Here is a 222,657-nt window from a genome sequence, read left to right as displayed (position 1 = left end):
GCGCGGCGGCGCCGTCGCGCAGCACTTCGATCCGCTTCACCGCCATGCTGGGCAACGCGTTCAAATCGCTGACCACGGTACCAAGGCCGGGCGACACGTTGAGATTGAGCGCCGAAAACTGGTGGCGGCGCTTGCCGTTGACCAACAGCAGTACCTGATCGGGCGACATACCGCGCAGCGAGGCCGGGTCGGCGAAGTTGGTCGCGCCGTTGATTCCGAACTTTGACGAATTGAACGATGGCGACGTGAACTGCACCTGCTGGCCGAGATCGGTCTGGCCGGTGCTCGCAAGCTCGTCGGCGCTGACCACGTCAACTGCGACTGGGCGCTCGACATCGGTGCGCGGGCGGCCGCGCGACCCGACCACGGTGATCACCTCATTCTCTCCGGGTTCTTCGGCGGCAGGCGTGGCTGCTGTCGAGGGAGCAGACGCCGGTGCTGCGGTCTGCGCCGATGCGGCAGCGGCGCCGAAGAGGCCCAGCCCGGAGGCGCCTGCGAGAAGCGCCTTGATCATGAGGTTGCGGTTCAACGTGTTCCTCCCTGTTACTGTTACCGACGTCAATCGATCGGCGCGGACTGAGCGAGTTCCTTCTCGCTGGGCCAATCGTCTGCGGTCGCTTTCCTGGGGTGCTTGAGCACCGCTTGCAGGCGCTCGTTGTCGAGATCGCCTTCCCACCGGGCGATGACGATGGTCGCCACCGCATTGCCGATGAAATTGGTGATGGCCCGGCACTCGCTCATGAAGCGATCGACGCCGAGGATGAGGGCGATGCCGGCGACCGGGACGCTGGGCATGATCGACAGCGTCGCGGCCAGCGTGATGAAGCCCGCGCCCGTCACTCCGGCCGCACCTTTGGAGCTGATCATCGCGACACCCAAGAGCGCGAACTGCTGCCCCCACGATAGGTCGACGCCGGTCGCCTGCGCGATGAACAGCGCCGCCAGCGTCATGTAGATATTGGTTCCGTCAAGGTTGAAGGAATAGCCGGTCGGGACCACGATCCCGACGACCGGCTTCGCAACTCCGGCGCGCTCCATCTTGTTCATCAGCCCGGGCAGCGCCGGTTCCGACGACGACGTGCCCAGCACCAGGAGCAGCTCTTCGCGCAGATAACGCAGCAGCCCGAACAGCGAGAAACCGGCCGCCCGTGCGATCAATCCGAGGATGACAACGACGAAAAAAGCCGAGGTCAGGTAAAAGGTCGCCACCAACTGCCCAAGATTAAGCAAGGTCCCAACGCCATATTTGCCGATGGTAAAGGCCATCGCCGCAAAAGCCCCGATCGGAGCCGAGCGCATCACGATAGCGACCAGCTTGAACACCACGACCGACAGCGATTCGGCCAGCGCCAGGATCGGCTTGCCGATCTCGCCCACCATCGCCAGCGAGACACCGAACAGGATGGCGACCAGCAGCACCTGAAGCACTGACCCGTCGGTCAGGGCGGACAGGACGGTGGTCGGCACGATGTCGAGAATGAAGCCCGTAACGGTCGATTTCTCGGCTTGCGTGGCATAGCCGGCGACCGCGCTTGCATCGAGCGTCGAGGGATCGACGTTCATGCCCGCGCCCGGCTGGACGACGTTGGCGACGATCAAGCCGACAACCAGCGCAAGGCTGGACACCGCGAGGAAATAGGTCATCGCGCGGCCCGCGACGCGGCCGACCTCGGAAACCTGAGTCAGCGCGCCGATGCCGGTAACGATGGTCAGGAAAATGACCGGCGCGATAATCATCTTGACCAGCGCGACGAAGAGCTTGGCGATCCATTCAAGCTGGGCGCCGAAGCTTGGCCAGACGATACCAACGGTGACGCCCAGCGCGATGCCGATCAGCACCTGGACGTAGAGCTGGCCGATCAGGCGGCCTTTCGGCCCGGCGGGTGCCGAGGCCGTGTGCAGTGGAATAGCGATACCGGACTCCTCCTCGAGTCTATGCCGAGGATATTGTTGACTGAGGTCTGTGCAACAGCAACAAAGGGCTTGCTAAAGCACTGTTCCTGCTTGCTATTTTTTAGAACCACAAATGGCGCGTGCGAAATTTCGCACAAACGCTGGCTCTTCGCATGGCGGTCGGTAGGATGGTGGTGTGGAGGCCCGGGGGTTCACGACCAGGCGTATCGCGGCGATAATCGCCTTGCTGGCGGCGGTCGGCGCATTGCTGTGGATCAGCCAGCGCATCGCGGTCGATCGCGCGGTAGCTGAAGAGCGCCAGCGACTGACCACCGTGGCGACACTCGCCGCCGCCAATTTCTCCCGCCAGATCGACATGTTCGAACTGGTCGCGACCACGCTCTCGGCCGATCCCGAAGTCAGCCGGGTGCTGGAAACCAACGATCCCCGGGCAGTTGAGCGGCTGAACGAGCGGCTGGCGACACTCAGTGCAAGGCTCGAGACGTCGGTCATTTACCTGATGGACCGCCGCGGCACGACGGTGGTCAGCAGTAACTGGCGCCAGCCCGACAGCTTCGTCGGCGATAATTATGCCTTCCGCCGCTATTTTTCGCAGGCGATGACGGAAGGCGCGTCGAGCCAGTTCGGGCTCGGCACTCGAAGCCGCATCCCCGGGCTGTTCCTCGGGCGGCGGATCGACGGGCCCGGCGGCGCCAGCGGCGTGCTGGTGGTGAAGATCCGCTTCGACCGGATGGAGCAGGAATGGGCGCGGACCATCGGCGAAGCATTCGTCACCGATCCCGACGGCCTCATTCTCGTTACCAGCAGGCCCGCGCTTCGTTTCAGCACAGTGCGTTCGCTCGATCCCCGGCGGCGCGAGGCAATGCGGGCGAGGTTCACGACTACCGATCTGCCGCTCGCCATGCATCCCGACTTTGCGGCCGGGAGGGTCACTTCCACAGGAAGGTGGCACGGGGAAAAATTGTTAGCTGTAACCGTCCCTGCCGCGCCGCCATTTCGCCTTTCGGTATTGTCCCCCATCGCGGGGGCGGCCGCCGCGGCCCGCAACAGCGCGCTTCTGATCCTACTCCTCTTGGGCGCGGTTCTGGCAATTGCGACCCTCGGCATCTCGGCCCGCCGCCGGCTTGCCGCAGCGCGAGCTCGCGAGGCAGAGCAGCGGCGGGTCGACGATCTCAAAAATCGGCTGGAACAGGCCAATCGCTTGTCCATGCTCGGCCAGGTCGTTGCCGGGGTGGGGCATGAGATCAACCAGCCGATCGCCGCCATCAGCATGCGGGCGGGCAGCGCCAAGATGCTGATCGACGCCGGCAATCCCGATGAAGCCAAGACGGCGATGAGCGACATCGAGCGCCTCATCCACCGGCTGGGCCGAATCACTGGCGAATTGCGCAATTTCTCGCGGCGGTCGGAGCGGAAGCTGGAGCCGGTCCGACTGGGCGACGCGATAGACGGCGTGGCGCTGCTGCTGGGCGACACGCTACGCCGCGCGAACTCGACCTTTGACGTCGCGTTGCCCGATCCCGATCTTGCTGTGCTGGCCGAGCAGGTCCGGCTTGAGCAGGTGCTGGTGAACCTCGTTCGCAACGCGCTGGAGGCTGGCGGCGAAGGCACGCGAATCTGGGTCGAGACATTCGCCGATGCCGATTGCATCCGCCTCGAAGTCAGCAACGACGGGCCGCCCATTTCGCCCGAGGTACGCGCGCAGTTGTTCCAGCCCTTTACCTCGACCAAGAGCGAAGGCCTCGGCCTCGGCCTCCTCATCAGCCGCGACATCGTGTCCGAATTCGGCGGGCGCCTCTCGCTGGCGGACGATGAGATCGATCGAACGACCTTTCGCATCGATCTGAAGCGCACCGGATGAGCATCGACTGCAACCTCGTGGCCGTGGTCGACGACGACCATGATCTCCGCGCCTCACTGGTGCAGGTGCTCCAGCTCGACGGGTTTCGCGTGATCGACTTTGCCGACGGCAATGCCGCGGCCAAGCGGATCACTCGCGATTTCCCGGGCATGGTGATCACCGATTTGAGGATGCCGGGGCTAGACGGAACGGCGCTCTTCGCGCGGCTGAACGATCTCGATCCCGACCTGCCGGTGGTGGTGATCACCGGGCACGGCGACATGCTGACCGCGATCGACCTCATGCGCCGCGGCGCCTACGATTTCCTGCCCAAACCCTTCAGCACCGACCAGCTTCTGCCAACCGTTCGCCGCGCACTCGAAAAACGCGCCCTCGTGCTGGAGAACCGCTCGCTGAAGGAGGGCGCGGGCGACGGGCACGGCACCGAACTCATCGGCACCTCCAAATCCATCACCCGGGTCCGGGCCGCGCTCGACCAGCTTGCCGCCACCGACCGCCCTGTCCTGTTTGTCGGGGAAACCGGCACCGGAAAAAGCCGCTGCGCCGCGCTTCTTCACCGCTTGTCGAATCGCGCGCAGCAGCCGCTTATCACGGTGGACTGCGGCGGGCTTTCGACGCGGGAGCTTGGCGTCCAGCTGTTCGGCTGTGCCAGCGACGCGCTGCCCGGTGCTGCCTTGCCGCGAACCGGCGTGCTGCGCCGCGCCGGCGGCGGGACGGTGGTGCTTGACCGCATCGAGCGTCTACCGCCCGATTTGCAGCCCGCCATCCTGCACCTCCTCGACAGCGGCCAGGCGACACCGGTGGGCAGTCCCTTTCCGCAGCAGATCGAAGCGAGGATCATCGCCACCGCCGACCCCGCGCTGGCCGCGGCGGTCGAGCAAGGCGACTTCAGCAAGGCCCTGTTCCACCGCCTGAAAGGACTGACGGTCGAGATCGCCCCACTGCGCGAACGGCTCGAGGACGTGACGATGCTGTTCGGGACCTTCCTCCACGAAGCGGCGCGGGGCGCCAAGGTCGCCGTGCCGGAGATCCCCTTGCATTTCCTCGCCCGACTGCGCGCGCATCGCTGGACGGGCAACGTTCGCGAATTGCAGTCGATTGCGGACGAGGTGGTCCTCGGTCTCGGCGGCCTGTCGGACGGCGCGCTGGCGCAGGACGAGGGTCTGCGCGAAGCGGTGGCACGGTTCGAAGCCGATTACATCCGGTCGGTGCTGAGCGAGGCCAGGGGCGATGTCGAAGCCGCCCGCGCGAAGCTCGATCTGCCGCGCAAGACGTTGTACGACAAGATGACGCGGCACGGGCTGGTGCCCGCCGATTTCCGCCGCCGCTAGGTCGCGAAGTACCAGGTAGCGAGGAACAGACCGCAGAGGATAATGAAGGGCCGCAACACGGCCGGGCGGATCGCCGGTAACAGGCGCGACCCCGCCCATGACCCCGCCACTCCGCCAAGCCCCACCGCGATGGCCGCATGCCAGGCGATCTCGCCCGACGGCACGAACACCAGCACCGCGCCAAGATTGATGCACGCGATCACGGCGTTTTTGGCATTGGCGCCGTCCTGGTCGCCAAGCCCCGCAAGTCCGAGCAGCGCCAGCACGACGAAGCTGTTCCCACCGCCGAAATAGCCGCCGTAGATTGACGACAGCGACAGCGCGGCGAGCAGTACCGGCCGGGACAGGCGCGGCCGCGAGTTGGCCTCCATGCGATGCCCACCCCAGGCGTAGAGCGCGGTGGCGAGCAGCACCAGCCAGGGCACGATGGCAGCGAAGCCGGCGGGCGGGGTCCACAGCAGCAGCAGTCCGCCAATTGCCCCGCCGACCAGGGCCAGCAACGGCACGACCTGCCGAGACGTCCCATCGCCGTTCAGGGCATCAAGTGCGCGGCGGGCGCGGAAACCTGCGATAAGCTGCCCGGGACACAGCGCCACAGTGGACGTGAGATTCGCCGTGCGCGGATCGATCCCGACCGCCGTGAGCGCCGCAAGCGTCAACAGCGGGCCACCACCCGCGATGGCATTGATCAGTCCGGCAAGAAGGCCTGCCAGGCAAAGCCAAATCTCACTCATGGGCATCCGGGCAAGGGCGAGCAGAGGGGTCGTGTATCGAGCACAACGGGCGTTCACCACAAGCCCCCCGGCCATCGCCTGGGTGCAGGAGACATTCCCGCGCGCCCTCGATAAAGGCCGGCGGGTGGCTCGGCTGATCCTGTTCAACAAGCCCTTCGGGGTCCTGTCGCAATTCACCGATCGCGGATCGCCGACCAGCCGGCCGACCTTGTCCGACTATATCGCGGTGAAAGGCTTCTATCCCGCCGGACGGCTCGACCGCGATAGTGAGGGCTTGCTCTTGCTGTGCGACGACGGGCGGCTTCAAGCGCGCATCGCCGACCCGCGGTTCAAGCTGCCCAAGACCTACCTCGTGCAGGTCGAAGGCGACCCCAAGGACGATCAGCTCGAGCGCCTGCGCCAAGGGGTCGAGCTCAACGATGGTCCGACCCGCCCCGCCGAGGTCGAACGCATCGACGATCCTCGACTGTGGCCACGTGACCCGCCGATCCGGGTGCGCAAGGCGATTCCCGACGACTGGCTGCGCATCACCATTCGCGAAGGACGCAACCGGCAGGTGCGGCGAATGACCGCGGCGGTGGGCTTGCCGACGCTACGGCTGGTGCGCTGGTCGGTCGGCGACTGGACGCTCGAGGGCATCGCGCCCGGCGACGTCACTGAAATCTCGGTCTAGCTGCCGGCGAGCGCCCGGCTATAGGCGAACCGCCGATGAACTATCGCCATTCCTTTCATGCTGGAAACAGCGCCGACGTGGTCAAGCACAGCTTGCTGATCGCGCTGATCCGCGCCTTGCAGCAAAAGCCCGGCGCGCTGACCCTGATCGACACGCACGCCGGCTGCGGGCTCTACGATCTCCAGGACGACACGGCGCAGCGGACCGGCGAGGCGGAGCACGGCGTGGTGCGCGCGTTGACCGATAAGAACCCTCTCCTCGACGATTATCGTACAGCAGTGAGAGCGGCGAACGGCGGGACCGACGGGCATCTCTATCCGGGCTCGCCGCACGTGCTGGCGCAGCTGTTGCGGCCGCAGGACGTGCTGATCGTCAACGAGAAACATCCCGAAGACATCGCCGCCCTTCGCCGGGCGATGCGCGGGACGCCCGCCGCCGTGCACGGGCGCGACGCCTACGAGCTATGGCTGGCGATGCTGCCGACCAAGACGCCGCGCGGGGTAGTGGTGGTCGACCCGCCTTACGAGAAGACCGATGAGCGCGAGCGGATCACTGCCACCCTCGCCGCCGCCCATCGCAAATGGTCGCACGGCGTCACCGTCGTCTGGTATCCGCTGAAGGATCGCGAGACGCACCAGCGATGGAAGCAGCAGCTGCGCCGCATCGGCCTGCCGAAGCTGCTGACCATCGAACATTGGCTCTACGATGCCGACCAGCCCGGCATCTACAACGGAGCTGGGCTGTTCATCGTCAACCCGCCCTATGCGTTCATGCAGGAACTGCCGCCGCTGCTGGAAGCCCTGCGCACGGCCCTGGCACCCGACGGCCATCGCGGCACGCTGACGGCAGAATGGCTGAGCTGATCAACTAGCCCTGTTGCCTTCAGCCGGCTCTTCGGCCGGAAGCTCATTGACGATATTCTGATCGATCGCGCGCGCGCGCTGCTCGAGCTCGCTTCCTGCGTCGTTATATCGCTCGTCGAAGCTCCGCCGGTCCCCGCACGCCGCGACCGCCAGCGCGCACGCCGCCACCGCCGCGACGCGCATCAATAGGTCTTCCGATAGCGCACGTTGACGTTGGTGCTGTTCGATCCTCCCGCCTGGCTGAGGATGGACAGGCTCCGGCTGAGCGTCACTTCAAGCTGGGTCGCGGTGAAGCCGCGGGCGTCGGTCACGACCTCGAGATAGATGTCGTCGCCGATATACTTGCCCGCCGCCAGCGCCGTGCCGCGCCCTTGCGTATCGTCGGGCCCGAGGATGCGCAGCCGGTCGATGCCCGCCACTTGGCGCAGCTTGCCGAGCGGATTGAGCCCGCCCCCGCCCGACCCGCGCAGCGTGTTGAGCGAAGCCGCCAGTTGCACCGCCTGGATCGCCGACAGCTGCCCGACCGAATTGCCGAACAGGATGCGCGACACGATCTCGTCCTGCGGCAGGCCGGGCGAACTGCTGAACGTAATTCGCGGGTCGAGCGCCGAGCCCACGACATTCACCGTTACGTCGACATCCTCGATCGTCTCAGTCGCGCTCATCGTCACCGTCGCGTCCGACGCGCTGCCGCCAATGAAGCGCACGGTGCCTTCCTGAAGCTCGAACGAGCGGCCGGCGAAGCCCAAGGTGCCGCGCACGAGATTGATGTCACCGGTGATCCGCGGTGCCTGGCTGGTGCCTGTCACCCGCATGTCGGCGCGCCATTCGCTTTCGAGACCCATGCCCGACACGAACAGCTGCCCCGGCGCGACGATGTTGAGGTCGAGGCGGACGTCGCCGAAGCTGGCGGCGGCCGATTGCGGCGCGGCATCGCCGGTGACCCGCGGGCGGCCCCTCGGCGGCTTGAACCGGACGCCGGTCAACTCGGGCACCTGGGCCGATCCCTGCCGTACGATCTGATAGCGCGTCGCGGGCAGTCGTACCGTGCCGCTCAGCACCGGCGACTGGTTGGCGGCCTTGATCAGCCGGACATTGCCGGTCGCCGTCACCCGCAGCGCATCGCTGTCGGCCAGCCGCGCATTGTCGAGCGACAGGTCGAAATTGGCCGGATAGCCGCTCGCGGCGGCAAGGCTGACATAGCCCTTTCCGGCCACCGTGCCGCCACCCGCTCGGCCGGTAAGCTGGTCGATCTGCAATCGCTCGCCGGTGAAGCGGCCTTGCAGGGCCATGTCGGTAATGCGGGTGCCATAGGTGGCGTTGGCGTAGGTCAGATTGCGCCCGCGTACCACGCCGGCGAGGCTCGGCTGATCGACCCGACCGCCGAAATCGGCGGCGACGCCGAGCGAGCCCGACAGGCTCTGGTCGGCAAGTCCCGCGAAGGAGAACAAGGCGTCGGCCGGGCCGATGTAGCGGATCCCGCCGGTCAGCGGCGCGCCGGCGATGCGGCTGGTCCAGCTGCCCGACCCCAGCGGCTGGATCGCGGCCTGAACCCGTCCGACCACCGTGCCGCGGGTCCGCATCACGGCGTTGAGGGTACCGGTGCCCGGCGCCAGCCTGGCGACCAGATTGACGTCGAGAGGGCGGCTGACCGACGCCGCGGTGGTGCGGGTGAAATTGCGGATCGCAAGACTCGCGTCGAGGCGCGGGAAGGCGTTGCCGCTCTGAACGAAATCGATACTTCCCGTCGCGGCACCCCCGATGCCGAGGCCGGGCGCGAAGACGTTGATCAGGCTCATGTCGACCGCATCGATCCGGCTTTGCAGACTGAGCTCGCGGCCATAGCTGCCGGCCAGCCGCATGCTGCCCCGATCGAAGGCGAGCCGGGTCGGCAGCAGTTCGTAGGTGCCGTTTCGCGGCACAATCCGCGCCGGGCTCTCGGTGCGGACGTCGATGCCGTTGACCCGGCCCTTGAGCGACGCGCGCCACAGTTGCGGGGTCAGTTCGCTGTTGAAGGCCATGCGGAAGGGCACGCCCGACGTTCCCTCGGCGACACCGCGGGCAAAGCCCTGCCCACCACGATAATTGATGATCGTGCGCAGCGCCGCGATGTTGGTCGACCCGAAGCGCGCGTCGGCGATCTGCGCGTCGGCGACGATCTCGGGCTGGTCGTAAAGGATGACGCGCGCATCGACGATCGCCGCGCCGACCGCGATGCCCGCCGGCTCGGGCAGCAGCGCATTGCGCGCGCGGAGGTTAATGATCGCCTGCTGATACCGCCCGGCCGCCGCCAACCGCACGACCCCGCCGATCCCCTGGCCTTGCGCATTGAGCTGCCCGGCGAATGGCCCCGCCGGTGTCTGCCTGACCCGGCCTTGCACATTGATCCCTGCCAGCGTCGCGCGGCGGATGTCGATCGTCAGCGGCCCGGCCGCGGTTTGGACCGATACGTCGGCGGTAAAATCGCCGTAATCGCTCCGCCCGCGCGCAAGGATGGCGTAGGCGTTGCCGGTGCTGCGGATGTCGGCGGTGAGGCCGGCGATGCCGATCCCGAAGCCGGGATTGGCCGCAGTGACGATCGCACGCGGGTTGCTGACGGTGCCGGCCACTTGGACGCCAACCGGCCCATATTGCTGCGACACGCCCTGAGCGCGCAGCTCGATCCGGCCGTCGGGCGAATAACTCCCCCGCCCGTCGGTCACGCGCAACAGCGGCGCATTCAGCCGTAGCCGCGAGAAACGGATAAAACCGTCGGTGCCGTAAGCGACATCGCTCGATGTCACGACATTGCCGCCGAGGAAGCTACGCACGCCGTCATTGAACAGCCGCGTTGATTGCGCGCGAACCCGCCCGACCAGCGCGAAGCCGCCGCTCGGTACCGTCTTCACATCGGCGTTGGTGACGATGTTGAAGATGCCGACGCTGTCGATCCGGTAATCGTTGACCCGGCCGTCGATCGCGCCGGTATAGAGGCCCTTGGCGACGTCGGCGAGGACGATGGCCTTGGCGTCGATCCGGTTCGAACGGATGCGCAGATTGTCCGACACGATCCGCGGCCAGTCGACCGCCAGATCGCCATCGAGCCGGACGTTGGTGATCGCGCCCCCGGCCGCGACGTCGAGCCCGGTGATCGCCCGCGCGGTGGCGGCGATGGGGACGATCATCTGGTTCTTGTCGAACCGCGCCTGCCCTTGCGCATCGAAGGCCTGCAGGCCCATGTCGTTGAAGGCCAGCGTCGCCGCATTGATGCGGTAATCGACCGTGGGCCGCCTGAGCGCCCCGTTCAGCGTCAGCGCGGCGCGAAGGTCGCGCCCGGCAAAGTTGGGCGCCAGCACCTGCGGCTTCAGCAGGCCGAAATTGAGCTTCATCTCCTCGAACCGGTCGCGGCCGAGGTCGGCGACGCCGTTGGCGACGAGCGTAAAGGCATCGCTCGAGAAGCGGCCGTTCAAGTCCGCACGGCGATTGGCCCAGGTCGATTGCACCGCGACATTGGTGATCGGCCCCAGCAGCGCCGCCGTCGGCCCCTCGACCAGCCGCGCCACCCGCGTCGGCCCGCGCACCCCGAACGTCCCGTCGCGCGCGCTCAGCACCAGCCGAGCGAAGGGCTGATTGTCCATGTCGGCGAGCAACCGCCCGTCCCACTTCTTCCAGTCGCCGCTGCCCTGCACTCGCGCGCGGACCGGCGCAGTCAGCCCGGACATCGTCGCCAGCACCCCGCCCGCCGGCGCGCTGACAAAGGCGTCGAGCGTCAGCTTGTTGTCGTCGGGCACGGCATCGAGGTTGAGCGCCAGCCGGTCGCCACCGGCGCGGCCCTCGCCGCCGATCACCGCCGCCTGCAGCGTGACCTGCGCGCGGCGGTCGGCAATTCGGACCCGGCCGTCGATCGACCCGACCCGCTCTTCACCGGTCACCGACGGGCCGATGATCAAGCGGTCGACTTTCAGCCGCCCAATGTCGATGTCGAGGTCGGGCAGCAGCGGCCCGTCGCTCGGCGGAGAAGCCTTGAACTCGGGCAGGCGCGCCAGCGTGGCGGTCGGCGCGATCAGGCTGCGAATATCGACCCGGTTGTTGAGATAATCGAGCGGCCGCCAGTCGAGCCGCACCAGCGGTGCCTGAAAGAACACACCTTTCGGATCGGACAGCGTGAAGTCGTGAATGGTCGACGCGCCGGTCAGCGAACCGTCGATCCGCCCCACCCCGATCTTCATCCCGTTGGCGAATTCGAGCGCCTCGATCCGGTCAGCAGCGAAGCGGCGCCCGGGGTCGGTGTTGATAAAGGCGAACAGCGCCAGCACCAGCAGGGCCAGCGCAACGACGATGCCCAGCAGCACCTTGGCGATGGTCAGCGGCCAGTTGCGGTGGCGGCGGATGACGACCGTCTCTTCGGTCAGCCCGTCGGCGGTGGCGGCGGTCTCGCTCATCAGAAGGCCTGGCCGATCGAGATGTAGACGTTGAACCGGCTCTCGCCCGCACGCCGGCCAAGCGGCGTCGCGACATCGACCCGCAGCGGCCCGAAGCTGGTATAGTAGCGCGCGCCGATCCCGACGCCGGTGCGCAGGTCCTTGAAGGTCGGCACCCGGTCTTCATAGACCTGGCCCATGTCGACAAAGCCGACCACGCCGAAGTCGCCGAAGCGATAGCGTACTTCGCCCGCCGCCTCGACCAGACTCAGCCCGCCAAGCGGCCGCCCGTCCGGGTCCTTGGGTCCGAGCTGCTGATACGCAAAGCCGCGCACCGACCCGCCGCCGCCAGCGTAAGTTCGCCGCGACGGTGCCAGCTGGAAGCGATCGATCCCGAGCGTGGTGCCCGCCCGGGCGCGGCCCGCGATCACGATGCTGTCTCCGACCGGATGATAGGCGCTACCGTCGAGCTGGCTGCGCACATACGGACGGAAGCCATCGCTCAGCGCGCCTTCGGGCTGCACCAGGATCTGCGCCCGGAACCCCTTGGTCGGGTCGAGCAGGCTGTCGGTCTTGTCGAAGCCGACCTGCCCGGTCAGCGCGCCGATCAGGAACTTGCGGTCGTCGCGGCGGCCCAGCGCGAAATTATAATCCTTTTCGATCGTACCGAGAATTTCGGCGCCGATCCCCCAGGTAAAGGTCTTCCGCCAGATCGGCGTGCTGTCGTAGCTCAACCGCCCGAAAATCCGCCCGGTCAGCGCTTCGAACGCGTCATAGTCGCTCCGCCGCGCCTCGATCCCCGCCTGCAAGGTACGGTCGCGCTTGCCCGCGTTGGACCGGCGGAAGATCGCGCTCGCGCCGAGCTCCTGCGTGCCCGCCACCGCGCTGGCTATCAACGCGCCCTCGGGCGGGAACAGGTTGCGGTGGGTCCAACTGCCCTCGACCCGGAACCCCTGCCCCGTGCCATAACCCGCGCTCGCCGCCAGCGTGCGCGGCGGGCCGGCATCCTGCGTCACCAGCATGGTCACCGTCTCGGTCCCGTCGGGATTGCGCTGCCCGCTGCGCTCGGGCTCGACCGCGACGGTGGTGAACAGTCCGGTGGCGACCAATGCCTCGCGCAGGTCGTCGACATCGCGGCTGTCGTAAAGCTCACCGGCCTTGAACCGCGACAAGGTCTTCACATGGCTCGCCCCGAACGCCAAGTCGCCCGTCGTCCGGAACCCGCCGAATCGCGCCCGCGGGCCAAGCGTGATCGGCAGCGTGTAATCGCCAAGATGGGTGTCGGGATCGAGCAGCACGTCTCGCTGCCCGACGGTGGCGAAGGGATAGCCTTCCTGCGGAAGGACAATGGCGAGATTGGCCTCGGCACCCTGGATGCGCTGCGCGACGATCGGCTCGCCGACCTTGAGCGCAAGATTGCTGGTGATGAGGTCCGGCGGGGTCGGCGAATCGGCCTCAACCGCGATGGTGCCGATGGTGTAGCGCGTGCCGGGCGACACCTGCAGCACGGCGGTGACCTGCCCGCCGGTTTCGCTCGGCGCCCGCTCGATACTGGTCTGCACCGCGCCGTCGTACCAGCCTTCGGCCTGAAGGATCCGCTGAAGCAGCTTGCTGTCCTCTGTCAACCGCGCCGACAGCATCGCCTCGTTCGCCGCCTTGCCGTCGCCTTCGTCGAGTGCCGACAGTCTGTCGAACTCGCCCTGCATGTCGACGTCGGTCAGCGCATCGGCCTCGGCGAGACCGTCGATCCGCACCGCATAGCGAAGCTCGGGCGCCGCCTCGGTCGGCTCGGGCTGCGCGAGCTCGACTTCGCGGACGTCGAACTGGCTCAAGGGCGGCAGCGGCTGGGACAGCTCGGGATCGGCGGTCGGCGCGACACCCAGCCCGGCCGCTTCCTGCGCCCGAAGCCGCGCCTCGAACTCGGCGACACTTTCCAGCGGACCGCTGAGCGCCGGGTCGTCGGCCCCGAGCGGCGGGACTTCCTTGGCCAGTTCTTCCTGGCAAATGATCGGATCGACCTCGGGCAGGTTCGCGCCCGCTGGCGGAGCCGGTGCGACGGTGGGCGGCTCGGGCGCGCAGACCGGGCGCGTCGGCTCCGGGCGCTTCACCTGCGCGGCGACCGGCGAAGCGAAGAGAAACAAAGTGGCGCTGCCGGCCAGCAGGGCCGTTCGGTAGGAAATCAGAAAATAACGTCGCAAAAGAAGGCGTTCCCGGTTGCTCCACGTTGCCAATGCGCCAGAGGAACGATCGTGTCACCCCCTGCCGGGCTAGCGCCCGATTGAACGGCAGTGTCGCCGATCGGCCACATGGCGCACCGCTGGTGCCAGCCCGCCCGCCTGCTCTCGACGGCTAGCGGACCGGTCGTTTCTCGAGCTTCCGGGCGAGTGTGCGGCGGTGCATGCCGAGCCGGCGCGCCGTTTCCGAGATATTGAAGCCGGTGGCGATCAAAGTCTCGTTGATCTTTTCCCATTCCAACGTCCGAAGCGACGTCGCGCGACCATCGACAGGCACGGCGGAATTGCCGGCCGACCGGCCAAAAGCCGCCTCGATGTCGTCGGTGTTACTGGGCTTGGGCAGATAGTGGGCAGCACCCAATTTGATCGCTTCGACCGCGGTGGCGATGCTGGCGAACCCGGTCAGGACGACGATCCGCGTGGAGGGATCGGCCTCGGCGATCGCGGCGACGCAGGGCAGGCCCGAATGCGTGCCAAGCTTGAGATCGACGACTGCGTAGTCGAACTCTTCTTCGGCCAGCAACGCGCCAAGCTCGACCGGACCGATCGCAGTGCGCACCGCATAACCGCGCCGCTCGAACGAGCGGGCCAGCGTGCGGGCGAAATCTTCGTCGTCCTCGACGATAACCAGCCGTCCGGGCGTGCCGCTCATGGCTTTGGCTCCGAGCCGACCAGCGGGAGCGCGAGCCGAACCGACGCGCCGCCTTCGGCCCGATTGGCGGCGCTCAGCGACCCCCCCAGCCGCCGGGCGACGCTGGCGGCGAGGAACAGCCCGAGGCCGTGGCCGGCACCCTTGACCGAGCGCGAGGCCTGCCCGAGCGCGGCCAGCTGCTGCGGCGCGAAGCCGGGGCCGTCGTCGACGATATCGACCAGCAATTGCTCGCTTTCGACCGAGGCGTGCATCGCGATCCCGCCGGGCGACACTTCACCGGCATTCTCGAGCAGGCTCCACAGCGCCTGGCGCAAGGCCGGCTCGCCTGGGATCCGCGCGCCTCGCACCGTCTCGAACTGGGCATCGAGCGGCACATGCTCATGCAGCGCCTGCCAGTCGGCGACGAGGTCCGCCAGCACGCTCTCGGCGGCAAGGCTGGCCATCGCTTCGCCGCGCGGCAGGCCGGAGGTGTCGAGGATGTCGCTGACGATCTCACGGCAGCGCTCGACCGCACGGCTGGCGTCGGTCAGCTCCTCGCGAAACCGCTCGTCACGGGTAAGCTCGGGGTCGCGCTGCCAGTCGCCGACGAGGACCGACAGCGAGGATAATGGCGTGCCCAATTCATGCGCGGCGCCGCTCGCGAACAGGCCCATGCGGACGATCGAATCCTCTTCCGCCGCCCGCTGGCGAAGCTCCGCCACATAATCGTCGCGGGCGCGCAGGTTGCGGCTGATGCGGGTCATGAACAGCACCAGCAGCACCGCCACCATCACGAACGCAATCTCCTGCCCGATCAGCGCCAGATCGATCTCGTCGGCAAGCTGCGGCGGAAAGTTGAGCGGCAAGTGATAGGTCGCCAGGAAAAAGAAAGCGGCGATCGAGGCCGCGACCAGCAGCCAGGCGCGGCTTGCGGGCAGCAGAATGGCGCCGAGCACGATCTGCAGCAGGTAGAGCGAGATGAAAGGATTGCGGGTGCCGCCGCTGAGATAGAGTTGGGCGGTCAGCGCGGCCATGTCGAGCAACAGCGCCAGCAGCAGCTCTCCCGGCACCACCCATGCTTCGCGCAGAGTCACCGTGAACAGAAGGTTTCCCAGCGCCAGCAGCCCGGCAATGCTCAGCATGGCCTCGATCGGCAGGACGACGCCGAGGAGGTGATGCGCGACCAGGATCGCCAGCACCTGCCCCGCGACCGCGATCCAGCGGAGCTGGACCAGCAGTCGCATGTTCTCGACCACCGCATCACGGGGGCTTCGACCGGGAAGCCGCACCGGACTTCGCGACAGGGCGAGCAGGGGCACGTCCATCACCCTCGCTTGTGCTTGCTTTTCCAGGTCAGCACCAGCCCGAACAGACTGAGCGCCGACAGCGCGAACCAGGTCAGTGCGTAGACGAGGTGGGAATTGCGAAAACGCACCACCGTCAGTCCGCCGATCGGCAGCCCACCGGGGTTGGGGGACGCGTCGGCGTCGAGGAAGAAAGGCTCGACGCGACCGAAGCCACGGGCTCGGGCGATGGCGGCGACATCGCGCGAATACCACAGGTCGGCCCCCGGCCGGTTGGCGCGAAGGAAGCGGCCGCCGGGCTCGGTCAGGCGAATGAGGCCGGTGACCGTCACCTCGCCCGCGATTTGCCCCACCGCGCGGGTCGCGGGCTTCGCCCGGTCACTCGGGACGAAGCCGCGATTGACGAGCAGGGTCCGCTCGGCGGTCCTGAGCGGCGTCAGCACCCAATAGCCCTTACCGCGCTCGGTCAGCGCATCGACCAGCGTTTCCTTGCCGTGATCGAAGCGTCCGGTCACTCGAACCTTCAGATATTCGGCATCCGTGCCGACGAACGTCTCGCCCCGGGCGAGCGGCACCGGTTCGGCGGCGAGGCGAGCATCGACCCGCGCGATGAGATCGGTCTTCCACCGCAGCCGCTCGACCTGCCAGACGCCGAGCCCGGCGAAGAGCAGCGCGAACACCCCGCACAGGGCAAGCAGGAACCACCGCTTGCCCCGGTGCGCGCTCACGGCGTGGTGCTGACCTCGCCGGTCATCATCCCGGGCATCATGTTGGTGTTGAGGTGATACATGATCCACATCGACCCCGCGATGGTGATCACCAGCAGCACGGTGGTGAAGGCATAGGCGAGCAGGGTCCAGCCGCCCTCCCCGCTGGTGGTGACGTGAAGGAAGCAGACGGTGTGAACGAGGATCTGCGCCACCGCGAACAGAATGATCAGGATCGCGACCAGGCCCGGATTGCCGACGGGCTTGGCCATCACCAGCCAAAAGGGAATAAAGGTCAGGATCCCCGACAAAGCGAAGCCGACGAGATAGCTCTTCTTCGAGCCATGGCCGTGCTCGCTGCCGTGGGCCTCGTCATGGTCGGTTGCAGCGCTCATCGCACCATTCCCATCAGATAGACAAAGGAGAAGACGCCGATCCAAATGACGTCGAGGAAGTGCCAGAACATGCTAAGGCAGGTCAGGCGGCGCCGATTGATCGTGTTCAGGCCATGCTTGCCGACCTGGACCAGCATGATGCCGATCCAGATGATCCCCAACGTGACGTGCAGCCCGTGGGTGCCGACGAGGGTGAAGAAGGCGCTGAGGAAGCCCGACCGCTGCGGAGTCGCGCCTTCGCCGATCAGAACGCCGAATTCGTACAGCTCGATCGACACGAAGCTTATACCGAGCAGCGCGGTCAGCGCCAGCCAGCCCTGCGTGGCTTTTTGTCGCCCCTTGTCCATCGCCAGCATGGCAAAGCCGTAGGTGATGGAGGAGACGAGCAGGATCGCGGTGTTGAGCGCGACCAGCTCCAGCTCGAAGATGTCGCGCGGCGCGGGGCCGCCGGCGAAGCTGGTCGAAAGGACGCCGTAGGTCGCGAACAACGCCGCGAACAGCAGCGCGTCGCTCATCAGGTAAATCCAGAAGCCGAGCAGGACCGGGCTGGCGTGAGCCGAGCCATGGTCGTGCGCGTCCTCCTCCACCAGGTGGAAGGTGTCGCGGTCGAAACGGGCGTTGGGTGCGGTGGTGGCCATGGATTCTCAGGCTCCCGCCGGGGCCGCGGCGCCGGGCTTGCGGACCGGCAGCAGCGCGGGCTCGGGCGCGTAGTTGATGTCGAGGAAGCCGATCTTCTCGCGCTCCACCCGGGCGACTTCGTCCACCGGAATGTGATAATCCCGGTTGTAGTCGAAGCTGTGCCAGATCGTCACCGCGACCAGGGCGACGAAGGCGAGGATCGCCAGCCACCAGATGTACCAGATCATCCCGAAGCCGAGCGCTGCGGCGAGGCCGGCCTGGATGATCGCGGTGCCGGTGTTGCGCGGCATGTGGACCGGCCGGTAGCCGTCGCGCGGATGGTCGTAGCCGCGGCACTTCATGTCGTACCAGGCGTCGAGATCGTGGACGACCGGCGTGAACGCGAAGTTGTAGCTTGGCGGCGGCGAGGTGGTCGACCATTCGAGCGTACGGCCATCCCAGGGATCGTTGCCGACCTTGAGCTGGGCGCGCTTGCGATAGCTAACCACCAGCCCGATCAGCAGGCCGAGAATGCCGACCAGAATGATCGCGGCGCCGATCGCGGCGACGATGAAATAAGGCTGCAGCGTCGGATCGTCGAACAGGCGCACCCGCCGCGTCGTCCCCATCAGGCCGACGATGTAGATCGGCGTCCAGGCGACCCAGTAGCCGATGACCCAGCCCCAGAAGTGGACCTTGCCCCAGAACTTGTCGATCGTGAACCCGAACGCCTTGGGGAACCAGTATTCGATCCCGGCGAACAGGCCGAAGATCACCCCGCCGATGATCACGTTATGGAAGTGCGCGACCAGGAACAGGCTGTTGTGGAGCACGAAGTCGGCCGGCGGCACCGCCAGCAGCACGCCCGTCATGCCGCCGACCGTGAAGGTCAGCATGAAGGCGACCACCCACATCATCGGCAACTCGAAGCGGATCTCGCCTCGGTACATCGTGAACAGCCAATTGAAGATCTTGGCGCCCGTGGGAATGGCGATCACCATCGTCGCGATGCCGAAGAAGCTGTTGACGCTGGCCCCCGACCCCATGGTGAAGAAGTGGTGCAGCCAGACGAGGTAGCTGAGGATCGTGATGACCACCGTCGCGTAGACCATCGACGAATAGCCGAACAGCCGCTTGCCGGTGAAGGTCGAGGTGATCTCGGAATAGATGCCGAACACCGGCAGGATCAGGACATAGACCTCGGGATGACCCCACAGCCAGACGAGATTCCAGTACATCATCGGGTTTCCACCAAGGTCGTTGGTGAAGAAGTTGGTCCCGATGTACCGATCCAGCATCAGCATCGCGAAGGCGCCGGTTAGGACCGGGAAGATGGCGATCGCCAGCACCTGGCTGCAGAAGGCGGTCCAGGTGAACACCGGCATTTTCATCATGGTCATGCCGGGCGCGCGCATCTTGATGACGGTGGTCACCATATTGAGCGCGGACAGGGTCGTGCCGATGCCCGCTATCTGTAGCGCCCACAGGTAGTAATCAGGCCCGACCCCCGGCGAATTTTCGAGATTGGCGACCGGCACGTAATTGAGCCAGCCCGCGGTCGAGAATTCGCCGATAAACAGCGACACCATGACCAGCCCCGCGCCCGCGGCGGTCAGCCAGAAGCTCAGCGAATTCAGATACGGAAAGGCGACGTCGCGCGCGCCGATCTGCAGCGGCATGACGAAGTTGATGACGCCCGACACCAGCGGGATCGCCACGAAGAAGATCATGATCGTCCCGTGGGCGGTGAAGACCTGATCGTAGTGGTGGGCGTTCAAGTACCCTTCGCTCCCGCCGAACGCCATCGCCTGCTGCAGCCGCATCATGATCGCATCGGCAAAGCCACGCAGCAGCATGACGATGCCGAGGATGAAATACATGATGCCGATTTTCTTGTGGTCGACGGTGGTGAACCACTCGCGCCACAGATAGCCCCACAGCTTGAACTTGGTGATGGCGCCCAGCACCGCGATCCCGCCCAGCGCCACCACCGCGAAGGTGACGAGCAGGATGGGCTCGTGGATGGGAAAGCTTTCCCAACCCAGCCGGCCGAAGATGGTCTTTGCGTCGATCACAGGGGCTACTTTCGATCAGCTCATGTTGCGATTGGCAGCGTCGCCGGGATTGGTGGCGCCGGGGGCCTTGCGCGTGTCGGTGGGCTTGGTGAGGTGCGAGCCGGTGCCCTTCTCCTCATTCGATTTGAAGATGGCGCCTTCGGGCTTCTGGCCGTGCGGAGGCACGGAGCCGCCACGCGGGGTCATGCCTTCATGCCCGCCGCCGCCATGGCCCATGTCCTTGCGCATGGTATCGCCCATGCACGGCTTGCCGGGCTCGACGCAGCGTTCGACGATCCGGCGGTAAAGGTCGGGGTCTCCGACCGCGAACAGCATCGAGGGCACCTTCTCGCTCGGCTTGACCAGCTGCATGTACGTGGCGGTGTCGAGCACCCGGCCGCTGGCCTTCGCCTGCGCGACCCAGCCGGCAAACTGCTGCTCGGGCACGCCGCGGATGCGGAAGCGCATGTGGGAGAAGCCCGCGCCGCTGTAATTGCCCGAATAGCCCGTGCTATCGACCGGCCGGTCGAGCACCGCGTGAAGCGTGCTCTGCATCCCCGGCATGGTGTAGATCATGCCCGCCATGGTCGGCGCGTAGAAGGTGTTCATCATGTTCGACGAGGTGAGGTCGAAGCGCACCTCGCGGTCCACGGGCAGCACCAGATCGTTGACGGTGGCGATGCCGAGGTCGGGATAGATGAACAGCCACTTCCAATCGAGGCTGACAACCTGCACGCGCAACGCCTGGCTGTTCTCGGCGCGGGCTTCGAGCGCGGTCGCCTTGCGGTCGAGCGGACGGAAGGGATCGAGCAGGTGCGTGCTCGCCCAGGTCAGCGCGCCCAGTGCGATGATGATCAGCAGCGGCGCGGACCAGATCGCCAGCTCGAGCGTGGTCGAATGGTCGAAATTGGGGTCGTAAGTGCCGCCCTTCCCCTTGCGATAGCGCCACGCGAAGACGACGATCAGCACCATCACCGGCACGATGATCAGCAGCATCAGCCCGGTCGAGATGATGATGAGGTCGCGCTGCTGGCGCGCGATGTCCCCGGCCGGGTTGAACACGGCATGGTTGCAGCCCGCCAGCAGCAGGGCGGCAAGGGCCACGGTCAGCGTTCGCACTGCCGGGATGGGGGAGATCGACCTCATGATGCTGCGTCCTAGGCCTGTCCCGGCGCGCGCGACATTGGACAAAATGTCCAATCCCTTCCTGTCGCGAGCTCGGGCAAAGAGGTATGCATATTGGATATTCGCGCGCCCCGTGCCCGCGATGCGAAGCGAGAGATGACGCCCAACATGAGCACCACCGCCGCCGACACTGGCAATTCCGAGGCGCTCGAGCGTGACGCACGGGTGGTGCATTCAACCCATCACGACGTCCGCCCCGGCGAAATCGCGATCGGGGTGATCATCGGGCGGACGACCGAATTCTTCGATTTCTTCGTGTTTGCGATCGCCTCGGTGCTGGTGTTCCCGGCGTTCGTGTTTCCCTATCTCGACCCGGTCGAGGGTACGCTCGCCAGCTTCGCGCTGTTCAGCCTGGCATTTTTCGGGCGTCCGCTCGGGACCTTCCTGTTCACCTACATCGACCAGAATCACGGCCGCGGGGTGAAGCTTACCATTGCGCTGTTCCTGCTTGGCGGGTCGACCATGGCGATCGCGCTGCTACCCAGCCACGCGCAGGTCGGCGCAGCGAGCGCCTGGCTGCTCGGCCTGTTCCGGCTGTTGCAAGGCGTCGCGCTGGGCGGCGCGTGGGACGGCCTTCCCTCGCTGCTCGCCCTCACCGCCTCCAAGGAAAAGCGCGGCTGGTATTCGATGATCCCGCAGATCGGTGCGCCGCTCGGGCTTGCGCTGGCCTGTGCCCTGTTCGCCTATTTCCTGGCCCTGCTCGAAACGGCGGACTTCCTACGCTGGGGCTGGCGCTACCCCTTCTTCGTCGCGCTGGCATTGAACGTCGTCGCGCTGTTCGCGCGGCTGCGGATCGTCGCCACGCCCGAATTCAAGCGTCTGTTCGACAATCGCGAGCTTCAGCCCTCGCCCCCATTCGAGACCCTGTTCGCCGAATGGCGGGTGATCCTGCTCGGTGCCTTTGCCCCGCTCGCGAGCTTCGCGCTGTTCCACCTCGTTGCGGTGTTTCCGCTGTCCTACAATCAGCTCTTCACCACCGAGAGCCCGGTGCGCTTCCTCATTTTCGAAGGCATCGGCGCGCTGGTCTGCGTCGTGGCGATCCTTCTGTCGGGCGTGCTTGCCGACAAGGTCGGGCGGCGCGCGGTGCTGGGTGTGTCGGCGGCGCTGATCGGGACCTTCTGCTTCGCACCGATCATGCTGAGCTTCGGCCAGTTCGGCGAGGCGCTCTACCTCCTGCTCGGCTTCGTGCTACTGGGTCTCAGCTTCGGCCAGGCCGCGGGCGCGGTGAATTCGAGCTTCCAGCAGAAGTATCGCTATACGGGCGCGGCCATCGTCTCCAACTCGGCCTGGTTCATCGGTGCCGGTTTCGCGCCCTTCGTGGCGCTTTGGCTGACCGCCAATCTGGGTCTCTGGTCGGTCGGCCTTTACCTGCTCTCGGGCGTCATCTGCACGCTGGGTGCGCTGGCCATCAATCGGGAATGGGGACAGCGCGACCAGGGCACGAGCGACGAACCGGTCATCGCCGACTAGGCATCGGCAAGCTCGGCCAGCACGTCTTCCAGCGCCGCCAGCCGCTCGGTCGGTTGCTCGCTGTCCGGCCGGAACAGCCAGCGACCCTCCTTGTCCTCCAGCCCGGCCGGTGCCTTGCTGGACGCGTCGACCGGGGTGATGGCAATGGCGGCCGGTCCGGCGTCGATCCGCCGCACGCCGGCATCCTGCGCCAGCATCCGCACCTGCGCCGCGCCGAGCAGCGCCTCGGCCTCTTCCGGCAGCTCGCCGAACCGGTCCGCCAGCTCGGCACGCAGCGCGTCGAGCCCGGCACTATCCTCGACCCGCGCGAGGCGGAGATAGAGCGACAGGCGTACTTCCTCTTCCGGAATCCATTCGTTGGGCAGGCGTCCGGCCAGCCCCAGGCGAAGCTCGGGCTCGGGCACATCCGTGTCTTCGCCGCGGGCGTGGCGCAGCGCCTTGCCGAGAAGATCCTGATACAGGTCGATGCCGATGAGCTTGAGGTGGCCCGACTGCTCTTCACCCAGAAGATCGCCGGCGCCGCGCAGATCGAGATCGCGGGCACTGATCGCAAACCCGGCCCCGAGCCGGTCGAACGCCGCCAGCGTATTCAGCCGGTCGAGCGTGCGCTTGGGAATGTCGGCCTTGCCGGTCATCAGCAGGATATGCCCGCGCCGCGCGCCGCGCCCGACCCGGCCGCGCAACTGGTGCAGCTGAGCGAGACCGAAATGCTCGGCCCGCATTACGACCATCGTATTCGCCCGCGGCACGTCGAGCCCGGCCTCGATGATGTTGGTCGCCAGCAGCACGTCGCCGTCACCGGCCGCGAAATTGACCATCGCCTCATCGATCTCGGCGGCCGGCATCTTGCCATGCGCCCGCACCAGCGACAGCTCGGGAACCAGCCGATCGAGCATCGTGCCGAGCCCCTCCATGTCCTCGATCCGCGGCACCACCACGAAGCTTTGCCCACCGCGCGTCCGTTCGCGCATCAGCGCGGTGCGCAGCTTGGCTTCGTCCATGCCGCCGACCTCGGTACGGATCGGCTGCCGCCGGGCAGGCGCCGTCGCGAGGATGCTTACCGGTTGCAGCCCGACCAGCGCCGACTGGAGCGTGCGCGGAATTGGCGTGGCGGTCAGGCTCAGCGCGTGCGGCGCGCCCAGACCGCGCAGCTTGTCCTTGTCCTTGGCGCCGAAGCGCTGTTCCTCGTCGATGATGACCAGGCCCAAGTCCTTGTAGGCGGTTCCCTTGCCGGCAACCGCGCCCGTGCCGACCACGATTCCGATGCTGCCGTCCTTGATCCCGGCAAGCACCCGCTTCTTCTCGGCCGCGGTGACCAGCCGCGACAACATCGCGACCTCGACTCCGAGATCGGCAAAGCGGCTTCGGAACGTCTCCAAATGCTGCCGCGCCAGCACCGTCGTCGGCGCGGCCAGGACGACCTGCTTGCCCGCGAACACCGCCATGGCGGCAGCGCGCAGGGCGACCTCGGTCTTGCCGAAGCCGACGTCGCCGACCACCAGCCGGTCCATCGGCTTACCCGAAGCAAGATCGCCGCGGATGGCCGCGACCGCTTTCAATTGGTCGGCAGTTTCGGTGAAGGGAAAGCCCGCGACCAGCTGTTCGAAGCGGGCGGCCTCGGGCTCGATCGGCGGCGCTTCGGCCTTGGCCCGCTCGGCCGCGAGTGCGACCAGGTCGCGCGCCGTTTCGGCCACCGCGGCCAGCACCTCGCCGCGGCGCTTTTCCCAGGACGAACCGTCGAGCTTGTCGAGGGTGACGCTCTCCTCGTCGGAGCCGTAGCGCCACAACTTGCCAGCATCGGCCACCGGCACCAGCCGCCGCGCGTCCCCGGCAAAGCGCAGGACGATGGCGTCGCCGCCGTCGTCGGGCAGTTCGGTCAGCCCGGTAACGCTGGCAAGGCCGTGGTCTTCGTGAATAACGATGTCGCCAGGCCTGATCTCCGGCGCCGCAAACAGCTCGCTCGCCGCCGCCGACAGACTTTGGTCATGCGCGGCGCGCGAACCAATGAGGTCGCCGGCGGCGATCGCCACGACAGAGCCCCGGGTAAAGCCGCGCGGCACCGCCATCGGAAGGGTCAGCGCGGTACCCGGAGGCGCCGCCAGAACGTCGTCCCAGCTCTCGGCTGCGACGACCTCCGTCTTGAGCCCACGAGCGATGCGCGGTCCGAGGAAGCGGACATCGCGTGGGCTGCCAAGCAGAGCGAGAATTTTGCCCTCGGCCAGCGCGGCCTTGGCGAAACGGGTAAAGCCACGTTCCGGCGTACGCTGCTCGACAAAGCGCGGCGGTGCATCGCCAAGCCCTTCGCCGAGATCGAGTTGCTCGAGCCCGGCCGTCGCCTTCTGCCAGCGCTTGTCGTCGCAGATCTCGGCGGTGGCGCGGGCAGGCCTGCGCTTGCCGGTATCGGCGGCGAGCGCGAGGAACAATGTGCGGCGCTTGTCGGCGCCAGGATCGAGGGCAATCACTGCGCCGGGCAGGTGATCGATCATCGTCACCCCGTCGCCGACCCGCGGTTCGGCGACGGTGCCGATTTCCAGCGTGTCGAGGTCGTCGGTCGTAAGCTGCGTCAGCGGGTCGAAGCTGCGGATGGCGGTGATCGCGCCGTCGGCGACCTCGATCCTGACCGGAAGCGGGCGATCGCCGGGAAACAGGTCGGCCACGTTACCGCGCACGGCAACCTCTCCGGGTTCGTCAATCCGGTCGTCGTCGTGGTAGCCAAGCTTGTGCGCCTGCTCGGCGAGCTGCTCGAAATCGAGCTTGTCGCCGACGCTCAGCACCGGGGGCTTGCCGATATAAGCTTCCGGACGCGCGATCAGGCGTCCGGCGGCTTCCCCGCTGCTGACGAGCAGGACCGGGCGATCTTCCGCCAGCGCTTCGGCGAGATGGCGAAGCGCAGTGGTGCGCTGGCCGGCGACGCTGGGCGATGTCGGCGCATCGTCGCCGGGGAGGACGTCGGACGCGGGAAGATAGAGCACCTCGCGCATGCCCGCCCCTTGCGCGGCGGCGCGGGCGATTGCCGCGGCGCGGACTTCGTCGCGGGCCAGGAACAGCAGCCGGGGCGCCTCCGCCGACAGCAAGGCTGCCACGACTTCGCCGATTTCGAGTGTTTCAGTTGTCGCCATAATCGCGGAACGGGTCGCCCCCGCCGCTGTTCCTGCCGCCCTTTAGACCAGCTTGCCGGGATTGAAGACGCCGTGGGGGTCCATCGCCGCCTTGATTGCCCGGAGCGCCTGCATCCGCGCCGGCGGCGCGAGACGGGCAAGCTCGTCTTTCTTCATCTGGCCGATGCCGTGTTCGGCCGAGATCGAGCCGCCCGCCGCGGTGACGAGATCGTGGACAAAGGCGCTGACCGCCTTGCCCTCGGCGCTGTCGGCCCAGCCCGGTGGCGCGCCAGCGGGCGCGCGGACGTGGAAATGGACGTTGCCGTCGCCGAGGTGGCCGTAGCCGCTGGCCTTGGTGCCGGGAAAACGCCGCTCGATCAGTCGGGCTTCGTCGAGGAGGAAGCCCGGCACCCGGTCGATCGGCAGCGAAATGTCATGCTGCGCCGCCGGGCCGGCCGCGCGTTCGGCCTCCGAGATCGAATGGCGGAGCCGCCACAAGGCTTCGGTCTGTGCGTCGCTCTGGGCGATCACTGCGTCGGTGAGTAGATCGGTCGACTCGCCCAGCAACCGCTCGAGCAGCTGTTGCGGCGGCTCTTCGGCGGCACCGGTGACGGCCTCGATCAGCACGTGCCACGGCGCGTTGGTTGTCAGCGGGGCGCGGGTTTGCGGGATGTGCTCGAGAACGCGGGTGAGGCTGACATCGGGGATGAGTTCGAAGCCTTCGATCGTATCGGTTGCGGCCTCGAGACAGCGAAGCAGCGCCAGCGCGTGGTGTGGGTTCGCTACCCCGACCCACGCCGCGCCGCGCTGTCCGGCGCCCGGCACCAACCGCAGACGCAGCGCGGTGATGATCCCGAGCGTTCCTTCCGCCCCGATCAGCAGATGGTCGAGGCTGACCCCGCGATTGTCCTTTTTCAGCCCGCCAAGACTGTCGTGGACGAGCCCGCCCGACAGCACGGATTCCATCCCCAGCACCTGCGCCCGCATGGTCCCGAAGCGCAGCACCTGCGTCCCACCGGCATTGGTCGCCGCAAGCCCGCCGACGGTGGCCGATCCCCTTGCCCCGAGATCGAGCGGGAAGCGAGCGCCCTCCCCCGCCGCGGCCTGTTGCAGGGTGTCGAGGATGACCCCGGCTTCGGCGACTGCATGATCGGAGTCGAGACTGCGCAGGCGGTTCAGGCGCCGCAGCGACAGCAGCACCGCCGAGCCGTCCGCCGGCGGGGTCGCGCCGCCGACCATCGAGCTGTTGCCGCCTTGGGGGACGAGCCCGACGCCATGCGCTTCGGCGGCCCGGACGATCACCGCCACTTCCTCGGTGGTGGACGGTTGCAGCAGCAGCGGGCTCGTCCCCGTCCAGCGGCCGCGCCAGTCGGTCAGCCACGGGGCGATGTCGCCGGGATCGGTGACGATCGCATTGGCAGGAAGCTGATCGGCGAGGGCAGCACAAAAGGCGGCGAGGGTCATGCCGCGCAGGCCAAAAAGACACAGGGTCTACTTTGTCCACTTCGCTTTCCACGGCGCGAGATGGGCGGCAGGGCAACGAGGGTCTGGCGGACGATCGGCATGGGCACCGGGATGGCAAACGCTTCCCTATTGTTCAAGCCGGGGTCAGCGGCCAAGACAGCGTCATGAAGGTGCAAGCATGATCCAGCTGGTTGTCGCCCGCGCGCGGAACGGGGTCATCGGTCGCGACGGAACCCTCCCCTGGCACCTTCCCGAGGATTTGAAGCGCTTCAAGCGGCTGACACTCGGCACCGCGATGGTGATGGGCCGCAAGACCTTCGACAGCCTGCCCGGGCTACTGCCTAGGCGCCGGCACATCGTGATCACGCGCGACCGCGACTGGCGAGCCGAGGGCGCCGAGGTGGCGCATTCCTTGCCCGACGCCTTTGCGCTGGCCGCGCCGGACGACGTCAGCATCATCGGCGGCGCGGAAATCTTCGGCCTCGGCCTGGCCTTTGCCGAGCGGGTCGAACTGACCGAGGTCCTGGCCGATATCGACGGCGACACGGCGATGCCCGACCCGCGCGACAGCGGCTTCTGGCGGGAGACCTTCCGGGAGGAGCATGGCGCCGACGGAGCCAGCCCCGCCTACGCCTTCGTCACGCTGGAACGCGCATAGGCCGCATAGCGCGCGACGCCGGCCGCAAGCACGGCGTCGACCGGTCCGGCAAGCTTGTCGGCGCCGCCCTCCGCAAAGCCCGCGACGCGATAATGGATCGTGACGGACGCACCCGAAGCAGTGTCGGCGAAGCCCACATCCATCGTCGCCGCGACGCCCTGATAGAGCAACGGCCCGAGCCCGCCGCTCATCACCAGCCGCTTGGCCGGCTGGACCAGCAAGACGCGCATGTGCTCCACGCTTCCGCCGCCGTCGAGCCGCTCGCACCAGCAGCCCCCCGCCCTGGCATCGAAGCTCAGTGCCGACGCCTTGCCCGAATAGCTGTGCGCCGGGTCCCACCAGGCGGGAAGCGCGACGAACCGGCGATACGCCTGTGCCGCCGACACGCCGGGCAGGGCGAGGCTGTGGGAACTGACAAAGCCATTGGGCGAAACGGCGGAAACCGAGGCATGGCCCGGTGCGGCCAGCGCCAGCAGCACCGTGGCTGCAAACAGACGGACGGTCAGCGGCACGATCTTGTCCCTCCCTCAAGCGAGGAAGAACGTGCCGTAAGCCGGCTTACCTGTCGAGCACCGTGTCGATCTGGCGGGTGACCTCGTCCATGCTGGCCATGCCGTCGACCCGGGCCACCAGCCCGCGGGCTTCGTAATAAGGCAGGATCGGAGCGGTCTTGGCGCGATATTCGGCCATGCGGGTGCGCACGGTCTGTTCGTTGTCGTCGGGACGGCGCTTGAATTCATGTCCGCCGCAGACGTCGCACTGATCCTGGATCTGCGTCGGCCGGAACCGCTCGTGATAGGGCGCCCCGCACGACGCGCAGGTGAAGCGGCCGGTGATGCGTTCGACCAGCGCCTCCTCGTCGACCTCGAGCTCGATCACGTACGCAAGCTTGCGGCCGCGCTCGTCGAGCAGGATGTCGAGCGCTTCGGCCTGATGCTGGGTGCGCGGAAAGCCGTCGAAGATCGCGCCCTTGTCGCGGCTCTGGTCGAGATGCTCGCCGATCAGCGCGGAGACGATCGCGTCGCTGACCAGCTCACCCGCTTCCATGACCGCCTTGGCCTTGAGCCCGACCGGGGTGCCGGCCTTCACCGCCGCACGCAGCATGTCGCCGGTCGATAGCTGGACCATGCCGCGGGTCTCGACCAGCCGCTGCGACTGTGTGCCCTTGCCCGCACCCGGCGGTCCCAACAGGATGATATCCAAGACCGAAACGCTCCCCTGGTAGCTAAGGCTCGCTTGTCGGGGTCACGGCGGACCCCGTCAAGCATCAGCGGCGCGCCGGCCGCCCGCCCTTCAGCTTCGCCTTCTTGATGAGGTCACCATATTGGTGGGCGATGAGATGGCCCTGAATCTGGCTGACTGTGTCCATCGTCACATTGACAACGATGAGCAGGCTGGTGCCGCCGAGATAGAAGGGAATGCCGGCCTGGGTGAACATGATCTCGGGCACGAGGCAGATCAGGGTCAGATAGGCCGCGCCGATCACCGTCAGCCGGGTCAGCAGGTGATCGAAATAGCTTTCGGTCGCCTTGCCAGGACGAACGCCCGGGATAAAGCCGCCATGCTTCTTCAGGTTGTCGGCAGTTTCTTCCGAGTTGAACTGCACCGAGGTGTAGAAGAAACAGAAGAAGATGATGCCGAGCCCGTAAAGGGTCATGAACACCGGGCTGCCGTGCTGCAGATAGGTGCTGAGCGTCACCAGCCATTCCGACTGGCCTTCGGCCCCCGGGGTCGCACCGGCCATCTGGATGACGGTCAGCGGCATCAGCAGTAGCGAGGAGGCGAAGATCGGCGGGATGACGCCGGCAGTGTTGATCTTGATCGGCAGGTGCGAGCGCTCCTGCGCCATCATCCCGCGGGCCGTGGCGCGCTTGGGATACTGGATCAGGACGCGGCGCTGGGCGCGTTCCATGAAGCAGATGAACAGGATTAGGCCGACGACCAGCGCGATCACCAGGATGATCAGCAGCGGGTCGATGGTGTTGCTGCGGCCGCCTTCGAACAATTGCGCCAGCGTGCGCGGCAAGGTGGCGACGATGCCGGCCATGATGATCAGGCTGATGCCGTTGCCGATCCCGCGGCTGGTGATCTGCTCACCGATCCACATCAGGAACAGGGTGCCGCCGACGAGGCTGATGGTGGCGGCAACCCGGAACAGAATGCCGGGATCGACCACCGCGGCGATGCTCTGATTGGCGCCGAGCCCTTCGAGGCCGACCGCGATGAAATAACCCTGCACCATGGTCAGCGCGACCGTCAGGAAGCGGGTGTATTGGTTGAGCTTCTTGCGCCCGGTCTCGCCCTCTTTCTTGAGGGCCATCAGCGGCGCGTACATGGTCGCGCCAAGCTGCACCACGATCGATGCGGTGATGTAGGGCATGACGCCGAGCGCGATGATGCTCATCCGCTCCAGGCTGCCGCCCGAGAAGGTGTTGAAGAAATCGAGGACGCCGCCGCGCTGCGTGTTGAACAGCTGAGCCATGGCGCGCGGGTCGATGCCCGGCATCGGCACGTGGCTCAACAGCCGGAACAGGATCAGCGCACCGATCGTGAACCAGATGCGCTTCTTGAGCTCGGTCGCCTTGCCGAAATTGGCGAGGCTGATGTTCGAAGCCAGTTGTTCGGCTTGGCTTGCCATGTGCTTGTTCGTCCCTACCCCCGAAAGGGGCCCATATAGGCGTTGACGCGCCTGATGTAAGCGCCGTCGGTCAGGCGGCGAAGGCTGGGGTCCTGACGCGGACCCCGGCCTTCGCCGGGTGACGGCTTACTTGGCCGCCTTGGCCGCGTCCTGCTTGGACGACTTGTCGGCGAGGCGCGCTTCGCGAGTCTTGCCCTTCTTGGCCTTGGCCAGCTCGGCCTTGTCCTTGCGCTCGATCAGCTCGACGGTGCCGCCGGCCTTTTCGATCGCTTCACGGGCGCCCTTGCTGACGCCGGCGACCTTGAAGTTGAGCTTGGCCGAATAATCGCCCTTGCCGAGGATGCGAACGCCGTCCTTGCCGCCGCGACCAACGCCAGCGGCCTTGAGCGCGTCATGGTCGACGGTGCTGCCCGCGTCGAGCGTGCCGGCATCGACCAGCTTCTGGATCGCGCCAAGGTTCACTTCGGCATGATCGCGCGCGAAGATGTTGTTGAAGCCGCGCTTCGGCAGCCGCATGTGAAGCGGCATCTGGCCGCCTTCGAAGCCCTTGATCGACACGCCCGAACGGCTCTTCTGGCCCTTCTGGCCGCGCCCAGCAGTCTTGCCGACACCCGAACCGATACCGCGGCCGACACGGACCTTGTCCTTGCGGGCGCCGGGATTGTCGCGGAGGTCGTTGAGCTTGAGAGTCATGGTTTGCACTCGCTTTCGCTTTTTGCGCGCATCCGGACCCCCGCCAAGGCGGGAGCCCGGTCACTGTGGATTGAAACGGAAAAGAGCCCCTGCACCGGCAGAGGCTCGATTCCAACTACTTTTCGACGCTCAGCAGATGCGCCACCTTGCGGATCTGGCCGAGGACCTCGGGGGTCTCTTCCACTTCCACGGTGCGGTGCATCTTGTTGAGGCCGAGACCGACCAGCGTCGCGCGCTGGGTCTTGTCGCGACGGATCGGCGAACCGGTCTGGGTGATCTTGATGGTCGCCACGTTACGTTACTCCGTGATGCTGTCGGCGGTGGCCTCGGCCTCCGCCTGGCTCACGCCAGAACGGCCGAGCAGGTCGGCGACCTTCTTGCCGCGACGCTGCGCCACCGAACGGGGGCTGGTCTGTTCCTTGAGCGCCTCGAAGGTCGCCCGGATCATGTTGTACGGGTTCGAGGTGCCGACCGACTTGGTCACCACGTCGGCCACGCCCAGGCTTTCGAAGATGGCGCGCATCGGGCCACCCGCGATGATGCCGGTGCCGCTCGGCGCCGAACGAACGGTCACCTTGCCCGCGCCGAAATGGCCGTTGCCATCATGGTGCAGGGTGCGGCCGTCGCGCAGCGGAACGCGGATCATGGCCTTCTTGGCCGCCGCGGTCGCCTTGCTGATGGCTTCCGGCACTTCGCGGGCCTTGCCGTGACCGAAGCCCGCACGACCCTTGCCGTCGCCGACCACGACCAGCGCGGCAAAGCCGAAGCGCTTACCACCCTTCACGGTCTTGGAGACGCGGTTGATGTGGACGAGCTTTTCGATCAGCTCCTCGCCGCCATCGTCGTCGCCGCCACGGCCGCCACGGCGGTCGTCACGACGTCCACCACGATTGCCACCGCGACCACCGTCACGGCCACCGCCGCGACCGCCGCGATTGCCGCCACGAGGACCACGATTGTCCTGCTGCGCCGGAGCAGTCTCGGCAGCCGCCACCGTTTCCGGGGTGCCCTGCGGATTGGTCGCCGCGGGCGGCTCGGTGCCGGCGGCCTGCGGGTTCTGGGTTTCGTCAGCCATTCTTAGAACTCCAGCCCGCCTTCACGGGCGGCATCGGCGAGGGCCTTGACCCGGCCATGGAACAGGAAGCCACCGCGGTCGAACACGACCCGGTCGACGCCGGCAGCCTTGGCACGCTCGGCCAGGGTCTTGCCGACGAGCTTGGCGCCCTCGGTGGTCGCATTGGCGGTGCCGCGCAGATCCTTGTCCAGGGTCGAAGCGGCGGCGACCGTGTGGCCGGCGGCGTCATCGATGATCTGGGCGTAGATATGACGACCCGAACGGTGAACCGACAAGCGCGGCTTGCCGGCCGAGCGGGCCCGCAGCGCCGTGCGCACGCGGCGCCGGCGACGTTCGAAGAGGGAAAGCTTGGCCATTACTTCTTCTTCCCTTCCTTGCGGAAGATGAACTCGCCGCGATACTTGATGCCCTTGCCCTTATACGGCTCGGGCTTGCGCCAGCGACGGATCTCGGCCGCGACCTGACCGACCTTCTGCTTGTCGATGCCGCTGATCTCGACCGTGTTGGGGTCGGGAGTCTTGACGTCGATGCCTTCGGGGATCGCGTAGTTGACGTCGTGGCTGTAGCCGAGCTGCAGCTTCAGGTTCTTGCCCTGGGCCGCGGCGCGATAGCCGACGCCGGTGATCTCGAGCACCTTGGTGAACCCTTCGGTCACGCCGGTGACGAGGTTCAGCACGTTGGTGCGCTGCATGCCCCACGCCGCGCGCGAACGCTGGCTGTCGTTGACCGGCTGCACGCTGATCTGACCGTCCTCGACCGAGGTACGGACCAGGTCATCGAGGACCTTCATCGAAAGAGTGCCCTTGGGGCCCTTGACGCTGAGCGTCTGGCCTTCGAGGTTCGCCGTCACCCCGGTCGGAACCGGGACCGGCTTTTTGCCGATACGGGACATCTTAGAACACCTCCGCCAGGACTTCGCCGCCGACGTTCTGCTCACGCGCTTCCGCATCGGAAAGCACGCCGCGAGGCGTCGAAACGATGGTCATGCCAAGGCCGTTGCGTACCCGCGGCAGCTTGGCGGCGCCTGAGTAAACCCGGCGACCGGGCTTCGAGACACGCGCCAGGTGCTGGATCGCAGGCTGGCCTTCGAAATACTTGAGTTCGATCCGCAGGCCCTTCTGGCCCGCCAGCTCCTCTTCCGAGTAGCCGCGGATATAGCCTTCACGCTGAAGCACGTCGAGGACGTGAGCGCGCAGCTTGGAAGCCGGCGTCAGGACGCTGTCCTTCTTCGCCTGCTGGCCGTTGCGGATGCGGGTGAGCATATCACCCAGGGGATCGGTCATCGCCATCTTGCGGTGTCCTTACCAGCTCGACTTGGTGAGGCCTGGAATCAGGCCCTTGTTGCCCATCTCACGCAGCATGATGCGCGAAAGACGGAACTTGCGGTACACGCCGCGGGACCGGCCCGTCAGCTCGCACCGATTGCGGATGCGGGTCGGATTGCCGTTACGGGGCAGCTCCGCCATCTTCAGACGCGCGATCAGACGCTCGGTCTCGTCGAGGCTCTCGTCGTTCGCGAGAGTCTTCAGCTTGGCGTACTTGGCCGCCTGCTTTTCGACGAGCTTCTTGCGACGCTCGTTCTTGTTGATGGAACTCAGTTTCGCCATGACTTAAGTTCTCCTAACCGCTTACGCGGCAGCCTTTTGCTGGTCAGCGTCTGCGGGGAACGGGAAGTTGAAGAGGCGGAGCAATTCGCGCGCTTCCTCGTCGGTCTTCGCCGTGGTGGTAACGATGATGTCCATGCCGCGGACCTTTTCGATCCGGTCATATTCGATCTCGGGGAACACGATCTGTTCCTTGAGACCCATCGCATAATTGCCGCGCCCGTCGAAGCTCTTCGGGTTGAGGCCGCGGAAATCGCGGACCCGCGGAAGGGCAACGGTCACGAGACGGTCGAGGAACTCGTACATGCGCTCGCGGCGAAGGGTGACCTTGCAACCGATCGGCATGCCTTCACGCAGCTTGAACTGCGCGATCGAGGTCTTGGCCTTGGTGATCACCGGCTTCTGCCCGGCGATCAGCTGCATTTCGGCAGCGGCCGCTTCGACCTTCTTCTTGTCCTGGGTGGCTTCGCCAACGCCCATGTTGATGACGATCTTGTCGAGGCGCGGAACTTCCATCCGGTTCTTGTAACCGAACTTCTCGGTCATCGCCTTGACGATGCGATCGTCGTAATCCTTCCGCAAACGCGGCGTGTAAGTGGCCTCGGCCATTAGATCAGCTCCCCGGACTTGACCGCGACCCGGACCTTCTTGCCGTCGCGTTCCTCGAAGCGGACGCGGGTGGCCGCGCCGGACTTCGGATCAGCGAGCGCCACGTTGGACACGTGAAGCGGTGCTTCCTTGGTGACCTTACCGCCCTGAGGGGCAGCCTGGGTCGGCTTGATGTGGCGCGTCGCGACGTTGATGCCGCTCACCACCACCTTGTTTTCCTTGGGCATGGAACGGACGACCTCACCGGTCTTGCCCTTGTCCTTGCCCGACAGGACGACGACCTTGTCGCCCTTCTTGATCTTCGCGGTGGCCATTACAGCACCTCCGGCGCGAGGCTGATGATCTTCATGTGCTTCTTGGCACGGAGCTCACGCACGACCGGGCCGAAGATACGGGTGCCGATCGGCTCCTCGTTCTTGTTGACGAGCACGGCGGCGTTGCTGTCGAAGCGGATCACCGAACCGTCGGGACGGCGGATGTCCTTGGCGGTGCGAACGATCACGGCGCGGTGCACGTCACCCTTCTTCACGCGGCCCTTCGGAGCGGCTTCCTTGACGGACACGACGATGATGTCGCCGACGCCCGCGGTGCGGCGCTTGGAACCACCGAGCACCTTGATGCACATGACGCGCTTGGCGCCGCTGTTGTCAGCCACGTCGAGGTTGGACTGCATCTGGATCATGGGTCTATCCTATCCTTTTCTGCAGTCGCTCAGACGTTGGCCGCTTCGGCCAGGTCGGAGGCCTTGGCCTCACCAACCAGCCCGGCAACGGTCCAGGTCTTGAGCTTCGACAACGGCGCGCATTCTTCAATGCGAACCTGCTGACCCACGCTGTAGGCATTCGCCTCATCGTGGGCATGATACTTCTTCGACAGCTTGATGATCTTGCCGTACAACGGGTGCTTCACCCGCCGCTCGACACGAACCACCACGGTCTTGTCACCCTTGTCGGACACCACGGTGCCGGTGAGGACGCGCTTTGGCATCTGTTCTCTCCTCAGCCCTGCGCCGGCGCGCTGTTCGAGCGCTGGCCTTGCAGGGTCTTGATGCGGGCGATGGTCCGGCGGACCTCACGCACGCGGCTCGGCTTCTCAAGCTGGTTGGTGGCCGCCTGGAAGCGCAGGTTGAACTGCTCGCGCTTCAGCTCACCGAGCTGAACCGACAGTTGGTCGTCGGTCTTCACCGACAGGTCTTCACGCTTCGCCATGATCAATCGGCCTCGACCAGGGTTTCGCCAAGGCGGGCGACCACCTTGACCTTGATGGGGAGCTTTTCCGCCGCACGCTCGAAAGCGGTCTTGGCGAGCGGGCCCGGAACACCGTCCAGCTCGAACAGGATGCGGCCGGGCTTGACCCGGGCGACCCAGAATTCGGGCGAGCCCTTACCCTTACCCATGCGGACTTCGGCAGGCTTGCTCGACACCGGCAGATCCGGGAAGATCCGGATCCACAAACGCCCCTGGCGCTTGATGTGACGGGTGATCGCGCGGCGGGCCGCTTCGATCTGACGGGCGGTGATCCGCTCCGGCTCCATGGCCTTGAGGCCGAAGGCGCCGAAGTTCAGCTCGGTTCCGCCCTTGGCAACGCCATGGATGCGGCCCTTGAAGGCCTTGCGGAACTTGGTGCGCTTTGGTTGCAACATGACTTAAGATCCTTACCGGCGACGATCGTCGTCGCGCGCGGGGCGGACGCCGGAGGTCTGCGCTTCCATCATCAGCCGGTCCTGGGCGAGCGGGTCGTGACCCAGGATCTCGCCCTTGAACACCCACACCTTGACCCCGCACACGCCATAAGCGGTGTGGGCCTGGGCTTCGGCATAATCGACATTGCCGCGCAGCGTGTGAAGCGGCACGCGGCCTTCACGATAGCGCTCGGAGCGAGCGATTTCCGCGCCGCCGAGACGGCCGCCGCACTCGATACGAATGCCTTCCGCGCCGAGGCGAAGGGCCGACTGAACGGCGCGCTTCATGGCGCGGCGGAACGCGATACGGCGCTCCAGCTGGTCAGCGATGCCCTGCGCCACGAGACGCGCATCGACTTCCGGCTTGCGGATTTCGACGATGTTGAGGCTGACTTCCGAACCCGTCATCTTGGACAGGGTCTTCTTCAGCTTCTCGATGTCGGTGCCCTTCTTGCCGATGATCACGCCGGGGCGCGCAGCATAGATGGACACGCGGCACAGCTTGGCCGGACGCTCGATGACAACCTTGGAGATCGCGGCCTGCGGCAGCGACTTCATGATGTACTGGCGGATCTTGAGATCCTCGAGCAGCAGGCGGCCGTAATCCTGGCCTTCCGCGAACCAGCGGCTGTCCCAGGTACGGTTGATCTGCAGCCGGAGGCCGATCGGATTGCTCTTCTGACCCATTAGGCTTCTTCCTGCTCGGACACGACGACGCGGATGCGGCTGAACGGCTTGACGATCCGGCTCGACCGACCGCGGGCGCGTGTGGCGAAACGCTTCATCGAGATCGACTTGCCGACGCTCGCCTCGGTGACGATCAGGGCGTCGACGTCGAGGTTGTGATTGTTCTCGGCATTGGCGACAGCCGAAGCGAGAACCTTGTACACGTCGTCGGCCATGCCCTTGGGGCTGAACTTCAGGATGTTCAGCGCTTCCTCGACCTTGCGGCCGCGGATCAGCTGAGCCACCAGGTTCAGCTTGCGCGCCGAGCCACGAATGGTGTTGCCAACGGCGAGCGCTTCCTTGTCGCCCACCTTGCGGGGTGCAGCTGGCTTGCTCATTAGCGCTTGCCCTTCTTGTCGGCGGCGTGACCCGGGAAGTACCGGGTCGGCGCGAACTCGCCGAGCTTCATGCCGACCATGTCTTCATTGACCGACACCGGCACGAACTTGCGGCCGTTGTAGACATTGAAGGTCAGGCCGACGAACTGCGGCAGAATGGTGGAACGGCGCGACCAGGTCTTGATCGGCGCGCGAGCACCGGCGTCCTGGGCGGTTTCGGCCTTCTTGAGGAGCGAGAGCTCCACGAACGGACCCTTCCAGACGGAGCGAGCCATCTTTTAGCCCTTCTTCTTGGCGTGACGGCTACGGATGATCATCTTGTCCGTTGCCTTGTTGTGACGGGTGCGGGCACCCTTGGTCGGCTTGCCCCACGGGGTGACCGGGTGACGGCCGCCCGAGGTCCGGCCTTCACCACCGCCGTGCGGGTGGTCGACCGGGTTCTTGGCGACGCCGCGGGTCAGCGGGCGCTTGCCGAGCCAGCGGGTACGACCGGCCTTGGCGAGGGTGGTGTTGCCGTTGTCGGGGTTCGACACGGCACCGACGGTGGCCATGCAGTCCGAGCGGATATAGCGCTGTTCACCCGAATTCAGGCGCACGATCACCATGCCCTTGTCGCGACCGACGACCTGAACGTAGGTGCCGGCGGCACGAGCGATCTGGCCGCCCTTGCCGGGCTTCATCTCGACGTTGTGGACAATGGTGCCGACCGGCATCTGGCCGATCTCCATCGCATTGCCCGGCTTCACGTCGACCTTCTTGCCGGCAACGACCTTGTCGCCCGGAGCAAGCCGCTGCGGCGCGATGATATAGGCCTGCTCGCCGCCCTCGTAAGTCACGAGCGCGATGAACGCCGACCGATTGGGGTCGTACTCGAGCCGCTCGACGGTAGCCGAAACGTCCCAGGTCCGACGCTTGAAGTCGATGATCCGGTACTTCTGCTTGTGGCCGCCCGCGATGCCGCGGCTGGTCACATGGCCCTTGTTGTTGCGGCCACCGGTCTTGCGCTTGCCTTCGGTCAGCGCCTTGACGGGCTTGCCCTTCCACAGCGCGCTCTTGTCGACGAGGATCAGGCCACGGCGGGCCGGGCTCGTCGGCTTATATGCTTTGAGTGCCATCGGTCCTTAGATCCCGCTCGTGACGTCGATCGGGTCCTGGCCGGGGGCCAGGGTGACGATCGCCTTCTTTTCGTCCGACCGCTGATAGGGCTTGCCCTTCCAGCGCTTCGACTTGCCCTTGGTGACCATGGTGTTCACGTTGACGACCTTGCGGTCGAACAGGGCCTCGACGGCCGCCTTGATCTCCGGCTTGCTGGCATCGCCAGCCACCTTGAACACGACCGCATTGAACTCGGAGAGCAGGGTCGACTTCTCGGTGATGTGCGGCCCGCGGATCACGTCGTAATGACGCAGGTCCACGGCCTTGGTTTCTGCCTTAGCCATTGAAACGGGCCTCCAGCTTTTCGACCGCGGCCCGGGTCAGGACCAGGGTCTCGTGGCGCATGATGTCATAGACGTTGGCACCGACCGCCGGGATGAGGTTCATCCCCGGAAGGTTCGACGAAGCGTGCGCGAAGCTGACGTTCAGCGCGTCGCCGTCGATCACCAGCGCGGTCTTGCCGAAGCCGAGGTTGCCCAGCTTTTCGACCAGGTTCTTGGTCTTGCCTTCGGCGACATCGAGGTTGTCGACGATGACCAGCTGACCGCCCTGAGCCTTGCTGCTCAGCGCCATCTTGAGGCCAAGCGCGCGAACCTTCTTGTTCAGCGACAGCGTGAACAGGCGGGCACGCGGGCCGTGGGCCTTGCCGCCGCCGATGAAGATCGGGGCGCGGCGATCGCCGTGACGAGCGGTACCGCCGCCCTTCTGCTTGCCGAACTTCTTGCCGGTGCGGGCAACGTCCGACCGCTCACGAGCGGCGCGAGCCATGCCGCGGCGGTTGGCGAGCTGCCAGGTGACGACGCGATGCAGGATGTCGGCGCGGGGCTCGACACCGAACACGGCGTCATTGAGCTCGACCTCACCGGATCCGGCAGCGTCGAGGGTCTTGACTTCGACCTTCATCGCTTAGCCTTCCGTGCTCTCGTCGGTGGCCGGCGTAGCGTCGGTCACCTGAGCGTCGTTGTTCTGGGGAGCCGCAGCGGCGGTGCGAAGACCGGCCGGATACGGCGCATTCTCGTTGCGGGCGAGCTTGACCGCGTCCTTGACGGTCAGCCAGCTGCCCTTGTGACCGGGCACCGAGCCCTTCACGAACAGCAGGCCACGCTCCACGTCCGTGCGGACGATCTCGAGGTTCTGCTGGGTGCGGTTGCGGGCGCCCATGTGGCCGGCCATCTTCTTGTTCTTGAAGACGCGGCCCGGATCCTGGCGGTTACCGGTCGAGCCGTGCGAACGGTGCGAGACGGAGACGCCGTGGGTGGCGCGAAGACCACCGAAGCCCCAGCGCTTCATGGCGCCGGCAAAGCCCTTACCCTGGGTGACACCCGAGATGTCGACCATCTGGCCTTCGACGAAGTGATCGGCCGCAATTTCCGAACCGACGTCGAGGAGCGCGTCCTCGGCGACCCGGAATTCGACCAGCTTGGCCTTGAGCTCGACCTCGGCCTTGCCGAAGGCACCGCGCTGCGGCTTGTTGACATTCTTTGCCTTGGCCGAACCGGCACCGAGCTGAACGGCGGTGTAGCCGTCCTTCTCGTTTTCGCGGCGGCTGACAACCTGGACGCCATCGAGCTGGAGTACCGTCACGGGAACGTGACGTCCGTCCGCCTGAAACAGACGGGTCATTCCAACCTTCTTGGCGATCACGCCAGTGCGCATGATCTTGCACTCCTCACAGAGGCCTGACCCGTTACCGGGAAAGGCATGCAGCCCGTGAAATAGTGCGTCGCCCCGCCTGGGCTATTCCTGCCGAAGCAGGAAGCGGGGGACGCAGACCGGGCAACCTCGAAAGAGGCCTCCCGCGGTATCCCGTAGTTCTTGGCGCAGCAGGATCGCTTCAGAAGCGATTCAACCGCCGCTCCGCAGCCCTTAGGCCAGTTTGATCTCGACGTCCACCCCGGCAGCGAGATCAAGCTTCATTAGTGCATCAACCGTCTGGGGGGTCGGCTGAACGATATCGAGCAAGCGCTTGTAGGTGCGCACCTCGAACTGCTCGCGCGACTTCTTGTCGACGTGCGGCGAGCGGTTGACGGTGAACTTCTCGATGCGGGTCGGGAGCGGAATGGGACCACGGATGAGCGCGCCGGTGCGGCGGGCGGTGTCAGCGATGTCGCCGGTGGCCTGATCGAGCACGCGGTGATCGAAGGCTTTCAGACGAATCCGAATATTCTGAGTTTCCATGGGTTCCACTACCGATTGCAAAGAGCCGCTGGACGGTTGCCCGCCCAAGAGAACAAGAGGCCGCAGCCGACTGGTCCCGGTTGCCCGGGTCGGTGTGACCCCTACGCTGAAACTTGGTGACGGGGACGAGTCTCCGTCGGAAGGGCGCCTCTACAGAGGACGCGGGGGGAGATCAAGCCCTCTCCGGCATTTGTTCCCGCGTGCCGGCGCGCCCCGCTTACCGGCTCCGGGCGATCCTGAGCCGCGCCTTCAACAGCGCTTCCACCGCAACCCGCTCGGAACGCTCGATCAATTCGTCCTTGGAGGTGCCGACCCACGAACCGTTGGGATCGCTGTAATTGCGGCTTGCCGTGGTCTCGCCGTCGAGCGCTCGCTCATAGGCAATGCATTTGGTCCGGGCCTTGGCAAGGACGCTCGACGCCGCCTCGTCGGTATATGCGCCGATCCGCTGCACCTGGGTGATCAGGCACCGCGCATGCGCCCGGTCGCGGGTCAGCAAAGGCGAGGCCGAAGCCGCCTGTGCCAAGCCGAGGAGACAGATCGACGCGGCGACGGAAAGCGACAGGCGCATGGGCTGGCTCCTCATTGTGCCCCATGGAATATCATGCCGGCCCCCTGCGGAAAAGAAGCGTCCCCCTGCCCCATCAAGAATCATTCGACCTCATAAGCAAGCAGATCGCCCGGTTGGCACCCGAGCTCGCGGCAGATCGCCTGCAAGGTGGAAAAGCGGATCGCCTTGGCCTTGCCGGTCTTGAGGATCGACAGGTTGGCGAGCGTGAGGTCCACCCGCTCGGCCAGTTCGGTCAGGGTCATCCCCCGCTCCTGCAGCAAGCCGTCCAGCCTGACCGTGATCGCGCTTCCGTCGGCACCGGGCATCAGACGGTGCCGTTCAGATCTTCGCGCATGGCCGCGCCCTGGCGAAATACGCGTGCCAGAGTGAAGAGCACCAGCACGATGATCACCGCATTCAGATCGTAGACGCTGAAATCGAGCGAATCCGGGCCACTCCCCTCGGGGCGCACGAGGTTCGCGAGATGCAGGCGCAGCGCTCCGACCAGCAGGCTCAGCACCTTCACGCCGAGGAAGAGCCATGCCATGGTCTTCAGTCGTTCGGCGTTCCGGGGGGTGAACGGGTCGCCTTCACCGGCACTGACGATGATGGCCCGCAGATGGCCGAAAAAGCGGAACAGCGCGGCCAGGATCAGCGCCAGCATCGCAAAGATGGCGACGACCGCCAGCGGAGAGGCGGCGAGGATATCGCTTCGAAAGCCGTCCCCCACCCCCGGCAACAGACCCTGGCTGCGCAACAGGATGACGGGGATTAGAAACACGAGAAGGCCGCACCCCATCCCGCATACCCATTGCAGCAGCCGGACAAACGTCGCGCCGAACGACAGCAGAGTATCTTGGGCATGAGCGGTCATGGCGAGTCTCCGGTTTCGATATCGATTATCGATACAGCGACTCAGACTTATCGGCAAACAATATTATCGTAAAACAATATGCCGCCGCGCGGCCATCTTACATGCCGCATGCAAAAAGCCCGAGGCCTCTTGCGAGATCCCGGGCCTTTCCCCAGCGTTCGGAAGCGTCAGAGAGCCTACTTGATGATGGTGCAGGAGACCGGCACCGACCGACGCCGCGGCCTGCACGAATGGTGAAGCGGAGGCCGTGGTGACCCAGGCCCTAGTGCTCACCCAAGACATGAAAAAGCGAAGCTCACCACTTCAGGCGGCAGACGAGCGTCGCGCAGTCGATCCGGGGCAAACGCTACTTGCGGGCCTTGCGAGCAGCGTAGCGGGCGTCGCGGGCCGCCTTCATCTCCTCGGGCGAGGCTGGCTTGAGGCGGGCCGCCTTCAGCTCGGCGGCTACTCTTGCCGCTTCGGCGTCGGCAGCTTTTCCGGCGGCCTTTTCGGCCTTGAGACGCGCCGTCTCCTCCTTTTTCGCTGCACGCTCGGCGAACAGCCTCTGCTGATCGGCTTCCCAGGCTTCGCGCCGGGCGGCCAGCTCGGCGGCATCGGGCGCGGGCCTCGACGCCAGCTTATCGAGGGCTTTCTGCCTGGCCCGGTCGGCCGCGGCCGCGCGATCCTGAAACGAAGGGTCCTTGAAGGAAGACACGATGGATTCTCTTTTCAATGATTGGTTCTGACCACGTGAAAGGCCCGGCGCCTCTTGCGAGACACCGGGCCTTATCTCACTTGGTTCCCCGCACCATCAAGGTGCGAAGAGCTTACTTGGTGATGGTGCCCACAACGCCGGCGCCGACGGTACGACCGCCTTCACGGATGGCGAAGCGCAGGCCCTGGTCCATCGCGATCGGCGCGATGAGCTTGACGCCCAGGGTCACGTTGTCGCCCGGCATGACCATCTCGGTGCCCTCGGGAAGGGTCACTTCGCCGGTCACGTCGGTGGTGCGGAAGTAGAACTGCGGACGATAGTTGGCGAAGAACGGCGTGTGACGGCCACCTTCGTCCTTCGACAGCACGTACACTTCGGCCGAGAAGTCGGTGTGCGGGGTGATCGAGCCCGGCTTGCAGAGCACCTGACCACGCTCCACGTCGTCGCGAGCGACACCGCGGATCAGCGCGCCGATGTTGTCGCCGGCCTGGCCCTGGTCGAGCAGCTTGCGGAACATCTCAACGCCGGTGACGACGGTCTTCTTGGTGTCCTTGATGCCGACGATCTCGACTTCTTCACCCACCTTGACGATGCCGGTTTCGACACGGCCGGTGACGACGGTGCCGCGACCCGAGATCGAGAACACGTCTTCGATCGGCATCAGGAACGCCTTGTCGAGCGGACGCTCCGGCTGCGGGATCCAGGTGTCGACGGCTTCCATCAGCTTCAGGATGGCCTGCTTGCCGATCTCTTCGTTGCTGTCCTCGAGGACGGCGAGCGCCGAACCGGCAACGATCGGAATGTTGTCGCCGTCGAAACCGCGCTTGGAAAGCTCTTCACGGATTTCGAGCTCGACGAGCTCGAGCAGCTCGGGATCGTCGACCTGGTCGACCTTGTTAAGGAAGACGACCATGGTCGGAACGCCGACCTGCGCCGCGAGCAGGATGTGCTCCTTGGTCTGCGGCATCGGGCCGTCAGCGGCCGACACCACCAGGATCGCGCCGTCCATCTGCGCCGCGCCGGTGATCATGTTCTTCACATAATCGGCGTGGCCCGGGCAATCGACGTGCGCATAGTGGCGGTTCTGAGTCTCATACTCGACGTGCGCGGTCGAGATGGTGATGCCGCGCTCGCGCTCTTCCGGAGCCTTGTCGATGTTCGCGAAATCGACCTTCTGGCTCAGGCCTTCCTCGGCCAGAACCTTGGTGATCGCCGCCGTCAGCGACGTCTTGCCATGGTCGACGTGACCGATGGTGCCGATGTTCACGTGCGGCTTGTTCCGCTCGAATTTCGCCTTCGCCATTTTACGCCTCTTCTTAAGATAAGGTGCTCAGGGCCCGCTCGCCCGATTGCGAGCGCGCCCTTAGCGTCAAAAATCAGGTTACGCCAGCTTCGCCTTGACCTCGTCCGCCACGTTCTGCGGAACTTCGTCATAATGCGAGAACTGCATCGAGTACTGAGCGCGGCCCTGGGTAAAGGACCGCAGCTGGTTCACGTAGCCGAACATATTGGCCAGCGGGACCATGGCTTCAACCACCTGGGCATTGCCCCGGCTGTCGGTGCCCTGGATCTGACCACGGCGGCTGTTGATGTCGCCGATCACGTCGCCGAGATAATCCTCGGGGGTGACCACCTCGACCTTCATCACCGGCTCGAGCAAGGTGATGCCGGCCTTCTGGGCGGCTTCACGCATTGCGCCGCGGGCGGTGATTTCGAACGCCAGCGCCGACGAGTCGACGTCGTGGTAGGCACCGTCATACAGGACGATGTCGAAATCGATGATCGGGAAGCCGACCAGCGAACCCGTCGCCGCCGTTTCACGGAAGCCCTTTTCGATCGCGGGGATATATTCCTTGGGAATATTACCGCCCTTGATCTCGTCCTTGAACACGATGCCCGCGCCGCGCTCACCCGGAGTCAGCTTGACCTTGACGCGGCCGAACTGGCCGGTGCCGCCCGACTGCTTCTTGTGGGTGTAGTCGATGTCGACCGGCTTCTTCAGATATTCGCGATACGCGACCTGCGGAGCGCCGACATTGGCTTCGACCTTGAACTCGCGCTTCATGCGATCGACCAGGATCTCGAGGTGGAGCTCGCCCATCCCCTTGATGATGGTCTGGCCGCTTTCGTGATCGGTGGTGACGCGGAACGAGGGATCCTCGGCGGCCAGGCGATTGAGGGCAACGCCCATCTTCTCCTGGTCGGCCTTGGTCTTCGGCTCCACGGCGACTTCGATCACCGGCTCGGGGAATTCCATGCGCTCGAGCACGATCGGCTTGGCCGGGTCGCACAGCGTATCGCCGGTGGTGGTCTCCTTGAGACCCGCGATCGCGACGATGTCGCCGGCACGCGCTTCATCGATGTCCTCACGCGAATTGGCGTGCATGAGGAGCATACGGCCGATTTTTTCCTTCTTGTCCTTCACCGAGTTCAGGTAGCTGCCCTTTGTCAGCGTGCCCGAATAGATGCGGGTAAAGGTCAGCGAGCCGACGAACGGATCGTTCATGATCTTGAACGCCAGCGCCGAGAACGGCACGTCGTCCGACGCTTCGCGGCTATCGGCTTCCTCGGTGCCCGGCTTGACGCCTTCGACCGGCGGAATGTCGAGCGGGCTCGGCAGATAGTCGACCACGGCGTCGAGCAGGGGCTGGACGCCCTTGTTCTTGAACGCCGAGCCGCAGACGATCGGAACGAAGTCCATCGCCAGCGTGCCCTTGCGGATCAGACGCTTGAGCGTGGCGGTGTCCGGCTCGTTGCCTTCGAGATAGGCTTCCATCGCCTCGTCGTCCTGTTCGACGGCGATTTCGATGAGGTCGCTGCGATACTTGGCGGCCTTTTCCTTCAGGTCATCGGGGATGTCCTGATATTCGAACTTCGCGCCCAGCGATTCTTCGAGCCAGATGATCGCGCGGTTGTTGACCAGGTCGACCAGACCCTTGAAGCCGCCTTCCATGCCGATCGGCAGATACAGGACGGCCGGGCGGGCGCCCAGGCGCTCGACGATGGTGTCGACGCAATAATAGAAATCGGCACCGGTGCGGTCGAGCTTGTTGACGAAGCACATCCGCGGAACGCCGTACTTGTCGGCCTGACGCCACACGGTTTCCGATTGCGGCTCGACGCCGGCAACGCCGTCGAAGCAGGCAACCGCGCCGTCGAGCACGCGCAGCGAACGCTCGACTTCGATGGTGAAGTCGACGTGGCCCGGCGTGTCGATGATGTTGATCAGATGCTCTTCGCCCTGACCGTCCTCGGCCTTCCACTTGCAGGTGGTGGCAGCCGACGTGATCGTGATCCCGCGCTCCTGCTCCTGCTCCATCCAGTCCATGGTGGCGGTGCCTTCGTGCACTTCGCCGATCTTGTAGGACTTGCCGGTGTAATAAAGGATGCGCTCGGTCGTCGTCGTCTTGCCGGCGTCGATGTGCGCCATGATGCCGATATTGCGGTAACGCTCGAGCGGATGGCTGCGGGCCATGATCTTGGGTTCCTTAGCGATGTGGGGAGCCGGCCTTGTGGCCCGCTCCCCACGATATAGGTGCTTGTTTTACCAGCGCCAGTTTTTACCAGCGGTAGTGGCTGAAGGCGCGATTCGCTTCGGCCATGCGGTGGGTGTCTTCGCGCTTCTTCACCGCGTTGCCACGATTCTGGGCGGCGTCCATCAGCTCACCCGACAGGCGGGCGGCCATGGTCTTTTCCGAGCGGGCGCGCGCGGCCGAGATCAGCCAGCGGATCGCCAGCGCCTGGGCGCGAACGTCGCGCACTTCGACCGGGACCTGATAGGTCGCACCGCCGACGCGGCGGCTGCGGACTTCGATGCCGGGCTTCACGTTGTTCAGCGCATCGTGGAAAACACCGATCGGCTCACGCTTCAGGCGGGTCTCCACCACGTCGAGGGCACCGTACACGATGCTCTCGGCAACCGACTTCTTACCGTCGAGCATGATGTTGTTCATGAACTTCGACAGGGTGATGTCACCGAACTTCGGGTCCGGCAGGATCTCGCGCTTTTCTGGGCGACGACGACGGGACATTTCGTATTCCTTCTTCGAGCGGCGCGCCTGCGATTCTCACGCGGCGCGGCCAACACACCAGCTTACTTCGGGCGCTTGGCGCCGTACTTGGAGCGCGACTGACGGCGGTCCTTGACACCCTGGGTGTCGAGCACGCCGCGAAGCACGTGATAGCGCACACCCGGAAGATCGCGCACACGGCCGCCACGGATCAGCACAACGCTGTGCTCCTGGAGGTTGTGGCCTTCGCCCGGAATGTAGCTGATGACTTCGCGCTGGTTGGTCAGGCGGACCTTGGCCACCTTGCGCAACGCCGAGTTCGGCTTCTTCGGAGTGGTCGTATAGACCCGGGTGCAGACGCCGCGCTTTTGCGGGTTCTGTTCCATCGCAGGGACCTTGCTCTTGGCCTTCTGCGGCTCGCGACCCTTGCGGATCAGCTGGTTGATCGTTGGCATGAAGCCCTTCACCTTGTTGCAGCGGGAAGACCCCGCGGTTACTTTGGCTGTTCAAGCGGGAAAACCGGCCAACCCGAAGGCCGCCGGCCAATCCTGCGCACAAACAAACGCAATGTTCAGCTCTGTCCGCGGGATACAGGACCCGTGCGGACGTGCGGCCCCTTAGCGAAGCCCCCGCCGCCGGTCAACCGTTCAGGGCCGGCTGACCATCTCGCCGCGGGCCATCACGAAGGCGATCGTCTTCAGCACCTTGACGTCCGCCAGCGGGTCCCCGGCAACCGCGATCAGGTCGGCACTCTTGCCGGGTTCGATCGTGCCGATCTCGCTCGACAGGCCGAGCAGTTCGGCATTGTTGACCGTCGCCGCCTTGATCGCCTGCGCCGGGGTCATGCCGAACTTCACCATCCATTCGAACTCGTCGGCATTGCGGCCATGCTTGGACACCCCCGCATCGGTGCCGAAGCAGATTCGCACGCCTGCCGGATGTGCCTTGGCGAGGCTTTGCCCGGTGATCCCTATCCGCCAGTCGATCTGCTTCTTCACCGCCGGCGGATAGGCGTTGGGGTCCTTGGCCAGCCGCTCGAGATAGCCGTTCACGGTCGACAGGGTCGGCACGTAACAGGCGTTGGCGGTCTTGAAGAGCCGCACCGTTTCGTCGTCCATGTCGGTGCCATGCTCGATCGAATCGGCTCCGTTGCGGAGCGCCAGCTTGGTTCCGTCGCGGCCGTGCGAGTGGACGGCGACCTTTTTGCCATAAGCGTGCGCGGTTCGGATCAGCGCTTCCGCTTCGTCCTGCTCCATGCGGGTCATCAGCCCGGTGCCGCTGTTGACCCCGCCGGTGGTGGCGATCTTGATGACATCGGCGCCGCGGCTGACCTGCAGACGGATCGCGCGGCGGCAGTCGGCCGGGCCGTCGCACAGATGCTGGGTCGAGCTGTGCGCGTCGACCATGTCGTTGGTGCCGTTGCGCCCGTCCATGTGGCCGCCGGTGGTGGAGATGCTCTGCGCCGCGGTGACGATGCGCGGCCCCTGCACCCAGCCGCGGGCAATGGCGTCGCGTAGCGCCAAGCTCGCCCCCGCTTCCCCGTCGCCGAGATTGCGCACGGTGGTAAAGCCAGCCCGCAGCGTCTTCATCCCGTTCCACTGCGCTTCATAGGTGCGAAGCGGCACGCTTTCGGTGAATTCGGACAGCAGCCCCTCGTTGCCCGCCCGGTCACTATCGAGATGGACATGCGCGTCGATCAGCCCCGGCAACACCGTCTTGTCCTTGAGGTCGATCAGCTGGCCCGCGGCAGGCTGATAGCCGGCAGTGACGCTGACGATCCGGCCATTGTCGACGACGATGGTGGACGCCCCGCGCACCGCTTGGCCGGGCACGGCAAGCAGTCGTCCGGCATGAATGGTAATCGGCGCCGCGGTCGCCCCGCTGCCAAGGATGATCGCCCCACCGGCCGCTGCCAACCACGCTGAGCGCATCCCTTTTTCTCCCCCATCCGCCCTTCGATTGCCCCGCCCACCTGCGGAGGCCGATCAAACTGGCTGCACCCTGTTAGCCCGCAATGCGGCAAGCGCAACCAAGGCGAAGCCGGCGGCAATCGGCCAGACGAGGATGCGGACCATGAAGGACGCATGCAGGGCGGTGTGCTGGCGGAACAAGGCGAACCACAGGAAGATCAGCGTGGCGGAGGCCGCCAACAGAAGACATTCAGGATCACGATGCCGCGCGAGACTCACTGCGCCCAGTCCGAGCGCCAGGCAAAGTGTGCCAGCCGCGGTGACCCACGTGCCGGGGGTCAGCGATTCCAGGTTGAGCAGAAGCTGCGAGGTCACGGTCAGTTCGGTCCAGCCAGGAGGAAGCTCGCTCCCGACCCGGTTCAGCGCTTCAATTCCCATCTGGAACAGGTCGCCGGTGCCGAACAGGCTTGCCACCAGCACGACCTTCGTCAGCGCGGGGATCGCCGCGCCTAGACCGAAGGCGACCAGACCCAGCGCAACCAAATGAGGCGAACGCTCAGCCTTGCGAAGCGCGAACCAGCCGAGCCCCAGGACCATCGCACCGCCCAGCGGCAAGCCGCCGGTCAACAGTTCGAACATCATCGTGAGCGCTCCGAAGATAGCCGCGCCGACGATCCATTCTCTTGCCCCCATCGCGCCGGCCCGCACCGAGAGGATGGCGAGAAAGCCGATCACGATCAGGTCGGACGGGCCGTTGCCAAGCATTTCCCCGAACCATTCGAGACCAAAAAAGCGGCCGAAGGCGAGCGTCGCGACGAGGAAGACCAGGCTTTCCTCCCGCCGCGACCCGTCGATCAGGCGCAACAGCGAAACCGCCGCGCTTGCCAGCAGGAGGATTGTTAGCAGAGCCTTGGTAAAAGCCTTGATGCCGGCGACCTCGAAATGCGGCAGCAAGTAACGCAACAGCACCGTCTGCCCGTGCAGGTAATTGTGGTAATAAGCGGTGGCGTTAGGGCCCGTCCCGTCGTTCAGGTCACGGCAGACATCCTGGGTCGGGTCAGCCGGGTTTACCGGACTGACGAACAGCTTCTCGCGTGGTTCACGCTGCTCGAGAGCCATGATGGTGATCAGGCAATCGTTGAACCGCTGCTGCACGGGAATGCGGTCGCCCGCGATCTCCATGCCGAGCGCCTGCGCGCGAAAGGCTTCCGCGATGCGCCCCTCTCCGCCTCGGCCAAGGCTATGCCAGGAAGCCAGGTAAAAGGTAGCCGTCAGGGCAGCCGCGACAAGAGCGGCTATCCCCAACAGCTTCATCTGACCAAGCTTTGCCCTTTCCAGAGCAGGGTACATCAGCATTCACGGGCCCTACGCCAACCAGACGGCCAAAGATGACCGCTCGTGGTTAACAGGCCGTCAAGGCCGGGCCCTCACTCGGTGGTCTTGCCGTCCCATTCGTCGTTGTCGTGATCGGCTTCGGCCTGATCCTTGGTCTTGTGGACGACCTGATCCTTGTGCTCGGGCGGGCCGTAGATCGAATAGAATTGCAGCGGCTCCTCGCCGGTGTTCTTCACATTGTGGCAGGCGCCCGCGGGCACGATCACCGCGAAATCGTCCTCGACCTTATTCTCCACGCCGTCGATCACGACCACGCCCTCGCCTTCCTCGAAGCGGAAGAACTGGTCGCGGTCCTCGTGAGTCTCCTCACCGATCTCCTCGCCCGGGGCGAGGCTCATCAGCACCAGTTGCAGATGCTCACCGGTATACAGCACGCGGCGGAAATCGTTGTTGGCGATGGTCGCTTCTTCGATGTCGGCGCAATAACCCTTCTTGCTCACTTGATCTTCTCCAACGAATTGAGATGTTTCTGGACCACGCCCGTTACCTTGGCGGCATGATCCTTGAGCGGCCCGGCAGGGGCCGCGGCGAGATAGGCGTTCACCTTGGCCAGCGTGTCCTGATGACCGACACGCTGATCGCCGAGATAAAGCTGGTCGAACTCGGCGCCGCTCTTGGAGCGAAGCGCCTCGATCTTGGTCTGAAGCTCGGGCGGAAGCGTGGCGGAGACCGGAATGCCCGCCTGACCCGCCGCCGCCTTCAATTCCGCCGATGCCTTGGTGTGCTCGTCGATCATCATCTGGGCATAGGTCTTGATCGACGGCAGCGTTGCCTTGTCGAGCGCGAGGCGGCTGCTCTCGATCTCGTACATGTCGGCGGCTGCGGCCGCCTGCACGAAGGCCTGGTCGGCCGAGACGTTCGCCGCCGCCCCCATGTTGCCGTCGACGTTGGCGCTATTGTCGATCGACGCTTCGTCGGTCATCCCTTGCGTCTGGTTGTTGCTGACGCTGGTGCCGTCCTGCTTGCAGGCGGACAGCGACAGCGCACCGACGGCGGCGACGGTGAGGAAAAGCTTGTTCATGGGTCGGGCGCCTCGGCTATGAAGTCGTGGCTTGAACCCGGCAGGGGGCGGCTCGTTCCGCTCAGCCTTTGGGCGGTATCTCGCCGGCGATCACACGGCCGCCCTTGATGACCGCCGCGGGCCGTTCGAGCACGCGCACGTCGGCCAGCGGATCGCCGCTCACCGCCACCATGTCCCCGAACCGGCCGACCGCGATCGCGCCGACGTCTTTCTCACGGCCAAGTGCCTGCGCGGCGTTGCGCGTCGCGGCGCGAATCGCTTCAAGCGGCGGCATGCCATAGCGGACCATCACCGCGAACTGCCGTGCCCCAAGCCCGTGGGGCATCACCCCGGCGTCGGAGCCGAACACCATCTTCACGCCCGCGCGATAGGCCTTGCCGAAATTCTGGCGCTGGATCTCGCCGATCTCGCGATCCTTGCGCAGATTGTCCTCGAGGATGCCGTTCTTCTTGCCTTCGGCCTGGGTGTAGTCGGTGTTGTAGATATCCATCGAAAACCAGCACGGCCGGGCCCGCGCGGCGCACAGCTTGATGCCTTCGTCGTCGACCAGGCTGGCATGCTCGATCGTATCGATCCCCGCCCGCACCGCCGCCTTGATCCCGTCGGCACCGTGGGCATGGGCGGCGACTCGCAGGCCCCATTGATGCGCTTCCTCGGCGACCGCGCGGAGCTCTTCTTCGCTCATCTGCTGCTGGCCGGGCTCGGTGTTGCGCGAGAAGACGCCGCCCGTGGCGCAGACCTTGATCACCTCGGCCCCATATTTGCGCTGCCGCCGGACATTCGAACGGAATGCCTGCGGGCCGTCCGACACGCCTTCCTGCGGGGTTTCGAGGCTGGGCGGCAGATAGGTCGAATCGCAATGACCGCCGGTTGCCCCCAGAGAGTAGCCCGCCGGCACGATCCGCGGGCCCACCGCATAGCCGCCGTCGATCGCCTGCTTGAGCCCAATATCGTTGCGGTGGGACGAACCGACATTGCGCACCGTGGTGAAGCCCGCGTCCAGCATGTCGCGCGCATTCTTGACCGCCGTCATGCCAAAGAAGCTGTCGGTATATTCAAGCCCGCGATAACCGCCGATATCGGCCGGGCTGTCGAGATGGACGTGCATGTCGATCAGCCCCGGCACCAGCGTCTTGCCACTGAGCGCGATGTGGCGAACGTCCGAACTCCACCGCACTGTGCGCGCATCGGCGACCGCGGTGATGCGCCCGTCGTCGCCGACGAAGATGGCGGGATAATCGACCATCCTGCCCGTCTGGACGTCGAGCATCCGGTCGGCGGTGACCACCACCTTTTCGGCGGCGGCCGGGCTGGTCAGCAGGGCCGCGGCCGCGGCGGTGAAAGCCAAACGCTTCATCGAACAATCCCCCTCGTGTCGCGCCTACCTTGAGCGCAAGGGGGCCCCCTGCGCAACTGGCCTTAGCATTGCCTGCGCGGCCAGCGACACCATCTCTTACCTCATGCCTACCCTGTCAGTCCTCGATCTCGCCCCGATCCCGCAAGGATCGGACGCCGGCGACGCGCTCCGCAATTCCGCCGACCTTGCCGCCCATGCCGAACGCCTCGGCTACAAGCGCTACTGGATGGCCGAGCACCATTCGATGCCCGGCATCGCCAGCGCCGCCACCGCCGTCGCGCTGGCTTTCGTCGGCGCCAATACCTCGACCATCCGGATCGGCGCGGGCGGGATCATGCTGCCCAACCACGCGCCACTGACCATCGCCGAACAATTCGGCACACTGGAAGCGCTTTATCCCGGCCGGGTCGACCTCGGCCTCGGCCGAGCGCCCGGCACCGACCAGGCCGCCGCTTATGCGCTGCGCCGCAATCTCCAGTCCGACGCCAACCAGTTCCCGCAGGACGTGCTGGAGCTGCAATCCTATCTGCGCGGGGGTGAGCAGCGGGTCCGCGCGGTGCCGGGCGAGGGCATGGACATCCCGCTGTGGATCCTCGGCTCCAGCACCTTCGGCGCGCAATTGGCGGCGATGCTCGGCCTCCCCTACGCCTTCGCCTCGCACTTCGCGCCGGGGCAGATGATGGACGCGATCAAGATCTATCGCGAGACCTTCCGCCCCTCGGCCCAGCTGGCCGAGCCGTACGTCATGCTCGGCTTCAATGTCATCGCCGCCGACAGCGAAGAGGAAGCACATCTCCTCGCAACCTCGATCCAGCAGGCGTTCGTCGCGCTGCGTACCGGTACGCCGGGCAAGCTGCCGCCGCCCCAGGCCGGCTTCATGAATACGCTGCCGCTTCAGGCGCGAGCGATGCTCGACCAGTTCCTGTCAGCCTCCGCGATCGGCAGCCCGGACACAGTCCGCCGCCAGGCGCAGGATTTCCTCGAGCGCACCGGCGCCGACGAACTAATCGTCACCGCCCAGATCCACGATCACGGGGCCCGCCGCCGCTCGTACGAGCTGCTGGCCGAGGCCGTCATGCAGGAACCCGCGCTCGCCGCCTGATCACATGTGCAGCACGCGCCCGTCCGCGGCGAGGATGCTTTCGTGCATCATCTCGCTCAAGGTCGGGTGCGGGAAGACCGTCTGCGCGAAATCCTCGTCGATCAGCTCGGCGGTCTTGCCGACCGTATAGCCCTGGATCAGCTCGGTGACCTCGGCCCCGATCATGTGCGCGCCGAGCAGTTCGCCGGTCTTCGCGTCGACGACCGTCTTGATGAACCCCTCGGTTTCGCCGAGCGCGATGGCCTTGCCGTTGCCGATGAAGGGGAATTTGCCGACCTTGACCTCATGGCCAAGCTCCTTGGCCTTGGCCTCGGTCAGGCCGACGCTGGCGATCTGCGGGTGGCAATAGGTGCAGCCCGGGATGTTCGACCGGTCGAGGACATGCGGATGCACCTCCTTGTTGCCGAGCTCCTGCGCGATCGCTTCGGCGGCGGTGACGCCCTCGTGGCTCGCCTTGTGCGCCAGCCACGGCCCCGGCGTGCAATCGCCGATCGCCCACAGGCCCTTGGTCTTGGTCCGCCCGTACGGATCGATCTGGATGAAACCGCGCTCCATCTCGACCAGGGCGTCGATCCCGACGTTCTCGGTATTGGGCACGATCCCGACCGCGACGATGCAGTGGCTGAAGTCCTGTTCGCTTGCCTTGCCGTCCTTGCCCTTGATCCTGGCCTTCACACCCGAGGCCGACGCCGCGATCGACTCGACGCCAGCGCCGGTCATGATCGTCATGCCCTGCCGGGTCAGGCTCTTCTCGAGCAGCGCCGAGACTTCGGCATCCTCGACGGGCACGATCCGGTCGAGCATCTCGACCACGGTCACCTCGGCGCCCATGTCGTTGTAGAAGCTAGCGAACTCGATTCCGATCGCGCCCGAGCCGATGATCAGCAGCTTGCTCGGCAACTCGGGCGGGGTCATGGCATGGCGATAGGTCCAGATGCGCTGACCGTCGGCTTTGGCGAACGGCAGGTCGCGCGCCCGGGCGCCGAGCGCCAGGATGACGTGCTTGGCGCTGAGCTGCTCCTCGCCCTTGTCGCTCTTCACCGTCATGCTGGTCGGGCCGGTCATCGTGCCGGTACCCATGTGCACGGTGATCTTGTTCTTCTTCATCAGGTGCGTGACGCCCTGATTGAGCTGCTTGGCGACACCGCGGCTGCGCTTCACCACCGCCGCGAGATCGGCTTCGATCTTGCCGGCAAGCGTCAGGCCATAATCCGCCGCATGCTGCGCATAATGCAGGATCTCGGCCGAGCGCAGCAGCGCCTTCGTCGGGATGCACCCCCAGTTGAGGCAGATACCGCCCAGGCTCTCGCGCTCGACGATCGCGGTCTTCAAGCCCAACTGCGCCGCCCGGATCGCCGCGACATAGCCGCCGGGCCCTGAGCCCAGCACGATGAGGTCGTAATTCTCAGCCATGGTCTTCTTCCTTCGCCGCGATCGGCCGCGGCCTGTTGTTCTCGTCGAGGGCGACGAAGGTGAACTCGCCCTCCGCCACCAACGTCTCGGCGTCCCCGTCCCGCTCCCGCGCGATGCCTTCGGCGCGCAGCAGCAGCGAGCTGCGCCCTTGCCTTAGCAGCTCGACATAAACGCTAAGCTCGTCCCCCACCGCCATCATGCCCGGAAACCGGAGCTTCTCCGCCCCGACCAGGATCGCCTTCCCCGCGCTATGCCGCGACGCGAAGCTCCCGCAGGCGAGCCCCATCTGCCCCATCAGCCAGCCCCCAAACACGCCTCCATAGGGGTTGGTGTCGGTCGGCATCGCCGTGGTGCGGATCAGCGCGTCGCGCGCCATCTCAGGCAACGAGGCCGAGCGGGCTTTCGATCAGTTCCTTGAGCGTCTTCATCAGTCGCGCGCCGTCGGCGCCGTCGATGGCGCGGTGGTCGAAGCTGCCGGTGACGCTCATCACGGTGGCGACGGTCAGCTCGTCACCCTCAACCCATGGCCGCTTCTCACCCGCTCCCACCGCGAGGATCATCGCCTGGGGCGGGTTGATGACGGCGTCGAACTGCTTGATCCCGAACATGCCCATGTTCGACAGGCTCGCGGTGCCGCCCTGATATTCATGCGGCTGCAGCTTGCCTTCCTTGGCTCGGCCCGCAAGCTCGGTGACTTCCTGGCTGATCCTGCTGACCGACTTGGCCGCCGCGTCGGTGACGATCGGAGTGATCAGGCCGCCCGGAATGCTCACCGCGACCGAGATGTCGGAGCGCTTGTACATGATCAGCTGATCCGGCGTGAAGCTGACGTTGCACTCGGGCACCGCCTCCAACGCGACGGCCAGCGCCTTGATCAGCAGGTCGTTGACGCTGAGCTTGATCTTGCGGCCCGCCAGCCCGGCGTTCAGCTCGCTCCGCAGCTTGAGCAGCGCGTCGAGGCGGACGTCGACCGTCAGATAGATATGCGGGATCGTCTGCTTCGCCTCGCTCAAGCGGCGCGCAATCGTCTTGCGCATGTTCGAAAGCTTGACGGCCTCATGCGGAATATCGGTGCTGAACGGCTGCGCCGGAGCGGCTGCGGCCGCCGGAGCAGCGGCAGCAGGCGACTCGGCCGTGGCCTGCGGCTGGGCAGCAGCACCGCCGGCAGCCTTGCCGAGATCGGCGCGAACGATTCGCCCGCCGGGGCCCGAGCCCTGCAACGTCGACAGGTCGATCCCCTGCGCCTCGGCCAGCTTGCGCGCCAGCGGGCTCGCCTTGACGCGATCCTGCCCCTCTCCCCTCGCGGGAGAGGGAGGAGCCGCGGCAGCGGCGGAGGGAGAGGGGGCGGCGGGAGTTGCTGGCGCAGCCGGCGTTTCAACCGGCGCCTTGGATACGGAAGCCGCACCTGCCCCCTCACCCTGGCTGCCTGCAGCAGCCTGTCCCTCTCCCGCGGGGGGAGAGGGAGTATCGACTTCTTCCCCCTCGCCGCCGATCAAGGCGATCGGCGTTCCGACCTTCACTCCGTCGGTGCCTTCGGCGACCAGGATCTTCGACACCACGCCCTCATCGACCGCTTCGAATTCCATGGTCGCCTTGTCGGTCTCGATCTCGGCCAGGATATCGCCGCTCGACACCGTGTCGCCTTCCTTGACCAGCCATTTGGCCAGCGTCCCTTCTTCCATCGTCGGGGACAGAGCGGGCATCTTGAGTTCGATCGCCATGATGGACCTTTGGAGCTTCGGGAGTGACGGGTTCAATTCCCCTGAAAGACGATGGCCTCTTGCCCGTCAAGCAGCGGCGAGGCAGGGACAGGGGATGAACGGGGTAACACGCACCTATCTGGTGGTGATGGACGACAGCGGGGAAGCCCGCGCCGCCCTTCGCTTTGCCGCCCGCCGCGCCGCCAAGACCGGCGGCAGGCTGGAGGTGCTGGCGCTCATCGCCTCGCAGGATTTCGTGCAATGGGGCGGGGTCCAGGCCGCGATCGAGGAAGAGCAGCAGCTCCGCATCGAAGCCGAAGTGGCGGCGGCGCTTGGCGAATTGCCCGGCACCGAGGGTCTGCGCCCCGGCGCGATCATGATCCGCGCCGGCGAACCGGCGGCCATCGTCCGCGATCTTCTCGGTGAGCGTGAAGACATCGCCGCCCTGGTGCTCGGCACCGCCCCGTCCGGCGACCCCGGCCCACTGGTCGCGGCCTTTACCGGAAGCGACTCGGGCAAGCTCCCCTGCCCGGTGATGCTGATCCCGGGCGGGCTCAGCGATGAGAGACTTGAGGCGCTGAGCTAGTCCGAGCCATCAGCTCGAACTAGCTCAGTCACGATGCTTAGCCCGCGAGCGTCACATCCTGGTCAAGGAAAGCCCGCCCCGGCATGCCGAGCGGCATTTCCGCGCTTGTGCCGGTGACGAAGAAGCCCGCAATCGGAAGGGCGACCACCGCACCCACGACGCCGGCCGTGCCGGTCTCGCCACGGCTATTCATGTCGCCCCGAAGACGAATGTTCGCGCCGTTCACGTTCACAGACTTCATCTCAAGGTAGATGGCACCCGACTTGCCCCACATGCCCTTGTTGCGGACCTGCGTAAGAACGCCCTCGACGGGGCTGCGTGCTGGAATGACGACCTTGCCATTCAGCAAAACGTCCTGCGCTACTTCGAGGTTTACCCGCTGCCCCACCTTGAGATTCTTGCCTTTGGTGGTCAGCGCCTGTGCCAACACCACCGGGATCGGCGCGCCTGCGCGCAAAACGTTGGACGTTGCAGGCGCAACAATCATCTGCGGAGCCGACGGCACCACAACGACGGGTTGCGAAGCAGCAACGGGCTGGACGCCAAGCGCCAGCGCATAAAAAGCGAAATTGAACACTGAATTCCCCCATTAACGGTCCGAATGACCGAGCGGGGAAGGCTAATGCAATTGAGTGCGTTATCAATAGCTACAACAAAACTGGTTAAAGCCGTTCCGCCAGCAACTTGCAGATCGCGACACAGCCTGCTTCGTCCTCGGCGTCGAAGCGGGCTTTTTCGGGCGCGTCGAGATCGAGAACCGCAAGCAACTCGCCGTCCCGCACGATCGGCACCACCAGCTCGCTCTGGCTCGCCGCGTCACAGGCGATGTGGCCGGGGAAGGCATGAACGTCCTCGACCCGTTGCACCGCCAGCGTTTCGGCCGCCGCCCCGCACACTCCGCGCCCGAACGGAATGCGGATGCACGCCGGGCGGCCCTGGAACGGCCCCAGCACCAGCTCGCCCCCGACATTGCGATAAAAGCCCGCCCAGTTGATCCCCGGCAGCGTCTCCCACAACAACGCCGCCGCATTGGCCATGTTGGCGATGCCGTCGGGCTCGCCCGCGGTCAGCCCATCGAGCGCGGCGAGAAGGTCGGCGTAGAGCGTCGCCTTGTCGGCCGCTTCGATCTTGAAATCGTACATGGGTGCTTCCTGGGTCGGGTTCAGCGAAGCGGCGGGACGTCGATCGTCCGCGCGGCCGGGTGATGCTTGTCGAGATGTTTCTTGATGATTCGCAGGTTGCGCGTGTTCGAACGGAAGAAATAATCGGGGATCGCGCCCACGAACGGGATCAGGCCGAGCAGCCAGTCGATTCCGATATTCTTGCCCATCCGCAGCACCTGCCACTTGCTCATGCCAAGGTTGCGGCCTTCCCACGCCAGATAGGCGCCCAGCCCCGCGCCGACCGTCGGCCCGATGCCGGGCACGAAATCGAGCAACACGTCGAGGCCGACGCGCTTGTTGGTGCCGGGGATCGGCAGCGCGCGCTCCAGCAGATGCTCGAGGGCTTCGATCCGCTGGCGGCAATGCTCGGGCGTCCTTCCGAGCGGCAGGTCGCGGACATAGGGCGTGGGGCGTACGGTCATGTTTCCTAATTTCGTGCGCCGTTCGCGCTGCGCAAGTCCGTCAGCGTGTGCCGGGCGAAGCGGTTTTCCGCAAACCCTTCGACATCGCGTCCGGCAAGCGACCAGCGCACCGGCGCCGCGACGGGCATGAACAGCACCTCGGCGCGCATGATCCGCTCGGCATCGGCGAAAAAGCGGACGCGCTGGGGCGGGAAGCCGGTCAGCCGCGCCGCGTCGAGCAACTGGTCGGCTTCTTCCGAGCAGACCGGCACATATTGGCAGCGGAACCGGCGCAGGAACCAGGCCGGCGAGGCGGACGGCGCGACCTCGTCGATGAAGCGGAAATCCGCCGTTCCTTCGCCCGCATCCTCGACTTGAAGGCCAAGCGGGCCCCAATCGGCGGCAAGCCGCTGGAGGATGATCTCGCCGCCCGGCCCGCCCGGCACCGCGACCCGGATGGTGGGGCGTGGCGCTTCGGCCGGGGCGTCCCCCCCATCACTTTCGGCGGGAACAGGTGGCGGAAACAGGGTGCGGGCGCGCTCGACCAGTTCGGCCCGGCGCTGTTCCAGCGTCAACGCGGCCCATGGCGGCTGGGCATATTGCGTGAAACCGTCGACCCCCGGCTGGAGCAGGCTCACCCGTGGCTGAAGCCCCGGCACGCCAAGCGCCGCGACCATCGCCTCCCGATCGATCGCTTCGTCCAGTAGCGCACGGATCGCCGGGTCGGCGGCTGGCCCCTCGCTCCGCGCCGGAACCAGCCCGAACAGGCCGATCACCGGATCGACCCGAAGGCTTCCGCGCGGCAGCTTCACCACCGCCGTCAGCGGAAAGTCCGACACGGTGCCGCCCAGCACCAATTCGGTGTCGCCATCGACGAACATCTTGATCGCGGCCGGCGCGGCGGCGGCGGCGAGCCGGACCCGCTGCTCCTGCGCTTCGTCGCCATCGAACCCCGGGAGCGTCCGGGTCAGCTGAAGATGATCTTCTTCGCGGACCACAGTGAACGGCCCGGTGCCGCTGTTCCCCCGCACCAAGGCGAAATGCGGCTGGGCTAGCAGTTGCAACAGGTGCGACCGAGGCGCGCTCAGCTCCACCGCGATCACCCGGTCGGTCATCGCGACCACCTCGCGCACCGCGCCCACCGTATCGAACAGAACGTCGCGCCGGCGCCGGGCGAGCTGGCGCTCCATCAGCCGCACGACATCGCGCGCGCGGACCTTGCGCCCGTCGCTCCAGGTCGCGCTGCGCAGCCGGAACACATAACTCAGCCCGTCGTCGCTGACCGCCCAGCGTTCGGCGAGACCCGGCGCGATGTCGCCCGACGCATCGAACCGCACCAGCCCTTGCGCGACATTGCCGACGAGCAACAGGTCGCCCGGGCTGAGATCGCCCGACAACGGATCGGCGAGCCGCGGCAGGCGGTCGGCGATCACTAACGCGCGGACCTCGCCGCTTTCGGGCTTGCGGCAGCCGTTCAGCCCGGCGACAGCCGCAAGCAGCATCAGGACGGCAACAGACGGCTTCATTCGGCGCGAGGGCTTGGCGATGGGCACGCCCATCCTCTAGCCGAGCGAGGCCGCCGAGACCAAGGGCGTCGGCGCGAAGAAGTCCTAGTCATGGCCGCCTAGCTGTATTAGGGCATTAGATCACCAACCGAGTTTTGAGTGCATGGCGGATCGCGATTCACCCTGGCAGCGAGACGGTCGCAACGTCGAGGATCTTCCCGATCCCTTCGCCGAGCCGTTGTTCGGCGGTGCGACTCCGACGGTGAAGCGCCGCCATTGGTGGCAGCGCGACACGGCCCGGCCGATCGCCGTAGAACGGCCGGTCGTGACCTCGGTCGAAGCACCCTCCACCACCTGGCTCGACCGCTCGGAACGCGCCGCCTTTTTCCGCAACGGCGGCGCCGAACCTCCGCCTCCCCCGCTGCCGCCCGAACCATCGGTCGATGCCGCGCCGCGCCGCCCGTGGCTGCGCTGGGGCGCGATGGTTTTCGGCGCCCTGCTGCTCATCACCCTGCTGTGGCTGATTGTCACCGCCCCGCTCGGCCGCGCGCTCGAACCCTTGCCCAACCCCGCCATGCTGATCGTGTCGAGCGAAGGCCGCCCGATCGCCCGCCGCGGTTCGATCAAGGAAGCCCCGGTCGAGATCGCCAAGCTGAAGCCCTTCACCCCCGGCGCCTTTGTCGCGATCGAGGACCGTCGCTTCTATCGCCACTGGGGCATCGACCCGCGCGCGATCGGCCGGGCGATGGTCGCGAACTTTCAGGCAGGCGGCGTGCGCCAGGGCGGCTCGACGCTGACTCAGCAGCTCGCCAAGACCAGCTTCCTGTCCTCCGACCGCGCCATGAAGCGCAAGGCGCAGGAAGTGATCATCGCCTTCTGGCTCGAAGGCTGGCTGACCAAGGACGAGATCCTCTCGCGCTACCTGTCGTCGGTCTATTTCGGTGACGGAGTCTACGGCCTGCGCGCCGCCTCGCGCCATTATTTCGGCAGGCAGCCCGAGCAACTCACCCTCGCGCAATCGGCGATGCTCGCCGGCCTCGTCCAGGCGCCGAGCCGGCTTGCCCCGACCCGCAATCTTGCCGGCGCGCGCAAACGCGCCGCCCTGGTGCTCGCCGCCATGCGCGACACGGGCGCGATCACTCCGGCCCAGGCCCGCGCCGCGCTCGCCGCCCCCGCGCGCCCGGTGCGCCGCACCCAGAAGGTCCCAACCGGCACCTATTTCGCCGACTGGATGGCGCCGCAGGCCGCCGACGCGTTCGAAACCGACTTCGGTGAAGTGAAGGTCGTCAGCACCCTCGACGCCGACCTCCAGCGCCTTGCCTCGCGCGCAGTCGGCAATGCGGCGCTCGGCCCGGGTGTGCAGGCCGCGCTGGTGGCGATGCGCCCCGACGGCCGGGTCGTCGCGATGGTCGGCGGCCGCTCCTACAAAGAATCGTCCTTCAACCGCGCGACGCAAGCCCGCCGTCAACCCGGGTCGGCGTTCAAATTGTTCGTCTATCTCGCCGCGCTGCGCTCGGGCTATCGCCCCGATTCGATCGTCCAGGACAAGCCGATCACGATCGACGGCTGGAGCCCTGCCAATAGCGATGGCGTGTTCCGCGGGCCGGTGACGCTGCAACAAGCCTTTGCCCGCTCCAGCAACGCCGCCACCGTGCGCCTGTCGGAAGAGGTCGGCCGCGCCCAGGTCCTGCGCACCGCGCGCGAACTCGGCATCTCCACCCCGCTGCCCGATTCGCCCAGCGTCGCGCTCGGCACCGCGGGGGTCAGCCTGCTCGAACTCACGTCGGCCTATGCCGCGGTGGCGAGCGGGCGTTATCCGATCAAAGCGACCGGCCTCCCGCCCAGCCCCGCTGCGGCCCAGACCCGAGACTTCACCGCTACCTTGTTCGGAAGCGGCGGCGGCCGCCTCGACGAGGGTCGCGATTGGCGGCCGATGCTCGACCTCCTGTGGGCCGCGGCCAACGAAGGCACCGGCCGCAAGGCCGCGCTCGCCACCCCGACCTTTGGCAAGACCGGCACCAGCCAGGACAATCGCGATGCGCTGTTCGTCGGCTTCGCTGGCGATCTGGTGGTCGGCGTGTGGGTCGGGCGCGACGACAACAAATCGCTCGGCAAGAAGGTATCGGGCGGGACCACCCCGGCGCAGATCTGGCGCAATTTCATGGCTCCGGCGCTTAGCGTCGACGGGCGCAGCGCGTCGGCGCTTCCATCCGGTTATAAAACCCCGCGCCGCGCGTCCGGCCCGAATCCGCAAAACGCGCCTATAATGGACAATATCGAGACCTGGTTCGAACGCCTGTCCGCTGCCGCCGACAGCTTTCTCTCCGAAAGCCGGTGAAAACACAGAAAAGTGGTGAACGTATTTTTACCTGCCCGTTCAACCACTCCTTAACTCCTTGCCTCCTAAAACCACTCTCGACCGAGGGGCGATCTGAGCGCCCGCCGGTGCCGGGGCCACCCCCGGGGACCAAGTGGAACAGGAGACCGGACATGACCAATTTCATCAAGATGCTGAACAACGAAGACGGCGCCACCGCGATTGAATACGGCCTGATCGCCGCCCTCATCGCCGTCGCCGCGATCACCGCGCTGACCAGCATCGGCGGCAACCTCAACAAGACCTTCACCAACGTCGGCGCCAACCTCAACAAGACGGCCTAACCGCCGTCCGGTTGAAACCGGTGTGACGGGCCCCGTCGCCGTCCTCTCCAAGAGGCGGCGGCGGGGCTCTTCGTTTGTGCAGCGTGCCGAGGCGCCCATGCGGCGCCAAATTCTCGGTGACAGGATTTTTTAACCTTTTGCGCCGATTATGCTGCGTATCGAGGCGCTGCGTTCCAAGGGGGAAGGCCGGCGTGTCGTTTGATCCTTTGGGGAGAATTACGATGACCACCTTCACCAACATGCTTCGCAACGAAGACGGCGCCACCGCGATCGAATACGGCCTGATCGCCGCCCTCATCGCCGTGGCCGCGATTACCGCGCTGACCAGCATCGGCGGCAACCTCAACAAGACCTTCACCAACGTCGGCGACAATCTCAACAAGACGGCCTGATCGCCGCCTTCGTTTGCGACCGATTCGAGACAGGAGGGCACCGGGCGACCGGTGCCCTTTTCTGTTTTTCGGATTTCGTGGCCCCCACCCGCAACAAAGGGGTTGGCAGCCGCCGCGAACGCCCGTAAAGGCGCGCTCACACGGGGCCGTAGCTCAGCTGGGAGAGCGTCGCGATGGCATTGCGAAGGTCTGGGGTTCGATCCCCCACGGCTCCACCAAGTTTTTAAAAGGCCGCCTGCCCAGGGCGGCCTTTTTTCTTGCCCGCGAAAGAGCCAAACGAAAAAGGGCGGAGCCGAAGCCCCGCCCTTTTCCTGAAAAAAACTGATCGGCGAACCGCCGGCTCAGTTATTCTCTTCCTCGTCGTTCTGGCGCTCGACACCCAGATCGTCGTCGCCGGTCGACAGATCGACCTCGTCGTCGGCGCTGGGCTCTTCGTCCTCGTCCGGCAGCGCCAGATCCTCGGCTTCGAGATCGGAATCCGGCTTGCCGGCAGGCGCGGCAACCGCGGCCTGCTCGAACGGCATCGGCTGCTTGGACTTCAGCACCGGCTCGGGCACGAAGGTGGTGCCGCACTCGATGCAAGTGACGGGATCGTCCTTGCCGAGATCATAAAAACGGGTCGCGCACTTGGGGCAGGTGCGCTTGGCGCCCCACTCGGGCTTCACCATGCTGCAGTCTCCAATAGAAGAAACGACCGGCGGCAAGGCTGCCCCGGTTGATCGGCGCGCGCCTTGCCATAGCGGGGGGTGGCTGTCAAAGCCCGCGCCCATGCCCAGCCCTTCCCTCGTCATCGCCGTGGACGGCCCGGCCGCCAGCGGCAAGGGCACGATCGCCCGCGGTCTCGCCCGCCACTATGGCCTGCCCCATCTCGACACCGGCAAGCTTTACCGTGCCGTGGCGCTGTCACTGCTGCGCTGGGGCGGTGACCCCGACAGCGAATTCGCCGCGCTGCGGGCGTGCGAGGACATCGCGAACCTGATGGACGACCCCGAACTCAAGAGCGAGATGGTCGGCGGCATTGCCAGCCGCGTCAGCGCCTACCCCGCCGTCCGCGTCGCCCTGCTCGAACGCCAGCGCGAATTCGCGGGCTCTGAACAAGGCGCGGTGCTCGACGGCCGCGACATCGGCACGGTGATCGCGCCCGACGCCACCGCTAAATTGTTCGTCACCGCCGCGATCGACGAACGCGCCCGCCGCCGCCATGCCGAACTGACCACTGCCGGCCTCCCCGTCCATCTCGAGGACATCCTGATCGACCTCAAGGCCCGCGACGAACGCGACGCCGGGCGCGACGCGGCGCCCTTGCTGATGGCCGACGACGCGCTGCTGCTCGATACCAGCGCGATGAGCCCGGCCGAAGCGCTGGCCGAAGCAATCCGGCTGGTGGAAACGCGGCTCGCCACCTAAGACCGGCGCATGACCGCGCCCAATCTCCGCACCGGCGGACGCCTTCTCGTCGACCAGCTCCGAATCCAGGGCTGCGACCGCCTGTTCACCGTCCCTGGCGAAAGCTTCCTCGCCGTCCTCGACGCGCTCCACGACACCCCCGAGATCGACGTCGTCGTCTGCCGCCAGGAAGGCGGCGTCAGCTACATGGCCGAAGCCGACGGCAAGTTGACCGGCCGCCCCGGAATCGCCTTCGTCACCCGCGGCCCCGGTGCCACCAACGCGACCCCCGGCGTCCATGTCGCCTTCCAGGATTCGACTCCGATGATCCTGTTCGTCGGCGACCTCGACCGCCGCGACAAGGACCGCGAAGGTTTTCAGGAGATCGACTTTCCCGCGTTTTTCGGCCCCATCGCCAAATGGGCCGCGCGGATCGACGATGCGCGCCGGATTCCCGAATATGTCGCCCGCGCCTGGCGCGTCGCCACCGCCGGTCGTCCCGGCCCGGTGGTCCTTGCGCTACCCGAAGACATGCTGCGCGATGAGGTCGAGGCGCTGGACCGCCCGGCCCTGCCCCCGGTGGTCGAGCATCCCGATCCCAGCGCCATCGCCACCCTTCACGAACTGCTGAAAGACGCCGCCGCCCCCGTCGCCATCGTCGGCGGCGCCGACTGGAGCCCGTGCGCCGCCCATCATTTCAGCGCCTGGGCCGCGCGCACCGGCATTCCGGTGGCCGCCGCCTTCCGCCGCCAGGACGCGATCGCCAACGATTGCCCGGTCTATGCCGGCAACCTAGGCTACGGCCCGAACCCGAAGCTGGTCCAGCGGGTCAAGGACGCCGACCTGCTGCTGGTCGTCGGCGCCCGCCTCGGCGAAGCCACCACCGACGGCTACACGCTGATCACCCCCGACCACCCCGGCCAGACGATCGTCCACGTCCATCCAGACCCGAACGAGCTCGGCCGCGTCTACCACGCCGACCTGCCGATCTGCTCGGACATGGGCGAATTCAGCCAGGACCTCGACGCGTGGGAAGATGACGACCTTCTTCCCTTCGGCGCCGGACGCGAAGCTCATGCCGACTATCTTGCCTGGAGCGAGCCCGCCCCGCGCGACGGCGTGACCCTCGACCTCGGCCCGTGCGTCGCCCTGCTGCGCGACAAACTCGCCCCCGACACCATCGTCTGTAACGGCGCGGGCAATTTCTCGGGTTGGGTACACCGCTACTGGCGCTATCTCGCGACGCCGTGCCAGCTTGCGCCCACCAGCGGGACGATGGGCTACGGCCTCCCCGCCGCGGTCGCCGCAAGCTTGCGTTTTCGCGACCGCCAGGTGCTCTGCGTCGCGGGCGACGGCGACTTCCTGATGAACGGGCAAGAGCTCGCCACCGCCGCCCAATATGGCGCCAACCTCCTCGTCATCATCGTCGACAACGGCAGCTACGGCACCATACGGATGCACCAGGAACGCGACTATCCCGAGCGCCTTTCCGCCACCACTCTCGCCAACCCCGACTTCGCCGCCCTCGGCCGGGCCTATGGCGCGAGGGCAGCGACGGTCGAACGGACCGAGGACTTCGCTCCGGCCCTCGACGAGGCGCTCACCCGCAAGGGCATTCGCCTGCTCCACCTCAAGACCGACGTCGAGGTGATCACCAACCAGACCACCATCACCGCGCTACGGGACAAGGCGCGGGGCTAAGCCAACACAGGGGGGGGACGAGTGTCAGGTATCTTGCGGATCGCAGCACTCCTGCTGCTCGGCCTCAGCGCGGCGCCGCTGACGGCACAACCGACCGTCCTCCCCTTGCGGGAGCAAGCCGCGCTTCACGACAAGCTGCTGGCCGACCGGCTCGACCGCGTCGTTCCCGCCCTGATGCGCGAACAAGGGATCGACATGTGGGTGCTGATCGCCCGCGAATATGTCGAAGACCCGGTGCTCGCCACCATGCTCGACGCGGAAAGCTTCCACGCCCGCCGCCGCACAATCCTGGTTTTTGTCGATCCCGGCCCCGGCAAGCCGGTCGAGCGCCTCACCGTCAGCCGCTACGGCCTTGGCGGACTGTTCCAGCCGGCCTGGAACCCCGATGCCGAGCCCGACCAATGGAAAGCCCTCGCCCAACTGATCGCCGCCCGCGATCCCAAGCGCATCGCGATCAACACCAGCGCGCTCAGCCAATTCGCCGACGGCCTCACCCTCAGCCAATATCAGGGCCTGACCGCGGCCCTCGACCCCACCTATCGCAGCCGCCTCGTCCCCACCGACGCGCTCGCCGTCGGCTGGCTCGAAACCCGCACGCCAGCCGAAATGCAGGTCTACCCACAGCTCCTGCAAATCACTCACGCGATCATCGCCGAAGCCCTCAGCGACAAGGTCATCACCCCCGGAAAGACCACCGCCAACGACGTTCGCTGGTGGATGCGCGAGAAGGTCAGCAGCCTCGGCCTCACCGTCTGGTTCCACCCCTCGCTCTCGATCTTCCGCGCCGGGCAGACTGCCGCGCTGCAGGAAGACGAGATCATCCGCGAAGGCGACATGCTGTGGACCGATTTCGGCATCACCTATCTCGGCCTCAACAGCGACGTGCAGCAATTGGGCTACGTCCTGAAATCGGGCGAAACCGACGCCCCCAAGGGCCTGCGCGACGGCCTCGCCGCTGCCAACCGGGTGCAAGACACGCTGACCTCGAGCTTCAAGACCGGTCTAACCGGCAATCAGATCCTGGCAGCCGCCCGCGCCAAGGCGATCGCGCAGGGGCTCAAGCCTTCCATCTACTCCCATCCGATCGGCTTCCACGGCCACGGCGCGGGGAGCAGCATCGGCTTCTGGGACAACCAGGCTGCCGACCCGCGCGGCGAGCATCCGCTCCGCCCGAACACCGCTTGGTCGATCGAGCTCAACGCCCGCGCCGCCGTGCCCGAATGGAACGGTCAGGAAATCGACTTTCGCCAGGAAGAAAACGCCTTTTTCGACGGCAAGACCGTGCGCTATCTCGACGTGCGCCAGACCCGCTTCCACCTCATCGCCCCTCGTCGATAAGCGACACGGAGACACGCTCGTGACCAGCCTCGCCTTTCACCGCCGCTCGTTCCTGACCGGCGCCACCGCGCTTGGCGCCGCGCTGAGCCTGCCCACCAGCCGCCTCGCCGCCGCGGTCGCCGAACAGGTCACCCCGCGCCCCCTGCCCCCGCCCATCACCGCCGCCGAACGCAGCGCCCGGCTCGCCCGCGCTCAGCAACTCCTGCGCGCCAACAACCTCGGCGCGATGCTGGTCGAATCCGGCCCCAGCCTCGATTATTACACCGGTGTCCAATGGTGGCGCAGCGAGCGGCTGACCGGCGTCGTCATCCCCGCCGAAGGCGAGCCGATCATCGTCACGCCCTTCTTCGAACAACCCAGCATCGCCGAACAGCTCGAGGTCCCGGCCGAAATCCGCACCTGGCAGGAAGATGACGAACCGCTGAAGCTCGTCGCCGACTTCCTGCGCGAACGGCGGGTCACCGGCCGCCCCATCGCGTTCGAGGAAACTAACCGCTTCTTCCTCGGCGATCGCCTCGCCGCGCAATTGCCGGGCACGCGCATCGTCAACGCCAATGCCGTTGTTCGCGCGCAGCGGATGATCAAGTCGGCCGCCGAACTCGCGCTGATGCAGGCTGCCAGCGACATCACCATCGCCGCCTTCCGCACCGCCCACGCCAATTTGAAGACGGGCATGAGCGGCAGCGACATCAACGCCGCCATCGTCGCCGCCACGACTGCGCTCGGCGGCTCGGGCGCCGGCAACCTCGTCCTCATCAACGAGGCTTCGGCCCTCCCCCACGGCTCCAAGAAACCGCACAGCCTGGCACGCGGCGATCTCGTCCTGATCGACGGCGGGTGCAGCGTTCACGGCTACCAGTCGGACATCAGCCGCACCTTCGTCTTCGATCGCACGCCCACGCCCGACCAGCGCAAGGTCTGGGACCAAGTCCACCGCGGCCAGCAGATCGCGCTCGCCGCCGCCCGGGTCGGCGCATCGGCCGGCAGCGTCGATGATGCGGTGCGCAAGGCCTACACGAGCTGGGGCTACGGCCCCGACTACAAGCTCCCCGGCCTGTCTCATCGCACCGGCCATGGCATCGGGATGGAAGGCCACGAGCCCGTCAACCTCGTCCGCGGCGAGACGACGCGGCTGGCGCCCGGCATGTGCTTCTCCAACGAGCCAGGGATCTATCTTCCCGGCCGCTTCGGCGTGCGGCTGGAAGATTGCTTCCACATGACGGCGAGCGGGCCGAAGTGGTTCACCACCCCGCCGCCGAGCATCGACCAGCCGCTGGGGTGAGCGAAGGTCCACCCAAGGCCACTCAGAACCGAATTGCTTCCAACCGTCGTGGAGCCAGCCCAAATGAAAAGGGCCCGGCAATCACCGGGCCCTTCGCATTGTCATTGACGCAAACGCTTAGGCGATCTGCGGGATCGCCTTGGCCGAGCGGCGGCTGCGGCGCATCGAGCCACCGATCGCGCCGAAGCCTACCAGCATCAACGCCCACGTCCCCGGCTCCGGAACCGCGGCAACGGCCGAGGTAGCGAAGTTGTAGCGCGTCGTCCCGGCGTCGGTCCGGAACGCGAAATTGTCCACGTTCGCATTGAAACCGGTAACACCAGGAGCGCCGCCGACACCGATGCTCAAGGCGCTGACGAATGCGGCGGACGAGTAGGTGTTGCCCCAATCGGCCAAGCTCATCATCGTATACCCGAAGGTGTTGCCGGGCGTCGCGCCCTGACCGGCGATGAATTGGTAAAAGAGATCGCCCGCATCCGCCGAACCAAAGCCGAGACCGGTCGAACCATTATAGGCACCTTCCCAGATGAGCTCCGAACGCTGAGAGCCATCCTGGATCAACACGCGAAGCGCGGGCGTCAGGGCGCGATTGTCACCAAGAGCATTGATGAAGAAATCGCCCGTCAGATCTACGATGGAGTTAGCCGACACACCCGTGTTAGTGCCCCCGCCGAATTGATTTCCGGTCTGAACCCGCACGCGGTCGCCAGTAATGTTCAGTGAACCATCAGTATCCGACACGTTCTGCGTCGTAATGTTGCCCGAGCCACCCCCGCTGGCCTCGGTAACCGCAAACGACTGGCCTGCCGGAAACGGAGAATTGAGATTGGTGATGGTCTTTTCGCCCGGAGTGATCTGAGCCATCGCCGAGCCAGCAGAAAACAGGGCCGCAGTCGCAGCCAGGAAAGCAAATCGCATATTTCGATCCCTTGAGGAGTTGGCAACGGAACAAAGTTGCGAGCAACTCCGAATCGTTAAGAGATCTTTAATTGGGCGTTTTACCGAAAGAAATACCGGCGAGGTCCGGTTGGTACTATTTTATACTAACAAAAGTGAATGCCGAAGAGAGTGTGTCATTCTTACACATTTCAAACGATTTCACAGATCAACATCGCTCTCGACGCGGTTTTTTTCTGATTTTACGAAGACCGATGAGGTCGATTTCGCATCAAGGCCAGAGCGCTGGCGAATGCGCCGTGATAAGATAGCAAGTGCTGCTCTCTTACTGGGGCTCTCGTCTCAGATCGAAGCTTGAAAAGTGGAGTTTCGTCTGCTGCACGCCTTCACGAGTTCCACGGCTCTTTGGCGGCGATACAGAAATACCGGTTTCCCGCCGTTCGTGCCAGCATTCTCAAACGCCGGCACCAACGGCCAAGGTGACCTTCAGATCAGCCCCGCCAACGGACTGCTCGGATCGGCATACATCCGCTTGCCCATGCGCCCGGCGCGATAGGCCAACCGCCCACCCTCCACCGCCGCCTTCATCGCGCGGGCCATCAGGATCGGGTCCTTGGCCTCGGCGATGGCGGTGTTCATCAGCACCCCGTCGCAGCCAAGCTCCATCGCATAAGCCGCATCGCTCGCCGTTCCGACGCCGGCATCGACCAGCACCGGTACCTTGGCCCCTTCGACGATCAGGCGAATGGTTACCGGGTTCTGCACTCCCAGCCCCGATCCGATCGGTGCGCCCAGCGGCATGATCGCCACCGCGCCCGCGTCCTCGCAGCGCCGGGCCATGATCGGGTCGTCCGTGCAATAAACCATCACCTCGAACCCCTCCTTGGTCAAAAGCTCGGTCGCGCGGACGGTCTCGATCATGTCGGGGTAGAGCGTCTTGGCCTCGGCCAGCACCTCGAGCTTCACCAGCTTCCAGCCCCCCGCCTCGCGCGCCAGGCGCAGCGTGCGGATCGCTTCCTCGGCGGTGAAGCAGCCCGCCGTGTTGGGCAGATAGGTCGTGACCTTGGGATCGATGAAGTCGGTCAGCTTGGGCGCGTTCGGATCGGTGAGATTCACCCGCCGCACCGCCACCGTGACGATCTCCGCCCCGCTCGCCGCCACCGCCGCCGCATTCTGCTCGAGGCTCTTGTACTTGCCCGTCCCGACGATCAGCCGCGAGGTGAACGTCCGCCCCGCGACGGTCCAGCTGTCCTTATCGATCTGCACGGGCGCATTCACTTCAACCACCTCCAACAAAATGGACGATCTCGTAATCGTCGCCGTCCTCGACCTTGACCTCGGCCAGCGTCGAGCGCGGCACGATCTCGAGATTACGCTCCACCGCGACCCGCGCCGGATCGAGGCCGAGCTCTCCGACCAGGCCCGCAACGGTGGTCCCGGCCGCCACCCGGCGATGCTCGCCATTGACGGTGATGCTGTGTGTTTCGGTTTCGCTCATTTGACTTAGCGCATCTAGGTGGCGGATGAGGCTGCCGCAATGCGCAAGATCCTTGTCCTGAACGGCCCCAACCTCAATCGCCTCGGCACCCGCGAGCCGGAGGTCTACGGCACCGACACACTCGACGACATCGCCGGACGCCTGCACGACCAGGCCGCGACGCTCGGGGTGGAGATCGACGTTCGCCAGTCGAATCACGAGGGTCACCTCATCGACTGGCTGCACGAAGCGGCGGATACGGGCGCCCACGCCGTGCTCCTCAACGCGGGCGGCCTGACCCACACCTCGGTCGCGCTGCGCGACGCGGTCAGCGCGATCCCGACGCGGGTAATCGAGGTTCATCTCAGTAACCCCCACGCCCGCGAACGCTTCCGCCATCGCAGCCTGATCGCCTCCGTGTGCGTTGGTTCGATCAGCGGCTTCGGCGCCGGCTCCTACACGCTGGCACTGGACGCAGCGGCCCGGCTCTGACAGAGCGCGCGGCGACAGATTACAGGAATTTTTCAATGTCTGACGAGCAAAAGCAGATGCGCATCGATGCCGGTCTGGTTCGCGAACTTGCCGAACTCTTGAGTGCCAATGAATTGTCCGAGATCGAGGTCGAGGACGGCGATCGCAAGATCCGCGTTCGCCGCGAACTGACGGTCTCTGCTGCCCCGGTGCAGCATGTGGTCGCCGCGCCGCAGGCGATGGCCGCCGCGCCGACCGCGTCGGCTGACTCTGCGCCCGCCGCGGCGCTCGAGCCTGCCGGCGACGTCGTTCGCTCGCCGATGGTCGGCACCTGCTATCTCGCCGCCGAACCCGGCGCCGCCAATTTCGTCAGCGTCGGCGACACGGTGAAGCAGGGCGACACCATCCTGATCGTCGAAGCGATGAAGGTGATGAACCCGATCTCCGCCCCGCGCGCCGGCAAGATCACCCAGTTGATGGTCGCCAATGCGCAGCCGGTCGAATTCGACCAGCCGCTGGTGGTCATCGAATAACCATGCGCGCCATCAACAAGCTGCTGATCGCCAACCGCGGCGAGATCGCGCTGCGAATCCTGCGCGCCGCCAAGGAGCAGGGCATTCGCACGGTCGCGGTGCATTCCACCGCTGACGCCGACGCCATGCACGTGCGCCTCGCCGACGAAGCCATCTGCATCGGTCCGCCCGCCGCGCGCGACAGCTATCTCAACATCCCCAACATCATCTCGGCAGCCGAGATCGTCCACGCCGACGCGATTCACCCGGGCTACGGCTTCCTCTCGGAGAACGCCCAGTTCGCCGAGATCGTGGAGCTGCACAACATCATCTGGGTGGGGCCCAAGCCCGAGCATATCCGGGTGATGGGCGACAAGGTCGAGGCAAAGCGCACCGCCGCCAAGCTCGGCCTGCCGCTGGTTCCGGGCTCGCCCGGCCCGATCAGCGATCTCGACGAAGCCAAGGCGATCGCCGAGGAGATCGGTTATCCGGTCCTGATCAAGGCGGCGTCGGGCGGTGGCGGTCGCGGGATGAAGGTGGTGCCCGAGCCCGACCAGCTCGAGACCCTGATGGCGCAGGCCTCGTCGGAAGCGAATGCCGCGTTCGGCGATCCCACCGTCTACATGGAAAAATATCTCGGCGACCCGAAGCACATCGAATATCAGATCTTCGGCGACGGCGAAGGCGGCGCGATCCACCTTGGCGAGCGCGACTGCTCGGTCCAGCGCCGTCACCAGAAGGTCATCGAAGAAGCGCCCTCGCCCGTCGTCTCCGCCGCCCAGCGCGCCGAGATGGGCGAGCGCGTGCGCAAGGCGATGGCCGACATGGGCTATCGCGGCGCGGGGACCATCGAGTTCCTGTACGAGAACGGCGAGTTCTACTTCATCGAGATGAATACCCGGCTTCAGGTCGAGCATCCGGTGACCGAAATGATCAGCGGCCTCGACCTCGTCGCCGAGCAGCTCCGCATCGCTGAAGGCCGCGGCCTATCGGTGACTCAGGATCAGGTCGAGCTGAAGGGCCACTCGATCGAGTGCCGCATCAACGCCGAGGATCCCGAAACCTTCGCGCCCTCGCCCGGCCTCGTAAAGAACTTCGTCGCCCCCGGCGGCTTCCAGACCCGCGTCGATAGCGGCCTCTATTCGGGCTACAAGGTGCCGCCTTACTACGACAGCATGATCGGCAAGCTGATCGTGTGGGGCGAGGACCGCGACGCCGCCATCTGCCGCCTCCGCCGCGCGCTCGAGGAATTCGTGGTCGATGGGCCCAAGACCAACGTCCCCCTCCACCAGCGCATTCTGAAGGAGCCGGCGTTCGCCAACGGCGACTATACCATCAAGTGGCTGGAGCGCTGGCTGGAAGAGCAACGGGAGGCCTGAGCGCCTCCCGGTAGCCCGCGTGCGCGCGGCGCGTTACACCTGCGCCCATGAGCCTGACGCTCGACCCTGATCTCGTCCTGCGCGGCTATGCGGCGGGCATCTTTCCGATGGCCGACGACCGCGCCAACGACGAGCTGTTCTGGGTCGAGCCGCGCTCGCGGGCCATCCTGCCGCCGCCGCTCTTTCACTGTTCGCGAAGCCTCGCCAAGCGGCTTCGTTCGGGACGCTTCACCGTCACCGCTGACCGCGATTTCGCCGCCGTGCTGCTCGGTTGCGCGGACCGCCCGCAAACCTGGATCAATGGCCCGATCGAAGCGGCGATGCTGGCCCTCCACGCCCGCGCCCAAGCCCATTCGGTCGAGGTCTGGCTGGACGGCGCGCTGGTCGGCGGTGTCTATGGCGTGGTGCTCGGCCGCGCCTTCTTCGCCGAAAGCATGTTCAGCCGCGCGACCGACGCGTCCAAAGTCGCGCTCGCCTTCCTAATGGCGCGGCTCAAGGTCGGCCACTTCATCCTGTGCGACTGCCAGTTCCTGACCGACCACCTCGCCTCGCTCGGCGCAGTGGAAGTGCCGCGCAAACGCTACGTCGGATTACTCGGCGAAGCATTGCGCTCCGCGTTCGATCCGCCGCGGCCCGACTGGACAGTGTTGGACGGGCTGCTGTCGCCCGACAGCGGTCCGGCCTCGTCGGAAGCGGCCGGGAAGCTCATCGTGCAGCTCTTGGGCCAGACGTCGTAGACGCGGTGCTCGACCACGTTCAGCGACGGGCTTTCCTTGTAGAGCCAGCCTGAGAAGACGCGGTTCCAGCTGCCCTCGGGCTGCTGCACGTCGACCTGTACGAACGCACCGGTCAGCTGGTCGAATTCCCACGGCGGGGTCGTCTCGCACGCCCGCAGCCGCACGATCAGATCATCGACCCGCACGGCCTGCCCCGGCTTCAGCCGAATGTCGCGCGAAATGCCGTTGCGCTTGTTGAGGATGCCGAGCACCGCGACACGCTCGTTCATCGGGGTGGTGCCGGGGGCCAGCGGCTCGGCCTTGGTCGGCGCCGCGGCCTTCTCGGCCTGCTGCTCGCCCCGCCCGGGCAGCCGGTCGCAGGCGGCCACGGTAAGGCCGATCGCCGCCAGCGCCGCAAGCCGTGTCAGCACCTCAGTCCGGGGTCCAGGCCTGGTAGTCGCCAGTCGCCGCCGGCCGCTTGCCGCCACGCGCCAGCGATCCCGCCGGGCGGTAGGTGCCGTCGGTGCCCGACAGATTGGGCAGACCCGGCTTCTGGAACTTGCGCGCAGGCGGCAGCGACTTGTCCGGCACGTCGCCGAGCTGGCCGCGAAGCCAGCTCTGCCACTGCGGCGGGGTGCGGCTGGCATCGTTCGAGCCGTTGTAGATCACCCACCGGCGGGCGGGGTCCTTGCGGTGCTGGAAATAGACGTTGCCCGTCTCGTCGCGCCCGACCTCGCGGCCGTGACGGCGCGTGAACAGCGACGTGCCGAGCGTGGCGCCGTTCCACCAGGTGAAGATGCTGGCCAAAAGTCCCATGGCGCCTGCCCCTAGCGGGTCGGACGGGGCTGGAGCAAGCGCTACTGCGCCGGCGCCGACCCGTGCACCCATTCGACCTTGTCGCCGGCCTTGATGCCAAGCTCGGCGGTGCGCCCGCCGGCCAGCTCCAGCACCGCGCCCACGGGTTCCAGCGACGGGACCGGGTCGAAGCTCAGCGGAACCGTATTCTCAGCGATGTTGACGATGGTGCCGTCGGTCCGGACAAAGATGATGTCGAGCGGGATCAGCGTGTTCTTCATCCAGAAGCTCGCCATCCGCGGCGTGTCCTGGGGAAAGATCATGCCCCGATCGGGCGCAAGGCTCTGCCGGTTCATCAGGCCCATCTGCTGTTCTTTGGGCGAAGCGGCCACTTCGACCGTGAAATTATGCACCTTGCCCGCGGCGGTGCGCACCGTCAGCGGCACCTGCTCGAGCCCGGCGACCGAGCGTTCGAGCTTGGGGCTTTCCCCGCCGGTCGGCTGGCAGGCGGCGGCGCTCAAGGACAGCGGAAGCGCGAGAAGCAGCGCAAGCCGGCTCAATCCGCGCGGAGGTCGACGGCGGTCAGCCCCTTGCGCCCCTCGGCGATCCGCGCTGACAGCGTGTCGCCCGGCTGCAGATCGTTCAGCCCCGTGCGGCGCACCGTTTCCATGTGCAGGAAGATGTCCTGGTCCGGGCTGCCCACCCGATTGACGAAGCCATAGCCTTTGACGCGATTGAACCACTTGACCTCCACCGGCTCGAACGGCCCAGCGCCGTCCAGCAGGGCGGTCCGGTTGGAGCGATCTTCCGACGACACGCTGGGGCTTCGCGCCACCACCGCTTCCGCCAGATCGATCTCCACTACCCGGATCGCCTGCAGGCCGCGATCCTGCCGCACCACGTCGCAAGTCACAACCGCTCCTTCGGGGAGCGAGCGCCGGTTATGGTCGCGAAGAATGGAAAAATGCACCAGCACGTCGCCATCGACCGCGTCGCTGACCATGAATCCGAACCCGCGGGTCGCGTCGAACCACTTGATCCGTCCGGTAACCCGGCGCCCTTCGGCACTGTCGAGCGAACCCCCGGCCGGCGAATCGCCCGGACGAGCGGAAGGGGCTGGAGAACCATCCAGCCCAGATTGGTCTTGCGACACCGACGCGAACTCACGTTGCACGATGCCACCTATAACATCGTTCACCGCAATCTGAAAGGTTACAGGGCCATAACGATTGCGCTTTTCTAGGAATCGTCGGCCAATCCTTCGAGATCGCCGGGTGCCGCCCCGACCACCCGCCGGGCCAGGTCCATCGGATGCCCGGCGCGCAGCATCGCGGCGAGCGCCTTTTGCCGCGCCGCCATGTCGCCTTGCGTTTCCGCATAAGGGCCGATCCGCCGGCGCTGGGCGAAGCGCAGCGCGGCCGCCATCTGCTGATCTTCCGCCAGGGCAAGCGCTTCGCTGCCGTCCTCGACGCCGATCCCGCTGGCCGCAAGCGCCTGCCGGACCCGCCCCCTGCCATAACCGCGGTGGGTCAGGCTCGCCGCCTTCATGCCCGCAAAGGCGGCATCGTCGACGAAGCCGAGCCCGACCACCTTGTCGACCACCGCCGCCACGTCCGGATCCTTGTCGCCGCTCCATCCCCGCTCGCGAAGCTTGCGCGACAGATAAGAGGACAATTTGGCCCGGCTGGTGGCGAAGCGGGCAACATAGCCGAAGGCGAGCTCCTGCAACGCCGGCTGATCGAGGGGCCGCGCGCGCCGTTCGCGCCGCCGGTTCGGCCTGTCCTGGCCCTCGCCCGCGTTCACGTCCTGTCTTGCCCGCACCCCATATGCCCTCTTTGTGCCACAGTCGGACGCGAACAACCACGGTGGATAAAGGCGTGTGCGGCGCTGCTCGCCGCATGGGTTTTTCAACACGAACAAGCCAGGACAGGACCAGCGTGCCGGACGCCACCACCATGACCAACCCGCTGGCCCCGCCGGGCGCGACCCCGACCCGCGACGACCTGCCGCGCCGGCTGGCCGATTTCGGCACGCTTGGCGAAGCGCTCGATTATGCCGCGACCGGCGCTCGCGGCCTGAACTTCCACGACCCGCGCGGCACGCTGAAGCAATCCTATACCTATGCCGAGCTGCGCACCGCCGCGCTCGACCACGCCCGCCGCTTTCTCGCGCTCGGCCTCGCCAAGGGGGAGCGCGTCGCCCTGGTGGCCGAGACCGGGCCGGAGTTCGCCGCCGGCTTTTTCGGCGCGGTCTATGCCGGCCTGTGGCCCGTGCCGCTGCCGCTGCCGACCAGCTTCGGCGGCCGCGAAGCCTATGTCGAGCAGCTTTCGGTGATGCTCGGCAGCTCGGACCCCGCGCTGTTCCTGTATCCGAACGAACTCGCCGACTTCTGTCAGGAAGCCGCCGCCCGCCGCGAGGTGAAGGCGATGAGCTGGGACCAACTCGACGCCGCAAGCTTCGATGCCGACGCCGCGCTACCCGAAAGTCAGTCGGAAGACATCGCCTATCTGCAATACAGCAGCGGATCGACCCGCTTCCCGCATGGCGTCGCGGTCACCCACCACGCGCTGCTCGACAACCTCCGCGCCCACAGCCTCGGCCTCAAGGTCGAGGAAACCGATCGCTGCATCAGCTGGCTGCCCTGGTACCACGATATGGGCCTGGTCGGCTGCCTCCTGTCGCCGCTCGCGAACCAGATCAGCGTCGACTATATGAAGACGGAGGATTTCGCCCGCCGTCCGCTCGCCTGGCTCGACCTCATCAGCCGCAACCCCGGCACCACCCTCTCCTATTCGCCGACCTTCGGCTACGACATCTGCGCCCGCCGCATGAGCTCGCAAATCAAGGCCGGTGAGCGCTTCGACCTGTCGCGCTGGCGGATTGCGGGCAACGGCGCGGACATGATCCGTCCCGACGTCATGCAAGCCTTCGTCGACGCCTTCGCCGACGCGGGCTTCCAGGCGAGCGCCTTCTGCCCGTCCTACGGTCTTGCCGAAGCGACGCTGGCGGTCAGCCTGATGCCGCCGGGCGAAGGCATTCGCCTCGAACTGGTCGAGGAAAGCCAACTCTCCGGCGCTGCCGCCGAAGACGGCGAGGATCGGCCCAAGCGCTACCGCGCCATCGTCAACTGCGGCCGCGCCGTCGAAGGTATGGAAATCGAAGTCCGGGGCGCTGACGGCGAGCTTCTCGCCGACCGCGAGATCGGCAAGGTCTGGGTCCGCGGCGCCAGCATCATGGTCGGCTATTATCGCGACCAGGAGGCGACCGACGCCTGCATGCTCGGCGGCTGGCTCGACACTGGCGACATGGGGTATCTGTCGGGCGGCTACATCTTCATCGTCGGCCGCGCCAAGGACATGATCATCATCAACGGCCGCAATCATTGGCCGCAGGATATCGAATGGGCGGTCGAACAGCTCCCCGGCTTCAAGTCGGGCGACATCGCCGCCTTCGCGATCACCGGGCCGAGCGGCGAAGAACAGCCGGCGGTACTGGTCCATTGCCGCGTTAGCGATCTGCAGGAGCGAACCCGCCTGCGCGACGACATCAAGGAACGGGTCCGCGCCATCATCGGGATGAGCCCGGTGGTCGAACTCATCCCGCCGCGCAGCCTGCCGCGCACCAGCTCGGGCAAATTGAGCCGCACCAAGGCCCGCAATCTCTACCTGTCGGGCGAGATCGTGCCGCTGGATCTCGCCGCCTGATAACGACTTGCTAACCACGGTCGGTCCACATGTCCCCGAAGCATCGGGACGACAGGACACGTGGGCGGCACTCTAGTTCATCAGATCAGCGGCGCGATCGTCGCGACCGGCGTCCTGCTGTTGCTCTGCACCTTGGTCGAGCGAGTCAACAGCCGCGGCGCGTTCCGCTGGGCCGAGCGCTGGCCCGGCGTGCTGTTCGGGCTGCTCAACCCCGTCTTCGCCATCCTTGTCGCCATTCCGCTCAAGCTCCTGTGGGCGACGCTCGGGGTCGGCCCCCTCGTTCACCTTGCACCGCTCGGACTGGGTCTGGTCGGCACCACCTTCCTCACCCTGCTGGTGACCGATTTCCTGATGTACTGGGAGCACCGCTTCGAACATCGCTTCTTCTGGCCGGTGCACGCCGTCCACCATTCGGTCGAGCAGTTGAGCGCCGCCAACAGCTACAGCCATCCCGCGCAATTCCTGCCGATGTTCGCGCTGATCACGGTCCCCCTCTCGCTGATCGATTTCGGCAGCATCGCGGTGCCGGCCTTGGTCTCGACAGTGGTCTTCTTCCTCCAGCTCTTCATCCACTCCCCCGTAAAACTCGGCTTCGGACCCCTCCGCCACCTGTTCGTCGACCCGGCCTTTCACCGCATTCATCACAGCCTCGAGGAACGGCATTTCGACCGCAATTTCTCGATCCTGTTTTCCTTCTGGGACCGATTGTTCGGCACGCAGGTCATGCCGGACAAAGGCCAATGGCCCCAGGTCGGCATCCACGAAGCCGCCTCGCCGCGCACCGTGGGCGAACTGCTGGCCTTCCCGCTTCGCCTCTGGGGCATCCTTCCGTCCCTGCCCGCGGCACCTCCGATCGGGCCCGCGGAGACGAGCGCCTTGCCAGACGCGGACGCCCCCGCTAACCGGCACTCGGCCTTAGGGGTATAGCTCAGTTGGTAGAGCATCGGTCTCCAAAACCGAGGGTCGTGGGTTCGAGTCCCTCTGCCCCTGCCAGGCCATTCCGATCACGGTGATCCGTTTGACCAGGTCCCCGCTGCGCTACTTCATTTGCAAAAGGAGTATGCGATGCCGACGACAGCGAGCACGGTAACGCCCAGACGCCTGGACCGGCGCGATCGCGGAAAGATCGTCTTCTCCGTCTGCACCCTGGTCACCCGGCCCGACGAATATGCCGAAATGGTGGCGACGTTCGAGCGTGGCGGCTTCGGTGCGGACGATTGCGAGTATCTTTTCTTAGACAACACGGGTGCCAACGGCGCTGATGCCTATGACGGCTACAATCATTTCCTGACGGAGGCTGCTGGTCGCTATATCATCCTGTGCCATCAGGATGTGCTGCTACTGACCGATGACCGTGCCGTGCTCGAAGCGCGGCTTGCCGAACTCGATGCCATCAGCCCCGACTGGGCCCTGTGCGGCAATGCGGGCGGCGCCGGGCGCGGTCGCCGTTTCGCTCGGATCAGCGACCCCCATGGCGACGACCAGAGGCGCGGACCATTTCCCAGCCAGGTCAGTTCGCTCGACGAGAATTTCATCTTGGTCCGCCGCGACGCCAACCTTGCCCTGTCGCACGACATCGGCGGATTTCACCTTTACGGTCCCGACCTGTGCATCCTGGCTGATATCCTCGGCCGCTCTGCGTGGGTGATCGACTTCCACCTGCGTCATAAGAGCGGCGGCACGGTCGGTCCCGACTTCAATGCCTGCCGCAGCGTCCTCGTCGCCAAATACCGCCGCGCATTGCGGACGCGATGGATCACCACCAGTTGCACGCAATTGCTCCTGAGCGGCACCTCCCTGCTTGTCTCCGCTACCGAATTCGCTAGGAACGCCAAAGTGCGCCTCGAGGGGCGCGGAGGAACGCTCGGCTAGCCTCGCGCCCGCCAACCTTGAACCCCGCCGCCTGTCGCGCTACATGGCGCTTCGATCGAGGTCCGGCGGAGCCATCCGCGGACCTCGTTTTTCTATCACTTGAAGAGGCAGCCGCCGATCATGGCCAAGACATCCCCCGGCGAATTCATCCGCCAGGTCCGCGTCGAAGCGGGCAAGGTCGTGTGGCCGACCGGCAAGGAAACCTGGGTGACCGCCGTGATGGTGTTCATCCTGGTCGCCATTCTCGCCACCTTCTTCTTCGCCGTGGACAGCGCGTTCGCCGCAATCGTCCAGTTCCTCCTCGGCCTGCTCGCTTAAGGGTTTCCCCATGTCCCGCTGGTACATCATTCACGCTTATTCGGGCTTCGAGAACAAGGTTCGCGAGTCGATCCTGTCGGAAGCCAAGCGCCTGAACCTCGAGCAGCTCGTCGAATCGGTCGAAGTGCCGACCGAAAAGGTGACCGAGATCCGCCGCGGCAAGAAGGTCACCAGCGACCGCAAGTTCTTCCCGGGCTACGTGCTCGCCAAGCTCGGCATGAACGACGACGTCTACCACCTCGTTAAGAACACGCCCAAGGTGACCGGCTTTCTCGGGCCGAACGGCAAGCCGCAGGCAATCAGCGAAGCCGAGGCCGCGCGCATCCTCAACACAAAGGAAGAAGCCGCCGCCGCCGCGCCCAAGGCCAAGATCAACGTCGACTACGAGATCGGCGACAGCGTCAAGGTGCTCGACGGCCCGTTCGCGAGCTTCAACGGCGTGGTCGAGGAACTCGATTTCGACCGCGGCCGGGTCAAGGTCGGCGTGTCGATCTTCGGCCGCGCGACCCCGGTCGAGCTCGAGTTCGAGCAGGTCGAACTGGTCAAGTAAGCGCGGGGCTGCGGACTATCCGCAGACCTCCGCGATCAGCTTCACCGTCTCGCGCGGCTCGTCCCACAGCGGAAAATGGCCGCTGTGTTCGAACCAGTGGAGCCGTGCGCTCGGGAAACGCTCGGTCGCGCGACCGGCTTGCACGGGCAAGCACAGGCGGTCGTGGCGGCCCCACCCGATCGCCAGCCGCTTGCCGGTGTCCGCGATGCCCGTCTGACCTTTGCCATAGCCCAGGTCTTTCACCAGCGACGGCACCGTGGGCGTGTCGGCCAAGGCACGCAGTTCCTCGGCGACGAAGGCGCCATCGAGCGCCCACGGGCGCGCCGACAGCTGGGCCAGCAAGGCCGATCGGCTGACCTTGTTGGCGGCGAGGCGCGGAAGCGCTGGCTTCAACGTGCTGACCAGTGCCCGCGACGCCGTGAGCGTTGTCACCAGGAACTTGCGCTCCCACCCTTCCCAGAAGCCGCCGGGATCAAGCGCCACGACATTGCCGGCAAGTCCGCGCCGGGCGAGCTCAAGTACGAGCCGGGCGCCCATCGAGCTGCCGACCATGTCGACCCCGGTCATGCGGGTCGTCTCGAGCCATTCGGAGACCGATCGTACCAGCCCCGCAAAGGTCTCGCTGTCTGGTTCCGCAGGGCTCGCTCCGTGCCCCGGCAGGTCGATCACCATCACCCGCCGCGCTTCCGCCAGCGGGGCGATCACCGGCTCCCATGCATGTCCGCTGCTGCCGAGGCCATGCACTAGTAGCAGCGGCTTGCCGCGCCCGTGATCGATCATCTGTATCATGAAGAGGCGAACGAGCCGCGTTCGACAATGGGCCCGTCAGACGCAAGAAGAGCCGGGAAGGCAGTGCACCTTCCCGGCTCTCCTTAGTCGTCAGCGATCGGCGATCAGCCGAACATGTAGTTCTGCATCGCCATGCCCGAGGTGCCCGCCGTGCCGACCAGATCGACACTCGACGCGGCCGAAGTCTGCCACAGGAAGTCGTTGGCGGTGACGCCCGACGTCCCGAGCAGCGAAAGGGCGATGTCCGGAGCGCCGCCATCGATGTTGATGTACACGATCGTGACCTTGCCCGTGTAGGTGCTCGGCCCGTCGATACCGTCGATGTCGTAGCCAAGCGCCGTCTCGGCACCCTTCACGCTGTCGAATTCCCGGATCGAGATGTTACCCTTCTCGCGATTGGCACCGAGACCGATCACCCGGATATCGGTGAAGCCGAAGCCGCTGAGATCGATCTTGTCAGTGCCGGCCACGAAGTCGGTGATCGTGTCGGTCGAGAAGCTGCCGCTCTTGCCGGTCGATTTCATGCTGTTCTTTTCGGCGACGAACACGTCGGCGCCGCTGCCCCCAGTCATGAAGTCGCGGCCATCGCCGCCGACCAGGCGGTCGTTGCCCGCGCCGCCGACGAGGATGTTGGCGAGCGCATTGCCGGTGATGACGTTGTCGAGATCGTTGCCGGTGCCCGAAACGGCCGCCCCGGTCAGCGTGAGGTTCTCGACATTGTCGGTCAGCGCATAGTTCACCGAGCTGATGACGCTGTCGATGCCTTGGTCGGCCAGTTCGACGACCTTGTCGCCGGCCGAATCGACGCTGAAGCGATCGTTACCGAGGCCGCCGAGCATTTCGTCATCACCAGTCCCGCCGTCCAGCAGATCGTTTCCGGCGCCACCGGCGAGCAGATCGTTGCCCGCATTGCCGCGCAGAATGTTGTCGACGCTGTTGCCGATGATGGTGTCGGCGCCCGAACCGCCGATCGCATTCTCGATGATCGCGCCATAGGCGATGCCGACGTTATCGGTCAGCCGGCCCACTTCCGGATTGGCCTTCAGCGCGGCCATGTTGGTATCATAGACTGCGCGAGTATAAGTCGCATTTGAGATCCCGGCGGCGGTCCGATTGGCCACCACCTGCTCATAGGTCGGCGCGGTGTCGAAGGTGACGCCGCCGATGCTGCTGAGCGAGCCCGGCGTCAGGTCGATCACCTGCCGCGTCGCATAGCCCGACGCATCGATGGTGTCGTTTCCGCCAGCGTCCCAGATCGCCATGATCGGGGCCGGGGTCTTGGTGAAGTCGTAGCTGTCGCGCCCGGCATTGCTGTTGAAGCCATAGACCGTGTCGCCAGTACGAGTGGTCATGTCGGCGCCATACATGCGCTGGATCGCCGCGATGTCGTGGATCAGCGGCACGCCCGAATAGACCGTGGTCGAAATGTTGAAGTCGAAGTGACGCGCGCCGAGCGAGCTGGCGTTGAAATAGGACATGACCGAATAGGCCCGGGTGTCCTGCGCATATTCGGCGTTGGCGCCGTAGGTGATCGAGAGGCCCGGCGCGGCGTTATACGCACCCGGGTGGCTGAGGCCGAGGCTGTGGCCGGCTTCGTGAAGCAGCGTTTGGAGGCCGTAGCCGCCCTCGTCGAGCTGGAAGTTGCTGGCCTGGCTTGCCGAAATCCAGCTGTCGCCGCCGATCTCGCGCACCTGCCCGCCGAGCAGCGTGTCGAGCGACGCGGTCGGGATACGGGCATACGCCTGGGTGGTCGGCGCACTGGCGAGATTGCCGAAGTTCATGTCGGCATCGTCGGCGCTGGTCTCGCGAAAGCTGACCGCGGCGACATCGTCCCACGACTGCATGATTTCGCGGGTCGCGTCGCGCTGCGCAGTCGTGAAGGCCGCAAAGTTGAAGTACTCGGCCAGACCGTAGTTGGTGGGAACGCCTTGGGCGTTGTTCGCGACGTAGGTGTAGCCGTTGGCTGCAACCTGCGCCTGTGTGTTGAAGAAGCCGAAGGTGATGACCTTGTTGTCGTCGCCGATGTTGTTCTGGCGTCCTTCGAGCCCGCTGTCGTTGGTGCCGTCGACCCAGCCCCCACCGGTGCGGTTCAGATAGGCCGCAACCTGCGTGGCGGAGAAGATCGGCTTGCCGTTGAGTGAACCGCCAGCCTGCGGATCGAGCGAGGCATCGAGGGCGGGAACCGTGTCGTTGGATTCGGCAACAGGCATGGAACAGCCGGGGCACACGCAATCAAGATTACCCGGGTCATGTGCGATCACTTCGTTCGACAACTGCTATCCCCTTCAGCACACGGCCGCCCCCCGCAACGGCCGCGCAGAACGCGTGCCGCCCGCTGTAGCGAACCGACAAAAAGTTGAGAAGAATCAATGGCTTTACGAGCCGTTAACAGGCGTATTGCGTGTTGAATTGGACGTCAATAACCTTATTGAAACTTTTTCATGCCCGCCTAACAGTTTCATGGGGAATGGTTTTTCATGATCGATGCAATCCCGTTTCTCATGGTCGCCGCAGCGGCACTGTCGGCATGCTCGACGAAAAAGGGAGCCGACGCTGAGATGCCCAAGCCGACCGCGCAAACGCGCGCTGGCGACAAGATCGTCCCTTCACCCTGGCAGCCGCCGGCGGAAGTCGATCCGCCGCACAAGAGCCCCGGTGACCTGGTCGAACCGGTGCCGGGCAAACCCGCGCCGGCGCCGAAGGACGCGCCACCTCCCAAGACCCCTTCCTAATCGCGCTCGCCTCTGCTAGGGGCGCCGCCTTCCAGCATCACTGGAGCCTTTGCGGGAGGTCGCGTGTCATCACGCGGCCGCTTGAACCGCTAAACTGAACCGCCCCGCCTTTCGGGGCAGAAGAGAGTGATCATGGCCAAGAAGATTACCGGCTATATCAAGCTGCAGGTGCCGGCCGGCGCCGCCAACCCGTCCCCGCCGATCGGCCCTGCGCTGGGTCAGCGCGGCGTCAACATCATGGAATTCTGTAAGGCGTTCAACGCGTCGACGCAGGAAATGGAAAAGGGCATGCCGATCCCGACGGTGATCACCGTCTATGCGGATCGCTCCTTCTCCTTCGCCACCAAGACCCCGCCGGCCAGCTTCCTGATCAAGAAGGCCGCTGGCCTGAAGTCGGGTTCGAAGGAGCCGGGCAAGGTCTCCGCGGGCAAGATCAAGCGCAGCCAGCTGAGCGAGATCGCCGAAGCGAAGATGAAGGATCTGAACGCCAACGATATCGAGGCGGCGACCAAGATCATCGAAGGCAGCGCCCGCGCGATGGGCCTCGAAGTGGTGGAGGGCTAAGAACATGGCCAAGCTGACCAAGAAGCAGAAGAGCCAGGCCGACCAGGTCGACCGCGAGAAGCTGTACGGCGTCGACGAGGCGATCAGCCTCGCCAAGACGCTGGCCACCGCCAAGTTCGACGAATCGATCGAAGTCGCGCTGAACCTCGGCGTCGATCCGCGTCACGCGGACCAGATGGTCCGCGGCGTCGTCAACCTGCCCAAGGGCACCGGCAAGACCGTTCGCGTCGCCGTGTTCGCCAAGGGCGGCAAGGCCGACGAAGCGACTGCCGCCGGTGCCGACCGCGTCGGGGCCGAGGATCTGATGGAAGAAATGCAGGCCGGCAAGCTCGACTATGACCGCGTCATCGCGACGCCGGACATGATGGGCGTCGTCGGTCGCCTCGGTAAGGTGCTGGGTCCCAAGGGCCTGATGCCGAACCCGAAGCTCGGCACCGTCACCATGGACGTCACCAAGGCTGTCACCGACGCCAAGGCCGGCCAGATCGAGTTCCGCGTCGAAAAGGCCGGGATCATCCACGCCGGCATCGGCAAGGCGAGCTTCGCCGCCGAAGACCTGCGCGCCAATTATGACGCGTTCGTCGACGCCATCACCAAGGCCAAGCCGGCCGGTGCCAAGGGCAAGTATCTGAAGAAGGCAGCGATCAGCTCCTCGATGGGCCCGGGCATCAAGGTCCAGCTCGAAGAGGGCGTGGCGTAAGCCTCACCAGCTTTATGTGAACCAGCAAGGGTCGCGGCGGAAACGTCGCGGCCCTTTCTCGTTGAGGCTTGCAAGAAGGAGCTTCCACCATGATCGACGATCCCCGCGACCCGACCACCGACACCGCCGCCGAAGCCGCGCTCGATGCCGAAGAAACCGAATTCAGCAACGACCACCCCCTCGCCTCGCCCAACGAACTGGCCGGCGACGCGATGAGCGGGGTCGAGATGGAATTCCTCGCCCGCGACATCGCCGATGCCGAAGGCGCGGCCAGCGGCGCGGCACTGGAGGAAGACGTCGACACCCTGCCGCTCGAAGGCGAATAACGCCTCTCGGCAGCGACGCGTGAGGGGGCTAGGGCGACATCATGTCCGCCCCGGCCCCTTACGACGCGATCATTCTCGGTGCCGGCGGCGCGGGCCTGATGTGCGCCGCCGTCGCCTCGCAACGCGGCCGCCGGGTGCTGGTCCTCGATCACGCCCCCGAACCCGGCCGCAAGATCCTCATCTCGGGCGGCGGCCGCTGCAATTTCACCAATGTCGGAGCGGCGCCCGACCGCTACCTTTCCGCCAATCCGCATTTCGCGCGCTCGGCGCTCGCCCGCTACACCCCGCGCGATTTCCTCGACCTCGTCGAAAAGCATCACATCGCCTGGCACGAAAAGACGCTCGGCCAGCTCTTCTGCGACGGATCGGCGCGGCAGATCGTCGCCATGTTGCTCGCCGAATGCGCGGGCGCGACGGTCCGCTGCGATTGCCCGATCCGCGCGGTCGAGCATGACGGCACCCGCTTCCGGATCAGCGCGGGGGAGAGGGAGGTCGAAGCCCCCGCCCTCGTCATCGCCACCGGCGGCCCCTCGATCCCCAAGCTTGGCGCGACCGGCTTCGCCTACGACCTCGCCAAGCGCTTCGGCCTCAAGCTGGTCGAGCCCCGCCCCGCTCTCGTGCCGCTGACGCTCGGCGGCGACGAAGCGTTGTTCCGCTCGCTGTCCGGCGTCGCCACCCCAGTCGAAGCACGCGCTGGCGGCGCGGCCTTCCGCGAAGCCGCGCTCTTCACCCACAAGGGCATGAGCGGCCCCGCCATCCTCCAGGTGTCGAGCTACTGGCGCCACGGCGAGGCGGTCGCCATCGACTTCCTGCCCGACACTCGGCCCGGCTGGCTGCGCGACGCCAAACGCCAGCGCCCCCGCGCCCGACTCCCCGCCATCCTCGCGGAATCGCTCCCCGCCCGCCTCGCCGACGCGCTGGCCGAGCGCATCGCCCTCCCCGCCGAACTTGGCAACAGCTCCGACAAGGTTCTCGACGCCGCCGAACGCCGCCTTGCCGACTGGACCTTTCGGCCAAGCGGCACCGAAGGCTTCGCCAAGGCCGAAGTCACCGTCGGCGGGATCAGCACCGCCGAATTGTCCCAGAAGACGATGGAAGCCCGCAAGGTGCCCGGCCTCTACGCCATCGGCGAGGCGGTGGACGTGACCGGCTGGCTCGGCGGCTACAATTTCCAATGGGCCTGGGCCTCGGGGGTCGCCGCCGGCCAGGCGCTCTGAACGCGGCGGGCCATGCGACGACCTTCGCCGTCACGCGTTTGTCCTTCAGCTGACAGGAGGAATACCCGATGGAAAACACCAACACCAGCCGCGAGCAGGGCCAGACCACCGGCACCCGCGACGTCACCTACGACCTCACCGCCGTCCTCTATCACGCGCTGCAAGGCGTCGAGAATTGCCGGATCTACATGGGCGACGCGCAGGGCAAGGACGAGCACCGCCAGTTTTTCGAACAAGCCATGCAAGCGCAACGGCAGCTCGCGGAACAGGCCAAGACCCTGCTTCACGACTGCCTGATGCAGGAAGTCCAGGGCGGGTCGCAGGGGGATCGATCCACCAGCGCATTTGGCCAACAGGGCATGAGCGCGGGCGGCGGCAATAGCGGCGGCATGGCGGGCGAGATCGCCTCGACCCAGACGCACGACTACAGCGAAGCGCGCGACGACGGCAGCGCGCAGCGCTTCGCCAGCGGCCAGACCGAAGGCGGCTCGGACCAGTTCGATAGCGCCGGCGATAGCGACCGCCAAGACGTCGGTCGCGACCAACGGCAGGACGGCATGACCACCGGCGACGGCAGTCCCAGCCGCTTCTGATTGCAGTCAATTTCGGCGGCGGAAAGGATCGGCAAGCGCTCTTTTCCGCCGTTTGCCGTCCGGTCGAGGCCGGATGACGGGTTGCCGCCCGATCGACCCCCGCCGCCCCGGCATCGAAGCGGCCGCGCATCGGCGTCGGCCGACGCATACCCCCTTGGATCAGCCCACGGACTTCTCCGTCCGGGCCGATCAAGGGGTTCAACCATGACCAACCGTCGTTCCAGCAGCGGCATCGCCGCGTTGACCATTACCGCTTCCGCCGCGTTGCTCGCGCTCGCGCTGCCCTCCGGCGTTGCCGCAGCCCAGACCAACGTGCTCGACGATATCGAGCTGACCGCGCCCGGCGATCGCATCGTCGAGGAGCGCCGGGTGAATACCAGCGATGTCGATTTCACCAGCGCGTCGGACCTGCGAAAACTCAATTCCCGCATCCTGAGCGCGATCACGGCGGTGTGCGACGAGCCCGGCCTCGGCCGCAACACCATGGCCGAAGGCCGCTGCCGCGACCGGGCCCGCAAATTGTCCAACACCCAGGTCGCCGCGCTCCGCAGCCAGGCCATCGCGCTGGCCGCGGCAGGTCGCACCGCACCGAACCCACGCGACATCGTGGTTGCCGCCCGCTGAGCGTCGACGAGCGGACCGGCAGGAAAAGCCGTTCCGCTCGTCTCTCACCGCTTGACCTGTTGGACCGTTTCCGCTTTCAAGCACGCCATGCTTCGTCCCGCCGCCCTGACCGTCCTTGCCGCCACCTGGTGGTTTAGCGTTCACGGCGGCGTGCCGGTGGAGCGCTAAGGGCCTTTTGCCCAGCTGAAGCGCTCTCCCGCCCGCCCTCACCCGGCGGGTTTTTTCTTGTCCTGCCGGTCCCGCCCTCTCCACCGCCAGGAACCTTTTCATGATCATCGTCCTCAAGCCCGAAGCCCCCGCCTCCTCGGCCGAACGCCTGCTCAAGAAGATCGCAGACGCAGGGCTGAAGCCGCTCCACATGCCTGGTGCCGAGCGGGTCGTGCTCGGTGCACTCGGCGACGAACGCGTGCTCGCCGAACTGGCGCTCGACGGCGATCCGGCGGTGGAAAGCATTAAGCCCATCCTTGCCCCCTACAAGCTCGTCAGCCGAGAGCTGCAGGCCCACGACACATTGGTCGATGTTGGCGGCGTGACCATCGGCGGCGACCGCCTGGCGGTGGTCGCCGGCCCCTGCGCGGTGGAAAGCCCCGACCAGCTGCATGAGACCGCTTCGGCGGTGAAGGCGGCGGGCGCCACCCTGCTTCGCGCCGGCGCCTACAAGCCGCGCACAAGCCCCTATGGTTTCGCCGGCCACGGCACCGAGGGCCTCAAGATCCTGCGCGAAGTCGGCGACGATCTCGGCCTGCCGATCGTCACCGAGGTGATGGACACGGTCGACGTATCCCATGTCGCCGAAGCCGCCGATTGCCTTCAGATCGGCGCCCGCAACATGCAGAATTACGCGCTTCTCCGCGCGGTCGGCGCCGCCGGACGGCCGGTGCTGCTGAAGCGCGGCCTTAGCGCCACCATCCAGGAATGGCTGCTTGCCGCCGAATATCTGCTGGCGGCCGGCAACCCCAACGTCATCCTGTGCGAACGCGGCATCCGCACCTTCGAACCCGCGACCCGCAACACGCTCGACTTGAACGCCGTACCCTATGTGAAGGGCAAGACCCACCTGCCGGTTGTGGTCGACCCCAGCCACGGCACCGGTATTCGCGATCTCGTGCCGCCGATGAGCCTCGCCGCGGTGGCGGCCGGCGCCGACGGGCTGATGATCGAAGTCCACCGCGATCCCGCCAAGGCGTGGAGCGACGGCGCGCAGTCGCTTTATCCCGATCAGTTCCAACAATTGATGGGCGCGATCGGGGCGGTGGCAGGCGCGGTGGGCCGCCAGCTGTGAGGCTCGAAGCGCGGGTGCTCGCCCGCCGCCTGCCCGCGGGGATCGATCCGCTCGCCGCCTATCGTGCCTTGGGCGGGGGGCGGCCGGCGACCGGCCTGTTCGAAGCACCCGACGGCCAGCGCCTGGTCATGGGCCGGGCCTGCGTCCGGGCCGAGGCGCGCGACGGCACCATCGTGCTGGAAGCGCTGAACGCCAATGGCGAGGCGCTGCTCGGCGCCGTTCAATCGCCCGCGATCAGCGAGCGGCGGGCCGACCGCCTGCTGCTCACCTTCGCCCACCCCAAGAGCGAAGATGCGGCCGAACGCCTGCTCGGCCCCCAGCCGCTCCACGCCCTCCGCGCCCTGCTCGACGCCGCCGCCGCACCGCGCGGGGAGCCGTTCGGCGCCGTGCTGCTCGGCGTCGCCGGCTTCGATCTCGCGGCGTGGGGCGAGACGATGCCCGACGGCCCGCCCGCCGACTTTCCCGAGTTCGTCTTCTTCGTGCCCGACACGCTGCTGACCATTGCGCCGGGCGGCGCCGCGCGGCTGCTGTGCACGGCCTTCGGCTCCGACGATCGGCATGTGAACGACGCCGCCCTACGTCTGGAGGAAGGGCTCGCCGCCTTGTCGGCCCCTGACGAACCGGTGACGTCCGCTCCCACGGTCGCGGATCGGCCCGCAAGCTTCGAACCCGATCTCTCCGACGCCGACTTCGCCGCGCTCGTCACGCGCCTCAAGGAGGAGATCGCCGCCGGCGAAGTGTATCAGATCGTCCCCAGCCGCACTTTTACCGGCCCTTGCCCCGACCCGCTCACCGCCTACGCCCGCCTGCGCGAGGCCGAGCCTGCAAGCTATCGCTTCTATCTTGCCGACCGTGACTGGACTCTGCTCGGCGCCAGCCCCGAAACCAGCGTTCGCCTCTCGCCCGGCGGCACCAGCGGACGCACCGTGGAGGTCAAGCCCATCGCCGGCACCCGTCCGCGCGGCGCCAGCCCCGACGCCGACGACCGGATGGAAGCCGAGATGCGGCTCGACGGCAAGGAACTGGCCGAACACATGATGCTGGTCGATCTCGCCCGCAACGACGTCGCCCGCGTCTCGCTGCCCGGCACGCGGCGGGTCGCAAAGCTGCTGACGGTGGAGCGCTTCGCCCGGGTCATGCACCTCGTCTCGTCGGTCACCGGCACGCTGCGCCCCGGTTACGACGCCTTCGACGCGCTCGCCGCCTGCCTCAACGTCGGCACACTGGTCGGCGCCCCCAAGATCCGCGCCACCCAACTGCTACGCGCCGCCGAGGCGAGGCGCCGCGGGCCCTATGGCGGAGCGATCGGCTGGATCGGCGGCGACGGCCGGATGGACACCGCGGTGGTGATCCGCTCGGCCCTCGTGCGCGGCAGCATTGCCGAAGTCCGCGCCGGGGCCGGCGTGGTCCATGACAGCGTGCCGCAGGCCGAGGCCGAGGAAACACGCGCCAAAGCCTCGGCCCTGCTCGGAGTGCTCGGCGCATGAAGCCCGTCCTGCTTATTGACAATCTCGACAGCTTCACCTTCAACCTGGTGGAAAGCCTCGAGCGGATCGGCGCAATCGTGCACGTCCGCCGCAACAGCATCGCCGCCGCCGCCGCGCTGGCCGAGGCCGAGGCGCTCGGCGCTCTCCTGATGATCTCGCCCGGCCCCGGCACCCCGCAATCCTCGGGCTGCTGCCTCGAATTGATCGCACTGGCCAAGGGCCGCGTGCCGCTGATCGGCATCTGTCTCGGCCACCAGGCGATCGTCGCGGAAGCCGGCGGCACCGTCACCCGCGCGCCCGATGCGGTGCACGGCAAGTCGATGCTGCTCGACCATGATGGCGCCGGCCCCTTCGCCGGCATCGCTTCACCGGCCCGGATCGCCCGTTACCACAGCCTCTGCACCCGCGACCTCCCGCCGCGCTTCACGGTTCATGCGGCGGTCGATGGGATGGCGATGGCGTTCAGCGACTTGGCGGCGCTTCAGGCCGGGCTGCAATTCCATCCCGAAAGCATCCTCACCACTCACGGCGACGCGATGCTGGTCAATCTGCTGGAGATGTTCGGCTGAGCGCCGCCCGGGTTGATCGCGCGGCATTTTCTGCTATTGGCGCCCTCGTTCCCGGCTTGCCGGAAACACCGTCCGAGACAGTTGGTGCTCTTTTTCGAGAGCTTAATGTCCAGCCTAGACGGGGAAGAGAGATTTTCGCGGTGCCTATGCCCGCGTTGTCGTGCGGTTTCTCCCGCACGCGCCTCCCAACCCCCGGACACGAGCTCCCGGATGCGTTTTGCATTCGGGTCATGAAGCCGGTCGCCAGCCACTCGTGGCTGATGACCATTTGTTTGGAGTTGGCATGGATCGCAACGAAAAAGCTGATCTGGTTGCCGAACTGAAGCAGGTGTTTGGCGAGACCAGCGTGGTGGTTGTCACCCGCAATCTCGGCCTTTCGGTGGCCCAGTCCACCGACCTTCGCCTGCGGATGCGCGACGCCGGAGCCCAGTTCAAGGTTGCGAAGAACCGCCTCGCCCTGATCGCGCTTGATGGCACCCGCTATCAGCCGATCGGTGAGCTGCTCAAGGGCCCGACGGCCCTCGCTACGTCCATCGACCCCGTCGCGGCCGCAAAGGTCGCGGTGGACTTCGCCAAGACCACCGACAAGTTCGAGGTTCTGGGCGGCGCGATGGGTGATACCGTTCTCGACGTGAACGGCATCAAGGCGCTGGCTGAGCTTCCGAGCCTTGATGAACTCCGCGGCACCCTCATCGGCCTTCTTCAGGCGCCGGCGAGCAAGATTGCCCGGACCATCAACGAGCCGGGCGCAATGCTCGCTCGCGTGTTCGGCGCCTATGCGGCGGCCGAAGCGGCGTAAGGTTCTTCGTTCTTTTTATCGCACGACAATCAGGGGCCGACGCGCCCCGCACAGGAGACTACAATGGCTGACATCAACAACATCGTCGACCAGCTGTCGGCGCTGACCGTTCTCGAAGCTGCCGAGCTCGCCAAGGCGCTCGAAGAGAAGTGGGGCGTTTCGGCCGCCGCTGCCGTCGCCGTCGCCGGCCCGGCCGCTGGCGCTGCCGCTCCGGCCGCTGAAGAGAAGACCGAGTTCGACGTGATCCTCACCGGCGACGGTGGCAAGAAGATCAACGTCATCAAGGAAGTCCGCGCCATCACCGGCCTGGGCCTCGGCGAAGCCAAGGCGCTGGTTGAAGGCGCTCCGAAGGCCCTCAAGGAAGGCATCGGCAAGGACGAAGCCGAAAAGATCAAGAAGCAGATCGAGGAAGCCGGCGGCACCGTCGAGCTCAAGTAAGCTTCTGCTTAAGTTTCGCCGGTGTCTTGAAGCGCCGGTGATCGGGAAGGGCGGCTCCGCAAGGGGTCGCCCTTTTCCGTATCAGCGATCCGTCTTGACGAAGATCGCAGCGTGCTTGTCCTCGGCGAACTTGCGCCAGCCGGGCTCGCGCTCGAGCTTGGGCTTGATGCCGTCGTCAAACTCCACCACCGCCCAACGGATGCGAAAGCGCGCGACGTCCTCGCGAAACTTGACCATGTCCCCGCGATTGATGTCGCGCGAGCGGAAGGTGAAGGCATCGCCATACATGTCGGCGCGCCCGTCGATGTACGGGCGGATGCCGAGCATCACGAGCGGGCCGCCCTGGCTATATTCGTTATAGACCGGCTGGCGGCGGATTTCATCCGGCACGGTTTCGAGCAATGTCAGTGGGTAGCTGCTATGCTCCTTGAACTGATAGGGCACTGCCAGCCGCACCGCGATCAGCACCGCCACCGCCGGCCAGAACCAGGCTGCGCGCGGCAGGGCGCGCCGCTTAGCCGCGGCGGGATTGAGCATCGGCAACACCACCAGCAGGCCGACAATCGCGAACAGCATCTGGTGGCGGGCGTGAAGGATCGCCATCGCCGACAGCCCGACCAGCAACAGCAGCCGGAGCGGCGGCATGCTCCGCCAACGCTTGGCGATCAGCACCGCCAGTCCGGCAAGGCAGGTGTAGAACAAGGCGTCGGCCGGAAAGGTCGAGCGGCGCCATTCGCCGATCACCGACAGCGCTTCCATCCCGCTGACCTGGAAGGGATAGAGGAAGTCGCTCGGCCCGAACGGCGTGACGAGCGCGGCGGCGGCCATCGCGGCGAAGCCGAAGGCGACCCAGCGTGCGAGCAGCCCGCGATCGCGCGGGTTCTCGATCAGCGATTCCAGCGCGAACAAGCCGGCGAGGCCAAAGCCGAAGATGTAGCTGGCATGGAGGTTGGCCCACACCACCATCAGCAGCGCGGCGGCAAGAGGCGGGGCGCTTCGGTCTTCGCGGGCGCGGAGCAGGATCACCGTCCAGGCGGCGAGCAGGGTCCAGGCCAGCATGTGCGGACGGGCGAGTGCGAAGGGGAACAGCACCCCGGCCGCGGCGCCGACCGCCGCCACCGCCCAGCGCGCGGGCAGGAAGCGGAACGCTTGGCGCGCCAATAGCCAGAAAGTGGTCGCCGCCGACAGAGCAAACAGCGCCGCCAGCCCGCCCCACCCCGCCAGCCGGTCGGCGCCGACCATCAGCACTTCGGCCAGCCATTCGTGAGCGGTCCACGCCTTGCCCGGCATGGTATGGCTGAAGGGATCGGCGGTCGGGACCACGCCATTGGCGATGATCCACTTGCCGGCGCCGAGGTGCCAGCCGGTGTCGCCGTCAAGGTAGATCTGCACCGCAAAGGCGATCAGCGCGGCGAGCAGCAACGGCATCGCCGCCTGCAGGGCGCCGGCATGGGCGTCGAGCCCGTCAGGCGCAAAGTGGTCGGTCGGCTCGCTACTCGACGCCGCCGCCTTCCACCCGTTCTCGCTCACCGCGCTCGTCACCCCGGCTTTCTCCCCGTCATTCGGAGAGCAGTGCTAGCGCGAGAGCGTCACCAGATGGTTACCGCCGTCTTCATTTCTTTCCGACCGACCTACTGGGTGTTGGCCGGACCCGTCTTGTCGGGCGGCACCGTGCCGTCCTTGCGGTTCGGCTCCTGCACGGTGTTGGGCCGGGCCTGGACCGGCGGCGGCGCGGTCTGGCCGCGATCGGCGGCGTTCGGCTCGTTCGCGAAGGTCGCCGCCTCGCCGCCGATCGCCAGGGCGTTCTGCGGGTCGACGCCCTGCGCGGTCGCGTTCTCGACCGCCGCGGCGGCGGCCGGGTCCATCTGCTCGGTTGCATTCAGGATGTTCTTGTTCGGATTATTGGCTTCCGAACCGCAGGCGGCAAGGAACACAAAAGCTGGGGACACGAGCAGCAGGCGCATGGAAAGACCCTTCACAGGCAAGGCGGGTTAGCGTTTCAGCCCAATGCCTTTGCCCCGCCTTTGGTTGCTTTCCCCCCTTGCGAAGGGCGCTGCAAAAGCTATATGCAGACCTCATCCGACAAACATACCGGCTCCGCCGCATGGGACTCCCATGCGCCTGGGGCCTTTCCTGCCCTCTCCGGGACAGGGTCCGAACAGCGCGCGGGCCAAACGAAGTGGAGAGATTAGCGGGAGCAGCGCTCCACTTTTTTCACCTCGGCCCATGGGCCGGGGATCAGCGGAAGCGCGGGCGCCTGCCTGCCTTTCGTGTCAAGCGCAGGGACTTCGCATGGCCACCAAGTCGATCGACATTCCGCACAACACGTCTTCGGGGCGCTTCACCAAGCAGCGCCGCATCCGCAAGATCTTCGGCAACATCCACGAGATCAGCGAGATGCCGAACCTCATCGAGGTTCAGCGCGAAAGCTATGAGCAGTTCCTGCGGTCCGATCCGGCGACCGGCTATGTCTCGGGCCTCGAAAAGACCCTGCGTTCGGTGTTCCCGATCCAGGATTTCGCGGGCACCGCGCACCTCGACTTCGACCATTACGTCCTCGAGGACCCCAAGTTCGACACCGATGAGTGCCGCCAGCGCGGGCTGACCTATGCCGCGCCAATGCGCGTGACCCTGCGCCTCACCTCCTTCGAGATCGATCCCGACACCGAGGCCAAGTCGGTGATCGATATCAAGGAGCAGGACGTCTACATGGGCGACATGCCGCTCATGACGGGGAACGGCACCTTCATCGTCAACGGCACCGAGCGCGTCATCGTGTCGCAGATGCACCGTTCGCCGGGCGTCCTGTTCGACCATGACCGCGGCAAGACCCATGCGTCGGGCAAGTATCTGTTCGCCGCGCGCGTTATTCCGTATCGCGGTTCGTGGCTCGACTTCGAATTCGATGCCAAGGACATCGTCAACGTCCGCATCGACCGCAAGCGCAAGCTGCCGGTCACTGCGCTGCTGCACGCGCTGGGCCTGACCTCCGAAGAGATCCTGAACGAATTCTACGGCCGCGTGACCTATCTGCGCGGGCCGAACGGCTGGCAGATCCCCTACGTGCCGGAGAACTGGCGCGGTCAGAAGCCGATGTTCGACATCGTCAACGCCGATACCGGCGAAGTCGCCTTCAAGGCGGCTGAAAAGATCACCCCGCGCCGTGCCAATCAGGCCGGCAAGGAAGGCCTCGCCAACCTGATCATCCCGACCGAGACCATCTTTGGCCGCTTCTCGGCCTACGATCTCATTAATGAATCGACCGGCCAGATCTACGTCGAAGCCGGTGACGAGATCACCCCGGAAAACCTCGAAGCGCTCGATAAGGCGGGTATCGACCGGCTCGAGCTGCTCGACATCGATTACGTCAACACCGGCCCCTGGATCCGCAACACGCTGAAGGCGGACAAGTCCGAGGACGGCGATCATGCGCTTTCCGACATCTACCGCGTCATGCGCCCCGGCGAACCGCCGACGCGTGAAACCGCCGATGCCTTGTTCTACGGCCTGTTCTTCGACCCGGAGCGCTACGACCTGTCGGCCGTCGGCCGCGTCAAGCTCAACATGCGCCTCGGCCTCGACGCCGAGGACACGGTCACCACGCTGCGCCGCGAGGACATCCTGGCCGTCGTCAAGGAGCTGGTGAACCTCAAGGACGGAAAGGGCGAAATCGACGACATCGACAACCTCGCCAACCGCCGCGTCCGCTCGGTGGGCGAATTGCTCGAGAACCAGTATCGCGTCGGCCTCCTTCGCATGGAGCGCGCGGTCAAGGAGCGCATGAGCTCGGTCGACGTCTCGACCGTGATGCCGAACGACCTCATCAACGCCAAGCCGGCGGTGGCCGCGGTGCGCGAGTTCTTCGGCTCCTCGCAGCTGTCGCAGTTCATGGATCAGACCAACCCGCTGTCCGAAGTGACCCACAAGCGGCGCGTCTCGGCCCTCGGGCCGGGCGGTCTGACCCGTGAGCGCGCGGGCTTCGAAGTCCGCGACGTCCACCCGACCCACTATGGCCGCATCTGTCCGATCGAAACGCCGGAAGGCCCGAATATCGGTTTGATCAACAGCCTGGCGAGCTTCAGCCGCGTCAACAAGTACGGCTTCATCGAGACCCCGTACCGCGTCGTGCGCGATCACAAGGTCACCGACGAGGTCGTCTACCTGTCGGCGATGGAAGAGGCCAAGCACACGATCGCGCAGGCCAATGCCGAGATCAACGACGACGGCACTTTCGCCGAAGAGATCATCTCGTCGCGCCGCAACGGTGACTTCCTGATCGCGCCGCGCGACCAGATCACCCTGATGGACGTGAGCCCCAAGCAGCTCGTCTCGGTCGCCGCCTCGCTGATCCCGTTCCTCGAGAACGACGACGCCAACCGCGCGCTGATGGGTTCGAACATGCAGCGTCAGGCTGTTCCCCTGCTGCAGGCGGACGCCCCGCTGGTCGGCACCGGCATGGAAGAAACCGTTGCCCGCGATTCCGGCGCCGCCATCGGTGCGCGCCGGGCAGGCATCGTCGATCAGGTCGATGCGACCCGTATCGTCATCCGCGTTACCAGCGAGCTTCGCCCGGGTGAAAGCGGCGTCGACATCTACAGCCTGATGAAGTTTCAGCGTTCTAACCAGTCGACCTGCATTAACCAGCGTCCGCTGGTGAAGGTCGGCGACGAGGTCGAGGCCGGCGAGATCATCGCCGACGGTCCGTCGACCCAGTTCGGTGAGTTGGCGCTCGGCCGCAACGTGCTCGTCGCGTTCATGCCGTGGAATGGCTACAACTACGAAGACTCGATCCTGATCTCCGAACGGATCGTGAAGGACGACATCTTCACCTCGATCCATATCGAGGAATTCGAGGTCATGGCCCGCGACACCAAGCTCGGGCCGGAAGACATCACCCGCGACATTCCCAACGTCGGCGAGGAAGCGCTTCGCAACCTCGACGAAGCGGGCATCGTCTACATCGGCGCCGAGGTCGAGCCGGGCGACATCCTGTGCGGCAAGATCACCCCCAAGGGCGAAAGCCCGATGACGCCGGAAGAGAAGCTCCTCCGCGCCATCTTCGGTGAAAAGGCCTCGGACGTCCGCGACACCTCGCTCCGCCTGCCGCCGGGCGTTGCCGGGACCGTGGTCGACGTGCGCGTCTTCAACCGTCACGGCATCGACATCGACGACCGTACCCGCGCCATCCAGGCCGAGGACAAGGATCGCCTCAAGGGCGACGCCGAATCCGAACGCCGGATCCTCAACCGCGCGACCTTCGCGCGTCTGCAGGAAATGCTGGTCGGGCAGGTCGCCACCGCGGCGCCCAAGACGATCAAGAAGGGCGCGACGCTCGACGTCGAGATGCTCGAAGCGACCGACAAGCACGATTGGTGGAAGATCGCCGTCAAGGACGATTCCCGCCAGGCCGACATCGAGGCGCTGAAGGGCCAGTACGACGAGTCCGAAGCGGCCATCCGCCGCAAGCTCGAGGATCGCATCGGCAAGGTCGAAGCGGGCGACGAGCTGGCGCCGGGCGTGCTCAAGATGGTCAAGGTCTTCGTTGCCGTGAAGCGCAAGCTTCAGCCGGGCGACAAGATGGCAGGCCGTCACGGCAACAAGGGCGTCATCAGCCGCATCCTGCCGATCGAGGACATGCCGTTCCTCGAGGACGGGACGCATGCCGACATCGTCTTGAACCCGCTGGGCGTGCCGAGCCGCATGAACGTCGGGCAGATCTTCGAAACCCACCTTGGCTGGGCCGCTCGCGGCCTCGGCAAGCAGATCGGAGACATGCTCGAAGAGATGCACCACCGTGGTTCGGACTACGTCGGCAAGGATGCCGCCGCGATCCGCGACAAGCTCAAGAGCCTCTACGGGTCGCAGTATGACGGCGACATCGACGCGCGCAGCGACGAGAGCGTCTTCGACCTCGCCCGCAACCTCGTCGGCGGTCTGCCGATGGGAACGCCGGTGTTCGACGGCGCGCGCGAGCCGGACGTGTCGGCGGCGCTGACCCAGGCCGGTCTCGACACCTCGGGCCAGTCGACGCTGTACGACGGGCGCACCGGTGAGCCGTTCGACCGCAAGGTCACGATGGGCATCATCTACATGCTCAAGCTGCACCACCTCGTGGACGACAAGATCCACGCCCGTTCGATCGGGCCGTACAGCCTCGTCACCCAGCAGCCGCTGGGCGGTAAGGCGCAGTTCGGCGGCCAGCGCTTCGGTGAGATGGAGGTCTGGGCGCTCCAGGCCTACGGCGCCGCCTACACGCTGCAGGAAATGCTGACGGTGAAGTCGGACGACGTGATCGGCCGGACCAAGGTCTACGAATCGATCGTCAAGGGCGACGACAGCTTCGAGAGCGGCATTCCGGAAAGCTTCAACGTGCTGGTCAAGGAAATGCGCTCGCTCGGCCTCAACGTCGAACTCGACAGCGTCGACAATTCGGACGAGCCGCCGGCGCTCGCGGCGGAGTGAGGGCTAGCGCCCTCCTCCTTCGCCACAAGAATATGACCTCGAGGCCCGCTAGGGCTCAGGAGTAGAATATGAACGAGCTGACCAACTTCGCGAACCCGGTGGCCAAGCCGGAGACCTTCGACCAGATCAAGATCGGCATCGCGTCCCCGGACAAGATCCGTTCGTGGTCGTTCGGCGAGATCAAGAAGCCGGAAACCATCAACTATCGCACGTTCAAGCCCGAGCGTGACGGCCTGTTCTGCGCGCGCATTTTCGGTCCGATCAAGGACTACGAATGCCTGTGCGGCAAGTACAAGCGGATGAAGTACAAGGGCATCGTCTGCGAAAAGTGCGGTGTCGAAGTCACTGTCTCGAAGGTCCGCCGCGAGCGCATGGGCCACATCGAGCTGGCCGCGCCGGTTGCGCACATCTGGTTCCTGAAGTCGCTGCCGAGCCGCATCGGCCTGCTCCTCGACATGCAATTGAAGCAGCTCGAGCGGATCCTGTATTTCGAGAGCTATGTCGTGATCGAGCCGGGCCTGACCCCGCTCGAAAAGTATCAGCTGCTGACCGAAGACGAGCTGCTGAGCGCGCAGGACGAGCACGGCGAAGACGCCTTCTCGGCCGGCATCGGCGCCGAAGCGGTCAAGATCATGCTGATGGACCTGGACCTCGAGGGTGAAAAGAAGACCCTGCTCGAGGAGCTTGCGGTCACCAAGTCCGAGCTCAAGCCCAAGAAGATCATCAAGCGTTTGAAGGTCGTCGAGAGCTTCCTTGAATCGGGCAACCGCCCCGAGTGGATGATCCTCGACGTCGTTCCGGTCATCCCGCCCGAACTGCGCCCGCTGGTGCCGCTCGACGGCGGCCGCTTCGCGACCTCGGATCTCAACGATCTGTATCGCCGCGTCATCAACCGCAACAACCGCCTGAAGCGCCTGATCGAGCTGCGCGCGCCGGACATCATCGTCCGCAACGAAAAGCGCATGCTTCAGGAAGCGGTCGACGCGCTGTTCGACAACGGCCGCCGCGGCCGCACCATCACTGGTGCCAACAAGCGTCCGCTGAAGTCGCTCAGCGACATGCTCAAGGGCAAGCAGGGCCGCTTCCGCCAGAACCTGCTCGGCAAGCGCGTCGACTATTCGGGCCGTTCGGTCATCGTGACCGGTCCGGAATTGAAGCTCCACCAGTGCGGTCTTCCCAAGAAGATGGCGCTCGAGCTGTTCAAGCCGTTCATCTACTCGCGCCTCGACGCCAAGGGTCTGTCGATGACCCTGAAGCAGGCCAAGAAGTGGGTCGAAAAGGAGCGCAAGGAAGTCTGGGACATCCTGGATGAAGTCATCCGCGAGCACCCGGTCCTCCTGAACCGCGCCCCGACGCTCCACCGCCTCGGCATCCAGGCGTTCGAGCCGGTCCTGATCGAGGGCAAGGCGATCCAGCTTCACCCGCTGGTCTGCGCCGCGTTCAACGCCGACTTCGACGGCGACCAGATGGCGGTCCACGTGCCGCTCAGCCTGGAAGCGCAGCTCGAGGCCCGCGTGCTCATGATGAGCACCAACAACATCCTCTCGCCCGCTAACGGCAAGCCGATCATCGTTCCGTCGCAGGACATGGTGCTGGGTCTCTATTACCTTTCGATCGAGAAGGACGGAGAGCCGGGCCAGGGTTCGCTGCTCGCCGACATGACCGAGGTCCACCAGGCCCTCGCCGCCGGCGTCGTGACCCTGCACACCAAGATCGTCAGCCGCGTCCCGCAGACGGACGAGGACGGCAAGCAGTACATGAAGCGCTTCGAGACGACCCCGGGACGCATGCTGCTCGGCGAAACGCTTCCGAAGAGCCACAAGGTGCCGTTCGAAACCGTCAACCGCCTTCTCACCAAGAAGGACATCGGCGACGTGATCGACGAGGTCTATCGTCACACCGGCCAGAAGGACACCGTCCTGTTCGCCGACGCGATCATGGGTCTTGGCTTCCGCCACGCGTTCAAGGCCGGCATCAGCTTCGGCAAGGACGACATGGTCATTCCGCAGGCGAAGGATCCTCTGGTCGAGGAAACCCGCGCGCTGGTGAAGGACTATGAGCAGCAGTATCAGGACGGCCTGATCACCCAGCAGGAAAAGTACAACAAGGTGATCGACGCCTGGTCGCGTTGCGGTGACCGCGTGGCGCAGGAGATGATGAAGGAAATCTCCGCCACACCGAAGGGTGACGACGGCCGCGAGCGTCCGGTGAACTCCATCTACATGATGGCCCACTCCGGTGCCCGTGGTTCGCAGGCTCAGATCAAACAGCTCGCCGGTATGCGCGGCCTCATGGCCAAGCCGTCGGGCGAGATCATCGAGACCCCGATCATCTCGAACTTCAAGGAAGGCCTGACCGTCCTTGAATACTTCAACTCGACCCACGGCGCCCGCAAGGGCCTGGCCGACACGGCGCTCAAGACGGCGAACTCGGGTTACCTGACCCGCCGCCTCGTCGACGTGTCGCAGGACGCCGTGATCATCGAGGAGGATTGCGGCACGGACCAGGCGCTCGAAATGCGCGCCATCGTCCAGGGCGGTTCGGTTATCGCATCGCTTGGCGATCGCGTGCTGGGCCGTACCACCGCCGAGGACGTGGTCGATCCCAAGACGGGCGAGACCATCATCGAGGAAGGCATCCTGCTCGACGAGGCGATGGTCGCCAAGCTTGAGGCCGCCAACCTCCAGGGTCTTAAGATCCGCTCGCCGCTGGTTTGCGCCAGCCGGCAGGGCGTGTGCGGCAAGTGCTACGGGCGTGACCTTGCCCGCGGTACCCCGGTCAACATCGGTGAAGCGGTCGGCGTCATCGCCGCCCAGTCGATCGGTGAGCCGGGCACGCAGCTGACGATGCGGACCTTCCACATCGGCGGTGCGGCGCAGCTCAACGAGCAGTCGAACCTCGAAGCGCCGGTCGACGGCACCATCGAGCTTCGTGACATGCCGACGATCACCGACCCGCGCGGCCGGCACATCTCGCTGTCGCGCTCGGGCGAAATCGCGATCCTCGACATGGATGGCCGCGAGCTTTCGACCCACCGCATCCCGTACGGCGCTCACCTGCTGTGCGAGGGCGGTCACATCGTCACCAAGGGCGAGCGCATCGCCGAGTGGGATCCGAGCTTCAGCCCGGTGATCACCGAAAAGGCGGGCACGATCCGGTTCCAAGACCTGATCGAGAACCGCACGATGACCGAACAGACCGACGAAGCGACCGGCATCAGCCAGCGCGTCGTCACCGAGGACATGGCCAAGTCGAAGAAGGAAGATCTTCGTCCGCGCCTGACCCTGATGGGCGACAATGCGCAGGAAGCGGGCGTGTATCGTCTCGCGGCCGGTGCGATCGTCGCGGTCGAGGACGGGGCCACCGTGGAAGCCGGCGAAGTGCTCGCCCGCATGCCGCGTGAAGCCGCCAAGACCCGCGACATCACCGGTGGTCTGCCGCGCGTCGCCGAGCTGTTCGAGGCCCGTACGCCCAAGGACAAGGCGATCATCGCCCGCGTCTCGGGCCGGGTGCAGTTCCTCAAGGACTACAAGGCCAAGCGCAAGATCGCGATCGTCCCCGACGACGGCAGCGATCCGCACGAGGAGCTGGTCCCCAAGAGCCGCGTCATCGATGTGCAGGAAGGCGATTACGTCAAGCGGGGCGACAACCTCGTCGGCGGTTCGCCCGATCCGCACGACATCCTCGAAGCGCTCGGCGTCGTCGCCCTGGCCGAATATCTCGTCACCGAGATCCAGGAAGTCTATCGACTGCAGGGCGTGAAGATCAACGACAAGCACATCGAGGTGATCGTTCGCCAGATGCTGCAAAAGGTCGAGATCACCGACGACGGCGACACCACCCTGCTCAAGGGTGAGCAGGTCGATCGCGAGGAGATGGACGAGATCAACTCCAAGCTCGGCAAGGGGGAGCGTCCGGCCTCGGGCAAGCCGATCCTCCTCGGGATCACCAAGGCGTCGCTCCAGACCCGGTCGTTCATCTCGGCGGCTTCCTTCCAGGAAACCACCCGGGTGCTCACCGAAGCCTCGGTCCAGGGCAAGATCGATACGCTGAACGGTCTCAAGGAGAACGTCATCGTTGGTCGCCTCATCCCCGCCGGCACCGGCGCGGGCATGAACCGCATGCGGGTTGCCGCGTCGAGTCGCGATGCCTCGCTCCGTGCGGCGCAGCGCAAGCTCGCCGAAGCGCTGGTCGCGCCGAACAGCGCTGCGGAACTGCGTGCGGCCGAGAATGCCCAGTCGACCCGCGATGCCTCGGCTTCGGGTCCCGATCCGCTGGGTGAAGTCGTCACCAGCGGCACCGGCACCGACGCCGATGCGGGTGACTATCTGCAGGACTAAGAGCTAATCGTCCTCCTCGCCGCTTCCGGACGGCGGGGAGGGCGTTTCCCTGCCCTCGAATAATCAAACAAAGAAAAACCCCGCCGGCTCATCACCGGCGGGGTTTCTCATTTCTGCCCTGGACGGCTGCTTAGCAGCGCTGTCCGTTGATCGTGTTCTCGGTGCAATTCGCAGCCGAATTCAAATCGTTGGCCGCCCCACGAACGGTGTTGCAGGCAGACGTGAGAGCCAGCGCCCCACCAATCAGGGCCAGGGTGACGAACTTGCGCATGGGTCTACTCCGTTGATGAAACCGGAATGACCCATGCCCCAGATCAAATTGCGTTGTCGACCGAGTTGGCGGCCGAATTCACGTCAGCAGCCGCACCGCGAACGGTGTTGCACGCTGCGATGCTCATCGAACCGGCGATCAGGGCCAGGGTCATTACCTTGCGAATCATGATGATCTCTCCTTGCTTGCGGCTGAACGAACGCCGCAAGCGCGAGCCGGGTCCATGACGGAGGCGTAATTTTTTTAGGTGACCGGGTTCGCTTGACCGAAGGCTCGCCGGCGAGGCAAGCGATGGCCGGCGCGGACGTGGCGGAATGGTAGACGCAGCCGACTTAAAATCGGCTTTCGGGAACGAAGTGCGGGTTCAAGTCCCGCCGTCCGCACCACTCTCCAGAGAGCGGTTGTGACAATTAGACCGAAATGGAGCAAAAAATTTACAGGTTCTGTTGCACATCGCCGACATGCTCGGTTCTGTAACAGTTCAACCGTTTCGCCGACGACCCCGTGGCCCGGCCAGAACCGAGTGGCCCGTCATCGCCTTGCTGCTGTGCGCGGTGGGTGCATTTATCTGGAACGGCAGCAGCCTGCTCCACTTCGTCGCCAGTGACCGTGCCAGCGGACTTGATCCAAGCGTCCAGGTCGCCGCCGCCGCCCTCGTCCTCAATGTCGCGCTGATCCTGTTCGGCTATCGCCGCTATGCCGACCTGCAGCAGGAAGCTGCCCTGCGCGCCGAAGGCGAACGCAACGCCGCGGTGCAGGCCGCGACCGACAGCATCACCGGCCTCGCCAACCGCAAGGGCTTCGCCGAGGGTGTCGACACCCTGTGCGAAGGCGCCGTCGATGCCGACCATTGCCTGGTCATCATCTCGCTCCAGATGCAGCGCTTCAAACGGATCAACGACCGCTTCGGCTTCGACATGGGCGATGCCCTCTTGAAGCGCATCGGCGAAGCGATGAGTGCCCACGTCCCCGACGGCGCCGTCACCGCGCGCCTGTCGGGCGACGAATTCGCAATCGCCCTCGCGGTTCACAAGGCCGATCTCCCGTCGGCCGAAGGGCTGGCCGAAGCACTGCTGCGCGACGTCAGCCGCACCTACGACATCGCCGGCACGTACGTGCAGGTTGGCGCCATTTCGGGCATCGCCAGCGCTCCGCCCGGCGTTGCCTGCCGCGCCCCCGACATCTTGCGCCGCGCCGACATCGCCCTCGACCATGCCCGCAGCGCGCGCGCCGCGCGCCCGACTTGGTTCGACAGCAGCATGGAGCGAGCGCTTATCGAACGCAGCGAACTCGAACAGGCGATCCGCGTCGGCATCGAGCATCGCCAGTTCATTCCTTATTTCGAGCCACAGGTGAACCTAGCCACCGGCGCGCTCAGCGGGTTCGAAGTCCTCGCCCGCTGGCAGCATCCCAACCGCGGCGTTCTCAGCCCCGAAATCTTCATTCCGGTTGCCGAGGAAATGGGGGTGATCGGCCCCTTGAGCGAACTCGTCGCCGCACAGGCGATGGAAGCGGCGCGCGAGTGGGAAGGCGACTTCAGCCTGTCGATCAACGTCTCGCCGGTCCAGTTGAACGACCTGTGGCTGGCGCAGCGGCTAGTCCGGCTGATCACCGAGCACGGTTTTCCGGCCGACCGCCTGATCGTCGAGATCACCGAAAGCTCGCTGTTCGCCGACGTCGACCTTGCTCGCAATCTCGTGGTCAGCCTCAAGAACCAGGGAGTCCGCCTCGCCCTGGACGACTTCGGCACAGGCTTTTCCAGCCTGTCGCACCTGCGCATGCTGCCGCTCGACATGATCAAGATCGACCGCAGCTTCATGGCCACCGTCCACGTCGACCGTGAAAGCGCCGCCATCGTCAAGGCGGTGACCACGCTTGCCCAGGCGCTGTCGATCCCGGTGACCGCCGAAGGGCTCGAGGATGCGGCGACCTACGACAAGGCCGCCGCGCTCGGCGCGCATACGGGCCAGGGCTGGTTCGTCAGCAAGCCGATGGACGCCGACGCCGTCACCGATCTTCTCCACCGCCGTGCCGCCGCCGCCGAAACGGCGCTGCGGCAGGTCGGCTAAGCCCGCTCTACCGCCTCATATTGTCCCGATATTAGACGCCGGAAACCGGTTGGCCGCGACCTCCGTTTGAGCATGGTAAAAACCACGTTAAGGTATTTGCCATGCGTCGTGTCCGGGCCGTTGCCCTGCCTATGTCCGTCCGCCTCGGCGGTCCGCATCCCCTGCACTTCGGCGTCGGTCGGCGCTGGTTGCAGCAGCTCTCGCGCACCGTGCCGACGGGGCTCAGCCCCGACGCGCGGCTGTTCGCGACGGCCTATGCCGCCGGCTTCTTCGCCGTCAGTCTGTTCATCTTTTAAACGGCGCTCAGGGGCACCCGGCCGCCAGGCAGGCCTGGTGCAATTTGCGGCCGAGCCATGCAGACACCACCGTCCCCGCCGCCACCAGCAGCAGCGTCTCCTGCACCGACACGCCAAGGCGCACGGCCAGGAACAGCAGCACGGTCGCACCGACCATCGCGCCTGAATTCACGATATTGTTGGCCGCCACCGTCCGCGCTGTTTCCGACTTCGGCACGCTGGTGGTGAGATAGGCGTAGAGCGGCACCACGAACATGCCGCCAAAGGTCGCCACTCCGAACAAGCTCGCGACCACCGGCCAGCCCGACGGCTCGGCAAGGAAGGTGCGGATGCCGACCAGCTCGGCGAACGGGGTCCAGGTCCGGCTAAGCAGGTACAGCCCCAGAACGCACAGTCCCATCAGCAGCGCCGACACCGGCGCGAAGCGGGCCGACACCTCTCCCTTCAGCAGCCGGTTGATGATCAGGGATCCGGTCGCCACCCCGACCGAGAAGATGGCGAGGAACAAGGTCGCGACGCTCTGGTCGCCCCCGAATACGTTCTTCACCAGCGGTGGGAATTGCGCCGCCAGCACCGCCCCCATCGCCCAGAAAAAGCTGATCGCCAGGATCGCGACGAACAACCGCGGGACGTGCATCGTCGCTTTGACGAGATGGATCGACGCGCGGAGGATGTGCCAGTCGAGCTTTGCCTGCGGCAGATCGGGATCGTTGATCGTTCCCTTATCTTCGGTCGACGGCGGGGCGGGCGGGACGAACTGACCGGCGATGCGCCCGGCGATCGCGACCAGCAGCACGGCGCCCGCAGCATATTCGGCATGATAGCGCCCGTCCGGATCCTGCACGACCAGCAGGCCGCCAAGGATCGTTCCGGCGAGAATGGCGATATAGGTCCCCGCCTCCACCAGCCCGGTTCCGCCCAGCACCTCGTCGCCCTCCAGATGCTGCGGCAGAATGGCGTATTTGATAGGCCCGAAAAAGGTCGAGTGAATGCCCATCGCGGTCAGCGCGACCAGCATCAGCGGCACGTTCAGCAACAGCAGGCCCGCCGCGCCGAACAGCATGATCCCGATCTCGGCGGTCTTCACCGCGCGAATGATCCGCGTCTTGTCGATCGCGTCCGCCAACTGCCCAGCCAGCGCCGAAAGCAGGAAGAAGGGCAAAATGAACAGCCCGCCGGCCAGCGCCGAAAAGGCCGCTTCCTGTTCCGCCGATTTATAGATGCCGTAGATCACCAGCATCACCATCGCGGTGCGGAACAGGTTATCATTGAAGGCACCGAGGAACTGGGTGACGAATAGCGGCACGAAGCGCCGGGTCTTCAGCAGGTGCGTGACATTCTGGATCAAGCTTGAAGCGCCTCGCGCAGCCTTTGGTTCTTCAACGGCTTAGCGGCGGATGGGCGCGCCGCCAACAAGGCCCTTTGGCGTTCGGCCACTCCTGCCCTAAGACGGGCGGGAACGATGCTTTCGCTGCCCAACCTCCTCACTCTGTCGCGGATCTTCGCGGTGCCGATCCTGGTCGCCCTGCTGTGGACGCCGCGGCCGTTCGACTATCTCGTCACCTTTGTCCTCTACTGCTTGGTCGGCATCACCGATTATTTCGACGGCTATCTGGCCCGGGCACAAGGCCAGATCAGCCGCCTCGGCCAATTCCTCGATCCGATCGCCGACAAGATCATGGTCGCCGCGGTAATCCTGATGCTGGTCTCCAGCCGCCAGCCCGACGCGATGCCGATCATCCACGGCATCCATCTCATTCCCGCGGGCGTGATCCTGCTGCGCGAGATCATCGTTTCGGGCCTGCGCGAATTCCTGGCTCCGCTGCATGTCTCGATGCCGGTCAGCAAGCTCGCCAAATGGAAGACCACTTTCCAGCTGGTCGCGCTGGGCGCATTGATCCTCGCGGGCGCGACACCGGACGTCTGGTGGGTCCACGCCACCGGCCTCGTCAGCCTGTGGGCGGCGGCGATCCTGACCGGGATCACCGGCTGGGATTATCTGCGCATCGGCCTCAAGCACATGGATTGAACCAGCGGGCTTGCCCCCCGGCGGGCGGCTCGCTACCTCCTTACCTACAATTTTGTCAGGAGAATTGACGCGATGACCAAGCAGGAACTGGTGACCAAGATGCAGGACGCGGGCGCGTTCGTTCCGGGCAAGAAGGTCCGCCTCCACTTCGGTGACGAAGGCGCGATCCTGCTCGACGGTCAGGCCAACCAGGTCACCGAGGACGCCGAAAGCCCGGCCGACACCACCATCAAGGTCAACTGGAACGACTGGCAGGCGATGGCCGCCGGCCAGCTCGACGGCATGACCGCCTTCATGACCGGCAAGCTCAAGGTCGAAGGCGACATGTCCAACGCGATGCAGCTTCAGGGCGTTCTCGCCAAGCTGCGCTGAGCTTTTTCACGTGGGCCTCGGGCGGCGGCAGACGCGTTGTCGCCCGAGGTTCCGGTTTTCCGCCGGAGCAAAGCGGAGAACCCATGCTCAAACTCTATTTCTCGCCCGGCGCCTGCAGCCTCGTCTCCCACACCGCACTCCACGAAGCCGGCGCCGAGCATGAAGCCGAGCGGGTCGATTTCGCCAGCAACCAGCAGCGCTCGGCCGACTATCTCGCGATCAACCCGCACGGCCGCGTCCCCGCCCTCGTCACCGATCAGGGCACGATCACCGAAAACCTCGCCATCCTCGGCTACCTCGCCGATCGTTTCGACGCCCCCGGGTCGATCCCGCGCGGCGACGCTTATGAGACCGCCAAGGCGACCCAGTTGATCGCTTGGCTTAGCGGCACCGTTCACGCCACCGCCTTCGCCGCCCTGTTCCGCCCGGCCCGCTTCACGCCCGACGAAAGCCTCCACCCCGGGATCAAGGAAGGCGCCCATGCCGCCCTGTCGAGCCATTTCGTCGAGCTCGACGACCTGTGCGGTGACGGCTGGCTGACGGGCGGCGACTATACCGCCGCCGATACCTATGCCGCCGTCTTCTACCGCTGGGCCCGCGCCGCCAAATTCGACCTCTCGCTTTATCCGCGCTGGGCCGCATTGGTCGGCCGCGTGGCCGAGCGACCCGCTTTCGAGAAGGCGATCGCGCACGAGGGCCTCGAAATCGAGCAGTTCGCCTGATCGTCGACATACAGGGGAACCGGCGGCAAGTTGAAAACTCTTTCAACTTGCCGCCGGCCGTCCGTCCTGATTATGGAAGCGGCATGGCCAACAAGATCTATCCCGATGCCGCCGCAGCTCTCGACGGGCTGCTTCACGACGGCATGACCATCGCGGCCGGCGGCTTCGGCCTGTGCGGCATTCCCGAGCGACTGATCGACGCGATCGTCGCCAGCGGCGTCAAGGAGCTGACCGTCGCCTCGAACAACGCCGGGATCGACAACGAAGGCCTCGGCAAGCTGCTGCGCACCCGTCAGATCAAGAAGATGATCAGCAGCTACGTTGGCGAGAACAAGGAGTTCGAGCGCCAGTATCTCTCGGGCGAACTCGAAGTCGAATTCTGCCCTCAAGGCACGCTCGCCGAACGGATGCGCGCGGGCGGCGCAGGCATTCCCGGTTTCTACACCAAGACGGGTGTCGGCACGAAGGTCTCCGAAGGCAAGGAAGTGAAGGAGTTCGACGGCGAGGACTATATCCTCGAACGAGGCATCCGCGCCGACCTCGCCATCATCAAGGGCTGGAAGGCCGACGAGAGCGGCAACCTCATCTTCCGCAAGACCGCCCGCAACTTCAACGCCCCCGCCGCGACCAGCGGCAGGATCTGCGTCGCCGAGGTGGAGGAAATCGTGCCGGTCGGCTCGCTCGACCCCGACACCATCCATCTCCCCGGCATCTACGTGAAACGCCTGATCCTGGGCGCCCCCTACGACAAGAAGATCGAATTCCGCACCGTGCGGACGCGCGAAGCGGCATGAGCCTGCTCCTCGCCTTCGCGCTCGCTTCCGGCCAGCCTGCGGCGCTCCCGATGCTCGCCCTCGACGTGAGTAAGCCACTCGGCACCCCAGCCGTCGAAGAGGCCGCGGTCCGCAGCGCGATCGCCGACGTCTACGCGGTCATCTCGGGGCCCGCCGGACAAAAGCGCGACTGGGTCCGGATGCGCAAACTCTTCACCCCGGACGCACGGCTCTACGCCGCCGGACGCAGCAGCCTGTCGGGCGGCTCGCTCGAAGACTATATCGCCAAGGCCGGCCCCAGCCTCGAAAAGGTCGGCTTCACCGAACGCGAGCTGGTCGGCCGGGTGCAGATGTACGGCAATGTCGCCCAGGTCTGGTCGTCCTATCACGGCACCAGCACCGACGGCACCGTCAACGTCCGCGGCATCAACAGCTTTCAGCTGGTCCGCGAATCCGACGGCCGCTGGCTGGTCCACTCGATCCTCTGGCAGGCCGCCGACCCGCAGCTGCCCCTCCCTAAAGACATGGAAGCCCGCTAATGCCCTGGACCCGTGACGACATGGCCGCCCGCGCCGCGAAAGAGCTGCGCGACGGTTTCTACGTGAACCTCGGCATCGGCATCCCGACGCTGGTCGCCAATCACATTCCGGACGGCGTCAACGTCACGCTGCAATCCGAAAACGGCATGCTCGGCATCGGCCCGTTCCCGTATGACGACGAGGTCGACGCCGATCTCATCAATGCCGGCAAGCAGACCATCTCCGAGCTTCCTTCGTCTGTCTATTTCAGCTCGGCCGACAGCTTCGCGATGATCCGCGGCGGGCATATCGACCTGACGGTGCTCGGCGCAATGGAAGTCAGCCAGGATGGGGACATCGCCAACTGGATGATTCCGGGCAAGATGATCAAGGGCATGGGCGGCGCGATGGATCTCGTCGCGGGCGTCAAGAAGATCATCGTGGTGATGGAGCACACCAGCAAGATCGGTGATCCCAAGTTCATTCCCGAATGCACCTTGCCGCTGACCGGCCGCAACGTCGTGGACATGATCATCACCGACCTCGCCGTCTTTCAGCGCGCCGATCATGCGAGCCCGTTCAAGCTGATCGAGGTGGCGCCCGGCGTGACGCCTGAGGAAGTGCGCCAAAAGACCACAGCGCGATACGAAGGCTGAGCGGTTCGCCGTCTCCTGCCCTTGCTATTCCTCGCAGGCTGCGCCCCGGAGGCGCCGCCCGTCACCCTAGACGGCTCCTCGCCGGAACGCTTCGCCGCCACCGCCGCCGCAGCGCGCGAGCAGCTCGGCCCCGCCGACCGCCTCGCCTTCGACCAGGCGCTGGCCTCGGTCGGCAGCCGCCGAATGGCCGCCGACAGGGACAAGCTCGCCCGCACCACCTTCGACGGCATGACCGGCGCCGACATCGCCGAGGATTACCACCGCCGCACGCGCTGAACCCCTCTCCCGTCACCCCGGGCTTGACCCGGGGTCCCGCTACCCTTCATCGCAGGAAGCAGACACAGCGGAACCCCGGCTTAGGTCCGGGGTGACGAAAGGAACCACGATGCGCGCACTGCTTTCGCACCAGCCCGGCGGCCCCGACACGCTTCAGCTCTCCGAGCTCCCCGACCCCACGCCCGGCCCCGGCGAACTGCTGGTTCGCGTCCGCGCCGCCGCGATCAACTTTCCCGACGTCCTCATCATCGAGGACAAATATCAGATGCGCCCGCCCCGCCCCTTCGCGCCGGGCGGCGAGATCGCGGGCGAGGTCATCGGCCTGGGTGACGGCGTCACCGGCTGGTCGGTCGGCGACCGCCTCCTCGCGGTTCCCGGTTTCGGCGGCCTCGTCGAACAGATCGTCATCCCCGCCGCCTCTGCCTTTCGCCTCCCCGAAAGCCGCAGCTTCGCGCAAGGCGCCGCGTTGCTCCTCACCTACGCCACCTCGATCCATGCGCTGTGGGACCGCGGCCAGCTCAAAGCCGGCGAAACCCTGCTGGTGCTCGGCGCCGCCGGCGGTGTCGGCTTGGCCGCCGTCGAACTCGGCAAGGCGCGCGGCGCCCGCGTCATCGCCGCCGTCTCTAGCGAGGAAAAGGCGCAGGCCGCGCGTGATGCCGGCGCCGACGAGGCGATCGTCTATCCGCGCGGTCCGTTCGACAAGGACGCCAGAAAGGCGCTGGCCGAGCAATTCAAGGCCGCGGTCGGCCCCAAGGGCGCAGACGTCATCTACGACCCCGTCGGCGGCGACTATTGCGAGCCCGCGCTGCGCTCCATCGCCTGGGAAGGCCGCTACCTCGTGGTCGGCTTCCCCGCCGGCATCCCGCGCCTGCCGCTGAACCTCACGCTGCTTAAAAGCTGCAACGTCTGCGGCGTGTTCTGGGGCGCCTTCGCCGCGCGCGATCCGAAGGCCAACCAGGCCCATGTCGGAGAGCTGTTCGCGCTATGGGACGCCGGCAAGATCAGCCCCCGCGTCAGCGCGACCTACCCGCTGACACGCGGCGGCGACGCCATCGCCTCGCTCGCCGCGCGGCAGGTGATCGGCAAGGTCGTGGTGGAGATCGACTGAGCCGCACCCCGTCCAAAGGCCAGCTGAAAAGCCGGGTATCCCCGCACCACTTCCGTTGCAGCAATCGGCTATCCCGCCGAAGCAACTGCACCGGAGCCAAAACGATGCGAACACCTGCTTTCTTTGCCGCCCTCGCTGGCCTGACCCTCGCCGCCACTCCGGCGGCCGCCCTCGATCATCACATGACCACGGGCAAGACCGTGGTCGAAGTTGCCACCGGCAACTCGGACTTCTCGACGCTGGTCGCCGCGGTCAAGGCCGCCGATCTTGCCACCACCCTGTCGGGCAAGGGTCCCTTCACCGTCTTCGCGCCGACTAACGCCGCCTTTGCCAAGCTTCCGGCCGGCACCGTCGACACCCTGCTGCAGCCCGCCAACAAGGCGACGCTCACCTCGGTCCTCACTTACCATGTGGTGCCGGGCCGGGTGAACGCGGCGCAGCTGACCAAGCTCATCCGCGACGGCGGCGGCACCGCCACGCTGACCACCGTCCAGGGCGGCCAGCTCAAGGCCTCGCTGATGGGCGATCGCATCATGCTGACCGACGCCAAGGGCGGCATGGCGCATGTCGTCACCGCCAACGTCAACGCCTCTAACGGCGTCATCCACGCCATCGATGCGGTCGTGATGCCGTAAACAGCGGATTGCCGTCATTGCGGGGCCGGTCCTCGCAATGACGGCTTCCCTCTCGCGTCCCCCGCGCCTATCTCCCGATGAAGACCTTCAGTGGGAGCGGACATGACGACCTTCGACGATCGCGAGCGGGCCTTTGAAACCAAGTTCGCGCATGACGAGGAAATGAAGTTCCGGGTCATCGCCCGGCGCAACAAGCTCGTCGGTCACTGGGCCGCGGGCCTGATGAAACTCTCGGCAGTCGAAGCCGAAGCCTACGCCAAGGACGTCGTTCGCGCCGACTTCGAGGAAGCCGGTGACGAGGACGTGATCCGTAAGATCCTCGGCGACCTCACCGCCGCCAATATCGAGATCGACGACGCCGCCATTCGCCAGCAGCTCGCCGACAAGACGGTCGAAGCGCGCCGTCAGCTGATGGAAGCGCAGGGCTGATCGCATCATGCCGATGGCCGCCGACGATATCGAAGCGCTGATCCGCGCCGCGCTCCCTGATGCGCAGGTTCAGATCACCGACCTGCGCGGTGACGGCGACCATTATGCCGCCACCGTCACCAGCGCGGCCTTTGCCGGCCTACCGCGGGTCCGCCAGCACCAACTCGTCTACCGCGCGCTGGGAGGAAGGATGGGCGGCGAACTGCACGCCCTCCAGCTCACCACCGCCGTCCCCCAGGAGTAACCACCCATGAGCACCGCCCACGAGCGCATCGACGCGCTGGTCAAGAGCAACGACGTCGTCCTCTTCATGAAGGGCACCGCACTGTTCCCGCAATGCGGTTTCTCCAGCCGCGCAATCGCCATCCTCGAGCATCTCGGCACCCAGTATGAGACGGTCGATGTCCTTCAGGATCAGGAGATCCGCCAAGGCATCAAGGACTATAGCGACTGGCCGACCATCCCCCAGCTTTATGTGAAGGGCGAATTCGTCGGCGGCTCTGACATCATGATGGAAATGTTCGAAAGCGGCGAGCTCAAGAACCTGGTCGCGGCGGACGCTTGAGCGCGGTTCTATCACGCCCAAACAAGAAGGGGCGGCGAAGCGGGACCAGAAACCGCTTAGCCGCCCCTCTGTTTGGCGTGGAACCAAAGTGGACAGCATCAGTGATGCAGTCACCGTGCCAGATTTTGCTCGGCGACGGTTTTCCGCCATTCTCTGAAGATTCATTCGTGCCGGCGGCTTTCGGACTGTCAAACATTCCGACAGCTCAAAATCGCGCTGGCACTTTGCGTCGGTAAGTGCATTGGCTCGCGTGGTGAACCCGACCATCTCCCCTTCCGGCGCCGAACGCTCGCTGCTGCTGTGCGACCTGACGCAAAGCTGGTCGGCGGTAGGCGGCGGGGTCGGCACCTATCTTCGCGCCAAGCGCGCGCACATCCTCGCCAACACTCCGCACGTCCATCTGATGATTCTCCCCGGCCCGGCCAATTCGGTGGAAATCAGCGACGATCGCCGCGCGATCACCGTGTGGATCAAGAGCCCCAAGGTCCCCTTCAGCCCCAACTATCGCCTGCTCCTGCGCAACGGCGCGGTGCGCAAGGCGCTGGCCCGCTTCATGCCCGACGTGATCGAATGCCAGGACGCCTACAATTTGCCGTGGGCCGCCATCCGCCACCGCCGCGACCATCCCGGCACCGCGTTGGTCGCGGGCTACATGACCGATTTTCCCAATGTCTACGTCGAGCGGCCGGTGTCCAAGTCGCTCGGCGCGACCATCGGCGGGGCGCTCGGCCGGTTCTGCTATGGCTATTGCGGCAAGCTCTACCGCCAGTTCGATTGCGTCTACGCCCTGTCCGAAGCGGGCGGCGGCCGCCTGCTGCGCTCGCTCGGGGTCGAGGACGTCCAGATCCTGCCGCTTGGCGTCGACCTCGCCGACTTCGGCCCCGAGCGCCGCGATCCCGAACTCCGCCGCGAGCTCGGCCTCGAAGGCGACGAGCCGCTGCTGATCTACGTCGGCCGGATGGACATCGAAAAGCGCCCCGACATCATCGTCGAAGCCTTTCGCAAATTGCCCGCAAGCCTCGGCGCCCGCATCGTCCTCTTGGGCCAGGGCCCGCAAAAGGACGATTTCGAGGCCCTCCGCGATCCCCGCATCATCACGCCGGGCTTCGTCACCGATCGCGCCACCCTCGCCCGCTATCTCGCCAGCGCCGATCTCTACGTCTCGGCCATGCCCAACGAGACCTTCGGCGTGTCGGTGATCGAGGCGCAGGCGTCGGGCCTCCCCGTAGTGGGCGTCGATGGCGGCGCGATGCCCGAACGCGTGCTGCCCGGCATGGGCCTGCTCGGCCCTATCGCCGACGTCGATGCGATGGCCGCCAACATCCAGACCGTCCTTGCCGGCGACCACCGGGCGATGGGCGAGCGCGGCCGGGCCTATGTGTCAGGCGAATATAGCTGGCCGCACAGCATGGCAATCCTGTTCGGAACGGTGATCCCCCACGCCCTTGCCCATGCCGCGACGCGCCCGGTCGCGGGAACGGTGCCGGCGGGCTCGCTGGTCGGCGCCTGAAGGCACTTCCAACGCGCGCCTGACTGGGTCATGCTGTCTTTCGCCGGACATGCCCAGCAGGGAAAAAGCCCATGATCGCCACCATGATGCTCGCCGCCATCCAGGCTGCGACTCCCGTTCCCCCCGTCGCCCTGCCTTCCGCAAAGGGTGAGCGCACGATCGTTCGCGAAGTCATCGTCGACCGACCTGCCGATGGATCCGCAAGCAGCGAACGCGTCATTCGGGTCACCGTCGACGAGAGCAAGGCCATCAGGGTGGTGCCATGCGGCGACAAGGGCGACATGTGCGCGGTCGACGATCCTCATGCAAAGGACGAAGTAAAGACCCGCTCCGGGCAAGAACGCCGGGAGATTCGCGTCGTTCGCGGTGCCGGCCCTGCCGACGGCGCAAGCGTCAAATCCTTCTCCTGCGCCAAGGGTGCCAAGGTCGAAAGCGAAACCCTCGACAAGGACGGCAACAAGAACCGCATCATGATCTGTGCAATGGGCGACAGCAACGTCTCCAAGGCCCAGCAACTGCGCGACGCCGCCAAGCGGATTGAAGCCGACACCAACCTCTCGCCGGAGACCCGCACCCGCCTTGCCGTCGCCATCAACGAGGCCATCGCCAAGCTCCCCGTGAACGAGTGAGTTGCCCGCCGGGCACGGCTCTGTCATCGCCGGCTGAGTGACCCACACCCCCGGCATCCTGCAACCGCTCGGGCCCGGCCTCGCCCGCCTGCTCGCGCCCAACCCGTCGCCCTTCACCGGCGAGGGCACGTGGGTGCACCTGATCGGCACCGAGCGGCTCGCCATCCTCGACCCCGGCCCGGCCGATCCCGCGCATCTCGATGCCTTCGTTGCCGCGGTCGGCGGCCGCCCGGTCGACGCCATTCTCGTCACCCACACCCACCGCGATCACAGCCCGGCCGCTGCTCCGCTGGCCGAGCGCCTTGCCGCCCCCGTCTGGGGCTGCGCACCTTTGGTCGTGCCGGGCAATCAGGAAGCGGGCTTCGACACCAGCTACGCCCCCGACCGCATCCTCGCCGACGGCGAGACGGTCGAGGCCGGCGGCGCGACCATCGAGGCCGTCCACACCCCCGGCCACACCTCCAACCACCTGTGTTTCGCGCTCGGGCATCGCCTGTTCAGCGGCGACCACGTCATGGGCTGGTCGACCACGGTGGTCATTCCGCCCGACGGCAACATGGGCGCCTACATGGCAAGCTTGCAGAAGCTTCAGGCCCGCTCCGAAACCCTGTTCCACCCCGCTCATGGCGAGCCGGTCGCGGACCCCCAGCGCCTGATGCGCGGCATCCTCGGCCATCGCCTGCAGCGCGAGCGCCAGCTGCTTCGCCTTGTCGGTGAAGCCCCTGCCACCCTCGCCGACTTGACGCAGCGCGCCTACCCCGCGCTCGACCCGCGCCTGCGCCCCGCCGCCGAAGCCACCGCGCTCGCCCACCTCATCACGCTGGAGGAGCGCGGGGCCGTCACCTGCGTTCAGGGTCTATGGAAGGTTTGAAACGTTACTGGCCGCTGCTGCTCCTCGCGCTGGCGGTGATCGGCGGGGCCGTCTGGTGGAACGCCAGACAAGCCGAAGAACGCCGGGTCGAGGAAGAATTGGCGCAGGCGCAGGGCATCGTCCGCGTTCTTTCCGCCACCTTCTCCAACAAGGCCGCGCTCAAGGTCGGTGAGGTCAAGGGCACGCTCGACGTCACCGTGGTCGATCCCGGCGCGATATCGCTACTGCGGTCCTCGCAAAAGGCGACCCTCCCCTACAGCGTCGGCTACACGCTCGACCTGTCGCAGGTCGGCGCCGACGATTATCGCTGGGACCCGGCATCTCGCGCGCTGACCATCCGCGTGCCACTGGTGACGCCCGAACCGCCCAATGTCGACGAAGCCAATCGCGCCGTGTCGGGCACCAGCGGCATCTTCGTCACCCGCAACGCCTCGACCAACCTTGCCCGCCGCGCCTCGCAGCTCGCCACCGCCAAGGCCGGTGAAGTCGCGGCCGAGCCCGCCAATCTCGCCGCCGCGCAGAAAAACGCCGAAAAGGTCGTCGCCGACCTCGCCCGAGCGCCGCTCGACGCCGCCGGGCTGGGCCCCATCACCGTCCGCGTCGTCACCCCCGCCGCCGGGGTCCGCGACGGCGAACGCTGGGACGTCAGCCGCTCGATCGAGCAGGTGCTGGCGGATCGCCAACGCTGAGCCTATCTGGAGCCATCATGACAGCACCCCTCCGCCCGCCGGTCGGCACCGACCTCCTTGCCGAGATCCAGCGCCTCAAGGAGGAGCGCAACGCCGTCATCCTCGCGCATTATTATCAGAAGCCCGAGCTTCAGGACCTGGCGGACTTCGTCGGCGACAGCCTCGACCTCAGCCGCAAGGCCGCGGCGACCGACGCCGACGTGATCGCCTTTTGCGGCGTGCGCTTCATGGCCGAAACCGCAAAGATCCTCAGCCCTGAAAAGACCGTCATCCTTCCCGACATGGACGCCGGCTGCAGCCTCGAAGACAGCTGTCCGCCCGACCAGTTCGCCGCCTTCCGCGCCGCGCACCCCGACCACATCGCGCTGACCTACATCAACTGCTCGGCCGCGGTGAAGGCGCAGAGCGACATCATCGTCACCAGCAGCAGCGCCGACGCCATCCTCGCCCAGATCCCCAAGGAGCAGAAGATCATCTTCGGCCCCGACCGCCACCTCGGCGGCTATCTCGCGCGCAAAACCGGGCGCGAGATGCTGTTGTGGCCGGGTATCTGCATCGTCCACCAGGCGTTTTCGGAAACCGAGCTACTCAAGCTCAAGGCGCAATATCCGGGCGCCCCCGTCGCCGCGCACCCCGAATGCCCGCCGCACATCATCGATCATAGCGACCATGTCGGCTCGACCCGCTCGATCCTCGACTTCGCCATCGCCTCGCCCGCCGAGGTGATCCTCGTCGCGACCGAGCCGCACATCATTCACCAGATGGAAAAGGCCGCGCCGGACAAGACCTTCATCGGGGTCCCCGGCGGCGACGGCAACTGCAACTGCAACATGTGTCCCTACATGGCATTGAACACGCTGGAGAAGCTCTACATCTCGCTTCGCGATCTCGAACCCCGGATCGAGCTCGAGCCCGAGCTGATGGATAAGGCCCGCGTGCCGCTCGAACGGATGCTCGAAATGGCCGGCCGCACCGTCGGTCAGGGCGATGTCGGTCGTCCGATCGTGCCTTTCCGCAGCGAAGGCGAGCAGGACTAGGCGGCGCTTAGAATCTCCCGCAATCGTTCGGCGCCTGGCGTCCGGCGAACAGCGCGTCGATCCAGCTCAGCGTCGCACCCGCGCTTTGCTTCGCCGTGGTCGCATGATCCTTGCCCGGCAGGTCGATCCACTTCACCCGCACCCGGTTCGCGCACATCCGCCGCGCGAAGGCCCGGGTCACCGCCGGCGCGACCAGCGGATCTTGCGCCGTTTGCGCAAATAGCACCGGCACCCGGCTGACCGGGCTGGTGCTGTTGGCCGCGACATAACTCGCCCACGGCGGCGTCCGGCCCAGATCGACCCGCGCCAGATCCTGCCGCAGCGCGAGGATGCCGAGCAGGGTTCCGAACTTCAGCCCCGAATCGGTGGTCACGCATTTCTGCGCCAGCCGCTGAATGATCCCAGGCGTCCGCGCCCGGCCGATCTTCAGCGGCACTCCATAGTAATGGCTCCAACTGTCGACCGTGAGCGCGGTCAGGAACGCCCGCGCATTGGCATCGCTCGCTTGCCGCATATTGGCGCCGAGATCGGTCGGCGGCGCGCCCGCCGCGACCCCCACCAGCCGCAGCCCCGCACCGTCCACGCCCTGCATCTGCCCGGTCCACAGCGCCGCATGGCCGCCCTGGCTTTCGCCCCACACGGCATAGCTGCTGCCCGCCGCCGCGCCCGGAATGCGCTGCGCCGCGCGTATCGCATCGAGAACCGAGCGCCCGGTCACCGTGCCGACCAGATACGGATGCACGCCGGCGCTCCCCAGTCCCGGATAATCGGGCGCGACCACCACATAGCCCTGTCGCACCGCATCGATCGCCGGAGTCTTTTCGAAGAACTTCGGGCTCAGCGACGGCGCGCATGACGACGCGCTTCCCCACGTGCCGTGGGTCCACGCCAGCACCCGCCGCGGCTGCCGAGGGATGGCTTCGCGCGGGGCGACCACCATGCCGGTCAGTTCGCGCTCGACGCCGCGATCGTCGCGGCTGAGATAGCGGATTGTCCATGCCTGCATGCCGGCGGGCGGGCTCACCACCGGCTGCGCCGCAACCAGATTGCTCCGCTGCGCCGCGGCCGGCGCCGCAATCGCCAATCCGATCATAAGTACAAGGCCACGCATTTCGCGACTCCCGACCGTTCCTCGAAGTCAGCCCACTCCCTTATCTCGGCGAACGCAATCTCTTCCTCAGCCGTAGGCCCGCACGAAAAACACCGCGGTGGTCGCGCCCGTCACCAGCAGGGTCCACCACCGCACCGCCCGCGCCGACAAGCGCTTGCCGAGCAGCGCGCCCAGCCATCCGCCGATCACCGACCCCACCAGCATCGGCACGCACGCCCACCACCACACCATCGCAAAGCCAATGAACACGATCGCCGCCGCCATGTTCGCCACCGCCAGCATCGCCGTCCGGATCGCGAACAATTCGCGCGGCGAGATATTCGCCAGCAGCCCGTAGAGCGCGGTGGTGATCAACCCCACGCCGCCGCCGAAATAGCCGCCATAAACGCCCAGCAGCGCCTGCGAGGCGAGCAGGGTCGGCCGCCCGATCGTCACCCGCTTGTGCAACCAGTCGGCCGCGCCCTTGCCCAGCGCCATCACCACGAAGGCGAACAGCAGCAGCCACGGGATGATGATATCGAATGTCGCCGCCGGCGTGACGACGAGCAGATAGCTTCCGACCAGTCCGAACCCGAACGTCAGCGCGGCCAGCACCAGCACCGAAATGCCGGCCACCGGCCCCAATTCCTTGCGGAACGCCCACGCACTCGTCGCCGCGCCGGGCAGCAGCGCGACATTACTGGTCGCATTGGCGATGTTGGCCGGCAACCCCAGCGCGATCAGCGCCGGCAAGGTCGCGAACGTCCCCCCGCCCGCCAGCGCGTTCATCGCCCCTCCGATCAGCCCCGCGCCGGCCGCGAGCAGGATTCCGGCAATCTCGCTCAAAGGGTCACCTCAGCGCGTCGGGAGGATCAAGACGCCCAGAACAACGCAATGCTTAAGGCTGTCGACGGTCACCCGATCAGCGTTAGCGAAGCGCGGTGCGGCTGGCGAGGTGCCGTGAAACTGGACTCCGGCAACCGTACGGAACACCATCGCTATCGATACCGGCTCTTCGCCTTTCGAAGGAGCGTGTCATGCGCAAGTTCCTGCTGGTGGCGGCATCCGCGCTCGCGGCCACCCTGTCGGCCACCGCATCGGCGCAACGCGTGGTGCCGATCCGCTTCGCCACCGGCGCGTCGGCGGCGACAGAGGCGAGCGCACCATCCTGTTTCGTCAGCTCAATCCGATCTCGAGCGACAGCCAGGCCGGCCTTGCCGCCACCCGGCGAGGCGACGTCAGCATCGTCCGGATCGGCACGGTCGAGGTGTACGAGATTCCCGATCTCTTGATCGAAGGCGGGTAAGCCGACGACATCCACATTGCACAGGGGAGAATGACATGCGGAAAAATGTTGCAAGCCGTCTTTGTGCAGCGGCGTCGTGCCTGGCGCTGCTCGCCTCCCCGGCCTTCGCGCAAAAAGCGAACCAGCTGACCAATCTCAACGGCCTGTCGCCCGATCGCGCCGAAAGCGCGCTCACCGCACGAGGCTTCACCTATGCCGACAGCCAAAGCAACTCGATAAGCTACGCCTATTCCTACTGGTGGCAGGCGAACGGCCGCAACTGCATCAGCGTCGAAGCGCACAACCGGCTCGTCGTCTCGGTCACCGACGCCTCCGCCTCGGACTGTCATCAGAAAGCGGGCAACGGCAATGCGGCGGCAGCCGTCGGAGTGGTGGCGGGCGCCGCGATCCTGGGCGCGCTGCTGAGCCACAAATCGCACCACCACCAGGATGGCAATCATTCCTCCGACGCGGTCGTGGAACAGCAGTACGAACGCGGCTACGCCGACGGCCTGCACAACGCTTCGTACCATAACTACGACCGATCGGAGCAATATTCGTCCGGCTATCAGGCCGGGGTCGACGAGCGAAACGCCAATCTCGCGCATCACAGCGGCCGCGGCGGCTATACCGACTTCGCGCAGATCAATGACCTCAACGGCGCCCGCGCGGCCGGCGGCATGAGCACGCTCGAACAGCGCGGCTTTCGCCAGGTCGACAACTTCACCTCCGCCAACACGCGCTATTCGATCCAGTACCGACCCCAGTCACGCCAATGCATCCAGGTGACGATCTCGGATGGCCGCTTCTACGATGTCCGCGACATCCAGCAGCATCCGAGGTGCCGTTAGCCGGCCCGAAACGGGAGGATAGCCGGGACTGTCGTTGCTAGCAGGCAAAACAACGCGGTCCTGAGCCGCTGGATGTCCACACCGGGTTGAACGCGGACGCGGCTTCCGTGACGGTCGATCGGACAAGCTGGCTTGCGGAGCCTCAGCTAAACAAGAAAATGCGAGCTCGTATTCAGTCCTGCCAACACGCCCGCCGTGCCGAAGCCGGCGATGTCCAGATGCCCGTCGTTGTTGAGGTCAGCAAGGTCACGGTAATAGAGGTTGTCGTTGGTCCAGCCTTGCCGCGACGTGAAATCAACGACGTCGAGGGCTGGAGCGGAAAAAGTCCCGTCGCTACGACCGAGCGCCACGTAGACGCCGGCGGTGCCGAACCCCACGATGTCCGCGCGATTGTCTCCGTTCACATCGCCGACCAATCTCTTGAAGAATGTCTGGCTCGACCAGCCCTGGGCCAGCCCGAAATCGTTCAGCGCGAAGAACATCGGTGCGAACGTGCCATCGCCGTTTGACAGGGAAACCGACACCCCCTCGTCCCCGAACCCGACAATGTCCGCCAATCCATCGCCATTCACATCGCCAAGGGCCCTGGGAAAAAGATCGGCGTCGCGCCACCCCTGATTGAGACCGAAGTCGGCAAGGCCCAGAATAGGATCCTTGAACTGGTTCTGGCCGGTCTCCCCCGTGGCAAGCGCCACCAGCGCTCCGGCATAACCGAAGCCGACGATGTCGGACCGCCCGTCGCCATTCACATCGGCCATCAACCGCGGCGTGTATTGTGGTATGGTCCAGCCCTGCTTGAAGCCGAAGTCGTTGATGGTCCGCGTCGCGGGACCAAACGTACCGTCGCTTTGCCCCAGGAGGACGCTCACGCCGCCGGGCAGGAATTCCACGAGATCGGCCCTCTTGTCTCCGTTCACGTCATTGAGCTTGAAACCAAGCGAATACTCCTCGTCGTAGGAGTTCTGCCTCGGAAAAAACGTACGGCCATAAATAAAGGCAGGTTGGGTAAATTGGCCGCTTGCGGTTCCGTAGGACACCAGCAACCCGTTGAAACTAAGCCCCAGGATGTCAGTGAACCCGTCGCCGTTCACATCGCCGAGCAAGCGGGGAAAAAGGCGCTGGCCATTCCAGCCTTGGCTCACGCCGAAGTTGTTCAGAACAAGATCCGGGAGCTCGAAGTAGGTCGTCGATACCGGGGTCGCGGCGGAAAATGCCCTCGCGCCAACAGTCGACTGGCTCATTACAGATAAAGTCGAGGGCGACCGGAAAGTGGTCGCTTCCGACGCAATCGACTCTAAGGAAGCTCGCGAGGAAAACTGGTCAAGCGCGAGGTACTGATCTTCCGCTTGTCGACTGAACATCGTTACTCTCCTACGCCTGCGGCATTACCGACGCCGCTGGTCGGTGTTAGTATTCAAAGCGATGCTGGCCCATCGCCGCTGACCTCGTCAACGGCTCGCGGGAAATCGTCCTGCAAGGTCAAGCCCTGGTTGGCGAGGAAGTCCGTGATACCAAACGCCTGTTTGCGCAGGTAACTGAAAGTACGCCTCGCAAATCTCGGAAGGGTGGAAGACTGACCCCGGCTGTGGTTTTCCCTTTGTATGGGAATTTTGGGTCACCTTGCCCTTGCGGCGCTCATGCAGTTAGCCATCGTTTGGCTTTGCAGAGATTGGATCGCAGGAGCCTTTGTGGCGAGCGCTTGGGCGATCTCCCGCGAAATTACGCAAGCCGAGTACCGGTGGATCGAGCACTACGGTGGTGGTTTGAGAGCCAATATGCCGTGGTGGGGCGGTTTCGATTTTCGCGTTTGGCAGACAGCTGATCCGTGGCTGGACTGGCTCCTGCCGTCCCTTTTGGCAGCGACCTTGGCTTTCGTTGCTCGAAAGCGATCAAGGGTAAGCTGAGTCTGGCATCAACGTCCGCGATGGGTCGTACGCAGACACCCCCCTTCATTCCAAGCTAACCCGTCCCCGCATCGCCTTCACCGCACCTCTGCCCTTCTTGGTCTCCACCCTTTTCGCCTTGGCCGCGCGGCTGGGTTTGGTTGGGCGGCGTTTGGCGTCGCGCTGGTGGGCCTCGGCGATCAGGTCGCGCAGGCGGCGGCGGGCTTCGTCGCGGTTGGCTTCCTGGCTGCGATGGGTGCGCGCCGTGATGATGAGTTCGCCGCCCTGCGTCAGCTTCGATCCCGCGATCAGCTTGAGCTTTTCATAGGCGTGCAGCGGCAGTCCCAGCGCGAAGACGTTGCATCTCAGCTGGCAGGCGGTCGCGACCTTGTTGACGTTCTGGCCGCCCGGTCCGGTGCTGGCGAGAAACGTCTCGCTCAGCGCTTCGTCCGGCAAGCGAACGTCGTCAGGCTTCATGATCTTCCGTCGTCCCGGCGGCGCCTGTCCCGACCTCAGTCAAGGGGGCCCGAACCTCAGGCGATTGCGGCGCTTCGCTCTCGCCAGTCGTGCCGCCCGGCACCAGGCTCGCCCATTCGCCCCAATGCGCGGGCAGCGGCGCGGTAACGTCGATCGCCGCCTTGTTGCCGCGCGGCACCACCAGCCGCTGCGCATGGAGCAGCATCGGCCCGCCCGGCACGCCGTAAACCCGGTCGCCGACGATCCCCGCGCCCAGCCCTTCGCGTGCGTGAACGCGGATCTGGTGCGTCCGCCCGGTCAGCGGCCGGAATTCGACCAGGGTGCGGTCGTCCCTTTCGGCGATCTTGCGCCAGCGCGTCACCGCGCGCTGCCCCTTGGGATCGCCGACCATCCGCCACCCGGCTTCGGCCGAGCTTTTCTTGGACAACGGCAGGTCGATCTCGCCTCCCTCGCCCTCGACTGTCCCGGCGAGCAGCGCGAGATAGGTCTTCTCGACTTGGCCGCTTTCGAACGCCTGCTGGATCTTGGCCCGCGCCGCCGGGTGCCTCGCGAACAGCAGGCAGCCCGACGTATCCTGGTCGAGCCGGTGCATCGCGGTCGGAAAGCGCTTGAACCCGAACCGCAGTTCGTCGAGCCGCCGCTCCACGCTCTCCCCCCCGCGCTTGGGCGTATCGACCGGGAGGCCGGCGGGCTTGTCCATCACAAAGGCTTCGCCGTCGATGAACAGGATGAACGAGGAAAGAAGCTGCTGCATGGGATGTGCCCTAGAGCTTTCCGGCCCCGCCCGCACCCTTCTTGCAAAGTAGGATTTCGGCTGATCTACCCTGGCCGATGCGCCTGCCTGCAAGCCGTTTCGTTTCCGTCGCCGGTCGTGTCCAGATATTCTCCATTGCGTCTGCGATCATACCCCCGCCACCGGTGACCTTTGTGACCTTGTTCAGGTTCGGCCCCCGCCGGGTTGGCCGGCCTGGCGGCGGGCAACAAAGGATGTCCTGTGGATAAGTGATGCAGTCCGGCCACGCGTCGAACCTAATGACATCGTTTAGGTCATGTTAATCTTTTCAGGCGACACCCCGAATGGTTAACACACGCTTCAGGGCCGTTAAGCCGGCGTAACGCTTTGGCTTGGGCTCTCGAACGGGGGACAAGAGATTATGCGCGTTCTGCTGATCGAGGATGAACCGACCACTGCCAAGGCGATCGAGCTCATGCTCGGCACCGAGGGGTTCAATGTCTACACCACCGACCTTGGGGAAGAAGGCCTCGATCTCGGCAAGCTGTATGATTACGACATCATTTGTCTGGACCTCAACCTTCCCGACATGCACGGCTACGACGTGCTGAAGAAGCTTCGCACCGCCAAGGTCTCGACCCCGGTGCTGATCCTGTCGGGCATCGGCGAGATGGACAGCAAGGTCCGGGCCCTGGGCTTCGGCGCCGACGATTATGTCACCAAGCCCTTCCACCGCGACGAGCTGGTGGCGCGTATCCACGCCATCGTGCGCCGTTCCAAGGGCCACAGCCAAAGCGTCATTCGGACCGGCAAGCTGGCGGTCAATCTCGACGCCAAGACGGTCGAGGTCGACGGTGCCCGCGTGCATCTGACCGGCAAGGAATATGCGATGCTGGAGCTGTTGTCGCTCCGCAAGGGTACCACGCTGACCAAGGAAATGTTCCTTAATCATCTCTATGGCGGGATGGACGAGCCCGAACTCAAGATCATCGACGTCTTCATCTGCAAGCTGCGCAAGAAGCTCAGCCTCGCATGCGGCGGCGACAATTACATCGAAACGGTATGGGGCCGCGGATACGTGCTGCGCGATTCGGCCGAGGCTGAGGTCGAGGTGCCGGAAGCGGCGGTCGCCTGACGCGACCTTGGGCTCAGGCGGCCTGCAAGGTCCGCCTGTGCGCCCGGCGCATCGCTGTTCCGATCGCGCCGAACCCGATCAGCATCAGCGCCCACGTCGCGGGCTCGGGCACCGGAGCGATCGCATTGACCGCGAAGGTCCGAGCCGACGCATTGATGTAGCTGCTCCCGACCGTGATCGTGCGCACGCCCGGGTTCTCGTAAGAATAATACAGGTCGCGGCCCGTCAGCACGCCGTTGGTGTTGTTGATGATGCCCGAATAAAACCCGATCCCGCTCAGCGCGCCATGGGTGAAGGCGTTATCGCCTTCCCTCAGGTCGAAGGGGAGCAGCGACTGGTTGAAGTTGGTTGCGTAGGACTGGCTCAGCGTCGGGCTCGGCGCACTGCACGGCCCCAGGCCGCATACGAGCGTCGTCTGGGTGCCGACCGCGGTGCCGCTGATGTTGAGCTGGACCACTGCTGCATTGCCGGAACCCGCAAGGCCCAAAAGGCCGGCCGCCGCCATGATCGCTACAGACTTACGCATCCCGATTCCCCCAGATTCTTAACCCAGTTTGCTTCATTTCGGCACTTATGACCAGTGGCAGTCACGCCACAGGCCCTCAGACCTTCCGCAAACCCGTTCCCCGCATGCCGGATGCAGGGGGCATTTCACCTGGCTCGAACCGCTTCCAACCGTCGCGTCCAAGCCGCTCCATCGGCCGGAACTTAGCTTTGTAGGCCATCCGCTCCGACCCCTCGACCCAATAGCCGAGGTACACATAGGGCAGACCTGCACGCGCCGCCCGTTGGATATGGTCTAGGATGATAAAGGTGCCCAAACCCTTACGATCGGCCAGACTGGGATCGAAGAAGCTGTAAATCATGCTCAGCCCGTCGCTCTGCTGATCGCTGAGGCAGGCGCCGACGAGCTTGCCCGGACGGCCATCGACCGACGGCTCGCGATATTCGACGACATAGGTGCGGACCGGGGTCTGCTCGACCATGTCGGCAAAGTCGTTGTCGTCCATCTCGGCCATTCCGCCGCCGGGATGACGCACGGCAAGATAGCGGCGGAGGAGATCGAACTGTTCCTCGGTGGTCCACGGCTTGCACGCCGTGACTTCGAGATCGGCGTGGCGCTTCATCAGCTTGCGCTGGGTGGCGGTCGGCGCGAACTCACTTGCCGCGACACGGACCGACACGCAGGCCTGGCAGTCGATGCAGCTCGGCCGATAAGCGACCGATTGCGAGCGGCGGAACCCGATTCGGCCCAGCGCCTCGTTCAACTCACCGGCATGATGCCCCGATAATTCCGTGAACACCTTCCGCTCGATCTTGCCCGGAAGATACGGACAAGGCGCCGGCGAGGTGACGAAGAATTTCGGAAAGCGGAACGGAGCGGTCAAGCGGGGCCTGCAAGATCTGAATGGTTACCGAAGTGTTTATGCGCCCCACCAACGCCCCTGCAAAGACCCCGCTCCGTCCAGAAAATGGTTAAGCCCAAAGACTGTACCGCTTCGGGTCAGGCCTAAAGCTTCCCGGTCCGCATCGGCGCCATCACGGTGGCTGCAAATCGGTCCATTTCCTCGGCCTGCGGGCTCATCTGAAGCAGCAGCAGATCAAGGCCCACGGCTTCATAAGCGCGAATCCGATCGGCGATCTGCTCGGACGTCCCGACGAGGTTCGGGCGCAGGCCGCGATTGGAAACGCTATACTCCTGCAGCTTCAGCGTCCGCTCGAGCTCCGTGCCCGAGAGCCACTGGTCGAAATTGGCGAAGCCGGGCGGCGGTGTGGCTGGCATGGCGGTGATCCGTTCGAGCTCGCGCTGCGCCTCGGCTTCGCTGTCGCGAACGATCGCATAAGCGGCCATGCCGAATGGCATCGGCGCACCGTCCGCCTCGCCGCGCCGGCGCTTCATGTCGCCAATCTTGGCCGCGATCGCCTCGACCGGATCGCCATGCATCACGTAGGCATCGCACTGCCGCGCGATCAGCGACTTGGCAGCGTCGCTCTCGCCGCCGGCATAGACGATCGGTCGCCGCACCGGCTTGGGCGAGACGATGGCGTCCTTGAGCCGGTAGCGCTCGCCCTCGTGGCTGAACCTTTCCTCGCGCCACAAGCCGTCGACCACGGTCAGCCACTCGGCCGTGCGGGCATAGCGATCGTCATGCTGGTCGAAGGCGAGGCCATATTGCTCGGCTTCCTCCTTCCACCAGCTCGACACGACATTGAGCGCGAGCCGCCCGCCGCTGATCCGATCGATGTTCGCCGCCTGCTTGGCCAGCAGCGCCGGATGATGGAAGTTGGGCCGCACCGCGACCATCAGCTCGATGCTCGATGTCACGGCGGCAAGCGCGGCGGCGGTGCTCCAGGCGTCGAGCGCGGGCTGCTCGACCCCCTTGATGTCGTTGAGGAACAGCTCTGCGATCAGGGTCAGGTCCCAACCAGTCTCTTCCGAGCGCAGGGTCAGATCGCGTACCGCCTCCCAGTTTGCCGGCGGCCCTTCATCGGGATCGTTGCGAAGCCACCCGCCGAACACGGGCATCCAATATCCGAACCTCATGCCCGTGCCTCCACAATTCGTTGCTTGAGCCAGTCCACCAGCCGGTCGTGCGGATCGTAGCCGAGCACCTCGACCGGCCGCGCGACAAAGTTGGACAGCGCGTTGATGTCGTAGAATTTGGCCGACCCGTCGCGGTCGTCGATCATGACCTCGATCCCGCCGACATCCATCTCCATCGCCTGCGCGACGCGCTCGGCGGCGGCGGCGATCGCGGCGGGGGGATCGAACGCGCGCATGGCGATCGGCCCGCGCTCGTCGCCGCAGGCATCCGCCGGACACAAATCGAACTGCCCCGCGCCGGCGATTTCCAGCGCGTACAGAAATCTGCCGCCGAGGGTTTCGAGCCGCCAGATCATGCCGTCACGCGCCGGCACCGCTTCCTGCACCAGCAGCACCTGATCGACCGATCGCGGATGGTCGCCCGCAGCCACCACGGCGGCAAGCTCCGCCGCGCTGTCGAAGCGCATAATCCCGGCACCGGAACCGCCGATGTTCGCCTTTACCAGAAGCGGAAAGCCGATCGCCTCGGCCGCCGTGGCGAGGTCGGCGGCACGATGGACGACGCGGGTGCGCGGGGCATGGAGGTCGAGGCGGTGCAGCAGCGACAATTGCCGCGCCTTGCTGCTGTCGATCGCCATAACCTCAGGGCCATTCAACACTGTCACGCCCCGCCCGCGCCAGTGGTCGAGCAACGCCATGGTGTAGAACAAGGGATGCTCGGGCTCGCGCAGGAAGCTCGACATGGCGACACGGTTGAAGATGACCGGCGCAGGCGGCGGCGAGGATGCTGGGTCGAAGCTGTGATCGCCAACCTTGATAGCAGCGTAATCGATGCCGCCACGGTCCACGGCCGCAAACAGCGGCTCGAACCAGGCGGGATGTTCAAACAGGATGGCAAGCTCGGGCATTCGCTTCCTTCGGGTGAAGTGCGTGGGCCCGAGCACGTGGGCAAGCGGGAGTTAGGGCGGGCTCACTCCTCCCGCAACCCCCGCCACGCAAGCAGCAGCCAGCCAGCCATCATTGCTGCCCCGCCAAGTGGCGTGATCGCCCCGAGCCACCTTGGCGCACCGAGCGCCATGGCGAACAAGGTTGCGGCGAACAGCGCGGCACCTCCTGCCATCAGCCAAGCGGGCAAGGCGAGGCGAGGACGACGGGACAGACCAAGCGCGACCACGGCCACGGCGTGCGGCAGGAGATAGGTCACCGCCGTTTGCCACCAGCCCATCGCCTCGGCGTCGAGTCGGCCTTGCAGCGCATGAGCGCCGAACGCGCCGAAGCCAACCGCCACCGCTACGAAGCAGGCGCCCACCGCGACCAAGCGCCCCTGCCCGCTCACGCCTGATGAATGGCCTTGGTCACCTGATAGCTGGCGAGGCCTTCCGCGCCGCCCTCGCTGCCGGATCCGCTTTCCTTGACCCCACCGAACGGCGCGTCGGCGACCGAAATGGCGAAGGTGTTGATGCCGACCATCCCGCTTTCCAGCGCGTCGCCAAGCCGATTGGCGCGGCGGCCGTTTTCGGTGAAGACGAACGAGGCGAGGCCGTAGGGCAGGCGATTGGCCTGATGCAGCGCTTCGTCCTCGGTCGCGAACGACCGCATCAGCGCGACCGGGCCGAACGGTTCGACGTTCATGGCGTCGGCCTCGTCCGGCACATCCGCCAGCACGGTCGGTTGAAAGAAGAAGCCGCCGTCACCTGGCTCACCACCCGCCAGCAACCGCGCGCCCTTGGCCTTGGCATCCTCGACGAGGCCCGCGATCGCCGGCAACCGCCGCTGGTTGGCGAGCGGCCCCATCCTGGTGTCGGCGTCAAGGCCGTTGCCGATCTTCACTTGCTGCGTGCGCGCCGCGAAGCCCTTGGCGAAGGCGTCGTAGATGCCTTCCTGGACGAAGAAGCGGGTCGGCGAAACGCACACCTGGCCTGCATTCCTGAATTTCTGCGGGACCAGCATGTCGAGTGTCTTGTCGAGATCGCAATCGTCGAACACCAGCACCGGCGCGTGGCCGCCCAGCTCCATCGTGATCCGCTTCATGCCATCGGCGGCGAGCTTCATAAGATGCTTGCCAACCCCGGTCGATCCGGTGAAGCTGATCTTGCGGATGACCGGGCTGCCGATCAGCTGACGCGACACGGCGTCGGGCACGCCGTGGACCAGCTGGAACACGCCCTTGGGAATACCGGCATCGTCGAGCGCCTTGGCCAGCGCACCGGTGCAGCCGGGCGTTTCCTCAGGCGGTTTGGAAATGACCGTGCAGCCCGCCGCCAGCGCCGCGGCGACCTTTTTGGCGAGCAGATAGATCGGAAAATTCCACGGGGTGAAGGTGGCGGTCGGGCCGACTGGCTGCGGAATGACGATCGAGCGCTGGCCGGTGGGGCGAACGAGGACGCGGCCGCCCGCGCGCTTCGCTTCTTCGGCGAAATAATCGAACATGCCGGCGGAGCCCATCACCTCGCCGATCGCTTCGGCCAGCGGCTTGCCCTGCTCCTGGGTCAGCAAGCGGCCGATTTCCTCGGCGCGCTCGCGCAGGAGGCTGGCGGCTTTGCGCAGGATCGCACCGCGCTTTTCGACATCGAGGGCGCGCCATGCGGGCCACGCCCGCTCGGCCGCCGCCAACGCTTCGTCGAGGTTGGCGGTGCTGGCGAGGCGCAGTTCGGCGATCGTGTCGCCGCTCGCCGGATTGATCACGGGCGACGCGTCGCCCTCGCCCTGGCGCCACGCGCCGTCGATGAAGAGCTTCAGCTCGGTCTCATATCCCATGCCGCCGATCTAGGAGCGGCGGCGCTTGATTGAAAGCGGCAGCAAAACGAGGGCGAGCAGAACGGTTACCAGGCTGATCGCGGCAAACGCGATGAGGGTCGGGTGGTGCATGTCCTCGCGGCCGCCCAGATCCATGATGTGAAGCCCCCACATCCAGTCGTAGAAGCGCCACCAGCGGGTTCGCGTCGCGACGATCGCCCCGCTGTCGGCGGCGACGAAGACATGGGTGCCGTCCGACAGGTCGACCTGCCAGGTGGCAACCGGACGGCGAAGCTCGAGCGGCGGACTTCCGGCATCGGTGCGGCGAACCGCCTCGATCCGCGCGTCGCCCCGCAACCGCGCGCCGACCTCCGCCGCCGCATCGGCTGCGCTCAGCGACGGCAGCAAGCGCCCGGTGACGGGGTCGGCGAGCCGAGTCGGACCGTTCCTCACCTCGATCACCCACCGCGGGCCGGCAGCCCGCTGCTCCAGGCTGACCTTGGCCAGCGGCAGACCGGCGACAATTGAGGGAAGGATGGCCGGCGATGTCAGCACCACCGGCGCCGGCGCCGCCAGCAGCTCGGCGCCGCGCACCTCCTCGATCGGCTTCCACACCATGATCAGGCCCGACAACGCCCAGAACAGCAACGGCACGCCAACCAGCCAGCCAAGCCAGACATGCCAACGGCGAAGGGTGGAGCGAACTTTCATGTCGGCGGAGATAAAGGGATTTGGCGGGGAGGCCAGTTCCTAAAGTTCAAATGCCTACCGACGGGAAAGCAGTCAGTCGGCTCGCTTGCGCGACCGAATGATCTGCTGAAGCGCGAAAAAGCGTCGCAGAGTACCCGCGGTAAGGCGATCAAGGGTCTTTGCCTTTCCGTCCGGCACGCGGGCGACACTCTCTTCAATATGCAGGCGTCCACGCCTAATCAGCGCCTCGGCGCTTTGTCTGGTGAACCATCGAATATGGGTCCGGTCGAGGATTCCGGTTTCCTGGTATTCGAAGCGACCCCTGACTACCAAAGGCGCAAGAAGACCGACGTAATTGACGTTAGGTATGCTTGCGACAATGCAGCCGCCGGGAGCAAGCAGTTCCTGAAGCTGGCTGATCGCGTCCCACGGATCGTAGAGATGTTCGAGCACGTCGAGACAAAGTATGGTGTCGAACGGGCCGTGGTCGCCCAATGCCTGAAGCGCTGCGGCATCGTTGAGGTCGGCCGCAACGATGCGCTCGACGCCTGGCGCCGGAGCACCGCCGCACAGATCCGCCACGACAACCGTCGTCGCCCTGCCCCGCTGTTTTAGGAACCCGCCAGTAGCACCGACACCGCCACCGACATCAAGCACTCGCCCGCAATGCTCGGGTATTAGCGGCAGGACGTCGTGCCGGACGCTGGCGTGGTAGTAATCAAAGTCAAAAGCTCCGCCCGCACCGGTGCCTTTGCGGGTGTCACGAACAGTCGCATGCCCTTCGGTCATCTTAACGCCCCCAACACTCGGACGAACCTGCGCCCTGATAGGACGCAGCCTGCTTCAATATGCTGGTCGACGGCAAGTAGGCAGGGATCGCCTTAATGCTTTTCCGCTATCGCTTACCGAACTTTCAGCCGGACATTCTCTGCCTGCGCTGGCGGACGGAAATCTGAAGACGTTGCATGGGGGGCATATCAATGAATTCGACTCGCCATCTGATCTCGACAAGCGAGTTAGAATGGCCACCAAAAACGGCGGGATAATCGAGACATTATGGAGGCGGATACCGGTCAAGTACAAACCGGTGCAAATCCGCCGTCAAACGATAGGCTCCAGAAATTTTCGAACGAATTTCGCTGCTTATTACATAGGCGATGAATATCCGGGGTCCGACTACGTGAAGATGAGAAAACAGTTGCATCCAAATTGGACCAATGTTCCGTTTGCCTATCTGCTGTCACATATTCTGACACACACGGAGAGCCGCCTTTCGCGCGTTGATCATTGTCATAGTCTCTTGTTGCCGAATCGCTTTTGAATTCGATGTGGGAGTGGTTCGCGAAACGATCCGACCGCATCAAGCAACAGGAGACAGTTATGCGAAAAGCTTTGTTCTTCGTCGCGACACTTGGCCTCAGCTTGGCGACAACCCCCGCGCTGGCACAGACAGCGTCGAGTTCGGGCTACGCACTTAGCGCGAACGAGACGGTTCGTGTCGGCGACGTGGTGACCGCGACCGTCAATATCGCGCCGGTCGCGGCCTCGAGCGGCACCGCCCCGCCGAGCTACAATACCTCCAATTCGGTTGCCTCGGTCAATCAGTCGACGACATTGACCAGCGGCATTCTCGGCGTGACCGAGCGGGTTCAGACAGGCCTGCTCACCTCGAATGCCACCGGAACATCGATCGGCGCGACCGGGACCGCGACGATCAACAGTCTCGCGGTTGGGGTGGGATCGTCGCTTATCTCCGATCCTCGGCTCGCCAGCCTGCTGAGCATCGGGGCGACCACCATTCAGTCGCAGTCGACGGCATCGTCGCTCGGTGGTCTCACAGCCAGCGGCACGACCACGATCGAAGGGCTCGTCATCGGCGGATCACTGGTGTCGGCCCTCAACATCAACACGGCGCTGTTCGCCAACCCCGATCCCAACACCATCCTGCTCAACCTTGCCGGCTTGTCGGTCATCCTCAACGAACAGATCCTCAGCGGCGACGGGACCAGCAGCCTTGGTATCACCACCAACGCCATTCGCGTCAGCTTCAACAACTTCGCGCTCGGCACGGGGCTGCTCAACGGCGACCTCATCGTCGGCCAGTCCCGCGCGTCGGTGACCGCCGGTGTCGCAGCGGCCGTGCCCGAACCCAGCACTTGGGCCATGATGCTCCTCGGCTTCGGTGCGATCGGCTTCGCCATGCGTCGCCGGCGCTCGTCGACACCGGCCTTGCAGATGGCCTGACCAACAGGTCGACCTCCGTTCCCCGGGTCGCACCTGACAAGATCACCCGGTAGCCCATGCTACCGGGTGATCTTGTTATGCTCGACGGCCATCGAAGGCCGCCGAGCAATAGTCCTAGATGTGGATCGGCTTGCCCGTCACCGCCATCGCCGCTTCCTTGAAGGCTTCGGCGTGGGTCGGGTGAGCGTGACAGGTGTAGGCGATGTCTTCGGACGTGGCGCCGAATTCCATCGCCTGGGCGGCCTGCGCGATCATGGTGCCGGCAAGATTGTTGATCATCCACACGCCGAGCACGCGGTCGGTCTTGGCGTCGGCAATGACCTTGACCAGCCCGTCAGGCTCGCCGTTGGTCTTGGCGCGGCTGTTGGCCATCATCGGGAACTTGCCGACCTTGATCTCGCCGCCCGCATTGGCCTGCTCTTCGGTGAGGCCGACGCCGGCGATTTCGGGGGTGGTGTAGACCACCGACGGGATGATGTTGTGGTTCACGATGCCGGTCAGGCCGGCGATGTTCTCCGCGACCGCAATGCCCTCGTCCTCGGCCTTGTGGGCGAGCATCGGGCCGGGGATCACGTCGCCGATCGCCCACACACCCGGCACCGAGGTGCGGAAGCTGTGGTCGGTGTCGACCTGGCCCTTGGCGTTAAGCACGAGGCCAGCGGCTTCGAGGTTCAGGCCGTCGGTGTTGGGACGGCGGCCGATGGAGACGAGCACGTGGCTGGCCTCGATCGTCTCCGCCGCGCCGCCCTTGGCGGGCTCGACGGTCACGGTGACGCTGTCACCATTGCGCTGGACGCCGGTGACCTTGGTGCCGAGCTTGTACTGGAAGCCCTGCTTCTTGAAGATCTTGTTCGATTCCTTGCGGATTTCCTCGTCCATGCCGGGCAGGATCTGATCGAGATACTCGACCACCGTCACCTGCGCGCCAAGGCGGCGCCACACGCTGCCGAGTTCAAGCCCGATGACGCCGCCGCCGATGACGACGAGGTGGCTCGGGACTTCCGCCAGCTCGAGCGCGCCGGTCGAATCGACGATCCGCTCCTGGTCGACCGCGACGCCCGGTAGCGGGGTGACCGACGAGCCGGTGGCGATCACGATGTTCTTCGCACGCACCGTCTGCCCGGCGACCTCGACCGTGTCGGCGCCGGTGAAGCTGGCGCGGCCCTTGAGCCAAGTGACCTTGTTCTTCTTGAACAGGAACTCGATCCCCTTGGTCAGTCCCTCGACCGCCTCGACCCGACCCTTCTGCATGGTCGGGATATCGATGTTGAACTGGCCGGTGATGCCCCATTTGGCCATGTGGCCGTGCGCGGCTTCTTCGAACAGCTCGGACGCGTGGAGCAAGGCCTTTGACGGGATGCAGCCGACGTTGAGGCAGGTGCCACCGAGCGTCTCGCGGCTTTCGGCGCAGGCGGTCTTGAGCCCGAGCTGCGCGGCGCGGATCGCCGCGACATAGCCGCCGGGCCCGGCGCCGATCACCAGAACGTCATAATCGTAGTCAGCCATATCATCCTCGTCGTCCTGGGCGGGGGCCAGGACCTTCACGTATATAGGTGTTCGCTCGCCCGAAACGACGCTTACAGGTCGATCAGCAGGCGAGTCGGATCCTCGATCGCTTCCTTGACGCGGACGAGGAAAGTGACCGCCTCGCGGCCGTCGATCAGGCGGTGGTCGTACGACAGCGCGACATACATCATCGGGCGGGCGACGATCTGACCGTCCTTGACCACCGGGCGTTCCTCGATCCGGTGGAGACCGAGCACCGCGCTCTGCGGCGGATTGATGATCGGGGTCGACAGCAGCGATCCGAACACGCCGCCGTTCGAGATGGTGAAGGTGCCCCCCTTCATGTCGTCGGCGGTGAGCGTGCCGTCCTTGGCCTTCTTGCCGAAGCCGGCGATCGCCTGTTCGATCTCGGCGAAGCTCATCTGGTCGGCGGAGCGGACCACCGGCACTACGAGGCCCTTGGGCGCGGACACCGCGACCGAGACGTCGAGATAGTTGTGATAGACGATCTCGTCGCCTTCGATCCGGGCGTTGACCGCCGGAACGTCGCGCGCGGCGAGCGCCACGGCCTTGGTGAAGAAGCCCATGAAGCCGAGGCGGATGCCGTGCTTCTTCTCGAACAGATCCTTGTAGCGGGTGCGCGCCGCGATCACTTCGGTCATGTCGACGTCGTTGAACGTCGTCAGCAGCGCGGCAGTGTTCTGCGCGTCCTTGAGGCGGGTGGCGATGGTCTGGCGCAGGCGGGTCATCTTGACCCGCTCCTCGCCGCGCTCACCCTTGGGAGCGGCTGGCGTCGATGCCTGCGCCGGAGCGGCGGCCGGGGCAGCGGCGGCTGGCGCCGGACTGCTCTTGGCCTTGGCGACGTCTTCCTTGGTCAGGCGGCCGTCCTTGCCGGATCCGGTCAGGCCAGCCGGATCGACTCCGCTTTCCTGCACCGCCCGGCGAACCGACGGCGACAGGCGCAGCGCCTGGGCCTGCTCGTCGCTGATATCGCCGCCCTTGGCTGCGGCCGGCGCCGGGATGGTCGGCTCGGGCGCCTGGGCCGCCGAAGCAGCCGCAGCGCCGCTGCCTTCGCCGATGGTCGCGATTACCGCGCCGACATTCACCGTGTCGCCTTCGGCCACCATCGCTTCGCCGAACACGCCCGCGACGGGCGAAGGAACGTCGACCGACACCTTGTCGGTCTCGAGGCTAGCCACCGGTTCGTCCACCGCCACCGCGTCACCCGGCTTCTTCAGCCAGGCGCCAAGCGTCGCTTCGGTGATGCTTTCGCCCAGTGCCGGGACTTTGACTTCCGTGCCCATTATTCCCCTCAAGCGTTCGCTTTGCCGGCTTGCCGGACAGTATCTTTCGCCGCGTCGGAAGCGGCCTTGGTCGAGGCCCCGGTGCCGAGCGCAGCGGCAATGAGGGCGGTTTGTTCGGCGAGGTGGCGCTTGGCAAGGCCGGTCGCCGGCGAAGCCGAAGCGGTGCGCCCGGCATAGACCGGACGGAAGCTCTTGCCCGCGTCGCGCAAGGCATCCTCGAGATAGCTTTCAACAAAGAACCAGCTGCCGTTGTTGCGCGGTTCTTCCTGGCACCACACCACTTCCTGAAGGTCCGGCATGGCGGCAAGGCGCTTGACCAGGGGCTCCGACGGAAAGGGATAGAGCTGTTCGATGCGCAGGATCTCGACGTCGTCGAGCCCGGCCTCGTCGCGCGCTTCCATCAGTTCGTAGGCGACCTTGCCCGAACACAGGACGAGGCGGCGGGTGCGCCCCTCGGCGGGCGCATTGAGGTCCGACAGGATGCGCTTGAAATGGCTTTCGCCCGAGAAGTCGGCGATCTGAGACACCGCCGACTTGTGCCGCAGCAGCGACTTGGGCGTCATGATCACTAGCGGCTTGCGGAAGTCGCGCAGCAGCTGGCGGCGCAGCAGGTGGAAATAATTGGCCGGCGTGGTGACATTGGCGACCTGGAGATTGTCCTCGGCGCACAGCTGAAGATAGCGCTCCAGACGCGCCGAGCTATGCTCCGGCCCTTGGCCCTCGAACCCGTGCGGCAGCAGCAGGACCAGCCCGCTGGCGCGCAGCCACTTGGCTTCGCCGCTGGCGATGAACTGGTCCATGATGACCTGCGCGCCATTGGCGAAATCGCCGAACTGCGCTTCCCACAGTACCAGTGTACGCGGGTCGGCAAGGCTGTAGCCATATTCGAAGCCGAGCACGCCGAACTCGCTCAGCGGACTGTCGCGGACCTCGAAGCGGCCACCCTCGATGGTCGTCAGGGGGATGAACTTGTGGCCGTCCTTTTGGTCGGTCCACACCGCGTGGCGCTGGCTGAAGGTACCGCGGCCACTGTCCTGACCCGACAGGCGGACGTTGTGGCCTTCCGCGATCAACGTGCCGAACGCGAGCGCTTCGGCTGTCGCCCAGTCGAAGCCGGCGCCGCTGGCGAACATCGCCTTCTTGGCGTCGATGATGCGGCCGAGCGTCTTGTGAATCGTAAGGTCGCCCGGGACTCGGGTCAGCGCCTCGCCGACCTGGCGAACCTCGTCCTCGGGGACGGCGGTGCCGGTGTTGCGGCGGCCTTCTACGCCTTCGTCGGGACGCTTCAGCCCTGCCCAGCGGCCCTCGAACCAGTCGGCCTTGTTGGGAAGATAGCTTGCGCCCGCCTCGAACTCGGCCTCGAGATGCGCGACGAAATCACCGGTCCTGCCGTCGATCCAGGCCTGATCGACCACGCCCTCGGCGATCAGGCGATCGCCATATTGCTTGCTGACCGGCAGATGCTTGCGAATGGCATCGTACATCAGCGGCTGGGTGAAGCTCGGCTCGTCGCCCTCGTTGTGCCCGAAGCGGCGATAGCACCACATGTCGATCACGATGTCGCGATTGAACTCCTGCCGGAACTCGGTCGCGAGCTTGCAGGCAAAGGTCACGGCTTCGGGATCGTCGCCGTTGACGTGCAGGATCGGCGCCTGGATGCCCTTCGCAACATCGCTCGGATAGGGCGAGCTACGCGCGAACTGCGGGCTGGTGGTGAAGCCGACCTGATTGTTGATCACGAAGTGGATGCAGCCGCCGATGCCGTAGCCGGGCAGGCCCGAGAAGCTGAGGCACTCCCAGACGATGCCTTGGCCGGCGAAGGCCGCGTCGCCGTGGAGGAGGATCGGCAGGACCTTGTCGCCTTCCTCATCACCCTTGATCACCTGAACCGCGCGCGCCTTGCCCAGCACGACAGGATTCACCGCCTCGAGGTGCGACGGGTTGGCTTGCAGCGAGAGGTGGACCTTGGTGCCGTCGAACTCACGGTCCGACGAGGTGCCGAGGTGATATTTGACGTCGCCCGATCCGCCGACGTCTTCGGGGTTGGCGCTGCCGCCGGCGAACTCGCTGAAGATCGCGCGGTAGGGCTTGCCCATGACGTTGACGAGGACGTTCAAGCGCCCGCGGTGGGCCATGCCGACGACGATTTCCTCGACGCCCGCCTGCCCGCCATATTTGATCACGGCTTCTAGCGCCGGGATCATGCTTTCACCGCCATCGAGGCCGAAGCGCTTGGTCCCGACATATTTGCGGGCGAGGAATTTTTCCCACTGCTCGCCGTGGATCACCTTTTCGAGGATCGCCTGCTTGCCCTCGGCGGTGAAGCTAGCGCCCTTGTCGCGGCCCTCGATCCGATCCTGGAGAAAGCGGCGCTCCCCCAGATCGTTGATGTGCATATATTCAAGGCCGATCTTGCCACAGTAATTGGCGCGCAGGATCGCCACGATCTCGCGCACGGTCGCGGTCTCAAGCCCAAGATTGCCGCCGATAAAGATCGGGCGGTCGAGATCGGCGGCGGTAAAACCGTGATATTCGGGCGTCAGGTCGGCCGGTAGGTCGCGCTTGGCGAGGCCGAGCGGATCGAGGTCGGCGGCGAGGTGACCGCGCACCCGATAGGTGCGGATCAGCATCATCGCGCGGATGCTGTTCTCCGCCGCGCGCCGCACCTCGGCCTCCGACGCGCCCGACGCCGCCGCCTTGTCCTTGGCCTTGGCAGCGACCTGTTCCAGCGTCGCCTCGGTCGGATCGAGACCGAGGTTGATGGCGTCCAACGTTGCCACCGGCCAGTTAGGCCGCTGCCAGCTTGGTCGTTGCTCGGTCTCGTACAGGTCGGTCATTCTATCCTCTTGTCCCCCGGCGAAAGACCCGGGGCCCGAGATCGGCCTCAGCCGTTCAGCAGTTCCTTCAGGGTGCGGCCAAGCTCAGATGGGCTTGGGGACACGCGAATGCCAGCGGCTTCCATCGCGGCGATCTTGGATTCCGCGTCGCCCTTGCCGCCCGACACGATCGCGCCGGCATGGCCCATGCGGCGGCCCGGAGGCGCGGTACGGCCGGCGATAAAGCCGACGGTCGGCTTCTTGCGGCCGCGCTTGGCCTCGTCGGCGAGGAACTGCGCGGCTTCTTCTTCGGCGCTGCCGCCGATCTCGCCGATCATGATGATCGACTTGGTCTCGTCGTCCGCCAAGAACATCTCGAGCATGTCGATGAACTCGGTGCCCTTGACCGGATCGCCGCCGATGCCGACCGCGGTGGTCTGGCCGAGGCCCTCGTTCGAGGTCTGGAACACCGCTTCATAGGTCAGCGTGCCCGAGCGCGAGACCACGCCGACGCTGCCTTTCTTGAAGATGTTGCCCGGCATGATGCCGATCTTGCACTCGTCGGGCGTCAGGACGCCCGGGCAGTTCGGCCCGATCAGGCGTGAGGACGAGCCATCGAGGGCGCGCTTCACCTTGACCATGTCGAGCACCGGAATGCCTTCGGTGATGCAGACGATCAGCGGCACCTTGGCGTCGATCGCCTCGAGGATCGAATCGGCCGCGAAGGGCGGCGGGACGTAGATGACCGAAGCGTCGGCGCCGGTCTTGGCGACCGCTTCCTCGACCGTGTCGAACACCGGCAGGCCGATGTGGGTCGTGCCGCCCTTGCCCGGGGTCACGCCGCCGACCATCTGCGTGCCATAGGCCAGCGCCTGCTCGGTATGAAAGGTGCCGGTTTCGCCGGTCATCCCCTGCGTGATGACCTTGGTGTTCCGGTTAACGAGAATGCTCATCTAGGCTCCTGGTTCTGGTTCTGGCTCGAAGCATCTGGGGTGGGTCGTGGCCAGCCCTGAAAGGCCGGCATCACGCCAAGCTGGGTCGCGGGCAATCCGTTTGCGTCCGGGTCGAAAGGCTCTTGGCTGACCCAAACCGAGGGGCCGCTCCATAACCATTGGTCGCGATTATTTCGAATGATGATGGGTTGGACCTTGATCAGGCGCGTAATCTGGTCCGCCAAGGTGCCAGGTACGTCGGAGGAACTCAGCTGAGCGCGCACAAAGCAGACTTCCTGCATGAAGTTGCCGGGAAAACTGCTGGATTGGCCGTTGTTGGCGAGAATGATCGCCGCATTGCCGGGCTTCCGGCGGACAACACCGATGCCCTGCAGTGCGTCTTGCTTCCAGCCCTCTGCCTCGAGTGCTCCGTGATCGACCTTCGCCTTGCCCATGACCGCCCGGCTGCAACTTTGCACCGCGGCAACCACGTCTTGCACCCGCGCGACATCGAGCCGAGGCTGGTCGGAAAGGCTCGCGGCGAGCGCAAACAAGGGGAGGATGGCGGACACGAGGCTTAGCTACCGACCCTTCTTGGCCGCGGTTTCTACGGTCACGGTGTAGCGGACGCTCGGCTCTTCCTTGGTGCCGGTCGGTTCGATCATCGCGATCCGCCCGCCACCGAGAAAGGCCGCGCCATTGCCGCCGGCGCGGCCGGCCTTCAGCGTGGGCTCGGCCTGCTTCAGCCTGGTCTGGAGCTGATCCATCAGCGGGCGATAGGCATCGAGCCCCGAGACCCGCGAGACGACGGTGCAGGCGCCCGAACCGGGCAGCACCATCACCACGACGCCCGAGCTTTCCTTGCCGTAGAACTTCAGCGGCGACGCAACCGCCTTGCCGCTCTGCTCCTTGAGCGTTCCCATCTTCCAGCCCTTGGCCTCGAGCGCGGCGGTATCGACGCCAGCCGACCCCACAACCTGCCAGCAATCGGCCGCCGCAGCGACGATCGCCTCGGGAGGATTGACGGTCTGCGCCGCCGCTCCGGCCGGAACGCCAAGCAGGACTGCAAGGGCAAGGACGAGGGTCTTAGGCAAGGCTCGGCTCGATCTGCTTGCAGGCTTCGAGCAGGCCCTTCACCTCGTTGACGCTTACGTCGAGATTGGCCTTCTGTTCGTCGTCGAGCGCGATTTCGATCACTTCCTCGGCGCCGCCGGCACCGATCACCACCGGTACGCCGACATACAGACCGTCGAGGCCGTATTTGCCATCTACCTTCACCGCGCACGGCAAGATGCGCTTCTGGTCGCCGAGATAGGCTTCAGCCATGGCGATGGCGCTGGTCGCCGGGGCATAATAAGCCGAGCCGGTCTTCAAAAGCGCGACGATCTCGCCGCCGCCGCCGCGGGTGCGCTTGACGATGGCGTCGATCGCTTCCCTGCTCGACCGCCCCATCTTGACGAGATCGTCGACCGGAATGCCGCTGATGGTGGTGTAGCTGGTGACCGGGACCATGGTGTCGCCGTGGCCGCCGAGAACGAAGGCATTCACGTCACGCACGCTGACCTTGAACTCGTCGGCGAGGAAGGTCGCGAAACGCGCCGAGTCGAGCACGCCGGCCATGCCGACGACCTTATTGGCCGGAAGACCCGAAAATTCGCGCAGCGCCCAGACCATCGCGTCGAGCGGATTGGTGATGCAGATCACGAAGGCGTCGGGCGCATGCGCCTTGATGCCCTCGCCCACCGCCTTCATCACCTTGAGGTTGATGCCGAGCAGGTCGTCGCGGCTCATGCCCGGCTTGCGCGGCACACCGGCGGTGACGATGATGACGTCGGCGCCCCCGATGTCGGCATAATCATTGGTGCCCGTGATCTTGGCGTCGAAGCCTTCGACCGGTCCGCACTGGCTGATGTCCAGCGCCTTGCCCTGCGGCATGCCCTCGGCGATGTCGAACAGGACGATGTCGCCCAGTTCCTTCTTTGCGGCGAGATGGGCGAGCGTGCCGCCGATCATGCCGGCGCCGATAAGGGCGATCTTCTTGCGGGGCGCGTTGGTGGCGGACAAAGGCGGGTCTCCGTCGGGAAATGGGCGAGTGAAGGCCGCCGCCGGGACGGACGGCCGGAACGGTCTGGGCCTCTAGCCCCTGCGCTCCGTCGGGGCAACCGCACGAAGGGTGCAAACACACCGATCAGTGATGAACGGCGCCATCACGAACCGTTAAGCCGCGGACCGATAGACAAACGGCATGAAACAGGCACTCATCCTCGCGGGCGCAGCGCTCGCCCTCGCCGCGGCGCCGGCCGCCGCCAAGCCCGGCAAGGGCCACGGCAATCATGGCAAGCACGGCGGCTACGCCCAAAGCTATGGCTGCCCGCCGGGCCTCGCCAAGAAGAACAACGGCTGTCTGCCGCCAGGTCAGGCGAAGAAGCTGGCAATCGGGCAGCGTTATGCGCAGAATTACGGCTACGACCGCTACGCCTACGATCAGATCCCCTACGACGTGCGCCAGCAATACGGCCTCGATCCGCGCAACAATTATTACTACGATCAGGGCAATCTCTACGGGGTCGATCCGCAGACCCAGATCATCGAGCAGATCATCGGCGCCATCCTGCGATAAGGCTGTTGAGATCTGGAGGGGCCGTCCGGAGCGATCCGGGCGGCGCTTCTCTTCGCGCAGCTAGGCCGCGCCGTGGCCTTCGGCGAGGTAGTCGGCGCTGCGCATTTCCTCGAGGCGGCTGACAGTGCGCTGAAACTCGAAGGCGCCGGTGCCTGAAGGATAAAGAGCGGCAGGCTCCGCATCGGCAGCGGCGAGCAGCTTCACCTTATGCTCGTAAAGGGCGTCGATCAGCGTGACGAAGCGCGCCGCCTCGTTGCGTTTTTCCGGGCCCATGACCGGGATGCCGACCAGGATCACGGTGTGAAAGCGTCGGGCGACCGCGAGATAGTCCGAGGCGCCGCGGGCTTCGCCGCATAGGCGCTTGAACGAAAAGACCGCGACGCCCTTCAGGCTTTTGGGGACGTGCAACGTCCGTCCGCCGCCGACCTCCAGTTCCTCGCTCGGCACATGTGCGCGGTCCTCGACCGGATAATCGGTGAGCTTGAAGAAGGCGGTCGACAGCGCCTCGGTCGCCTTCGGGCCATTGGGCACGTGCCAGGTCTCGACGCCGTGCAGCCGGTCGAGCCGGTAGTCGGTCGGCCCGTCCAGCGCGATGACCTCGAGCCGATCCTCCAGCAATTTAATGAACGGCAGGAACAACTCGCGGTTGAGGCCATCCTTATAGAGATCGCGCGGATGGCGGTTGGAGGTGGTGACGATCGCCACCCCTTCTTCCAGCAGAGCAGTAAACAGGCGCGACAGTATCATCGCGTCGGCGGGATTGTTCACCACCATCTCGTCGAAACAGAGGAGCAGGCTTTCCTCTGCGATCGCTTCGGCCAGCGCAGGGATCGGATCGCCATGTCCCTTGGCGCGCTCGGCACGAAGCCGCTCGTGAACTTCCAGCATGACGGCGTGAAAGTGAACCCGGCGTTTGGGTCTCACCTCGATATGATCGAAGGCGAGGTCCATCAGCATCGACTTGCCGCGCCCTACCCCGCCCCACAGGTAAACGCCGCACACGTCGCGGCGGCGGCCGAGTAGCCGGGCGAAAAAGCCACGGCGCATGGATAGCTCGCCGCCCAGTCGGTCAAGCGCAGCGGCGGCACGGGCCTGATCGGCGTCGGGCTTCAGTTCCGCCGCGGCAAGCAGGCGATCGTAGGCAGCGGCGACAGCTCCGCTCACGTGACGTCGCGAAGCTTTTTCAGCGTCCCCGAAAAGCTGTAGCAGGCCTCGCCGTCCTGCCGCACCACACCTTGCAGAAAGGCGAGGCTGCGGGTCTGACGCACCAGTTCGACATGGGCGTCGAGCGGCTTGCCCGCCTCGCCCCGGCCCATGAATTTGGTGGTGAGATCAAGCGTCACATAATGCGCTCGGCGCATCCCCGCGCAGCGGCCGCCGCCGAACAGCGCCATGTCGATGAAGCTCATCACCATGCCACCGTGCAAGCTGCCACCAAGGTTGAGGTGACGCTCTTCAGGAAACATGCGGACCACTGCCCGGCCGGGACCATCGGGGCGGAAAATCATCTTGCCGGTCTGCGCCGCAAAGCTGTCCGCTGGCAGGTCGATCCAGCTGTACCAGCCCGGATGATCGGGATCGTCCCGCGCGCCCGAAGGGCGATTGGCGATGTCTTCAGGTGCGTCCATGCGGGCGGCTTCTAGGAAGCTCCCCATCGCGCAGCAATGGGGATGCCCTGCCTTACGCCGCGCGCTCGGCGATCAGCTTCTTGGTTTCGGCGATCGCCTTGGCCGGGTTCAGCCCCTTGGGGCAGACGTTGGCGCAGTTCATGATGGTGTGGCAGCGATACAGGCGATACGGATCCTCGAGCTGGTCGAGCCGCTCGCCGGTCATCTCGTCGCGGCTGTCGGCGAGCCAGCGATAGGCCTGCAGCAGGATCGCCGGCCCAAGGAAGCGATCGCCGTTCCACCAGTAGCTCGGGCACGAGGTCGAGCAGCAGAAGCACAGGATGCACTCGTAAAGGCCGTTCAGATGCTCGCGGTCGTCCGGGCTCTGCAGCCGCTCCTTGCCGCTCGGCGCCGGGCTGGCGCTCTTCAGCCACGGTTCGATCGAGGCATATTGGGCGTAAAGATGGCTGAAATCGGGGACGAGATCCTTGATCACGTCGCAATGCGGCAGCGGGGTGATGCGAAGGTCGCCCTTCACGTCCTCGATCGCGGTGGTGCAGGCAAGGCCGTTCTTGCCGTCCATGTTCATCGAACAGGACCCACAAATGCCTTCGCGGCACGACCGGCGGAAGGTCAAAGTCGGATCAATCTCATTCTTGATCTTGATCAGCGCATCGAGGACCATCGGCCCGCATTCGTCCAGATTGACCTCGTACGTATCGTAGCGCGGGTTTTCACCGCTATCGGGATCGTAGCGGTAGACCTTGAAGGCCTTGGTCCGGTTGGCGCCGGCTTCGGCCTTGTAGCGGCGCGGCTTGCCGGTAATCTTGCTGTTGGCGGGAAGCGTGAACTCGGCCATTTCAATCCTCTAGCGTTGGGCGCGAGATAGGCGCGCGTGAGGGGAAAAGCCAGTCCTCCCTTAGGTCCGTATCAGTCGTCGTGCGCCGGGGGGTCGCGACCGATGATCCCTTTCAATGGCGACAATAGCGACAGGGTGAAAAAGGCCAGCACGGTCAGCATCACCGCGACGTCGATTGCGCCAAGCCCGACCGACAGGCCGATCGCGCCCGTCACCCACAGGCTGGCGGCGGTGGCGGTGCCCTTCACGCTGTCCTTGACCTTTAGGATCGCGCCGCCGCCGATGAAACCCATGCCGGTGATCAGCCCTTCGACCACCCGGGCGGTCGCTTCGGGATTGTCGCCGATGATCCCCTCGCTCGCCTGAAGAAAACCACAGGCGGCGACCGCGACCAGCGGAAAGGTGCGGATCCCGGCCGAGCGTTCTTCCTTTTCGCGGTTCCAGCCGATCGGCAGGGCCAGCACATAGGCCAACAGCAGCGCCGCCAGATGCGGCAGGAGGTCGAAGCGGTCGGTCCCGAACAATTCTGTCATGGAGCCGTAACAATCAGACCCGCGCTTAGCTCCCCTGCGCGGCCTTCAGCACCTCGGTGGCGTGATTGGGCACCTTGACCTTGCGCCAGGCGCGCAGAACCGTGCCGTCGGCATCGAGGAGAAAGGTAGCGCGCTCCATCCCCATATATTTGCGGCCGTACATGCTCTTTTCGACCCAGGTGCCGAACGCTTCGCTGAGCGCGCCTTCATCGACCGCCAGCGGCACCTTCAGATCATATTTGGCGATAAACTTGTCGTGACTTTTGGCGCTGTCGCGCGAGACGCCGACGACGCGGGTGTCGGAGGCTGCGAATTCGTCGGCGAGCGCGGTGAAATCCTGCGCTTCGCGGGTGCAGCCCGAGGTGTCGTCCTTGGGATAGAAATACAGGACAAGCTTGCTGCCGGGATTGGCGAGATCGATTGTCTCGCCTCCGGTGGTGGCCATCGTCAATGCCGGTGACTTGTTGCCTTGTTCGATCATGCCGTCCCTTCCCGTGTCTGCTCCCAGCGCCGCGCGATCCGCGCCCGCGCCTCGTCAATGGCCGCCATCAGCGCATTCCAGTCGGGCTGTCCACACAGGCTTGCGACGAGAGCGCGGCTGGCGGGCGGCACATCGGCGGCCTTGCCGGACACGACGAGGCGAAGGACGACAAGAAAGCGGCTGAGCAGGCGAAGGTCGGGATCGGCCTCCGCGTCGAGCAGCGCGGCGTCGGTCAGGGCGGCAATGGCTAGCTCGAGCCGCGGATCGAGCCCGATCCCGGTGGTGAGCTGCAAGACGTGCACAGTGAATTCGAGATCGACGAGCCCGCCCGGCCCCAACTTGACGTCGAGCGGCCCCGATGGCGGCTTGTGACGCGCGATGTCGGTGCGCATCGCGGCGGCATCGCGGCGGATCTTGTCGGGGTCGCGAGGCTCGGAAAGGATCGTGCGGATCAGGCCCGCGACCCTGTCCTGGAACGCTGGATCGCCGGCCAGCGGGCGGGCGCGGCAAAGCGCGAGATGCTCCCACGTCCAGGCCTCGGTCCGCTGGTAGGCTGCGAACGCGTCGAGGCTGACCGCCAGCATCCCCTGCTCGCCTTGGGGTCGAAGGCGGGTGTCGACGTCGTACAAGGGGCCGGCCGAGGTCTGGACCGACAGCCCGGCGACGATCCGGCTGGCGAGGCGGTTGTAATAATCCGTGGCTCCTAGCGGACGCTGCCCGTCGGACCGCGCGCCGTCTGGCGCGTCGAACAGGAAAATGAGGTCGAGATCGCTGGCATGGGTCAGTGCCTTGCCCCCGAAACGGCCGAGCGCGATCACTGCCAGATTGCCGCCCGCGATGCGCCCATGCGCCTCGGCAAAGCTCTGCTCGACCTTGGCGGCAATCACCCGAACGCTCGCCTCGGCAATCGCGCTATAGCCTTCGGCCAGCGCGATCGGGTCACGAGTGCCGGTGATGAGCTGGACGCCGAGCGCGAAGCGACGTTCGCCGACAAGCCGGCGGATACGGTCAAGCGCCGCGTCCAGGGGTTCGTTCGCGACCGCCGCCATGCCGCGGGCCGTGAGCGTCTCGGCGTCCGGAATTTCGGCCAAGCTGCTTTCGTCGATCAACCCGTCGAGCAAGGTCGGCCGCTGCGCCAGCTGATCGGCGAGCGCCGGGGCCTGGGCGAGGATCAAAGCCAGCAGGTCTGCCAACTGCGGCCGCGCTTCGAGCAAGCGAAAGAAATTGAGACCGCTCGACAGGCGATCGATGACATCGCTCAGCCGGTTGAGCGCCCGCATCGGGTCGGCCGCGGCAGCGATGCGCGGCAGCAGCGTCGGCAGCATGGCTTCGAAGGCGGTGCGGGCGGCGGGCGAGCGAAGCGCCCGCGCCTTGCCCGTACGCCATTCAGCGATTCGTCGCGCCGCCTCGACCGGATCGGGCCAGCCCATCACGGCCACTTCGTCCCGCAGAAGATCGGGATCGTTGGACAGACGGCGATCGCGGCTGCGGACGAGCCCATCGAAGGAGCGCCCCACCGTCTCGACATGCGGGCGCAATTCCTCGAGCAACAGCCCGGCATCCCCCTGCCCGCCAAGCCGCGCCACCGCTTCCAGCGCCTCGCCCGAAGGCAAGCGATGCTCCTGTCGGTCGTCGATCATCTGGACCCGGTGCTCGGCGGTCCGAAGCGCCCGGTAGGCGCGGGCGATTCCCTCCGCTTCGTCGGCGTCGAGCCGCCCGCCTTCGGCTAGGACCTTCAGCGCGTCGAGGGTAGCGGGCGCGCGCAGCACCGGCTCGCGGCCGCCGTGGACCAGTTGCTGCACCTGGGTGAAGAATTCCGCCTCGCGAATCCCGCCCCGCCCCCTTTTGAGGTCGTAGCCAGGGCCGAACTGCTGCCCCTGCGCATAATGATCGCGAATCCGCAGCGAGATATCGCGAATGTCGTCGATCGCCCCGAAATCAAGTGCCCGGCGCCACACGAAAGGCCGGATCTCGTCGAGGAATCGCTCGCCCAGCGCCCGGTCGCCCGCCGCGGCGCGAGCGCGGATGAAGGCCGCCCGTTCCCACGGCAATGCCGAGCTTTCGTAATAAGAAATGGCCGCGCCGACGGGCAGGACGATCGGCGTCACCTCGGGCGACGGGCGAAGGCGCAGATCGACCCGCGCGACATAGCCCTCGGCGGTTCGCTCCTGCAGCAGTTCGACCAGCCGGCGACCAAGGCGAGTCGCGGCGGCGCCCGGTTCGTCACGCGCCCGGCGCGGCAAGGTGTCGGGATCGAACAGCAGAATGAGATCGACGTCCGAACTGTAATTGAGCTCGCGACTGCCAAGTTTGCCGAGAGCGAGGACGGTGAGGCCAACGGGCGGCTCACCCGGGGTCCGCTCGCTGATCGCCTGCGCCAGCGCCGCATGGATCGCCCGGTCGGCAAAGTCGGACAGGGCGGCGGTTACGGCCTCCAGCGACAATTCGCGGGAAAGATCGCCAAGCGCCGTCGCCAGCGCCAGCCGCTGGCGCGCGATGCGGAGGCTGACATCGACCGGTACCTCAGCGTCCGGCTCCCGTTCGGCAAAGGCCAGCGCGGCCTCGCTGCCTTGCTCGCTGAAAATGGTGGCAAGCTCGCGGTGCCGCTCGAGCAGCCCGCGGAGAAAGGGTGACCAGCGTTTCGCCCGTGCCACGGCCCCCAAGCGCTCTGATGCCGAAAGGTCACTCACGCTCCGGACCGTTCGCAAGTCGACTTAACGAGAAACGAATGCCGTGTTGCTGCGTTGAGACGGCAAATGAAATCCGCACCTGACTTAAAGGCGGCGGCGGTAGAATCGAAGGCCCAGATGGATCGACGTGTCATTAGGGTCGAGCTACCGCCTGCACATGCCGGTGTCACCGCTGCTTTGCGACGTGCCTTTGCGGCCGTTCCAGCGGGCGGAGAAGACCGCCAGTTCGACGACTTGCTGGCGCGTCTGGGGTGACACCCTCGACCGGTGAAGACCGGCTATGAAGTGTATCGCGTACGAAAAACGCCGTTCCAGCCAAAGCCGGGACGGCGTTTTTTCTCGTTTTAGCCGCGCGGACCGGCGAGTTCGTCGACTTCGCCCATGATCTGCGACAGCACGCTGTTATTGGGATCGGTCTTATGCTGGCGCCGGCTCGGCAATTTGCCCCCCGACAAGAGCTGTTCGAGAGCGACACGGCCACGCGCAACCCGGCTCTTGATCGTGCCGACTGCGCAGCCACAGATCTCGGCCGCTTCCTCGTAGGCGAACCCGCCCGCGCCAACGAGGATCAGGGCTTCGCGTTGCGGTTGCGGCAGGTGCAGCAGCGCCCGCTGCATGTCGCCTAGTTCGACGTGACGGTCCTGGCTGGCCGGCGCGGCGAGCAGCTTGGATGCGGTGATCTCGTCCCATTCCCCCTTGAAGCGCGCCCGGCGCATCTGGCTGAGGAAGAGGTTGCGCAGGATGATGAAGGTCCAAGCGCGCATGTTGGTCCCGGCCTGGAAGCGCTTACGCGCGGCCCATGCCTTGAGCAGCGTTTCCTGCACCAGATCGTCGGCAAGGTCACGACTGCCCGATAAGGAGCGGCCGAAGGCGCGGAGATGCGGAATGACCTGCGCAAGCTGGGTTTTGAATTCCGGATCGGACAGCGGAACGGGCTCGGCCCGTGCCGCTTCGGCCGGTTGACTGTCCAGATCGTCGCTCACGTAACCCCGCCCATTGTCACTATCGCCGCCGGCGCCGCCTGCGCCTTTGATCAGAGCGCAATCCACTCAGGCTGCAACGAAGTAGATGATTGCAAAAGCCAATATGACAAGGGCCAGCCCGCCAAACAAGGCCACGCGTGCGACGCCGGGGGTTGTTCCCGCACGCGCTTCGGTTCCGGTCACGTGTTCCGGACGATCTTGATCCATAAGGGTAAGGCACTCCGATAAGATTGAAGCGCCAACGCAACGATGGGAACCGGAGTTCCCTCGTCAGCGCCTTAGCCGGCCGGGACCGTCGCCGCGTCGAAGAACAGGGCCTGCGCGATCGCCGCCTTCACCGTCGCGCGCTGGAACGGCTTGGTGATAAGGAAGGTCGGCTCGGGCCGGGTGCCGGTCAGCAGACGCTCGGGAAAGGCGGTGATGAAGATCACCGGCACCGAGAATTCGGCCAGGATGTCACGCACCGCGTCGATCCCACTCGAATCGTCGGCGAGCTGGATGTCGGCAAGGACGAGGCCCGGCGGGTGGGCACGGGCCTGCGCCAAGGCTTCGTCGCGGGTGACGGCGACGCCGGTAACATTGTGGCCGAGGTCGCGCACGATGGTTTCGATATCCATCGCGATGATCGGTTCGTCCTCGATGATCAGCACGTCGGCAAGGGTCTGCCGCTCGATCTCGCCGAGCGCTTCCTGCACCAGATTGTCGATCTCGTTGGGCTCGGCGCCAATCAGATAACCGGCGTCGGCGGCCGAAAAGCCTTCCAGCGCAGTCAGCAGAAGCGCTTGGCGCGACAGCGGAGTAATGCGGCTGAGGCGGGCCTGCGCGATCGCTTCCGGATTGCCGAGCCCGTTGTCGGCATCATGGCCTTCCTCGATGTTGGCTGTCGACCAGATCGCGTGAAAAGTCTTGTACAGGCCGAGCCGCGGCTCGACGTCCCGCGGAAAACTGTCGGGCGCGGCGACGATGGCTTCCAGCGTTGCACGCACAAAAGCGTCGCCATGAGTCTGGCTTCCGGTCAGGGCGCGGGCATAGCGCCGCAGGAATGGCAAATGAGGCGCGAGTTCCTGACCTAGCGACATGGGTATCCCGGTGCTCCTGTAATTTCTTTGAGGCCCCTATTGGAAGCCGGTTGGCGAAACTGCAAGCCTCGGGCATCCGCTACAACCGCGGCCCGACTCTCTCAGTATTTATCTGTTGAGCGGACGGAACAAAGCATTGGCGATTTGGTTTCGTGACCGGGCTGCCACAACTCGAAGTTGACGGGCAGGCAGCTCCGTTTCTAGGGGCTGGTTTTTTTCGCCCGTTCATAAGGACAGGTATTTGCCAGAGGCTGCGCTGCGTCGGGAGGGGACCGAAGGGTTGGGTGCGAACAACGAGGCTCGTCCAGAAGACGGCAAGGATAAGGTCGCAAAGGGTACAAAGCGTCGTGGGCAGGCTGCCGATGATGTGAGCAAGGCTCTTCGCAGCGCGTACGACGAGGCCGTGCGGGAAAGCATCCCTGACGATTTTCTCGACCTTCTTGGAAAACTGAACTGAGCGGGGTCCGCCCCGTTTTGTCCGTCCACTGATGTCCTTTCTGCAAAACTGGTTCCGGCAGCTCCCCACCGCCGGAAAGCTGCTGCTGTTACTGAGCGCGGCGATCCTGCCCCTTGGCCTGGTTCTGGTGGCCGCGGCGTCCAACGGGATCGAGCAGGCCAATAGCGCTTTGTCGTCGCGGGCGAACGATCAGGGTCGGCTCGCCGTCCGTGCCATCGACAGTCTGATCGCCCGCAACGTCCTGGCGTTACGGATCGCCGCCAATGGCGCGCTTGATGGCGGCGGCGATCCCTGTGAGCGGGTCACGCGCGCGCTTGGCGCGGCCCCAGGCACGCCTTCCTCCTTCCTGCTGTCCGATCCGATCGGCACGCAGCTGTGCACCCGCGGCGAGCCTGACGATGGCGGCCGCCGGACCCTGCTGGTCGCGCCCGGCCAGGTACGCATGTGGCTGGTGCCCGAGCGCGGGCGGTTGTTCTACAAGGTCGGCGTCTTCGGCGGCTCGGCAACGGGATCGCTCGACCGCGAGCAGTTTCGCTCCGCCTTGAGCGCCGCGCGCGCCGGGACCGCGGGGCTCGACCTGATCGCCGGCGGGGGCGCGCTACAGGTCAGCGACGAGGGCGAGCGATCGGGCGCCCTTGGCAGCGATCCCGTCGTGGAGCGCTTCACCCAGAAAATCGCCGGTGGGCAGGTCGAAATCGCCGTCGACGTGCCGATCGACCACATCGCCTCGGCGGACCGACTGCTGCTTCTCCTGCCCGTCCTGATGTGGATCGTTGCGGCCCTGCTCAGCTGGCTGGTGGTGCGCACCTTCCTGTTGACCCCCCTGCATCGGATCAGCCAGTCGATCGCGGCGCACGAACCCGGGCAGGGCCCGCTTCAGCTTCCTGAGCGGCTTGGCCCCTCGGTCGAGATCCGCGAGCTTGGAGCATCCTTTACGCGCGCGGTGGAGCGGATCGAACAAAGCGAACGCGACATGGGCGAGGCGCTCGAAGGGCAGCGCAAGCTGGTCCGTGAGGTGCATCACCGGGTCAAAAACAACCTCCAGGTGGTCGCATCGCTACTCAACATCCATCGCCGCAGCGCCAAATCCGAGGACGCGCAGAACGCCTATTCCGCGATCGGGCGGCGGGTCGACGCGCTGGCGGTGGTGCACCGCAATCACTTTGCCGAGCTCGAGGAAAATCGCGGGATCGCGCTTCGACCGCTGATCAGCGAACTCGCGTCAAACCTGCGCGGCAGTGCGCCGGAAAGCGCAAGGCGCCTCGACATTAACCTCGACCTTGAAAGCCTCAATACGACTCAGGACGTGGCGGTGGCGACGGCCTTTCTCACCACCGAGATCGTCGAGCATGCCATGCTGACCCGGCCCGATGCGCCCGTCACGCTGACGCTGCGCCGCTCCGGTGATCTCACTGCACGCTTCACGCTGGCGACCGGCGCATTGTCGCCGGAGATCGCCAATCAGGCCGAGCACCAGCAATTCGAACGGATCATCACGGGTCTCGCCAAGCAGCTTCGTTCGGCGCTGGAGCGGACCGAGGGTCATTACAGCGTCGAGCTACCGGTTTTCGCTGCGCGCGAAAGCTACTAGGCAAGCCTTCTCGTGCCGGGGCGCCGACGCAAAAAAATCTGAAACGGATCGGAACCCTCTTTCCGCATCGCCGTTTTATACTTCGGATAGTGACCTTTTGCCCCCCCGCTCTCGCTATCCGCTTACACGGGCCCGAAGTCGTCAACCCTCCCCCCCCGGTGACGATTTCGGGCCCGCCTTGTGTTTGGGGCAGTTCAACACAGCGATGGCAAGCTTACCGCCCGGTTTAGCCGCGCTACGGCTTGCTTACTCGCGTGCGGCGGGGGCCTGCCGCCGCGACGCGCGCCAATGGGTCAGGCGGATCGCGATGATCGAACTTTCGTAGAGCATCCACAGCGGCACCGCGAGCATGAACTGGCTGATCGCGTCGGGCGGCGTCAGCACGGCGGCCACTGCAAAGGCCCCGACGACCGCATAGCGCCGCTTGGCCGCCAGTTGCGCGGCGGTCACCAGCCCGGCCCGCTCGAGCAGCATCAGCAGGATCGGCAGCAGGAAGGCGACCCCAAAGCCGAACAGGAAGCGGGTCACGAACGACAGATAATTGCCGACCCCCGGCAAGGCTTCCTGGCTGACCCCGCCGATGTCTCCCTCAAAACCGAGCAGGAAGTGCAGCGCCCAGGGCATGGCGAGATAATAAGCGAAGGCCGCGCCGCCGCCGAAGAAGATCGGAGTCATCAGAAGAAACGGCAACACCGCCCGTTTCTCGCGAGCGTAAAGGCCGGGGGCAACGAACCGCCAGATCTGGGTGGCGATCACCGGGAAGCAGATCATCAGCGCGGCGAACAGCGCCACCTTCACTTGGACCCAGAAGGCTTCGAACACGTCGGTATAGATGACCCGGTCCTGGCCGGCGTCCTTCAGCGGCTGGACCAGGAAAGCGAAGATCGGCCTGGCGAAATAATAGCAGGCGAAAAACGCCACCACGATCACCGCGATGCAGATCAGCAGTCGTTTGCGCAGTTCGACCAGATGCTCGAACAGCGGCGCCTTGGAGTCGTCGAGGTCCCTCACGGCAATTCGCGCTTGTGAGTCTCGGGATCGGGGAGCGGTAGGCCGGGCTCGTCGTCCATGGTCGCCTCGGGCGGAGCATGGCTGGGCTCGGTGGCAAGCGGCGGCGTCTCGGTCACTGGTGCGCCAAGCGCGTCCGGCGCCCCGACGTACGGGGCCGCAACGGGATGATCGCGCATTATCCGCTCATTCTCGTCGCGCCAGCGCTTTTCCATTTCCTCAAGCTCGGCTTCGCGCATCATGTTCTCAATGCCGGCGGTGAAATGGCGCGCATGGGCGCGGGCGCGACCGACCCAGCGGCCGACCGTCCGCATCGCGGTCGGCAGTTCCTTGGGTCCGATGAAGATCAGCGCCGCAAGAGCGATGATCAAAAGCTCCGTCGAATCGACGCCGAACATGCGGCGACGAGATCAGCGCGGGAGGGTGTCGGACGGCGGCGGAGGCGCCACGGGATCGGCTGCCCGCGGGTGCGGCGTGACATCGATCGGCCGGTCGGTCGAGCCCAGACGGCGCGCTTCTTCGGCCTTGCGGCGACGCTCGTCTTCCTCGTCGTCGGCCATGCCGTGCTTGAAGCTCTTCAGGCCTTTCGCGACGTCGCCCATCATGGTGGAAAAGCGATTGCCGCCGAACAGAAGCAGAATAACGACCCCGAGAATGAGCCAGTGAATGAGGCTAAAACCGCCCATGGAATCAAATACTCCGTTACCGTGTCCTGCTATCTAGGCGTCTTGCTCGTCACTTACCAGTTGCAGCGCAGGCATCGGGTCGAGCAGCCCCGCCGCCCGCAGATCGTCGATCCCCGGCAGATCGCGGCGGCTGCCAAGGCCGAAGTGGGTCAGAAAATCGGCGGTGGTGGCGTAGAGCAAGGGCCGGCCGGGACCCTCGCGGCGGCCGGCAGGGCGGATCCATCCTGCTTCCATCAGGACGTCGAGCGTCCCCTTGGACGTCTGCACCCCGCGGATCGCCTCGATCTCGGCGCGACTGACGGGTTCGTGATAGGCGATGATGCTGAGCGTCTCGGTCGCGGCGCGGCCGAGACGGCGCGGTTCTTCGCGGGTTCGCCTGAGGAGGTGGGCCAGATCGGGCGCGGTCTCAAAATGCCAGCGGTCGCCGCGCGACACCAGATGGACGCCGCGGTCGGCGTACAGCTCCTGTAACGCGGCAAAAGCCGCGGAAAGATCGCCTTCCCCGGCGTGCGCGAGGATGTCCTGTTCGCGAAGGGGTTCGGCGGCCGCGAACAGCACGGCTTCGACCGCCCGTGTGTAAGCGGCGTCGCTCATTTGCAGGCCATCCTCAATTCGAGCCGGGCAAAAGGTTCGGCCTGCCGCAGATCCACCCTCCCCTGCCGCGCCAGTTCAAGCGCGGCGACGAACGAAGAGGCGAGCGACGAGCGGGCCCGGTCGGGATCGGTGGTCGGCTCCAGAAAGCGTTGAAGCTCGGTCCAGTCGATGGCGGTGCCGATCAGCCCGGACACCCGCTCGATCGCATCTTCCAGCGTCACCACCGCCCGGCGGGCGACGACGTGCATGACCGGGGCCGAGCGGGCGCGGAGCTGGCCGTAGGCGGCAGCAAGTTCGAACAGCGAAACTTCCCATTTCGACTTGCGAACCTGGCGCAGGCCTTCGGGCGCTCCACGCGCAAAGACGTCGCGGCCGAGGCGGTCGCGGCCCATCAGCCGAGCCCCTGCGTCGCGCATCGCGTCGAGCCGCTGGAGACGAAGCTGGAGCAGGGTTGCCAATTCCTCCGGGCTCGGGTCCTGGGTCGGATCCTTGGGCAGCAGCAGGCAGCTTTTAAGATAAGCCAGCCACGCGGCCATGACGAGATGGTCGGCGGCGATCTCGAGCCGCAGCGCGCGGGCGTTTTCCAGATAGTCGAGATATTGCTCGACGAGCGTGAGGATCGAAATCTGATGAAGATCGACCTTTTGCGTCCGCGCGAGGGTCAGCAGCAGGTCGAGCGGTCCTTCGAACCCTTCGAGGTGGAGCTGGAGCACATCCTCCTGCGGTTCGGGGAGGAGCGACATGGCGCGTGGGGTCAGGCGAGTGCCAGAAGTTCGTCGCGCACCGCCGCCGCCTCGGCGAAGTCCGGTCCCTCCGAGGCACCGAGCATGGCGCCGGCCATCGCCCGGGCGAGACGACCTTCGGCGTCGGTGGTCATCGCGCCGACATGCGCGGCGACATCGAGCATCTCGTCGAACTTGCCGCTACAATGCAGGGTAAGATCGCAGCCCGCGGCGATGGCGGCGGCCGAGCGTTCGCCGGCCGACCCCGCCAGCGCTTCCATTCCGATGTCGTCGGTCATCAGCAGGCCGGGAAAGGCGATACGCTTGCGGATGATCTCGTCGATGATGAAAGGCGACTGGCTGGACGGATGCTCGCGGTCCCACGCTTCGAACAAGATATGCGCGACCATTCCCATCGGCGCCTCGCGCAAGGTTTCGAAGGGCTCGAGATCGATGTCCAATTCTTCGGCGGAGGCGCCGACGCGCGGCAGTTCCTTGTGGCTGTCGACCGTGGCGCGGCCGTGGCCGGGGATGTGCTTGACCACCCCGACCACGCCCGCCGACGACAGGCCGTCGAGCACCGCGCGGCCGATCGCGGCCACCTGCATCGGTTCGGTGCCATAAGCGCGATCGCCCATGATCTGGTCGGCGTCGGGCTGGCGCACGTCGAGCATGGGGGCGCAATTGACGTTGATGCCGTGCGCGGCAAGCAGCAGGCCGATGGCGCGGGCGTTCATCCGTGCCGCCTCGATCGCCGAGGACGGCGCGGTCCGATAAAGCTTCTCGAACGCCCCGCCGGCGGGAAGCGGCGGCCAGGCCGGCGGCTTCATCCGCATCACGCGCCCGCCTTCCTGATCGATCAGGATCGGCAGGTCCTCGCGTCCGTGAAGATCGCGCAGCGCGGCGGTCAGCGCTTTCAGCTGGTCGGGATCGCCGCAGTTGCGCGCGAACAGGATATAGCCCGCGGGATCGATATCGAGGAAGAACGCCCGCTCATCGGCGGTGAGGGCGAGGCCCGATAGCCCGTAGATCGCTGCCTGCATGGTCTCAGCGCACCACGAAGCAGGCGTCGCCAGCGGCCTTGAGCAACTGACAGGCGGCACGCGCCTCGGCCGCGCTGCCGAACCCGGCGCGAAGGCGCTGGCCCGACTGGTAGGGAACCACGATCTTGCCGGAACCCGCGATTACCGGAAAGCGGCCCGACAGCGTCTTCCACGCCGCTTCGGCCTCGCTGGCCGAGCCATAAAAGCCGAGCTGGACCTGATTGGCGGCCGCCGGCGCAGGCGGCGGCGCGGCCGGCTCTTTCGCAGCCGGCGCCTGTTCCGCGGCGGGAGCCGCCGGCGGCTTGGGTTGTGGCCGGGCGATCGCTTCCTCGGGCACGGCGTCGAGATCGAGCTGGCCATCGACCTTTTCGCCAGCCCCGGTGGCGAAAGCGGTTTCGCTGTCGCCGGCGACGTCGATCCCGCCGGGATTGTCGGGCTTTATCTTGACCGGGCCGGGCTCGGCCTTGATTAATTCGGGTGCGCCGGTGCCTTCGGATGCGTTGTTGCGGCCGAGCCAGTACAAAGTGCCCGCGATCAGCGCCGCGGCGAGCAGCACGACCAGGATCGCGGCGCCCATCTTGCGCGCGGAAAGCGCAGGCGGCTCGTCCTCGTCCTCGACCGGTTCGAGCCACGGCAGCGGCTCGCCCGACATTCCACCACCCCTAGTCGCCATCAGTACACCACCACGCAAGAAAGACCCGCCCGCTCCAGTTGTTGGCATATGACAACCGACTGGGCTTGCGAAGAGGTGCCGAGCTGCAGGCGGTACATTCGTGTCGGTCGTCTCGTGCCGAGTCCGACGACGTCCACCGTATTCACCATCTTTGTTTTGGTGGTGAGATACGGATAGCGACGCGTGACGCGCTTCCACTCGTCCTCGGCCTGCTTGCGGGTCGGAAACGCGCCGAGCTGCACCACGCGGCCGCTGTAGGGGCGGGGGTTGTATGCGGCCGTCAGACCGGGGCTTTGAACCGACGGGGCAGGCGCGGCATCGTCGGCGGGGAAGATGGTGCGGCTAGAGTTGCCGTCGGCAGTGCCGGCGGAAGACGCCCTCGCCGAGGGGCGGCGCTCGGGCGCGCGGGCGACCGGCGGTGCATTTGTAACGGCGGCGGGCGGTGGCGCGTCTATCTCTGGCACGGCCTCATTGACCGGCATCTCCGGCGCCATCGGAGGCTCGGAGGTCGGTGCCTGACTGACCGGGATCGGCAGGGATTCCTCGGCCGGAAGCTGCGGCGGGGGCGCTTCCTTGCCGGTACTCAGCCACCATGCGCCCGCCCCCACCGCCGCGACGAGTAGCAGCAGCAGTAGATACCACGGCCACATCGACCCGCCTTTGCCCGGCTGCACGATCGCCGCCGCCGGGGCAGGCGGTTCATCATGCCGCCAGGAAAGGCGCTCGGTCGGGGTGGCCATCGTTCAGCGCATCTCCTCGGCCGCCTCGACACCCATCAAGGCAAGGCCATTGCCGATCACCTGCGCCACCGCCGAGGCAAGCGCCAGCCGCGCCGCGCTGAGCTGTGGCTCCCCTTCGATGAGGAAGCGGCGCGAGGGATCGTCGTTGCCGCGGTTCCACAAGGCATGGAAGGCGGCGGCGAGGTCGTAGACATAGAAGGCGATCCGGTGCGGCTCATGCGCCAGCGCCGCCGCTTCGACCACGCGCGGATACTGGCTGGCATGCCGGACCAGCGCCAGTTCCTCGGCGTCGAGCAGCGACAGGTCGGCCTCGCCCGCTGCGAGCCCTGCTTCGGCGGCCTTGCGCTTCAGGCTCGAAATGCGGGCATGGGCGTATTGCACATAGAAGACCGGATTGTCCTTGGACGCCTCGACCACTTTGGCGAAGTCGAAGTCGAGCATGGTGTCCGGACGCTTGGTCAGCATGATGAAGCGGACCACGTCCTTACCGACTTCGCGCACCACGTCGGCCAGCGTGACGAAATTGCCGGCCCGCTTGCTCATCTTCACCGGTTCGCCGGCGCGCAGCAGCTGGACCATCTGCACCAGCTTGACGTCGAGCACGTCGCGCCCGGCCAGCGCGGCGACCGCTGCCTGAGTGCGCTTCACCGTGCCCGAATGGTCGGCGCCCCAGATGTTGATCAGCTCGTCCGAGCGTTCAAGCTTCTGGAGGTGATAAGCGGTATCGACGCCGAAATAGGTCCAGCTGCCGTCCGACTTCTTCATCGGGCGGTCCTGATCGTCGCCAAAGTTGGTCGAGCGAAACAGGGTCAGCTCGACCGGCTCCCAATCCTCGGGCGCCTTGCCCTTGGGCGCTTCGAGCACGCCTTCGTAGACCAGGTCGCGTGCACGAAGCGATTCCATCGCGCGCTCGGCGGCGCCCGATGCGACCACTTCGGCTTCGGAGGAGAATAGATCGTGATGGACGCCGAGCAGCGACAGGTCGTGGCGGATGAGATCGAGCATCGCCGCCACCGTCTTCTCGCGGAACGCGGGCAGCCATTCGGCCTCGGGCGCCGACACCATCCGGTCGCCATATTCGGCCGCCAGCAGCGCGCCGACCGGCTTCAGATAGTCGCCCGGATAAAGACCCTCGGGAATGTCCCCGATCGCTTCGCCGAGTGCCTCGCGGTAACGCAGGTGCGCGGAGCGGGCGAGCGTATCGACCTGGCTGCCGGCGTCGTTGACGTAATACTCCTTGGTCACCGCAAAACCGGCGGCGGCGAGGAGGCGGGACAGGGCGTCGCCCACCACCGCGCCGCGGCAATGGCCCATGTGCATCGGTCCGGTCGGGTTGGCCGAGACATATTCGACATTGACCCGGCGGCCCTTGCCAATGTCGCTCAGACCATAATCGGCGCCCTCCGCCGCGATCCGGCGCAGTTCCTCGCGCCAGACATCGTCCGCCAGCTTGATATTGATGAAGCCGGGGCCCGCGATCTGCACCTCGGCGACGCCCGGAATCGCTTGCAGCGCCGGCACCAGCAGCCCGGCAAGTGCGCGCGGATTGGTCTGGGCGGGCTTGGCCAGCACCATCGCCGCGTTGGTCGATAGATCGCCATGGCTGGCATCGCGCGGCGGCTCGACGGTGATGTTACCGCGCGGCAGGTCAGCGGGGAGCGACCCGGCGGCGGTCAGTTCGTCGAGGATGCGGTTCAAGTGGTCGGTGAAGGTGGCAAACAGGCTCAAGGCTTTGGCAATCGCTCGAAGTTTGTGTCAGGAAAGGACATGCCTTTACGCCAGTCCGCGGGCAACAGTCACCCCCCGTTCAGCCGCCGTGGCAGAGTGGTCCCACCCATGCGACGCGTGACCCCGCTCAGCGCCCGGCTGATGCTTTTCCTCGCCCTTGGGATGGCCGCGGCCCAGCCTGCGGCGGCCCAGTCGATCCTTCGCGACAGCGAGACCGAAAAGCTTTTCGCCGACATGTCCAAGCCGCTTATCGAAGCCGCGCAGCTCGATCCCAAGAACGTCAAGATCGTCCTGATCAACGATCCGGAGATCAACGCGTTCGTCGCGGGCGGACAGGTCGTTTATATTCACACCGGCCTCCTCACCCAGGCCGACAATGCCAATCAGGTACAGGGCGTCATCGCCCACGAGCTTGGCCACGTCGCCGGCGGCCACGTCATCCGTTCGGGCGAAGGAGCAAAGCAGGCGACCGGCATCAGCATCTTGAGCTTGGTGCTCGGCGGGCTGGCGATGGCGGCGGGCGCGGGCGAAGCGGGCATGGGCGCGATGGCGCTGGGCCAGCAGATGGCGATGGGCCAATTCCTCGCCTTCACCCGCGCGCAGGAAACCAGCGCCGACCTGGCCGGCGTCTCCTACCTCAGCAAGGCGGGAGTGTCGGGCCAGGGCTCGATCCAGTTCTTCAAGAAATTGCAGAATCAGGAATATCGCCTCGCGGTCTATGCCACCGACAGCTACAACCGCACTCACCCGCTGAGCAGCGAGCGCGTGGCGACGCTGACCGACCTCTATAAGAAAGACCCGGCCTGGGCTCGCCCGACCGACCCGGCGCTCGAAGCCCGGTTCCAGCGCGTACGGGCCAAGCTGATCGGCTATATCAGCGACAAGGAAGCGGTGCTGCGCACCTATCCGCCAAGCAATCAGAGCGTTCCGGCGCATTATGCCCGCGCTTATGCCTATCACCGGATGGGCGACCGCGATTCAGCGCTCAAGGAAGCCGACGCGCTGCTGGCGACCGCGCCGCAGGACCCCTTCTATCTTGAGCTTAAAGGCCAGATCCTGCTCGAAAGCGGCAAGCCGACCGAAGCGCTCGAGCCGCTGCGCCAGTCGGTCGCCAAGGCGCCCGACCAGCCGATGATTCAGGCGATGCTCGGCCATGCGCTGCTCGCGACCGAGAAGAACGATAATCTGCCCGAGGCCGAAAAGGTGCTTCGCGCCTCGATCGGGCGCGACAACGAGCAACCGTTCGCCTGGTATCAGCTCGGCGTCATCTATGACCGCAAGGGCGACATGCCCCGCGCCGCGCTGGCGACCGCCGAACGCTACAGTCTGGAGGGCGAGCCCAAGCTTGCGTTGGCCAGCGCCGAGCGAGCCTTGAAGGGCATTCCCCAGGGCACGCCCGATTTTCTTCGTGCGCAGGATATCGCCATGGTAAGCCGCACCGAGGTCGAAAAGGACCGCAAGGGTCGGGGACGTTCATCGAAGTGAGTGACGGCAAGGGAAGCAGCGGGCTCGGCACCCTCTTGGTGGGGGCCGCGGGGGGAGCCATCGCGACCGTGGCGCTGGCGATCGCGGCGGTGCAGGGCGGCTGGGCCGACCAAATCGTGCGCAAGGCGATGCTGGAGAATCCGACCATCCTGGTCGAAACCGCCGACGCCCTGCGCGAAAACCAGTTCGCACCCGTTCTGGCAGCCAATCGCGCCGCGCTCGAGACGCCGTTCGGCTCCTCCTGGCAGGGCGCCAGGGACGGCGATGTCACCCTGGTCGAATTCTACGATTACGCTTGCGGTTACTGCAAGGCATCGCTGCCGGTGGTCGCGCGGCTGGTGAAGGAAGATCCGAAACTCCGCGTCGTGTATCGCGAATTCCCGATCCTCGGCCCAGAAAGCGAACTTGCGGCGCGAATGGCACTGGGCGCGAGCAAGGCCGGCCGGTTCATGGCGTTCCACGATGCGTTGTACGACGCCGGGCGACCTTCCCAAGCGACGCTGGCCAAAGCGGCGGCGGCGGCGGGTGTGCCGGCGGCTGTCCCCTCTTCGCCCGAAATCGACGGCGAATTGCGCAAGAATTTCCAGCTCGCGCAGCAACTCGGCGCGACCGGAACGCCGCTGTTCATCGTCGGCGACAAGGTGCTGAACGGCGCGGTCGGTTATGATGCCTTGAAGGAGGCGATCGCCGCCGCGCGGGCCGCCAACGCCAAGTGAGGATCGACGACCTCCTCCACCGCGCGTTCGGAACGACCGACCTGACGGCCGTCACCCCAGCCGGCCTCGAAGCGGGGATCGAGCGATTGACCGTCGATCTTGGCCTCGCCGAAGATCGCGAGCAGCGCTTCGCCTTGTGGACATTGCTCTATACGCTGGGCAGCGCGCCCGACCTCGATGTCGCCTTTCCCGAACCTGCCGACCGCGATGCCGCGCGCAATCTCATGGACATGATGGCGGCGGCCGGCGACGCCTAGCGGGCTCGCTCAACAACAAGCGCCCGGTCCCGAGGCGGAGCTATCGGCAACGTCGAACGGCATGGACGTGCCGCAGCCGGCGAAGATGCCATAGTGCTTCTCGAAATCGCCGAAAAAGTCGAAGTGCGGTGCAAAGCGCGTATCGGCCAGCATTCGCCACGTATTGCCGCAAACCGGAAACACGCGTCCGGCCTCGATGCCGTGATGCTTGTCGAGGACGAACAGTCGCTCGGAACCGGCAATCGTGCCGCGATAGCGGACCGCCTGGCCATAATCCTCGCATTGCGGTTCGAGGCCGTCGAGCTTGAACAAGCGATAGGTAGCCGAGAAAAAGCGGTGGCCGGCGACCTTTTCGGCCACGACCGGGTCGCCGATCCCGAGCGGTCGGTCGGTGACCAGTCGCGGGTCGGCAAAGCCCGATGTTTTGGCAAGAGCCTGAAAATCGCCCCAGTAAAGCGCTCCCGCAAGACATTCGCCGTGGAGCACCGGATCGGCGAGCAGGGCTGGCGCGACCCGGCGGTCGGCATAAACGTCCGAAAAATAAAGCTCGCCGCCGGGCTTCAGCAAACGGTGCGCGGCGCGGAACACCGCCGCCTTGTCGGCAACGAGGTTGATGACGCAGTTCGACACGATCACGTCGAACGACGCATCGGCCAGCGCGAGATCGTCGAGGCGCTCGATGTCGCCCTGGAGGAAACTGGTGTTGGCAAAGCCGAACCGCTCGGCGTGCCAATCCTTGTGACGTTCGGCGACGGCGAGTTGTTCGGGCGTGGCATCCACCCCCAGGACGCTGCCACTCGCGCCCACCATTTGCGACAGCAGATAGGCGTCCTGTCCGGACCCCGAACCGAGGTCGAGCACCGCGCAGCCTTCGATCGCATCGGGAACCACCAGACCGCAGCCATAATAACGCGCGCGCACTTCCTCATGGACGTTGGCGAGCGCCGCGCGGACGGCTTTGGGCGGCGCTTCCATCGTGCAGCAGGCATCGGTCCTGAGGTCCGAGGAGCCGGACAGCACCTGCCCGTAATAGTTGCGGCTGTTCTCGATGTTCATGAAGTCAGTCCTTCAGGGAAATGACGGCAGATGGAGGATGAGCAGCCGGACGCGGAATGCGCTTGCCCTTGCGGCGGCTGGTCAGGTGATAGGCCCGGCAGCGGTCGCAGCGATAAGGGCGCAGGTCGAGGGCGCTCGCTGTCGCCGCCGCGCTGGCCTCGTCCGGTTGTGAGAAGGCCCGCTTGGCTCGGCAGACGCGGAGGCGAGTGCGCTTCACCGGGTCTCAGGCGCGCGCCGTGCCAGCCATTGCTCGCGCGACTGGCCCCAGGCGTGGACGTTATACTTGTCGAGCGGCGCCGGAAGCGTGCGGGGGCCGAGGTCGGTGGAGCCGAGCCGCTCGGCCAACGCGATCGAGCGGGCGTTCTCGACGTCGATGACGTGGATGACGTCGCTCCAGCCGAGCGTTTCGAAAGCCCAGTCGATCGCCGCCGTGGCGCCCTCGGCGGCATAGCCCTTCCCCCAGGCGGATTTGAGAATGCTCCAGCCGACCTCGGTGCCGGGCCAGCCTTCGGGCTGCCACGGCCCAAGCCGGCCGATCCAGCGGCCGCTCGCTTTTTCGATCACCGAAAACATGCCGAAGCCCTTGAGCGCCCAGCAGCCGGCAAAGGTCGCCATCGCCCGCCACGACTGCGCACGATTGAGCGTGCCGCCGATATAACGGGCGCTGTCGGGGTCGCCCATCAGCTCGGCCCAACCGTCGAGGTCTTCCTCGCGGATTTCGCGCAGGACGAGGCGCTCGGTTTCGAGGGTCGGGGCGATCATGGCGTCGGGCGCTGTTCCGCCGGTTCCGCGTCAGCCTCGATGTCGACGCCGGGCCCGTCAGTCCGGCCCTTGAAGCCCTGCGCCACGACATACCATTCGCTCGAATCCTTGCGGCTGGCGGGCGGCTTGGCGTGCTTCACGGTGTTAAAATGCTTCTTGAGTTCGGCAAGTAGCTGGTGATCGGTCCCGCCGGCCAGGACCTTGGCGACATAAGCGCCGCCGGGCTTCAGCACGTCCTTGGCGAATTCGAGGCCGAGTTCGACCAGCCCCATCGTGCGCAAATGGTCGGTCTGCGGATGGCCGACGGTGTTGGCGGCCATGTCCGACAGCACGAGATCCGCTTCCCCGCCGAGCGCTTCCTTCAGACGCGCGTCGGCGTCCTCATCGGTGAAATCCATGTGGAGGATGGTAACTCCGTCGAGCGGCGTGACCTCAAGGAAGTCGATCCCGACCACCGCCGCCTGCGGGCATTTCTTGCGCACCACCTGGCTCCACCCGCCCGGCGCGATGCCGAGGTCGACCACCGCCTTCGACCCGCGCAGGAAGCGGAATTTCTCGTCGAGTTCGAGCAGCTTGTAGGCGGCGCGGCTGCGATAGCCTTCGGCTTTGGCTTTCTTGACGTAGGGGTCGTTCAGCTGCCGCTGAAGCCATTTGGTGGAGCCGACCTTGCGGCCCTTGGCGGTCTTGACGCGGGTAGTCATCGACCGGCGCTTACAGGACGTGCCCGTCGCGGGCCATCAGGCTGCGCAGAATGCCTTCGCGAATACCTCGATCGGCGATGCCGAGATGGGCGGCGGGCCAGATGTCGAGGATCGATTCGAGGATCGCACAGCCGGCGACCACCAGGTCGGCGCGCTCGGCACCGATGCAGGGCAGCGACGCCCGGCCCTCGAAATCCATTTCGGCGATCCGGGTCGAGATATCGCGCATGGCGTCGATCGGCACGTGCAGGCCATCGACCGCGCGGCGATCGTAGCTCGGCAGCGCGAGGTGGACGGACGCGAGCGTCGTTACCGTGCCGCTGGTGCCGAGCAGGCGAATGTTGTCGGTGCGCTCGGGCAGAAGTTGCGCGAAGCTGTCGAAGGCGCGGGAAGCGCGAGACTTCATCCGCGCATAGGCGACGATCCGGTCAGGACCCTCGATCGCCGCCCTGCCCTCGCTTTCGGTCAGCGAAACCACGCCCCACGGCGCGCTCCACCAGGCCCTGATGCGCGGGTTGGCGTCGGGACCGTCGCCGGGTTCGACCAGCACCAGCTCGGTCGAGCCGCCGCCGATGTCGAAGATGATGGCAGGCCCATCGCCCGGTTCGAGCAATTTGTGACAGCCGAGGACGGCCAGGCGCGCTTCTTCCTGCGGCGGGATGATTTCCAGCGCGATACCGGTTTCCTCGCGCACCCGTTCGATGAAGTCGCGGCCGTTGGCGGCGCGGCGGCAGGCTTCGGTGGCGACCGAGCGAGCCAGGCCGACCCGGCGGCGGCGCAGCTTGTCCGAACAAACGCCAAGCGCGTCGACCGCCCGGTCCATCGCGTCCTGCGTCAGCCGGCCGCTGCTGGCGAGCCCTTCGCCCAGCCGGACGATCCGCGAAAAGGCATCGACCACGGTGAACCCGCCACTGGTCGGGCGCGCGATCAGCAGGCGGCAGTTATTGGTGCCGAGATCGATCGCGGCATAAGGTTGCTGTGGCGGGGGGTTCGCTGCGGGTGAGCGAGCATTTGTCCGGTGCCCGGCCGGACGACCCGGCATCGGCGCGCTGGCAGAAACGGATGCCATCGCTTCAATTCCATAAACCTGCACCGACCCGGCAAACCCCGGACGGCTGACTTGAAAGCAGGCTTAAGCCAGATTGAAGCCCGAGCGCAAGTTAGCGCAAAGACGTTGACAGCGTCGGACCGGCCCCCTAGCTGCCCCCTGTCGTCGCGCCGAGGCGCGCCCGATGCCCGATCGTCTAATGGTAAGACTACGGACTCTGACTCCGTCAATCGTGGTTCGAATCCACGTCGGGCATCCATTTTCCAAGCAAAATCAGTGATGCACGATCTTCGATCTCGTCCGTACGCGGTGCGGTGTCGGTATGACGAGCGCTAGGCGGGGCAGAACGAGCCCGGCGCATGGGAAGCGTTGCTTCGATGGGGTAAAGTGTAGTCGGACATTTTCTTCAGGAGACTGCTACGACATGATGGTTCTCAACCCCCGCATCTATCTCGCCGCTGCCGCCCTTGCGTTGGTTACTCCGGCTGCCGTGGCGCAGTCGCCCGCAATTGTTCCCGGCACGCAGGTCGTCGATACGGCGGGTAATCCTGTGGGAACGATCTACAGCGTGAAGGGCGATCAGCTGGTGGTCGAAACCGACAAGCTCAAGGTTGCTCTGCCGGCGAATTCGTTCACGCCGAGCGAGGGCAAGTTGCTGTTCGCTTTGACCCGCGATCAGCTCAACCAGCAAACCGAAGCCGCGCTGGCGGAAGCCAACGCCAAGCTTGTGGCCGGTGCCAATGTCTATGGGCAAAGCGGCGCGCTGGCCGGGACGATCGATGCAATCGATGCGGAGTTCGTCACGCTGAAGCTCACTTCCGGCAAGCTCGTCCGCCTGCCACGCAATGGGATCGCTGCAAGCGACAAGGGCGCCGTTCTTGGTGTCAGCGCGTCTGAGCTGGAGCGTCTCGCCACTACGGGCGGCTGATCCGCGTCCGGATCACTGCGCCGCTGCCAGCTGCCCTTCGCCCGCCGTGTCGAGACCGTAGACGTCGGGCGCATAGGCGAGCGTGCCGTTAGCGCCAGGACGGACCGTTAGATAAGTCAGGAACACCGGCACGGGCGTCGGAAGCGCGACGTTGAGCTCGGGCTGGCTGCTGCTCGCGACCGCTTCGCGGCCGAGGAGCCAGCGGCCGAGGCGCGCGGCATCCTCCAGCCGCACGCAGCCCGAGCTGAATGTCCGCTCGGCCTCGGAGAATAATTGCCGGTCGGGCGTATCGTGAAGATAGATGCCGCGATCGTTAGGGAATTCGAACTTCATCGCGCCCATCGAGTTGCCCGGTCCCGGACGCTGGCGCACGCGCGCTTCGACCCGCCCATCGGCAACCGCCTGCCAATCGATGCTGGCCGGATCGAGCACCGTCGCGTCGTTGGTCCAGTCGCTCAACACTTCATAGTTGCGCGAGCGGAACCAGCCGAGGCCGTTCTTCAGCACGTTCTGCGCGACGTTGCTGGCGGCAAGATCGACGGGCACGTTCCAATAGGGATTGAAGGTCGCCTGGCGCAGGGTGCCGGCAAGCAAGGGCGTTTTCATACCGGGCTTGCCGACTACCACCTTCATCTGGTCGACGACCCGGCCGTCCTCGATCATCATCAACTGCTGGCTGGCGACATCGACGAGGACGAAACGCCCCTCCGATGGAAGCAGGCGCGAGCGTTCGAGGCTGGCCTTCATCGCCCGCGACGGCGTGCCGAGCAGGCGCATATCCTTGATCGCGGCCTCGCGCAGTGCCGCATGGATCGGGTTCACGTCCACCGTCTGGCGCACAAAAGCCGCAAGATCGGGGGCGCTGGCAGCGCGTTCGAGGATCCCCGCTGGGCTCGGCACGCGCGGGGCGAGCGAGGGATCGGCGTAGATGATGCCGTTGTTGCCGGGCCATTTCAGCACCTGGGCGTGGAGCACGAACGCATTGCTAATCAGCCGCTCGGCCTCGCGCGCCGCCCCCGGCACGCCGGCATCGGCATCACCCAGCACTCGCTCGATCCGGGCCGCGAGTTCCGGGCCTTGGGCAAGGCCGTCGACATCGGCGGTGCTTAGCGCGTCGAGCAACGTACGCACGGCGTCCGGAGATTGCAGCCACAGCGGCTGTTGCCGAGCTTCGTAAAAGCGAGCGACTGCGCTGGCCGCCGGCATCGAGCCGCTCGTCTCGTAGACGGCGGTCGCGGCGGCAGCCGGCAAGGCTCCGCCGAGCGCCGCTGCCATCAGGGCAGCGCCGAGGAACATTCGATGGGGCACAGCGAAATACTCGTTTAATCAGTTGCTTGCCCGATTAACGATCGGTTGATCGATCGGTTCAATGCGGGCTGCCACCGATCCAGCGTTCGAGTCTCGCTTTGAAACCCTGTCGGGGCAGGAGCGCAGGCGCGTCGGGCTCCGGCTCAACCTCTTCCTCGTTTTCGAACAACTGCAGATTGCGCGGAATCCGCGGGCGAAGCGTCTCGCGGCCACGCATGACGTCTTCCGCAAGCGCCAGCGCGCGGTGCACGTCGTTACCGGTGAACGGCTTGAGCAGAAGGCCGAGCGCAAGGTCGGGCATGGCGAAGCCAGGCGGCCGCCCGGTCACGAACAGGCAGGGCACGCCGGCATCGTTGAGCCGCACCGCGACCGAGAAGCCGGTCGAGCCATGCGCGAGGTGAAGATCGACCAAGGCAAGGTCGGGACGCCCGTGCTCCAGCAGCTCGAGCGCGGAAGGCAGGTCGGACGCAATTCCCACCACCCGGTAGCGAGGATTGTCCTCGACCAGGTAACGAAGCGTTTCCGCAAGCGGCCGTTCGTCCTCGACGATCAAGATCTTCAACACGTTGCACCCTCCCGGTGGCAAAGCCACCCGGTGCAAAGGGTTGCAGCGCGGATTCGTCCTGCGAATCCCGCGGTGAGCGAGTTATCGGTAAGCCGAGTAGTTACGGGGGCGAGACGTCATGGCGTCACGCTTGACGAGCGATCCGGGGCCGCCCGCCGACCTCAGCTCGCGCGGTAAAAAATGTGCGCGCCGATCTTTTCGACCTTGGCGAGGCGGCGACCCCAGCTCGGTGCGACGTAATCGGCGTGATACCACAGCACGTCACCGGGCAGCGCATCGGCGAAATTGCCGACCGCGATGCGGGTGATCGCCTCGGCATAGGCCCAGCTCGCGCTGGCACGGTTGACGCCGGGCATGTGGCCGGTGCGTGGATTGACGAAACTGAACTGCCAGGGCTGCTTCACGACATCGCACCACCCGGCCGGATAACGGCCCGAGGCGGCGCGATTCATGATCACTTCGGCCACCGCCAGCTGCCCGTCGAGCGGTTCACCCCGGGCTTCGTGATAAACGGCGATGGCGATGCATTCTTCCTGCTCGGTCAGCGCAGGCGCCGCAGCCTGCGTTTTGGCCCACACCATCGGCCAAAGGCCGGCGTGGGTGACGGCGGGACGAACATCGGTGGTGCCGGTCGGCGGGGTGGTGCCGGTCACCGGTCGCGGGGTGGCCGAAAGGATGGCGGCACGACCCGGCGCGGGGGCGGTCTGGAGAACGGGGGCAGCGGCGATCGTGCCAGGTGTGGCGGTGGGCAGCGCGGTCGCGGCGACCGGGGTCGAAACGGTGGCGGTGGTTGCGGCAACCGGAGTTGCTGCGATGGTGCCGACCTGCGCCGCGGCAGGTGCCGCAAGACCGGAAACGGCCAACAGGAAAACCATCGCGGGCACGCGGCCCAACGCCAAACGCTTGATCAATTCATTCTCACTGTCTTGCGGCCGAGGGTCCGGCCACGCCACACTCGCACCCCTCGGGTGCAGCGGCTTCGCCCTCGTCCGACTTGCCCTAGCGCCGCCTTATCAATCGGTCGGCGCCCTCGCTCTCGTCTTGTTGAGGCTGACTTAGGGTTATTCGCGCGTCGCGCATCCGAAATTGGCCAAAGCGGGCGGCGCGTGAGACGAGTTGCGCGGCCGGTTCCCAGCGCGGGACACCCTTTCAGACGAAGCGAAACGCGGAAGCGATGAGCTGTGAAATGGGCAAGCGAATCAAGCAGATATGAAAAGGGCCCCGGCTCGTCACCGGGGCCCTGTCAAATTCAGGCAGCTTCGGCCTTGCGGCTCTGGCGCTTGCGCTCATGCGGATCGAGATGTCGCTTGCGCAGTCGGATGACCTTGGGGGTTACTTCGACCAACTCGTCGTCCTGAATGTAGGCGATCGCCTGCTCCAGCGTCATCCGGCGCGGCGGGGTGAGGCGGATGCCTTCGTCCTTGCCGCTAGCGCGGAAGTTGGTCAGCTGCTTGGCTTTGAGCGGATTGACCTCGAGGTCCTGCGGCTTGGCATTCTCGCCGATGATCATGCCCTCGTAGAGATCGTCGCCGGGGCTGATGAACAGCACGCCGCGCTCTTCGAGCATGTTCAGGGCGTAGGCCTGCGCCTTGCCCTTTTCCATCGAGATCAGGACGCCGTTCTGGCGACCGGTGATCTGACCCTTGTGGGGGCCGTATTTCTCGAAGAGGCGGTTCATGATGCCGGTGCCGCGGGTGTCCGACAGGAATTCGCCGTGATAACCGATCAGCCCGCGCGACGGGGCGCTGAAGGTCAGGCGGGTCTTGCCGGCGCCCGACGGACGCATGTCGGTCATCTCGGCCTTGCGAAGGCTCATCTTCTCGACGACCGTGCCACTATATTCGTCGTCGACGTCGATCACGACGGTTTCGTACGGCTCTTCACGGCCATTGGGGCCGTCCTGGAACAGCACGCGCGGGCGGCTGATCGACAGTTCGAAGCCTTCGCGGCGGAGGGTCTCGATCACCACGCCGAGCTGAAGTTCGCCGCGGCCGGCAACTTCATAGCTGTCGTTGTCGTGAGCAACGGTGACCCGGATGGCGACATTGGTCTCCGCCTCGCGCTCCAGACGCTCGCGGATGATGCGGCTCTGCACCTTGTCGCCGTCGCGCCCCGCATAGGGGCTGTCGTTGACCGCGAAGCTCATGGCGAGCGTCGGCGGATCGATCGGGCGGGCCTTGATCGGAGTGGTCACCGACGGCGTCGCGATCGTGTTCGACACGGTCGCGTTCATCAGGCCGGCGATAGCGATGATGTCGCCCGCCTGCGCCTGCTCGACGGGCACGCGCTCTAGGCCATGGAAGGCGAAGATCTTGGTCGCGCGGCCTTCCTCGACCTTGGCGCCGTGAACGTCCAGGGCGCGGATCGGCTGATTGATGTGCAGCGTACCCGATTCGACGCGGCCGGTCAGGATGCGGCCGAGGAACGGATCGCGGTCGAGCAGGGTCGCGAGCATCTTGAACTCGCCGTGGATCGGCAGGCCGGGCTCGGGAACGTGGCTGACGATGGTCTCGAACAGCGGCGTCAGATCGCCTTCGCGCACCGTGTCCTCGCGGCCGGCATAACCGTTGCGGCCCGAGGCGTAGAGCACCGGGAAGTCGAGTTGCTCGTCATTGGCGTCGAGGCTGAGGAACAGCTCGAAGCATTCGTCCAGCACTTCGGCGGCGCGCGCATCGGGGCGGTCGATCTTATTGACGACGACGATGGGCTTGAGGCCCAGGCCGAGCGCCTTGCCGGTGACGAACTTGGTCTGCGGCATCGGGCCTTCGGCGGCATCGACCAGCAGGATCACCCCGTCGACCATCGACAGGATGCGCTCCACCTCGGCGCCGAAGTCGGCGTGGCCGGGAGTGTCGACGATATTGATGCGGGTCGCGGTGCCCTTGCCGTCGTCCCATTCGACCGACGTGCACTTGGCGAGAATCGTGATTCCGCGCTCTTTTTCGAGGTCGTTCGAATCCATCGCCCGTTCGTCGATCCGCTGATTATCGCGGAAGGTGCCGGACTGGCGGAAGAGCTGGTCGACGAGGGTCGTCTTGCCGTGATCGACGTGGGCGATGATCGCCACGTTGCGGAGGGTCATTGCGATTTCCTTGGGAGAAGTTGGTGCGCCCTTAGCCGAATTGGTGCGTTGCAGCAATGGCAAGAGGAGAGGATCATGCCGCAAGGAGACAAGAGCGCCTACACCGACAAGCAGCGCCGCAAGGCCGCCGAGATCGAAAAAGGCTATGAAGCGCAAGGCCGCCCGGCAAAAGAAGCCGAGCGGATCGCCTGGGCGACCGTCAACAAGATGGACGGCGGCGGCAAGGAAAGCGGCGCGGGCCGCTCGCGCAATCGCAGTGAGGCCGCGAAAAAGGGCTGGGAGACGAGGAGAAAGAAGGCGGCTAAGTCCTCCCGGTGAACCGCCCCGCCCTTCCCCGCTCCATTTGGGTCCTTGGCTTAGTCAGCCTGTTCATGGATCTGTCGAGCGAGATCGTTCACGCGCTGTTGCCTCTCTTCGTCACCGTGACGTTGGGCGCCAGCGTCGCGGTGCTGGGCGCGATCGACGGGGTGGCGGAAGCGACCGCGAGTTTTGCCAAGCTCGCCGGCGGGCGATTGAGCGACAAGCAGCAGAAGCGTAAACCTTGGATTCTCGCCGGCTATGGCCTGGCGGCAATCACCAAGCCTTTGTTCGCGCTGGCCGGCAGCCCGCTGACCGTGCTCGGCGCGCGGCTGGTCGATCGCACCGCCAAGGGCCTGCGCGGTGCGCCGCGCGACGCGCTGATCGCCGACGAGACCCCACCCGAACAGCGCGGCGCCGCCTACGGCCTGCGGCAGAGCCTCGATACCGTGGGCGCATTGCTGGCGCCGCTGGCCGCCGCCGGGCTGATGATCTGGCTGGCGGGCGACATTCGCAGCATCTTCTGGATCGCGGTCATTCCGGCGTTCGTCTCGGTCGCGATCATTCTGCTCTTCCTGCGCGAGCCCGAACGGGCGGCAGTCACGGTCAAGGCGCCGCCGCTGCTGCGAAGTTTTCGCGAGGTGGACGCGGGGTGCCGCCGGGTCATTCTCGTCGCCTTCTTCTTCACCCTTGCGCGATTTTCGGAAAGCTTCCTCATCCTCAAAGGCGCCGACGCCGGGCTCAGCTTTGCCACCGCGCCCCTGATGCTGGTGGTGTTCAATCTCTCGTACGTGCTGCTCTCCTATCCGGCAGGCGCGCTCGGCGACCGGCGCGATCCGCGACTGATCCTGACCGCGGGAATCGCCTTGCTGGTGATCGGCAATGCGGTGCTGGCGACTGCGAACGGTCTGGCGGGCGTGATCGTCGGAGTCGCCTTGTGGGGCGCGCACATGGCGCTGACGCAAGGGCTGTTCGCCAAGCTCCTCGCCGATGTCGCCCCGCCGCACCTTCGCGCCACCGCTTTCGGCCTGTTCAACGTCGCGACCGGCATCGGCCTTCTGCTCGCCAGCCTCGGCGCGGGGCTGTTGTGGGATGCCGAGGGTTCGTCGGCGACCTTCGTGGCAAGCGCAGCGGTGGCGGTGGTCGCAGGGGCGATGCTGTGGCTTCTTCCTACCCGCCCCCAAAAGGCATGATGGTTGCGCCTCCGTTCCCATCGCACTGCGCGCGCGCTATGCTTCATGCCTGCTAAGCAGGGGAGATCATCATGGCCAACGCACATGCCGGCTCGCACTCAGTCCCGAAGTCGTTCTGGATGGGCGCGGTCGCCGTGCTTCTTTTCATGGGCGTGGGAGTGGCAGGCTACCTGGTCACCATGATGACCCCGCTCGAGCAGATGCCGGCCGAGCAGCAGGCCAAGATGGCGGCGATGCCGGGGTGGCAGACGGCGGTCTATGCCGTCGCGGTGTGGTCCGGTCTGCTCGGCGCGATCGGGTTGCTGCTCCGGCGCAGCTGGTCCGTGGTGGCGTTGCTGGTCTCCCTGATCGGCGCGATCGGTACCTTTCTTCCGTTTTTGGTCGTGTCGCAGGTGCGGGCGCTCGGCACGATGGGTGACGCCATCGCCGCCGCCATCGTCATCGGACTCTGCGCCGCAAGTCTCTGGTTCGCGCACCATTCACAGCAGAAAGGCTGGCTTCGTTGAGCACCTTCACTCTCGATACGGCAACCAGCCGGGCGACCCCCTCGCCCGTCCCAGGCAAACGCATGACCGTGCCCGGCCTCAAAGGCCGCAAGCAGGACGGCAAGACCGAGCAGCCGATCGTGATGCTGACCGCCTACACCATGCGGACGGCGCAATTGCTCGATCCGCATTGCGACCTGCTGCTGGCCGGCGACAGCCTGGGGCAGGTGATCTACGGCCTGCCCTCCACCGTGCCGGTGACGCTGGAGATGATGTGCGCCCACGGTGCCGCGGTGGTGCGCGGAAGCTGGCACGCGCTGGTCGCGGTGGACATGCCGTTCGGCAGCTATGAAGCAAGCCCCGAACTCGCCTTCGCCAGCGCCGCGCGGGTGATGAAGGAAACCGGCTGCGCGGCGGTGAAACTCGAAGGCGGCGAGGCGATGGCGCCGACCATCCGCTTCCTTGTCGAGCGCGGCATCCCGGTGATCGCGCACGTCGGCCTAACCCCGCAGGCGGTGAACGCGCTCGGCGGCTATGGCGCGCGCGGGCGGAGCGAGGCGGAAGCGGCCAAGATCCTGCGCGACGCGCAGGCGGTCGCCGACGCCGGCGCCTTTGCCGTGGTACTCGAAGGCGTGATGGAGGATCTCGCCACCCAGATCACCCGCAAGGTGGCGATCCCAACCATCGGCATCGGCGCCTCGGCCGAATGCGATGGGCAGGTGCTGGTGACCGAAGACATGCTGGGATTGTTCGAGCGCACGCCGCGGTTCGTGAAGCGGTACGACGATTTGGCGACCCGCATCGGCGAGGCCGTCGCGACTTATGCCGGGGAGGTCCGCGACCGCAGCTTCCCCACCGCCGACCAGACCTATCGGCCCAAGAGCTAGAAGCGGTGCGCAAAACTGGCTAGGAGCGCTTCGCTTCAAGCTCCCGTTCATCCGGCCCTGCCAATGAGCGGTTCACTGCACGACACACGAGGACCGACTTGGCACTTGCGCCCGGAGAAACCAGCGAAACCTTTATCCGCGAGGTCGACGAGAATCTTCGTCGTGACCAGGCGGAGGCGGTATTCAAGCGCTATGGCAAGTGGATCATCGCTGCCGCCGTGCTGCTGCTGGTCGCAATCGCGGTGTGGCTGTTCTGGAAAAACCAGCAGGCCGAGCAGGCCGCCGCCAACAGCGAGCAGTTTTCCGCGATCCTGACCGACGTCGGTCAGGGCAAGAGCGGCACCGACATCGCGCAGCGGCTCGATACGCTGGCGGCCGAGGGCAATGGCAGCATGACCGGCGCCGCCCGGCTGACCAGCGCCGCGCTCGCCCTGCAGAAGAGTGATCGGGCCACCGCCTCGGCGCAATATAAGCAGATCATCGAGGACAAGAGCGTCCCCCAGACGGTGCGCGACACCGCCACCATCCGGCTGACCCAGCTCGAGTTCGACACGCTGCAACCCCAGCAGGTGATCGAGCGCCTGTCGCCGCTCGCGGTGAAGGACAGCGCCTGGTACGGTTCGGCCGGCGAACTCACCGCGCTGGCGATGATCAAGGCCAATCGTAAGCGTGAGGCCGCCGCCCTGCTGAACGCCGTCGCCGCCGACACCAACGTACCCCCTTCCATCCGTGCCCGCGCCGAGCTGCTCGCCTCGGGCCTCGCCATTCCGGCCGCCCCGGCGGCCCGTTGAGGACAGACCCAGCCGTATGATCCGCAAAGTCGTTTCCGTGGCTCTCGCCGCCAGCCTGCTCGCCGGCTGCGGTGTTGTCGGCAAATCGCGCCCCAAGACGCCGGTCGTCGGCGACCGCGTGTCGGTGCTGTCGACCGATCCCGACGTGCAGGTCGATCCCGCCACCGCGGCCCTGCCCTTCTCGATTCCCGTCGCCGAGGTGAATGCCAACTGGAACCAGGCCGGCGGAACGCCGTCCAAGTCGGCCGGCCACCCCGCGCTTGGTACGACTCTGGCCGAGGCATGGAATGTGTCGATCGGTCAGGGCAGCACACTGTCCCAACGCCTTGCCGCGCCGCCGGTCGTCCAGAACGGCACCGTCTACACCATCGACAGCACTGCCACCGTGCGCGCGTTCGACGCCGCCACCGGCGGTCAGCGCTGGGCGGCACAGTTCGGGACCGAGCGCGGCAACAATGCCTCGCTATTCGGCGGCGGCGTTGCGGCCGAAGGCGACCGCGTGTTCGCCACCAACGGCCTCGGCTTCGTCACCGCGCTCAATGCCGCCACTGGCGCGCCGGTGTGGCAGGTTCGCCCGGGTGGGCCCCTGCGAGGCGCTCCGACGGTGGTTGGCGACACGCTTTACGTGATGAGCCAGGACAACCAGATCTACAGCCTAAAGACGGCGGACGGCGCGACCAACTGGTCGGCCACCGCCGCGGTGGAGATCGCGGGCGTGTTCGGCACCGCCGCCCCCGCGTTCGATCGCGGCACGGTGGTTGCGGGCTTTTCGAGCGGCGAGCTCAACGCTTATCGCTTCGAGAACGGTCGCCTGGTCTGGCAGGATGCACTGTCGCGCACCTCCATCTCGACCAGCGTCGCGACCCTGAGCGACATCGACGCGTCGCCGGTGATCGACAACGGCCAGGTGTTCGCGCTCGGCCAGGGCGGGCGTATGGTCGCGCTCGATCTCATCAGCGGGCAGCGCATCTGGGAGCTCAATCTCGCCGGGATCAGCACGCCGTGGATCGCGGGCGACTGGCTGTTCGCGGTGACCGACGATGCCAAGGTGATGGCGATCGCCCGCAACACCGGCAAGATCCGCTGGATCAACCAGCTTCCCGGCTTCGAGAACATGAAGTCCAAGCGCGGGCCGATCAGCTATGCGGGGCCGGTGCTCGCGGGTGGCCGCCTGATTCTCGCCGGGCGCAATGGCGTGATCGTCAATGTCGATCCGGCGACCGGCGCTTTCCAGAGCCAGACCAATGTCGGCGCGCCGATCAGCCAGGAACCGGTGGTCGCCAACAACACGCTGTACATCCTCGACGACAAGGGCCGGCTCCACGCCTATCGCTGAGGCGGCCGGGGCCGGCAGGCTCGCTTTGACGAAGGTCTTGGGCTAGGCGCACGCCATGCCCCAGCCCATCGTTGCCATCGTCGGACGTCCCAACGTCGGCAAATCGACCCTGTTCAACCGCCTCGTCGGCAAGCGCGTGGCGCTGGTCGACGACCGCCCGGGCGTCACCCGTGATCGCCGTGTCGGCGACGGCCAGTTGCTGGGCCTCGAATTCCAGGTGATGGATACGGCGGGCTTCGAGGATGAAGATCCCGCCAGCCTGCCCGGCCGGATGCGTCGTTCGACCGAGGCCGCGATCCGAGAGGCCGACGCCGCGCTGTTCCTGATCGATGCGCGCGAAGGCGTCACCCCGCTCGACGAGGAAATCGCCCGCTGGCTGCGGCAGGAAGACACGCCGGTGATCGTCGCCGCCAACAAGGCCGAAGGGCGGCAGGGCGAAAGCGGCCGGCTGGAAGCCTTCTCCCTCGGATTCGGCGAACCCATCGCGCTGTCCGCCGAACATGGCGAGGGGCTGGTCGACCTGTTCGAATCGCTCCGCCCGCACGTCGAGCGCGAGATCGAGGAAGAGCCCGAGCTCGATCACGAGGACCCGATGCGGCCGCTGCATCTGGCGATCGTCGGACGCCCGAACGCGGGCAAGTCGACCCTGGTCAACAAGATGCTCGGCGAGGACCGGATGATTACCGGGCCGGAAGCCGGGATCACGCGCGACAGCATCAGCACCGACTGGGAATGGACCGCGCCCACCGGCGAGACCCGCAAGGTCAAGCTGGTCGACACCGCGGGCCTGCGCAAGCGCGCCAAGGTCGACGACAAGCTCGAATGGCTGTCGGCGCAGGACACCCGCCGGGCGATCGACATGGCCGAGGTGGTGGTGCTCTTGCTCGACGCCACCCGCGGGCTCGAAGTGCAGGATTTGAAGATTGCCAGCGCGGTGATCGAGGAAGGCCGCGCCCTCGTGGTGGCGGTGAACAAATGGGACGTCGCCGAGCACGCCTCTTCGCTGTTCAACGGCATCAAGGCCGCCCTCGAAGAGGGCTTGAGCCAGCTCAAGAATGTGCCGGTGCTGACGGTGTCGGCGGTGACGGGCAAGGGCATCGACCAGCTGATCGGGGCGGCGTTCACCTTGCGCGAAGGCTGGAATCGGCGCGTGTCGACCGGCGAGCTCAACCGCTGGTTCGAAGCCGCGGTCGAACAGAACCCGCCGCCCGCGCCCGGCGGCAAGCGGATCAAGCTGCGCTACATCACCCAGATCAAGACGCGCCCGCCGACCTTCGTGGTGTTCGGAACGCGGGTCGATCAGCTGCCCGAAAGCTATCGCCGCTACCTGCTCAACTCCTTGCGCAAGCAGTTCGATTTGGGGGCCGTCCCGCTGCGCATGACCTTGCGCGCGCCCAAGAACCCGTTCGATCAAAAATAACCTCGCCTTTACCCTCTGCGCTTAAAAGTCCTCGCATGCAGAACGAGGAAAGCTTTTTGCCTGAGGGCAGCGCCGACGTGGTCGACTGGGCGCATTTTGAGAAATCGCGCGGCGAACTCGGGCCCGGCTTTATCCGCATCCTGTCCTATTTCCGCGAGGACGGCGTGAAGTCGGTCGCCGCGATCGAGCAGGCGATGCGCGAGGAGAATACGGTTGCGCTGGTGATGCCTGCGCACACCATCAAGGGCGAAGCGCGGCAGTTCGGGGCCGAGCCGCTGGCCAAGGTCGCCGAACTGATCGAATCGACCGCGCGCTTGTGCATCGAGACCCGCCGCTTTCCCGACGAGCTGGTCGCCGACGTGGTGAAGCTGCGCCGGCTTTTCGACCAGACGATCGAGCTGTTCGATCAGGCCACCAACCCGCGAATCAGCCGCGGCGGCACCGGCGGCGGCTTCGGGCGCAAGGCCAATAACCAGAGCTTCGGCCGGATCTAACGCCGGAAGGGCTGGACCCGCCACAAGGTCAGGCTCCGCCACGCCCATTCGAGCGGGCCGTAACGGAAGCGGGTCAGCCACGGCTTGCTCCACAGCAGCATGACGCCCCAAGCGGCGATCACGATCAGCGCCAGCTCAGCGCGGCCGAGCGTGGCGAACAGGCCCAAGCCCCAGCCGTAGAACAGGCCGATCATCACGATCGACGTCCCAAGATAGTTGCTGAACGCCGCGCGCCCGGCCGCCGCGATGCGCTGGGTCAGCGCCCCGCCCCGCCGCGTCGCAAGAATGATCAGGCAGGCGATCGCCACCACCATGAGCGGGCGCAGTAGCGAGGCGGCAGCGAAGCTCCACATGAAGACCACGGGCGCCGCGAAGTCGGAGCGAAAAAGGAAGCGCAGCGCGATGAGATAGCACGGCAGGACGACGGCCAGCCCGACCAGCAGCCACTTCGCATAGCGGCGGTTGTCCCACGCACCGGTCAGCAGGCCGCTTTTCAGCGCCGCCATGCCGAGCAGCATGTAGGCCAGCGTTTCCCATCCGAAGGCAAAGATCCCGACGACCGGGAAGAAGGCTTTCTCGGTGACCTGATGGTGGACGAGGCTGGTCCACGGTCCCTGATACAGAGCGATCGCCTCGGCTCGCCGCTCGGGGCTGGGCATGATCGTGTCGCGGGTCAGCTCTTCCCATGACCTCAGCTGGTCGGCGGTCGCCGTGCCGCTCAGCACCGGCCCCTGCAGGTCGAGCGAATAAAGCGTCATCGCGACGTAAATGGCGAATTGAATGATAATCAGGACAAGCGCGGTGGCGACCAGCCCGCGCCGCCCGGCATTGCGGAAGGCCAGCGCGAGGAAGCCGATCGCCGCGTAGGTGATGAGAATGTCGCCCCACCAAATGAGAAAGAAGTGGGCCGCTCCGAACAGCAGCAGCCAGAACAAGCGGCGGCGGACCAGCGACAGCGCCATCGTCTCGCTCATCAGCAGCAGCGAGGCGCCGAACAGGAAGGAAAACAGCCCGCGCATCTTGCCGTCGAACAGGACGAAGTTCGCGGCATAGGTGACGAGGTCGGCGGTGCTGACCGGGACGGTCTGCGCCAGCGGATTGAAATAGGCCGCGGGGACGTCGGCAAAGGCGACGATGTTCATCGCCAGGATGCCCATCACCGCCACGCCGCGAACGATGTCGAGCGTGGCGATCCGCTCGCCTTTGTTGGTCTCCAAACTCAATCCCCCGTCACCCCGGACTTGATCCGGGGTCCCGCTACTAACAGGGGACACGGAAGAGAAGAAGCGGGACCCCGGGTTAGGCCCGGGGTGACGGGTCTTAGCCGTGCGCCTCCGCAGCGTTCGAATGCAGCTGGATGTAATTTTCCAGGCCCATGCGCGCGATCATCTCGAACTGGGTTTCGAGGAAGTCGATATGCCCTTCCTCGTCGCGCAGCACCTCGATGAACAGTTCGCGGCTGACGTAGTCGCGAATCTGGTCGCAATAGTCCGCCGCCTCGCGGTACATCTTGGCGGCTTCATATTCTGCCTCGAGATCGGCCTTGAGGATTTCCTCCACCGTTTCGCCGATGCGCAGGCGCCCGAGCGCCTGGAAATTGGGCAGCCCTTCGAGAAACAGGATGCGTTCCGCGAAGCGGTCGGCATGCTTCATCTCGTCGATGCTCTCATGCTTCTCGTATTCGGCGAGCTTATGCACCCCCCAATTGTCGAGCATGCGATAATGCAGCCAATATTGGTTGATGGCGGTAAGTTCCGCCTTAAGCGCTTCGTTGAGCAGCTCGATGACCTTGGGATCGCCCTTCATGGCGCGGCCTTTATCAAACGGGGGTGGCGAGACGAAGCGCTAACGACTCGCACGAGTCGTTCGCAACTTCAGGCGGCGACCTTTGCCGGGTTGGCGGCGATCGCGTCGAGTTCCTCGGCGATGATCGCGCGGGCGAAGGGGAGGCAGCTGCCGCACTTCACCTTGCAGCCCTTGCGGGCATAGACCTGGCCGACCGTACAGGCGCCGGTCCGCGCGGCGTCCCGCACCTCGGTTTCGCGAATCGCGTTGCAGCAGCAGACGATCATGCTCATCTTGCTAATGGTAATGCGAAGCGTTCGCAAGTTATTCCGCGCGCGCGATCAGCTTCGGCCCATCACCTGCACCATGCGGGCGTGATAGTTGGCATCGCCGAACAGGGCGTCGAGCACCTTTTCGCGTTTCATGTAGAGGCCGATGTCATGCTCGTCGGTCATGCCGATGCCGCCGTGCATCTGCACCGCTTCCTGCACTGCCAGCGCTGACACGCGACCGGCCTTGGCCTTGGCGACGTGCGTCATGATCCCGCTGGCCGCGTCGCCGCGGTCGAGTAGTTCGGCGGCCTTGAGCGTGGCGGCGCGGGCAATTTCGATTTCGCCGAAGAGATGCGCCGCGCGGTGCTGCAGAACCTGGAATTCGCCGATTAGCTTCCCGAACTGCTTGCGCTGCTTGAGATAGTCGACCGTCATCGCGGCGGCACCCGATGCGACCCCGACCATCTCGGCGGCAGCGCCGGTGCGTCCGGCGCGCATGGCGCGGCGTAGCGGCTCGAAGCCGCCATCGACCTCGCCGATCACCGCGTCGGCATCGACCTGCACATTGTCGAAGCGGATGCGCGCGGCCTTGCTGGCGTCGGTCAGCGCGACATTCTCGATCTCCATGCCGGCCGCATCACGCTCGACCGCGAACAGGGTCAGCCCCTCGCTTTCGCCTGCCGAACCGCCGGTGCGGGCAGCGACGATGAGGAGGTCGGCCGAGGCGCCGTGAACCACGAATTGCTTCGATCCCGACAGCGTGAAGCCATTGCCAGAGCGCTTGGCTTCCAGCGCGATCTGGCGCGGGCGGTGATGCGGACCTTCATCCACTGCGAACGCTGCCACGGTGTCGCCCGACAGGATGCCCTGAAACCAGCGCTTGCCCTGCTCGCTGCCCTTCAGCGCCTCCACCGCGACGATTCCCGTGGTGAGAAACGGCGAGGGCGTCAGATTGCGCCCTACTTCCTCCATCACCAGCGCCGCTTCGGTGGCGCCAAGGCCGAGGCCGCCGTCTTCCTCGGGAATGGCGAGGCCGGTCAGCCCAAGCTCGGCCATCTGCTTCCACAGGCCGTGCCCGAACCCGTCCTTGCAACCGGTGTCGCGCCAATGACGGAGCTGCTTTTTGATGGTGCCTTCCTCGGCGAGAAAGGTGCGCGCCATGTCGGCAAGCTGGCGCTGGTCGTCGGTGAGGATCATTCCCAAACTTTCGTTCGTCCTGAGCGAAGTCGAAGGACGGGTTGAGGCGATGGTGCGAACGCCCTTCGACTTCGCTCAGGGCGAACGAGGGCTGGCGAGGTAAGCTAAGCCCCCGGCAACCGTAGGATATGCTTAGCGACGATGCCGAGCTGCACCTCGCTGGTGCCGCCCTCGATCGAATTGGCCTTGGTCCGAAGCCACTCGCGCGCCGCCTTGCCGCCGCGCGACCGCTCGCTGTCCCACTCCAGCGCGTCCGAGCCACCCGCCGCCATGATCAGTTCGTGGCGCTTCTTGTTCAGCTCCGTCCCGGCATATTTCATCATGCTCGGCATGGCGGGATGCGCCTCGCCGGCTTTCAGCTGATCGATGAAATGCTCGCTCATCGCGGCAAAGGCGATCGCGTCGACATCGAACAGGGCGATGTCGGCGGCCAGCACCGGATCGTCGATCTCGCCAAGGCTCTGCGCCAGCGTTTTAGCCGAGCCAGAGCCAAGCCCCATGCCGCTGATCATCTCGCGCTCGTGGCCGAGGAGATATTTGGCGACGTCCCAGCCCTTGTTCACCTCACCGACGATCTGGTCCTTGGGCACCTTCACATTGTCGAAAAAGGTCTCGCAGAACGGCGAATAGCCGCTGATCAGCAGGATCGGCTTGGTCGAGACGCCCTCGCTCTCCATGTCGAACAGGAGGAAGCTGATTCCGCCATGCTTCGATTCGGTCGAGGTGCGGACGAGGCAGAAGATCCAGTCGGCCTTGTCGGCATAGCTGGTCCACACCTTCTGGCCGTTGACCAGCCAATGGTCGCCCATGTCCTCGCACTTGGTCTGGAGACCGGCGAGGTCGGACCCGGCGCCGGGTTCGGAATAGCCTTGGCACCAGCGAATTTCGCCGCGCGCGATCTCGGGCAGGAAGCGCTGTTTCTGTTCTTCGGTACCGTATTTCAGCAGCGCCGGCCCGAGCATCGAGATGCCGAAGCTCGACAGCGGCGTCCGCGCACCGATCGCCGCCATCTCTTCCTTGAGGATCTTGGTCTCGGCGGGGGACAACCCGCCGCCGCCATAAGCCGCCGGCCAGTCGGGCACGGTCCAGCCCTTTTCGCCCATGACCCGCATCCAGCGTTCCTGGGCTTCGCTTTGGAACTGGAAATTGCGCCCGCCCCAGCAGGCGTCGTCTTCGGACCGCATCGGGGTGCGCATCTCGGCCGGGCAATTCGCCTCCAGCCAGGCGCGGGTGTCGGCGCGGAAGCTCTCGAGATCGGTCATCGCGGCTTGTCTCCTCTGGTCCGCCGTCCTAGCGCATTGCGGACTGAAGAGAATAGAGGAGCTTGTCGCGTGGACTTCGACCTGACCGAAAGACAGGCTCACTTCCGGGATCGCGTTCGCGCCTTCATCGACGATCATGTCCGGCCGGCGGTGCCGGGCCTTCTTGCCGAATTGAATTCGGGCGACCGCTGGCATCATCTCGAGGGCATCGAGCCGCTCAAGGCCAAGGCGCGGGAACAGGGCTTGTGGAATCTGTTCATGCCGCCGGGCGGCGCCTTGAAGCATGTCGATGAAAGCTTCCCGTTCGAGGGCGAGCAGCTCACCAACCTCGAATATGCGCTGTGCGCCGAGGAGATGGGACGGGTCGGCTTTGCCTCCGAGGTGTTCAATTGCTCGGCGCCCGATACCGGCAACATGGAGGTGTTTCACCGCTACGGCACGCGGGCGCAGAAGGATCAGTGGCTGGCCCCATTGATGCGCGGCGAGATCCGCTCGGCCTTTCTGATGACCGAGCCGGGGGTCGCGAGTTCGGACGCGACCAACATCCAGTGTCAGATCCGCCGTGACGGCGACGACTACGTCATCAACGGCAAGAAATGGTGGAGCTCGGGCGCCGGCGATCCGCGCTGCAAGGTCGCGATCCTGATGGGCAAGACCGATCCCGAAGCGCGCAAGCATGCCCAGCAGTCGATGATCCTGGTGCCGCTAGATGCACCCGGACTTACGATCGAGAGGCACCTCACCGTCTACGGCTATGACGATGCGCCGCATGGGCACATGGAGGTTGCACTTAAGGACGTCCGAGTCCCCGCCGACAACTTGCTGCTCGGCGAAGGACGTGGGTTCGAGATCGCGCAGGGGCGCCTGGGGCCGGGCCGCATCCACCATTGCATGCGCACCATCGGCGCGGCCGAAGAAGCGCTAGAACTGATGGTGAAGCGCATCCAGTCGCGCACCGCCTTCGGCAAGAAAATTGCCGAGCACAGCGTGTGGGAACAGCGCGTTGCCGAAGCGCGGATCGAGATCGACTGCACCCGCCTCCTCTGCCTCAAGGCCGCCGACCTGATGGACAAGGCGGGCAACAAGGCGGCCAAGGCCGAGATCGCGATGATTAAGGTCAAGGCGCCGCGCATGGCGCTGCAGATCATCGACGATGCGGTGCAGGCATTCGGCGCGGCCGGTGTGAGCCAGGATACGACGCTGGCCTACAGCTGGGCCGGGATCCGCACCCTGCGCCTCGCCGATGGGCCGGACGAGGTCCACAACCGCGCCATCGCGCTGATCGAATATGGCAAGCACCCGCCGATCGATCCGCAGGTGCCTTGAACGGCCCACCCTCTCGTTCGTGCTGAGCGAAGTCGAAGCACGTTAAAACCACGCCCTTCGACTTCGCTCAGGGCGAACGGAGTTTGGAAATGACCTCGCTTTTCGATCTGTCCGGCAAGACTGCCATCATCACCGGAAGCTCGCGCGGGATTGGGCGCGCGATCGCCGAGGAGATGGCGGCGCACGGCGCCAATGTCGTCATCTCCAGCCGTAAGCAGGATGCCTGCGAGGAAGTGGCTCAGGCGATCAACGCGCAGGGCAAGGGCCGAGCAATCGCGGTCGCCGCGTCCATTTCCGACAAGGAAGCGCTGCGCGAGCTGGTCGAGCGCACGAGGCAAGAGTTCGGGCAGATCGACGTTCTCGTCTGCAATGCCGCCTCCAACCCTTATTTCGGTCCGATGGGCGGGATCAGCGACGACCAGTTCCGCAAGATCATGGACAATAACGTCCTCTCCAATCACTGGCTGACGACCTTCGTCGCGGACGAGATGGTGGAGCGGAAATCAGGCTCGATCGTCGTGGTGTCGAGCGTCGGTGGACTGACCAGTTCGACCGTCATCGGGCCCTACAATATCTCCAAGGCGGCCGACCTCCAGCTGGTCCGCAATCTGGCCGCCGAGTTCGGGCCGTCGAACGTCCGGGTCAACGCCATCGCCCCGGGGCTGGTGCGGACCGATTTCGCCAAGGCGCTGTGGGAAAACCCGGATATCCTCAAGACCGTGACCAAGGTCTCAGCGCTGCGCCGGATCGGCGAACCACGCGAGATCGCGGGCGCCGCGCTATTTCTTGCCAGCGATGCCGGCAGCTTCGTCACCGGCCAGACCCTGGTGATCGACGGTGGCAGCACCATCGGCGCGGGGTTCTGATCCGATGAGCGTCGAAGACGAACACCGCCATCATCCGCGCCTCGAAGGCAAGGTGATCGTCGTCACCGGTGCCGGGTCGGGCATCGGCAAGGCGAGCGCGGACCTGTTCCTCAGGCACGGTGCGACGGTGATCGCAGCCGACCTCAAGGGCGCGCAGCACTTCGCCGATGCCGGCCGCGAAGGGGATGTCGTCCGGCTGATCGAGATGGCCAAGCACGAGCATGGCGCGCTGCACGGCTTCTTCGCCAATGCTGGCGTGTCGGGCGGGCTCGCCTCGATCTTTGAGCAATCGGTCGAGGATTGGGAGCAGGTGCTGCGGGTCAACCTGATCGGCCCGTTCCTCGCGATCAAGCATGCCGCGCCGGTCATCAAGGAACAGGGCGGCGGGTCGATCATCTGCACCGCCAGCGTCGCGGGCCTGCGTTCGGGTGCGGGCGGGCCGGCCTACAGCGCGAGCAAGGCGGGCGTGATCAGCCTGGTCAAGACCGCCGCGCAGCAGCTCGCGGGCTCCAACGTCCGGGTGAACGCCATCTGTCCGGGCCTGATCGAAACCGGCATGACCGAGTTCGTCTACGAACGCGCGCGCGCCAAGGGACAGGCCGACAAGCTCGGCCATCTCAATCCGCTGCGCCGGGGCGGCGAGCCGGACGAAATCGCCAAGGCCGCGCTGTTTCTGGCCTCCGACGAGAGCAGCTACGTCAACGGCCACGCCCTGGTCGTCGATGGCGGCCTGTCGAGTTCGCATCCGTTCAACCGGCAGGATTACGGCCGCACCGCGATCTAGCCCTCTTTTCTTTCCCGGCTTCGCGGCTAGGGATCCTACCTACAACATTGTCAGCGAAGGACCGTCCATGACCTCGCCCATCAGCACCCACCGCCACGGCCACGTTCTCGTCATCTCCTCGAACAACCCGCCGGTGAACGCGCTCGGCCACGCGGTCCGCGAAGGCCTCGTCAAGGGGATCGAAGAGGCGGACGCATCCGACGAAATCAAGGCGGTAGTGATCATCGGCGAAGGCGCGACCTTCTTCGCGGGCGCCGACATCAGCGAGTTCGGGACGCCCAAGGCGTTCGCCCAGCCGATGCTGCCGCAGGTGGTCGACATCATCGAGAATTGTTCGAAGCCGGTAGTCGCCGCGATCCACGGCACCGCGCTCGGCGGCGGGCTCGAAGTGGCGCTGGCCTGTCATTACCGTGCGGCGGTCGCCTCGGCGAAGCTCGGCGTGCCCGAAGTGAAGCTTGGCCTACTGCCGGGCGCGGGCGGAACCCAGCGCCTGCCGCGCGTCGCCGGGGTCGAGACGGCGCTGCAGATGACGACCAGCGGCAATCCGATCGGGGCCCAGCAGGCGTTCGAGATCGGCCTGATCGACCGGATGATCGAGGGCGACCTGCTCCAGCACGCCGTCGCCTATGCGACCGAAGTTAGCGACATCCGCCCGCTGCCCAAGTCGTCCGAGCGGCAGAACAAGATTGAGGAAGCCAGCCCCAGCGTGTTCGACGATTTCGTCGCCGCCAACCCGCGCGTGTTCAAGGGCTTCGAAGCCCCGCGCAAGAACCTCGAAGCGGTCCGCGCCGCGACCCAGCATCCGTATGCGGACGGCGTGGCGGTCGAACGCCAGCTCTTCATGGAGCTGATGAGCGGGACGCAGGCCAAGGCGCAGCAATATTTCTTCTTCGCCGAGCGCAAGGCGGCCAAGATCGAAGGCGTGGACGAGAGCGTGAAGCCCCGCGAGATCAAGAAGGTCGGCGTGATCGGCGCCGGCACCATGGGCGGCGGCATTTCGATGAACTTCCTGTCGGCCGGCATTCCCGTGACGATCGTCGAAACCAATCAGGAAGCGCTCGACCGCGGTAGCGGCGTGATGCTCAAGAATTATCAGGCGAGCGCCAAGAAGGGCCGCTTCACCGAAGAACAGGTCGGGCAGATGATGGGGCTCCTCAACCCCACGCTCGACTTTGACGCACTGGCCGATTGCGACCTCATCATCGAGGCGGTGTTCGAGCAGATGGAGATCAAGAAGGAGATCTTCGGGCGGCTGGACAAGATCGCCAAGCCGGGCGCGATCCTTGCGTCGAACACCAGCTATCTCAACGTCGACGAGATCGCCGCCGCCACCAGCCGCCCGCAGGACGTGGTCGGCCTGCACTTCTTCTCGCCCGCCAACGTGATGAAGCTGCTCGAAGTCGTGCGCGGGGCCAAGACTGCCGACGACGTGCTGGTCACCGCCATGGCGCTGGCCAAGAAGATCAAGAAGGTCGCGGTGGTGGCGGGCGTTTGCTACGGCTTCATCGGCAATCGCATGCTGATCCCGCGCCAGACGGAAGCGACCAAGCTGCTGCTCGAAGGCGCGACCCCCGCCCAGATCGACAAGGTCCATGTCGATTTCGGCATGCCGATGGGCCCGTTCCAGATGGCTGACCTCGCCGGCGTCGACATCGGCTGGCACCGCGACGTCAATCGGATCGAAAACATCCGCGACGCGCTCTGCTCGGCCGATCGCTGGGGCCAGAAGAAGGGTGCCGGCTTCTACGATTACGACGACAAGCGCCGCCCCTCGCCCAGCCCCAAGGTGCAGGAGATCATCGAGGAGTTCCGTGGGCGTGCCGGGGTCACCCCGCGCGAGATCAGCGACGAGGAGATCGTCCAGCGCACGCTCTACACCATGGTCAACGAAGGCGCGAAGATCCTCGAGGAAGGCATGGCCCAGCGCGCGTCCGACATCGATGTGGTGTGGGTCTATGGCTACGGCTGGCCGGTCTATCGCGGCGGCCCGATGCACTGGGCCGATGCCGAGGGCCTGCAAAAGATCGTCGATGGCCTGAAAGCTGCCGCCCCGCACATGGGCGAGGATTTCTCCTTCTCGCAACTGCTGCTCGACAAGGCTGAGAAAGGCGAAAAGTTCACCGGACGCTGAGCCGCTCCTTCCTTGGCCGCTTCCGGGTGACTTGGCGCCCGGATGCGGCCACTGGACAAATCCGAAGAAACCGCAGAAATCTCCGCCGCCGAATCTAGTTTGGCGGGGAAACCGACATGTTCGTGGATCGGGCTGTGCGTGATGCCGAAAGGGCGTTCCTGAACGCGCCGTTCGATCCCGACGGCTGGCAGCATGCGATCCAGCATGTCGCGCAGGCGACCAATAGCGCGAACGCGCAACTGATCGGGATCGGCGGCCCGCGCACCGCGCCCTTCAACGTCATCGGCGACGTGCCACCGGACCCGCATGGCCATCTCACCAATGCCTATCTGCACGGAAAGGTGAACTGGCGGGTAGGCTCGACGCTTGCCGCCGGGACCTTGCAGCATGAGGCCGATTACGCGGCGTATCGCGCCCTTCACGACACCCGCGACTATGACGATGCCTGCAGCGACCTCGACGGGCTGTTCGGCTGCCAGATGGCGCTGATCCTCGATCCATCGTGCCTGATCGGCCTGACCCTGATGCGCTCGCGCCGCGACGGACCGTGCGACGGTCAAACCATCGACGCCTTCCGGCGGATCGCGCGGCAGGCGATGCGGGCGGTTCGGGTCCAGTTGGCGCTGGGCCTGGAGGCGGCCGACCTGATGCTGAGCGGGATTGGCGGCGAGCGCGAAGCGACCTTCCTGCTCGATTCCTACGGACAATTGGCGGCGCTCACCCCGGGCGCCGAGCATCTGTTCGACATGCCCTACGGGCTGAAGCTCGACGGCATGGCCCCGCGCCTTGCGAATGCCGACGAGCAGCGCGCGCTGGAAGGAGTCTACCGCCGCCTGTTCGCCAGCGACGGAATCAACGGGCCGGTGCTACATGAAATGCGTGCCGGTCGATCGGCAGAGTGGCCCGAGGGGCGTTGGCGGGTGCATGTGGTGCGGCTTCCGGCGGTCGTTCACGCCTTCAACTTCCAACCCGCACTGGCGGTGACGCTGACACCCTTGTGAGTCGCCGCCCGCGCGACCGACGAACCCTTTGGCCGGGAAAGCCGTTTCCCAGCGGAAAGGACACCTTATGAGCAATGCGTCGTCCGCCGTGCATCAAGAGCCCGTGCGCCGTTATTCCAATGTCGCGGTTGCGCTTCACTGGATTACCGCGGCGGCGGTGCTGTTTCAGATCTGGCTGGGTTTGAGCATGGGCGAGCCGCCCCAGGGCGGCGCGTTCAACTGGCACAAGACGATCGGCGCGCTCATTCTACTGCTCGCCTTGGCACGGCTGACCTATCGCCTCATCAATCCCCCGCCGCCCTTTCCCGACGATCTCGCGCCTTGGGAGCGGATCGCGGCGGTGTGGAACCACCGCTTGTTCTACCTGCTGCTGATCGGCCTTCCGATCGGCGGCTATCTGGCGGTGTCGGCCTTTTCAGGGGGCAAGCCGACGATGCTGGCGGGCGGGATCATGCTGCCGACGGTTCCGGGCATCCCGAAGGAATGGGGCGAGATCTTTGAGGAGGTGCACGGCGCCGGTGCGTGGGCGCTGATCGTTCTGCTGGTCCTGCACGTCGGGGCGGCGATCAAGCACCGCTTCGTGTCGCCGCGTCCGTCGTCGGGACGCATGCCCCCGCTGGGGCTGCCGGGCGAGCAGACGGTCGTCGGTCAGGGCGGCGCCGCACGCTGACTAAGTTCTGGTGAGGGCGAAGCAGGGACGCGACGCCGAAACACCGCGCCCCCACCCTCCGCTTTAGTTTGCCTTGTAGAGCACTTCGCCGCGGCGGCTGCTCAGCAGCATCTTGAAGCTGACCGGGTGGAAATAGGCTTCGACGCGGCGGCCCTGCGGGTCGGTGCCATAAACTTCGTAGCATCCGCCATCGACCTTGGACTTGCGCACTTCCCAGCCGTCCTTCTTCAGCTTGGTTTCAAGGCTGGCCATACTCTTCCAGCTCTTTTGCGGAGCATTGCAGGTCATCTTGCCGGTGGCGGCGGCGGGGGTGGCAAGGCCGACCGACAAGGCGGCGGCGGCGGCGAGAATGAGAATACGCATCAAATTGCACTCCTGGTGGGGGATGGAAACATCCGCGCCACGCGCACGGCCTGAAGCAGCGCAAGCGGCACGAAATGGAGAAGGGCGGCGGCAAGGCCGTCGTGGACCAGCGCCCAGTGAACGAGGGTGAGGATGGCTGCCGGGTAAGCCAGACGCTGAAGCCGCTTCCAGCCCGCGCGCAGCACGCGCATCGCGGCATCGTTGCTGGTGAGGCCGAGGGGCAAGAGGATCAGCAGCGCCGCCCACCCGGTCCAGATCGCCGGCGCGCCAAGCTCCGCCACCATATCGGCGACATTGCCCATGTCGAGGACGTAGGCGACGGTGTGGGCCAGCGCGTAGAGAAACGCCGCCACCCCGATCGCGCGGCGGTGGCGGGCAAGAAAGCGGATCGGCCGGGCCTGCGGCCACAACTGACGCAAGGGCGTCACCATCAGCGCGAGAATGATGAACCGCGCGGACCATTCACCGGTGGGATGCAGGAGATCGCCGGGCCAGGCGTCTTCGTTCATCGAATAGCCGATCAGCGCGACGGCCAGCGGCACGGCAAGGATCAGCCAGACGAAATAGGAACCACGCAAACTCACGCGGTCGAATTAGCCTCGTTGAGAACGCTTCGCAATAGCAAAGCGTGCGGGCCGGGTTTAGCCCTCGATCACCACCTCGGTGCCCATCGCGGTCAACGGATAGAGCTTCTTGGCGAATTCGATCGGAAGCCGGACGCAGCCGTGGCTGGCCGGATAGCCGGGCAGCGCGCCGCCGTGGAAGGCAATGCCCATTTCGTCGTACATCTGCATGTAGGGCATGGGCGCATTGTCGTACTTGCGGCTGAAGCCCTTCACCTGCTTGCGAAACACCTTCCAGTAGCCGAGCGGGGTTTCCTTGCCCTTTTTGCCCGACGAGATGGTGCTGACCCCGACGAGGGTATCTCCCTTGTAGACGAACATCAGCTGCTGCAGGCGGTCGATCACCACCTTGGCGGGCGCGTCGGGAATGGACGCGGCCCACAGATACTGGCCGGGCTTCAGCGCCAGGCTGCCGAACTGCGCCTTGGCCTGCTGGGTCGCCTTGGGCGCCTGACCGCTGGTCCACTCGTACGGCAACTGCGCCACCGGCGCGGGGCGCGGGGCCTCGGCGACCTTGGTCGGCGTGGTGGCGCAAGCGGCAAGCAGCGCCGCCAGGAGAGTCGGCGGGGCAAGGCGAAGAGCGACAAGGCGGTTCATAAGACCTTGCCTTCCCGAGCGTCGGCGCGCCGTCAAGTCGCCGGTAAACGGCTGTTTAAAAGGGATTAGCCGCCAATCCCTGTGGTTGGCGCGGGCGGCGCGTTGACGTGACTCCAGATCGCACTGACGACCACCGACCCTTCGCCGACGCTCGACGCCACCCTTTTGACCGAGCCCGAGCGGACATCGCCTACCGCAAACACCCCAGGGCAGGAAGTGGCAAAGCTGCTTGCGCCCCCGACCTCACGCCCGGTCCGGACAAAGCCCGCGCGATCAAGTTCGACCAGACCCGATAGCCAGTCGGTATTGGGCGCGGCGCCGATCATGATGAACAGGGCGCGGCAGCCGACCGACCATTCGCCCTCGGGACCACGCACCGTCACTTGCTCGAGATGGTCGCCGCCGTCGAGGCCGCAAAGCTGGCTTCCGGTGTGGATCACGATCCTGGGGTCGGCTTCCAGCCGCTCGCGCAGATAGGCGCTCATCGTTTCGGCCAGCCCCTCCCCGCGCACCAGCACGTGGACCTTCCGCGCGACACGGGAGAGATACATGGCGGCCTGCCCCGCGCTGTTGCCGCCGCCGACCACGATCGCCTCGGTATTGTGGCAGAAGCGCGCTTCCATCTCGGTCGCGGCATAATAGATGCCGGCACCCTCGAACGCCTCGAGCCGGTCGATCGGCAGGCGGCGATATTGCACCCCGGTCGCGACCAGCACCGCGCGGGTGCACAGTTGTTCGCCATCGTCGAGCGTGACGCAGAAACCGTCGTCGCGGCGGGTGAGCCCCTCGACCCGGCGGGGCATGGCAAAGCAGGTGCCGAACTTCATCGCCTGCACCTGCCCCCGAAATACAAGGTCGGCGCCCGAAATGCCGGTCGGAAAGCCCATGTAATTCTCGATCCGGCTGCTGGTCCCGGCCTGCCCGCCGATCGCATTGTCCTCAACCACCAGGGCGCGCAGGCCCTCGGAGCCGGCATAGACCGCGGCGGCCACCCCCGCCGGCCCGGCCCCGACGATGATCAGGTCGAGCGCTTCGGCGGGCCGGGCCTTGAGGTCCAGGCCGAAATGGCCGGCAATGTGACGCGGGGTCGGATCGGGCACCGCGACGCCGTTGATACTGACGCCGGGAGCGCCCTCGGCTTCCTCGTGGAACGGCAGCCGATTGCGGTTGAGGAAGCTCGCGACCCGCGCCACCGCCGGGTCGCGTTCGGCACCGGTGACGACAATGCTGCTGTCGCCCGATTCGAAGATGCGGCGGCGGCGGGCGGCGAAGACGGTAAGGATGTGATCGCCGATCTCCGGCACGTCGCTCATCAGCCGTAGCATCGCGGCGCGCGGCACCTCGATAGTCTTGGTATCCACGGCCGCGCGCATCGACAGCGTCATCGGCCCGCCGTTCAAAAAAGCGAGCTCGCCCATGAACTGGCCCGGGCGAAGGGTCGAATCGTGCATCCGCTCGCCGGTGACCGGGTCGGCAACCTCGATCTCGCCTTCTTCGACCAAGACGAAGCGATCCTGCGGCGCTCCTGCCTCCAGCACGATGTCGCCCGCCCGATAGTGACAGGCCGAGGCGATGGCGCGGATCGCCGCCATCTGATCGTCCGCGAAGGGCCGCGGGGCCATGGTGTCAAGATCGCCGCCGATAGTATCCATGGGCTCAACCTAGTCGCCCCTCAGCCCGGCGCTAGTGGCGATCACTTTGGCGAACTATTTGCGCGGCCGCTGCATCCGACGCCGCTACCGCCACGTAGTAAATTTCGGTTAACCATGCTGGTCGGCCGAGTTTGCGTCCCTCCCCCTTGCCTGCCCCCTCAGGAGGATATTCCATGCGAAGCCGTCTAGCCGCCCCCTTGCTTATCGCCGCTACGTTTCTTGCCGCCAGTCCAGCAGCCGCAGAAACGGTGTACGGCCTGACCTCGACACGCATCGTCACTTTTGATTCGAGCAGCCCCGGCACCATCCTGTCGAGCAGCCCGATTACCGGCATCTCCGGCAACGTCGCCCTCAAGGGAATCGATTTCCGCCCGGCCGACGGCCAGCTTTATGCGCTCGGCACCAACGGCAACCTGTATCGCCTGACCATGACCGGCAACGCCTATCAGGCGGCCGATCTCGGGGCGCTTTCCACTTCGGTGCAGGGCAGCTCGACCGGCTTCGACTTCAACCCCACCGTCGACCGGCTGCGCATCACGACCGACACCAACCAGAACCTGCGCGTCAACCCGAACACCTCGCCCCCGGGCGTGATCGTGGACGGCGCGATCACCCTGAACGGGACCAGCAACATCGATCTGGTCGGATCGGCTTATACCAACAGCTTCGCCGGAACGACCACCACGGCCCTGTACGGCCTCGATGCCTTTACCGACGCGCTGGTGCGGGCGACCGACGCCAATGCCGGGACCTACGTCAACACCAATACCGGGGGCGGCCTGTTCGGCCCGCTCGGCGTGACGTTCACCAATGCCGATCTCGTCGGGTTCGACATTTCGGGCGCCACCAACGCCGGTTTTTTCAATCTCAATGACGGCTTCTTCAGCGTCAATCTGAACACCGGCGCGGCGACGCGGATCGGCACCATCGGTGCCGGCAGCCTGATCGGCCTGTCGGTGGCCCCGGTTGCCGCGGTGCCCGAGCCCGGCACCTGGGCGCTGATGCTACTCGGTTTTGGCGCAGTCGGAGCGACCCTGCGCCGTCGTCGTTCGGCAACGGCCAGGATAGCCCGCCTCGCCTGAGCTGCCGACGAGCGGGCCCGCCGGCTATAGCTCCCCCCGCGCGCCGGCGGGTCCGCTTACTCCCACTCGATCGTGCCGGGCGGCTTCGACGTATAGTCGTAGACCACCCGGTTAATCCCCTGCACTTCATTGACGATGCGGGTCGCGACCCGGCTCAAGAAGTCGGACGTGAACGGATAGACGTCGGCGGTCATGCCATCGACGCTGGTCACCGCCCGCAGCGCGCAGACGTAATCATAGGTCCGCGCGTCGCCCATCACGCCGACGGTACGGACCGGCAGCAGCACCGCGAACGCCTGCCAGATCGCATCGTACAGCCCGGCGTTGCGGATTTCCTCGAGGTAGATGAGGTCCGCCTTGCGAAGGATGTCGCATTTCTCCTTGCTGACCTCACCCGGAATACGGATCGCGAGACCCGGCCCCGGGAAGGGATGGCGCCCGACGAAGGCCGGCGGCAGGCCGAGCTCGACGCCCAGTTCGCGCACCTCGTCCTTGAACAGTTCGCGCAGCGGCTCGACCAGCTGCATGTTCATCCGCTCGGGCAGGCCCCCGACATTGTGGTGGCTCTTGATCGTCACCGACGGGCCGCCGGTGAAACTGACGCTTTCGATGACGTCGGGGTAAAGCGTCCCTTGGGCGAGGAAATCCGCGCCGCCGATTTTCTTCGCCTCGGCTTCGAACACCTCGATGAAGGTCTTGCCGATGAACTTGCGCTTGGCCTCGGGATCGCTGACCCCGGCGAGGCCCGACAGGAATAGTTCTTCAGCGCGGACGTGGACCAGCGGGATGTTGTAATGACCGCGGAAGAGCGAGACGACCTGGTCGGCTTCCTGCGAGCGCATCAGGCCGTGGTCGACGAAGACGCAGGTCAATTGCTCGCCGATCGCTTCGTGGATCAGCACCGCGGCGACCGCGCTGTCGACCCCGCCCGACAGGCCGCAGATCACCCGGCCGTCACCCACCTGCGCGCGGATATCGGCGATCTTCTGGTCGCGATAGGCGGCCATCGACCATTCACCCGAACAGCCGCAGATATGCCGCGCGAAGTTGGCCAGCAGCTTGCCGCCGTCGGGGGTGTGGACCACCTCCGGGTGGAACATCAGGCTGTAGCGGCGGCGCTCTTCGTCGGTGGCAATGGCGAAGGGTGCGCCTTCGGACGCGGCGACGACCGAAAAGCCGGGCGCCAGGCTTTCGACCCGGTCGCCGTGACTCATCCACACCTGATGCCGCTCACCGACCTGCCACAGGCCGTCGAACAGCGCTGAGGGTGCCACCACCTCGATAAAGGCGCGGCCGAATTCCTTCTGGTCGGAGGTGACGACCTTGCCGCCAAGCTGCTGGTGCAGCGTCTGCTGGCCGTAGCAAATGCCGAGCAGCGGCAGCCCGCTGTCGAACAGCACCTGCGGCGCGCGAGGGGAATTTTCCCACGTCACCGACGACGGTCCGCCCGAGAAGATGATGCCCTTGGGCGCCAGCCGCTCGAACGCTTCCTCGGCCGCGTTGAACGGGGCGATCTCGCAATAGACCCCCGCCTCGCGGATGCGGCGGGCGATGAGTTGGGTCACCTGGCTGCCGAAATCGACGATGAGAATTGACTCGCCTCCGGCGAGGGGCAGCAGGGTTTCGGCCGGTTGCATGAGGCGGCGGGGCTCCGTTTGCGGACACAAGAAAAGGCGCCGAAGCCCTATGGCTCCGGCGCCTTCCTGTCCACCGCGGCGGACCGCCTTAGCGGTTAGGCGCGATTGATCTTGAGGTCGGAAATGCGACCGTTGCGTTCGAACTTGCAATCGAAGCGGAAATTGCCGCGAGCCTGATTGTAGCCGCCATAGCGCTGATCGTAGCCGCCGTAGGGCTGGTTATAGCCGCCATAATAGGGCTGGCCGTAATTGCCCTGATAAGCGGCATTGGTCGCCAGGCCATAGACGCGCATGTTGCCGTTGCGGGTGCGGTTTACGCGATCGATCTGGGCGACGCGGTAGGCGCCCGCTCCGGCATAGCCGTAGCCCTGGTTATAGCCACCATACTGGTTGTAGCCGTAGCCGCCGGCATAACGCTGATTGATGCGTTGTTCGGCCGCGACGGCACATTGCTGAACGGCAGCCCGTTCGAGGTCATAGTCCCCGCGACCGTAATAAGCGTTACCGCCATAGGGATTGCCGCCACGCAGGATCGAATTGAGCACCGCGCCGGTGATCACGTCACCAAGCCCGCCGCCGCCGTAGCCGCCATAACCCGGATAATATTGCGCCGCGGCCGGGGCCGCCGCACCGATCGAGATCGCCGCAACCGCGGCCGCACCCGTCAGGATTTTTGAAACAGCCTTCATGGCCACTGCCTCCTCTTCTTTTTCAAGCGGTTCTTCGCTCGTTGCAACGCTTATGGAGGATTCGCGCTGCATCATCTCTGAATGGGACGTTTGCCGCGGTTCACTTTTCTTAACGGCGGGCACCGGAATTGGCTGAATAAAGCCAAATCTTGCGGTGCTCTTTTTTTGCTGGCCTAATTGACAAAGCAAAAAACTTCGTTTCGCCGCTGTGAATGTTCGGAACCTGACCTTGGTGCAGCGGGTTTTCAGGATCAAACGGAGTCACGAAAAATGAAACGCTTTGCAACCTTGGCGGCAGCCATTGCCGTCGCGGTGGCGACCCCTTGCGCCGCCGCATCCTCCTCCTCGCTCGGACCGGACGAAAGCCCCGCGGCGATCATGGCGGCATCTTCGGCCGTCGCCGCCGCGCGCGATCATGCCGAAGAGGCCGTCGACAAGAATTTGAAGCCCGGCGGCTATTGGTGGGCCGCCAACGCGCCCACCGATGGCGAGATCGAGGTGGTCGTCAGCCTCGAAGACCAGCATGCCTATGTCTATCGCGCCGGTGAACTGATCGGTGTCTCGACCATTTCGAGCGGCAAGCCGGGCAAGGACACCCCCCCGGGCATCTTCCCGATCCTCGAGAAGAAGCGGATGCATCACAGCCGCAAATACGACAACGCGCCGATGCCCTACATGCAGCGTCTCGACCAGTGGGGCATCGCGCTGCACGCCGGCATGATCCCCGGCCGTCCGGCAAGCCACGGCTGCGTCCGCCTGCCGGCCGCCTTTGCGGCCAAGCTGTTCGCGATGACCTCGGTCGGTGACCGCGTGGTGATCGCCTAAGCAAGGCAGGCTGGCGGGGTTTTCCCCTTTTCCTCGCCGGCCTTCCAGTGTTGATGGCAGTGCAGCCTCCCCGGCAACATGTCGGGGAGGCTGCCTGTCGTTTGGGCTTACTTGATTGCGAGACCGGTGAAGCGGGCCATGAACGCGGTCACGTCACTCGCTTCCTCGATGATCTTGTCGGTCGGCTTGCCCGAGCCGTGACCCGCGCGGGTCTCGATCCGGATCAGCTGGGGCGCGCCGGTCGGGTGCGCGTGCTGGAGCGCGGCGACATATTTGAAGCTGTGCCCCGGCACCACGCGGTCGTCGGTGTCGGCGGTGGTGACCAGGATCGCCGGGTAAGCGACGTTCGCCTTGACGTTGTGGTAGGGCGAATAGGCCAGCAGGGTGCGGAAATCAGCTTCCTTGTTGGGATAGCCGTAATCGTCGACCCAGTAGCGCCCGGCGGTGAAACGGTCGAAGCGCAGCATGTCCATCACGCCAACCGCCGGATTGGCCGCGGCGAACAGGTCGGGACGCTGGTTGACCACCGCGCCGATCAGCAGGCCGCCATTGGAGCCGCCCTGCACCGCCAGACCACCCTTGGGCGTCACGCCCTGCGCGATGAGGGCCTCACCGGCGCCGATGAAATCGTCGAACACATTCTGCTTGTTGGCGAGGCGGCCGGCATCATGCCACGCCTTGCCATATTCGCCGCCGCCGCGAATGTTGGCGAGGACGTAGGCTCCGCCCTGCTCGAGCCACGCGAGGCGCGTCGCCGAGAAGCTCGGCGTCAGCGAGACGTTGAAGCCGCCATAAGCGTAGAGCAAGGTCGGCGCCGGGCCGCTCATGCCCTTCTTGCGCACGATAAACATCGGCACGCGGGTGCCGTCCTTGGACGCGAAGAAGCGCTGTTCGACGGTGAAGTCGTCGGGGTTGAACAGAAGCTTCGGCTCGAACCAGGCGGTGCTGGCGTTCGAGCGCACGTCGTAGCGATAGATGGTCGACGGGCGGTTGAAGCTGGTGAAGGCGAAGAAAGTCTCGGGATCGTCGAGATCGCCCGAGAAACCGCCCGCGGTGCCGAGACCCGGAAGCTCGATCACCCGCTCGCGCGCGCCTGTCAGGCTGTGCACGCGGACCTCGGTCGCGGCGTCTTTGAGATAGGAAGTGACGAGCTTGCCGCCGACCAGGCTCGACCCGCTCAGCGTTTCGGCCTGCTCGGGCACGATCGTGCGGCTATTGGGGCGCGCGGCGTTGACGTCGATCGCCACCACCTTGAGGCGCGGCGCGCCGTCATTGGTCTGGAAATAATAGGTCGACCCGCGATTGCCGATGTAGCTGTAATCGTGGGTGAAGCCCGGAATCAGCACGCGGCGGGTCGGCTTGGCCTTTTGCCAGTCCACCAACGTCACTTCATAGCGCTCGTCGGTGCCGCTCGACGAGGTCACCACCAGCGTTGAACCATCGTCGCTGACGGTCGCGGTGTTGCTGAGTTCGGGCTTGTCGGGGCGGTCGAACATCAGCCGGTCGGCGCTCTGCGCGGTGCCGAGGCGATGGTAGTAAACCGCCTGGTTCTTGTTGAGCGACTGGAAGTCCTGGCCACCGCTGCTTTCGGGGAAACGCGAATAGAAGAAGCCGCGATTGTCCTTAGACCACGACAGGCCCGAGAACTTCACCCACTTGATCTCGTCGCCCACAACCTTGCCGGTGTTGACGTCGAGGACCTTCAGGGTGCGCCAGTCGGAACCGCCGTCCTGAATCGCATAAAGCAGGTAGCGGCCATCCTCGCTCGGCACCCATTCGGCGAGCGCGGTGGCGCCGTCGGCGCTGAAGGTATTGGGATCGATCAGCAGCCGCTCAGGGCCATTGACGCTGTCGCGCACATACAGCGGCGACTGGTTCTGGAGACCGGTGTTGCGGGCGTAGAAATAGCGGCTGCCCTTCTTCACGGGCACGCCGACGCGCTCGTAATTGTAGAGCTCGGTCATTCGCTTCTTGAGGATGTCGCGGCCCGGCAGCGTGTCGAGAAATGCGTCGGTGACCTTGTTCTGTTCGGCGACCCAGGCGGCAACCGCCGGGTCCTTGCGCACGTCGTTCTCGAGCCAGCGATAGGGATCGGCGACGGCCACTCCGAACTGGTTTTCGACCACATTGCCACGCTGGGTCGCCGGATAGGCAAGCGCCGTCGCGGCGGCGGGGGTCGTCTCCGGCGCCACCAAAGCTTCGACCGCCGGGGGGGCTGGGATCGGGTCGACAGGCGGGGTGGTGGAGCAGGCGGCGATCGGAAGCGTCATCAGGATCAGGCTCTTGCGCATGGAAGTCCCTTGGGGTCGGGGTGGGGTCGGCACGTGCTAGGCAGCGCGCGGGATAAGGGCAAGCTTGCCTCTCAATCCAAACCGTCGCATCCCCGAGCCATGACCCTCGTCAACACCGATTTTCACGCCGCGGCCGAAGCCGAATATGAGGCCATGATCGCGCTTCGGCGCGCAATCCATGCCGATCCCGAGCTCGGGCTGCATTGCACCCGCACCAGCGCCAAGCTGAAGGCGAGCCTCGAAGGGCTGCCGCTCGAAATCCGCGACTCGAAAAGCACCAGCGGCTTCGTCGCGATCCTGCGCGGCGCGCGCCCCGGCCGCACCGTGCTGCTGCGCGGCGACATGGACGCGCTTCCGATCCACGAGGAAACCGGCCTGGAATTCGCGTCACAGACCCAGGGCAAGATGCACGCCTGCGGCCACGACACCCATTCGGCGATGCTGTCGGCGGCCGCACGGATTCTGAGCGCGCAGCAGGCGAGCCTCGAAGGCACGGTGATCTTCATGTTCCAGCCGGGCGAGGAAGGCCATCACGGCGCCCGCTTCATGATCGAGGACGGGCTGCTCGACGACCCCGCGCCCGACGGCGCGTTCGCGCTGCACATCTGGCCGACGCTGAAGGGCGGGCAGGTCACCAGCCGCGAAGGTGCGCTGCTCGCCTCGACCGACGCGCTCAACGCCACCATCCGCGGCCGCGGCGGGCATGCGGCGATGCCCTATCAGGCGGTCGATCCCATTCCCGTCGCCTGCGAAGCGGTCGGCGCGCTCCAGCAGTGGATCGCCCGGCGGGTGCCGTTCTTCGATTCGGCAGTCATCTCGATCACCCAGATCCACGCCGGAACCGCCTACAACATTGTACCCGAAGTGGTGGAGCTGAAAGGCACGCTGCGCACGCTCTCCGACACCCGCCGCGAGGCCGGCCGGGCCGCTTTCGAGCAAATCGTGAAGGGCGTCGCCGCGACCCACGATTGCACCGCCGAGGTCCGCATCGACCAAGGCTATCCCGCCACCCGCAACGACCCGCGCGCGGTGGCGATGGTCGAAACCCTCGCTACCGATCTGTTTGGCGAGGGCACTTATGAAGAGATGCCGAGCCCGGTGATGGGCGGCGAGGATTTCTCGTACGTGCTCCAGAAGGTGCCGGGCTGCATGGCGTTTATCGGCGTCGCGCCCGAAGGTCATGAGGATCCCGAAAGCCGCCCCTCGCTGCATCACCCGAAAATGACCTTGGAAGAAAGCTGGCTGAGCCGCGGCGTCGCGCTTCACTGTGCCTTTGCGACGCGCTTCCTGGCGCGCGGCTGGGAGTAAGCGCGATGCGGGAACTGACGCTTCGCGGGGTGCTGCTGGGCGCCGTCCTGACCCTGCTCTTCACCGCCGCCAACGTCTATTTGGGGCTCAAAATCGGCCTCACTTTCGCGACGAGTATTCCGGCCGCGGTGATCTCGATGGCGGTGCTGAAAGCGTTTCGCGACACCACCATCCAGGAAAACAACATCGTACAGACCATCGCCTCGGCGGCGGGCACGCTGAGCGCGATCATCTTCGTCCTCCCCGGCCTGGTTATGATCGGCTGGTGGACAGGCTTCCCCTATTGGCTGTCGGTCGCGGTGATCGCGATCGGCGGCATCCTCGGCGTGATGTATTCGGTGCCGCTGCGCCGCGCCTTGGTAACGGGAAGCGACCTTCCTTATCCCGAAGGCGTTGCCGCGGCCGAAGTGCTGAAAGTCGGCGCGGGCGTCGGCGGGGCGGAGGAGAATAAGAAGGGCCTCGCCGCCATCATTCTTTCGAGCCTCGTCAGCGCTAGCTATGCGCTGGCGACCCAGCTCAAGCTGGTGACGGCCGAAGCCGCCCGCACGGTGCCGGTCGGGGCCGGGGGCACGACCCTGTCGGGCAGCCTCAGCCTCGCGCTGATCGGGGTCGGCCACCTCGTCGGCCTCGGAGTCGGCATCGCGATGATCGTGGGCCTAGTCATCAGCTGGGGCGTGCTGGTCCCGTGGCTGACCGCGCTCACCCCAGCAGCGGCGGGGGTAGAACTCGGCGACCATGTCGGCGCCATCTTCCGCTCCGAAGTTCGCTTCATCGGCGCCGGCACCATCGGCGTTGCGGCGATCTGGACCCTGCTCAAGATCCTCCCCGCGATCAGCCGCGGCATCGCCGGCGCACTCGCCGCCGGCCGCCAGCGTGAAGGCGGCGGGCAGGAAAGCCTGCCGCTGACCGAGCGCGATCTTCCGATCAAGCTGATCGGCGGCGCGATCCTGCTGCTGATGCTGCCGATCGCCGGGCTGCTCGCTTATTTCGTCAGCGGCACCGACCTTCACGAGCACGTCGCCGCGCTGATCGGTTTCAGCCTCGCTTACATTCTGATCGCGGGCATCATCATCGCCAGCGTCTGCGGCTACATGGCGGGCCTGATCGGCGCGTCGAACAGTCCGATCTCGGGCGTCGGCATCCTTGCCGTCCTCGGCATCAGCCTGATCCTCGCTGCGCTTTTCGGGGGAGACCTGACGCCCGAGATGACCCGGACCCTGGTCGCCTTTGCGCTGTTCGTCACCGCCGTGGTGTTTGGCATCGCCACTATTTCGAACGACAATCTGCAGGATCTCAAGACAGGGCAGCTGGTCGGCGCGACCCCATGGCGGCAGCAGGTGGCGCTGGTGCTGGGCGTGCTGTTCGGAGCGCTGGTGATCCCGCCGATCCTCGACCTCCTGAACGGTGCCTTCGGCTTCCAGGGTGCGCCGGGCGCGGGCGAGAATGCCTTGGCCGCCCCGCAGGCCGCGCTGATCTCCGCCATCGCCCAAGGCGTCCTCGGCGGCAATCTGCGCTGGGATCTGATCGGCATCGGCGCCGCCATCGGCGCAGTGGTAATCGTCATCGACGAGCTTCTGCGCCGCACCGGCAAGAAAAGCCTGCCCCCGCTCGCGGTGGGCATGGGCATCTACCTGCCGATGGCACTGACCCTGCTGATCCCGATCGGCGCGCTGCTCGGCCACCTCTACAATCGCTGGGCCGAACGCTCCGGCAATTACGAGGTCAAGGAACGGCTCGGCGTGCTGATGGCGACCGGCCTGATCGTCGGCGAAAGCCTATTCGGCGTGGCCTTTGCCGGCGCGGTCGCGGCAACCGACGACGACACGCCCTTGAGCCTGTTCCCCGACGGGTTCGAGCCGAGCGTTCTTCTCAGCATCGTCGTGTTCACCGCCGCGGTGCTGTTCCTCTATTCCTCCACCCGCCGCAGTGCCGCCGCCCTTCCCGCGGTCGCCGGCGAGCCCGACATCACCCAAGAAACGACCTATCGATGACCCCTAAATATCTCGGCCAGAACAGCGGCCTGCCTGCCTCGCCCGAGGAAGCCGCGCTCGATTACGTGCCCAATCCGCGCACCGGCAGTCTCTACCTCGTGCGCTTCGCCGCGCCCGAATTCACCTCGCTCTGCCCGGTGACCGGCCAGCCCGACTTCGCGCACCTCGTGCTCGACTATGCGCCGGGCGAAACGATCGTCGAATCCAAGAGCCTGAAGCTGTTCCTCGGGTCCTTCCGCAATCATTGCGGGTTTCACGAGGATGTGACCGTCGGCATCGGCCAGCGCCTGTTCGACGAAATGAAGCCCAAGTGGCTGCGCATCGGCGGTTATTGGTACCCGCGCGGCGGCATTCCGATCGACGTGTTCTGGCAATCGAGCGCCCCGCCCGAGGGACTGTGGGTGCCCGACCAGGGCGTGGCGAGCTATCGCGGGAGAGGGTGATGGACGATCTGGTCTCGGTGTCGTGGCTGGCCGCGAACATGGCTTCGGCCGATGTGGTGGTGCTGGACGCGAGCTGGCACCTCGATCCCAAGCGCGACGGCCGGGCCGACTACGACAAGCAGCACATCCCGGGCGCGCGCTTCTTTGATCTGAAAGCCCTGTCCGATCCCGCCGCCGGCTCGCCCCACATGCTGCCGTCCGCCGAAGCGTTCGGTGCCGCGATGACCGAACTCGGCGTGGCGCCCCACGACCGCATCGTCGTCTATGACGACAGCGCCATCCATACCTCGGCCCGCGCCTGGTTCATGCTGCGCCACTTCGGCGCGACGCAGGTCGCGATCCTCGACGGCGGGCTCCCATGCTGGATCGCCGAAGGGCAGCCGGTCACCGCCGAGCCGCCGCCTTCCCGCCCTGCCCGCTTCGATGCAAAGGTCGCCCGCCCGCAGGCTGTCGCGACCAAGGCCGAACTGCTGCGCGGGACCGGCATGCCGATCGCCGACGCCCGTCCGGCCGAACGCTTCAAGGGCACGACACCCGAGCCGCGGCCGGGGATCGAACCGGGGCACATCCCGGGCGCCCGCAATCTGCCGATGAGCGAGCTCTACGGCCCCGACGGGCGCTTTCGTCCGGTCGGCGAGCTCAAGGCCGCCTTCGCCGCGGCTGGAGTCGATCCCGAGCGGCCGTTCGTCGCCAGCTGCGGGTCGGGCGTCACCGCCAACAGCCTGATCTTCGCCGCGCGCCTGCTCGGCAATCGCGACACGCGGCTGTACGACGGCAGCTGGAGCGAATGGGGCGCGGATCCGCTGACCCCAAAGGAAGTCGGCTAGTTCAGGCGCGGCCCACGAACAGGGCTTCGATCCCGGCAAGATCACGGCGCAGCGTTTCGCCAAGCACGGCAAGCGCCGCGGGGTGAGTCGTCGCGCCCGTTCCCTCGGCGCCGATCAGCGCCTCGATCCCCGCCGCCGCCGCACCCGCCGCACCGATCGAACGGCTGTCGGCGCAGGCCTGCAGTGCGGGCGAGCTTAGCGGAAGCAAGGCCTCGAAGGTGATGTCGTCCAGTGGACGGCGCGGACGCCCTTCGAACATCTCGACCAGTCCCAGCGCCTTGCGGACGCTGCGCAGGCGATCGACCGCCTCGCCATAAGGGGCGCCGGTGGCGGGTTGCTCGGGCTGGAAATGGATCATGCGACTCGAAGTAAAGCCGCGTGGTTGAGAAGACGTAAATGCGCCTGCCCCGCCGCCGCCCGGCAGCGAGGCTCAGCGGTCAGTCGGCCGCGTTGTCGAGATCGCGCAGGATCCAGCCGCGCTGGGGGATGGTCTCGATGAACTCGGCCCCGTTGCTTGCCATCCGGAGCTTCTTGCGCAGCTTGGAGATGAACACGTCGATGATCTTGGGCTGCGGCTGGTCGTCGGCACGGCGATAGAGATGCTTGAGCAGCATGGTCCGCGTGACCACGTTGTTGCGCGCAAAGGCGAGCAGTTCGAGCACGCGATATTCCATCTCGGTAATCGCGATCGGATGGCCGTCGATGCGGATCAGGCGCTGCACCTGGTCGACGCTCATTCGCCCGCCGCACAGGGTCGGCGGAAGCTCGGATCCTTGCGCCTTCAGGCTGGCGAGCAGCTTGGAGGCGACATCGTCGGCGTCGTCGCGCGCGCCGAGGCTGACAGGCGCGCCGATCAGCTGCTGCTGAAGCTCGGCCACCAGCGCATGCGCCTCGTCGGCAAACTTAGTCCCTTCCTCGAACCGCTTACGCGATTTTTCGAGCAGGGCCTCGACCTCGACCAGTCGGGCGGAAATCGTATCGTCGGCCATTCTTCCCCCGTCCTTATGTTCTCGTTACGGTGCCTGAACCGAAGCTTCCTGGCCATCGCCCGCCGGTGCGGACAGGATGGTCTGGGTCAGCGCGCCCTTGTCGACCACCGCGGTGTCCGGGCTTCCGGCGACCGAGCGGGCACCGAGCGCGGCGCGGTCGGCACCGGCTTTCTCGAGCAGGCCGGTCTCGCTCGCCGGACGCGGCGCGGGGCCGCCGAACAGCGCCTGGATTGCTTGGCCCTGCGCGCCTTCCGGCGACAGGCTGGCGGTGCCGGCGCGCGGCGGGGTCAGGCTGTAGTCGGGCGGGATCACCAGCGGCGCATTGCGGGCGACCCGGAACTCGTCGAGGTTGGACCCGGGACTGCCGCCGATCCCGAGCGCGGCGCAGCCGGACAGGGCCAACCCGGCGCCGAGGAGGGAAAGAAGGGAAAGCTGCTTACGCATTGTCAGGCTCTTTCGAAGGCTTTGGCTCGCGGACCAGAAAGGCGCGCAATATCAGGATCACGACGCCGATGCTAATGCATGCGTCGGCGACATTGAAGACCAGGAACGGACGAAACTCGCCGATGTGAAGGTCGAGGAAGTCGAAAACGTATCCAAGCCGTGCGCGGTCGACGATATTGCCGAGCGCGCCGCCGAGCACGAGGCCGAGCGCGAGCTGATCGCCGCGCTGTTCCTCGCGGGTCAGCCACCAGGCGACCACCCCGGCGATGACCGCGGTCATCGCGACCAGCAGCCAGCGGCTGGACTCGTTGCTGGCTGTCAGCAGGCCCAGCGAGATGCCGTAATTGTGGACGCGGGTGAAGTCGAAGAACGGCAGGACGTGAATATTCTGTCCAAGCTCGGTCAGCCCGATCGGCCCCGCGACCAGCCATTTGGTCAGCTGGTCGAGGACGAACATGCCCCCCGCAAGCGCGAACCCGGCGCGGCCCTTCACGCCACCACCTCTTCGCAGCGCGCGCACAGGTCGCCGTCGTCAACGACCTCGGGCAGGTGGCGCCAGCAGCGGCCGCATTTGTGGAGCTCGGTGCGATGGGCGATCACCGCGGGTCCTTCGACCACCGTGCCGGTGTCGAGCAGGACTTCGGACACGATGAACAGCTCGGCCAATTCGTCGGCCGACAGCATCGGACGGTCGGCGCTGTCGGGCAGGCCGATCGCAACCTTGGCCTCGAGGCTCGAGCCGATCGCCTTTTCACGCCGCATCGGCTCGATCTCGGCCGTCACCTGCTCGCGCAAGGCGCGGTAGCCCGTCCAGATCTCCAGCAGGCGGCGGTCGGTGCCGTCGGGCAGTTCTGGCCAGTCGCTGAGGTGCACGCTCGGCGCGTCGGGGTAGCGGGTCGCCCACACTTCCTCGGTGGTGAACACCAGGATCGGGGCAAACCAGCGAACCAGAGCATGGAACAGGGTGTCGAGCAGGCTGCGGTAAGCGCGGCGCTTCGGATCGTCCGATGCGTCACAGTACAGGCAGTCCTTGCGGATATCGAAGTAGAAGGCCGACAAGTCGTTGTTGCAGAAATCGCTCAGCGCGCGGGCGTAGCCGTTGAAGTCATAGGCCTCGAGCGCGGTCCGAAGTTCCTCGTCGAGCTTGCTGAGCAGCGCCGCCATGTAGCGTTCGAGCTCGGGCATTTCGGCGAAGTCGGTGACCCGCTCGGCTTCCTCGAAGCCTTCCAGCGCGCCAAGCAGGTAGCGGAAGGTGTTGCGGATCTTGCGATAAGCGTCGCTCACGCCGGCAAGGATCTCCTTGCCGATGCGATGGTCCTCGGTGAAGTCGACCGAGGCGACCCACAGGCGCAGGATGTCGGCCCCGGTTTCCTTCATCAGGTCGAGCGGATTGACCGTGTTCCCCAGGCTCTTGGACATTTTCATGCCCTTGGAATCCATGGTGAAGCCGTGGGTCAGCACCGTATCGTACGGCGCCCGGCCGCGGGTCGCGCAGCTTTCCAGCAAGCTCGACTGGAACCAGCCGCGATGCTGGTCGGAGCCTTCGAGATAGAGGTCGGCGGGCCAGCGCTGCTCGGGCCAGTGGCCGCTTTCCAGCGTGAAGACATGGGTGCAGCCGCTGTCGAACCAGACATCGAGGATGTCGGTAACCTGCTCGTAATCCTCGGGATTGCGGCCTTCGCCGAGGAAATGCTGCGCGGCGCCTTCTTCGGTCCAGGCGTCCACGCCCTTTTCGCCGATGGCGGCGACGATGCGGGCGTTGACCTCGGGGTCGACCAGATACTTGCCGCTCTTGCGATCGACGAACAGGGTGATCGGCACGCCCCACGCGCGCTGGCGGCTGAGTACCCAGTCGGGGCGCCCCTCAACCATCGAGCCGATCCGGTTGCGGCCCTTGTCGGGGACGAAGCGGACCCGGTCGATCTCGGACAGGGCGCGCTGGCGCAGCGTGGTGCCGCCCTCGATCGGCTGGTCCATGCCGACGAACCATTGCGGGGTGCAGCGGTAAATGACGCGGGCCTTGGAGCGCCACGAATGCGGGTAGCTATGGCGGAAGTCGCCCGCGCTCAGCAGGGCGCCGGCCTCACGCAGATCGGTGCAGATCGGACCGTCCGGCCCATTGAATTTGGTGTTGATGACCGAGCCCTGTCCGCCCAGCCACAGCCAGTCCTCGCGATACTTTCCGTCGCCCTCGACCGCGAAGACGGGATCGATCCCGACCGCCTTGCACGCCTCGAAATCCTCCTCGCCATGATCGGGCGCCATGTGGACGAGGCCGGTGCCGGCATCGGTGGTGACATGCGGCGCCGCGATCAGCGGGCGTGGCTTGGCGAAGAATCCGCCGAGCGCGTGCATCGGGTGGCGGGCGATGGTGCCGGCAAGCTGCTCGCCGCGCCATGTGACGGGCGGCGGCGGCGGGTTCTCGGCCTCGAACTTTTCCAGTTCGGCGAGGATCCGCTGATGCTCTTCGGGCGAAATGTCGATCGTCGGAGCGTCATCATCCTTGTCGAGTGTTTCGCTTAAACGCTTGATAAGCGCGTTCTTGAGGTCGGAGGCGACGAGATAGCGGCGAACGGGATAGCCCCACTCGATGACTTCGTATTCAATGCTCTCGCCGAACGCGATCGCCTGGTTGACCGGAATGGTCCACGGCGTCGTGGTCCACACCACCGCATAAGCGCCCACCAGCTCGGGGACCGGACTTTCGACGATCTCGAACGCGACGTCGATCTGGGTGCTCGTCACATCCTCATATTCGATCTCGGCTTCGGCCAGCGCGGTCTTTTCGACCGGGCTCCACATCACCGGCTTGGCGCCGCGGTAAAGCTGGCCGCTTTCAGCGACCTTGCAGAGTTCGCCGACGATGGTCGCCTCGGCGCTGTAATCCATCGTCAGATAGGGCTTGTCCCATTGCCCGAGGATGCCGAGCCGCTGGAACTGCTCGCGCTGCACGTCGACCCAATGCTGGGCGTAGGCACGGCATTCGGCGCGGAACTCGGCCGGCGGGACCTCGTCCTTGTTGCGCTTCTTCTTGCGATACTGCTCCTCGACCTTCCATTCGATCGGGAGGCCGTGGCAGTCCCAGCCGGGCACGTAGGGCGCGTCCTTGCCGAGCAAGGTCTGGGTGCGGACGACCAGGTCCTTCAGCGTCTTGTTGAGGACGTGGCCGATGTGGATGTCGCCATTGGCGTAGGGCGGGCCGTCATGAAGGATGAACTTCTCACGGCCGTCGCGGGCGGCGCGGAGCTGGCCGTAGAGATCGGCGTCCTTCCACCGGGCAAGGATCGCCGGCTCCTTCTGCGGCAGGCCGGCCTTCATCGGGAAGGCGGTCTTGGGCAGGAACACGGTGTCGCGCCAGTCCCTCTTTTCAGAGGCGTCGCGCTTTTCTGGGGTCTCGTCGGACATGTCGCGCCGGGCTCTAGCGGGGTGAAGCGAGCTTGCAAAGAAACCCGTCATTGCGAGCCGCAGGCGAAGCAATCCATTCGCCTTCCCGTTGGATTGCTTCGCTACGCTCGCAATGACGGAAGAAGGAGCCGCCGTGCCTCGGCCTCGTCGCTGCGCATCTGTTCGGCCAGCGCGTCCATGCTGTCGAAGCGGCGCTCGGGGCGGAGGAAATGGTGCAACGCGACCTCGATCTCCTGGCCGTAGAGATCGCCCGACCAGTCGAAGAGATACGCCTCGAGCAGCTCGACCGGCGGCTCGAAGGTCGGGCGGACGCCGACATTGGCGACCCCGGCGACCTCGCTTCCGTCAGCCAACCGCACACGCACCGCATAGATGCCATAGGCCGGGCGCTGGTAGTCGCCGAGCGTCAGGTTGGCGGTCGGATAGCCAAGCTCCCGCCCGCGCTTATCACCGTGCTGGACGGTGCCGCGGATGGCGAAGGGCCTCGTCAGCAGACGGGTCGCGGTCGCGGTGTCGCCCTCGGTCAGCGCCTGGCGGATGCGGCTCGAACTCACGGCTTCGTCGCCAAGCGCCACCGGCGGCACCGCTTCCGCCGACAAGCCATGGGCAGCGCCAAGCGTGCGCAAACTCTCCGCATTGCCCCCGCGCCGCGCGCCGAAGGTGAAGTCTTCGCCCGTCACCACCGCCGCGGCGCCGACTCGCTCGGCCAGCATGGCGACGAAGTCCTCGGCGCTGGTCGCGGCCAAATCCCCGTCGAAGCCGAACACCAGCATCGCATCGGCGCCCGCCGCCGCAAACCGCTCCTCGCGCTGATCGAGGCTGGTCAGCCGGAACGGCGCCGCATCGGGCTTGAAAAAGCGCACCGGATGGGGATCGAAGGTCGCGACGACCGCCGGCCGCCGCTCATGCGCCGCCCGCGCCACCGCGCGCCCGACCACCGCCTGGTGGCCAAGGTGAAAGCCATCGAAATTGCCAAGGGCCACGACACTGCCCCGGAAGCGCTCCGGAATGTCGTCGGCCAGAAGGAGGCGCTGCATCTTGGTTGCCGCTGTAGGCGAGACTGCGCTTCGCCGCTAGTGAGCCGTTGACTCTCTCGCACTTGCAGCATATCTGCGCCCTATCCCGTTCCTCCGGTCCCGGCGGCGCCCTCGTTGCGTCCGCCGTTTTGGCGTTAGTCTGGACTGGAATGCGGGGTGCAAGCGACGAGATGGGTTGGCATGACCGCCGGCCCGTGGAGCTAACCAGAGGAAGAACGCACCTTCATGGCACGTATCGCCGGGGTCAACATCCCCACCAACAAGCGCGTCGAAATCGCGCTGACCTACATCCACGGCATTGGTCGCACCAAGGCCAAGGAAATCGCCGCCAAGCTGAACATCGCTTCGGAGCGCCGGGTTCAGGACCTGACGGACCAGGAAGTCCTGTCGATCCGCGAAACCATCGACGCCGATCACACGGTCGAGGGTGACCTCCGCCGCGAGACCGCGATGAACATCAAGCGGCTGATGGACCTCGCCTGCTATCGTGGTCTGCGCCACCGCAAGGGCCTTCCGGTCCGCGGCCAGCGCACGCACACCAATGCGCGCACCCGCAAGGGCAAGGCCAAGCCGATCGCGGGCAAGAAGAAGTAATCGCGCTGAGGCGCTCGGCGCCACGCTTCATGCGTGGTGACGATCGCCTCCCGGCTTCTTCCCCCAACACAGCTTTTGCAAGGATAGTAGGATATGGCACGCGAACCTCAGCGCCTTCGGCGCCGCGAGCGCAAGAACATCTCGGCGGGCGTTGCCCACGTGAATGCGAGCTTCAACAACACCATGATCACCATCACCGACGCGCAGGGCAATGCGATTGCCTGGTCGAGCGCCGGCATGATGGGCTTCAAGGGCAGCCGCAAGTCGACCCCGTATGCCGCGCAGGTCGCGGCCGAAGACGCGGGCCGCAAGGCTGCCGACCACGGCGTCCGCACGCTCGAGGTCGAGGTCAAGGGTCCGGGTTCGGGCCGCGAGAGCGCGCTTCGCGCCCTTCAAGCCGTCGGCTTCCAGATCACCTCGATCCGTGACGTGACCCCGATCCCGCACAACGGCGTCCGTCCGAGCAAGCGTCGCCGCGTCTAACCGGCGCGCCGACCTTCTCGAACCAACCCCGTATCTCTAGGGGGCCGGACGCGGCCCCCGCTGCCAAGGAAGACAAATGGCCGTCAACGCAAAGAACTGGCAGGAACTGAAGAAGCCGAACGCGCTGGAGCGCAAGGTCGCCGGCGACGCGCGCCGCAAGGCCGTGTTCGTGGCCGAGCCGCTGGAACGCGGATTCGGCATGACGCTCGGCAACTCGCTCCGCCGGGTTCTGCTTTCCAGCCTTCAGGGCGCCGCGATCACCTCGATCAAGATCGAAGGCGTGCTGCACGAATTCTCGAGCCTCGCCGGCGTTCGCGAGGACGTGACCGACATCGTGCTCAACACCAAGCAGGTCGCTTTGAAGTTCGAAGGCGAAGGTCCCAAGCGCCTTCACCTCACCGCCACTGGCCCGGGCCCGGTTACCGCCGGCCAGATCCAGACCTCGGGCGACATCGAGATTACCAACCCCGATCTCGTGATCTGTCATCTCGACCAGGGGGCGACGCTCAACATGGAACTGACCGCGGACGTCGGTAAGGGCTATGTCGCGGCGGCCAACAACCGTCCGCTCGACGCGCCGATCGGCCTGATCCCGATCGACTCGCTCTACAGCCCGGTGCGCCAGGTCGCCTACAAGGTGGAAAACACCCGCGTGGGCCAGGAACTGGATTATGACAAGCTGACGCTGACCGTCGAAACCGACGGCACCGTGACCCCGGAAGAAGCCGTCGGCTATGCCGCGCGCATCCTCCAGGACCAGCTTGCCCTGTTCGTCGGCTTTGACGACCAGAGCTATCGTTCGGCCTCGCCGATGATCGGCCAAGCGGCACCTTCGTCGTCGACGCCGATGGCGGGCGGCAGCGCGATGCCGGAAACCACCGACACCAATCAGCTCAATCGCTACCTCCTCAAGAAGGTGGACGAGCTCGAACTGTCGGTCCGGTCGGCCAACTGCCTCAAGAACGACAACATCATCTACATCGGTGACCTCGTTCAGAAGACCGAGGCCGAGATGCTCCGCACGCCGAACTTCGGCCGCAAGAGCCTCAACGAGATCAAGGAAGTCTTGGCCTCGATGGGTCTGCGCCTCGGCATGGACATCCCGGGCTGGCCGCCCGAGAACATCGAAGAGATGGCCAAGAAGCTCGAGCAGGAAATGCTCGGCTAAGGCCCCTGCCCCGGCTTCGGCCGGGGCACAGCAGGGTAAGGGCGGTGCCCTCATTCACCGCCTGGCTGGGCCTACCTTGAACGGGGTCCTGACGAACAAAGAAGGAAGAACATCATGCGACATCGCGTTGGCCATCGTAAGCTGCAGCGGACCTCGGCGCACCGCGCGGCCATGTTCCGCAACATGGCGGCGGCGCTCATCAAGCATGAGCAGATCACCACCACCCTCGCCAAGGCGAAGGAGCTTCGTCCCTATACCGAGAAGCTCGTCACCCTCGCCAAGAAGGGCGGCCTGTCGAACCGCCGTCTCGCCCACGCCCGTCTGCTCGACGACGCAATGCTGGTGAAGCTGTTCGACGTGCTGGCCGAGCGTTATGCGGGCCGCAGCGGCGGTTACTGCCGCGTGGTCAAGGCCGGCATCCGTCTGTCGGACGCCGCGCCGATGGCGATCATCGAGTTCGTCGACCGCGACGTTTCGGCCAAGGGCCAGGACAGCGGCCCGGTGATGATCGACGACGAGGACGATCAGCTCGCCGCCTAAGAGGTAGCCGCCTGAAAGAGAAAGGGTCGCCCCGGCAGATGCTGGGGCGGCCCTTTCTTTATGCCTCGAAGGCGCGATCAGCGGCGCGGATAGCCCGGCTGCGGCACATTGGCGGTGGCCCGCTCGATCTCCTCGCCGGCCTTGTTCAAAGCCTCGCGGATCACGGGCAGCGTGCGGGCCATGGCCCGGCCGCCGGCGACCACCGCGCCCTTGCTCTGCTCGATGCTGGAGGCGACCTCGCGCTCGTCGGTGCCGGTGACCGAGCGCACGGTGCGCTGGCGATCCTGGCGGGTCACCGGGCGGTTCTCGACCGCGGCTTCGAGTTCACCCACGGGCAAGTCGAGCAGCGCGCGAGTCACGGCGCCGACCATGTTGCCGATCTGATCGATCGCGCCGCCGTTGACGATTTCGGGCGGAAGCTGAGCGTAGGCGGGGTCCGAATAAAGCGGCGGCTCGGGCGGGCGCGGCGCGACCTGCGCGGCGGCAGGGGTAGCAACGGCGGCCAGCAGCGCGAGCGAAAGCAATTTACGCATGACAATGTCCTCGGCTGTGAAGCGAATCTGACGGCTCTATAGCAGCTTAACCCTAAGCCTGCCTGAACGGCGGTTCAGCGCAGCGTCAGCCAGGTCAGCGCCGCGGCCCCCGCCACGATCCGGTACCAGCCGAAGGGCGCGAAGCCGTGGCGAGTGACGAAAGCAACAAACAGCTTCACCACCACGATCGCGACCACGAAGCTGACCAGGCTGCCGATCAGGATGTTGCCGACCATCGCCGGCTCGATCCGGTCGTGGTGCTTGAGCAAGTAGTAGGCCGTCGCGCCCGACAGGGTCGGCATGGCGAGGAAGAAGCTGAATTCCGCCGCAGTCTTGCGGTCGACGCCCAAGGCCATCGCGCCAAGGATGGTCGCGCCCGAGCGGCTGACACCCGGGATCATCGCCACGCACTGCACCGCGCCGACCAGCGCCGATTGCCTGAGTGATAGGTTTTGGACGCCGTTGCATTCCTTCGGGCGAACGACCTTTTCGAGGATCAGGATCGCGACGCCGCCGATGATCAGCGCCCAGCAGACCACCACCGCATTGCCAAGCAATTTCTCGATCTGATCGCCGAACAAGAGCGCCAGTACCACCGCGGGGACGCAGGCGACGACGAGGTTGCGAACGAAGCGCCAGGCGCCGGCTTCCTTGCGGAACAGGCCGGTGAACACATCCCAGAAGGTCCGCCAGTAAAGCACCACGATGGCGAAAATCGCGCCCGGCTGGATCGCGACGTTGAACGCTTCCCAGTCGGTGGCGTCGAAACCGAGCAGTTCGGTGGCGAGGATCAGGTGCCCGGTCGAACTGACGGGCAGATATTCGGTGAGGCCCTCGACGACGCCGAGGATGATGACCAGCCAGAGTATCGGCATGAAGGCTTAGCCGACGCTCGCCTGGGCGCGGCGGCTGGCGAAGCGGCCGCCTTCGTTGAAGCGGTCGAGCCAGTCGGGCGCCACGGCGGCGAGCGGGGTCGGCTGGATACCGAAGGCTTCGAGCCCCGGGCCGCTCGCGACATTGTCCTTTCGCAGCATGATCCACTGGTCCCGGGTGATCGGCGCGCCGGGGAGGAAGCCGAAGCGGCTCATCACATCCCCGACGAAGTCCGGCAGGTCGATTAGCTCGGGGCTCCGGCCGGCGGCCTCGGCGATCACGCGGTTGAGTTCGTGCATGGTGAGCACGTCGGGTCCGCCAAGCTCGAAGGTCTTGCCGCCGAACGCGCCGGGGTTCTGAGCCGCCTTGGCGATCGCGGCGCCAAGGTCGCGGACGTAGATCGGCTGGAAACGGGTCTTGCCGCCGAGCACGGGCACCAGCGGCAGGCGGCTCATGCCGGCGAAGCGATTGGTGAACTCGTCTTCCTGCCCGAACACCACGCTTGGGCGAATGATGGTGGCTTGGGGATAGGCGGCGCGCACCTTGTCCTCGCCCTCGGCCTTGGTCCGGCTGTAGAGCGACGCGCTGTCCTTGGCGACGCCGATGGCCGAGATGTGGACCAGGCTTTCGACACTCCTCGTAGCCGCCAGCTCTGCGATCCGGCCCGGCGTCTCGCCATGCAGCGTGCCGAGCTTGCCGCCGAACGCACCAACGAGATTGATCACGCCCCACGCCCCCTCGATCGCCGCTTCCAGGCTGTCGGGACGGGTGAAATCGGCGCGGACGAGATCGAGCTGCCCGACCGCCGCGAGCGGCTGCAGGAAGAAAGCATCGCGCGGGGTGCGCTGGGCCACGCGGACCCGGACGCCGGTCTTGAACAGGGCTTCGCAGACATAGCGACCGATAAAGCCGCCGCCGCCGAAAACCGTGATGATCCGCTGCTGCCAGTCGTTCGCCGTCATGGGCGCTGCCCTAGCCTTGCGGGCTTCCTGCGACAAGGCACGTGAAAGCTTGTTGACAGCCCCTTCCCCCTCCCCCTAGAGGCGCCCTCCTACCGGCGAGACTTCTCGCGAATAGCTCCTGTGCCCAGGTGGCGGAATTGGTAGACGCACCAGCTTCAGGTGCTGGCGCTCGCAAGGGCGTGGAGGTTCGAGTCCTCTCCTGGGCACCATTTTCCGACAGGTTCGATTGCGGAGGAGCTCATCTCGAATTGAGATGGCCTGAAGGCCCGCTTGGCCTCATTCCTTTCCCGCACGAAGCCCTTCCTGACGGCGAAGGAACTGCCAGGCTGATACAGCATTAACCACGATGCAAGGGTTGGTGGGCACAAGGTCGGTTGATTAAAAGTGATCGGAACCGCCACGTGCAATTCTTTCACCATCCGCTGGTGCGGCACACTCAGAGCAAGCTTCACGCCCGGTCGCTGACGCTGCTCGCGGGGTTGGAGGGCAACCTCGGCCGAATTGCGCTGTGGTGGATGGGTACGATAGCCGCCGCCGCGGCGCTCAGGATCGCGATCAGTCCGCTGCAATCGGTGCAACCGATCAGCGTCGCGCCCTACCTCCTTCTGATCTGCGCGCCGGTCACCAGTTTTTTCCTTGCCTTGCGCTGGTTTGCGGAGGGCCCGGCGATGCCGCAACCGCGCATTCGGCTGGCCCGGATCGGGCGCTGGCGCGACGTCACGCCGGCCGAAGCGAGCCGGCATCCTCTTCACGGCACCAGCGGGATCATGGTCAGCCTGCTGATCGGCATGCTTCTGAACGTCCCCGTTCGCGCCGTCGAATATCTGGTCACCATGCCGGCGATCCCACCGGCGGTGCCCGGCTGGCTGGCAGTGCTGCACAACGCGATGACGATGGACGTGGTGATCATCAGCAGCCTTTATGTGATCGCCTTTGCGATGGCGCTGCGACGGTCGCCGATGTTTCCGCGGTTTCTGGCAATGGTCTGGATCGCGGACATCGCGGCGCAGATGCTGATCGCGCGTACCGTGATGGCAACGGACGTGCCGCCGGGCGTGGCAGCGGCGTTGCACGACCTGCTTCAGGGCAATCTTACCAAAGTAATGATCAGCGCCGGTCTTTGGCTGCCGTATCTGCTGCTCTCGACGCGAGTGAACGTCACGTTTCGGCACAGGGTCCCGCGCTGAGTCGCACAGGCGAGTCGTTGTCAGTCCGTTTCATTTTCTCGCCAAAAAGACAGACTTTTGCCCCTGAATGGTCGTCCACATTTGAAACAAGAAAAAGATCTGTCTGACGTCGATTTTCCGGAAAATTCCTCGCGGTCAAAGACTTGGCATTATTCGTTGCCATACCTGTTTCGCAACACAGGTTAAACTATACTGTTGACTTAATGAGTTGGTTAAGACCTTCTTAACGCAGCCGAGCGGGCCCAGGGGTGCTCTTGGCAATCTGGAGCCGGGGGGCATCAGGGTTTCGTTGCCCAGCACCAGACTGCCTCAAAATCCCTTCGCCAAGACGCGACGCTGTCTGGGAGGCGTCCGGATGTGGACGTCCATTTGAAGAGGGGATTTTTCCAATGACGTTCATCAACATGCTTCGTGACGAATCCGGCGCCTCGGCGGCGGAATATGCGCTGATCCTCGCGATCGTCGGCACCGGCATTGCGGCAGCCGCTCTATTCCTCGGTGGCGAAGTGAGCCGGGCAATGAATGGCGCTGGCGACAGGATTTGCGCCGATCCTGATGGCGCGGATGAAAGCATCTGTCGCGATGGCGCCACTCCGGCGGCGTAAGGTAAGTTTTCTTGGCCCCCGTTTCCGCGAGGCGCGGGGGCCATTTTCTGCCGTGAAGTAAACATTCCGGGGGGCCTGTCAGATGAAGCGACAGTCAGTTATCGCTTTAGGCGTTGCCCTTGTCCTTGGGCTCGTCGCCGTATTCCTGGCCAACACCTACCTTCTCTCCGGCCGTAACGCGCAGACGCCCGACGGCATGACCAAGGTCGCCGTCGCCAATGTCCCGCTGGAGTTTGGCCAGGATTTGAAGCCGGAGATGATCCGGCTCATCAATTATCCCACCGACGCGCTTCCGGCCGGCAGCTTTCGCAGCGCCGCCGAGCTCACCGATCCCAAGAACCGCCGCGTGGTCATTGCGCCGATGGCGGCCAACGAAGTCATCCTGGCGAGCAAGATTTCGGGCAAGGGCCAGGGCGCCTCGATCGCCGCGTTGCTGCCCGACGGCATGCGCGCGGTATCGGTTCGCATCAACGACGTGTCGGGCGTTGCCGGCTTTATCCAGCCGAGCGACAGCGTCGACGTTCTCATCACCCGCCGCATCAGCCGCGGGGAGCGCGACCAGCAGGTGACCGACGTCCTGCTGCAGAACACCCGGGTCATCGCCATGGGCCAGCGCGCCAAGAACGAGACGGGCAAGCCCGCGGTGGCCAAGACCGCGACGCTGGAAGTGTCGCCGGTCGATGCCCAGAAACTCGCGCTCGGCCAGCAGGTCGGCGATCTCAGCCTCGTGCTGCGAAAGCCGGGTGAGCAGGACGGGCTGGGCAGCGTCCAGACCGTCAGCCTCGACGATCTGCGCTCGGGCGTGTTGGCCGGCACCTATAGCGGCGCGATGACCGCGACCGCGCTGGCGCAGCCGGCACGGCCCAGCTGGACCCGGGTGGCGCAGCGCGCGCCGGCACCGGCGCCGCGCCGGCCTGCGCCGCGTCCGGCCGCGACGCCCGCGCCGGCACCGGTCCGCAACAGTGTCGACGTGGTCAGGGGGACGGCGGCGACCAGCTATGAAGTGGGGGGCATCAGTGGCCGTTAAGTCTTTGCTCGCGGCGGTCGGAACCGTCGCCCTGCTGCTGGGCGCAAGCCCCGTGGCGGCACAGGTCACCTCGGTCAGCGCGGCCGATGGCATGCACGCCGGCGAACTGGTGGTACCGGTCGCCAAAAGCCAGGTGCTCAGGACCGACCGTCCCTTTGCCAAGGCGCTGATCGGCAATCCGGAAATCGCCGACGTGCTGCCGCTGACCAGCAGCTCGCTCTATGTCCTGGGCAAGAAGACCGGCACGACCAGCCTTACCCTGTACGATCGCAACAACAGCCTGATCGCGGTAATGGACGTGGCTGTCGGCCCCGACGTGCTGGGTCTGCGCCGCCAATTGTCCGAGCTCATCCCCGCAAGCCAGATCGGAGCGCGGCTTTCCAACGATTCGATCGTGCTGGAAGGCATCGTCCCGAGTGGCCCTGCCGCCGATCGTGCGGTGCAGCTGGCCAGCACCTATGCCCCAGGCAAAGTGGTCAACCTGCTGTCGGTCGGATCGTCGCAGCAGGTCATGCTGGAAGTTCGATTTTCCGAGGTAAAACGATCGGCGCTGCAGCAGATCGGGGTCAGCACCTTTGTCGGTTCGGATGCCGGCAAGCTGACCGGCGCGATCGGGGGCGGCGCGGGGCTGGTGGGATCGGGCCCGCCGACGCTCGGCGCGATCACCGACAGCTTCGGCATTGTTTCGCGGACGTTCCGGGCGTTCGGGACCAATTTCAACCTCACTCTCGACGCGCTGGAGCGCAAAGGCGCGATCACCACGCTCGCCGAGCCGACCTTGATCGCTTTGTCGGGTGAGACCGCCAATTTCCTGGCCGGCGGCGAATTTCCCATTCCCACGGTTCAGGGGAACGGTGGCGGCGGCACCGACACCAACGGAAGCCGCGCCATTACCGTCGAATTCAAGCCGTTCGGGGTCAGCCTCGCCTTTACCCCGACGGTGCTGGCAGATGGGGTAATCAACCTGGTGGTCGCGCCGGAGGTAAGTTCGATCGATCCTTCGGCGTCGGTGATCATCAACGGGCTTCGCGTCCCGGGGCTGCAGACCCGCCGGGCCAAATCGGTCGTCGAACTGCGCGACGGGGAAAGCTTCGCCATGGCCGGGCTGATCCGCAAGGATTTCCAGGACACCATCCGCCAGGTGCCCCTGCTCGGCTCACTGCCGATCATCGGTACTCTGTTCCGGTCAAGCGGCTTTCAGCGCGAGGAAACCGAACTGGTGATCATCGTCACGCCGCGGCTGGTGCGTCCGGTGCTCGCGGGCGGTCTCAAGGCGCCGACCGACCGGGTTCAGCCACCTGCTCCCGCCGACCTTTATTTCCTCGGGCGCACCGACACCGGCGTGGGGCCGGCGCCGGATGTCGGGGTTAACAATCCGCCGCCTACCACTGGTGCAGGCGCGGGCGGCATGGCGGCCAGGCAGGCACCCGCCGGACCAATCGGCTTTGAAGGGGATTACGGCCATGTCCTTTAGGTCCATCGGCGTCGCGGCCGTGCTGCTGCTGACGGCGGGGTGCAATACGGTGGATCCCCGCACCGGATCGGTCGATCGCAGCTTCGGTGAGGCGGTCGCCTGGAACAAGGCGGCGCAGATCGTCAATCCGGATCCCGCTTACCCCGCGGACGCGATGCCAGCTGGCAGCGACGGTGCCAAAGCGGCGGGGGCGAGCCAGCGCTATCGCACCGACAAAGTCAAACAGGTGGAGCGGGTTCAGACGTCGACCGGCAGCGGCGGCGGTTCCGGCGGCGGCAACGGGCCGCAATAGGGGGTGAAGCGGTGCTTCGAACTCTGAAGCGCTTAGGGTCGGACGAAACGGCGGCAACGGCCTCGGTCGTCGCGCTATCGCTCGTCGGCCTGATCACTGCGGGAGGACTGGCCTTTGATTATGCCCGCATGGCGACCCTCGATACCGAATTGCAGAATGCGGCGGACCAGGCCGCGCTTGCGGCGGCAAGCCAGCTCGACGGTGAAGCCGGCGCCTGCACCCGTGCCGTCGCGGCCGCGCGAGAGGTCGTGACCAATCAGACCCGGATGGCCAATGACGGCGACGGATTGCCGGTCACCATCGCCGATTCCGGTGTCTGCGACAGCGACGGCGAGGGGATCACCGACGACGACGCCGCGAGCGTCCGCTTCTTCCTCGACAAGCGCGCGGAAACACCGGCGGAAAATGTCACCGAAGCCAGGTATGTCCAGGTCACGGTGGACAGCCGGCGTGCCAATTATGCCCTGACGCCGATCGTCGGGCTGCTCTC

The 222,657-nt window shown here is 65.8% G+C and carries 236 protein-coding genes, 5 tRNA genes and 2 pseudogenes (2 of these 243 only partly in view); 102 read left to right on the top strand and 141 right to left on the bottom strand.

The window, feature by feature from the left end; genetic code table 11:
- Both V6R86_RS06665 and dctA read right to left on the bottom strand, forming a co-directional pair.
- Positions 1–529, bottom strand: partial view of a TonB-dependent receptor gene (locus tag V6R86_RS06665; protein ID WP_338503063.1) — the 5' portion only. It extends 2,060 nt beyond the left edge of the window; only the first 529 of its 2,589 coding nucleotides appear in the window; it begins with the start codon at positions 527–529; its stop codon lies off the left edge, out of view.
- Positions 530–558: 29 nt separating this feature from the next.
- The gene (dctA, locus tag V6R86_RS06660) at positions 559–1,908 is read right to left on the bottom strand and encodes a C4-dicarboxylate transporter DctA (protein WP_338505436.1); all 1,350 of its coding nucleotides are present in this window, start codon (positions 1,906–1,908) and stop codon (positions 559–561) included.
- A gap of 181 nt (positions 1,909–2,089) precedes the next feature.
- On the opposite strand from dctA, the gene V6R86_RS06655 reads away from it, so the two are divergent.
- Together V6R86_RS06655 and V6R86_RS06650 are read left to right on the top strand one after the other, a co-directional pair.
- Entirely contained in the window at positions 2,090–3,775 is a 1,686-nt protein-coding gene (locus V6R86_RS06655; RefSeq protein WP_338503061.1) for a sensor histidine kinase, read from the top strand.
- A complete protein-coding gene (locus V6R86_RS06650) occupies positions 3,772–5,106 on the top strand; it encodes a sigma-54 dependent transcriptional regulator (protein ID WP_338503059.1) in 1,335 nt (444 codons plus the stop codon). The genes V6R86_RS06655 and V6R86_RS06650 overlap by 4 nt, the downstream gene beginning before the upstream one ends.
- Here the strand turns inward: V6R86_RS06650 and V6R86_RS06645 are convergent.
- Positions 5,103–5,840 (bottom strand): sulfite exporter TauE/SafE family protein, encoded by a 738-nt coding sequence (locus V6R86_RS06645; RefSeq protein WP_338503057.1) that lies wholly within the window; start codon positions 5,838–5,840, stop codon positions 5,103–5,105. The two genes, V6R86_RS06650 and V6R86_RS06645, sit on opposite strands and share 4 nt — an antisense overlap.
- 124 nt (positions 5,841–5,964) lie before the next feature.
- On the opposite strand from V6R86_RS06645, the gene V6R86_RS06640 reads away from it, so the two are divergent.
- Both V6R86_RS06640 and V6R86_RS06635 read left to right on the top strand, forming a co-directional pair.
- The gene (locus V6R86_RS06640; protein ID WP_338505434.1) at positions 5,965–6,513 is read left to right on the top strand and encodes a pseudouridine synthase; all 549 of its coding nucleotides are present in this window, start codon (positions 5,965–5,967) and stop codon (positions 6,511–6,513) included.
- Between the two features lie 35 nt (positions 6,514–6,548).
- A complete protein-coding gene (locus V6R86_RS06635; RefSeq protein ID WP_338503054.1) occupies positions 6,549–7,376 on the top strand; it encodes a 23S rRNA (adenine(2030)-N(6))-methyltransferase RlmJ in 828 nt (275 codons plus the stop codon).
- On the opposite strand, the gene V6R86_RS06630 is transcribed toward V6R86_RS06635, so the two are convergent.
- From V6R86_RS06630 to cyoA, 10 genes are all read right to left on the bottom strand, one after another.
- Positions 7,377–7,559 carry a hypothetical protein gene (locus tag V6R86_RS06630; protein ID WP_338503051.1) on the bottom strand — a complete coding sequence of 61 codons (183 nt, stop codon included), beginning with the start codon at positions 7,557–7,559 and terminating at the stop codon, positions 7,377–7,379. It abuts the gene before it with no gap.
- Entirely contained in the window at positions 7,559–11,797 is a 4,239-nt protein-coding gene (locus V6R86_RS06625; protein WP_338503048.1) for a translocation/assembly module TamB domain-containing protein, read from the bottom strand. Before V6R86_RS06625 ends, V6R86_RS06630 begins: the two co-directional genes overlap by 1 nt.
- Positions 11,797–13,974 (bottom strand): autotransporter assembly complex protein TamA, encoded by a 2,178-nt coding sequence (locus V6R86_RS06620; protein ID WP_338503046.1) that lies wholly within the window; start codon positions 13,972–13,974, stop codon positions 11,797–11,799. The genes V6R86_RS06625 and V6R86_RS06620 overlap by 1 nt, the downstream gene beginning before the upstream one ends.
- Positions 13,975–14,125: 151 nt before the next feature.
- On the bottom strand, positions 14,126–14,662 hold the full coding sequence (locus tag V6R86_RS06615) for a response regulator transcription factor (RefSeq protein ID WP_338503043.1): 537 nt from the start codon (positions 14,660–14,662) through the stop codon (positions 14,126–14,128).
- A complete protein-coding gene (locus tag V6R86_RS06610) occupies positions 14,659–15,966 on the bottom strand; it encodes an ATP-binding protein (RefSeq protein WP_338503041.1) in 1,308 nt (435 codons plus the stop codon). The genes V6R86_RS06615 and V6R86_RS06610 overlap by 4 nt, the downstream gene beginning before the upstream one ends.
- The gene (locus V6R86_RS06605) at positions 15,966–16,673 is read right to left on the bottom strand and encodes an SURF1 family protein (protein WP_338503039.1); all 708 of its coding nucleotides are present in this window, start codon (positions 16,671–16,673) and stop codon (positions 15,966–15,968) included. Before V6R86_RS06605 ends, V6R86_RS06610 begins: the two co-directional genes overlap by 1 nt.
- Positions 16,670–17,047, bottom strand: a complete 378-nt coding sequence (gene cyoD, locus V6R86_RS06600) for a cytochrome o ubiquinol oxidase subunit IV (RefSeq protein ID WP_338503037.1) — start codon at positions 17,045–17,047, stop codon at positions 16,670–16,672. The genes V6R86_RS06605 and cyoD overlap by 4 nt, the downstream gene beginning before the upstream one ends.
- Positions 17,044–17,685, bottom strand: coding sequence for a cytochrome o ubiquinol oxidase subunit III (gene cyoC, locus V6R86_RS06595; RefSeq protein ID WP_338503035.1), 642 nt, complete (start codon positions 17,683–17,685; stop codon positions 17,044–17,046). Before cyoC ends, cyoD begins: the two co-directional genes overlap by 4 nt.
- Positions 17,686–17,691: 6 nt before the next feature.
- Positions 17,692–19,740, bottom strand: coding sequence for a cytochrome o ubiquinol oxidase subunit I (gene cyoB, locus V6R86_RS06590; protein WP_338503034.1), 2,049 nt, complete (start codon positions 19,738–19,740; stop codon positions 17,692–17,694).
- A 15-nt stretch (positions 19,741–19,755) separates the two neighbouring features.
- Positions 19,756–20,865: a ubiquinol oxidase subunit II gene (gene cyoA / locus V6R86_RS06585; protein ID WP_338503033.1), complete on the bottom strand. Its 1,110-nt coding sequence runs from the start codon at positions 20,863–20,865 to the stop codon at positions 19,756–19,758.
- A gap of 147 nt (positions 20,866–21,012) precedes the next feature.
- Between cyoA and V6R86_RS06580 the strand changes: the two genes are divergently transcribed.
- Positions 21,013–22,374, top strand: coding sequence for an MFS transporter (locus V6R86_RS06580; protein ID WP_338503032.1), 1,362 nt, complete (start codon positions 21,013–21,015; stop codon positions 22,372–22,374).
- On the opposite strand, the gene V6R86_RS06575 is transcribed toward V6R86_RS06580, so the two are convergent.
- The gene (locus tag V6R86_RS06575; protein ID WP_338503030.1) at positions 22,371–25,493 is read right to left on the bottom strand and encodes a helicase-related protein; all 3,123 of its coding nucleotides are present in this window, start codon (positions 25,491–25,493) and stop codon (positions 22,371–22,373) included. The two genes, V6R86_RS06580 and V6R86_RS06575, sit on opposite strands and share 4 nt — an antisense overlap.
- Before the next feature lie 42 nt (positions 25,494–25,535).
- Entirely contained in the window at positions 25,536–26,936 is a 1,401-nt protein-coding gene (locus V6R86_RS06570) for an FAD-binding oxidoreductase (RefSeq protein WP_338503028.1), read from the bottom strand.
- Positions 26,937–27,114: 178 nt separating this feature from the next.
- Here V6R86_RS06570 and V6R86_RS06565 point away from each other — a divergent pair, with 178 nt between their 5' ends.
- A complete protein-coding gene (locus V6R86_RS06565) occupies positions 27,115–27,594 on the top strand; it encodes a dihydrofolate reductase (RefSeq protein ID WP_338503027.1) in 480 nt (159 codons plus the stop codon).
- Here V6R86_RS06565 and V6R86_RS06560 read toward each other — a convergent pair.
- The 37 genes from V6R86_RS06560 to V6R86_RS06380 form a co-directional block, all read right to left on the bottom strand.
- Positions 27,564–28,106, bottom strand: a complete 543-nt coding sequence (locus V6R86_RS06560; protein ID WP_338503025.1) for an ATPase — start codon at positions 28,104–28,106, stop codon at positions 27,564–27,566. The genes V6R86_RS06565 and V6R86_RS06560 overlap by 31 nt on opposite strands.
- Before the next feature lie 46 nt (positions 28,107–28,152).
- Positions 28,153–28,797 (bottom strand): adenylate kinase, encoded by a 645-nt coding sequence (locus tag V6R86_RS06555; protein WP_338503023.1) that lies wholly within the window; start codon positions 28,795–28,797, stop codon positions 28,153–28,155.
- Between the two features lie 64 nt (positions 28,798–28,861).
- Positions 28,862–30,232, bottom strand: a complete 1,371-nt coding sequence (secY, locus tag V6R86_RS06550) for a preprotein translocase subunit SecY (RefSeq protein ID WP_338503021.1) — start codon at positions 30,230–30,232, stop codon at positions 28,862–28,864.
- Between the two features lie 126 nt (positions 30,233–30,358).
- Positions 30,359–30,925 (bottom strand): 50S ribosomal protein L15, encoded by a 567-nt coding sequence (gene rplO, locus V6R86_RS06545; RefSeq protein WP_338505432.1) that lies wholly within the window; start codon positions 30,923–30,925, stop codon positions 30,359–30,361.
- Positions 30,926–31,040: 115 nt separating this feature from the next.
- Positions 31,041–31,217, bottom strand: coding sequence for a 50S ribosomal protein L30 (gene rpmD / locus V6R86_RS06540; protein ID WP_168068198.1), 177 nt, complete (start codon positions 31,215–31,217; stop codon positions 31,041–31,043).
- Between the two features lie 6 nt (positions 31,218–31,223).
- Entirely contained in the window at positions 31,224–32,000 is a 777-nt protein-coding gene (rpsE, locus tag V6R86_RS06535; protein WP_338503018.1) for a 30S ribosomal protein S5, read from the bottom strand.
- 2 nt (positions 32,001–32,002) lie between these two features.
- Positions 32,003–32,356, bottom strand: coding sequence for a 50S ribosomal protein L18 (rplR, locus tag V6R86_RS06530; protein WP_338503016.1), 354 nt, complete (start codon positions 32,354–32,356; stop codon positions 32,003–32,005).
- Positions 32,356–32,892, bottom strand: a complete 537-nt coding sequence (rplF, locus tag V6R86_RS06525) for a 50S ribosomal protein L6 (RefSeq protein WP_338503015.1) — start codon at positions 32,890–32,892, stop codon at positions 32,356–32,358. Before rplF ends, rplR begins: the two co-directional genes overlap by 1 nt.
- Before the next feature lies 1 nt (position 32,893).
- A complete protein-coding gene (gene rpsH, locus V6R86_RS06520; RefSeq protein WP_338503014.1) occupies positions 32,894–33,289 on the bottom strand; it encodes a 30S ribosomal protein S8 in 396 nt (131 codons plus the stop codon).
- A gap of 12 nt (positions 33,290–33,301) precedes the next feature.
- Positions 33,302–33,607 carry a 30S ribosomal protein S14 gene (rpsN, locus tag V6R86_RS06515; RefSeq protein WP_338503012.1) on the bottom strand — a complete coding sequence of 102 codons (306 nt, stop codon included), beginning with the start codon at positions 33,605–33,607 and terminating at the stop codon, positions 33,302–33,304.
- Between the two features lie 21 nt (positions 33,608–33,628).
- Positions 33,629–34,213 carry a 50S ribosomal protein L5 gene (gene rplE, locus V6R86_RS06510; RefSeq protein ID WP_338503010.1) on the bottom strand — a complete coding sequence of 195 codons (585 nt, stop codon included), beginning with the start codon at positions 34,211–34,213 and terminating at the stop codon, positions 33,629–33,631.
- Complete coding sequence (rplX, locus tag V6R86_RS06505) at positions 34,213–34,527, bottom strand: 50S ribosomal protein L24 (protein ID WP_338503008.1); 315 nt, start codon at positions 34,525–34,527, stop codon at positions 34,213–34,215. The genes rplE and rplX overlap by 1 nt, the downstream gene beginning before the upstream one ends.
- A complete protein-coding gene (gene rplN, locus V6R86_RS06500) occupies positions 34,527–34,895 on the bottom strand; it encodes a 50S ribosomal protein L14 (RefSeq protein WP_029941096.1) in 369 nt (122 codons plus the stop codon). Before rplN ends, rplX begins: the two co-directional genes overlap by 1 nt.
- Before the next feature lie 29 nt (positions 34,896–34,924).
- Positions 34,925–35,200 (bottom strand): 30S ribosomal protein S17, encoded by a 276-nt coding sequence (gene rpsQ, locus V6R86_RS06495; protein WP_249503711.1) that lies wholly within the window; start codon positions 35,198–35,200, stop codon positions 34,925–34,927.
- An 11-nt stretch (positions 35,201–35,211) separates the two neighbouring features.
- Positions 35,212–35,421, bottom strand: a complete 210-nt coding sequence (rpmC, locus tag V6R86_RS06490; RefSeq protein WP_338503004.1) for a 50S ribosomal protein L29 — start codon at positions 35,419–35,421, stop codon at positions 35,212–35,214.
- A gap of 2 nt (positions 35,422–35,423) precedes the next feature.
- The gene (gene rplP / locus V6R86_RS06485) at positions 35,424–35,855 is read right to left on the bottom strand and encodes a 50S ribosomal protein L16 (RefSeq protein ID WP_338503002.1); all 432 of its coding nucleotides are present in this window, start codon (positions 35,853–35,855) and stop codon (positions 35,424–35,426) included.
- 12 nt (positions 35,856–35,867) lie between these two features.
- Positions 35,868–36,581, bottom strand: a complete 714-nt coding sequence (rpsC, locus tag V6R86_RS06480) for a 30S ribosomal protein S3 (protein ID WP_338502999.1) — start codon at positions 36,579–36,581, stop codon at positions 35,868–35,870.
- The gene (gene rplV / locus V6R86_RS06475; protein ID WP_338502997.1) at positions 36,581–36,958 is read right to left on the bottom strand and encodes a 50S ribosomal protein L22; all 378 of its coding nucleotides are present in this window, start codon (positions 36,956–36,958) and stop codon (positions 36,581–36,583) included. Before rplV ends, rpsC begins: the two co-directional genes overlap by 1 nt.
- On the bottom strand, positions 36,958–37,233 hold the full coding sequence (rpsS, locus tag V6R86_RS06470; RefSeq protein ID WP_168068184.1) for a 30S ribosomal protein S19: 276 nt from the start codon (positions 37,231–37,233) through the stop codon (positions 36,958–36,960). The genes rplV and rpsS overlap by 1 nt, the downstream gene beginning before the upstream one ends.
- A 3-nt stretch (positions 37,234–37,236) precedes the next feature.
- The gene (gene rplB, locus V6R86_RS06465; RefSeq protein WP_338502994.1) at positions 37,237–38,073 is read right to left on the bottom strand and encodes a 50S ribosomal protein L2; all 837 of its coding nucleotides are present in this window, start codon (positions 38,071–38,073) and stop codon (positions 37,237–37,239) included.
- 6 nt (positions 38,074–38,079) lie between these two features.
- Positions 38,080–38,397: a 50S ribosomal protein L23 gene (locus V6R86_RS06460; RefSeq protein ID WP_338502992.1), complete on the bottom strand. Its 318-nt coding sequence runs from the start codon at positions 38,395–38,397 to the stop codon at positions 38,080–38,082.
- A complete protein-coding gene (gene rplD, locus V6R86_RS06455; protein ID WP_338502989.1) occupies positions 38,390–39,016 on the bottom strand; it encodes a 50S ribosomal protein L4 in 627 nt (208 codons plus the stop codon). The genes V6R86_RS06460 and rplD overlap by 8 nt, the downstream gene beginning before the upstream one ends.
- A 3-nt stretch (positions 39,017–39,019) precedes the next feature.
- Positions 39,020–39,769, bottom strand: a complete 750-nt coding sequence (rplC, locus tag V6R86_RS06450) for a 50S ribosomal protein L3 (protein ID WP_338502988.1) — start codon at positions 39,767–39,769, stop codon at positions 39,020–39,022.
- Between the two features lie 210 nt (positions 39,770–39,979).
- Complete coding sequence (gene rpsJ / locus V6R86_RS06445) at positions 39,980–40,291, bottom strand: 30S ribosomal protein S10 (protein WP_028969184.1); 312 nt, start codon at positions 40,289–40,291, stop codon at positions 39,980–39,982.
- Between the two features lie 217 nt (positions 40,292–40,508).
- The gene (locus tag V6R86_RS06440; RefSeq protein ID WP_338502981.1) at positions 40,509–40,862 is read right to left on the bottom strand and encodes a hypothetical protein; all 354 of its coding nucleotides are present in this window, start codon (positions 40,860–40,862) and stop codon (positions 40,509–40,511) included.
- A gap of 80 nt (positions 40,863–40,942) precedes the next feature.
- Entirely contained in the window at positions 40,943–41,167 is a 225-nt protein-coding gene (locus V6R86_RS06435; protein WP_338502979.1) for a helix-turn-helix transcriptional regulator, read from the bottom strand.
- Positions 41,167–41,715: a DUF2975 domain-containing protein gene (locus V6R86_RS06430; protein ID WP_338502977.1), complete on the bottom strand. Its 549-nt coding sequence runs from the start codon at positions 41,713–41,715 to the stop codon at positions 41,167–41,169. Before V6R86_RS06430 ends, V6R86_RS06435 begins: the two co-directional genes overlap by 1 nt.
- A 346-nt stretch (positions 41,716–42,061) precedes the next feature.
- Entirely contained in the window at positions 42,062–42,409 is a 348-nt protein-coding gene (locus V6R86_RS06425) for a DUF6481 family protein (RefSeq protein ID WP_338502975.1), read from the bottom strand.
- A 112-nt stretch (positions 42,410–42,521) separates the two neighbouring features.
- Complete coding sequence (gene tuf / locus V6R86_RS06420; RefSeq protein ID WP_338502974.1) at positions 42,522–43,712, bottom strand: elongation factor Tu; 1,191 nt, start codon at positions 43,710–43,712, stop codon at positions 42,522–42,524.
- A gap of 78 nt (positions 43,713–43,790) precedes the next feature.
- Positions 43,791–45,884 (bottom strand): elongation factor G, encoded by a 2,094-nt coding sequence (fusA, locus tag V6R86_RS06415; RefSeq protein WP_338502973.1) that lies wholly within the window; start codon positions 45,882–45,884, stop codon positions 43,791–43,793.
- 85 nt (positions 45,885–45,969) lie between these two features.
- A complete protein-coding gene (rpsG, locus tag V6R86_RS06410; protein WP_314443216.1) occupies positions 45,970–46,440 on the bottom strand; it encodes a 30S ribosomal protein S7 in 471 nt (156 codons plus the stop codon).
- 62 nt (positions 46,441–46,502) lie between these two features.
- Positions 46,503–46,874, bottom strand: coding sequence for a 30S ribosomal protein S12 (gene rpsL, locus V6R86_RS06405; RefSeq protein WP_028969180.1), 372 nt, complete (start codon positions 46,872–46,874; stop codon positions 46,503–46,505).
- A 192-nt stretch (positions 46,875–47,066) separates the two neighbouring features.
- A complete protein-coding gene (locus V6R86_RS06400; RefSeq protein ID WP_338502971.1) occupies positions 47,067–48,350 on the bottom strand; it encodes an amidohydrolase family protein in 1,284 nt (427 codons plus the stop codon).
- A gap of 54 nt (positions 48,351–48,404) precedes the next feature.
- Complete coding sequence (locus tag V6R86_RS06395) at positions 48,405–49,643, bottom strand: hypothetical protein (protein ID WP_338502970.1); 1,239 nt, start codon at positions 49,641–49,643, stop codon at positions 48,405–48,407.
- A gap of 113 nt (positions 49,644–49,756) precedes the next feature.
- Complete coding sequence (locus V6R86_RS06390) at positions 49,757–50,164, bottom strand: cupin domain-containing protein (RefSeq protein WP_338502968.1); 408 nt, start codon at positions 50,162–50,164, stop codon at positions 49,757–49,759.
- A complete protein-coding gene (locus tag V6R86_RS06385) occupies positions 50,161–50,745 on the bottom strand; it encodes a DUF4142 domain-containing protein (RefSeq protein WP_338502966.1) in 585 nt (194 codons plus the stop codon). Before V6R86_RS06385 ends, V6R86_RS06390 begins: the two co-directional genes overlap by 4 nt.
- Before the next feature lie 61 nt (positions 50,746–50,806).
- Positions 50,807–52,102 carry a metal-dependent hydrolase family protein gene (locus V6R86_RS06380; RefSeq protein WP_338502965.1) on the bottom strand — a complete coding sequence of 432 codons (1,296 nt, stop codon included), beginning with the start codon at positions 52,100–52,102 and terminating at the stop codon, positions 50,807–50,809.
- A 103-nt stretch (positions 52,103–52,205) separates the two neighbouring features.
- Between V6R86_RS06380 and V6R86_RS06375 the strand changes: the two genes are divergently transcribed.
- Positions 52,206–53,204, top strand: coding sequence for an LLM class flavin-dependent oxidoreductase (locus V6R86_RS06375; RefSeq protein WP_338502964.1), 999 nt, complete (start codon positions 52,206–52,208; stop codon positions 53,202–53,204).
- Here the strand turns inward: V6R86_RS06375 and lpdA (V6R86_RS06370) are convergent, their stop codons facing one another.
- From lpdA (V6R86_RS06370) to V6R86_RS06360, 3 genes are read right to left on the bottom strand one after another with little or no spacing between them, the layout of a single operon-like run.
- Positions 53,205–54,617, bottom strand: coding sequence for a dihydrolipoyl dehydrogenase (gene lpdA, locus V6R86_RS06370; RefSeq protein WP_338502963.1), 1,413 nt, complete (start codon positions 54,615–54,617; stop codon positions 53,205–53,207).
- Positions 54,610–54,993 (bottom strand): acyl-CoA thioesterase, encoded by a 384-nt coding sequence (locus V6R86_RS06365; protein ID WP_338505430.1) that lies wholly within the window; start codon positions 54,991–54,993, stop codon positions 54,610–54,612. Before V6R86_RS06365 ends, lpdA (V6R86_RS06370) begins: the two co-directional genes overlap by 8 nt.
- Position 54,994: 1 nt before the next feature.
- Positions 54,995–56,338 carry a pyruvate dehydrogenase complex dihydrolipoamide acetyltransferase gene (locus V6R86_RS06360; protein ID WP_338502962.1) on the bottom strand — a complete coding sequence of 448 codons (1,344 nt, stop codon included), beginning with the start codon at positions 56,336–56,338 and terminating at the stop codon, positions 54,995–54,997.
- A 94-nt stretch (positions 56,339–56,432) separates the two neighbouring features.
- On the opposite strand from V6R86_RS06360, the gene V6R86_RS06355 reads away from it, so the two are divergent.
- Positions 56,433–56,903: a universal stress protein gene (locus tag V6R86_RS06355; protein WP_338502961.1), complete on the top strand. Its 471-nt coding sequence runs from the start codon at positions 56,433–56,435 to the stop codon at positions 56,901–56,903.
- Positions 56,904–56,940: 37 nt separating this feature from the next.
- Here V6R86_RS06355 and V6R86_RS06350 read toward each other — a convergent pair whose 3' ends face one another.
- The 4 genes from V6R86_RS06350 to V6R86_RS06335 form a co-directional block, all read right to left on the bottom strand.
- Positions 56,941–57,480: a hypothetical protein gene (locus V6R86_RS06350; RefSeq protein WP_338502960.1), complete on the bottom strand. Its 540-nt coding sequence runs from the start codon at positions 57,478–57,480 to the stop codon at positions 56,941–56,943.
- Positions 57,481–57,565: 85 nt separating this feature from the next.
- Positions 57,566–58,045 (bottom strand): GAF domain-containing protein, encoded by a 480-nt coding sequence (locus V6R86_RS06345; protein ID WP_338502959.1) that lies wholly within the window; start codon positions 58,043–58,045, stop codon positions 57,566–57,568.
- Positions 58,046–58,065: 20 nt separating this feature from the next.
- A complete protein-coding gene (locus V6R86_RS06340) occupies positions 58,066–58,488 on the bottom strand; it encodes a DUF4112 domain-containing protein (protein ID WP_338502958.1) in 423 nt (140 codons plus the stop codon).
- A gap of 5 nt (positions 58,489–58,493) precedes the next feature.
- A complete protein-coding gene (locus V6R86_RS06335) occupies positions 58,494–60,020 on the bottom strand; it encodes an ABC transporter substrate-binding protein (RefSeq protein ID WP_338502957.1) in 1,527 nt (508 codons plus the stop codon).
- Between the two features lie 115 nt (positions 60,021–60,135).
- Here V6R86_RS06335 and V6R86_RS06330 point away from each other — a divergent pair, with 115 nt between their 5' ends.
- The 4 genes from V6R86_RS06330 (at position 60,136) to V6R86_RS06315 (ending at position 63,243) form a co-directional block, all read left to right on the top strand.
- Positions 60,136–62,310: a transglycosylase domain-containing protein gene (locus V6R86_RS06330; protein WP_338502956.1), complete on the top strand. Its 2,175-nt coding sequence runs from the start codon at positions 60,136–60,138 to the stop codon at positions 62,308–62,310.
- A 152-nt stretch (positions 62,311–62,462) separates the two neighbouring features.
- Positions 62,463–62,633: a Flp family type IVb pilin gene (locus V6R86_RS06325; protein WP_338502955.1), complete on the top strand. Its 171-nt coding sequence runs from the start codon at positions 62,463–62,465 to the stop codon at positions 62,631–62,633.
- Between the two features lie 221 nt (positions 62,634–62,854).
- Entirely contained in the window at positions 62,855–63,025 is a 171-nt protein-coding gene (locus V6R86_RS06320; protein ID WP_338502954.1) for a Flp family type IVb pilin, read from the top strand.
- A gap of 142 nt (positions 63,026–63,167) precedes the next feature.
- A tRNA-Ala gene (locus tag V6R86_RS06315) sits at positions 63,168–63,243 on the top strand.
- A gap of 123 nt (positions 63,244–63,366) precedes the next feature.
- Here the strand turns inward: V6R86_RS06315 and V6R86_RS06310 are convergent.
- Entirely contained in the window at positions 63,367–63,693 is a 327-nt protein-coding gene (locus V6R86_RS06310) for a TIGR02300 family protein (protein WP_338502953.1), read from the bottom strand.
- A 100-nt stretch (positions 63,694–63,793) separates the two neighbouring features.
- On the opposite strand from V6R86_RS06310, the gene cmk reads away from it, so the two are divergent.
- The 4 genes from cmk to V6R86_RS06290 are packed head-to-tail and all read left to right on the top strand — an operon-like array spanning position 63,794 to position 68,732.
- Entirely contained in the window at positions 63,794–64,432 is a 639-nt protein-coding gene (cmk, locus tag V6R86_RS06305; protein WP_338502951.1) for a (d)CMP kinase, read from the top strand.
- 9 nt (positions 64,433–64,441) lie between these two features.
- Positions 64,442–66,112, top strand: coding sequence for a thiamine pyrophosphate-binding protein (locus V6R86_RS06300; protein ID WP_338502950.1), 1,671 nt, complete (start codon positions 64,442–64,444; stop codon positions 66,110–66,112).
- Positions 66,113–66,133: 21 nt separating this feature from the next.
- On the top strand, positions 66,134–67,450 hold the full coding sequence (locus V6R86_RS06295; RefSeq protein ID WP_338502949.1) for a M24 family metallopeptidase: 1,317 nt from the start codon (positions 66,134–66,136) through the stop codon (positions 67,448–67,450).
- A gap of 19 nt (positions 67,451–67,469) precedes the next feature.
- Positions 67,470–68,732, top strand: a complete 1,263-nt coding sequence (locus V6R86_RS06290) for a Xaa-Pro peptidase family protein (protein ID WP_338502948.1) — start codon at positions 67,470–67,472, stop codon at positions 68,730–68,732.
- A 117-nt stretch (positions 68,733–68,849) separates the two neighbouring features.
- On the opposite strand, the gene V6R86_RS06285 is transcribed toward V6R86_RS06290, so the two are convergent.
- Together V6R86_RS06285 and thiS are read right to left on the bottom strand one after the other, a co-directional pair.
- Positions 68,850–69,650: a PEPxxWA-CTERM sorting domain-containing protein gene (locus tag V6R86_RS06285; RefSeq protein ID WP_338502947.1), complete on the bottom strand. Its 801-nt coding sequence runs from the start codon at positions 69,648–69,650 to the stop codon at positions 68,850–68,852.
- A gap of 465 nt (positions 69,651–70,115) precedes the next feature.
- Positions 70,116–71,127: pseudogene (gene thiS, locus V6R86_RS06280) on the bottom strand (sulfur carrier protein ThiS).
- Positions 71,128–71,166: 39 nt separating this feature from the next.
- On the opposite strand from thiS, the gene aroQ reads away from it, so the two are divergent.
- From aroQ to aat, 4 genes are read left to right on the top strand one after another with little or no spacing between them, the layout of a single operon-like run.
- Positions 71,167–71,598, top strand: coding sequence for a type II 3-dehydroquinate dehydratase (gene aroQ / locus V6R86_RS06275; RefSeq protein WP_338502946.1), 432 nt, complete (start codon positions 71,167–71,169; stop codon positions 71,596–71,598).
- A 35-nt stretch (positions 71,599–71,633) separates the two neighbouring features.
- A complete protein-coding gene (gene accB, locus V6R86_RS06270; RefSeq protein ID WP_338502945.1) occupies positions 71,634–72,110 on the top strand; it encodes an acetyl-CoA carboxylase biotin carboxyl carrier protein in 477 nt (158 codons plus the stop codon).
- Between the two features lie 2 nt (positions 72,111–72,112).
- Complete coding sequence (accC, locus tag V6R86_RS06265; protein WP_338502944.1) at positions 72,113–73,468, top strand: acetyl-CoA carboxylase biotin carboxylase subunit; 1,356 nt, start codon at positions 72,113–72,115, stop codon at positions 73,466–73,468.
- Between the two features lie 47 nt (positions 73,469–73,515).
- The gene (gene aat, locus V6R86_RS06260) at positions 73,516–74,205 is read left to right on the top strand and encodes a leucyl/phenylalanyl-tRNA--protein transferase (protein WP_338502943.1); all 690 of its coding nucleotides are present in this window, start codon (positions 73,516–73,518) and stop codon (positions 74,203–74,205) included.
- Between the two features lie 35 nt (positions 74,206–74,240).
- Here aat and V6R86_RS13845 read toward each other — a convergent pair.
- From V6R86_RS13845 to V6R86_RS06235, 5 genes and pseudogenes are all read right to left on the bottom strand, one after another.
- A pseudogene (locus V6R86_RS13845) lies at positions 74,241–74,474 on the bottom strand (DUF2155 domain-containing protein); the annotation flags it as partial.
- A 142-nt stretch (positions 74,475–74,616) separates the two neighbouring features.
- Complete coding sequence (locus V6R86_RS06250) at positions 74,617–75,000, bottom strand: NADH:ubiquinone oxidoreductase subunit NDUFA12 (protein ID WP_338502942.1); 384 nt, start codon at positions 74,998–75,000, stop codon at positions 74,617–74,619.
- Positions 75,001–75,041: 41 nt separating this feature from the next.
- Positions 75,042–75,539: a DUF192 domain-containing protein gene (locus tag V6R86_RS06245; protein ID WP_338502941.1), complete on the bottom strand. Its 498-nt coding sequence runs from the start codon at positions 75,537–75,539 to the stop codon at positions 75,042–75,044.
- Positions 75,536–76,153 carry a cold shock domain-containing protein gene (locus V6R86_RS06240; RefSeq protein ID WP_338502939.1) on the bottom strand — a complete coding sequence of 206 codons (618 nt, stop codon included), beginning with the start codon at positions 76,151–76,153 and terminating at the stop codon, positions 75,536–75,538. The genes V6R86_RS06245 and V6R86_RS06240 overlap by 4 nt, the downstream gene beginning before the upstream one ends.
- Before the next feature lie 65 nt (positions 76,154–76,218).
- On the bottom strand, positions 76,219–76,782 hold the full coding sequence (locus tag V6R86_RS06235) for a regulatory protein RecX (RefSeq protein ID WP_338502938.1): 564 nt from the start codon (positions 76,780–76,782) through the stop codon (positions 76,219–76,221).
- Between the two features lie 152 nt (positions 76,783–76,934).
- Here V6R86_RS06235 and V6R86_RS06230 point away from each other — a divergent pair, with 152 nt between their 5' ends.
- From V6R86_RS06230 to nusG, 6 genes are all read left to right on the top strand, one after another.
- Positions 76,935–78,683 (top strand): fatty acyl-AMP ligase, encoded by a 1,749-nt coding sequence (locus V6R86_RS06230; RefSeq protein WP_338505429.1) that lies wholly within the window; start codon positions 76,935–76,937, stop codon positions 78,681–78,683.
- Positions 78,684–78,743: 60 nt separating this feature from the next.
- The gene (locus V6R86_RS06225) at positions 78,744–79,610 is read left to right on the top strand and encodes a sterol desaturase family protein (protein WP_338502937.1); all 867 of its coding nucleotides are present in this window, start codon (positions 78,744–78,746) and stop codon (positions 79,608–79,610) included.
- Positions 79,601–79,676 (top strand) — tRNA-Trp (locus tag V6R86_RS06220). The genes V6R86_RS06225 and V6R86_RS06220 overlap by 10 nt, the downstream gene beginning before the upstream one ends.
- A 72-nt stretch (positions 79,677–79,748) precedes the next feature.
- A complete protein-coding gene (locus V6R86_RS06215) occupies positions 79,749–80,555 on the top strand; it encodes a hypothetical protein (protein ID WP_338502936.1) in 807 nt (268 codons plus the stop codon).
- Between the two features lie 120 nt (positions 80,556–80,675).
- Positions 80,676–80,873 carry a preprotein translocase subunit SecE gene (gene secE, locus V6R86_RS06210; RefSeq protein ID WP_338502935.1) on the top strand — a complete coding sequence of 66 codons (198 nt, stop codon included), beginning with the start codon at positions 80,676–80,678 and terminating at the stop codon, positions 80,871–80,873.
- Positions 80,874–80,883: 10 nt separating this feature from the next.
- On the top strand, positions 80,884–81,423 hold the full coding sequence (gene nusG / locus V6R86_RS06205) for a transcription termination/antitermination protein NusG (protein ID WP_338502934.1): 540 nt from the start codon (positions 80,884–80,886) through the stop codon (positions 81,421–81,423).
- A gap of 15 nt (positions 81,424–81,438) precedes the next feature.
- Here nusG and V6R86_RS06200 read toward each other — a convergent pair whose 3' ends face one another.
- Together V6R86_RS06200 and V6R86_RS06195 are read right to left on the bottom strand one after the other, a co-directional pair.
- Entirely contained in the window at positions 81,439–82,203 is a 765-nt protein-coding gene (locus V6R86_RS06200) for an alpha/beta fold hydrolase (protein ID WP_338502933.1), read from the bottom strand.
- A gap of 113 nt (positions 82,204–82,316) precedes the next feature.
- Positions 82,317–84,422: a M10 family metallopeptidase C-terminal domain-containing protein gene (locus V6R86_RS06195; RefSeq protein WP_338502932.1), complete on the bottom strand. Its 2,106-nt coding sequence runs from the start codon at positions 84,420–84,422 to the stop codon at positions 82,317–82,319.
- Positions 84,423–84,689: 267 nt separating this feature from the next.
- Between V6R86_RS06195 and V6R86_RS06190 the strand changes: the two genes are divergently transcribed.
- The 12 genes from V6R86_RS06190 (at position 84,690) to rplL (ending at position 93,543) form a co-directional block, all read left to right on the top strand.
- On the top strand, positions 84,690–84,944 hold the full coding sequence (locus V6R86_RS06190) for a hypothetical protein (protein ID WP_338502931.1): 255 nt from the start codon (positions 84,690–84,692) through the stop codon (positions 84,942–84,944).
- 132 nt (positions 84,945–85,076) lie between these two features.
- Complete coding sequence (gene rplK / locus V6R86_RS06185) at positions 85,077–85,508, top strand: 50S ribosomal protein L11 (RefSeq protein ID WP_338502930.1); 432 nt, start codon at positions 85,077–85,079, stop codon at positions 85,506–85,508.
- A 4-nt stretch (positions 85,509–85,512) separates the two neighbouring features.
- Positions 85,513–86,208, top strand: coding sequence for a 50S ribosomal protein L1 (gene rplA, locus V6R86_RS06180; RefSeq protein WP_338502929.1), 696 nt, complete (start codon positions 85,513–85,515; stop codon positions 86,206–86,208).
- Positions 86,209–86,297: 89 nt separating this feature from the next.
- The gene (locus V6R86_RS06175) at positions 86,298–86,534 is read left to right on the top strand and encodes a hypothetical protein (protein ID WP_338502928.1); all 237 of its coding nucleotides are present in this window, start codon (positions 86,298–86,300) and stop codon (positions 86,532–86,534) included.
- Between the two features lie 41 nt (positions 86,535–86,575).
- Positions 86,576–87,751: an NAD(P)/FAD-dependent oxidoreductase gene (locus V6R86_RS06170; RefSeq protein ID WP_338502927.1), complete on the top strand. Its 1,176-nt coding sequence runs from the start codon at positions 86,576–86,578 to the stop codon at positions 87,749–87,751.
- A gap of 68 nt (positions 87,752–87,819) precedes the next feature.
- On the top strand, positions 87,820–88,344 hold the full coding sequence (locus tag V6R86_RS06165; RefSeq protein WP_338502926.1) for a hypothetical protein: 525 nt from the start codon (positions 87,820–87,822) through the stop codon (positions 88,342–88,344).
- A 204-nt stretch (positions 88,345–88,548) separates the two neighbouring features.
- Positions 88,549–88,968: a UrcA family protein gene (locus tag V6R86_RS06160; protein WP_338502924.1), complete on the top strand. Its 420-nt coding sequence runs from the start codon at positions 88,549–88,551 to the stop codon at positions 88,966–88,968.
- A gap of 268 nt (positions 88,969–89,236) precedes the next feature.
- Entirely contained in the window at positions 89,237–90,250 is a 1,014-nt protein-coding gene (gene aroF, locus V6R86_RS06155) for a 3-deoxy-7-phosphoheptulonate synthase (RefSeq protein WP_338502922.1), read from the top strand.
- Positions 90,247–91,737, top strand: a complete 1,491-nt coding sequence (locus V6R86_RS06150) for a chorismate-binding protein (RefSeq protein WP_338502920.1) — start codon at positions 90,247–90,249, stop codon at positions 91,735–91,737. Before aroF ends, V6R86_RS06150 begins: the two co-directional genes overlap by 4 nt.
- Positions 91,734–92,306, top strand: a complete 573-nt coding sequence (locus V6R86_RS06145; protein WP_338502918.1) for an anthranilate synthase component II — start codon at positions 91,734–91,736, stop codon at positions 92,304–92,306. Before V6R86_RS06150 ends, V6R86_RS06145 begins: the two co-directional genes overlap by 4 nt.
- Positions 92,307–92,589: 283 nt before the next feature.
- Positions 92,590–93,105 (top strand): 50S ribosomal protein L10, encoded by a 516-nt coding sequence (gene rplJ / locus V6R86_RS06140; protein ID WP_338502916.1) that lies wholly within the window; start codon positions 92,590–92,592, stop codon positions 93,103–93,105.
- Between the two features lie 63 nt (positions 93,106–93,168).
- Positions 93,169–93,543 (top strand): 50S ribosomal protein L7/L12, encoded by a 375-nt coding sequence (gene rplL, locus V6R86_RS06135; protein WP_314443085.1) that lies wholly within the window; start codon positions 93,169–93,171, stop codon positions 93,541–93,543.
- Positions 93,544–93,624: 81 nt separating this feature from the next.
- On the opposite strand, the gene V6R86_RS06130 is transcribed toward rplL, so the two are convergent.
- Entirely contained in the window at positions 93,625–95,085 is a 1,461-nt protein-coding gene (locus tag V6R86_RS06130) for a hypothetical protein (RefSeq protein ID WP_338502909.1), read from the bottom strand.
- Positions 95,086–95,174: 89 nt separating this feature from the next.
- Entirely contained in the window at positions 95,175–95,507 is a 333-nt protein-coding gene (locus V6R86_RS06125) for a hypothetical protein (RefSeq protein ID WP_338502907.1), read from the bottom strand.
- A 328-nt stretch (positions 95,508–95,835) separates the two neighbouring features.
- Between V6R86_RS06125 and rpoB the strand changes: the two genes are divergently transcribed.
- Both rpoB and rpoC read left to right on the top strand, forming a co-directional pair.
- The gene (rpoB, locus tag V6R86_RS06120) at positions 95,836–100,005 is read left to right on the top strand and encodes a DNA-directed RNA polymerase subunit beta (RefSeq protein ID WP_338502905.1); all 4,170 of its coding nucleotides are present in this window, start codon (positions 95,836–95,838) and stop codon (positions 100,003–100,005) included.
- A 68-nt stretch (positions 100,006–100,073) separates the two neighbouring features.
- Complete coding sequence (gene rpoC, locus V6R86_RS06115; protein ID WP_338502903.1) at positions 100,074–104,345, top strand: DNA-directed RNA polymerase subunit beta'; 4,272 nt, start codon at positions 100,074–100,076, stop codon at positions 104,343–104,345.
- Between the two features lie 130 nt (positions 104,346–104,475).
- Here the strand turns inward: rpoC and V6R86_RS06110 are convergent, their stop codons facing one another.
- On the bottom strand, positions 104,476–104,616 hold the full coding sequence (locus tag V6R86_RS06110) for an entericidin EcnA/B family protein (protein ID WP_338502901.1): 141 nt from the start codon (positions 104,614–104,616) through the stop codon (positions 104,476–104,478).
- A 43-nt stretch (positions 104,617–104,659) separates the two neighbouring features.
- The gene (locus V6R86_RS06105; protein WP_338502900.1) at positions 104,660–104,785 is read right to left on the bottom strand and encodes an entericidin EcnA/B family protein; all 126 of its coding nucleotides are present in this window, start codon (positions 104,783–104,785) and stop codon (positions 104,660–104,662) included.
- A gap of 131 nt (positions 104,786–104,916) precedes the next feature.
- Here V6R86_RS06105 and V6R86_RS06100 point away from each other — a divergent pair.
- The 3 genes from V6R86_RS06100 to V6R86_RS06090 all read left to right on the top strand — a co-directional run bounded on the left by V6R86_RS06100 (position 104,917) and on the right by V6R86_RS06090 (position 106,981).
- A tRNA-Leu gene (locus tag V6R86_RS06100) sits at positions 104,917–105,002 on the top strand.
- 168 nt (positions 105,003–105,170) lie between these two features.
- Entirely contained in the window at positions 105,171–106,685 is a 1,515-nt protein-coding gene (locus V6R86_RS06095; protein ID WP_338502898.1) for a bifunctional diguanylate cyclase/phosphodiesterase, read from the top strand.
- A 131-nt stretch (positions 106,686–106,816) separates the two neighbouring features.
- The gene (locus V6R86_RS06090) at positions 106,817–106,981 is read left to right on the top strand and encodes a hypothetical protein (RefSeq protein WP_338502896.1); all 165 of its coding nucleotides are present in this window, start codon (positions 106,817–106,819) and stop codon (positions 106,979–106,981) included.
- Positions 106,982–106,988: 7 nt separating this feature from the next.
- Here V6R86_RS06090 and V6R86_RS06085 read toward each other — a convergent pair whose 3' ends face one another.
- Positions 106,989–108,326: an MFS transporter gene (locus V6R86_RS06085; RefSeq protein ID WP_338505427.1), complete on the bottom strand. Its 1,338-nt coding sequence runs from the start codon at positions 108,324–108,326 to the stop codon at positions 106,989–106,991.
- A 117-nt stretch (positions 108,327–108,443) separates the two neighbouring features.
- Between V6R86_RS06085 and pgsA the strand changes: the two genes are divergently transcribed.
- The 17 genes from pgsA (at position 108,444) to nadA (ending at position 119,800) form a co-directional block, all read left to right on the top strand.
- Positions 108,444–109,010 carry a CDP-diacylglycerol--glycerol-3-phosphate 3-phosphatidyltransferase gene (gene pgsA, locus V6R86_RS06080; RefSeq protein ID WP_338502894.1) on the top strand — a complete coding sequence of 189 codons (567 nt, stop codon included), beginning with the start codon at positions 108,444–108,446 and terminating at the stop codon, positions 109,008–109,010.
- 72 nt (positions 109,011–109,082) lie between these two features.
- Positions 109,083–109,382: an SCP2 sterol-binding domain-containing protein gene (locus V6R86_RS06075; protein WP_338502892.1), complete on the top strand. Its 300-nt coding sequence runs from the start codon at positions 109,083–109,085 to the stop codon at positions 109,380–109,382.
- An 83-nt stretch (positions 109,383–109,465) separates the two neighbouring features.
- On the top strand, positions 109,466–110,104 hold the full coding sequence (locus tag V6R86_RS06070) for a glutathione S-transferase family protein (RefSeq protein WP_338502889.1): 639 nt from the start codon (positions 109,466–109,468) through the stop codon (positions 110,102–110,104).
- Between the two features lie 83 nt (positions 110,105–110,187).
- Entirely contained in the window at positions 110,188–110,898 is a 711-nt protein-coding gene (locus tag V6R86_RS06065; RefSeq protein ID WP_338502887.1) for a CoA transferase subunit A, read from the top strand.
- On the top strand, positions 110,895–111,416 hold the full coding sequence (locus V6R86_RS06060) for a nuclear transport factor 2 family protein (RefSeq protein ID WP_338502886.1): 522 nt from the start codon (positions 110,895–110,897) through the stop codon (positions 111,414–111,416). The genes V6R86_RS06065 and V6R86_RS06060 overlap by 4 nt, the downstream gene beginning before the upstream one ends.
- Positions 111,416–112,051: a CoA transferase subunit B gene (locus V6R86_RS06055; RefSeq protein ID WP_338502885.1), complete on the top strand. Its 636-nt coding sequence runs from the start codon at positions 111,416–111,418 to the stop codon at positions 112,049–112,051. The genes V6R86_RS06060 and V6R86_RS06055 overlap by 1 nt, the downstream gene beginning before the upstream one ends.
- 21 nt (positions 112,052–112,072) lie before the next feature.
- Positions 112,073–112,327 carry a hypothetical protein gene (locus V6R86_RS06050; protein WP_338502884.1) on the top strand — a complete coding sequence of 85 codons (255 nt, stop codon included), beginning with the start codon at positions 112,073–112,075 and terminating at the stop codon, positions 112,325–112,327.
- Between the two features lie 109 nt (positions 112,328–112,436).
- Positions 112,437–113,435 (top strand): NADPH:quinone oxidoreductase family protein, encoded by a 999-nt coding sequence (locus tag V6R86_RS06045; protein ID WP_338502883.1) that lies wholly within the window; start codon positions 112,437–112,439, stop codon positions 113,433–113,435.
- A 104-nt stretch (positions 113,436–113,539) separates the two neighbouring features.
- Complete coding sequence (locus V6R86_RS06040) at positions 113,540–114,070, top strand: fasciclin domain-containing protein (RefSeq protein ID WP_425335945.1); 531 nt, start codon at positions 113,540–113,542, stop codon at positions 114,068–114,070.
- A gap of 102 nt (positions 114,071–114,172) precedes the next feature.
- A complete protein-coding gene (locus V6R86_RS06035) occupies positions 114,173–114,499 on the top strand; it encodes a DUF1476 domain-containing protein (RefSeq protein ID WP_338502881.1) in 327 nt (108 codons plus the stop codon).
- A 7-nt stretch (positions 114,500–114,506) separates the two neighbouring features.
- Positions 114,507–114,743, top strand: a complete 237-nt coding sequence (locus tag V6R86_RS06030; RefSeq protein WP_338502880.1) for a BolA family transcriptional regulator — start codon at positions 114,507–114,509, stop codon at positions 114,741–114,743.
- Positions 114,744–114,749: 6 nt separating this feature from the next.
- Positions 114,750–115,064, top strand: a complete 315-nt coding sequence (gene grxD, locus V6R86_RS06025; RefSeq protein WP_338502879.1) for a Grx4 family monothiol glutaredoxin — start codon at positions 114,750–114,752, stop codon at positions 115,062–115,064.
- A gap of 253 nt (positions 115,065–115,317) precedes the next feature.
- On the top strand, positions 115,318–116,574 hold the full coding sequence (locus V6R86_RS06020; protein WP_338502878.1) for a glycosyltransferase: 1,257 nt from the start codon (positions 115,318–115,320) through the stop codon (positions 116,572–116,574).
- A gap of 71 nt (positions 116,575–116,645) precedes the next feature.
- Positions 116,646–117,203 (top strand): hypothetical protein, encoded by a 558-nt coding sequence (locus V6R86_RS06015; protein WP_338502877.1) that lies wholly within the window; start codon positions 116,646–116,648, stop codon positions 117,201–117,203.
- 37 nt (positions 117,204–117,240) lie between these two features.
- Positions 117,241–118,074 carry an MBL fold metallo-hydrolase gene (locus V6R86_RS06010; RefSeq protein WP_338502875.1) on the top strand — a complete coding sequence of 278 codons (834 nt, stop codon included), beginning with the start codon at positions 117,241–117,243 and terminating at the stop codon, positions 118,072–118,074.
- On the top strand, positions 118,071–118,763 hold the full coding sequence (locus V6R86_RS06005; protein WP_338502874.1) for a hypothetical protein: 693 nt from the start codon (positions 118,071–118,073) through the stop codon (positions 118,761–118,763). Before V6R86_RS06010 ends, V6R86_RS06005 begins: the two co-directional genes overlap by 4 nt.
- A gap of 17 nt (positions 118,764–118,780) precedes the next feature.
- Positions 118,781–119,800: a quinolinate synthase NadA gene (gene nadA, locus V6R86_RS06000; protein WP_338502873.1), complete on the top strand. Its 1,020-nt coding sequence runs from the start codon at positions 118,781–118,783 to the stop codon at positions 119,798–119,800.
- A 7-nt stretch (positions 119,801–119,807) separates the two neighbouring features.
- Here nadA and V6R86_RS05995 read toward each other — a convergent pair whose 3' ends face one another.
- The 3 genes from V6R86_RS05995 to V6R86_RS05985 form a co-directional block, all read right to left on the bottom strand.
- Entirely contained in the window at positions 119,808–120,911 is a 1,104-nt protein-coding gene (locus V6R86_RS05995; RefSeq protein ID WP_338502871.1) for a lipase family protein, read from the bottom strand.
- Between the two features lie 66 nt (positions 120,912–120,977).
- The gene (locus tag V6R86_RS05990) at positions 120,978–121,736 is read right to left on the bottom strand and encodes a sulfite exporter TauE/SafE family protein (protein WP_338502870.1); all 759 of its coding nucleotides are present in this window, start codon (positions 121,734–121,736) and stop codon (positions 120,978–120,980) included.
- A gap of 82 nt (positions 121,737–121,818) precedes the next feature.
- Complete coding sequence (locus tag V6R86_RS05985; protein WP_338502868.1) at positions 121,819–122,250, bottom strand: hypothetical protein; 432 nt, start codon at positions 122,248–122,250, stop codon at positions 121,819–121,821.
- On the opposite strand from V6R86_RS05985, the gene V6R86_RS05980 reads away from it, so the two are divergent.
- Positions 122,232–123,026 (top strand): hypothetical protein, encoded by a 795-nt coding sequence (locus V6R86_RS05980; protein ID WP_338502867.1) that lies wholly within the window; start codon positions 122,232–122,234, stop codon positions 123,024–123,026. The genes V6R86_RS05985 and V6R86_RS05980 overlap by 19 nt on opposite strands.
- A 146-nt stretch (positions 123,027–123,172) precedes the next feature.
- Here the strand turns inward: V6R86_RS05980 and V6R86_RS05975 are convergent, their stop codons facing one another.
- The 3 genes from V6R86_RS05975 to V6R86_RS05965 form a co-directional block, all read right to left on the bottom strand.
- The gene (locus tag V6R86_RS05975; RefSeq protein WP_338502866.1) at positions 123,173–124,387 is read right to left on the bottom strand and encodes a VCBS repeat-containing protein; all 1,215 of its coding nucleotides are present in this window, start codon (positions 124,385–124,387) and stop codon (positions 123,173–123,175) included.
- 588 nt (positions 124,388–124,975) lie between these two features.
- A complete protein-coding gene (gene arfB, locus V6R86_RS05970; RefSeq protein ID WP_338502865.1) occupies positions 124,976–125,386 on the bottom strand; it encodes an alternative ribosome rescue aminoacyl-tRNA hydrolase ArfB in 411 nt (136 codons plus the stop codon).
- The gene (locus V6R86_RS05965; RefSeq protein WP_338502864.1) at positions 125,376–126,140 is read right to left on the bottom strand and encodes an RNA pseudouridine synthase; all 765 of its coding nucleotides are present in this window, start codon (positions 126,138–126,140) and stop codon (positions 125,376–125,378) included. The genes arfB and V6R86_RS05965 overlap by 11 nt, the downstream gene beginning before the upstream one ends.
- Positions 126,141–126,540: 400 nt before the next feature.
- Here V6R86_RS05965 and ctrA point away from each other — a divergent pair, with 400 nt between their 5' ends.
- On the top strand, positions 126,541–127,254 hold the full coding sequence (gene ctrA / locus V6R86_RS05960; RefSeq protein ID WP_338502863.1) for a response regulator transcription factor CtrA: 714 nt from the start codon (positions 126,541–126,543) through the stop codon (positions 127,252–127,254).
- Between the two features lie 13 nt (positions 127,255–127,267).
- On the opposite strand, the gene V6R86_RS05955 is transcribed toward ctrA, so the two are convergent.
- The 8 genes from V6R86_RS05955 to V6R86_RS05920 form a co-directional block, all read right to left on the bottom strand.
- The gene (locus V6R86_RS05955; protein WP_338502862.1) at positions 127,268–127,780 is read right to left on the bottom strand and encodes a PEPxxWA-CTERM sorting domain-containing protein; all 513 of its coding nucleotides are present in this window, start codon (positions 127,778–127,780) and stop codon (positions 127,268–127,270) included.
- A 76-nt stretch (positions 127,781–127,856) separates the two neighbouring features.
- Entirely contained in the window at positions 127,857–128,642 is a 786-nt protein-coding gene (locus V6R86_RS05950; RefSeq protein ID WP_338502861.1) for an arginyltransferase, read from the bottom strand.
- Positions 128,643–128,764: 122 nt separating this feature from the next.
- Positions 128,765–129,799, bottom strand: coding sequence for an LLM class flavin-dependent oxidoreductase (locus V6R86_RS05945; RefSeq protein ID WP_338502860.1), 1,035 nt, complete (start codon positions 129,797–129,799; stop codon positions 128,765–128,767).
- Entirely contained in the window at positions 129,796–130,707 is a 912-nt protein-coding gene (locus V6R86_RS05940; RefSeq protein ID WP_338502859.1) for an alpha-L-glutamate ligase, read from the bottom strand. Before V6R86_RS05940 ends, V6R86_RS05945 begins: the two co-directional genes overlap by 4 nt.
- A 62-nt stretch (positions 130,708–130,769) precedes the next feature.
- Positions 130,770–131,135: a DUF423 domain-containing protein gene (locus V6R86_RS05935; RefSeq protein ID WP_338502858.1), complete on the bottom strand. Its 366-nt coding sequence runs from the start codon at positions 131,133–131,135 to the stop codon at positions 130,770–130,772.
- A complete protein-coding gene (locus V6R86_RS05930; protein ID WP_338502857.1) occupies positions 131,132–132,556 on the bottom strand; it encodes an NAD-dependent succinate-semialdehyde dehydrogenase in 1,425 nt (474 codons plus the stop codon). Before V6R86_RS05930 ends, V6R86_RS05935 begins: the two co-directional genes overlap by 4 nt.
- 9 nt (positions 132,557–132,565) lie before the next feature.
- On the bottom strand, positions 132,566–133,246 hold the full coding sequence (locus V6R86_RS05925) for a PepSY domain-containing protein (RefSeq protein WP_338502856.1): 681 nt from the start codon (positions 133,244–133,246) through the stop codon (positions 132,566–132,568).
- Between the two features lie 72 nt (positions 133,247–133,318).
- Complete coding sequence (locus V6R86_RS05920) at positions 133,319–134,014, bottom strand: class I SAM-dependent methyltransferase (protein ID WP_338502855.1); 696 nt, start codon at positions 134,012–134,014, stop codon at positions 133,319–133,321.
- A gap of 591 nt (positions 134,015–134,605) precedes the next feature.
- Between V6R86_RS05920 and V6R86_RS05915 the strand changes: the two genes are divergently transcribed.
- Positions 134,606–135,469, top strand: coding sequence for a choice-of-anchor P family protein (locus tag V6R86_RS05915; RefSeq protein ID WP_338502854.1), 864 nt, complete (start codon positions 134,606–134,608; stop codon positions 135,467–135,469).
- Between the two features lie 114 nt (positions 135,470–135,583).
- Here the strand turns inward: V6R86_RS05915 and lpdA (V6R86_RS05910) are convergent, their stop codons facing one another.
- The 7 genes from lpdA (V6R86_RS05910) to mdh all read right to left on the bottom strand — a co-directional run bounded on the left by lpdA (V6R86_RS05910) (position 135,584) and on the right by mdh (position 144,091).
- Complete coding sequence (gene lpdA / locus V6R86_RS05910) at positions 135,584–136,975, bottom strand: dihydrolipoyl dehydrogenase (protein ID WP_338502853.1); 1,392 nt, start codon at positions 136,973–136,975, stop codon at positions 135,584–135,586.
- 71 nt (positions 136,976–137,046) lie between these two features.
- On the bottom strand, positions 137,047–138,279 hold the full coding sequence (gene odhB / locus V6R86_RS05905) for a 2-oxoglutarate dehydrogenase complex dihydrolipoyllysine-residue succinyltransferase (protein ID WP_338502852.1): 1,233 nt from the start codon (positions 138,277–138,279) through the stop codon (positions 137,047–137,049).
- Positions 138,280–138,287: 8 nt separating this feature from the next.
- Entirely contained in the window at positions 138,288–141,116 is a 2,829-nt protein-coding gene (locus tag V6R86_RS05900) for a 2-oxoglutarate dehydrogenase E1 component (RefSeq protein ID WP_338502851.1), read from the bottom strand.
- A gap of 47 nt (positions 141,117–141,163) precedes the next feature.
- Positions 141,164–142,048 (bottom strand): succinate--CoA ligase subunit alpha, encoded by an 885-nt coding sequence (gene sucD / locus V6R86_RS05895; protein ID WP_338502850.1) that lies wholly within the window; start codon positions 142,046–142,048, stop codon positions 141,164–141,166.
- Positions 142,045–142,599 (bottom strand): hypothetical protein, encoded by a 555-nt coding sequence (locus V6R86_RS05890; protein WP_338502848.1) that lies wholly within the window; start codon positions 142,597–142,599, stop codon positions 142,045–142,047. The genes sucD and V6R86_RS05890 overlap by 4 nt, the downstream gene beginning before the upstream one ends.
- Before the next feature lie 9 nt (positions 142,600–142,608).
- A complete protein-coding gene (locus V6R86_RS05885; protein WP_338502847.1) occupies positions 142,609–143,121 on the bottom strand; it encodes a hypothetical protein in 513 nt (170 codons plus the stop codon).
- Positions 143,114–144,091, bottom strand: coding sequence for a malate dehydrogenase (mdh, locus tag V6R86_RS05880; protein WP_338502845.1), 978 nt, complete (start codon positions 144,089–144,091; stop codon positions 143,114–143,116). The genes V6R86_RS05885 and mdh overlap by 8 nt, the downstream gene beginning before the upstream one ends.
- A gap of 181 nt (positions 144,092–144,272) precedes the next feature.
- Here mdh and V6R86_RS05875 point away from each other — a divergent pair, with 181 nt between their 5' ends.
- Positions 144,273–144,647 (top strand): hypothetical protein, encoded by a 375-nt coding sequence (locus V6R86_RS05875; protein ID WP_338502844.1) that lies wholly within the window; start codon positions 144,273–144,275, stop codon positions 144,645–144,647.
- A 60-nt stretch (positions 144,648–144,707) separates the two neighbouring features.
- Here the strand turns inward: V6R86_RS05875 and zapE are convergent, their stop codons facing one another.
- The 8 genes from zapE to V6R86_RS05835 form a co-directional block, all read right to left on the bottom strand.
- Positions 144,708–145,811 carry a cell division protein ZapE gene (gene zapE, locus V6R86_RS05870; protein ID WP_338502843.1) on the bottom strand — a complete coding sequence of 368 codons (1,104 nt, stop codon included), beginning with the start codon at positions 145,809–145,811 and terminating at the stop codon, positions 144,708–144,710.
- On the bottom strand, positions 145,808–146,275 hold the full coding sequence (locus V6R86_RS05865; RefSeq protein WP_338502842.1) for a PaaI family thioesterase: 468 nt from the start codon (positions 146,273–146,275) through the stop codon (positions 145,808–145,810). Before V6R86_RS05865 ends, zapE begins: the two co-directional genes overlap by 4 nt.
- 52 nt (positions 146,276–146,327) lie before the next feature.
- On the bottom strand, positions 146,328–147,113 hold the full coding sequence (locus V6R86_RS05860; RefSeq protein WP_338502841.1) for a succinate dehydrogenase iron-sulfur subunit: 786 nt from the start codon (positions 147,111–147,113) through the stop codon (positions 146,328–146,330).
- 71 nt (positions 147,114–147,184) lie between these two features.
- Positions 147,185–147,646, bottom strand: coding sequence for an MgtC/SapB family protein (locus tag V6R86_RS05855; RefSeq protein ID WP_338502840.1), 462 nt, complete (start codon positions 147,644–147,646; stop codon positions 147,185–147,187).
- A 25-nt stretch (positions 147,647–147,671) separates the two neighbouring features.
- Positions 147,672–148,127: a peroxiredoxin gene (locus V6R86_RS05850; protein ID WP_338502839.1), complete on the bottom strand. Its 456-nt coding sequence runs from the start codon at positions 148,125–148,127 to the stop codon at positions 147,672–147,674.
- Positions 148,124–150,781, bottom strand: coding sequence for a bifunctional [glutamine synthetase] adenylyltransferase/[glutamine synthetase]-adenylyl-L-tyrosine phosphorylase (locus V6R86_RS05845; protein ID WP_338502838.1), 2,658 nt, complete (start codon positions 150,779–150,781; stop codon positions 148,124–148,126). Before V6R86_RS05845 ends, V6R86_RS05850 begins: the two co-directional genes overlap by 4 nt.
- 380 nt (positions 150,782–151,161) lie before the next feature.
- Positions 151,162–151,800, bottom strand: coding sequence for a sigma-70 family RNA polymerase sigma factor (locus V6R86_RS05840; protein WP_338502837.1), 639 nt, complete (start codon positions 151,798–151,800; stop codon positions 151,162–151,164).
- 278 nt (positions 151,801–152,078) lie between these two features.
- Positions 152,079–152,879 (bottom strand): response regulator, encoded by an 801-nt coding sequence (locus tag V6R86_RS05835; RefSeq protein ID WP_338502836.1) that lies wholly within the window; start codon positions 152,877–152,879, stop codon positions 152,079–152,081.
- Between the two features lie 241 nt (positions 152,880–153,120).
- On the opposite strand from V6R86_RS05835, the gene V6R86_RS05830 reads away from it, so the two are divergent.
- Both V6R86_RS05830 and V6R86_RS05825 read left to right on the top strand, forming a co-directional pair.
- Entirely contained in the window at positions 153,121–153,336 is a 216-nt protein-coding gene (locus V6R86_RS05830) for a NepR family anti-sigma factor (protein ID WP_338502835.1), read from the top strand.
- 31 nt (positions 153,337–153,367) lie between these two features.
- Positions 153,368–154,927: a sensor histidine kinase gene (locus V6R86_RS05825; RefSeq protein WP_338502834.1), complete on the top strand. Its 1,560-nt coding sequence runs from the start codon at positions 153,368–153,370 to the stop codon at positions 154,925–154,927.
- Between the two features lie 246 nt (positions 154,928–155,173).
- On the opposite strand, the gene tatC is transcribed toward V6R86_RS05825, so the two are convergent.
- From tatC to argS, 9 genes are read right to left on the bottom strand one after another with little or no spacing between them, the layout of a single operon-like run.
- Entirely contained in the window at positions 155,174–155,938 is a 765-nt protein-coding gene (gene tatC / locus V6R86_RS05820; protein WP_338502833.1) for a twin-arginine translocase subunit TatC, read from the bottom strand.
- The gene (locus tag V6R86_RS05815; protein WP_338502832.1) at positions 155,935–156,306 is read right to left on the bottom strand and encodes a twin-arginine translocase subunit TatB; all 372 of its coding nucleotides are present in this window, start codon (positions 156,304–156,306) and stop codon (positions 155,935–155,937) included. Before V6R86_RS05815 ends, tatC begins: the two co-directional genes overlap by 4 nt.
- 39 nt (positions 156,307–156,345) lie before the next feature.
- Positions 156,346–156,621 carry a twin-arginine translocase TatA/TatE family subunit gene (locus V6R86_RS05810; protein ID WP_338502830.1) on the bottom strand — a complete coding sequence of 92 codons (276 nt, stop codon included), beginning with the start codon at positions 156,619–156,621 and terminating at the stop codon, positions 156,346–156,348.
- Between the two features lie 33 nt (positions 156,622–156,654).
- Positions 156,655–157,215: an SMC-Scp complex subunit ScpB gene (scpB, locus tag V6R86_RS05805; protein ID WP_338502829.1), complete on the bottom strand. Its 561-nt coding sequence runs from the start codon at positions 157,213–157,215 to the stop codon at positions 156,655–156,657.
- Positions 157,212–157,958, bottom strand: coding sequence for a ScpA family protein (locus tag V6R86_RS05800; RefSeq protein ID WP_338502828.1), 747 nt, complete (start codon positions 157,956–157,958; stop codon positions 157,212–157,214). The genes scpB and V6R86_RS05800 overlap by 4 nt, the downstream gene beginning before the upstream one ends.
- Before the next feature lie 11 nt (positions 157,959–157,969).
- Entirely contained in the window at positions 157,970–158,980 is a 1,011-nt protein-coding gene (nagZ, locus tag V6R86_RS05795) for a beta-N-acetylhexosaminidase (protein WP_338502827.1), read from the bottom strand.
- Positions 158,981–158,984: 4 nt separating this feature from the next.
- Positions 158,985–159,632: an SPOR domain-containing protein gene (locus tag V6R86_RS05790; protein WP_338502826.1), complete on the bottom strand. Its 648-nt coding sequence runs from the start codon at positions 159,630–159,632 to the stop codon at positions 158,985–158,987.
- Between the two features lie 20 nt (positions 159,633–159,652).
- Entirely contained in the window at positions 159,653–160,393 is a 741-nt protein-coding gene (locus V6R86_RS05785; protein WP_338502825.1) for an SPOR domain-containing protein, read from the bottom strand.
- Positions 160,394–160,396: 3 nt separating this feature from the next.
- Positions 160,397–162,121 (bottom strand): arginine--tRNA ligase, encoded by a 1,725-nt coding sequence (gene argS / locus V6R86_RS05780; RefSeq protein ID WP_338502824.1) that lies wholly within the window; start codon positions 162,119–162,121, stop codon positions 160,397–160,399.
- A 108-nt stretch (positions 162,122–162,229) separates the two neighbouring features.
- On the opposite strand from argS, the gene V6R86_RS05775 reads away from it, so the two are divergent.
- From V6R86_RS05775 to V6R86_RS05765, 3 genes are read left to right on the top strand one after another with little or no spacing between them, the layout of a single operon-like run.
- Positions 162,230–163,606 carry a M48 family metalloprotease gene (locus V6R86_RS05775; protein ID WP_338502823.1) on the top strand — a complete coding sequence of 459 codons (1,377 nt, stop codon included), beginning with the start codon at positions 162,230–162,232 and terminating at the stop codon, positions 163,604–163,606.
- Positions 163,603–164,322 (top strand): DsbA family protein, encoded by a 720-nt coding sequence (locus tag V6R86_RS05770; RefSeq protein ID WP_338502822.1) that lies wholly within the window; start codon positions 163,603–163,605, stop codon positions 164,320–164,322. Before V6R86_RS05775 ends, V6R86_RS05770 begins: the two co-directional genes overlap by 4 nt.
- Entirely contained in the window at positions 164,319–164,579 is a 261-nt protein-coding gene (locus V6R86_RS05765; protein WP_338502820.1) for a hypothetical protein, read from the top strand. The genes V6R86_RS05770 and V6R86_RS05765 overlap by 4 nt, the downstream gene beginning before the upstream one ends.
- 9 nt (positions 164,580–164,588) lie before the next feature.
- On the opposite strand, the gene V6R86_RS05760 is transcribed toward V6R86_RS05765, so the two are convergent.
- The 4 genes from V6R86_RS05760 to V6R86_RS05745 form a co-directional block, all read right to left on the bottom strand.
- The gene (locus V6R86_RS05760; RefSeq protein WP_338502819.1) at positions 164,589–165,635 is read right to left on the bottom strand and encodes a methyltransferase domain-containing protein; all 1,047 of its coding nucleotides are present in this window, start codon (positions 165,633–165,635) and stop codon (positions 164,589–164,591) included.
- 213 nt (positions 165,636–165,848) lie between these two features.
- The gene (locus tag V6R86_RS05755) at positions 165,849–166,397 is read right to left on the bottom strand and encodes a GNAT family N-acetyltransferase (protein ID WP_338502817.1); all 549 of its coding nucleotides are present in this window, start codon (positions 166,395–166,397) and stop codon (positions 165,849–165,851) included.
- A complete protein-coding gene (locus tag V6R86_RS05750; protein WP_338502816.1) occupies positions 166,394–167,098 on the bottom strand; it encodes an RlmE family RNA methyltransferase in 705 nt (234 codons plus the stop codon). The genes V6R86_RS05755 and V6R86_RS05750 overlap by 4 nt, the downstream gene beginning before the upstream one ends.
- Before the next feature lie 10 nt (positions 167,099–167,108).
- On the bottom strand, positions 167,109–168,167 hold the full coding sequence (locus V6R86_RS05745; RefSeq protein ID WP_338502815.1) for a Ppx/GppA phosphatase family protein: 1,059 nt from the start codon (positions 168,165–168,167) through the stop codon (positions 167,109–167,111).
- Positions 168,168–168,331: 164 nt separating this feature from the next.
- Here V6R86_RS05745 and V6R86_RS05740 point away from each other — a divergent pair.
- Positions 168,332–168,405: transfer RNA gene (locus V6R86_RS05740), tRNA-Gln, on the top strand.
- 165 nt (positions 168,406–168,570) lie between these two features.
- On the top strand, positions 168,571–169,074 hold the full coding sequence (locus V6R86_RS05735; RefSeq protein ID WP_338502814.1) for a hypothetical protein: 504 nt from the start codon (positions 168,571–168,573) through the stop codon (positions 169,072–169,074).
- A 12-nt stretch (positions 169,075–169,086) separates the two neighbouring features.
- Here V6R86_RS05735 and V6R86_RS05730 read toward each other — a convergent pair whose 3' ends face one another.
- The 4 genes from V6R86_RS05730 to typA all read right to left on the bottom strand — a co-directional run bounded on the left by V6R86_RS05730 (position 169,087) and on the right by typA (position 174,029).
- Entirely contained in the window at positions 169,087–170,382 is a 1,296-nt protein-coding gene (locus tag V6R86_RS05730; protein WP_338502813.1) for a L,D-transpeptidase family protein, read from the bottom strand.
- 58 nt (positions 170,383–170,440) lie between these two features.
- On the bottom strand, positions 170,441–170,947 hold the full coding sequence (locus V6R86_RS05725) for a LytR/AlgR family response regulator transcription factor (RefSeq protein ID WP_338502812.1): 507 nt from the start codon (positions 170,945–170,947) through the stop codon (positions 170,441–170,443).
- Positions 170,948–171,108: 161 nt separating this feature from the next.
- Positions 171,109–171,858, bottom strand: a complete 750-nt coding sequence (locus V6R86_RS05720; protein WP_338502811.1) for a cell wall hydrolase — start codon at positions 171,856–171,858, stop codon at positions 171,109–171,111.
- Between the two features lie 338 nt (positions 171,859–172,196).
- Positions 172,197–174,029 (bottom strand): translational GTPase TypA, encoded by a 1,833-nt coding sequence (gene typA, locus V6R86_RS05715; RefSeq protein ID WP_338502810.1) that lies wholly within the window; start codon positions 174,027–174,029, stop codon positions 172,197–172,199.
- Between the two features lie 75 nt (positions 174,030–174,104).
- Here typA and V6R86_RS05710 point away from each other — a divergent pair, with 75 nt between their 5' ends.
- The 8 genes from V6R86_RS05710 (at position 174,105) to V6R86_RS05675 (ending at position 180,932) form a co-directional block, all read left to right on the top strand.
- Positions 174,105–174,347 carry a plasmid stabilization protein gene (locus V6R86_RS05710; RefSeq protein WP_338505424.1) on the top strand — a complete coding sequence of 81 codons (243 nt, stop codon included), beginning with the start codon at positions 174,105–174,107 and terminating at the stop codon, positions 174,345–174,347.
- Entirely contained in the window at positions 174,344–175,519 is a 1,176-nt protein-coding gene (locus V6R86_RS05705; RefSeq protein ID WP_338502809.1) for an MFS transporter, read from the top strand. Before V6R86_RS05710 ends, V6R86_RS05705 begins: the two co-directional genes overlap by 4 nt.
- Positions 175,520–175,590: 71 nt before the next feature.
- On the top strand, positions 175,591–176,025 hold the full coding sequence (locus V6R86_RS05700; RefSeq protein ID WP_338502808.1) for a hypothetical protein: 435 nt from the start codon (positions 175,591–175,593) through the stop codon (positions 176,023–176,025).
- A complete protein-coding gene (panB, locus tag V6R86_RS05695; RefSeq protein ID WP_338502806.1) occupies positions 176,022–176,891 on the top strand; it encodes a 3-methyl-2-oxobutanoate hydroxymethyltransferase in 870 nt (289 codons plus the stop codon). The genes V6R86_RS05700 and panB overlap by 4 nt, the downstream gene beginning before the upstream one ends.
- Positions 176,892–176,989: 98 nt before the next feature.
- Positions 176,990–177,682 carry a tetratricopeptide repeat protein gene (locus V6R86_RS05690; RefSeq protein ID WP_338502805.1) on the top strand — a complete coding sequence of 231 codons (693 nt, stop codon included), beginning with the start codon at positions 176,990–176,992 and terminating at the stop codon, positions 177,680–177,682.
- A 16-nt stretch (positions 177,683–177,698) separates the two neighbouring features.
- The gene (locus V6R86_RS05685; protein ID WP_338502804.1) at positions 177,699–179,018 is read left to right on the top strand and encodes a PQQ-binding-like beta-propeller repeat protein; all 1,320 of its coding nucleotides are present in this window, start codon (positions 177,699–177,701) and stop codon (positions 179,016–179,018) included.
- 55 nt (positions 179,019–179,073) lie between these two features.
- Positions 179,074–180,438 (top strand): ribosome biogenesis GTPase Der, encoded by a 1,365-nt coding sequence (gene der / locus V6R86_RS05680; RefSeq protein WP_338502803.1) that lies wholly within the window; start codon positions 179,074–179,076, stop codon positions 180,436–180,438.
- A gap of 35 nt (positions 180,439–180,473) precedes the next feature.
- Positions 180,474–180,932 (top strand): Hpt domain-containing protein, encoded by a 459-nt coding sequence (locus V6R86_RS05675; RefSeq protein ID WP_338502801.1) that lies wholly within the window; start codon positions 180,474–180,476, stop codon positions 180,930–180,932.
- Here the strand turns inward: V6R86_RS05675 and V6R86_RS05670 are convergent.
- From V6R86_RS05670 to V6R86_RS05650, 5 genes are all read right to left on the bottom strand, one after another.
- Positions 180,929–182,149: a DUF418 domain-containing protein gene (locus tag V6R86_RS05670; RefSeq protein WP_338502799.1), complete on the bottom strand. Its 1,221-nt coding sequence runs from the start codon at positions 182,147–182,149 to the stop codon at positions 180,929–180,931. The two genes, V6R86_RS05675 and V6R86_RS05670, sit on opposite strands and share 4 nt — an antisense overlap.
- A gap of 103 nt (positions 182,150–182,252) precedes the next feature.
- On the bottom strand, positions 182,253–182,738 hold the full coding sequence (gene bfr, locus V6R86_RS05665; RefSeq protein WP_338502798.1) for a bacterioferritin: 486 nt from the start codon (positions 182,736–182,738) through the stop codon (positions 182,253–182,255).
- Between the two features lie 68 nt (positions 182,739–182,806).
- Complete coding sequence (locus V6R86_RS05660; RefSeq protein WP_338505422.1) at positions 182,807–183,004, bottom strand: (2Fe-2S)-binding protein; 198 nt, start codon at positions 183,002–183,004, stop codon at positions 182,807–182,809.
- 54 nt (positions 183,005–183,058) lie between these two features.
- A complete protein-coding gene (locus V6R86_RS05655; RefSeq protein WP_425335944.1) occupies positions 183,059–184,186 on the bottom strand; it encodes an acyl-CoA dehydrogenase family protein in 1,128 nt (375 codons plus the stop codon).
- Between the two features lie 104 nt (positions 184,187–184,290).
- Positions 184,291–185,448 carry an acyl-CoA dehydrogenase family protein gene (locus tag V6R86_RS05650; RefSeq protein WP_338502796.1) on the bottom strand — a complete coding sequence of 386 codons (1,158 nt, stop codon included), beginning with the start codon at positions 185,446–185,448 and terminating at the stop codon, positions 184,291–184,293.
- A 69-nt stretch (positions 185,449–185,517) separates the two neighbouring features.
- Here V6R86_RS05650 and V6R86_RS05645 point away from each other — a divergent pair, with 69 nt between their 5' ends.
- The 6 genes from V6R86_RS05645 to V6R86_RS05620 all read left to right on the top strand — a co-directional run bounded on the left by V6R86_RS05645 (position 185,518) and on the right by V6R86_RS05620 (position 192,226).
- Entirely contained in the window at positions 185,518–186,774 is a 1,257-nt protein-coding gene (locus V6R86_RS05645) for an acyl-CoA dehydrogenase family protein (RefSeq protein ID WP_338502795.1), read from the top strand.
- A gap of 89 nt (positions 186,775–186,863) precedes the next feature.
- Entirely contained in the window at positions 186,864–187,640 is a 777-nt protein-coding gene (locus V6R86_RS05640) for an SDR family oxidoreductase (RefSeq protein ID WP_338502794.1), read from the top strand.
- 4 nt (positions 187,641–187,644) lie between these two features.
- Positions 187,645–188,424: an SDR family NAD(P)-dependent oxidoreductase gene (locus tag V6R86_RS05635; protein WP_338502793.1), complete on the top strand. Its 780-nt coding sequence runs from the start codon at positions 187,645–187,647 to the stop codon at positions 188,422–188,424.
- A gap of 67 nt (positions 188,425–188,491) precedes the next feature.
- Positions 188,492–190,555 carry a 3-hydroxyacyl-CoA dehydrogenase NAD-binding domain-containing protein gene (locus V6R86_RS05630; protein WP_338502792.1) on the top strand — a complete coding sequence of 688 codons (2,064 nt, stop codon included), beginning with the start codon at positions 188,492–188,494 and terminating at the stop codon, positions 190,553–190,555.
- 134 nt (positions 190,556–190,689) lie between these two features.
- Entirely contained in the window at positions 190,690–191,556 is an 867-nt protein-coding gene (locus tag V6R86_RS05625; RefSeq protein WP_338502791.1) for a hypothetical protein, read from the top strand.
- Between the two features lie 67 nt (positions 191,557–191,623).
- The gene (locus V6R86_RS05620) at positions 191,624–192,226 is read left to right on the top strand and encodes a cytochrome b (RefSeq protein WP_338502790.1); all 603 of its coding nucleotides are present in this window, start codon (positions 191,624–191,626) and stop codon (positions 192,224–192,226) included.
- Between the two features lie 63 nt (positions 192,227–192,289).
- Here the strand turns inward: V6R86_RS05620 and V6R86_RS05615 are convergent, their stop codons facing one another.
- The 4 genes from V6R86_RS05615 to V6R86_RS05600 form a co-directional block, all read right to left on the bottom strand.
- Positions 192,290–192,589 (bottom strand): PepSY domain-containing protein, encoded by a 300-nt coding sequence (locus tag V6R86_RS05615; RefSeq protein WP_338502789.1) that lies wholly within the window; start codon positions 192,587–192,589, stop codon positions 192,290–192,292.
- Positions 192,589–193,173, bottom strand: a complete 585-nt coding sequence (locus tag V6R86_RS05610; RefSeq protein WP_338502788.1) for a sulfite oxidase heme-binding subunit YedZ — start codon at positions 193,171–193,173, stop codon at positions 192,589–192,591. The genes V6R86_RS05615 and V6R86_RS05610 overlap by 1 nt, the downstream gene beginning before the upstream one ends.
- 57 nt (positions 193,174–193,230) lie before the next feature.
- On the bottom strand, positions 193,231–193,809 hold the full coding sequence (locus V6R86_RS05605; RefSeq protein ID WP_338502787.1) for a L,D-transpeptidase family protein: 579 nt from the start codon (positions 193,807–193,809) through the stop codon (positions 193,231–193,233).
- A gap of 65 nt (positions 193,810–193,874) precedes the next feature.
- Positions 193,875–195,461: an FAD-dependent oxidoreductase gene (locus V6R86_RS05600; RefSeq protein WP_338502786.1), complete on the bottom strand. Its 1,587-nt coding sequence runs from the start codon at positions 195,459–195,461 to the stop codon at positions 193,875–193,877.
- 173 nt (positions 195,462–195,634) lie between these two features.
- Between V6R86_RS05600 and V6R86_RS05595 the strand changes: the two genes are divergently transcribed.
- Positions 195,635–196,543 carry a DUF4394 domain-containing protein gene (locus V6R86_RS05595; RefSeq protein WP_338502785.1) on the top strand — a complete coding sequence of 303 codons (909 nt, stop codon included), beginning with the start codon at positions 195,635–195,637 and terminating at the stop codon, positions 196,541–196,543.
- 56 nt (positions 196,544–196,599) lie between these two features.
- On the opposite strand, the gene guaA is transcribed toward V6R86_RS05595, so the two are convergent.
- On the bottom strand, positions 196,600–198,180 hold the full coding sequence (gene guaA, locus V6R86_RS05590) for a glutamine-hydrolyzing GMP synthase (RefSeq protein ID WP_338502784.1): 1,581 nt from the start codon (positions 198,178–198,180) through the stop codon (positions 196,600–196,602).
- A gap of 95 nt (positions 198,181–198,275) precedes the next feature.
- Complete coding sequence (locus V6R86_RS05585; RefSeq protein ID WP_338502783.1) at positions 198,276–198,869, bottom strand: hypothetical protein; 594 nt, start codon at positions 198,867–198,869, stop codon at positions 198,276–198,278.
- Positions 198,870–199,139: 270 nt separating this feature from the next.
- On the opposite strand from V6R86_RS05585, the gene V6R86_RS05580 reads away from it, so the two are divergent.
- On the top strand, positions 199,140–199,694 hold the full coding sequence (locus V6R86_RS05580) for a L,D-transpeptidase family protein (RefSeq protein WP_338502781.1): 555 nt from the start codon (positions 199,140–199,142) through the stop codon (positions 199,692–199,694).
- Positions 199,695–199,801: 107 nt separating this feature from the next.
- Here V6R86_RS05580 and V6R86_RS05575 read toward each other — a convergent pair whose 3' ends face one another.
- Positions 199,802–201,985 (bottom strand): prolyl oligopeptidase family serine peptidase, encoded by a 2,184-nt coding sequence (locus tag V6R86_RS05575; protein ID WP_338502780.1) that lies wholly within the window; start codon positions 201,983–201,985, stop codon positions 199,802–199,804.
- Between the two features lie 99 nt (positions 201,986–202,084).
- Here V6R86_RS05575 and V6R86_RS05570 point away from each other — a divergent pair, with 99 nt between their 5' ends.
- From V6R86_RS05570 to V6R86_RS05555, 4 genes are read left to right on the top strand one after another with little or no spacing between them, the layout of a single operon-like run.
- Entirely contained in the window at positions 202,085–203,293 is a 1,209-nt protein-coding gene (locus V6R86_RS05570; RefSeq protein WP_338502778.1) for a M20 family metallopeptidase, read from the top strand.
- A 5-nt stretch (positions 203,294–203,298) separates the two neighbouring features.
- The gene (locus V6R86_RS05565; RefSeq protein WP_338502777.1) at positions 203,299–205,284 is read left to right on the top strand and encodes an OPT family oligopeptide transporter; all 1,986 of its coding nucleotides are present in this window, start codon (positions 203,299–203,301) and stop codon (positions 205,282–205,284) included.
- The gene (gene queF / locus V6R86_RS05560) at positions 205,281–205,727 is read left to right on the top strand and encodes a preQ(1) synthase (protein WP_338502776.1); all 447 of its coding nucleotides are present in this window, start codon (positions 205,281–205,283) and stop codon (positions 205,725–205,727) included. Before V6R86_RS05565 ends, queF begins: the two co-directional genes overlap by 4 nt.
- Positions 205,727–206,554, top strand: coding sequence for a sulfurtransferase (locus tag V6R86_RS05555; protein WP_338502775.1), 828 nt, complete (start codon positions 205,727–205,729; stop codon positions 206,552–206,554). Before queF ends, V6R86_RS05555 begins: the two co-directional genes overlap by 1 nt.
- Position 206,555: 1 nt before the next feature.
- On the opposite strand, the gene V6R86_RS05550 is transcribed toward V6R86_RS05555, so the two are convergent.
- From V6R86_RS05550 to V6R86_RS05525, 6 genes are all read right to left on the bottom strand, one after another.
- Positions 206,556–206,912: a hypothetical protein gene (locus tag V6R86_RS05550; RefSeq protein ID WP_338502774.1), complete on the bottom strand. Its 357-nt coding sequence runs from the start codon at positions 206,910–206,912 to the stop codon at positions 206,556–206,558.
- Positions 206,913–206,991: 79 nt separating this feature from the next.
- Complete coding sequence (locus V6R86_RS05545; protein WP_338502772.1) at positions 206,992–207,543, bottom strand: winged helix-turn-helix domain-containing protein; 552 nt, start codon at positions 207,541–207,543, stop codon at positions 206,992–206,994.
- A 24-nt stretch (positions 207,544–207,567) separates the two neighbouring features.
- Positions 207,568–207,987 (bottom strand): DUF3035 domain-containing protein, encoded by a 420-nt coding sequence (locus tag V6R86_RS05540; protein WP_338502771.1) that lies wholly within the window; start codon positions 207,985–207,987, stop codon positions 207,568–207,570.
- Positions 207,980–208,444: a signal peptidase II gene (lspA, locus tag V6R86_RS05535; RefSeq protein WP_338505420.1), complete on the bottom strand. Its 465-nt coding sequence runs from the start codon at positions 208,442–208,444 to the stop codon at positions 207,980–207,982. Before lspA ends, V6R86_RS05540 begins: the two co-directional genes overlap by 8 nt.
- A gap of 32 nt (positions 208,445–208,476) precedes the next feature.
- Complete coding sequence (gene ileS / locus V6R86_RS05530) at positions 208,477–211,392, bottom strand: isoleucine--tRNA ligase (RefSeq protein WP_338502770.1); 2,916 nt, start codon at positions 211,390–211,392, stop codon at positions 208,477–208,479.
- Between the two features lie 101 nt (positions 211,393–211,493).
- A complete protein-coding gene (locus V6R86_RS05525) occupies positions 211,494–212,429 on the bottom strand; it encodes a bifunctional riboflavin kinase/FAD synthetase (RefSeq protein WP_338502769.1) in 936 nt (311 codons plus the stop codon).
- A gap of 225 nt (positions 212,430–212,654) precedes the next feature.
- On the opposite strand from V6R86_RS05525, the gene rpsM reads away from it, so the two are divergent.
- The 4 genes from rpsM to rplQ all read left to right on the top strand — a co-directional run bounded on the left by rpsM (position 212,655) and on the right by rplQ (position 215,214).
- Positions 212,655–213,023 (top strand): 30S ribosomal protein S13, encoded by a 369-nt coding sequence (rpsM, locus tag V6R86_RS05520; protein ID WP_338502768.1) that lies wholly within the window; start codon positions 212,655–212,657, stop codon positions 213,021–213,023.
- 93 nt (positions 213,024–213,116) lie between these two features.
- The gene (gene rpsK, locus V6R86_RS05515) at positions 213,117–213,506 is read left to right on the top strand and encodes a 30S ribosomal protein S11 (protein WP_029941296.1); all 390 of its coding nucleotides are present in this window, start codon (positions 213,117–213,119) and stop codon (positions 213,504–213,506) included.
- Between the two features lie 76 nt (positions 213,507–213,582).
- Entirely contained in the window at positions 213,583–214,674 is a 1,092-nt protein-coding gene (locus tag V6R86_RS05510; protein ID WP_338502767.1) for a DNA-directed RNA polymerase subunit alpha, read from the top strand.
- A gap of 114 nt (positions 214,675–214,788) precedes the next feature.
- Positions 214,789–215,214 (top strand): 50S ribosomal protein L17, encoded by a 426-nt coding sequence (gene rplQ, locus V6R86_RS05505; protein ID WP_338502766.1) that lies wholly within the window; start codon positions 214,789–214,791, stop codon positions 215,212–215,214.
- A 77-nt stretch (positions 215,215–215,291) separates the two neighbouring features.
- Here the strand turns inward: rplQ and V6R86_RS05500 are convergent, their stop codons facing one another.
- The 3 genes from V6R86_RS05500 to V6R86_RS05490 all read right to left on the bottom strand — a co-directional run bounded on the left by V6R86_RS05500 (position 215,292) and on the right by V6R86_RS05490 (position 217,582).
- A complete protein-coding gene (locus V6R86_RS05500; protein ID WP_338502765.1) occupies positions 215,292–215,747 on the bottom strand; it encodes a hypothetical protein in 456 nt (151 codons plus the stop codon).
- Between the two features lie 74 nt (positions 215,748–215,821).
- A complete protein-coding gene (locus tag V6R86_RS05495) occupies positions 215,822–216,622 on the bottom strand; it encodes an undecaprenyl-diphosphate phosphatase (RefSeq protein WP_338502764.1) in 801 nt (266 codons plus the stop codon).
- A gap of 6 nt (positions 216,623–216,628) precedes the next feature.
- The gene (locus V6R86_RS05490; protein WP_338502763.1) at positions 216,629–217,582 is read right to left on the bottom strand and encodes a complex I NDUFA9 subunit family protein; all 954 of its coding nucleotides are present in this window, start codon (positions 217,580–217,582) and stop codon (positions 216,629–216,631) included.
- 122 nt (positions 217,583–217,704) lie between these two features.
- Here V6R86_RS05490 and V6R86_RS05485 point away from each other — a divergent pair.
- From V6R86_RS05485 to V6R86_RS05455, 7 genes are all read left to right on the top strand, one after another.
- Positions 217,705–217,791, top strand: a tRNA-Leu gene (locus tag V6R86_RS05485).
- A gap of 192 nt (positions 217,792–217,983) precedes the next feature.
- The gene (locus V6R86_RS05480) at positions 217,984–218,769 is read left to right on the top strand and encodes a DUF2569 domain-containing protein (protein ID WP_338502762.1); all 786 of its coding nucleotides are present in this window, start codon (positions 217,984–217,986) and stop codon (positions 218,767–218,769) included.
- Between the two features lie 389 nt (positions 218,770–219,158).
- Positions 219,159–219,374 carry a Flp family type IVb pilin gene (locus V6R86_RS05475; RefSeq protein WP_338502761.1) on the top strand — a complete coding sequence of 72 codons (216 nt, stop codon included), beginning with the start codon at positions 219,159–219,161 and terminating at the stop codon, positions 219,372–219,374.
- An 82-nt stretch (positions 219,375–219,456) separates the two neighbouring features.
- Positions 219,457–220,401, top strand: a complete 945-nt coding sequence (gene cpaB, locus V6R86_RS05470) for a Flp pilus assembly protein CpaB (RefSeq protein ID WP_338502760.1) — start codon at positions 219,457–219,459, stop codon at positions 220,399–220,401.
- Positions 220,391–221,875, top strand: a complete 1,485-nt coding sequence (locus tag V6R86_RS05465; RefSeq protein ID WP_338502759.1) for a type II and III secretion system protein family protein — start codon at positions 220,391–220,393, stop codon at positions 221,873–221,875. Before cpaB ends, V6R86_RS05465 begins: the two co-directional genes overlap by 11 nt.
- A complete protein-coding gene (locus tag V6R86_RS05460; RefSeq protein WP_338502758.1) occupies positions 221,865–222,167 on the top strand; it encodes a hypothetical protein in 303 nt (100 codons plus the stop codon). Before V6R86_RS05465 ends, V6R86_RS05460 begins: the two co-directional genes overlap by 11 nt.
- Positions 222,168–222,178: 11 nt before the next feature.
- On the top strand, positions 222,179–222,657 hold the start of the coding sequence (locus V6R86_RS05455; RefSeq protein WP_338502757.1) for a pilus assembly protein TadG-related protein. It continues 1,105 nt past the right edge of the window; 479 of the gene's 1,584 nt are visible here — the first part of the coding sequence; the start codon lies at positions 222,179–222,181; the stop codon falls past the right edge of the window.

Origin of the sequence: Sphingomonas kaistensis, from assembly GCF_036884275.1 — a bacterium.
GTDB lineage: Bacteria > Pseudomonadota > Alphaproteobacteria > Sphingomonadales > Sphingomonadaceae > Sphingomicrobium > Sphingomicrobium kaistense_A.
This window is presented reverse-complemented; position numbering and strand designations above follow the sequence as displayed.

Excerpts from the sequence above, each read along its gene's own strand:
- V6R86_RS06650 (WP_338503059.1), top strand. The coding sequence starts at position 3,772 with ATGAGCATCGACTGCAACCTCGTGGCCGTGGTCGACGACGACCATGAT.
- V6R86_RS06645 (WP_338503057.1), bottom strand. The coding sequence starts at position 5,840 with ATGAGTGAGATTTGGCTTTGCCTGGCAGGCCTTCTTGCCGGACTGATC.
- V6R86_RS06635 (WP_338503054.1), top strand. The coding sequence starts at position 6,549 with ATGAACTATCGCCATTCCTTTCATGCTGGAAACAGCGCCGACGTGGTC.
- V6R86_RS06630 (WP_338503051.1), bottom strand. The coding sequence starts at position 7,559 with ATGCGCGTCGCGGCGGTGGCGGCGTGCGCGCTGGCGGTCGCGGCGTGC.
- V6R86_RS06625 (WP_338503048.1), bottom strand. The coding sequence starts at position 11,797 with ATGAGCGAGACCGCCGCCACCGCCGACGGGCTGACCGAAGAGACGGTC.
- V6R86_RS06615 (WP_338503043.1), bottom strand. The coding sequence starts at position 14,662 with ATGAGCGGCACGCCCGGACGGCTGGTTATCGTCGAGGACGACGAAGAT.
- V6R86_RS06610 (WP_338503041.1), bottom strand. The coding sequence starts at position 15,966 with ATGGACGTGCCCCTGCTCGCCCTGTCGCGAAGTCCGGTGCGGCTTCCC.
- cyoD (WP_338503037.1), bottom strand. The coding sequence starts at position 17,047 with ATGAGCGCTGCAACCGACCATGACGAGGCCCACGGCAGCGAGCACGGC.
- cyoC (WP_338503035.1), bottom strand. The coding sequence starts at position 17,685 with ATGGCCACCACCGCACCCAACGCCCGTTTCGACCGCGACACCTTCCAC.
- cyoA (WP_338503033.1), bottom strand. The coding sequence starts at position 20,865 with ATGAGGTCGATCTCCCCCATCCCGGCAGTGCGAACGCTGACCGTGGCC.
- V6R86_RS06580 (WP_338503032.1), top strand. The coding sequence starts at position 21,013 with ATGAGCACCACCGCCGCCGACACTGGCAATTCCGAGGCGCTCGAGCGT.
- V6R86_RS06575 (WP_338503030.1), bottom strand. The coding sequence starts at position 25,493 with ATGGCGACAACTGAAACACTCGAAATCGGCGAAGTCGTGGCAGCCTTG.
- V6R86_RS06570 (WP_338503028.1), bottom strand. The coding sequence starts at position 26,936 with ATGACCCTCGCCGCCTTTTGTGCTGCCCTCGCCGATCAGCTTCCTGCC.
- V6R86_RS06565 (WP_338503027.1), top strand. The coding sequence starts at position 27,115 with ATGATCCAGCTGGTTGTCGCCCGCGCGCGGAACGGGGTCATCGGTCGC.
- secY (WP_338503021.1), bottom strand. The coding sequence starts at position 30,232 with ATGGCAAGCCAAGCCGAACAACTGGCTTCGAACATCAGCCTCGCCAAT.
- rplO (WP_338505432.1), bottom strand. The coding sequence starts at position 30,925 with ATGACTCTCAAGCTCAACGACCTCCGCGACAATCCCGGCGCCCGCAAG.
- rpsE (WP_338503018.1), bottom strand. The coding sequence starts at position 32,000 with ATGGCTGACGAAACCCAGAACCCGCAGGCCGCCGGCACCGAGCCGCCC.
- rplR (WP_338503016.1), bottom strand. The coding sequence starts at position 32,356 with ATGGCCAAGCTTTCCCTCTTCGAACGTCGCCGGCGCCGCGTGCGCACG.
- rplF (WP_338503015.1), bottom strand. The coding sequence starts at position 32,892 with ATGTCCCGTATCGGCAAAAAGCCGGTCCCGGTTCCGACCGGGGTGACG.
- rpsH (WP_338503014.1), bottom strand. The coding sequence starts at position 33,289 with ATGGCGATGACCGATCCCCTGGGTGATATGCTCACCCGCATCCGCAAC.
- rpsN (WP_338503012.1), bottom strand. The coding sequence starts at position 33,607 with ATGGCGAAACTGAGTTCCATCAACAAGAACGAGCGTCGCAAGAAGCTC.
- rplE (WP_338503010.1), bottom strand. The coding sequence starts at position 34,213 with ATGGCCGAGGCCACTTACACGCCGCGTTTGCGGAAGGATTACGACGAT.
- rplX (WP_338503008.1), bottom strand. The coding sequence starts at position 34,527 with ATGGCCACCGCGAAGATCAAGAAGGGCGACAAGGTCGTCGTCCTGTCG.
- rplN (WP_029941096.1), bottom strand. The coding sequence starts at position 34,895 with ATGATCCAGATGCAGTCCAACCTCGACGTGGCTGACAACAGCGGCGCC.
- rpsQ (WP_249503711.1), bottom strand. The coding sequence starts at position 35,200 with ATGCCAAAGCGCGTCCTCACCGGCACCGTGGTGTCCGACAAGGGTGAC.
- rpmC (WP_338503004.1), bottom strand. The coding sequence starts at position 35,421 with ATGGCGAAGCGTGAAGACCTGTCGGTGAAGACCGACGACCAACTGTCG.
- rplP (WP_338503002.1), bottom strand. The coding sequence starts at position 35,855 with ATGTTGCAACCAAAGCGCACCAAGTTCCGCAAGGCCTTCAAGGGCCGC.
- rpsC (WP_338502999.1), bottom strand. The coding sequence starts at position 36,581 with ATGGGTCAGAAGAGCAATCCGATCGGCCTCCGGCTGCAGATCAACCGT.
- rplV (WP_338502997.1), bottom strand. The coding sequence starts at position 36,958 with ATGAGCAAGCCAGCTGCACCCCGCAAGGTGGGCGACAAGGAAGCGCTC.
- rpsS (WP_168068184.1), bottom strand. The coding sequence starts at position 37,233 with ATGGCTCGCTCCGTCTGGAAGGGTCCGTTCGTGGAGCTCTCGCTCCTC.
- rplB (WP_338502994.1), bottom strand. The coding sequence starts at position 38,073 with ATGGCACTCAAAGCATATAAGCCGACGAGCCCGGCCCGCCGTGGCCTG.
- V6R86_RS06460 (WP_338502992.1), bottom strand. The coding sequence starts at position 38,397 with ATGGCTAAGGCAGAAACCAAGGCCGTGGACCTGCGTCATTACGACGTG.
- rplD (WP_338502989.1), bottom strand. The coding sequence starts at position 39,016 with ATGAAGGTCGAAGTCAAGACCCTCGACGCTGCCGGATCCGGTGAGGTC.
- rplC (WP_338502988.1), bottom strand. The coding sequence starts at position 39,769 with ATGCGCACTGGCGTGATCGCCAAGAAGGTTGGAATGACCCGTCTGTTT.
- rpsJ (WP_028969184.1), bottom strand. The coding sequence starts at position 40,291 with ATGGAAACTCAGAATATTCGGATTCGTCTGAAAGCCTTCGATCACCGC.
- V6R86_RS06440 (WP_338502981.1), bottom strand. The coding sequence starts at position 40,862 with ATGCGCCTGTCGCTTTCCGTCGCCGCGTCGATCTGTCTCCTCGGCTTG.
- V6R86_RS06435 (WP_338502979.1), bottom strand. The coding sequence starts at position 41,167 with ATGCCCGGTGCCGACGGAAGCGCGATCACGGTCAGGCTGGACGGCTTG.
- V6R86_RS06430 (WP_338502977.1), bottom strand. The coding sequence starts at position 41,715 with ATGACCGCTCATGCCCAAGATACTCTGCTGTCGTTCGGCGCGACGTTT.
- tuf (WP_338502974.1), bottom strand. The coding sequence starts at position 43,712 with ATGGCGAAGGCGAAATTCGAGCGGAACAAGCCGCACGTGAACATCGGC.
- fusA (WP_338502973.1), bottom strand. The coding sequence starts at position 45,884 with ATGGCCCGCAGCCATCCGCTCGAGCGTTACCGCAATATCGGCATCATG.
- rpsG (WP_314443216.1), bottom strand. The coding sequence starts at position 46,440 with ATGTCCCGTCGTCGTCGCCCAGAAAAGCGCGAGATCCTGCCGGACCCG.
- rpsL (WP_028969180.1), bottom strand. The coding sequence starts at position 46,874 with ATGCCAACGATCAACCAGCTGATCCGCAAGGGTCGCGAGCCGCAGAAG.
- V6R86_RS06400 (WP_338502971.1), bottom strand. The coding sequence starts at position 48,350 with ATGCGCTCAGCGTGGTTGGCAGCGGCCGGTGGGGCGATCATCCTTGGC.
- V6R86_RS06395 (WP_338502970.1), bottom strand. The coding sequence starts at position 49,643 with ATGAAGCTGTTGGGGATAGCCGCTCTTGTCGCGGCTGCCCTGACGGCT.
- V6R86_RS06385 (WP_338502966.1), bottom strand. The coding sequence starts at position 50,745 with ATGAACAAGCTTTTCCTCACCGTCGCCGCCGTCGGTGCGCTGTCGCTG.
- V6R86_RS06380 (WP_338502965.1), bottom strand. The coding sequence starts at position 52,102 with ATGAAGCGTTTGGCTTTCACCGCCGCGGCCGCGGCCCTGCTGACCAGC.
- V6R86_RS06375 (WP_338502964.1), top strand. The coding sequence starts at position 52,206 with ATGCCTACCCTGTCAGTCCTCGATCTCGCCCCGATCCCGCAAGGATCG.
- lpdA (WP_338502963.1), bottom strand. The coding sequence starts at position 54,617 with ATGGCTGAGAATTACGACCTCATCGTGCTGGGCTCAGGGCCCGGCGGC.
- V6R86_RS06365 (WP_338505430.1), bottom strand. The coding sequence starts at position 54,993 with ATGGCGCGCGACGCGCTGATCCGCACCACGGCGATGCCGACCGACACC.
- V6R86_RS06360 (WP_338502962.1), bottom strand. The coding sequence starts at position 56,338 with ATGGCGATCGAACTCAAGATGCCCGCTCTGTCCCCGACGATGGAAGAA.
- V6R86_RS06355 (WP_338502961.1), top strand. The coding sequence starts at position 56,433 with ATGAACGGGGTAACACGCACCTATCTGGTGGTGATGGACGACAGCGGG.
- V6R86_RS06345 (WP_338502959.1), bottom strand. The coding sequence starts at position 58,045 with ATGTACGATTTCAAGATCGAAGCGGCCGACAAGGCGACGCTCTACGCC.
- V6R86_RS06340 (WP_338502958.1), bottom strand. The coding sequence starts at position 58,488 with ATGACCGTACGCCCCACGCCCTATGTCCGCGACCTGCCGCTCGGAAGG.
- V6R86_RS06330 (WP_338502956.1), top strand. The coding sequence starts at position 60,136 with ATGGCGGATCGCGATTCACCCTGGCAGCGAGACGGTCGCAACGTCGAG.
- V6R86_RS06325 (WP_338502955.1), top strand. The coding sequence starts at position 62,463 with ATGACCAATTTCATCAAGATGCTGAACAACGAAGACGGCGCCACCGCG.
- V6R86_RS06320 (WP_338502954.1), top strand. The coding sequence starts at position 62,855 with ATGACCACCTTCACCAACATGCTTCGCAACGAAGACGGCGCCACCGCG.
- V6R86_RS06310 (WP_338502953.1), bottom strand. The coding sequence starts at position 63,693 with ATGGTGAAGCCCGAGTGGGGCGCCAAGCGCACCTGCCCCAAGTGCGCG.
- cmk (WP_338502951.1), top strand. The coding sequence starts at position 63,794 with ATGCCCAGCCCTTCCCTCGTCATCGCCGTGGACGGCCCGGCCGCCAGC.
- V6R86_RS06300 (WP_338502950.1), top strand. The coding sequence starts at position 64,442 with ATGACCGCGCCCAATCTCCGCACCGGCGGACGCCTTCTCGTCGACCAG.
- V6R86_RS06285 (WP_338502947.1), bottom strand. The coding sequence starts at position 69,650 with ATGCGATTTGCTTTCCTGGCTGCGACTGCGGCCCTGTTTTCTGCTGGC.
- aroQ (WP_338502946.1), top strand. The coding sequence starts at position 71,167 with ATGCGCAAGATCCTTGTCCTGAACGGCCCCAACCTCAATCGCCTCGGC.
- accB (WP_338502945.1), top strand. The coding sequence starts at position 71,634 with ATGTCTGACGAGCAAAAGCAGATGCGCATCGATGCCGGTCTGGTTCGC.
- accC (WP_338502944.1), top strand. The coding sequence starts at position 72,113 with ATGCGCGCCATCAACAAGCTGCTGATCGCCAACCGCGGCGAGATCGCG.
- aat (WP_338502943.1), top strand. The coding sequence starts at position 73,516 with ATGAGCCTGACGCTCGACCCTGATCTCGTCCTGCGCGGCTATGCGGCG.
- V6R86_RS06250 (WP_338502942.1), bottom strand. The coding sequence starts at position 75,000 with ATGGGACTTTTGGCCAGCATCTTCACCTGGTGGAACGGCGCCACGCTC.
- V6R86_RS06230 (WP_338505429.1), top strand. The coding sequence starts at position 76,935 with ATGACCAACCCGCTGGCCCCGCCGGGCGCGACCCCGACCCGCGACGAC.
- V6R86_RS06215 (WP_338502936.1), top strand. The coding sequence starts at position 79,749 with ATGCCGACGACAGCGAGCACGGTAACGCCCAGACGCCTGGACCGGCGC.
- secE (WP_338502935.1), top strand. The coding sequence starts at position 80,676 with ATGGCCAAGACATCCCCCGGCGAATTCATCCGCCAGGTCCGCGTCGAA.
- nusG (WP_338502934.1), top strand. The coding sequence starts at position 80,884 with ATGTCCCGCTGGTACATCATTCACGCTTATTCGGGCTTCGAGAACAAG.
- V6R86_RS06200 (WP_338502933.1), bottom strand. The coding sequence starts at position 82,203 with ATGATCGATCACGGGCGCGGCAAGCCGCTGCTACTAGTGCATGGCCTC.
- V6R86_RS06195 (WP_338502932.1), bottom strand. The coding sequence starts at position 84,422 with ATGCCTGTTGCCGAATCCAACGACACGGTTCCCGCCCTCGATGCCTCG.
- V6R86_RS06190 (WP_338502931.1), top strand. The coding sequence starts at position 84,690 with ATGATCGATGCAATCCCGTTTCTCATGGTCGCCGCAGCGGCACTGTCG.
- rplK (WP_338502930.1), top strand. The coding sequence starts at position 85,077 with ATGGCCAAGAAGATTACCGGCTATATCAAGCTGCAGGTGCCGGCCGGC.
- rplA (WP_338502929.1), top strand. The coding sequence starts at position 85,513 with ATGGCCAAGCTGACCAAGAAGCAGAAGAGCCAGGCCGACCAGGTCGAC.
- V6R86_RS06175 (WP_338502928.1), top strand. The coding sequence starts at position 86,298 with ATGATCGACGATCCCCGCGACCCGACCACCGACACCGCCGCCGAAGCC.
- V6R86_RS06170 (WP_338502927.1), top strand. The coding sequence starts at position 86,576 with ATGTCCGCCCCGGCCCCTTACGACGCGATCATTCTCGGTGCCGGCGGC.
- V6R86_RS06165 (WP_338502926.1), top strand. The coding sequence starts at position 87,820 with ATGGAAAACACCAACACCAGCCGCGAGCAGGGCCAGACCACCGGCACC.
- V6R86_RS06160 (WP_338502924.1), top strand. The coding sequence starts at position 88,549 with ATGACCAACCGTCGTTCCAGCAGCGGCATCGCCGCGTTGACCATTACC.
- aroF (WP_338502922.1), top strand. The coding sequence starts at position 89,237 with ATGATCATCGTCCTCAAGCCCGAAGCCCCCGCCTCCTCGGCCGAACGC.
- V6R86_RS06145 (WP_338502918.1), top strand. The coding sequence starts at position 91,734 with ATGAAGCCCGTCCTGCTTATTGACAATCTCGACAGCTTCACCTTCAAC.
- rplJ (WP_338502916.1), top strand. The coding sequence starts at position 92,590 with ATGGATCGCAACGAAAAAGCTGATCTGGTTGCCGAACTGAAGCAGGTG.
- rplL (WP_314443085.1), top strand. The coding sequence starts at position 93,169 with ATGGCTGACATCAACAACATCGTCGACCAGCTGTCGGCGCTGACCGTT.
- V6R86_RS06125 (WP_338502907.1), bottom strand. The coding sequence starts at position 95,507 with ATGCGCCTGCTGCTCGTGTCCCCAGCTTTTGTGTTCCTTGCCGCCTGC.
- rpoB (WP_338502905.1), top strand. The coding sequence starts at position 95,836 with ATGGCCACCAAGTCGATCGACATTCCGCACAACACGTCTTCGGGGCGC.
- rpoC (WP_338502903.1), top strand. The coding sequence starts at position 100,074 with ATGAACGAGCTGACCAACTTCGCGAACCCGGTGGCCAAGCCGGAGACC.
- V6R86_RS06110 (WP_338502901.1), bottom strand. The coding sequence starts at position 104,616 with ATGCGCAAGTTCGTCACCCTGGCCCTGATTGGTGGGGCGCTGGCTCTC.
- V6R86_RS06105 (WP_338502900.1), bottom strand. The coding sequence starts at position 104,785 with ATGATTCGCAAGGTAATGACCCTGGCCCTGATCGCCGGTTCGATGAGC.
- V6R86_RS06090 (WP_338502896.1), top strand. The coding sequence starts at position 106,817 with ATGTCCGTCCGCCTCGGCGGTCCGCATCCCCTGCACTTCGGCGTCGGT.
- pgsA (WP_338502894.1), top strand. The coding sequence starts at position 108,444 with ATGCTTTCGCTGCCCAACCTCCTCACTCTGTCGCGGATCTTCGCGGTG.
- V6R86_RS06075 (WP_338502892.1), top strand. The coding sequence starts at position 109,083 with ATGACCAAGCAGGAACTGGTGACCAAGATGCAGGACGCGGGCGCGTTC.
- V6R86_RS06070 (WP_338502889.1), top strand. The coding sequence starts at position 109,466 with ATGCTCAAACTCTATTTCTCGCCCGGCGCCTGCAGCCTCGTCTCCCAC.
- V6R86_RS06065 (WP_338502887.1), top strand. The coding sequence starts at position 110,188 with ATGGCCAACAAGATCTATCCCGATGCCGCCGCAGCTCTCGACGGGCTG.
- V6R86_RS06060 (WP_338502886.1), top strand. The coding sequence starts at position 110,895 with ATGAGCCTGCTCCTCGCCTTCGCGCTCGCTTCCGGCCAGCCTGCGGCG.
- V6R86_RS06055 (WP_338502885.1), top strand. The coding sequence starts at position 111,416 with ATGCCCTGGACCCGTGACGACATGGCCGCCCGCGCCGCGAAAGAGCTG.
- V6R86_RS06045 (WP_338502883.1), top strand. The coding sequence starts at position 112,437 with ATGCGCGCACTGCTTTCGCACCAGCCCGGCGGCCCCGACACGCTTCAG.
- V6R86_RS06040 (WP_425335945.1), top strand. The coding sequence starts at position 113,540 with ATGCGAACACCTGCTTTCTTTGCCGCCCTCGCTGGCCTGACCCTCGCC.
- V6R86_RS06035 (WP_338502881.1), top strand. The coding sequence starts at position 114,173 with ATGACGACCTTCGACGATCGCGAGCGGGCCTTTGAAACCAAGTTCGCG.
- V6R86_RS06030 (WP_338502880.1), top strand. The coding sequence starts at position 114,507 with ATGCCGATGGCCGCCGACGATATCGAAGCGCTGATCCGCGCCGCGCTC.
- grxD (WP_338502879.1), top strand. The coding sequence starts at position 114,750 with ATGAGCACCGCCCACGAGCGCATCGACGCGCTGGTCAAGAGCAACGAC.
- V6R86_RS06015 (WP_338502877.1), top strand. The coding sequence starts at position 116,646 with ATGATCGCCACCATGATGCTCGCCGCCATCCAGGCTGCGACTCCCGTT.
- nadA (WP_338502873.1), top strand. The coding sequence starts at position 118,781 with ATGACAGCACCCCTCCGCCCGCCGGTCGGCACCGACCTCCTTGCCGAG.
- V6R86_RS05995 (WP_338502871.1), bottom strand. The coding sequence starts at position 120,911 with ATGCGTGGCCTTGTACTTATGATCGGATTGGCGATTGCGGCGCCGGCC.
- V6R86_RS05980 (WP_338502867.1), top strand. The coding sequence starts at position 122,232 with ATGCGGAAAAATGTTGCAAGCCGTCTTTGTGCAGCGGCGTCGTGCCTG.
- V6R86_RS05975 (WP_338502866.1), bottom strand. The coding sequence starts at position 124,387 with ATGTTCAGTCGACAAGCGGAAGATCAGTACCTCGCGCTTGACCAGTTT.
- arfB (WP_338502865.1), bottom strand. The coding sequence starts at position 125,386 with ATGAAGCCTGACGACGTTCGCTTGCCGGACGAAGCGCTGAGCGAGACG.
- V6R86_RS05965 (WP_338502864.1), bottom strand. The coding sequence starts at position 126,140 with ATGCAGCAGCTTCTTTCCTCGTTCATCCTGTTCATCGACGGCGAAGCC.
- ctrA (WP_338502863.1), top strand. The coding sequence starts at position 126,541 with ATGCGCGTTCTGCTGATCGAGGATGAACCGACCACTGCCAAGGCGATC.
- V6R86_RS05955 (WP_338502862.1), bottom strand. The coding sequence starts at position 127,780 with ATGCGTAAGTCTGTAGCGATCATGGCGGCGGCCGGCCTTTTGGGCCTT.
- V6R86_RS05945 (WP_338502860.1), bottom strand. The coding sequence starts at position 129,799 with ATGAGGTTCGGATATTGGATGCCCGTGTTCGGCGGGTGGCTTCGCAAC.
- V6R86_RS05940 (WP_338502859.1), bottom strand. The coding sequence starts at position 130,707 with ATGCCCGAGCTTGCCATCCTGTTTGAACATCCCGCCTGGTTCGAGCCG.
- V6R86_RS05930 (WP_338502857.1), bottom strand. The coding sequence starts at position 132,556 with ATGGGATATGAGACCGAGCTGAAGCTCTTCATCGACGGCGCGTGGCGC.
- V6R86_RS05925 (WP_338502856.1), bottom strand. The coding sequence starts at position 133,246 with ATGAAAGTTCGCTCCACCCTTCGCCGTTGGCATGTCTGGCTTGGCTGG.
- V6R86_RS05920 (WP_338502855.1), bottom strand. The coding sequence starts at position 134,014 with ATGACCGAAGGGCATGCGACTGTTCGTGACACCCGCAAAGGCACCGGT.
- V6R86_RS05915 (WP_338502854.1), top strand. The coding sequence starts at position 134,606 with ATGCGAAAAGCTTTGTTCTTCGTCGCGACACTTGGCCTCAGCTTGGCG.
- lpdA (WP_338502853.1), bottom strand. The coding sequence starts at position 136,975 with ATGGCTGACTACGATTATGACGTTCTGGTGATCGGCGCCGGGCCCGGC.
- odhB (WP_338502852.1), bottom strand. The coding sequence starts at position 138,279 with ATGGGCACGGAAGTCAAAGTCCCGGCACTGGGCGAAAGCATCACCGAA.
- V6R86_RS05900 (WP_338502851.1), bottom strand. The coding sequence starts at position 141,116 with ATGACCGACCTGTACGAGACCGAGCAACGACCAAGCTGGCAGCGGCCT.
- sucD (WP_338502850.1), bottom strand. The coding sequence starts at position 142,048 with ATGAGCATTCTCGTTAACCGGAACACCAAGGTCATCACGCAGGGGATG.
- V6R86_RS05875 (WP_338502844.1), top strand. The coding sequence starts at position 144,273 with ATGAAACAGGCACTCATCCTCGCGGGCGCAGCGCTCGCCCTCGCCGCG.
- V6R86_RS05865 (WP_338502842.1), bottom strand. The coding sequence starts at position 146,275 with ATGGACGCACCTGAAGACATCGCCAATCGCCCTTCGGGCGCGCGGGAC.
- V6R86_RS05860 (WP_338502841.1), bottom strand. The coding sequence starts at position 147,113 with ATGGCCGAGTTCACGCTTCCCGCCAACAGCAAGATTACCGGCAAGCCG.
- V6R86_RS05855 (WP_338502840.1), bottom strand. The coding sequence starts at position 147,646 with ATGACAGAATTGTTCGGGACCGACCGCTTCGACCTCCTGCCGCATCTG.
- V6R86_RS05850 (WP_338502839.1), bottom strand. The coding sequence starts at position 148,127 with ATGATCGAACAAGGCAACAAGTCACCGGCATTGACGATGGCCACCACC.
- V6R86_RS05835 (WP_338502836.1), bottom strand. The coding sequence starts at position 152,879 with ATGTCGCTAGGTCAGGAACTCGCGCCTCATTTGCCATTCCTGCGGCGC.
- V6R86_RS05825 (WP_338502834.1), top strand. The coding sequence starts at position 153,368 with ATGTCCTTTCTGCAAAACTGGTTCCGGCAGCTCCCCACCGCCGGAAAG.
- V6R86_RS05810 (WP_338502830.1), bottom strand. The coding sequence starts at position 156,621 with ATGGGCGGTTTTAGCCTCATTCACTGGCTCATTCTCGGGGTCGTTATT.
- scpB (WP_338502829.1), bottom strand. The coding sequence starts at position 157,215 with ATGAGCGACGCCGCTTACACACGGGCGGTCGAAGCCGTGCTGTTCGCG.
- V6R86_RS05800 (WP_338502828.1), bottom strand. The coding sequence starts at position 157,958 with ATGTCGCTCCTCCCCGAACCGCAGGAGGATGTGCTCCAGCTCCACCTC.
- nagZ (WP_338502827.1), bottom strand. The coding sequence starts at position 158,980 with ATGCAGGCAGCGATCTACGGGCTATCGGGCCTCGCCCTCACCGCCGAT.
- V6R86_RS05790 (WP_338502826.1), bottom strand. The coding sequence starts at position 159,632 with ATGTCGGGCGAGCCGCTGCCGTGGCTCGAACCGGTCGAGGACGAGGAC.
- V6R86_RS05785 (WP_338502825.1), bottom strand. The coding sequence starts at position 160,393 with ATGGCCACCCCGACCGAGCGCCTTTCCTGGCGGCATGATGAACCGCCT.
- V6R86_RS05775 (WP_338502823.1), top strand. The coding sequence starts at position 162,230 with ATGCGACGCGTGACCCCGCTCAGCGCCCGGCTGATGCTTTTCCTCGCC.
- V6R86_RS05760 (WP_338502819.1), bottom strand. The coding sequence starts at position 165,635 with ATGAACATCGAGAACAGCCGCAACTATTACGGGCAGGTGCTGTCCGGC.
- V6R86_RS05755 (WP_338502817.1), bottom strand. The coding sequence starts at position 166,397 with ATGATCGCCCCGACCCTCGAAACCGAGCGCCTCGTCCTGCGCGAAATC.
- V6R86_RS05750 (WP_338502816.1), bottom strand. The coding sequence starts at position 167,098 with ATGACTACCCGCGTCAAGACCGCCAAGGGCCGCAAGGTCGGCTCCACC.
- V6R86_RS05745 (WP_338502815.1), bottom strand. The coding sequence starts at position 168,167 with ATGGCATCCGTTTCTGCCAGCGCGCCGATGCCGGGTCGTCCGGCCGGG.
- V6R86_RS05735 (WP_338502814.1), top strand. The coding sequence starts at position 168,571 with ATGATGGTTCTCAACCCCCGCATCTATCTCGCCGCTGCCGCCCTTGCG.
- typA (WP_338502810.1), bottom strand. The coding sequence starts at position 174,029 with ATGACCCTCCGCAACGTGGCGATCATCGCCCACGTCGATCACGGCAAG.
- V6R86_RS05710 (WP_338505424.1), top strand. The coding sequence starts at position 174,105 with ATGCCGCAAGGAGACAAGAGCGCCTACACCGACAAGCAGCGCCGCAAG.
- V6R86_RS05700 (WP_338502808.1), top strand. The coding sequence starts at position 175,591 with ATGGCCAACGCACATGCCGGCTCGCACTCAGTCCCGAAGTCGTTCTGG.
- V6R86_RS05685 (WP_338502804.1), top strand. The coding sequence starts at position 177,699 with ATGATCCGCAAAGTCGTTTCCGTGGCTCTCGCCGCCAGCCTGCTCGCC.
- der (WP_338502803.1), top strand. The coding sequence starts at position 179,074 with ATGCCCCAGCCCATCGTTGCCATCGTCGGACGTCCCAACGTCGGCAAA.
- V6R86_RS05675 (WP_338502801.1), top strand. The coding sequence starts at position 180,474 with ATGCAGAACGAGGAAAGCTTTTTGCCTGAGGGCAGCGCCGACGTGGTC.
- bfr (WP_338502798.1), bottom strand. The coding sequence starts at position 182,738 with ATGAAGGGCGATCCCAAGGTCATCGAGCTGCTCAACGAAGCGCTTAAG.
- V6R86_RS05660 (WP_338505422.1), bottom strand. The coding sequence starts at position 183,004 with ATGATCGTCTGCTGCTGCAACGCGATTCGCGAAACCGAGGTGCGGGAC.
- V6R86_RS05655 (WP_425335944.1), bottom strand. The coding sequence starts at position 184,186 with ATGATCCTCACCGACGACCAGCGCCAGCTTGCCGACATGGCGCGCACC.
- V6R86_RS05650 (WP_338502796.1), bottom strand. The coding sequence starts at position 185,448 with ATGACCGATCTCGAGAGCTTCCGCGCCGACACCCGCGCCTGGCTGGAG.
- V6R86_RS05640 (WP_338502794.1), top strand. The coding sequence starts at position 186,864 with ATGACCTCGCTTTTCGATCTGTCCGGCAAGACTGCCATCATCACCGGA.
- V6R86_RS05635 (WP_338502793.1), top strand. The coding sequence starts at position 187,645 with ATGAGCGTCGAAGACGAACACCGCCATCATCCGCGCCTCGAAGGCAAG.
- V6R86_RS05630 (WP_338502792.1), top strand. The coding sequence starts at position 188,492 with ATGACCTCGCCCATCAGCACCCACCGCCACGGCCACGTTCTCGTCATC.
- V6R86_RS05620 (WP_338502790.1), top strand. The coding sequence starts at position 191,624 with ATGAGCAATGCGTCGTCCGCCGTGCATCAAGAGCCCGTGCGCCGTTAT.
- V6R86_RS05615 (WP_338502789.1), bottom strand. The coding sequence starts at position 192,589 with ATGCGTATTCTCATTCTCGCCGCCGCCGCCGCCTTGTCGGTCGGCCTT.
- V6R86_RS05605 (WP_338502787.1), bottom strand. The coding sequence starts at position 193,809 with ATGAACCGCCTTGTCGCTCTTCGCCTTGCCCCGCCGACTCTCCTGGCG.
- V6R86_RS05600 (WP_338502786.1), bottom strand. The coding sequence starts at position 195,461 with ATGGATACTATCGGCGGCGATCTTGACACCATGGCCCCGCGGCCCTTC.
- V6R86_RS05595 (WP_338502785.1), top strand. The coding sequence starts at position 195,635 with ATGCGAAGCCGTCTAGCCGCCCCCTTGCTTATCGCCGCTACGTTTCTT.
- guaA (WP_338502784.1), bottom strand. The coding sequence starts at position 198,180 with ATGCAACCGGCCGAAACCCTGCTGCCCCTCGCCGGAGGCGAGTCAATT.
- V6R86_RS05585 (WP_338502783.1), bottom strand. The coding sequence starts at position 198,869 with ATGAAGGCTGTTTCAAAAATCCTGACGGGTGCGGCCGCGGTTGCGGCG.
- V6R86_RS05580 (WP_338502781.1), top strand. The coding sequence starts at position 199,140 with ATGAAACGCTTTGCAACCTTGGCGGCAGCCATTGCCGTCGCGGTGGCG.
- V6R86_RS05575 (WP_338502780.1), bottom strand. The coding sequence starts at position 201,985 with ATGCGCAAGAGCCTGATCCTGATGACGCTTCCGATCGCCGCCTGCTCC.
- V6R86_RS05570 (WP_338502778.1), top strand. The coding sequence starts at position 202,085 with ATGACCCTCGTCAACACCGATTTTCACGCCGCGGCCGAAGCCGAATAT.
- V6R86_RS05565 (WP_338502777.1), top strand. The coding sequence starts at position 203,299 with ATGCGGGAACTGACGCTTCGCGGGGTGCTGCTGGGCGCCGTCCTGACC.
- queF (WP_338502776.1), top strand. The coding sequence starts at position 205,281 with ATGACCCCTAAATATCTCGGCCAGAACAGCGGCCTGCCTGCCTCGCCC.
- V6R86_RS05555 (WP_338502775.1), top strand. The coding sequence starts at position 205,727 with ATGGACGATCTGGTCTCGGTGTCGTGGCTGGCCGCGAACATGGCTTCG.
- V6R86_RS05550 (WP_338502774.1), bottom strand. The coding sequence starts at position 206,912 with ATGATCCATTTCCAGCCCGAGCAACCCGCCACCGGCGCCCCTTATGGC.
- V6R86_RS05545 (WP_338502772.1), bottom strand. The coding sequence starts at position 207,543 with ATGGCCGACGATACGATTTCCGCCCGACTGGTCGAGGTCGAGGCCCTG.
- V6R86_RS05540 (WP_338502771.1), bottom strand. The coding sequence starts at position 207,987 with ATGCGTAAGCAGCTTTCCCTTCTTTCCCTCCTCGGCGCCGGGTTGGCC.
- lspA (WP_338505420.1), bottom strand. The coding sequence starts at position 208,444 with ATGTTCGTCCTCGACCAGCTGACCAAATGGCTGGTCGCGGGGCCGATC.
- ileS (WP_338502770.1), bottom strand. The coding sequence starts at position 211,392 with ATGTCCGACGAGACCCCAGAAAAGCGCGACGCCTCTGAAAAGAGGGAC.
- V6R86_RS05525 (WP_338502769.1), bottom strand. The coding sequence starts at position 212,429 with ATGCAGCGCCTCCTTCTGGCCGACGACATTCCGGAGCGCTTCCGGGGC.
- rpsM (WP_338502768.1), top strand. The coding sequence starts at position 212,655 with ATGGCACGTATCGCCGGGGTCAACATCCCCACCAACAAGCGCGTCGAA.
- rpsK (WP_029941296.1), top strand. The coding sequence starts at position 213,117 with ATGGCACGCGAACCTCAGCGCCTTCGGCGCCGCGAGCGCAAGAACATC.
- V6R86_RS05510 (WP_338502767.1), top strand. The coding sequence starts at position 213,583 with ATGGCCGTCAACGCAAAGAACTGGCAGGAACTGAAGAAGCCGAACGCG.
- rplQ (WP_338502766.1), top strand. The coding sequence starts at position 214,789 with ATGCGACATCGCGTTGGCCATCGTAAGCTGCAGCGGACCTCGGCGCAC.
- V6R86_RS05500 (WP_338502765.1), bottom strand. The coding sequence starts at position 215,747 with ATGCGTAAATTGCTTTCGCTCGCGCTGCTGGCCGCCGTTGCTACCCCT.
- V6R86_RS05495 (WP_338502764.1), bottom strand. The coding sequence starts at position 216,622 with ATGCCGATACTCTGGCTGGTCATCATCCTCGGCGTCGTCGAGGGCCTC.
- V6R86_RS05490 (WP_338502763.1), bottom strand. The coding sequence starts at position 217,582 with ATGACGGCGAACGACTGGCAGCAGCGGATCATCACGGTTTTCGGCGGC.
- V6R86_RS05475 (WP_338502761.1), top strand. The coding sequence starts at position 219,159 with ATGACGTTCATCAACATGCTTCGTGACGAATCCGGCGCCTCGGCGGCG.
- cpaB (WP_338502760.1), top strand. The coding sequence starts at position 219,457 with ATGAAGCGACAGTCAGTTATCGCTTTAGGCGTTGCCCTTGTCCTTGGG.
- V6R86_RS05460 (WP_338502758.1), top strand. The coding sequence starts at position 221,865 with ATGTCCTTTAGGTCCATCGGCGTCGCGGCCGTGCTGCTGCTGACGGCG.